The following is a 227,163-nucleotide window of genomic DNA, read 5'->3' on the forward strand; positions in this document are numbered from 1 at the left end:
CGTCGCCGGTGGCGTACACGGAGTCCCGCAACCGGCCGGCGAATCTCGGCGTGCCGTAGGACGCCATGGCCATCACCTTGTACTCGTCGCTGGAGCGCGCGAACCCGAGGTGTTCGGTGAGCTCCTCGTAGAACAGCCCCAGTGAGTGCGGAAGTGACTGTGTGGCAAGCACATCGATCTTCTGATCGCGGTAGGTGCCCGCTAGCATGGACGCTCGCTCACCGCGGCCGTCGACGACCAGCACCGCGCAGTCCGGGTGCGGCGAGGCCAGCGCGCCGGACGCCGCATGCGCGACATGGTGGCGGACATGACGCACGATGCTGGGGTCCAGTCCGGGCAGCGCGGACTGCAGGAATCGCGGCGCCCGCTCGGCGTAGAGCGTGCGCAGGTACTCCCAGTCCCGGTCGAGTCCGGCCATGCCGGTGGTCGTCTCGTCCATCAGGCTCGGGTCGTAGGAGTAGCCGACGGAATCGAGGTCCGCAGGGGTGAGGCCGGCCTGCTCCAGGCACCAGCGCGCCGCGGCCACCGGCATCTCCCAGGTGGAGAACGGCACCGCCTGCTTACCGTGCTTCCGACGGGAGAACCGTTCCTCTTCGGCGGCCGCCACGATCTGACCGTCCACGACAAGTGCCGCGGCCGGATCGTGGAACACCGCGTTGATGCCGAGAATTCGCATCCGTCGTTCCCCTAACTCGCTGTCTTCGTCTGTGCCACGGCGTATTCGGAGGTGGGATCCATCGACCGGAACCACTCGACCGTCCGCGCCAGCCCGTCCCGATAGGGCACTCGCGGTTCCCAGCCCAGGTGTTCGCGTGCCGTCGCGATGTCCGGACAGCGCCGCTGGGGGTCGTCCTCGACGGCGGGCAGGAACTCGATGGCCGAGTCGGCGCCCGCGAGGTCGCGGATGATCTCGGCGACCTGGTTGACGGTCAGTTCGTGTGGGTTGCCGATGTTGACCGGGCCCGGATACCCCGACCGGGCCAGTGCGAGCAGGCCTTCGACGGTGTCGTCGACGTAGCACAGGGACCGCGTCTGGCCGCCCGAGCCGGTGACGGTCATCGGTTCGCCGGCGAGCGCCTGGCGGATGAACGTCGGGACCATCCGGCCGTCATGGGACCGCATCCTGGGCCCGTAGGTGTTGAAGATGCGGGCGACTCCCACATCGGTGTCGCGCTCGCGGCGGTGTGCGAACGTCAGCGCCTCGGCGTAGCGCTTGGCCTCGTCGTACACGCTGCGCGGGCCGATGGGATTGACGTTGCCCCAATAGGTTTCGGGCTGGGGGTGCTCGAGCGGGTCACCGTACACCTCGCTGGTCGACGCCAGCACCAGCCGGGCGCCATGGCGTTCGGCGGCCGAGAGCGCGTTGGCGGTGCCCATGGCGCCGGTGTGCAGCGTGTGCAGCGGCAGCCGCAGGTAGTCGGCGGGTGAGGCCGGCGAGGCGAGGTGAAACACGACGTCCACCGGTTGCCCGAACGCCCGGCCGGTCAGCGGTTCGGTGATGTCGTGGCGCACGAACTGGTAGTGCGCGTGATCGCGGAGCAGGTTCTCGGCGGTGGGGGCGCTGGTCGACAGATCGTCGACGCAGATCACCTCGACGCCGGTGGCCAGTAACCGTTCACACAGGTGGCCGCCGACGAAGCCGCAACCACCGAGCACCAGAGCCCGGGTCATGTCATGCACCACGCCGCAATACCCCCGAAGTAGTAGGGAAAACGCTGTTTGCCGGGTGGCCCGCCGGGTACGGACAGCGACCATGGGGCAACGGAATTCGTCGCGAACGACGTTCGTGATCGCCAGCCGGGACCGGGCGGACGAACTCCGCTCCGTCGTGATCCGCCTGCTGGACACCACCCGGTGCCCGGTCATCGTGGTGGACAACGATTCTCGCGATGACTCGGTGGCCGCCGTCCAGCGTGTGGCGGCACGTGCGGCAGGCCGGGTGCGCGTGGTCGAACTCGACAGCAACCGCGGCGCCGTGGGCCGCAACGCCGGCGTTGCGGCCGCCGCGACCCCGTACGTGGCGTTCTGTGACGACGACTCCTGGTGGCAGCCCGACGCTCCGGCCATCGCCGAGCAGACCTTCGACGCCTATCCGCACGTCGGACTCCTCGCCGCGCGCACCATCGTGTTGCCCCGCGACGAGGAGGACCTGTTCTCCAGGATGCTCGCCGACAGCCCGCTGGGGCATCCCCCGCATCTGCCCGGTCCGGCCATCCTCGGTTTCATGTCCTGCGCGGCGATCGTGCGCAAGGTGGCGTTCCAGCAGGCCGGCGGGTTCTCCGAGATCCTGCACTTCCGCGGCGAAGAGATGCTGCTCGCCGTGGACATGACGTCGCTGGGCTGGAACCTGTGCTACTGCCCCGCGCTGGTGGCGATGCACCAGCCGTCCCAGGTGCGCGCGACCACCGCCGCGCAGGCCGCCCGCGTGCTGCGCAACGACGTGCTGACCACCTGGCTGCGCCGTCCCGCGCGACGATGTCTGCGCGCCACCGGCACGCTGCTCACCGCGTCGCTGCGCGATACCGAACACGCCAGGGCCGCAGCCGAAGCCGTGAGGCGTGTGCCTGCGGTGCTGCGCCGGCGCCGCCGGCTGCCCGATCGGGTGGAGCGAGCGCTGGAACTGCTGGAGTCCGCATGACGCAGTCATACCGACGAAGCGGTCGTCGTCGCGGATGTCCTGGCGGAGTCGCCGGCCTGATAGGCGGCGGGCACCAGCCGGTCGTAGATGCGCAGCGTATCGGCCGCGACACGGTCCCATGAGTAGCGGGCGCGAGCGCGGTCGCGTCCGGCGGCGCCCAGACTCTGCCGCAGGAACTCGTCGTGGAGCAGGGTGTTGATCGATTCGGCGACCTCAACGGGGCGTTTCGGGGTGACCAGCCGACCGGTGACGTCGTGGACGACGGTGTCGAGCATTCCGCCGACGGCGGCGGCCACCACGGGGACACCGCACGCCATGGCCTCCAGGGGGACGATGCCGAACGGCTCGTACCACGGTGTGCAGGCCACGACGTCGGCCGACCGCAACAACGCGGGCATATCCGCGCGGGCCACCGCGCCCTGGAACACCAGCCGGTCGCTGACGCCGAGTCGCTCGGCGAGGTCACGCAGCCGCCGGGCCTCCGGATCGGCCTCCACTTCGGACCGGTCGGGCCCGCCGACCAGCACGAGTTCCGCGTCGGGAATCGCGGGCAGGGCACGGACCACCACGTCGAATCCCTTGCGCGGCACGAACCTTCCGACACTGACGACGCGGTAACGCGCGCCGCGTTCGGCGCGCGGACCGTCCGGTGTGAACAGGTCGAGGTCGACCCCGCACGGCACCACGGAGATCCGGTTGCGCGCGCGACCGAGGCGCATGAGTTCGAACACCTCGTCGGTGCAGGTGGCCGCGACCCAGGTCGCGGTGCGGGCCACCATCGCCTCCAGCTTCAGCCGGTCCTCGGGGCTGGTGTCGAGTGCGCCCTGATGGCGGCGTTTCACCACGCCCAGGGCATGGAACGTCTGGACCGCGGGCAGGCCGAGATGCCGGGCGGCCAGCTGGGTGGCCAGGCCGGACATCCAGAAGTGCGCGTGGGCCACATCGGGCCGGTCCGTACTCCACTGATCGTCGAGATACTGGGCGAACGGACCCATGTGGACCAGCAGTTCGTCCTTGGGCAGCGAGCGCGCGGGGCCGGCGGGCACGTGCACCACGGTGTAACCCTGCGGTGTGGTGACGCGTTCGGGAAGGTCCGCATCGTCGCGGCGGGTGTAGACGGTGACGTCGTGACCACGGCGGGCCAGCGCGGCCGACAACTCGGCGACATGGACGTTCTGCCCACCGGCGTCCACCCCGCCGAGCGCGGCCAGCGGGCTGGCGTGTTCGGACACCATTGCGATCTTCATCGGCTTCCTCTCTCGCGAGGTCATCTGCAGCAGTCGTCGATCAACCGGTCCCAGTCGCGCAGGAACCGGTCGAGCGAGAAGTGCGCCACCGCGAAATCACGTGCCGCCTTGCCCGCGGCCCTCGCCGCGGACGGATCGGACACGAACCCTTCCAAGGCCGATGCCAGCGTCTCGACATCGGCACTCACCACCCCCGCCTCGGCGGGCACCACCAGCGGCGCCATCGTCGAAGCGACAGCCACCACGGGCATTCCCAGGAACATCGCCTCCAGCAGCGACAGGCCCAGCGACGTCCATCGCGCCGTGTGCAGGAAGACCCGGCGACGCGCCACGTCCTGCCACAGCTGCGGCCCCGGAACGTCACCCTGGGCATGCACACCCGGCCAGTCCCGCTCGGCGAGGGCGGGTGTCCCGATGCCCCACACGTCGATCGGCACGCGGGCGCCCAGCGGGGCCAGCAGATCGGTGCCGACCGTGCGCCACCGGCGCAGCGGTTCGTTGATCATCGTCGCCGCCGCCGCGATGTCACCGCGGTACCGCATGCCGGGGTCGGCGATGCCGTGGTCGATCACCATCGTGGGCGCCTTGCCGTTGTCCCACATCAACCGGTTGAAGTCGGTGACGTGGACGACGGGGATGTCACTGCGCTCGGCCAGCGGATGCACGCTGTCCACCGCGAGCGGCCGCGGCGCGTTGTGTTCGACGAAGACGGCGGGCACATCGACTCCGGGCCGGCGGCCGGTCCACCGCTCGGTCAGCTCGATCTCTTCCGGGCGCTGCAGGATCACCAGGTCGATGTCCTCGTCGCGCAGGCGGTCCGCATCGACCTCGCGCGCCTGCGGCCAATCCCGGCCGAGCAGCCCGCGGCCGTCGGCGTCCTTGGCCGCGTTCACCGGGATCAGGTACCGGTGCTCACCGGCGACCAGTGCCTGCATCCAGGAGCCGTGCACGTGCCAGGCCAGTAATGCGCGCTGCCCGACGGACGACATGAGGCCGACTTACCCGGGGCACTGGTCGGTAAACCTCGAACGTTAGAGATTTCGGGTTCGGTCACGAACACGTTCTCGAAGTGGACGTCACCTGCCGAAACGTGCTGTTTGACGACGCCGTTGCGGGATATCCGGCGGGCATGGCTGATTCCGCACCGACACCCGACGCCGTCATCCCGTATCCGGGCGAGACCTCCGACATGTCCGAACGCCCCCGCGACGAGATGCGCGACTACGTCGGTCGCGATCTGCTCGCCGGTAAACGCGCGCTGATCACCGGTGGCGACTCCGGGATCGGCCGCGCGGTCGCCGTCGCCTTCGCCAAGGAGGGCGCCGACGTGGCCATCGCCTACCTCAATGAGCAGCAGGACGCCGAGCACACCGCCGGGTTGGTGCAACAGGCCGGTCGCCGGTGTCTGATGTTGCCCGGCGACCTGGCCGAGGCGCAGCAGTGCCGCACCGTGGTCGACCGCACCGTCGCCGAGTTCGGCGGACTCGACATCGTGGTGAACAACGTCGCCTATCAGAACCCGGTCGAGTCGCTGACCGACATCACCGACGAACAGTGGCGCCACACGTTCGCGGTCAACATCGACAGCTTCTTCCGGGTCACCAAAGCCGCGCTCGAGCACCTGCCCGAAGGCGGTGCGATCATCAACACCGCCTCCATCAACGGGTTGCGTGGGAACAAGACGCTGATCGACTACTCGGCGACCAAGGGTGCGGTGCTGGCGCTGACGTATTCGCTGGCGCAATCGCTGACAGAGCGCAAGATCCGCGTCAACTGCGTGGCGCCGGGCCCGGTGTGGACCCCGCTCATCCCGGCGACCATGGACGTCGAGAAGACCGAATCCTTCGGCGAGCAGACCCCTTTCGGCCGCGCCGCCCAGCCGGACGAGATCGCGCCGTCGTACGTGTTCTTCGCCGCCGGGCAGATGTCGTCGTACTACAGCGGCGAGGTGCTCGCGCCCATCGGGGGTGAGACGCTGCCCGGGTGACGCCTCCCGCGCGGCCCGCGGTTTCAGTGGCGCGAAGATCGGGCACCCCGTGACCACGGGTTCGATCTAGCTGAAAGGTGAGCATGACCGAGAAGAACAGTGGTCCCGAAGAAGGCATCAAGGGCGCCGTCGAAGACATCAAGGGCAAGGCCAAGGAAACGGTCGGCACCGTGGCCGGCCGTGACGACATGGTCCGCGAGGGCAAGGCCCAGCAGGACAAGGCCGATGCTCAGCAGGACGCAGCCCGCAAGGAAGCCGAGGCCGAAGCCGCCCGCGGTGGCGCCAAGGCCGCCGAAGAGCGCCAGAAGAGCGAGCAGTAACCCGCACACGAAGAAGGCCCAGCCGAGCGGCTGGGCCTTTTTCGTTGCTGTGTCAGCGGGACGGCCGCTGAGGTTGGGCGTCGGGATGCTCGGCGTACCAACGCTCTTCGATGTTCTTCACGCGACGGTGCGCGATCAGGAACCAAGCGCCGGCCACCACGAACACCACGGCGGAGATGCAGCCGAGCACCACACCCACCGAGTGGTTGGAGGTGGCGTGCGCCGCCAGCGCGGCGACGAACGAGACGAGCGCCACCCCGAGCAGGATCAGCGCCGGCATGTTCTTGGTGTCCTTCATCGTCTCACCGGCGTGCGGACGGGTGGTCCGTGCGTGATCAACGGGGTCTTCTGGGGTCTTCATGGGTAATCCTCCTTCAGCACCACTACACCTACCCGATGCCCGGGTGCGCGAAACGAAACGTCACCGGCCGGCCAGCACCGGTGCTCCGGTCACCGCGACCAGCACCATCAGTGCGATCAGCAACCACGCCGATCCCTGCCACGCCCACCAGGTGTCGGTGCGTCTGCGGTGCCCGAACGCGCGGACGAACGCGCGCACCGCACCGCCCAGCAGGATCACCGGCGCTCCGAGCGCGAGGAAGGTGCGCTGCGGTGTGCCACACGCCAGCGCATCGGCGACCGATCCACCGCAGGTGCTGACCCACACCGCGGCCACGGCCAGGAAGGCGCCGGCCAGGAGCGCGACCGCCGTCGTGAACCGCACCGCGACGCGGACGCCGCCGTCGAATCGCACATCCTGCGGATTCTGATACACCGTGCACCTACCGGACGCTCGCCTCACCACCACCGACGCAGCGGGTGTTCCCGCACGAAATCGAGACAAAACCTGCGCGGGCTGCCCGGGGATGTGGGCTCGGCGACACCGGCGTGGCCTGTCGGTCGGTGGATCTGTCGGTCGGTGGCCTTAGCATCCGGCCGTGGCCCTGAGTATTCGCGTCAAGCTCTACGGCGCGCTGGGCGCGGCGGCCGGGTTGACCGTTCACCTGCTCGGCGGCCACACAGGGGTCGCTGTCGCCGCCGCAGTGGCGGTGCCACTGCTGGTCGCCCTGGCACCGCGGTTCCTGCTCGGCGCGATCGCGGGGGCGGCCACCGCGCGGGCGGCCGAGGACGACATGTCGGGCACCGACTTCGAGGACCACATCGCGCACATCGCCCGCTCCTGCGGAGTCCCGGTGATCATGACGCCGCTGACCGGCGACTGGGGCGTGGACATCATCCTCGGCCGGCGGCCGCACCGCGTCGCCGTCCAGTGCAAACGCCAGTCACGCCCGGTTGGGGCGAGCGCGGTCCAGGAGGTGGTCGCCGGTGCACCGATGCAGGACTGTGCGCGGACCATGGTGGTGACGAACAACGGATTCACCCCTGCCGCACGCAAACTCGCCGAACGGCACGGATGCGAACTGGTCGGTCGCGACGAACTGCCGCGGCTGCGCGCCACGATCCGCCGGATCGCGGCGCAGCCGGAGATCAGCGCAGAACCTGCCGGACCGCGTCCACCGCATCGTCGAGTTCCGCGCGAGACACCGTCAGCGCCGGACGGAACCGCACCGAATCCGCCCCGCTGGCCAGCATGATCACCCGCCGCTCCCACAACCGGCGGATCAGGTCGTCGCGCTGGGCCGGTGTCGGGAGACTGAACGCGCACATCAGACCGCGGCCCCGGACGTCGCGCACCCCAGCGGGGAACTCCGCGGCGAGTTGCCCGAGCCGGGCCCGGAGGTGACTGCCGGCGTGGGCGGCGCGTTCGATCAGGCCGTCGGACTCGATCACCTCCAGGATGCGCCGCGCCCGCACCATGTCGGTGAGGTTGCCGCCCCACGTCGAGTTGATGCGCGAGCTGACCGCGAACACGTTGTCGGCGACGTCGTCGACGCGACGGCCCGCCATCACCCCGCACACCTGCGTCTTCTTGCCGAACGCCACCACATCCGGGGTGATGCCCAATTGCTGGTACGCCCAGGGGGTCCCGGTGATCCCGCACCCGGTCTGCACCTCGTCGACGATCATCAGCGCGTCGTACTCGTCGCACAGTTCGCGCATCGCCGCGAAGAACGCAGGCCGGAAGTGCCGGTCGCCGCCCTCCCCCTGGATCGGCTCGGCGATGAAGCACGCGATGTCGTGCCGATGGGCCTCGAACGCGGCGCGCGCCTGACGCAGCGACTCGGCCTCGATGTCCGCCATCGCGGCGTCGTCCAGGCCGGGCCGCAGGTATGGCGCGTCGATACGCGGCCAGTCGAACTTGGGGAACCGCGCCACCTTGTTCGGATCGGTGTTGGTCAGCGACAGCGTGTACCCGCTGCGGCCGTGGAACGCGTCGCGCAGGTGCAGGACACGGGTGCCGAGATCCGGCGACAGGCCGCGGGATTCGTTGAGCCTGCTCTTCCAGTCGAACGCCACCTTGAGTGCGTTCTCCACCGCCAGCGCCCCGCCGTCGACGAAGAACAGGTGCGGCAGCGCGGGATCGCCCAGCACCCGCGCGAACGTGTCGACGAACCGTGCCATCGGCACTGAATAGACGTCGGAGTTGCTCGGCTTGTTCACCGCGGCCTGCGCGAGTTCGGCACGGAACCGGTCGTCGGCGAGCGCGGGATGGTTCATCCCCAATGCCGATGATGCGAAGAACGTGAACATGTCGAGATAGCGCTCACCGGTGCGGGCGTCGACGAGGTAGGAGCCCGAGGACCGCTCGAGGTCGAGCACCAGGTCGAGACCGTCGGCGAGGATGCTGCGGGCCAGCACCTCGTGCACGTCGGCCGGCATGACGGCGGGTACGGCAGCACGCGTCAACATATCGGTCATGGGTGGATCTTATCGGAATTTTTACGGCTATGCGCACCTGTTACGCGATACCTTCCTATTGACGTGCGCGTGTGGCGGCGGTTCTGCGCGGGTAAGGCGGAAGGGTGACCAGACCTCCCGGCATCGGATTGTTGACCGCTCCGCTCCGGGCCGCCGGGACAGTGACCCGCACCGCCGCCGCCGTCGCACTGGAGGCGCTCGGCGGCCCCACCGCGCGCCGCTGCCAGGCCGTCGGGAACCGCTGCTGGGTGGAGGTGCGCGGCCTCGGGGGCGAGCACGCCGGCGACATCGCCGCCGAGGTGGTGCGCGCGGTCAAGGAACTGCCGGGGGTGCGGTCGGTGGCGCTGAACACCACGGTCGCGCGGATCGTGGTCACCGTCGACGATGACGGCCCGTCACTTCCGGACGTGCTGCGCACCGTCGACGACGCCGAACGCGCGGTCGACGCCGGCGCGCGGCGCACCCAGCCGATGAACCTGCCGGGCGACGATGCGGTCCTCGCCGCGCGGACCGCGGGCGCGGCCTTCGCCATGGCGGGACTGGGCCTGTCGGTGAGCGCGACGGTGCTGCGTCTGCGCGGGTTGCCCGACGTCGTCTCGGCCGTGCCGACCCTCGTCGACCACATGCCCCGCCTGCGCAGACAGGTGGAGAGCCGGCTGGGCCCCGACGGCACGGATCTGCTGTTCGCCGCCGCGCACGCCACCATGGCGACACTGGCCGTCTCGCCGGTGTCGGCGGTGGCCGAAGCCGCGCAGCGCACCATGCTCGCCGCCGAGGCGTGGAACGACCGGGCGTCGTGGCGGCGTCACGAACCGTCGCTGTCCCAGCACGCGTCCGACGACCGCCCGCCCACCAAGCGGGTCTCCCCTCCCGAGGGCAAGCCCGAGCGCTACGCCGACCGGGCCGCCACGGTCGGTGCGGCCGCGGGCCTGGCGCTGGGGGCGCTGTCCGGCAACCTCGCGGCAGCGGGCGAGGCGGCTGTCGTGGCCGCCCCCAAGGCCCTGCGCACCTCGCGGGAGGCGTTCGCCTGTGCGCTGAGCCGCGGGTTCACCGCCCAGCACGGCGGCCTGGTCCTGCATCCGCGGGCGCTGCGCACTCTCGACCGCATCGACACCGTGGTGATCGATCCGCGGGCACTGCACACCGACGAGGTGATGGTCAGCCGGGTGCGCGGGCTGACCAACTCGCACCGCAGTCGGGCCTGGCAGGCCGCGCGCAAGGCGCTGGCCGACGGCCGGCTCACCACCGGCTGGCATCCCATGTCCGAGGTCCCGGACGCCGGCGAGGAGGGCGAGGTCCTCGTCAGCCACGTCCGCGATCCGCACGCCGCGGCCGTGGTGGCGGAGGCGCGCCGCACCAGACCGCGCGTCGTGTCCATCGCCGACGACGGATTACGTTCCCTGGCACAGGGTTTCGACCATCTGCATCCGGTCGGCGAATCTCCCGACGAGGCGCTGGCCGAGGCGGTGGCGGCCGCCAAGGACGACGGCGCGACAGTGCTGCTGATCACGACCGCCGACATGACCAGCCCGCATGCCGCCGACGTGACCGTCGGCGTCCTGCGCGAAGGCAGGCCGCCGCCGTGGAGTGCCGATCTGCTCGTCGACGACCTCACCGGCGCGTGGCGCGTCCTGCATTCGCTGCCCGCGGCCCGCGCGGCGAGTGAGAAGGGCGTGGAGCTGTCGCTGTCGAGTTCGTCGATCGGGGCGCTGATGCTCATTCCGGGCGTTCCGGGCCGAGGTCCCGTCTCGGTGCACGCGGGCGCCATGGCGGGCCTGCTGTCCGGCTTCTCGGCAGGCCGACGGGTGTTCCGCGACGCACTGCCCAGCGCCGAACCCGGCCACGACTGGCACGCGCTGCCGGTGGACGAGGTGGCCCACCTGCTGCCGCAACGGGAAGGTCCCGTCGAGGACGGCTCCGAACGCAGCTTCGTGCCCGAACCCGTTGTCGGAGTGTGGAATTACGCCCGCGACTTCGTCGGCGAGGTGCGCGCGAACCTGGCCGACCCGCTCACCCCGATCCTCGTCACCGGCGCGATGGCGAGCGCGCTGCTCGGCTCGCCCTTCGACGCCGCGCTCGTCGGCAGCGTTCTGCTGGGCAACGCCGCACTGTCGGCCGAACAGCAGCTGCACGCCGAACGCATCCTGCGGCGGCTGCTCGCCGTCCAGGATCCGCCGGCCCGGCGCCGGCTGGGTGCCGACGAGGCCGACGGCGACGAGGAGGTGGCCGCCACCCGGCTGCGTCCCGGCGACGTGATCGAGGTGCGCTCGGGAGAAGTGGTCCCGGCCGACGTCCGGCTGACCGAGGCCGTCAACCTCGAGGTGGACGAATCCTCGCTCACCGGAGAGTCGTTGCCCGTCGCGAAGGAGACCGATCCGTCGCCCGGCGCACCGCTGGCCGAGCGGTCCTGCATGCTCTACGCCGGTTCGACGGTGGTGGCGGGCAGCGGAATCGGCATCGTGACCGCGGTGGGCGCGAGTTCGGAGATGCAGCGCGCGATCGCGATGGCGCCGTCGAAGTCGAGGGAGATCGGCCTGCAGGCCCAGCTGCGCCGGATCACCGGCCGTGCCCTGCCGTGGAGCCTGGGCGGCGGCGCGCTCGTCGGACTGCTGTCGATGCTGCGGCGCACACCGCTGCGTGCATCCGCCGCCAGCGCCGTGGGCGTCATGGTGGCCGCGGTGCCGGAGGGGTTGCCGTTGGTCGCCACACTCGCCCAGCTGGCGGCCGCCCGCCGGCTGTCCGGTGAATCGGTGCTGATCCGCAACCCGCACTCGGTCGAGGCGCTCGCGCGCGTACAGGTGGTGTGCTTCGACAAGACCGGGACGCTGAGTGAGAACCGGTTGCAGGTCAAGAGGTTACGGCCGGTCGAGGGGCACACCGAGGCCGAGGTACTGGCCATGGCGGCCAGCACCATCGTGGTCCGCAACGGTCAGCGCACCGAGCACGCCACCGACGACGCGATCCTGCGTGCCGCGGGTCGCGACGACCCCGATGCCGGCACCCGGGAACCCGATGCGGTGCTGCCGTTCCAGTCGGGCCGCCCGTACGCCGCCGCGCTCACCGGCAACCGGCTCACCATCAAGGGCGCCCCCGAACGGATCTCCGCCTCGCTCGCCGACGACCTCACCGACGACAGGGCGCTGTCATCGCTGTTCGACGAGATGACAACCCAGGGGCTGCGGGTCCTCGCGGTCGCAGAGTGCGAGCTCAGCGACGAGGACGCCCGCGTCGCGGCCGGCGACCCCGAACGGCTCGAGCAGTTGTGCGCGTGCAACCTGCGCCCCGTCGGCGTCGTCGGGCTGGCGGACACACTGCGGCCCAGCGCCGGCGATCTGCTCCGCGCGCTCGGCGACAAGGGCATCGGCGTCCGGCTCATCACCGGTGACCACCCCGTCACCGCCGCCGTCGTCGCGAACGACCTCGGACTCGATGTCACCCCCGATCAGGTGGTGACGGGCGACGAGTGGGAGAACATGTCGGCCGACGAACGCGCCACGGCCGTGGCCGAGTACGCGGTGTTCGCCCGGATGACGCCGGAACACAAGATCGACGTGGTGCAGGCACTCGAAGACAGCGGTGTGGTCACCGCGATGGTCGGCGACGGCGCCAACGACGCCGCGGCGATCCGCGCGGCGAGCGTCGGGATCGGGGTGGCGGCCCCGGGCAGCGACCCCGCGCGCACCGCGGCGGACGTGATGCTGCTCGACGGCCGCATCGACGCCCTGCTGGAGGCCATCGACGAAGGCAACCAGCTGTGGCGCCGCGTCCAGTCGGCGGTCTCGGTGCTCCTCGGAGGCAACGCAGGCGAGGTCTGCTTCGCGCTGATCAGCAGCCTGTTGACGGGCCGGTCGGTGCTCAACGCCCGCCAGATGCTGCTGGTCAACATGCTCACCGACGCGCTGCCCGCGGCCGCGCTGGCGGTCAGCCCGCAGTCCGACACCGGGGAGGCCGACCGCGACGAGTCGGCGATGTGGCAGGCGATCGCGATACGCGGCGCGGCAACCACGACCGGCGCGACCGCGGCGTGGCTGATGGCCAGTGTCACGGGGACGCCGCGGCGGGCCGCCACCGCCGCGCTGATCGGGCTGGTGTCCACGCAGATGTTGCAGACGCTGCTCGATTCGCACGGCCCGCTGGTGGTGGCCACCAACATCGGCACCTTCGCCGCGATGATCGGCATCATCAGCACCCCGGCGGTGAGCCAGCTGTTCGGATGCACGCCGGTCGGGCCGTTCGCGTGGGGTCAGGCCTTCCTCGCCGCGGCGGCCGCCACGGCGATCTCGGCCGTCGCGCCCGCGCTGCTGCAGCGCCTCACCGGGGCCGGTTCAGTCGTCGACGATGACCACGACGCCGGCGCGGACGAGGACGGCGTAGATCTCGCGCAGCGGCGGGGTGAGGACGCGGACGGCCCCGCCGAGGAGCGCGTCCTGGCCACTGCTTCGCACCAGGCCGGCAAGTAGGTTCGCCATGCCCCAGGACGCTAGGCCGAACCGGCGAACGGAAGGTGACCCCGAAGTGACCGGTGCCCCATCACATCGTGACGTCGCGGCCCGCGTGGCCGGTGCGCAACGATTCGCGATCTCGCTGCCCCTGGTCGGCAAGGTGCCGTTCCCCCGGCCGGAGCAACTCGCGTTCTACGCCGCGCTGGCGGGGCTGGTCGCCGTGGAGATCGTGGAGTGGCCGGTGGCCGTCGCGATCGGCGCCGGACACGCGCTGGTCAGCCAGAGGCAGCAGAATCACCCGCAAGAAGGGCAATGACCGGAATAATTACGGTACGTTCTGCCGTCCCTCGTAAAAAGTCTGTAGAATGACCGTGCTTCGGGTTCGCACGTTCGCCGCGGTCCGGATCTGCTGCAGCAGATCCTCGAGCGCTCGTGCCGACCCCACCCGCACCAGCAGCATGTAGCTCTCGTCGCCGGCCACCGAGTGGCAGGACTCGATCTGCGCTATGTGTTCCAGCCGTGCGGGCGCATCATCGGGCTGGGAGGGATCGAGAGGGGTGATCGCGACGAACGCCGACAGCTGGTGTCCGACCGCTTCCGGGTTGAGCCTCGCCTGGTATCCGGTGACCACGCCGCGCGACTCCAGCCGGCGCACACGCGACTGCACCGCCGATACCGACAGACCCGCGCTGGCGGCCAGATGCGCGAGCGTCGCTCGACCGTCGGCCACGAGCTCACGGGCCAGGATGCGGTCGATCTCGTCGAGCGGCGCCGGCGGGTGCGGATGCTCGTCGGGTTCGCCCATGGCGGCACTGTAGCCGAGGCCACGGCTCCCGAACCGCACACGACACCGAGAACAGCACCCACGGAGAAGGACACAGCGATGACGACGACGACCCCCGCGCCGACCCCCGCGCCGACCGGAGCGGCGCTGCCGACCGCCGACGAGCTCAGAGACCGGGTTCGCGCCGCACTCGACGCGATCGGCGCGACCACGGAGCTGGGCGGCCCGGGCGACGGCGGCCTGCCTGCCGGCACTCCGATCACCGGTGAGGTGCTGTTCACGGTTCCCGAGACTTCGGCGGCGCAGACCGAGGCCGCGATCGAGGCGGCCGCCGACGCCTTCACCCACTGGCGCACCACCCCGGCGCCGGTGCGCGGTGCACTGGTCGCCCGGCTGGGCGAACTGCTCGTCGAGCACAAGGCGGCGCTGGCGACGCTGGTGACCGTGGAAGCGGGCAAGATCACCGCCGAGGCACTGGGCGAAGTGCAGGAGATGATCGACATCTGCCAGTTCGCGGTCGGTCTGTCGCGCCAGCTGTACGGCAAGACGATCGCGTCGGAGCGGCCGGGACACCGCCTCATGGAGACCTGGCATCCGCTCGGCGTCGTCGGGGTCATCACCGCGTTCAACTTCCCGGTGGCGGTGTGGTCCTGGAACACCGCGGTCGCGCTGGTGTGCGGCGACACCGTCGTGTGGAAGCCCTCGGAACTCACCCCGCTGACGGCCATCGCCTGCCAGGCGCTGCTCGAGCGGGCGGCCGACGACGTCGGTGCGCCGCGCGCGGTCGGCCGACTCGTGCTGGGCGGACGCGAGGTCGGCGAGACACTGGTCGACGATCCGCGGGTGGCGCTGCTGTCGGCGACCGGCTCGGTCCGGATGGGCCGGCAGGTCGCACCGCGGGTCGCGCAACGTTTCGGCAAGGTCCTGCTGGAACTCGGCGGCAACAACGCCGCGATCGTCACGCCGTCGGCGGACCTGGATCTCGCCGTGCGGGCCATCGTGTTCTCGGCCGCGGGCACCGCGGGCCAGCGTTGCACCACCCTGCGCAGGCTGATCGTCCACCGGTCGATCGCCGACGATCTCCTCGAGCGCATCACCGCCGCGTATCGCCAACTGCCGGTGGGTGATCCGACCGCCGACGGAACGCTGGTCGGCCCGCTGATCCACGAGACCGCCTACCGGGACATGATCGCCGCGCTGGACGCGGCCCGCGCCGACGGTGGTGAGGTGACCGGCGGCGAGCGGCGCATCTTCGAGGGCGAACGCGGTGACACGTCCTTCTACGTCACGCCTGCGGTGGTGCGGATGCCCGCGCAGACCGCGGTGGTGCACACCGAGACGTTCGCGCCGATCCTCTACGTCCTCACCTACGACGACCTCGACGAGGCCATCGCGCTGAACAACGAAGTGCCACAGGGCCTTTCGTCGGCGATCTTCACCCTCGACGTCCGCGAGGCCGAGCGCTTCCTGGCTGCCGACGGCTCGGACTGCGGCATCGCCAACGTCAACATCGGCACCTCCGGGGCGGAGATCGGCGGTGCGTTCGGCGGTGAGAAGCAGACCGGCGGCGGCCGCGAATCCGGCTCCGATGCGTGGAAGGCCTACATGCGCCGGGCCACCAACACCGTCAACTACTCGGCCGAACTGCCCCTGGCGCAAGGGGTGCACTTCGGCTGACCGACCGGCGGATGACCCGCTGTTCCACGAGATCCGCCCCGCGCGCCACGCCGCCGGTGGCGGCGAAGCCGTCGGCGACCCGTCGCGCGCCTGCCGTCATCGCCAGTGCGCGTTCGACTCCCGCCCGCAGACGGGGCGGGGTGAGGCGCCGGGCCGGGATCCTGGTGCCGCACCGCGCCGCCTCCACCCGCCGGGCCACCTCGAACTGGTCGCGGCCGTAGGGCACCGCGCACACCGGGACGCCCCGCGCCAGCGCCTTTTGGGTGACGCCCATACCGCCGTGGGTGATCGCGCAGATCGCGCGGTCGAGCACCGGTCCGTGCGGCAGGAATCCCGTCACCGTGGCGTTGGGGGGCACCACGATTCCGTCGGGGATGCCCGCCGGACAGGTCGCGACGACGTGGACGGGCGCATCGGCGAGCGCGGTCAGCGCGGTGGCGACGAGCGCGGAATCAGCCTGCTTCACCGATGACGTCGTGACCAGCACCACCGGCATGTCGACGGCGTCGAGCCACTCCGGCGTGTCAGCGGCGGCCGGGTCGAACTCGCAGGGGCCGATCATCTGTACGGCATCGCCCCAGCCCGGGTGGGGATACTCGAACGGCTCGCCGCCCGCCACCAGCATCAGCGGTGCGCGACGCAGGACGGCGTCCACATCGGACAGGGCGGGAAGTCCACGCTGGGCCCGAAACACGTTGACGTGACCCATCATCGGCACGTCGAACACCCGGCGCACCACCGTGCGCACCCCCAGGTCGCGCACCCACCCCACCGGACCCCGGCGCGGCGCCATCCCCGCACCCACCGGCGGCATACCCGGGGAGGTGAGAAACGGCGTGTACGGGGAGAACACCGCCCACGGAAGCCTCGAGGCCTCGGCGACGGCCATCGCACCCCAGCAGTTGATGTCGAGCACCAGCACGTCGGGTCCCACCCGCGCGACCGCGTCGTCGACATCGGCCAGTTCGTGTGCGCCGCGCGCACCGAAGGTGTCGATGGTCATCCGCAGCACCGCGCGGCCACTGCCGGCGCGCCAGTCCTCGCTGACGATGGCCTCGATGCGGGGATCCACAGTGTCCGCGGCCATTCCGGCCGCACGCGCGACGGGGACGCCGGCCGCGTAGGTGCGCACGTGGACGCGGTGCCCGCGCCCGGCCAGCTCACCGAGGAGCGCGAGCATCGGGAAGAGGTGGCCCGCCGACGGTGAGGTGTAGGCCAGGATGGTCGCCATCGCGACCAGCTATACCCGCTGTTACGCGCGGCGTTCAGGGCCGGCCGGTGACGGTTTTCTTACGCGCCGCCGAGCCCTTACGCGGACCGCCCGGCGAACCCGACGGCCTCTGCGCGGGCTCGGCCGTCGCGTCGCCGTTCCTGTCGAGCCCGCGGACCAGCAGTGCCGTCCCGCCGACCGCGGCCAGCACCGGCCATTCGACCAGCCCCGCGGCGCCCACCGCACCCATGGTCAGCAACGCCGCCGGTGTGGAATGACTGCCGCTGCTCAATCCGCGGCGCGCTCCGCTCGCCGCGCCCTGCACGCCTCCGACGATGCCGTTGACAGCCGCTCCGCCCACCGCGCCGGCCGCTGCCGTGGTGGCGTTGGCGGCCTCGGCGACCAACCGGACCGCCCCTTCGACGATGTTCATGGCTCCCGCCTTTCCTTCGACAACCTGTGGCTACCCGGCCTGCGAGCGCACCATTCGGATTCGGCAGGATCGACTCATGGACATCGACAACACGGTCGTGGCGATCACCGGGGCGGGGTCGGGAATCGGGCGCGCGCTCGCGGAATCCTTCGCCGCCGCCGGCGCGCGCCTGGTGCTCGGCGACATCGACGACGAGGGGCTGGCCGCCACCGCCGACCGTCTCGCGGCCGAGGGAGCCACCGTCACGGCTCTGCACGCCGACGCGAGTTCGGCCGACGACATCGCGGCGATGGTCGCCGAACCGGTCGACGTCTTCGTCGCCAACGCCGGGGTCGTGGGCGCACCCGGCCTCGGCGGCGAAGCGGACTGGGACCGCATCCTCGAGGTGAACCTGCGCGCCCACATCCGTGCGGCCCGGTTGGTGGTCCCGCAGTGGCAGGCGCGCGGCCGCGGCCATTTCGTCGCCGTGGCGTCGGCCGCCGGCCTGCTCACCCAGATCGGCGACGCGGGTTACGCGGTGACCAAACACGCGGCGGTGGGCTTCGCCGAATGGCTCGCGGTCACCTACGGCGACGACGGCATCGGCGTGACCTGCGTGTGTCCGATGGGCGTCGACACCGCGCTGCTGTCGGCGATCCGGGATTCGGACGATCCCGCCGTGCAGCTGGGGGCGAACTCGGTGGTGATGGCCGGCGCCGTGCTCAGCGCGCGCGAGGTCGCCGACCAGACCGTCGCCGCGGTCCGCGACGGGCGTTTCCTGGTGCTCCCCCATCCCGAGGTGCGCGACATGCTGGCCGGCAAGGTCGCCGATCACGACCGGTGGATCGCCGGGATGCAGCGCTACCAGCGGTCACTGCGCGGGTAGCTTCACCCTCGGCGTAACGGCGCCGCGCCGCCTTTGTCGGTGGGAGTTGTCACCATGGAGGGGATGACGAAGCACCCGCCCGCCGCCGACGGCCTATCCCGGTTCAGCCCACTGACCCGGGAGTGGTTCGCGGGCACGTTCGTCGAACCGACTCCGGCGCAGTCCCAAGCCTGGTCGGCGATCGCCGACGGCGACAACACCCTGGTGATCGCGCCCACCGGGTCGGGCAAGACACTGGCGGCGTTCCTGTGGGCCATCGATCGGCTGGCGTCCTCCGAACCCCGCCCGCCGGGCGCCGGCACCCGGGTGCTGTACGTGTCACCGCTCAAGGCGCTCGCCGTCGACGTGGAACGCAACCTGCGCACCCCGCTGACCGGCATCGCGCGGATCGCCGAACGCAACGGCGAGCAGGCGCCGAACATCAGCGTCGGCGTCCGCTCCGGGGACACCACCCCGGCGCAGCGCCGGGAACTGGTCACGCGGCCGCCCGACATCCTGATCACCACGCCCGAGTCGCTGTTCCTCATGCTGACCTCGGCGGCGCGCGACACCCTCGCCGAGGTGCAGACCGTGATCGTCGACGAGGTGCACGCGCTGGCCGCCACCAAACGCGGTGCCCATCTGGCGCTGTCTCTGGAACGGCTCGACCAGCTCCTCGAGCGGCCCGCCCAGCGCATCGGCCTGTCCGCGACGGTCCGCCCGCCCGAGGAGGTCGCGCGGTTCCTGTCGGGTCACGCACCTGCGACGATCGTCGCGCCGCCGGCGGCCAAGACGTTCGACCTGTCGGTACAGGTCCCGGTGCCCGACATGGCGGACTTGGAGAACAACACCATCTGGCCCGACGTCGAGGAGCAGATCGTCGACCTGATCGAGGCGCACCGCTCCTCCATCGTGTTCGCGAACTCCCGACGGCTCGCCGAGCGGTTGACCTCGCGCCTCAACGAGATCCATGCCGAGCGCACGGGCATCGAACTCGACGGCCGCAACGATCGCGTCGGCGGCGGCGCGCCCGCGCAGCTCATGGGCAGCGGCCAGTCCTTCGGCGCCGAACCGCTGCTCGCGAAGGCCCACCATGGGTCGGTCAGCAAGGAACAGCGCGCGCTGGTCGAGGACGACCTCAAGAGCGGGCGGCTCAAGGCCGTCGTCGCGACGTCCAGCCTGGAACTGGGCATCGACATGGGTGCGGTCGACCTGGTCATCCAGGTCGAGACGCCGCCGTCGGTGGCCAGCGGCCTGCAGCGAGTGGGCCGGGCCGGCCACCAGGTCGGCGAGATCTCCCAGGGGGTGCTGTTCCCGAAGCACCGTACGGACCTGATCGGCTGTGCGGTCACCGTGCAGCGCATGCTCGCCGGCCAGATCGAGACCATGAAGGTGCCGGCCAACCCGCTCGACGTGCTGGCTCAGCACACCGTCGCGGCCGCGGCACTCGAACCGCTCGACGCCGACCGCTGGTTCGACGCGGTGCGGCGCAGCGCACCGTTCGCGACCCTGCCGCGCAGCGCGTTCGAGGCGACGCTCGACCTGCTCTCGGGCAAGTATCCGTCCACCGAGTTCGCCGAACTGCGGCCGCGGCTGGTGTACGACCGCGACGGCGGCACGCTGACCGCGCGGCCGGGGGCGCAGCGGCTCGCCGTCACCTCCGGCGGTGCGATCCCCGATCGCGGGATGTTCACCGTCTACCTCGCCACCGACTCCGAGAAGCCGTCGCGTGTGGGCGAACTCGACGAGGAGATGGTGTACGAGTCGCGGCCGAGCGACGTGATCTCACTCGGTGCGACGAGCTGGCGGATCACCGAGATCACCCACGACCGGGTCCTGGTGATCCCGGCGCCGGGTCAGCCGGCGCGGTTGCCGTTCTGGCGGGGCGACGGGGTGGGCCGGCCCGCCGAACTCGGCGCGGCGGTCGGCGCCTTCACCGGAGAGCTGTCCGCGCTCGGCGCCGATGCGTTCGCCGAGCGCTGCCGCACCATGGGTTTCAACGACTACGCCACCGACAACCTCTACCGGCTGCTCGACGATCAGCGGCAGGCCACCGGCACGGTGCCCACCGACACCACGTTCGTCGTCGAGCGGTTCCGCGACGAACTCGGCGACTGGCGGATCATCCTGCACTCCCCCTACGGCCTTCGCGTGCACGGGCCGCTCGCACTGGCGATCGGGCGCCGCCTGCGGGAGCGCTACGGCATCGACGAGAAGCCGACCGCGTCCGACGACGGCATCATCGTGCGATTGCCCGACACCGACTTCGAATCGGGCGGCGCCGTGTCGTTCGCCGAGCTGTTCGTCTTCGACCCCGAGGAGATCGAACCGATCGTCACCGCCGAGGTCGGCGGGTCGGCGCTGTTCGCCTCGCGGTTCCGCGAATGCGCGGCGCGCGCGCTGCTGCTGCCGCGGCGCCACCCCGGTAAGCGGTCACCGCTGTGGCATCAGCGCCAGCGCGCCGCCCAACTGCTCGACGTCGCCCGCAAGTACCCGGACTTTCCGATCGTGCTCGAAGCGGTCCGGGAATGCCTGCAGGACGTGTACGACGTGCCGGCCCTGGTGGAGCTGATGCACCGGATCGCCCAGCGCAGGCTGCGGGTGGTCGAGGTGGAGACGACGACGCCGTCGCCGTTCGCGGCGTCGCTGCTGTTCGGCTACGTGGGTGCGTTCATGTACGAGGGCGACAGCCCGCTGGCCGAACGCCGCGCGGCCGCACTGTCGTTGGACAGCACGTTGCTCGCCGAACTGCTGGGCCGGGTCGAGCTGCGTGAGCTGCTCGACGCCGACGTCATCGCCGCCACCGCACGTCAGCTGCAGCACCTCGCGGAGGACCGGCGCGCGCGCGACGCCGAGGGCGTCGCCGACCTGCTGCGGCTGCTTGGGCCGCTGACCACCGAGGAGATCGCCGAACGGGCGACCACCGAGGACGTCGGCGGGTGGCTCGAGGGTCTGCTGGCGGCGAAGCGGGTGCTGACCGTGTCGTTCGCCGGGGCCACCTGGTGGGTCGCGATCGAGGACGTCGGTCTGCTGCGCGACGGCGTGGGCATCGCGGTCCCGGTCGGGGTCCCGATCTCGTTCCTCGATCCGGTGGTCGACCCGCTCGGCGAGCTGATCGGCCGTTACGCGCGCACCCACGGCCCGTTCACCACCGCTGAGGCGGCCGCGCGGTTCGGGCTCGGCCTGCGGGTCACCGCCGACGTACTGGGGCGGCTCGCGGTCGACGGACGGCTGGTGCGGGGTGAGTTCACCGACGCCCCGCCCGGCGACCCCGCGGGCAGTGAGCAGTGGTGTGACGGCGACGTCCTCAAGATCCTGCGGCGGCGCTCGCTCGCGGCGCTGCGCGCGCAGGTGGAGCCGGTCAGCACCACGGCCTACGCCCGGTTCCTGCCGGCCTGGCAGCACGTCGGATCGACGCACAGCGCGGGGGTGGACGGGCTGGCCGCGGCGCTCGACCAGATCGCGGGTCTGCCGATTCCGGCCTCTGCGGTCGAACCGCTGGTGTTGTCGCAGCGGGTGCGCGACTACCAGCCCGCGATGCTCGACGAACTGCTGGCCAGCGGCGAGATCATGTGGTCGGGTGCGGGTCAGATCGGCGGTGGCGACGGCTGGATCGCCTTCCACCACGCCGACTCGGCACCGTTGACGCTGACCGCACCGGTCGAACTCGAGTTCACCGACACCCACCGGACCATCATGGAGACCCTCGGGGCCGGTGGCGCTTACTTCTTCCGGCAGCTCGCCGCCACCGACTCGGAAGAGTTCAAAACCGCACTGTGGGAACTGATCTGGGGCGGTTGGGTCACCGGCGACACCTTTGCCCCGGTGCGTGCGATGCTTGCGGGCAGCCGGCGCTCCACCGGTAGACGCGGGGCGCCCGCGCACCGGCAGCGGGCCCGGCCGCCGCGGTTGAGCAGTTACAGCATCGCGCACGCGCAGACCCGCGCGAGCGACCCGACGGTGGCCGGCCGCTGGTCGGCGTTACCCGCCGCCGAACCGGATTCCACTGTGCGCGCACACTTCACGGCCGAACTGCTGCTCAACCGCTACGGTGTGCTCACCAAGGGCGCGGCGGCATCCGAGGGGGTGCCCGGCGGTTTCGCGATGCTCTACAAGGTGCTGACCGCGTTCGAGGAGGCCGGCCGCTGCCAGCGCGGTTACTTCGTCGAATCACTGGGCGGCGCCCAGTTCGCGGTGGCCTCGACCGTGGACCGGTTGCGGACGTACCTCGACGAGGTCGACCAGGAACGCCGGGAGTACCACGCCGTGGTGCTCGCCGCCGCCGATCCGGCCAACCCCTACGGCGCGGCGCTCGGCTGGCCCACGCGCACCGCCGACGGCGAGGCCGAGGGTTCACACCGCCCCGGCCGCAAGGCCGGCGCGCTGGTGGCGCTGGTCGACGGCGAGCTCGCCTGGTTCCTCGAGCGGGGCGGCCGGTCCCTGCTGAGCTTCACCGACGACGCCGACGCCCAGCTGGCGGCCGCGGCGGCGCTGGCCGATCTGGTGAGCCGCGGGCGGGTGCAGTCGTTGCTGGTCGAGAAGGTCAACGGCGTGGCGGTGCTGGAACCCGCCCAGGGCGGGGTGCGCGCCACTGTGCACGACGCGTTGACCGGTGCGGGGTTCACCCGCACTCCGCGCGGTCTGCGGTTGCGGTGAGCACGCGTGCGGAGGAGGTGACCGGTGCCTGAGGGAGACACCGTCTACCGCACCGCCACCGCGCTGCGCGAAGGGCTCGAGGGCAAGACGCTGACCCGCTGCGATGTCCGCGTTCCGCGCTACGCCACCGTCGATCTCACCGGTCACGTCGTCGACGAGGTGCTCAGCCGCGGTAAGCACCTGTTCATCCGGGTCGGGCCGGCCAGCATTCACTCCCATCTGAAGATGGAGGGCAGCTGGAAGGTCGTCCCCGCCTCGTGCCCCAGCCGGGCCGGGTACCGCATCCGGATCATCCTCGAGGCCGGCGCCGGTGAGCAGGCGGTGCAGGCCGTGGGCATCGATCTCGGCGTCCTGGAGATCCTCGACCGCGAGAACGACATGGACGCCGTCGCCCATCTGGGACCCGACCTGCTCGGGGACGATTGGGAGCCCCGCATCGCGGCGCAGAACCTCGCCGCCGATCCGGACCGCCGATTGTCCGAGGCACTGCTGGACCAGCGAATCATGGCCGGCGTCGGCAACGTCTACGCGAACGAGCTGTGCTTCGTCACCGGGCACCTGCCGACCGCACCGGTGGGGGCCGTCAAGGATCCGCTGCGGATGGTGCAACGCGCTCGGGACATGCTGTGGCTCAACCGATCTCGCTGGAACCGCACCACGACCGGTGACACCCGTCCTGGCCGCGACGTGTGGGTGTACGGGCGGGCCGGAAAACCGTGCCGCCGCTGCGGCACACCGATCATGCGTGACGGCAACGGCGACCGGGTCACGTACTGGTGCCCGCACTGTCAGCGCTGACCGCGCGGCCACCGTCTTTCGCCGCAGAAGTTTTCCGCAATTCCATGTGAGTGCCACCGACGGGTGGTTCCCTGGTATGGGTGAGCACGGCCACAACGCCGGACACAGGCGCACGTCGGGGTGTGAACCTGGCGCTGGCGACGTGGGTTTCGGCGATCAACTTCTGGGCCTGGAACATGATCGGCCCGCTGTCGACCACCTACGCCGGTGGCCTCTCGCTGAGCAGCACGCAGGCCTCGATGCTGGTGGCCACGCCGATCCTGGTCGGCTCTCTGGGCCGCATCGTCGTGGGCTCACTGACCGACCGCTTCGGCGGCCGGGCGATGTTCATCGCGATCTCGCTCGCGTCGATCGTCCCGGTGCTGGCGGTCGGGGCCGCCGGTTCGGCAGGCTCGTATCCGATGCTGCTGGTGTTCGGCTTCTTTCTCGGGATCGCGGGCACCATCTTCGCCGTCGGGATCCCGTTCGCCAACCACTGGTACGAGGCGTCCCGCCGCGGTTTCGCCACCGGCGTCTTCGGGATGGGCATGGTCGGCACCGCCCTGTCGGCGTTCTTCACCCCGCGCTTCGTCAACTGGTTCGGCTTGTTCACCACCCACGTGGTCGTCGCCGTCGCGCTCGCGCTCACCGCGGTGCTCTGCCTGGTCGCCATGCACGATTCCCCGCACTTCACCCCCAACACCGATGCGGTGCTGCCGAAACTCAAGGCGGCCGCCAAACTCCGTGTCACATGGGAGATGTCGTTCCTCTACGCGGTCGTGTTCGGCGGTTTCGTCGCGTTCAGCAACTACCTGCCCACCTACATCAAGACCGTCTACGGCTTCTCCGCGGTCGACGCCGGCGCCCGCACCGCCGGATTCGCGTTGGCCGCCGTCCTGGCCCGGCCGGTGGGCGGCGCGCTCGCGGACCGGGTCGCGCCCAAGTACGTCGTGCTGGCCTCCTTCGCCGGGACTGCGGCCCTCGCGCTCGTCGCGGTGCTCCAGCCGCCGCCGGACCTGTGGTCGGCCGCCACGTTCATCACCCTGGCGGTGTTCCTGGGCATCGGCACCGGCGGCGTGTTCGCCTGGGTGGCGCGCCGCTCCCCCGCGCAGTCGGTGGGCTCGATCACCGGGATCGTCGCCGCCGCAGGCGGGCTCGGCGGGTACTTCCCGCCGCTGGTGATGGGCGGGACCTATGACCCCGTCGACAACGACTACACCGTCGGGCTGCTCCTGCTGGTGGCCACCGCGCTGATCGCGCTGACGTACACCGCCCTGCGCTTGCACGCCCACGAGCCACAACCGAAGGAGACCCCGACGTGAGCAGCCCCCCTCGCACCGGCGGGATGGTCGAGGAGCTGCTGGAGCGCAGCGGCCGATTCTTCACCCCCGGCGAATTCTCCGACGACCTACGCACGGTCACCCGCCGCGGCGGTCGCGAAGGCGACGTGTTCTACCGCGACCGTTGGAGTCACGACAAGGTGGTGCGCTCCACCCACGGGGTGAACTGCACCGGGTCGTGTTCGTGGAAGGTCTACGTCAAAGACGGCATCATCACGTGGGAGACGCAGGAGACCGACTATCCGTCGGTCGGGCCGGACCGGCCCGAGTACGAGCCGCGCGGCTGCCCGCGTGGCGCGGCGTTCTCCTGGTACACCTATTCGCCCACGCGGGTGCGCTATCCCTACGCCCGCGGTGTCCTGGTCGAGATGTACCGGGAAGCCAAGGCGCGGTTGACCGATCCGGTGCTGGCCTGGGCCGACATCCAGGCCGATCCGGAGCGGCGCAGGCGCTACCAGCGGGCCCGCGGTAAGGGTGGGCTGGTCCGGGTCACCTGGGCCGAGGCCGCCGAGATGATCGCCGCCGCCCATGTCCACACCATCAAGACCTACGGTCCGGACCGGGTGGCCGGGTTCTCGCCCATCCCGGCCATGTCGATGGTCAGCCATGCGGCCGGTTCGCGCTTCGTCGAGCTGATCGGTGGTGCGATGACGTCGTTCTACGACTGGTACGCCGATCTCCCGGTGGCCTCCCCCCAGGTCTTCGGCGACCAGACCGACGTCCCCGAATCCGGGGACTGGTGGGATGCGTCGTACCTGATGATGTGGGGTTCGAACGTGCCGGTCACCCGCACACCGGACGCGCACTGGATGACCGAGGTGCGTTACCGCGGCACCAAGATCGTTTCGGTGAGCCCCGATTTCGCCGACAACACCAAGTTCGCCGACGAGTGGATGCCGTGCGCGGCGGGCACGGACGGCGCGCTGGCGATGGCGATGGGTCACGTCATCCTCTCCGAATGCTTTGTCGGCAAACGGGTCCCGGCATTCGTCGACTACGTGCGCCAGTACACCGACCTGCCGTTCCTGGTGAAACTCGAGAACCGCGACGGCACGTTGGTGCCGGGAAAGAACCTGACGGCAGCGGATCTGGGCGACGACGAGAGCGGCCAGGAGAACGCCGCGTTCAAACCGGCGCTGCTCGACGGGGCGACCGGAACCGTCACCGTGCCGGCCGGTTCGCTGGGATTCCGCTTCGGTGACAGCGGCGTCGGCAAGTGGAACCTCGACCTCGGCGACATCGCGCCTGCGCTGACGGTGGCCGCCGACGGCGGCGAGGTCGCGGCGATCACCCTGCCCCGCTTCGACACCGTCGACGGGCACGGGGAGGCCCTCCTGCGCGGCGTGCCGGTGCGCCGGGTCGGTGAGCACCTGGTGTGCACCGTCTTCGATCTGATGCTCGCCCAGTACGGGGTGGCGCGGCCGGGACTGCCCGGCGACTGGCCGACCGGCTACGACGATCCGGACCGCCCCTACACCCCGGCGTGGCAGGAGGCGATCACCGGGGTGTCGGCCGCCCAGGCCATCCGGGTGGCCCGTGAATTCGCCCGCAACGCCGAAGAATCCGGTGGTCGCTCGATGATCATCATGGGTGCAGGCATCTGCCAGTGGTTCCACGGAGACGCCACGTACCGCGCGGTGCTGGCGATGCTGATCCTCACCGGTTCGATGGGTCGCAACGGCGGCGGGTGGGCGCACTACGTGGGGCAGGAGAAGTGCCGTCCGGTCACCGGTTGGTCGACGATGGCGATGGCCGGCGATTGGGCGCGTCCCCCGCGGCAGATGCCCGGCACCTCGTACTGGTATGTGCACACCGACCAGTGGCGCTACGACGGGTACCGCGCCGACGCACTGGCCAGCCCCACCGGTCGCGGCCGGTTCACCGGCAAGCACACGATGGACGTGCTGGCCGCGTCGGCGGCGATGGGCTGGATGCCGTTCTACCCGCAGTTCGACCGGTCCAGCCTCGACGTCGCCGACGAGGCCCGCGCCGCCGGCCGCGACATCCCGGATTACGTTGCGGAGCAATTGGGTTCGGGCGAACTGAGGTTGGCGGTCACCGATCCCGATGATCCGGCGAACTGGCCCCGGGTGCTCGACGTGTGGCGCGCCAACCTGCTCGGCTCGTCGAGCAAGGGCAACGAGTACTTCCTGCGCCACCTGCTCGGCACCACCTCCAACCTGCAGGCCACCGCCACCCCGGAACACCTGCGTCCCACCGACATCACCTGGCGACTCGACGAATCCGGGGAGATCCCCGACGGCAAGCTCGACCTGCTGATGTCGATCGACTTCCGCATGACCTCGACCACGCTGCTCTCCGACGTCGTCCTCCCTGCGGCCACCTGGTACGAGAAAGCCGACCTGAACACCACCGACATGCACCCCTACGTGCATGCGTTCACCCCGGCGATCGACCCGCCGTGGGAGACCCGCTCCGATTTCGAGGCGTTCCGCGCGATCGCGCTGGCGTTCTCCGCCATGGCGAAGACGCACCTGGGCACTCGCACCGACGTCGTGCTCGGAGCGCTGCAGCACGACACCCCGGCGGCCATGTCGTATCCGTCCGGCACACAGCGGGATTGGCGCGCCACCGGCGACACCCCGGTGCCCGGCAAGACCATGGGGCCGATCGCGGTGGTGGAACGCGACTACACGGCGATCGCCGACAAGTGGGCGACGCTGGGTCCGCTGGTCGAGCGGCTGGGCCTGACGACGAAGGGCATCACCACCCATCCCGACAAGGAGGTCGGTGAGCTCGCCGCGAAGTTCGGCGTGCTGAGCTCGGGTCCGGCGGCGGGGCGTCCGGCGATCACCACGGCCGAACGGATGGCCGATGTGATCCTGGCCCTGTCGGGCACGTCCAACGGGCGGCTGGCGGTCGAGGGCTTCGAACAGCTGAGTCGGCGCACCGGCCGGCCGCTGGGTCACCTCGCCGGCGGCAGCGAGGAACGCCGGATCACCTACGCCGACGCCCAGGCGCGACCGGTGCCGGTGATCACCAGCCCGGAATGGTCGGGCAGTGAGACCGGCGGCCGCCGCTACGCCCCGTTCACGGTGAACATCGAGGAGCTCAAGCCTTTTCACACGCTGACCGGCCGGATGCACTTCTACCTCGATCACGACTGGCTCGAGGAACTCGGCGAGCAGTTGCCGATCTACCGGCCGCCACTGGACATCCACCGGCTGTTCGGGGAACCCGAACTGGGTAGTGAAGGGGTGGGACTGACCGTGCGTTACCTGACCCCGCACTCCAAGTGGTCGATCCACTCGGAGTACCAGGACAACCTGTTCATGCTGTCGCTGTCGCGCGGCGGGCCGACCATGTGGATGAGCCCGGGCGACGCCGCCAAGATCGGTGCGGCGGACAACGACTGGGTGGAGGCGGTGAACCGCAACGGCGTGCTGGTGTGCCGGGCGATCGTCAGCCACCGGATGCCCGACGGGGTGGTGTTCGTCTACCACGCCCAGGAGCGGGTCATCGACGTGCCACTGACCGAGACGACGGGCAACCGGGGCGGCATCCACAACTCGCTGACCAGGCTGCTGCTCAAACCGAGCCACCTCGCCGGTGGCTACGCACAGACGGCCTTCGCCTTCAACTACCTCGGCCCCACGGGCAATCAACGCGACGAGGTGACCGTGGTGCGGCGGCGGTCGCAGGAGGTGGTCTACCAGTGAAGGTCATGGCACAGATGGCGATGGTGATGAACCTCGACAAGTGCATCGGCTGCCACACCTGCTCGGTGACCTGCAAACAGGCCTGGACGAACCGGTCCGGCACCGAGTACGTGTGGTTCAACAACGTCGAAACCCGCCCCGGACAGGGCTATCCGCGCACCTACGAGGATCAGGAGCGGTGGCGCGGCGGCTGGGTCCGCGACCGGCGCGGCCGGCTGCGACTGCGTGACGGCGGCCGGTTCTCCAAGCTGCTGCGGATCTTCGCCAACCCGAAGCTGCCCAGCATCAACGACTACTACGAACCGTGGACCTACGACTACGAGACCCTGACCACCGCGCCGCTCGGTGAGCACATGCCGGTGGCCAAGCCGCGCAGCCTGATCAGCGGTGAGCCGATGAAGGTCGAATGGTCGGCGAACTGGGACGACAACCTCGGCGGCTCACCGCAGATCGTGCCGGGCGATCCGGTGCTCGCCAAGGTCAGCGAGAAGGTCCGGCTCGAGCTGGAACAGACCTTCATGTTCTATCTGCCGCGCATCTGCGAGCACTGCCTCAACCCGTCGTGTGTGGCGTCGTGTCCGTCGGGCGCGATGTACAAGCGCAGCGAGGACGGGGTGGTGCTCGTCGACCAGGACCGCTGCCGGGGCTGGCGGATGTGCGTATCGGGCTGTCCGTACAAGAAGGTGTACTTCAACCACAAGACCGGCAAGGCCGAGAAGTGCACGCTGTGTTACCCGCGCATCGAGGTGGGGCTGCCCACCGTGTGCTCGGAGACGTGTGTGGGCCGGCTGCGCTACCTGGGGCTGGTGCTCTACGACGTCGACCGGGTGACCGAGGTGGCGTCGGTGGAGCAGGAGACCGACCTCTACGAGGCGCACAGGTCGATCCTGTTGGACCCCAACGATCCCGAGGTGATCGCGAACGCCCGCGCCGAGGGCATCTCCGACGAATGGATCGAGGCCGCCCAGCGGTCACCGGTGTACGCGCTGATCCAGACCTACGGGGTGGCGCTGCCGCTGCATCCGGAGTTCCGCACCGTGCCGATGGTCTGGTACATCCCGCCGCTGTCACCGGTCGTCGACGCGGTCAGCAGGGACGGCCACGACGGCGAGGACGTGGGCAACCTGTTCGGTGCGCTGGAGGCGCTGCGCATCCCGATCCAATACCTCGCCGGGCTGTTCACCGCGGGCGACCCGGCCCCGGTCGAGGCGGTGCTGCGGCGGCTGGCGGCCATGCGGTCCTACATGCGCGACATCAACCTGGGCCGCGAGACGCAGCCGCACATCCCGCAGGCGGTCGGCATGACCGAGGAGCAGATCTACGGGATGTACCGGCTGTTGGCGCTGGCGAAATACGAGGAGCGCTACGTGATCCCGACGGCGTACGCGGTGGACCCGCACTCGGTCGAGGAACCGCCGGGCTGCTCGCTGTCGTTCGACGGCGGTCCGGGGATGTACGAGTCGGGGCCGTTCGGGGAGGCCAGCGGGCAACCGGTGCCGGTCGCGGTGGAGACCTTCCACGCCCTGCAGCACCGGCAGACCACCGAGGGCATGGCGGCCAACGAGGCGCGCCCGTCGCGGGTCAACCTGCTCAACTGGGACGGTCGCGGCACGCCGACGGGGATGTTCCCCGGCGAGGGGGGCCCACGGTGAGGCTGCGCGTCCGCCCGAGGTCCGATCTGACCGACCGGCTGCTGTGGCAGTGCGCATCGCTGCTGCTGAGCTATCCCGACGAGGACCGCCTCGCCAACGCCGGTGAACTGCTGGCCCATCTCGACGGCCCTGGCCGCGAACAGCTTTCCTCCACGCTGGCGGCGCTGCGGGCACTCGATCCGCTGCAGGCCGCGCAGCACTACGTGGAGACCTTCGACATGCGCAGGCGCGCCAGCATGTACCTGACCTACTGGACGGCCGGTGACACCAGGGACCGCGGCAACGCGATGCTCGCGTTCGCCGCGGCCTACCGAGACGCTGGGGTGGCGCCGCCCTGCGACGAGGCGCCCGACCATCTGCCGGTGGTGCTGGAGTTCGCCGCCACCGTCGACCCCGCGGCGGGCCGGCGGCTGCTCGCCGAGCACCGGGTCCCGATCGACGTGCTGCACGGCGCGCTGGCCGAGGTGCACTCGCCGTACGCATCGACCGTCGCGGCGGTGCTGGCCACTCTTCCGGCAGCCACCGACACGGAGATGCGCCGCGCGCAGCGGCTCGCCGCTGCGGGGCCGCCCGCCGAAGCCGTCGGCCTGCAACCGTTCACGCTGACGGTGCCACCGCGGCGGGGAGAGACGGAAGTCTGATGTCCGGGTGGGAGATCTTCTGGGACGTGGCCCCGTACGTCACGCTCGCGACGGTCGCGATCGGCATCTGGTGGCGCTACCGCTATGACAAGTTCGGCTGGACCACCCGCTCGTCGCAGCTGTACGAGTCGCGGCTGCTGCGGATCGGCAGCCCGATGTTCCACTTCGGCATCCTCGTCGTCATCGTCGGTCACCTCATCGGGTTGGTGATCCCGGAATCCTGGACCTCCGCAATCGGAGTGAGCGACCATGCCTACCACGTCCAATCGCTGGTGCTGGGCACCATCGCCGGTGTCACCACGCTGGCGGGGATCGCGCTGCTGGTGTACCGGCGGCGCACCACCGGCCCGGTCTTCATGGCCACCACCGTCAACGACAAGATCATGTACCTGGTGCTGGTGTTGGCGATCGTCGCGGGACTGGCGTGCACGTTGATCGGCGCCACCCCCGTCGGCGCCGAGCACGACTACCGCCAGACCGTGTCGCCGTGGTTCCGGTCGATCTGGATGCTGCAGCCGCGCGGCGACCTGATGGCGTTGGCGCCGTTGTGGTTCCACATTCACGTGATCATCGCGCTGGTGCTGTTCTGCCTGTGGCCGTTCACCCGCTTGGTGCACGTGTTCAGCGCACCGATCGGGTACCTGTTCCGGCCCTACATCGTCTACCGCAGCCGCGAGGCCACCGGCGGACGCGGCCTTGTCTCCACCCATCCGCCGCGCCGCGGGTGGTGACCGGTGCGCCGAGACTCCTAGCCCGGCAGCGCCAGCTTGACGATCTTGCGCACGACGGTGGCGAACTGGCGCGGCAGCGGACCGGTGTTGTAGGGCAGTCCGTAGCGGCGGCAGATGTCGCGCACCTGCGGTGCGATCTCGGCGTGCCGGAACGCCGGGATGTCCGGGAACAGGTGGTGTTCGATCTGGAAGGACAGGTTGCCGCTGAGCAGGTGGAAGAGCTTGCCGCCACTGAGGTTCGCCGATCCGAGCACCTGGCGGAAGTACCACTGGCCGCGGGTCTCGGCCTTGGTCTCCTCGATCGAGAACTCCTGCACGTCTTCGGGGAAGTGCCCGCAGAAGATGATCATGTACGACCACACGTTGCGCATCAGATTGGCGGTCATGTTCCCGGCGAACACCCACGGCGCGAACGGTCCGGCCAGCAAGGGGAACGCCACGTAATCCTTGAGGGTCTGGCTCTTGGTCTTACGCCAGATGCCCTGCAGGATCTCGCGTTTGTCGGCGATGCTGATCTCTCCGGCGCGGATGCGTTCGGTCTCCAGTTCGTGCAGTGCGACGCCGTACTGGAACAGGACCATGAGCAGGAACGCGTACACCGGGTTACCGAGGAAGTACGGCTGCCAGCGCTGGCTCTCGCTCATCCGCAGGATGCCGTAGCCGATGTCGCGGTCCATGCCGACGATGTTGGTGTAGGTGTGGTGCATGTAGTTGTGCGAGTGGCGCCACTGGTCGCCCGGGCAGGCGTTGTCCCACTCGAACTTCTTGCTGGACAACGCCGGATCGCCGGTCCAGTCGTACTGGCCGTGCATGACGTTGTGGCCGATCTCCATGTTGTCGATGATCTTCGACAGGCCGAGCATCGCCGTGCCGGCGAGCCAGAACGGGGGGAAGACGCCGCCGAACAGCAGTGCGCGGCCACCGACTTCGAGGGTGCGCTGCGCTTTGATGACGTTGCGGATGTAGGTGGTGTCGCGTTCGCCGAGGTCGGCGATCACCCGGTCGCGCAGCGCATCGAGTTCGCGGCCGAACGCCTCGACCTGTTCGGCGGTCAGCCGCACGGTCTTTCCCGCGACGGTCTTCTCGACGGCCTTGCCGGCCGGAGCAGTGGTGGTGGTAGTGACGGTCATGTCTTCCATCCCTTCCTAGAGCGCGATCTCGACGTCGCCGAGGGGGGCGGTCACGCAAATCTGCACGTCCTCCTCGTCGACACCCGACACCGCGCCGGTGATCAGGTTCTTGACCACACCGCTGGTCTTGCGGCGGGTGCAGCTGTGGCAGATGCCCATCCGGCATCCGCTCTCCGGCGCGAGCCCGGCGGACTCGGCCTGTTCGAGCAGTGGGCGGCCGTCGTCGGTCACCGCGACGCCACTGTCGGCGAAGCTGACCTGGCCGCCCGACGCCGCGCCGGAGAACGTGGGTGGCACGAACGATTCGGCGAGTGCGTCCGGGCGCACCTCGCGGACGGCGTCGACCAGCGCGGGCGGACCGCATACGAACACCGCGTCGGCGCCGGGCAGGGCGGCGTCGAGGTGTTCGGCGCAGAAGCGGCCGTACAGATCGGTGCCAGTGGTGTCGCGGGTGTAGCCGTGCAGCACCCGCACGCCGCGCATCGCGGCGAGTTCGTCGCGGTAGCAGGCCTCGGCGGCGCTGCGCGCGTAGTGGATGAAGGCGACCTCGGGGCCCGGTCCCTCGCCGCGCAGCGTGCGCAGCATGGACAGCACCGGGGTGATGCCGCTGCCGCCGGAGACGAACAGGATGCGCCGCGGACGCGCCGCGGGCAGCGTGAAGTCGCCGCCGACCGAGTCGAGGCCGACGATCATGCCGGGTCGGGCGTGATCGCACAGGTAGTTCGACACCAGGCCACCGTCGTGGCGCCCGACCGTGAGCTCGATGAGCGCCGAACCCTCGGCACTGGCGGGCGAATAGCAGCGGGTGCGGCGGCGGCCGTCGATCTCGACGGTGAGGTTGATGTGCTGGCCGGAGCGGAAGCCGGCGAACACGTGATTCGGTTCGAGGGTCAGCGTGACGCTGCGCGGGGTCTGCCGACGCGCAGCGACCACCTTGGCGCGGGCCTCTCCCAGCGTCCATGTCGGGGTCACGAGCTCGGTGTACCGGTCCACACCGTGCGGCCCGGTCAGCAGATCGACCAGCGACGAGCGCAGCACCCGATCCCGCAGGCTGCGTGTGCGCGTTTCAGTGAACATATGTACACCGTGCGCTGATACACCCGCGTCGGTCAAGGGGGTCGCAGCAGCTTGTGGTAGGTTTCACAACGTGAACAGTCGTACGCCCAGTTCACGCACAAGCCGATCTGGCTCGCGGTCACGGGACGCCTCGCCCTCACGGGAGGCGAAGAAGGAGGCCACCCGTCGGGCCATCGTCACCGCCGCGCTGACGCTCCTCGAGGAGCGCAGCTTCGCCGCATTGAGCCTGCGTGAAGTCACCCGGGAGGCCGGTATCGCGCCCGCGGCGTTCTACCGGCATTTCGAATCGATGGAGGCGCTGGGCCTCGTCCTGATCGACGAGTCGTTCCGCGCGCTGCGCGATCTGCTGCGCAGCGCCCGCGCCGGGAAACTGGATCCCACGCGGGTCATCGAATCGTCGGTCGACATGCTCGTCGAAGGGGTCGACCAACGGCGCGAGCAATGGCGCTTCATCGGCCGCGAACGCAACAGCGGGGTGACCGTGCTGCGTTACGCCATTCGCACCGAGATCCGGTTGATCACCTCGGAGCTCGCGATCGACCTGGCGCGCTTCCCCGGTCTGAACACCTGGAGCGCCGAGGATCTCAACATCCTGGCGAGCCTGATCGTCAATGCGATGATCTCGATCGCCGAGGCCATCGAGGACGCCAACGATGCGGCGGCGCTGGCCGAGATCAAGCGGATCGCGGTCAAGCAGTTGCGGATGATCGTCGTCGGGGTCGCCGGATGGCGTAGCGCCGGCTGATGCCGAGCCGCCGAGATGGGCTTCGGGCGTTAGCGTGGCCGTCATGACCGTCCTTGAGCTGGCCTACCCGCGGCCCGACATCGCCGTCGTCACCCTCAATCGCCCGGAGAAGCTCAACGCGCTGTCGTACGAGCTCGTCGAGTCCTTCCACGCCGCGCTCGGCGACATCGCGGCGAACAACGACTGCCGCGTCGTGGTGCTCACCGGGGCCGGGCGCGGGTTCTGTTCCGGGCTGGACCTCACCGAACCGAACCCCACACCCACGGGCGGCGGCACGGAGTTCCCGCGCTCGGGCATGCGCTGGCAGGAACGCATCGCCGAGCTGACCACACGGCTGCACCGGTTACGCCAACCCGTGATCGCCGCGGTCAACGGCCCCGCCTACGGCGGCGGATTCGCCATCGCCGCCGCCGCCGACATCCGCCTGGCCTCGGAGAGCGCGCGGTTCTGCACGCAGTTCATCAAACTGGGACTCGGCGGCTGCGACATCGGCGTGAGCTACACGCTGCCGCGCATCGTCGGCGCCGGACACGCGTTCGACCTCATCCTGACCGCCCGCCAGGTCGACGCCGCCGAGGCGCTGCGGCTGGGTCTGGTGTCGCGGGTGTCGGAGAACGTCGTCGACGACGCGCTGGCGATGGCCGAAACACTCTGCGGATACGGCAAATTCGGCCTCGAGTCGACCAAGCAGGTGCTGTGGGCCAACCTCGAGGCGGGCAGCCTGGAACAGGCGATACACCTGGAGAACCGAAGCCAGATCCTGGCGTCGACGAGCGGTGAGATGCGCGAGGCTAGCGAGGCGTTCCGCCGCCGTCCACGATGATCGCCTGGCCGGTCAAGTAGCTGCCGGCATCGGACACCAACAGCAGTGCCGCGCCGACCATCTCGTCCGGTGACGCCAGCCGCTTCATCAGCGTGGCGCCGGCCATCGCGTCGATCGCCTCCTGGGTGTTGTTGCGCATCATGTCGGTGTCGACCGGGCCGGGCGCCAGCGCGTTGACGCGGATGCCGTACGGCGCGTACGCGGCGGCCATCGACCGGGTGAACGACAGCAGGGCGGCCTTGCCCGCGGCGTACATCGACACGTTCGGCGCGAAGTTGAAAGCACCCACCGACACGGTGTTCAGCACCGCGGCATGCTCGCTGCGCTTCAGATGCGGCAGTGCGTGCTGCACCAGGAACACCGGGCCGCGCAGGTTGACGTCATAGGACTTCGCCCACGCCTCGGGAGTCATCTCCCCCAGCGGTTGCGCCAGCGCGTTGGCGGCGTTGTTGACCAGGACGTCGATACCGCCGAACTCCGCGACGGCGCGGTCGACCAGTGTCGCGAGCGCGTCGATGTCACCGAGATGGGTGGGAACGCCGACGGCCTGTCCGCCCAGCCCGCGCAGATGCTCGGCGGCCTGCTCGCAGGCGTCGGGTTTCCGGCTCGCGACCACCACGTTGGCGCCCGCCAGCACGAAGCCCTCGGCCAGCGCGAGGCCGATGCCGCGCGTGCCACCGGTGACGACGACGGTGCGGCCGGTGAGGTCGAAGAGGCGGTCAAAGAAGGTGCGGTCCACCGCGTCAGTGAATCACGCTGCTCACGAGAACAGGTCACGATGGGCCGCGACGTACTGTTCGACGGTCTGCGCGGGGATGCCGGTGACGCGTTCGACGTCGTCGGTGGACCGCTCGTAGCGGCCCTCCCGGTGCAGTCGTGCCATGGTCGTGATGTGCTGCTGCACATGGTCGTTGAGACCGGCGGTGGTCAGCACCCGCTGAACCCGCGAGAACGGCAGATCCTCTCCGGCCACCCGCCGTCCCAGTGCCCGCGCGAACTGCTCGGCCAGCCCGTGCACGTCGAGGACCTCGGGGCCGGTCAGTTCGTAGACGTCACCGATGCGGCCGTCGGCGTCGGCCAGCACCGCGGCGACCACGCGTGCGACGTCGTCGGCGGCGATCGGCGAGGTGCGGCCGGCCCCGAACGGCAGCGACAGCACGCCGCGTTCGCGCACCGAACGGGCGCCGAGCACCGTGAACAGCGGATTGTCGAGGAACACCGTCGGACGCACGTGGACGACCGGGAGACCCGACCAGTTCAGCACGTGCTCGGCGAGCCAGTGCAGCCGGTGCTGGCGCGATTCATCGGTGCCGGACAGCGTCATCTGCGACACCGTCATCTGCGACATGTTGACCAGCGCGTCGAGGTCGCCGTAGTGCAGCGCCGCCGCGGCGACCTCTGTGGTCGCCCGCAGATAGTCCGGGGAGACGCTCATGTTGAAGAACATCCGCCGGACCCCGCGCAGCGCGGCCAGGATGTCGGCCGCCTCGATCAGATCGCCGACGAAGACGTCGGCGCCCAGCGCCCGCAGCCGTTCGGCCCGCTCGTCGTCGCGGCGCACCAGCGCGCGCACCTCCTCCCCTCGGGTCAGGAGGAGTTCGATGACCCGACGGCTGACACCGCCTGCGCCGCCGGTGATCAGGTACATGCTGCGAATGACGCCGCCGGGCCGCTGAGCATTCCCGCTCGGCTCAGATGCAGCCGCTGACGCTGATCCGCCTGCCGACGTTCGCGCACACGTTGATGTTCGGCGGGGGCGGGGGCGGCGGCACGTACGCCGGCGGTGGCGGTGGTGGCGGGGGCGGCGGCGCACCGGGCGGGGGCGGGGGCGGCGGGGGTGGCGGTGGCGGCGGCAGCGCGTCGTTGAGGTACGCGAACGGATCGGAGCAGCCGCTCACGTCGACGAACCGGCCACCGACCGAACCGCAGACCGTGGCCTGCGCCGTCGGGACGACGGGGGTCAGGCCGGCGGCGAACACCAACGCCGCCGCGCAGGCCCCGGGGAACGACCAGATTCTTCGCACCCGCAGATTGTGGCGCTCGGCGCCGACCTGGTGAGCGGTTTCGGTGTAGTTGGTCGCGCCGGCCGCGACGGACGACACCGAAATCACGAGTCGCGGGCGGCGATGCGGTCGAGTGCCGCGGCGACCAGACCGCGCCGCGGGGCCGCCGGCTCGACGGTCACGGCGTCGCCGAGGGCCACCACGCCGGGCTGCACGACGTCGGCGTACACCCCGACGCTCGGCCGCTCGCCGAACACCGGAACGTCACGCGTGCGCACACTCGTCAGTGTCCGCATGATCCGCTGGTCGCGCGGGAGGACGTCGAGTTGTTCACGGGTGGTGACCGCACAGCGCGGCGTCGGCATCGCCACGTGCAGCACCGCGTCGCCGATCTGGACGTCACACCCCAGCCAGCGGTCCTCGGCGGCGCCGTCGTCCTCACCGTCGTCACCGTCGTCGATGACGATGTTGGGCCGGAACCGCCGCGGATCCCACCGCCCGGCCGGATACTGCGCGCCGAGCCAGCGCAACGTGCCCGCGGCGACGATGTGCACCGGCGCCAGATCGACCTGGCTGCCCGAGTGCCCCGTCGTCATGCGCACCTCGACACCGAGCAGATCCGACACCCGCTGGGCCACCTCGTCGGCACCGCGCACCACCGACCCATCGGGCATCGTCACCTCGATCGGCGGTACGGGTTCGGGCTCCGACGGTGCCGCGAGATAGCGGACCCGGCAGTTCAGCATGGCGCCGTACTTCTTGGCGCTGATCCGCTCGCCCGTCTGGACCACCTCGAACGCCCTCGCCCGGTCGGAGAGCACCCCGTCCTCGACGAGCGTGAGCGCGTCGACGTCCTCACCCCACATGGATTTCACCGGATACCGGTACAGCTCAACGACCTTCGCGGGCATCACAGCGTCCGTTCACTGACGAAGCGGTGCCGCGCACCGGTGAGCGGATCGTCGAACTCCACACTGTGCGCGAGCAACTGCAGCGGTCGGCTGAAGTCGTCGGGTGCGACGTCGACGATGTCGGGGTACAGCGGATCGTTGCGCAGCGCAAGGCCGAGCCCGGCCATGTGCAGCCGCAGTTGATGGGTGCGCCCGGTACGCGGCGTCAGCCGGTAGCGGTCGTCCCCGAGGTGCTCGACGAGCGTTTCGGCATTCGGCTCACCCGCTTCCTCGAACGCCTGTAACCGGCCGCGCTGCTTGACGATCCGGCTGCGCACCACCGTCGGCAGCCTGGCATCCGTGCGGCCCGCCGAGCGCGCCAGGTAGACCTTGGCGACCGCCCCCTCGGCGAACAGCCGCTGATAGCGGCCACGGACCTCGCGGCGGGTGGTGAACAGCAGCACCCCGGCGGTGAGGCGGTCCAGGCGGTGCGCGGGGCTCAGCTCGGGCAGGTCGAGTTCGCGGCGCAACCGGACCACCGCGGTCTCGGCGACATGGCGGCCGCGCGGCATCGTGGCCAGGAAGTGCGGTTTGTCGACCACCACGATGTCGTCGTCGCGGTACAGCAGCGGCATCTCGAACGGCACCGGAATCTCTTGCGGCAGATCGCGATACAGGTAGACGTGGGCACCCGGGGGCAGCACGGTGGCCGGGGTGACCACGTCACCCGCCGCCGTCACCACACCACCGTCGAAGACCTTGGCCGCCACCGTCTCGCCGAAGCGGTCGGCCAGTTCCACCAGCACGGCGCCACCACGCAACCGCACCCGGGCGGGGCCGAGCCCGTCGCGCACCGGCAGCGGCGCGGGCCGCACCCGGCTCATCGCAGCGGGACCGGTTCCAGGATCTTCGCCCTCGCCTCCGGTGCGGCCGCGCGCAGCGCATCGGCGGATTCGTCGTCCGGCTGTTGCTGGCTGCGCACCTCGGCGTCCACCCGAGCGCAGTAGGTGTCCACCTCGCGGTCGACGTCCTCGGCGCTCCAGCCCAGCACGGGCGCAACGACTTCGGCGACCTCGCGGGCACAGTCGACCCCGCGGTGCGGATACTCGATCGAGATGCGCATGCGGCGGGCCAGGATGTCCTCGAGGTGCAGCGCGCCCTCCGCGACCGCCGCGTACCAGGCCTCCACCTTCAGGTAGACCGGCGCCTCGGTGATCGGGGTGAGCAGTTCCGGCCTGCCCTCGGCCGACTGCAGCACGTCGCTGATCAGCGAGCCGTAGCGGTCCAGCAGATGGCGCACCCGGTAGGGATGCAAACCGTAACGGGCACCGACACTCTCGGTCTGGTTGATCAGCGCGAAGTACCCGTCGGCGCCCATCAGCGGCACCTTCTCGGTGATCGACGGCGCGACCCGGGCCGGCACGAACTCGGCGGCCGCGTCGATCGCGTCCTCCCCCATCACCCGGTAGGTGGTGTACTTGCCGCCGGCGATCGCCACCAGGCCCGGCGCGGGCACCGCCACCGCGTGCTCCCGCGACAGCTTGGACGTCTCCTCGCTCTCCCCGGCCAGCAGCGGCCGCAGGCCCGCGTACACCCCGTCGATGTCGTCGTGGGTCAGCGGCGTGGCCAGGACCGTGTTGACGTGGCCGAGGATGTAGTCGATGTCGGCCTTCGTCGCCGCCGGATGCGCCAGGTCGAGATTCCAGTCGGTGTCGGTGGTGCCGATGATCCAGTGCGTCCCCCAGGGGATGACGAACAGCACCGACTTCTCGGTGCGCAGGATGATCGCCACCTCGCTGACGATGCGGTCGCGCGGTACGACGACGTGCACACCCTTCGACGCGCGCACCCGGAACCGCCCGCGCTGTCGCGACAACGCCTGGATCTCGTCGGTCCACACCCCGGTGGCGTTGACGACGACATGGCCGCGCACCTCGGCCACCGCGCCGTCCTCGCTGTCGCGGACGGCGACCCCGATGACCCGGTCCCCTTCGCGCAGCAAGTTGACCACCTGCGTCGACGTGCGCACCACCGCGCCGTAGTGAGCGGCCGTCCGCGCGACGGTCATGGTGTGGCGCGCGTCGTCGACGACGGTGTCGTAGTACCGGATCCCGCCGATCAGCGAGCTGCGTTTGAGCCCGGGCGCCAGCCGTAGGGCCCCCGACTTGGTGAGGTGCTTCTGGGCGGGAACCGATTTCGCGCCGCCGAGTTGGTCGTAGAGGAAGATGCCCGCCGCTACATAGGGCCGCTCCCACCACCGGTTGGTCAGCGGGAACAGGAACGGCAGCGGTTTCACCAGATGGGGGGCCAGCGTGGTCAGCGACAACTCACGCTCGTGCAGTGCTTCGCGCACCAGCCCGAACTCGAGCTGTTCGAGGTAGCGCAGGCCGCCGTGGAACATCTTGCTGCTGCGACTCGAGGTGCCCGAGGCGAAATCCCGCGCCTCGACCAGCGCGACCTTGAGCCCGCGAGTGGCGGCGTCGAGCGCCGCACCGGCGCCGACCACACCCCCGCCGATCACGACGACGTCGAACTGTTCGCTGCCGAGCCGCCGCCAGGCCTCGGCCCGCTGCTCAGGGCCGAGCAAAGTCTGCCCGTTACCTGCGATCGGGTCACTCACCGTTCCCAGGCTACGTGTGTTCAGTCCAGATCGTCGTGAGCCATGAGGCGGCGCGCGGCCTCGACTATCGAACCCGACAGCGAGGGATACACCGACAACGTCTGCGCGAGGTCGGTCACCGAGATGCGGTTCTGCACCGCCAGCGCGATCGGCAGGATCAATTCCGAGGCGATCGGGGCCACCACCACCCCGCCGATCACCACGCCGGTCGCCGGACGGCAGAAGATCTTGACGAAGCCGTGCCGCAGCAGCGACATCTTCGCCCGCGCATTGGTGTTGAGCGGCAACATCAGCGTGCGGGCCGGGACACTGCCGTCGTCGATCGCGGTCTGCGGGATCCCCACGGCGCCGATCTCCGGGCGGGTGAACGTGGCGGAGGCGACGGTGCGCAGCCGGATCGGGGCGACCCCCTCGCCGAGGGCGTGGTACATCGCGATGCGGCCCTGCATCGCGGCCACCGACGCCAACGGCAGCAGCCCGGTGCAGTCACCGGCGGCGTAGATCCCCGACGCCGGTGTGCGCGAGACCCGGTCGACGGGGATGTAACCGCCGCGGCCCAACTCGACGCCCACCCGCTCCAGGCCGAGGCCCGAGGTGTTGGGCACCGACCCGACCGTCATCAGTGCGTGGCTGCCCTCCACGCAGCGGCCGTCGGCGATCTGCACCTTCACCCCGGTCTCGGTACGGGTCACCGATTCGGCGCGGGCGTTCTTGACCAGCGTCACACCGCGTTCGGCGAACACCTCTTCGAGCGCCGCGGCGGCGTCGCTGTCCTCGTGCGGCAGGATCTGGTCGCGGCTGGCGACGACCGTCACCGTGACACCGAGTTCGGTGTAGGCGTTGCAGAACTCCGCGCCGGTGACCCCGGAGCCCACGATCACCAGGTGCTCGGGAAGTTCGGTCAGGTCGTAGAGCTGCCGCCAGGTCAGGATCCGCTCGCCGTCGGGCACGGCGTTGGGCAGCACGCGCGGGCTGGCGCCGGTGGCGATGAGCACGACGTCGGCCTTCAGCACTCCGGTCTTGCCGTCGTGGGTGGTCACCCGTACCCGGTGGTGGGCCATCCCGGGCACGTCGTCGACCAGCTCACCGCGGCCGGCGATGACCGTGACGCCCTCGCGCAGCAGTTGGCTGCCGATGTCGGCGGACTGTGACCGGGCCAGTGTCTTGACGCGGTTGTGGATCTGCGGCAGCGAGATCTTGGCGTCCTCGACGCTGATGTCGATACCGAGACCGCCGGCGCGGCGCAGTTCGGTGCGCACCCCGGTCGAGGCGATGAACGTCTTGGACGGCACGCAGTCGTAGAGCACACACGCGCCACCCACCCCGTCGGAGTCGATCACGGTGACGTGGATGTCGGAGCCGTCGGCGCGTCTGCCCGCGGCAACGAGTGCCGCCTCATAGCCGGCGGGCCCGCCGCCGATGATCACGATGCGGGTTGCCACGCCCACAATCTAGCCGCTCCCCGCGGTGGCGCCGGGCCGGACGCTTCCGGTCGCGGCCGCCCGGTTGCCGGTTAAGCTCTCCTACCGTGCCGCTCTACGCCGCCTACGGGTCGAACATGCATCCCGAGCAGATGATGGAGCGTGCACCGCATTCGCCCATGGCCGGAACCGGCTGGCTGCACGGCTGGCGGCTGACCTTCGGCGGCGAGGACATCGGCTGGGAAGGCGCGCTCGCCACCGTCGTCGAGGATCCGCTGTCCAAGGTGTTCGTCGTGCTCTACGACATGACCAAAGAGGACGAGGAGACCCTCGACCGCTGGGAGGGTTCGGAGCTCGGCATCCACAAGAAGATCCGCTGCCGCGTCGACCGGGTCACCGGATTCTCCACGGACACCCCACTTGAACCCGTACTGGCATGGCTCTACGTGGTCGACGCGTGGGAGGGTGGCCTGCCGTCGGCGCGCTACCTCGGAGTGATGGCCGACGCCGCCGAGATCGCCGGTGCCCCAGCTGATTACGTCCACGACCTGCGAACACGCCCGTCGCGGAGCATCGGGCCGGGCACCAAGGGCTGATCAGTCGTCGTCGAAGCCGAGCACCGGCATCGGCTGCGTCGGCACCTCCGCGACCGCCATCTTGGCCGCCGAGTCGGGCGGGATGACGTCGCGCGCCAGCGCCACCAGCGCCCGCTCGGTCCCGACGTCGCGGCCCGCGCGTTCGCTGAGCAACCAGCGCACCTCGAGCAGATCGCAGAACGCCTGGATCGGCGTGCCGGCGTGGCCGATCGCCTCGTGCGCGCGGTGCATGGTGGGCGTGGCGACCTCCATCACCCACAGCTGCGCGGCCGTCGCGTCGTCGACGTCGTGCCCGGCCTCCTGGCTGAGCCGGGCCTGGAAGGTCTGCAGATCGCCGAGCAGCGTGCGCGCCTGTCCTTCGCCGACGTCGAGTCCGGTCAGCTCGCGCAGGCGTTCGGCGTGGAAGCGGCGGTCGCCGACGGCGACGTGCAGCTGCAGCCGGTCCGGCGCGGTGTCGCTGACCGGCTGCAGGGTGACTTCCTCGACGGCGAAGCCCAGTTCGTTGAGCCGGCGGATTGTGCCCTCGACGCGGTACCGGTCGCTGAAGTCGAAGACCGGTTCGGCGTGCAGCACGTCCCACAGCCGCTGGTAGCGGTTGGGGATGTCCTGTGCCTCGGCGATCAGCGTGTCCTCCAGCTCCTCCGACGAGCCGAGATATGCGGCGAGGTCCATCAGGTCGGCGGCGACGTTCTCGACGAGGATGTCGAGGTCGTGGCGGCGCTGACCGTCGGACAGGCGTGGGTGCACCTCGGACGTCTCGGCGTCGACCAGCCACGCCTGCAGCACCTGACCGTCGCGGGAGAACAACGTGTTGGCCAGCGAGCAGTCACCCCAGAACACGCCGTGGCGGTGCAGTTCGACGAGCAGTGTGGCCATCGCGTCGAACAGCCGGGCGCGGTGTTTGGGTTCCTCGGGCGGCAGCCGGCGGAACAGCCTGCGGTACTGCCACGACCCGTCGAGGAAGCGGGTCAGCAGGAGCGACGTGTCGAAGTCGGGCTGATAGACCAGTCCGGCCCGCTTCACAGCGGGCAGTCCCAGCTCTTCGAGGGCGCCGAGTACGCCGTACTCCTTGTTCGCGATGCGCGGTGGGAGTTCCTTGACCGCCCACAGGGCGCCGTCGCAGTGGACGAACTTGACCAGGTGCCGGCTCGGGCCGACGGCGATGTCGCGCAACGGCACGTCGGGCACCGCCCACTGCGCGAGCGGACGGTCCCAGGGCAGCGCGAGCAGCCCGGCGCTCGGGGTGCGCAGCCGCAGTTCGGGCACGGCCATGGGGCCAGCCTGTCACTCGCGGCGGCGCGAGCGTGCGGAAAGTGCTGCTACCGGCGCGGTGTGTCGGGCGCAGACACGCACGCTCGCCGCAGGAGCGTCAGGCGGGGGTGAGGGCGGCGGACTGTTCGACGATGTTGACCATCAGCCGCACGCCGACGCCGAGTGCGCGTTCGTCGAGGTCGAAGTTCGGCTGGTGCAGATCGAGCTGCGGTCCGCGACCGCTCCACACGCCGAGCCGCGCCATCGCGCCCGGCACCTCCTCGAGATACCAGGAGAAGTCCTCACCGCCGCCGGACTGCCGGGTGTCGGCGAGCACGTCGGGACCGATCTCCTCGATCGCGTGCATCAGGATGCGCGTGGCCAGCTCTTCGTTCACCACCGGCGGCACCCCCTGGCGGTACTGCAGGCTGTACTCGAGACCCAGCGGGGCGAGCAGAGACGAAACGGTCTCGCGCACAATCGATTCCAGCGTCAGCCAGGTCTCCCGCGATGCGGTGCGGATGGTGCCCGCCAGCGTGCCCGTCTGCGGGATCGCGTTGGCCGCGACGCCCGCGTTGACCGCGCCCCACACCATCACGGTGCTGTTGCGCGGATCGATGCGGCGCGACAGCACACCCGGCACCCCGGTGATCAACGTGCCCAGTCCGTAGACCAGGTCGCCGGTCAGATGCGGCCGGGAGGTGTGCCCGCCCGGCGACTGCAGCGTCACCTCGACCTGGTCGGCGGCCGACGTGATCGGCCCGGGCCGCACCGCGACCCGCCCGACCGCCAACCGCGGGTCGCAGTGCAGCGCGAAGATCCGGGACACCCCGCTCAGCGCTCCGGCCGCGATCGCGTCGATCGCGCCGCCCGGCATCAACTCCTCGGCGGCCTGGAAAATCAGCCGCACACCGACGGGCAGTTCGGGGACCGACGCCAGCGCCATCGCGGCGCCGAGCAGCACCGCGGTGTGCCCGTCGTGACCGCACGCGTGCGCCACGTTCGGCACCGTCGACGTGTAGGGCGCGCCGGTGCGCTCGTCCATCGGCAGCGCATCCATATCGGCGCGCAGCGCGATGCGCGGACCGTCCTCCGGCCCGAAGTCGCAGGTCAGTCCGGTTCCACCGGGCAGCACCTTGGGGTTGAGCCCGGCGTCGGCCAGCCGAGCCCCGACGAACTGGGTGGTCGCGAACTCCCGGCGGCCGAGTTCGGGATGGGCGTGGATGTGGCGCCGCCACGCGACCAGCTCGTCGTAGTGGGCGGACAGCCAGCGCGCGGCGGCGTGTTTGAGCACGCTCATGACGCCCGCCTCTCCTGCCGCTCCAGCACCCGGTCGCGCTCCGCGGGCGTCTCGGCCAGACGAACCACGGTGCGCGCCAACATGATCGCACCCTCGACGACGGCCTTGTCCGCGCTGGGTCCGGCGGCCGCCGCGGTGAACGCCGGCTGGTGGATGGACGCGCCGCCCGCGTCCACGCCCACCACCGGGTGGATGCCGGGGACGGCCTGGGTCACATTGCCCATGTCGGTGCTCCCGAGCGGCAGGGCCGCCTCGACCTCCGCGGGTACCGGCTGGCGGCCGACGCGCTCCATCTCGTCGCGGAAGACCCCGGCCAGCCAGCGGTCGGGAGTCAGCTCGGCGTAGGCGGGTGCGGTCTCGGCGACCTCGTAGTCACAGCCGGTGGCCACGGCGCCGGCCTGGAAGCATCCCGCCATCCGGTCCTCGAGTTCGCGCAGCGCGGCCGAATCGGCGGCCCGCATGGTGTAGCGCAACTGTGTGCGCGCCGGGATGACGTTGGTGGCCTGACCGCCGTCGGTGACGATGCCGTGCACCATCTGCCCGGGCGCCAACTGCTGGCGCAACAGCCCGATCGCGACCTGCGCGACGGTGACGGCGTCGCCGGCGTTGAGCCCGAGGTGCGGAGCGACCGCGGCATGCGATTCGCGGCCGGTGTAGGCGACGTCGACCTCGGACAGGGCCAGCGACCGTGCCGCGGCGATGTCGACGGGCCCCGGGTGCAGCATCACCGCGACGGCGATGTCGTCGAACGCCCCGGCCTCGAGCAGCAGCACCTTGCCGCCACCGGTCTCCTCGGCGGGCGTGCCCAGCAGCACCACCGTGAGGCCCAGGTCGTCGGCGACGTCGGCGAGCGCCAGCGCGGTGCCGACGGCCGACGCCGCGATGACGTTGTGACCGCACGCGTGGCCGATGTCGGGCAGTGCGTCGTACTCCGCGCAGACGCCGACGACCAGCGCGCCGCTGCCGTAGGAGGCGCGGAACGCGGTGTCGAGGCCGCCGACCGCGGTGGTCATCTCGAAGCCGTACTCGGCGACGAGGGCCTGGGTCTTCGCGCAACTGCGGTACTCGTCGAACGCCAGCTCGGGTTCGGCGTGGATGGCGTGCGACAACTCGACCAGATCGCCCCGGCGTCGCTGGACGGCGTCTTCGACGCTCGTCGACGCGGTGGCAGAGGGCATTCACGCAGTATCTCACTCACCGGTGCGGCGCCGGACGACAGCTAAGCTCGCACACCGTGACCAGCCCAGCGGACGTGGCCCAGCACGCGGCGGCCGCGATCGGCGAGCGCACCGGCGTCGACCGGCACGACGTCGCGGTGGTCCTGGGGTCGGGATGGGCCCCCGCGGCCGACGCCCTCGGGACCCCGGAGGCGACCGTGCCGATGGCGGAGCTGCCCGGCTTCACGCCGCCGACCGCCGAGGGGCACGGCGGTCAGGCCCTGTCCATCCCGGTCGGTGGCCGGCGGGTGCTGGTGCTCGTCGGGCGCATCCACGCCTACGAGGGCCACGACCTGCGCCACGTCGTGCACCCGGTGCGGGCGGCGTGCGCGGCCGGTGTGCACACGGTGGTACTGACCAACGCCGCGGGCGGGCTGCGCGAGGAGTACACCGTCGGCCAACCTGTGCTGATCAGCGACCACCTCAACCTCACCGCGCGCTCGCCGCTGGTCGGCGCGGAGTTCGTCGACCTGGTCGACGCGTACGCGCCGCGGCTACGGGCGCTCGCCCAGACCATCGACCCCACCCTGGCCGAAGGCGTCTACGCCGGCCTGCCGGGTCCGCACTACGAGACTCCGGCCGAGATCCGGATGCTGCGCACGCTCGGCGCGGACCTGGTCGGGATGTCGACGGTGCACGAGACGATCGCCGCGCGCGCGGCCGGCGCCGAGGTGCTGGCGATCTCGCTGGTGACCAACCTGGCGGCGGGGATGACCGGACAGCCGCTCTCCCACGCCGAGGTGCTCGAGGCGGGCCGTCAGTCCGCGACCCGGATGGGCGCGCTGCTGGCGGGGGTCATCTCGGCGCTCTGACCGCCGCCGCGGCGGGTCAGCCTGCGGCTCGCCCACACCACGAAGCGCGCCAGCAGCGGCGAGGCGAACAGCATCAGCAGCACCCGCAGCACCTGCGCGGCGATGATGAACGTGACGTTCGACCCGGTCTCGACCGCGGTCGCGAGCACCGCGTACACCCCGCCGGGGCTGGTCGCGAGGTACCCCTCGAGCGGTGTCAGCGCCGTGTAGTGCGCGAGCACCACCCCGAGGCCGGCGGTCCCCACCCCGAGCAACACGATCAAGCCGAGCGCCGCGGGCAGGATCCGGGCGATCGCGCGCAGCGAGGCGGTGGTGAAGGCCAACCCGGCCTGCCAGCCGATCACGAAGTAGCTGACCTGCACCAACACCGCGGGCACGGACAGTCCGAACGACAGGCCCGTCAGCTGCAACACCACCGTCAGCGCCATCGGCCCGAGCAGACCTGCGCCCGGCAACCGGAGCAGCCGTCCGCCCGCGGCGCCGACCACGACCAGCACGGCCAGCATGCCCAGGCTCAGATACCAAGGCGCCGCTACCCCCTGGTCCATCGCGCCGGAGGGGTGCGACTTGTCCGGGTGGTAGACGAACGACACGACCAGCGGCATCGACGCGGTCACCAGCGCCACCCGCAGGTACTGCACCACCGACACCACCCGGTCGTCGCCGCCGAGATCGCGGGCGATGGCGACCAGTCCGGAGGCCCCGCCTGCGGTCAGCGCCAGCGATCCGGTCAGCGGCGTGACGTCGCGGTGCAGTCCGAGCAGGGCACCGGCCACCACGCTCAGCAGCAGAGTGGCCACGGCGATCGCGACGACGAACGGCCAGTCCGAGCCGAGCGCGCTGAACGCGTCGCGCTGCACCATCGTGCCGATGTAGACGCCGAGCACCCCCTGGGCGACCACGCCCGCAGGCCGCGGCACCCCGGCCGGCGCCAGGGACGCCAGCGCGAGCGCGATGCCGACCGCCAGGGCCGCGAACAGCCCGGCCGACGGCACCCCGGCCCGGGTGAGCGGAACGGTGACCGCGGCCGACGCCGCCGCCAGCAACACCCACTTCACGACTTGCCGCATCTCACCTCCCCACCTTTCAAAGCTAAGTATGTCCTTGGTATTACTCCAGCGCAACAAGTCCGGAAGTGATGCGCCGAGACTGCTGCCAGGTCAAGAATACCGCGACATTCGTGATCTCCACGCGGTCTCGGCGTGCGATGCGAACGTTCGCGAAGTGCTCCCGATCGAAGAGATATGAAGGTATAACTTGGTCATGACCGATCGCGCCGCCCCCGCCACCGAGCTTCGCGAGGCGATCATGGCGGTGGCCCGCCAGATGCGCCGTCACCGCCCCGACCACGGCCTGACCCTGAGCCAACTCGAACTGCTCGGCGAGATCAGCCGCACCGGTGTCACGACCCCGGCCGAACTCGGCGCACGGCTGCAGGTGCGGGCCCAGTCGCTGACCGACAGCATCAACGAACTGCTCGCCCGCGGTCTCATCTCGCGGCGCCCCGACGACCGGGACCGGCGCAGGCAACTCATCGAGATGACATCCGACGGGGCGGCCCTGCTCGCCGCCGACCGCGCCGAGCGGGACGCGTGGCTGCACGGCGCGATGGCCGACACGCTGACCGACCTGGAGTTCGACCTGCTGATGTTGATCGCACCAGTGCTTCGCAAGCTGGCATCAAATGACGTCAAAGCGGGCACACTTGCTCCATGACTTCCTCGGGGACCAAGACGACCGTGCAGGAATGGATTGCCCACGACCCCGACCCGCAGACCGCGGCGGAGTTGTCCGAGTGCAGTCCGGAGGAACTCGACGAGCGGTTCGCCCGCTCACTGACGTTCGGCACGGCCGGCCTCCGTGGCCCCCTGCGCGGCGGACCCAACGGGATGAACCTGGCGGTCGTCCTGCGCACCACGTGGGCGGTGGCCAAGGTGCTCAAGGACCGCGGCATGGACGGTTCGCAGGTCGTCGTCGGGCGTGACGCCCGGCACCGGTCCGACGAGTTCGCCCGCGCCGCCGCCGAAGTCCTCGCTGCCGAGGGGTTCGAGGTGGTGCTGCTGCTGGCCGCCGTCCCCACCCCGGTGGTGGCGTTCACGGTGCGCCACATGCACGCCGCGGCCGGCATCCAGATCACCGCATCGCACAACCCGCCGACCGACAACGGGTACAAGGTCTACTTCGAGGGGGGCCTGCAGATCGTCGGGTCCACCGCCGCCGAGATCGAAGCCGCCATCGCCGAGGCGCCGTTCGCCGACGAGATCCCCAGGGCCGTCGTGGAAACCGGCGGCATGTCGGAGATCGCCCACTACGTCGAGCGCGCCGCGAACGTCCGGCGCGCCAAGGCCCCGGTGCGCGTGGCGTTCACCCCGCTGCACGGGGTGGGCGGCGAGTACGCGATGGACACGTTCGTCCGCGCCGGCATCACCGATGTGCACGTGGTGGAGAAGCAGTTCGCGCCCGACCCCGACTTCCCGACGGTGTCGCTGCCGAACCCGGAGGAACCGGGCGCCACCGATGCGCTGCTCGAACTGGCCGCCGAGGTGGAGGCCGACGTCGCGATCGCGCTCGACCCCGACGCCGACCGATGCGCGGTGGGGATACCCACCCCGGACGGCTGGCGCATGCTCTCGGGCGACGAAACCGGCTGGCTGCTGGGCGATTTCATCCTCGAACAGGTCGAGCCGGGTGAGGTGATGGACTCCACCGTGGTGGCCAGCACCGTGGTGTCGTCGCGGATGCTCGCCGCGATCGCCGCCGCGCACGGCGCCCACTACGTCGAAACGCTCACCGGTTTCAAGTGGCTCTCCCGTGCCGACGACGACCTGCCCGGCAAGACGATGGTGTACGCCTACGAGGAGGCCATCGGCCACTGTGTGGACCCGGCGGCGGTCCGCGACAAGGACGGCATCAGCGCGGCGGTGCTCGTCTGCGATCTCATCGGGGTGCTCAAGGAGCACGGCCGCACCGTGCTCGACTGTCTCGACGAGTTGGCCCGCCGCCACGGCGTGCACACCACCACCGCGGTGAGCCGCCCCGTCGCCGACGCCGACGAAGCGGCCGCGGTGCTGGCCCGCCTGCGCGACACCCCGCCCGACCGCCTCGCCGGCTACGAGGTGACCGTCACCGATCTGAGCACCTCGGACGGACCGCTGCAGTCCGATGCGCTGATCCTGGCCGGCGGCGACGCCGAGACCTCGGTGCGGATGGTGGTGCGCCCGTCGGGCACCGAACCAAAGGTGAAGTCCTACATCGAGGTTCGCCGCGACTGCGGAAACGGTGACCTGCAGACCGCGCGCGCCGAGGCGCAACGGGTGCGCGACGAACTGGTGGCACTGGCCGAGCAGTGGTAGCTCAGCGCGGACCGAACTGCCGGTCCCCCGCATCGCCGAGCCCGGGCACGATGTAGGCGGCCTCGTCGAGGCGCTCGTCGATCGTCGCGGTGAACAACCGCATGTCGGGCGCGGTCTTCTCCAGGGTGGCGATGCCCTCCGGCGCGACCACCACGCAGATGGCGGTGATGTCGACGGCGCCGCGCGCCTGCAGCAACCCGACGGTGTGGGCGAGCGAACCGCCGGTGGCCAGCATCGGATCCAGGACGAACACCGGCTGCGTGCTCAGATCCGCGGGCAACGACTCCAGATACGGTGTCGGCTCGTGGGTCTCCTCGTTGCGGGCGACGCCGACGAAGCCGACCCGCGCCTCGGGGATCAGCGCGTGCGCCTGGTCGACCATGCCGAGCCCCGCCCGCAGGACCGGCACCAGGAGCGGCGGCCGGGCCAACCGGGAACCGGTCGTCACGGCGATCGGGGTGCGCACCTGCAGGTCCTCGCGGGCGGCGTCGCGGGTGGCCTCGTAGACCAGCATCAGCGTGAGATCGCGCAACGCCGAACGGAATGCCGCGTTGTCGGTGTTCTCGTCGCGCAGCGTGGTCAGCCGGGCAGCGGCCAGCGGGTGGTCGACGACGCGCACATCCATGGCGCAGACCTTAGCGGGAACCACACGGCCGTTCTCGGCGTCGTAATCGCATGCTCGCCGACACTGTGCTCGCCGATACCGGCGCCATCCGCGCGCTCGCCCACACCGACGCCGCGCACTCCGCCGACCTCGCCGCCGCGGCCGCCGCCCTGGCCGCCGTCCCGGTCGCCGCCGCAACGCGATCGCTGGGGCCGGTCGGTGCGGCCTTCCTCGCCGCACTGGCCGATGCGGCGGCCGCCGGGTCCGCCGATGCCGCCGCGCTGGCCGAACGTCTGACCGGCGGTGCGGCGACCGCCGCCGGTTCGGCCGGCGCGTACGACGACGTGCAGATCCGCTCCGCCGCACTGTTCGGGGCGTGAGCCGTGCCGAGCGCCCTGGTGGCCGCACTGTCCGCACCGCTGCGCGAGGTGCGCGCGCTGGTCGGCCCGGGATGGCCGGACGGCTCCGGCGGCCCGCCTGCCGCAGCGCTGACCGGGGTGCGCGACACGCTGGCCGGGGTGTCGGCGGCCACGCGGACGGCGTGGCAGCGCGCCGGTGACGGCTGGGCCGGGACGGCCGCGGAGCAGGCGGGGGCGTTCGCGGCGGTCACCGCGTCGGCGGTCAGCGAGTTGGCCGAGCGCACCGGGCGGCTCACCACGGGCACCCGGGAAGCCGGCGCCGCCGTCGCCCGCGCGGGAGCGCGTCTGGAGGACATCGTCGCCCGCTTCGAGGCGCGGGCCGCCGCGCTCGAACCCCATCTGGACACCCCGGGCGTCGCCGAGGAACTCATCGACGAGGCGCGACGGGCCCTGCGCGAAGCGGTCGCCGTGGTCGAGGAGCTGCGCACCGAACTCGACACCCACGCCGGTGCGCTGACGGCCGCGGGGGCGGGCCCGCCCGCGCCGACGGTTCCGGCCGGCTTCGGCGGCGGCGGCGCGCCGCTGTCGGCACTCGGATCGGGAGGCCGGCCGGGCAGCGCGACACCGCAGGCCGCCCTGGCGTCGCTGGCCTCACCCGCCGATGCGGCGGGAACCGGCGATGCGGCCGGCACCGGGGTGGCCACCCCTCGGCCCGACCCCGGGCTGTTCGGCGACGGCGTGGCGGTGCGGCTGCCCGACGGCAGCACGGCGACGGCGCCCAACGCGGTCGCCGCCGATGCGGTGCGCCACGCGCTGACCCAGTTGGGCGTGCCCTATCAGTGGGGTGGCACCACCCCGGGAGTCGGCCTGGACTGCAGCGGTCTCACCCAGTGGGCCTACCGCGAGGCCGGCCTCGAGCTGCCCCGGCTGGCTCAGGAACAGGACGTCGGCGCCGCCGTCGACGCGGGCTCACTGCGCCCCGGAGATCTCGCGGTGTGGGACGGGCACGTCGCGATGATCGTCGGTGACGGCGTCATGGTCGAGGCGGGCGATCCCGTCAAACTCTCGGCGATTCGGACAACCAATGCGGGACAGGGCTTTCAGGGCTTCTGGCGACCGACCGCCTGATCCGGGCGTCGGCGACGCCCTTGACCGCGCGCGGCGCCGGGCGGCCGCGCTCGAGGAGGCGATCGACGCGCTGAGGGCGGTGCGGGGCCGGGCGCGATCGGCCGACGGTGTCGCGGAGATCGTGGTCGACGGCCGCGGCAGGCTGGTGTCGGTGACGTTGGCCGACGCGGTCACGCGGCTGCCGGCCGCGCGCATCGCGTCGCTCGTCCTGGAGACGGCGCAGGCGGCGGCCCGAAGTGCGACGGCACACCGGCACGCGGTGCTCGACGACTTGGTCGCAGACCTCGGTCGTTAGGCTGTGCCGCATGGCTGCTGACATCGTGCCGGTTCGGCTCGGGCTGACCAAGGGCGACCTCTACACACTGTGGGCTCCGCGCTGGCGGGATGCCGGTGACGAATGGGAGGCCTTCCTCGGCAAGGACGAGGACCTCTACGCGTTCGAGTCGGTGGCCGATCTGGTGGCCTTCGTACGGACCAACACCGACAACGACCTGACCGACCATCCGGCGTGGGAGAAGCTCACCGAGGCGTCGGCACACCGGCTCAAGCCGAGCGAGGACCGCGAGTACGACCTCGTCGGGGTTCCGGAGGCCGCGGCCGAGAAGGTCAGCGAGACCGCCGTCGAGACCCTGCACCGGGCGCTGGCGATCGCCTCGGCCATCGGGTCGGTGTGCGATCTGCCCGCGGTGGCCAAGTTCTTCAACGGCAATCCGATGCTCGGCACGCTGGGCGGCGGCAGCGAAGCGTTCAAGGGCCGCAGCGGCCGCAAGCGCTGGGCCGAGATCGAAGCGGTCATCGGCCGCGGCTGGGACGGCGTGCTGGACGCGATCGACGAGATCGTCACCACCCCCGACGTCGACGTGGCCGCATCCGAGAAGGCCGCCGCGGAGCTCGAGCAGCCGGCGCCCGAGCCCGAGGAGGACGAGGAGGTCGACGCGGCGGCCACCGTCGAGGAGACCGAGGACGCCGGGACGGACAGTGAGGAGTCCGAGGCGGTGGAGTCGCCCGCGGCGGCCGCGGTGCTCGGCGGCGACGAGGACTTCTGGCTCAAGGTCGGCATTGATCCGGTGCGGTTGATGACCCGGTCGGGCACCTTCTACACGCTGCGCTGCTACCTCGAGGACGAGCCGGTGTTCCTCGGCCGCAACGGACGCATCAGCGTGTTCGGCTCCGAGCGCGCGCTGGCCCGCTACCTGGCCGACGAACACGACCACGACCTGTCGGATCTGGCCACCTACGACGACATCCGCACCGCGGCCACCGACGGCTCGCTCGAGGTGGAGGTCACCGACGAGAACGTCTACGTGCTCAGCGGACTGGCCGACGACATCGCCGACGGCCCCGACACCATCGACCGCGACCAGCTGGAGCTGGCGCTGGAACTGCTGCGCGACGTCGGCCGGTACGCCGAGGACAACACGGTCGACAAGACGCTGGACCAGGGCACCGCGCTGGGCGCCTTCGTCACCTACGCACTCGACCAGGACGCCACCGAACGCCCTGAGCCGCCGTATGCCGAGGCGGTGCAGCAGTGGGAGGCGCTGGAGGCGTTCGTCGAATCGCGGTTGCGTCAGGAGTGACCCGGGGGGCGACGGGAATAGGTGACATGTCACCGATTGTTGGGACGGATATCCGCAACCCACGATCGGAGACACGTCATGAAGCAACTGGAGAACAAGACCGCCCTCGTCACCGGGGCCACGTCGGGCATCGGACTGGCCACCGCACAGCGACTGGCCGCCGAGGGCGCTCACGTGTTCCTCACCGGCCGCCGCCAGGAGGCGCTCGACGCCGCCGTCGCATCGATCGGTGACGCCGCCACCGGAATCCGCGGTGACGTGTCCCGTCCGCAAGACCTCGAGGCGGTCGTGGCGGCGATCGCGGCGCGAGGCCGCGGTCTGGATGTCCTCTTCGCCAATGCCGGCGGCGGCGAGTTCGCCGCCCTGCCCGACATCACCCCGGAACACCTGCAGTCGACGTTCGGCACCAACGTCTTCGGCACGGTCTACACGGTGCAGGCGGTGCTGCCGTTGCTTCGCGAGGGAGCCTCGATCGTGTTGACGGGTTCGACCTCCGCTCACAACGGAACGCCGGACTTCAGCGCCTACGCCGCATCGAAAGCGGCCATCCGCTCGTTCGGCAGGACGTGGGCGGCCGAGTTGGCCGGCCGCGGCATCCGGGTCAACACGGTCACACCGGGAGCGACCGAGACGCCAGGGCTCAAGGGGCTGGCTCCGAGCGGTCAGCAACAGGGAATGCTCGACGCGATGGCCGCCGAGATCCCGCTGGGCCGCCTCGGCAGGCCCGAGGAGATCGCCGCGGCCGTGGTGTTCCTGGCGTCGGATCAGAGCAGCTTCGCCACCGGCAGCGAACTGTTCGTCGACGGCGGCGCCGAGCAGATCTGAGTCACGACCGTCGCCGCGGCCGGTCCTCGTCGATGTCCGGCCGCGGCAACGTGCCGTTGCGCAGGATCGACTCGTACGCCGCCTCGAGGATGTCGGCCAGCGCGTGGTCCTGTGCCGGGGTGAGATCGGCGAAGAACAGCGCCTTCACCCGGGCCGCGTGCCCCGGCGCGGCGGCTTCGAACTCACGGCGGCCGTGGTCGGTCAGCACGACATCGGTCGCCCGCCGGTCCCCGTCGGACTCCAACCGCTCCACGAGTCCGCGGCGGCTCATCCGCTGCAGGTGATGCGAGAGGCGGCTGCGTTCCCAGCCGATCGTCGTCGCCAGCACATTGACCTGGGCGCGATCCCGCGGCGCGTTGGTCAGGGCGTTGAGCACCGTGTAATCGGCGAGGGACAGACCGCTGTCGCTCTGCAGCTGCCGGTTCATCTCGTACTCGAGCCGGTGGTAGACCCGCATGTAGGCCAACCATGCGCGGCGCTGGGACGGGTCGAGTCGACGGTCGTCGTCGCTCACCCGAGCAGGACCGCGTACCGCGGCTTGATGACGTCGTCGATGAGCGCGAGCCGCTCGTCGAACGCGATGAACGACGACTTCATCGCGTTGATCGTGAAGCGCGCCAGATCGCTCCAGCCGTAACCGAACGCCTCGACCAGGCGCAACATCTCCTGGCTCATCGTGGTGTCGCTCATCAGCCGGTTGTCGGTGTTGACCGTGACCCGGAAGCGGCTGCGGGCGAGCAGGTCGAAGGGGTGCTCGGCGATGCTGGCGACCGCGCCGGTCTGCACGTTCGAACTCGGGCACAACTCCAGCGGGATTCGCTTGTCGCGCAGGATGCTCGCCAGCCGGCCCAGCTTCACCTGCCCGTCGGGCGCCACCGTGATGTCGTCGACGATGCGCACGCCGTGCCCCAGCCGGTCGGCGCCGCAGAACGCGATGGCCTCGTGGATGGACGGCAGGCCGAACGCCTCGCCGGCGTGAATCGTGAAGCGCGCGTTGTTGCTCCGCATGTACTCGAAGGCGTCGAGGTGGCGGGTGGGCGGGTAGCCGGCCTCGGCGCCCGCGATGTCGAACCCGACGACGCCGCGGTCGCGGAACCGGATGGCCAGTTCGGCGATCTCGCGCGACCGGGCGGCGTGGCGCATCGCGGTGACCAGGCAGCGCACCGTGATCGTGCGGCCCGCGCTGGCGGCGGCCTTCTCCCCGTCGGCAAACCCGGCCAGCACGGCGTCGACCACCTGATCGAGGGTCATCCCGCCTTCGATGTGCAGTTCCGGGGCGAACCGCACCTCGGCGTAGACGACGTTGTCCTCGGCGAGGTCCTCCACGCATTCGAACGCCACCCGGTGCAGTGCGTCGGCGGTCTGCATCACCCCCACGGTGTGGGCGAACGGTTCGAGGTAGCGGACCAGCGATCCGCTGTGGGCGGCGGTGCGGAAGAACGACGCGAGCTCGTCGACGTCATCGGCGGGCAGGTCGTCGTATCCGGTCTGGGCGGCCAGGTCGAGCACCGTCGACGGGCGCAGCCCGCCGTCGAGGTGGTCGTGCAGCAGCGCCTTGGGCGCCTGGCGGATGTTCTCCAACGTCAGCGGTGTCGTCATCGGCACATGCTCCTCACATTCGCTGTTTCGACCCTCTTCAGACCGTCCTGGTGATCCGATCGATGATCAGCGGACGGTGCGGCGGCGCGCTGTCCCCGACGGTCCAGGCGCCGTCGAGTTCGGCGCGGGCAGGACCGATCCGGGCCGGGGTGTCGGTGTAGAGGGTGAACAGCGACTCGCCCGCGCGGACCGGCTCACCGGGACGGCGGTGGATGCGCAGGCCGGCGCCGAACTGCACCTGCTCACCGGGTGCCGAGCGGCCCGCCCCGAGCCGCCACACCGCCAGACCCACCGCCATCGCGTCGATGTCACCCATGGTGCCATCGCGCGGTGCCGTGACGGTGTCGCTGTGGGCACCGATCGGCAACGCGTCGGTGTCCAGCGCGCCGACGTCCCCGCCCTGCGCCGCGACGAGGGCGCGGAAGCAGTCCATCGCGGTGCCGTCGCGCAGCGTCTCGGCGGGGTCCTTCGCGTCGAGTCCCGCGGCGTCGAGCATCTCGGCGGCCAGCGCCACCGTCAGGTCGACGACGTCGGAGGGTCCGCCGCCGGCCAGGACCTCCAGCGATTCGGCGACCTCGACCGCGTTGCCGACGGCCCGGCCGAGCGGCACCGACATATCGGTCAGCAGAGCGCGGGTCACCAGTCCGTGGGCCTCGCCCAACTCGACCATGGTGCGGGCCAGTTCGCGGGCCTGGTCCTGGTCGGGCAGGAACGCCCCCGACCCGACCTTGGTGTCGAGCACCAGCGCCCGTGCGCCTTCCGCGATCTTCTTGCTCATCACCGAACTCGCGATCAACGGCAGCGACTCGGTGGTGGCGGTGACGTCGCGCAGCGCGTAGATCTTGCGGTCCGCCGGGGCCAGCTCTCCCGCGGCGAAGATCGCCGCCCCGATCTCGCTGAGTTGTTGGCGGATCCGCGATTTGGACAGTTCGGCGGAGAAACCGGGGATGGCTTCGAGCTTGTCGAGGGTGCCGCCGGTGTGCCCGAGGCCGCGGCCCGCGGCCTGGGGCACCGCACCGCCGCAGGCCATCACCACCGGCACCAGCGGGATCGTGATCTTGTCACCCACCCCGCCGGTGGAGTGCTTGTCGACCAGTGCGAGCGGGCGGCCATCAGAGCCGGGGCGCCGAAGATCGGTGAAGTCGAACCGCTCCCCCGAGGCCACCATCGCCGCGGTCCAGCGCGCGATCTCCGCGGCGGACATCCCCCGCAGGAAGATCGCCATCAGCAGCGCCGACATCTGCTCGTCGGCCACCTGCCCCCGGGTGTAGGCGTCGATCACCCAGTCGATCGCCGCGTCGGTGAGCACGCCCCCGTCGCGTTTGACCCGGATGACCGTCGGCGCATCGAAGGTGAAGTCCGTCACGGCTTTTCCTCCTCAGGAAGGCGGTTGCGGCGGGCGAGGTCGTCGGGGCCGAAGGCGTCCGGTAGCAGCTTGCGCAGCGGCCGAGGGCCGAGCGGATGGTCGATCAGTAGATCCGGTCCGCCGTGTTCGAGGAGCACCTGACGGCAGCGACCGCACGGCATCAGCACCTCGGCGTCGGGGCCCACACAGGACAGTGCGATCAGCCGTCCGCCGCCGCTGGAATGAAGGGCGCAGACCACAGCGCACTCCGCACAGAGACCCAGGCCATATGAGACATTCTCCACATTGCATCCGGCCACCGTCCGGTGATCGTCGACCAGAGCAGCCGCCCCGACCGGAAACCCCGAGTACGGGGCATAGGCTCGCGCGGAGGCATCAATTGCCTTGCGCCGCAACATCTCCCAGTCGATATCCCGAGACATTCCCGCTCCCTCGCCGCGCCTCTGAATGGATTCCGAAAATCCCGTCACGGGGCCCGACGTGACGGATAGGCAACCCTAACTTCTGCCCTCTGAGCGGGGCATACGGCAACACGCTAGTTCGTTCAGCAGTACAAAGGGGTTTAGAGTCGCCCCGAGGTTTGGGGCAGTGGTTCAGGCCAGCAGAGGTTCTCGTACCCGCCCCAAGCGTCCACCGATGGCGTTGGAGGACCAATGAGTACTGCGACAACAGCGGATACCGACGTTCCGTCGCCGCGATCCAAACCGTCCCGCCGGCGCACCCTCTACCGCGGTGACCCCGGTATGTGGTCGTGGGTGCTGCACCGAATCTCCGGGGCGGCGATCTTCTTCTTCCTGTTCGTGCACGTGGTCGACACCGCGCTGGTGCGGGTCAGCCCCGAGGCCTACAACGCCGTCATCGAGACCTACAAGAGCCCGATCATCGGCCTGATGGAGATCGGCCTGGTCGCCGCGGTGCTCTACCACGCGCTCAACGGCATCCGCGTCATCCTCATCGACTTCTGGTCCAAGGGCGCGCGCTACCAGCGGCAGATGCTGTGGGTGGTGGCGGGCGTGTTCATCACAGTCCTGATCGCGTCGGTAGGCGTGATCGGCATGCACATGGCGGAGCGATTCCTATGAGCTCGAACCCCTACGACCACGTCAGCGACCGGGGCGGGCCCGCGCCCGTGATGCAGCGCAGCCACGACCGGCCGCCGAGCCTGGACAACCCGAGGGCACCCAAGCGCGCGGGCGGCATGCCGAACTTCGAGAAGTACGCATGGCTGTTCATGCGGTTCTCCGGCCTGGTGCTGGTGTTCCTGGCGCTCGGCCACCTGTTCATCATGCTGATGTGGGACCAGGGCGTGTACCGCATCGACTTCAACTACGTCGCCCAGCGGTGGTCCTCGCCGTTCTGGCAGACCTGGGATCTGCTGCTGCTGTGGCTGGCCCAGCTGCACGGCGGCAACGGCCTGCGGGTGATCATTTCCGACTACGCCCGCAAGGACTCGACGCGGTTCTGGCTGAACTCGCTGCTCGCGCTGTCGATGATCTTCATCCTGGTACTCGGCACCTACGTGCTGCTGACGTTCGACGCGAACATCTCTTAAGGACTTGAGCCCACATGTTGATTGAACATCGCTACGACGTCGTCATCGTCGGTGCCGGCGGCGCGGGTATGCGCGCCGCGGTCGAGGCGGGTCCTCGCGCGCGCACCGCGGTGCTGACCAAGCTCTACCCCACCCGCAGCCACACCGGCGCGGCCCAGGGCGGCATGTGCGCCGCGCTGGCCAACGTCGAAGAGGACAACTGGGAGTGGCACACGTTCGACACCGTCAAGGGCGGCGACTACCTCGCCGACCAGGACGCGGTCGAGATCATGTGCAAGGAAGCCATCGACGCGGTGCTCGACCTCGAGAAGATGGGGATGCCGTTCAACCGCACCCCTGAGGGCCGCATCGACCAGCGCCGCTTCGGCGGGCACACCCGCGACCACGGCAAGGCGCCGGTGCGTCGCGCCTGTTACGCAGCCGACCGCACCGGCCACATGATCCTGCAGACGCTGTATCAGAACTGCGTCAAGCACGACGTCGAGTTCTTCAACGAGTTCTACGCGCTGGACATCTCACTGACCGAGACGCCCGGCGGCCCGGTCGCCACCGGCGTCATCGCCTACGAGCTGGCCACCGGCGACATCCACGTCTTCCACGCCAAGGCGATCGTGTTCGCCACCGGCGGTTCGGGCCGGATGTACAAGACCACCTCCAACGCGCACACGCTGACCGGTGACGGGCTGGGGATCATCTTCCGCAAGGGTCTGCCGCTGGAGGACATGGAGTTCCACCAGTTCCACCCGACGGGTCTGGCCGGGCTGGGCATCCTGATCTCCGAGGCCGTGCGCGGCGAGGGCGGGCGGTTGCTCAACGGCGAGGGCGAACGCTTCATGGAGCGGTACGCCCCGACCATCGTCGACCTCGCGCCGCGCGACATCGTCGCCCGGTCGATGGTGCTCGAGGTGCTCGAAGGTCGCGGCGCCGGACCGAACAAGGACTACGTCTACATCGACGTGCGCCACCTCGGCGAGGACGTCCTCGAGGCCAAGCTGCCCGACATCACCGAATTCGCCCGCACCTACCTGGGCGTCGACCCGGTCAAGGAACTGGTGCCCGTCTACCCGACGTGCCACTACGTCATGGGCGGCATCCCGACCACGGTCAACGGTCAGGTGCTGCGGGACAACACCACGATCGTGCCCGGCCTGTACGCCGCGGGCGAGTGCGCGTGCGTGTCGGTGCACGGCGCGAACCGGCTGGGCACCAACTCGCTGCTCGACATCAACGTGTTCGGCCGCCGCGCCGGTATCGCCGCCGCGAACTACGCCAACGGCCACGACTTCGTCGACATGCCCGAGCGGCCCGCCGAGATGGTGGTCGGCTGGGTCGGCGACATCCTCTCCGAGCACGGCAACGAGCGCGTCGCCGACATCCGCGGTGCGCTGCAGCAGTCGATGGACAACAACGCCGCGGTGTTCCGCACCGAGGAGACCCTCAAGCAGGCGTTGACCGACATCCACGCGCTCAAGGAGCGCTACTCGCGAATCACCGTGCAGGACAAGGGTAAGCGCTACAACAGCGACCTGCTCGAGGCCATCGAGCTGGGCTTCCTGCTCGAGCTGGCCGAGGTCACCGTCGTCGGCGCGCTCAACCGCAAGGAGTCCCGCGGCGGCCACGCCCGCGAGGACTACCCCAACCGCGACGACACCAACTACATGCGCCACACCATGGCCTACAAGGAGGGCACCGACCTGCTCTCCGATGTGCGCCTGGACTACAAGCCCGTGGTGCAGACCCGCTACGAGCCGATGGAACGGAAGTACTAGCGATGAGCCGCTTGCGCGAAGAGAAGAGTTTCCAGTGAGCGCACCAGCAATCACCAAGGACGAAGCCACCACTCCCCCCGTGCCCGAGGGGGCGGTGATGGTGACGCTGAAGATCGCCCGGTTCAATCCGGAGGATCCCGACGCCGCCGGCTTCCAGAGCTTCCGGGTGCCGTGTCTGCCCACCGACCGGCTGCTCAACCTGCTGCACTACGTCAAGTGGTACCTCGACGGCACGCTGACGTTCCGCCGGTCCTGCGCGCACGGCGTGTGCGGGTCCGACGCCATGCGGATCAACGGCGTGAACCGGCTGGCGTGCAAGGTGCTGATGCGCGACATGCTGCCCAAGAAGGCGAGCAAGCAGCTCACCATCACCATCGAGCCGATCCGCGGCCTGCCCGTGGAGAAGGACCTCGTGGTCGACATGGAGCCGTTCTTCGACGCCTACCGCGCGGTCAAGCCGTACCTGATGACCAGCGGTAACCAGCCGACCAAGGAACGCATCCAGAGCCAGGTCGACCGCGCCCGCTACGACGACACGACCAAGTGCATCCTGTGCGCGGCGTGCACCACGAGCTGCCCGATCTACTGGACCGAGGGGTCGTACGTGGGTCCGGCCGCGATCGTCAACGCCCACCGGTTCATCTTCGACAGCCGCGACGAGGGCGCCGCCGAACGCCTCGACATCCTCAACGATGCCGACGGGGTGTGGCGCTGCCGTACGACGTTCAACTGCACCGAGGCGTGCCCGCGTGGCATTCAGATCACCCAGGCGATCCAGGAGGTCAAGCGCGCGCTGATGTTCGCGCGCTAGCCCGTCAGGGTCCCGAGGGTGCGGAAGTCCGGCTGACCTCGTCGTCCTCGGCCTGCTCGGGCTGCTGGGGCTGCTCGGGCGGTGGATTCTCACCGGCCCGCGCACCCACCTGCTCGTCGTAGTAGCGGATGAGCACCGCCGCCGCCGCCGCGACCGGGACGGCCAGGAACGCGCCGATGACGCCGAAGGTCGATGCGCCCAGCGTCACCGCCAGCAGGACGATCACCGCGTGCAGCTTCATCGACTTCGCCTGCAGCCACGGCTGCAGCACATTCCCTTCGAGCTGCTGCACCGCGAGGATGATCGCCAGGACGATCAACGCTTCCACCGGACCGTTCGACACCAGCGCGATCAGCACGGCCAGGCCGCCGGCGACGAACGCACCGACGATCGGCACGAACCCGCCGATGAAGGTGATGATCGCGAGGGCGTACGCCAACGGCACGCCCAGGATCACCAAGCCCGCTCCGATGAGCACCGCATCGACGAGACTCACCAGCGCCTGCGTGCGGATGAAACCGCCCAGGGTCGACCAGACGCGCTCGAGGACCTCGGCGACATGCGGGGCGGCGGGGTTCCCGACGGCATGGCGCAACCACGGGATGAAGCGTGGCCCGTCCTTGAGCAGGAAGAAGGTGACGACCACGGCGGTGAAGACGGTGACCAGCGCCGACGTCGCGGCCCCCACGCCGGTGAAGACCCCGGACGCAATCTGGGCGCTACTCGAGTTCAACCGCTCGGTGATGGCGGCCACCGCCGAATTCAGCTGGGCCTCACTGATGTTCAGCGGTGGGCCACCGAGCCAGTCCCGCACCTTGACCACACCCGCGGTCGCCTGCTGTGCCAGCTCGGTGGACTGTTCGACGATCGCCGGCGCCACCGCGGCGACCAGACCGCTCAGGACCCCGACCGCGACCAGCAGCGTCAGCAGGACCGCCGCCGCCGGGGGTATCCCCTTGCCGCGCAGCCAGCGCACCGGTGGCCACAGCACCGTGCACACGATCAGGGCGAGCGCCACCGGTAAGAGGATCACCCACGTCTTGCCCACCACCCAGGCGAGCAACCACAGGGCGGCGGCGACCGCGATGAGTTGCACCGCCACCACCGCGGTCGATCGAAGATGGGCACCGTAGACCATGCCGCGGTTGGGGGCCGTAGTCGTCTGCTCTTGCACTCCCCTTCATTACCCGCCGAAGGACAGCCACGCACGCTTTGCGCGCGCAGTCACAGAATCTGCTCGTCAGATGACGATCACCGGGATGAAGACACCGAACAGCCAGAACCCCCAGCCGTGGAAGCCCGGATCCCAGATCGGGCGCACCGGGTAGCCCCAGTAGTCGATCACCGCGGGCGGATGCCCGCGCCAGTGCAGCGGCGGGGGCGGTCCCCAGCCCCACGGCGGGCGGTCGTCGTTGCGCCACTTGTTGGCACGCCACCACTTGTCCCAATCGCCGGGGCCGCGGTCATGCCCACCGCGGTCGATCCACTCCCGGTCCTTGTCGGGTTTCCAGCCCGGATCGGCGCTCGACGGTGCGATTCCGACGCCCGCTGCCGCGGCGGTGAGGACGCCGGCGGCGACGCCTCCCGCGACGATTCTCCTGATGGTCATGTGCGACTCCTCGTCTACGTGGAACTGACCCAGTCGCCCCGACTCGATATGACCCGCGTATAGATTACCGGCCCGCGGGCGGCGCCGTCACGCCCGCTGTCACACTTCGGCGGGCTGTCTCGTCTGATTGACATGACACACACATCGCGTATCGAACCCGTTGCCCCGCAGCGCGCGTCGCTGCTGACCAAACTGTTCTACCGGGTGGCCAAACGCCGTTTCGGTGAGGTGCCCGAACCGTTCGCGGTCGCCGCGCACCATCCGCGGCTGATGGTCGCCAACGTGGTCCACGAGGGCCTGTTGCAGTCCGGCTCCAAGGCCCTACCCGCCAGTGTCCGCGAGCTCGCCGTGTTCTGGACGGCCCGCACGGTCGGCTGCTCGTGGTGCGTCGACTTCGGGTCGATGCTGCAGCGCCTCGACGGCCTCGACGTGGACCGGCTGAATGACATCGACGACTACGCCACCTCACCGCGCTACAGCGACGACGAACGCGCGGCCATCGCCTACGCCGATGCGATGACCACCGACCCGCACGGCATCACCGACGAGCAGGTCGCCGACCTGCGCCGCCGTTTCGGCGATGCCGGGGTGATCGAGCTGACCTACCAGGTCGGGGTGGAGAACATGCGTGCGCGGATGTACTCGGCGCTCGGCATCACCGAGCAGGGCTTCAGCTCGGATGCGTGCCGGGTGCCGTGGGCCGACGGCGAAGCGGCGACCCGGTGAACTTGTCCGGGTTGGCGATGTCGTACACCGCGACGACCTTTCCGTCGTGCACGGTCAGCGCCGTCACCCGCGGCATCATCGCCGGATATCCGTCGCGGGCCGGGGATCCGGGCGTCCAGCTGCCGAGCTGACCGTTGACCAGCGCCGGCTGCGCTGACTCCAGCCAGCCGGGCCCGTACCGCCGCGCCAGGCCGAACAGAAAGCGCGCCACCTTGTCGGCGCCGCGGATGACCTGCGCGGCCGTCGGCGCCCGCCGGTTCGCGTCCCCGGTGAACGTGGCGTCCGGATGCAGGAGTCGCACAACGGATTCCATGTCACCGGCCGCCAGCGCCGCCATCAACGCACCCGCGATCTCGGTGTGGGTGTCGTCGCTGACCGGCGGCGGCGCCGAGGCGACGGCACGCCGGGCCCGCGACGCGAGCTGGCGAGCGGCAGCCGGACTGATCCCCAGCACGTCGGCGATCTCGGAGAACGGGACGGCGAACCCGTCGTGCAGCACGAAGGCGACCCGCTGATCAGGGGTGAGGCGCTCGAGCACCACCATCGCGGCGAACCGGGCGTCGTCGGCGGCGACCACCGCGGCCAGCGGATCGGTGTCGTCGAAGCCGGTGACCACCGGCTCCGGGAGCCACTGCCCGACGTAGCTCTCGCGCCGATGCGCCGCCGACCGCAACCGGTCGAGGCTGAGCCGGCTCACCACCGTGGTCAGCCAGGCCCGCAGATCGGCGACCTCGACGCGGTCCGCGGTGCCCTGCCACCGCAGCCACGCGTCCTGCACGGCGTCCTCGGCGTCGGCCAGCGTGCCCGTCAACCGGTAGGCCACGGACAGCAGATACGGTCGCAGGCTCTCGAACTCGTCCACCCGCGCGCTCGCGGTCATAGGCCCGAGTCTAGAACCGGTCAGGGGTCGCGGATGATCGGGCAGGTCATACAGTGGCCGCCGCCGCGCCCGCGGCCCAGCTCCGCGCCCACGATCGTGATGACCTCGATCCCCGCTTGCCTCAGCAGCGTGTTGGTTCGGGTGTTGCGGTCGTAGGCCACCACGACGCCGGGCTCGATCGCCACCAGGTTATTGCCGCTGTCCCACTGCTGACGCTCCGATTCGTATGCGCTCCCCCCGGTTTCGACGACGCGCAGCGCACCGATGTCGAGCGCGGCGGCCACCACCTCGATGAACGGCTTGTTCTCCTCGATGACGTCGACACCGATCGCAGTGTCCGACGGACGCAGCGAGAAGGTGTGGATCGCGTCGACGATGTGCGGATAGACGGTGACCACGTCGCGGTCGGCGAACGTGAACACCGTGTCGAGGTGCATCGCCGAGCGCAGTTTCGGCATACCCGCGACGATGATGTGCGCCGCCACGCCGTGCCTGAACAGTTCGGCGGCCACCTGGGTTATCGCCTGACGGGAGGTGCGTTCACTCATCCCGATCAGCACCACACCGCCACCCGGGATGAGCACATCACCGCCTTCGAGGGTGGCTGTCCCCCAATGCTGTTCGGGGTCGCCCCACCACACCCGCGCATTCACGAAGTCGGGATGGAACTGATAGATCGCCTTCATCAGCAGTGTCTCGTCGTGACGGGCCGGCCAGTACAGCGGGTTCAGCGTCAAGCCACCGTAGATCCAGCAGGTGGTGTCCCGGGTGTAGAGGGTGTTGGGCAGCGGCGGCATGAGATATTCGGCGACGCCGAGCGATTCGCGCGCCAAGGCGAGGTAGCCCGACCGCATGTCGGCAGGGAGGTCGGTGGTCGACATGCCCCCGATGAGGAGTTCGGCCAATCGTCGCGGCTCCAGTGAGTCGAGGTATGCCCGGGTGTCCTCGACCAGACCGGGACCCACCTCGTTGGCGACGATCTTGCGGTCCAGCAGCCACTCCCTGGCGTCGGGGAGCGCCATGGTTTCCGTCAGCAGGTTGTGCAGCTCGACCACTTCCACGCCGCGGTCGCGCATCTTGGCGACGAAGTCGAAGTGGTCGCGGCGCGCGTTCTGCACCCACAGCACGTCGTCGAACAGCAGGGCATCGCAATTGGACGGGGTCAGTCGCTCGTGAGCCAGTCCGGGGGCGCAGACCAGCACCTTGCGCAGCTTGCCCACTTCCGAGTGCACACCGTAGGTGGTGGCGAGATCAGTCATCGACGCGCTCCTTCGTCAGACAGTGATCGCTCCCGTCGCCAGCGACACGACACCGGCCACGGCGCCGATGACGATGGCCGCGAACAGCACCGCCTCGGCGACGGTGAACACCCGCACCTTCTTCTCGCGCCGGGCGACGATGTAGAGCGCCGCGCCGGGGGCGTAGAGGATGCAGGACAGCAGGAGGTGCCCGAGGCCTGCGGCGTAGACGAGGAACGCGGTATAGGCCGTGGCCACCGCGGCGAACGCCATGTCGGCGCGTAGGGATCGCCTGTCGTCGTATGTCTCCCGGGTGACGGTGAGCTTCAGCGCGTATCCGGCGGCCAGCAGGTACGGGACGAGCGCGAGCGACGCCGTCAGGTCGAGCATGAAATCCAGGGCGTCGGAGACGAACAACTTGAGGATGATCAGCACCTGGACCAGACCGGTCGCCATGAACAGGGCGGCGACGGGCGCGCCCTTGGCGTTGACCCTGGTCAGGAAGCGCGGCATGTCGCCGGCCCTGGCGGGGATGTAGAGGATCTCGGCGGACATCAGCGTCCACGCCAGGTAGGCGCCCAGTACCGAGAGGACCACGCCGGCCTTGATGAACACCGAACCCCAAGGCCCGACCAGTGATTCGAGGACCGAAGCCATCGACGGCTGCTCGGCCTCGGCCAGCTGCGAACGCGGCAGCGCACCGTAGGAGACCAGCGTCACCAGCGAGAACACGCCCAGCACCCCGAGGAATCCGATGACAGTGGCACGTCCGACGTCGGACCGCTTCTTGGCGTATCGGGAGTAGACGCTGGCGCCCTCGATCCCGAGGAACACAAACACGGTGATCAGCATCGTGCCCTTGGCCTGGTCGAACACCGACGCGAAGGTCCTGTCGCCGCCGCCCCAGAAGTTGCCGGCGAAATACCCGCCGTCGAACAGGACCAGGGCCAGGACGATGAAGACCAGGATCGGCACCACCTTGGCGATGGTGACGATCCGGTTGATGACGGCGGCCTCTTTGACGCCCTGCAGGATCAACAGGTGGAAGGTCCACACCCCGATCGTCGACACGACGACCGCCAGCACCGTGTCGCCGGCCCCGAGTTCGGGGAACAGCTCACTGGCGGTCGCGTTGATCAAGACCCAGTACGACGTATTGCCCGCGCACGCCGAGGCCCAGAAGCCGAACGCCGCGTTGAAGCCGACGTAGTCGCCGAATCCCGCTTTGGCGTAGGCGTAGATGCCGGCGTCGAGGTCGGGTTTGCGCACCGCCAACCGCTGGAACACGAAGGCCAGCATCAACATGCCGGTGCCCGCGATGGTCCACGCGATGACCGCCCCGAGCACCCCGGTCTCGGTCCCGAATCGGCGCGGCAACAGGAACACGCCTGCCCCGATCATCGAGCCGACCACCATCGCGGTCAGCGTCGGCAGGCTGACCTTCTTCTGGTCCTGCCCCAGTGCGGCGTCGGTGGTCGTCATCTCGAGGGACCGGCCACGTCGGTGTGCGGTGCGGGCTGGAAGCCGTCCAACTCCGACGGGCGGTCCGGATTCGCTCCGGATCCCACGTTCGTGATCATGACAGAAAGACCCGTCGACGCAACCGGATCGGGCCGAAGCTGAGCAAACACTTGCCAAGTGCTCAGCCTGCGCTCAGCACCTGGCCAGGAAAGTAGACAGGTCGTGCAGTAGCGTCACCGGGTGCTCACGCAGTCGGACCGGGTTGCGTCGCTCACCGGTCTGCGGGCGGTGGCGGCGCTACTGGTGGTGGGCACCCACGCGGCGTTCGCCACCGGCAGCCTCACCCACGGATTCCTCGGATACATCTACGCGCGCCTCGAGATCGGCGTCGCGTTCTTCTTCGTGCTGTCCGGCTACCTGCTGTTCCGGCCGTGGGTCCGCGCCGCCGCGGCCGGCCTGCCCGCACCGCGCGTCGGCCGCTACGCATGGCGCCGGACCCGGCGCATCATGCCCGCGTACCTGCTCACCGTGTGCACCGTCTACATCGTCTACCTCTTCCTGGCGGACTCGACGCCAGGGCAGACGTGGGCCGGCCTGGTGCGCCACCTCACGCTCACGCAGATCTACACCGATGACTTCCTGCTCACCTATCTGCACCACGGCCTGTCTCAGACGTGGAGCCTGGCGGTCGAGGTGTCGTTCTACGCCGCGCTGCCCTTCCTGGCGTATCTGCTGGTGACGGTGCGGTGCCGCGGCGAGTGGCGACCCGGGCGCGTGCTGGGTGGCTTGGCCGCGCTGGCCGCGGTCAGCCCGCTGTGGCTGATCGTCGTGCAGACGACCGACTGGCTGCCGAACTCCGCCACGATGTGGCTGCCCGCGCATCTGGTGTGGTTCGCCGGCGGGATGGCGCTGGCGGTGCTGCGGTCGATGGACGTCCGGTGCCGCGCCGCGACGGCTCTGCCGCTGGCGGCTTTGCTGTTCCTCGTCGTGTCCACGCCGCTCGCCGGGCAGATCACGATGGGACCGGTACCGGTGTGGGCGCCGCTGCTGAAGAGCCTGCTCTACGCGGCCGTCGCCTCACTCGTGGTCGCGCCGTTGGCGCTCGGCGGCGGCGGACGATACGAGCGGGTGCTGGGCAGCAGGCCGATGACGTGGCTGGGTGAGATCTCCTACGAGCTGTTCCTGGTGCACGTGCTCGTCATCGCCCTGCTGCTGCATGTGCTGGACTGGCCCGTGTTCGGGGGTTCGTTGGCGGGGCTGCTCGCGCTGACCCTGCTGTGCGCCGTTCCGGCGGCGTGGGCGCTCAACCGCATCACGCGGCCCACCAGTGAAACTGCGCCCGCGCGCCGCGTTCCGTCCGGCAGCGAATTTCTCGATTCCCCGAGGTTTCAGCACATCGGCGGGTGAGAATCCAGGGGACACCCAGCGGCTCCAACGCGGAGGTGGCCACCATGGTCCGAGCACTCGTCCCCACGATCGCCGCCTCGATCGTCGTCACGGCCGGTTCGCTGGGACTCGCGCCGCCCGCGGCCGCAGGCGAAGCCGAGTACCTCGACCTGCAGCAGTACTTCACGTTCCTGACCGCCGACCAGCTCCTCCGCGAGGGATATTGGTCGTGCCGGGCCGCCGCCAGCGGTATGGGTTCCTCGGAGATCGTTCCGATGGTGCAGCAGCACCTGAAGTACTCGGGCGCCTCGCTGGCGGTCGCCAACAAGATCGTGTCGACCGCGATCGTGCACCTCGACTGCTGACTACCGCTTCTTGAACACCGTCCGGTGCCACTCCTTCTCGGCCACCCCGGTGATGTCGCTCATCACGTGCTTGATGGTGAGGTACTCCTCGAAGGAGTAGTCGCTCATGTCCTTGCCGAAGCCCGACGCGCCGACCCCGCCGTGCGGCATCTCGCTGATGATCGGAATGTGGTCGTTGATCCACACGCATCCGGCGTTGATCTCGCGTGACGCCCGCTGGGCGCGGTAGACGTCGCGGGTCCACGCCGAGGCCGCCAGCCCGTAGTCGGTGTCATTGGCCTGGCGCAGCGCATCGTCGTCGTCGGTGAAGGAGCGGACGGTGAGCACCGGGCCGAAGATCTCCTGGCGGTACACCTCGGACTGCTCGGACACGTCGGCGATCAGCGTCGGCCGGTAGAACGAGCCGGGCAGGTCGGGGGCCGTTCCGCCGGTGACGATGCGTCCGCCCTCGTCGGGCGCCCGCGACACCATGGCCGCCACCTTGTCGCGGTGGGCCATCGAGATCAGCGGGCCGAGGTCGGTGTCGGGGTCCTGCGGATCGCCGACGACGATCTTGCCCATCACCTCGCCGACACCGGCGACGAAGTCGTCGTAGAGGCTGCGCGCGACGATGGCCCGGGTCGCGGCCGTGCAGTCCTGCCCCGAGTTGATCAACGCGCCGGCCACCGCACCCTGGATGGCGGCGTCGAGGTCGGCGTCGTCGAACACCACGAACGGCGCCTTGCCGCCGAGCTCGAGCTGCGTCCGGTGGCCGTGCACCGCGGCGGCGGACATGACCTTGCGGCCGACGGCCGTCGACCCGGTGAACGTCACCAGATCCACGCCGGGATGACCGGCCAGCGCGGTGCCCACGTCGGCACCGAACCCGGTGACCACGTTGAGCACCCCCGGCGGCAGCCCGGCCTCTCCGGCCAGGCGCGCCAGCGTCAGCGTGGTCAACGGCGTCAGCTCACACGGTTTGATCACCACGGTGCAGCCGGCGGCCAACGCAGGCAGCACCTTCCACACCGCCATCTGCAGCGGATAGTTCCACGGGGTGATGGTGGCGACGACGCCGATCGCCTCGCGGCGGATGCTCGAGGTGTGGTCGCCCGAGTACTCGGCGGTGGCCTTGCCCTCGAGATGGCGCGCGGCGCCGGCGAAGAAGTCGATGTTGTCGACGCTGCCCGGCACGTCGAACTCACGGGCCAGCCGCACCGGCTTGCCGGTCTGGCTTACCTCTTCGGCGATCAGCACCTCGGCGTGCTCGTCGGCCAGCTTCGCGAGTTTGGCCAGGACCGCCGACCGCTCGGCGGGGGTCGCGGTCGCCCACCCGGGCAGCGCCGCGCGCGCGGCGGCCACCGCCACGTCCACGTCGGCGTTCGCCGCGCGGGCGTATTCGGTGACGACCTCGCCGGTCGCCGGGTTGACGATCTGGAAGGCCCCGCCGCCGGTCGACACCGGTGCACCGTCGATCCAGCTGCTGGCCACTGAGTTGGACGCCAAGGCGTTCGACACAAGCGCTGTCATGGGCCCAACGCTAACCGACCCACCCTTGCCTTGCTACGCATCCCGCATAGTCGCACGGTTGAAACGATTGATTTCATAGATCTGGTTGCCCCATACGACGAATTCCGTGCACAATGCCTCGTATGGCCAACCCAGAGGGCGAGCACGACATCCAGCCGGTGTCGCTGCGCGTGAGCCAGTCGCGTCCGGGCACGTTCTTCCAACTCGACGAGTTGTCCAAGGCGATCATCGAGAAGTTGCAGCAGGACGGACGGCGCTCCTACGCCGGCATCGGCAAGGCCGTCGGCCTGTCGGAGGCCGCGGTGCGCCAGCGCGTTCAGCGCATGGTGGACGCCGGGGTCATGCAGATCGTCGCCGTGACGGATCCGATGCAACTCGGTTTCGCCCGGCAGGCCATGATCGGAATCCGCTGCACCGGGGACACGACGAAGATCGCCGAGAAACTGGCCGCGATCCCGTCTGTCGACTACGTGGTGCTCACCGCGGGCTCCTTCGACGCCATCGCCGAAGTGGTCTGCGAGGACGACGACGACCTTCTGGATCTTCTGAACACGAGGATCCGCGCACTACCGGGAGTGGTATCCACGGAGACGTTGGTTTACCTCAAACTGGTCAAGCAGCAATACAATTGGGGAACACGATGACGCAGTCCTATATCACCGAACCCGTGACGACCGAGCTCGGAGCCAAAGCCAACCGCCACCTGTGGGGCCACTTCGCCCGCCACGGCGAGGGCATCACTCCGCCGATCATCACCCGCGGCGAGGGTGTGCGGATCTGGGATGACAAGGGCCGCAGCTACATCGACGGGCTGTCGGGGCTGTTCGTGGTGCAGGTCGGCCACGGCCGCAGGGAACTCGCCGAGGCGGCCGCCAAACAGGCCGAGACGCTGTCGTTCTTCCCGCTGTGGTCCTACGCGACCCCGCCGGCGATCGAACTGGCCGAGCGCATCGCGAACTACGCCCCCGGCGACCTGAACCGGGTGTTCTTCACCACCGGCGGCGGCGAGGCCGTCGAGAGCGCGTGGAAGTTGGCCAAGCAGTACTTCAAGCTGACCGGCAAACCCGGTAAGCACAAGGTGGTTTCGCGTGCGATCGCCTATCACGGCACGCCGCAGGGTGCGCTGGCGATCACGGGCATCCCGGCGTTCAAGGCGCCGTTCGAACCGCTGACCCCGGGCGGCTTCCGTGCCCCGAACACCAACTTCTACCGCGCGCCCGAACTGTATGCCCACGACGCCAAGGCATTCGGGCAGTACTGCGCCGATCGCATCGCCGAGGCCATCGAATTCGAGGGTCCCGACACGGTCGCGGCGGTGTTCCTCGAGCCCGTCCAGAACGCCGGTGGCTGCTTCCCGCCTCCCCCAGGGTATTTCGAGCGCGTCCGTGAGATCTGCGACGAGTACGACGTGCTGCTGGTCTCCGACGAGGTGATCTGCGCCTACGGCCGCATCGGTTCGATGTTCGCCTGCGACGACTTCGGCTACGTGCCGGACATCATCACCAGCGCCAAGGGCCTGACGTCGGGCTACTCCCCGCTGGGCGCGATGATCGCCAGCGACCGACTGTTCGAACCGTTCAACGACGGCAAGACGACGTTCGGGCACGGCTACACCTTCGGCGGGCATCCGGTGTCCGCGGCGGTGGCACTGGCCAACCTCGACATCTTCGAGCGCGAGGGCCTCAACGACCACGTCAAGGAGAACGCCCCCGCGTTCCGGGCCACGCTGGAGAAGCTGTACGACCTGCCGATCGTCGGCGACGTCCGCGGTGAGGGCTTCTTCTACGGCATCGAACTGGTCAAGGACAAGGCGACCAAGGAGACGTTCGACGACGACGAGTCGGAGCGGCTGCTGCGCGGATTCCTGACGCCCGCGCTCTGGGAGGCGGGGCTGTACTGCCGCGCCGACGACCGGGGCGACCCAGTGGTCCAGCTGGCGCCGCCGCTGGTCAGCGGTCAGGCCGAGTTCGACGCGATCTACGAGATCCTGCACGGCGTTCTCAGCGAGGCGGGCCGCCGGCTCTGACACCGGCGTAGCGTCGGCGGCGTGGCCTCCACGCGCAAACCGTCGATAGATCCAGTCCGCTGGCAGCCGCCGCCCGTCGACGAGCTGCCGCCGCTGCCCGCGCCGCAGCTGACCGTCGTCCCCGTGCCGGGTCACGCACCCGAGGACGTGGTGGTCGACGCCGAGGGCCGGCTCTACACCGGCGTCGACGACGGCCGGATCCTGCGGCTGTCCCCCTCCGGCGGCGAGGCGACGGTCATCGCCAACACCGGCGGCCGTCCGCTCGGCCTCGAGGTCGCCCGCGACGGACGGCTGCTGATCTGCGACAGCCCGCGTGGCCTGCTGGTGCTCGACGCCGGCACCGGCACGCTCGAGCCGCTGGTCGAAACCGTCGACGGCCGGCACCTGCAGTTCTGCTCGAATGTGACCGAAACACCCGACGGCGCACTGTATTTCACCGAGTCGACGAGTGCGTTCACCTACGAACACTTCAAGGGTGCGGTGCTGGAATCGCGGGCGCGGGGCGGCCTGTTCCGCCGCGATCCCGACGGCTCGGTCACCACGCTGGCCGACGGCCTGTACTTCACCAACGGCGTGACCGTCACCGCCGACGGGTCCGCGCTGGTGTTCGCCGAGACGCTCGGGCGGCGGCTGTCGAAGTACCGGCTGACCGGGCCGCGGGCCGGGACCATCACCCCACTGGTGCAGCACCTGCCCGGCCACCCCGACAACATGTCGACGGGCGCGGACGGCCGGATCTGGGTGGCGATGGTGTCGCCGCCGAACGCCGCCGCCGAGTGGTTGGCCCCGCGGCCTCCGGTGCTGCGCAAGCTCATGTGGCTGCTGCCCGACCGGTTCGCCCCGCAGATCGCGCCCGAGGTGTGGGCGGTGGCCTTCGACCCGGACAGCGGCGAGGCGGTCGCCGGGCTGCGGACCACACACCCGGACTTCGGCATGGTGACCGGACTCGTCGAGTCGGACGGGCGGCTGTGGCTGGCGTGCATCGGGGCGTCGGCACTTGCGCACGTCGCGCTCGACGACGTGACCCTGCGCTGAGCGCCGAGACTGCGGTGAGATCGCCGATCCGCCCGAAACCGTGATCTCCCAGCAGTCTCGGCGGAGGCGAGGGCGGAGGCGAGTGCGCGGCGCGAGTCACACCGACCACATCCGTCACAGCGAGCCTCCGGCCAAACCGGTCGCCGATCCCCTAATCTCCGCGATGATGGCGACCTCACGGAACCTCTCGACCCGCGTTGCGGCGCTGGCCGCGGCGGTGGCGATGCTGGTCGCCCCCGCGCTGGCCGCCGCGCCGACCGCCGGTGCACAACCCGCCCCGGAGAACGCGACGTGCCCGTACCGCGTGACCACGCCGCCCGCGGTCGACGCGTCCGAGGTGCCCAAACCCGGCCAGGACCCGCCCGTCGCGCTGCCGGTGCCCAACTCCCCGCTCGGCGGGGACGCGCTGGCCGGCTGCGGCATCATCACCGCCCCCGGCGCCCCGCCCGCCCCCGGCGACGTCTCCGCCGAGGCGTGGCTGGTCGCCGACATGGACACCGGCGACGTGATCGCCGCCCGCGACCCGCACGGCAGGCACCGCCCGGCCAGCGTGATCAAAGTGCTCACCGCGGTGCAGTCGATCAAGGAACTCAACCTGGCCAAGGCGGTCCCCGGTACCCCCGAGGACGCGGCGGCCGAGGGCACGCGCGTCGGCGTCGACGTCGGCGGCCTCTACACCGTCAACGATCTGCTGCACGGGCTGCTGATGTACTCCGGCAACGACGCCGCCCACGCGTTGGCCCGCCAGCTCGGCGGTATGGACACCACGCTGCTCAAGCTCAATCAACTGGCCAGCAAGCTCGGCGGCCGCGACACCCGCGTGGCCACCCCGTCCGGACTGGACGGGCCCGGGATGAGCACGTCGGCCTACGACCTCGCGCTGTTCTACCGGTATGCCTGGCGCAACCCGACTTTCACCGAGATCGTCGCGACCCGCACCTACGACTTCCCTGGGCGCGACGGCAACCCGCCGTACCCGATCGAGAACGACGTCAAGCTGCTCTACAACTATCCGGGTGCGCTCGGCGGCAAGACCGGCTTCACCGACGACGCCGGGCAGACCTTCGTCGGCGGCGCCGAACGCGACGGGCGCCGGCTGGTGGCGGTCCTGCTGCGCGGCACCCGGCAGCCGATCGCCCCGTGGGAACAGGCCGCCCGGCTGCTCGACTACGGCTTCGGACTGCCGCAGGGCACGAAGGTCGGCACGCTGATCGAACCCGACCCCTCCCTGGACCCGCAGCCCAAGACCGCCGAGACCGAGGCCGCGGCGCAGGCGGCGGCCATCCTGCCCGCGGCCGACGCGATGCCCGTGCGGGTCGGCGTGGCGGTGATCGGCGGGATCATCGTGTTCGCGCTGATCATGGCGGCCCGCTCGCTCAACCGGCGCCCTCAGCACTGACCCACCGGCGCAGCAGCGCCTCGGCGTCACCACACATCCGGGCGATCAGGTCGGCGGCCGGGACGGCGCCGGCCACCATGCCCACACTCTGCCCCGCGTTGACCGGTGTCGGGCGGCCCGCGTCGTCGGTCAGCACCCGTTCGGGGAGGTGTTCCGGCCACGGGTAGCCGCCGGCGATGTCGAACTCGCGGGTCAGCGCCGTCGCCTCCGCCTCGGCGGACAGCAGCGCCGCCCGCGACGCCGGTGGGGTCAGCGCCTCCGGGCAGGCGGCGAAGACGGTGCCGAGCCAGGCCGCCGACGCACCCGCCGCCAGGACGGCCGCCAAACCTCTCCCCGACGCGATCCCGCCCGCGGCCAGGACCGGCACCTCGACCCGGTCGAGCACCTCGGTGAGCAACGGCAGCGTCCCGACCCGCGGTTCGCCGTGGCCGCCGCCCTCGGCGCCCCGGGCCACCAGCACGTCGACGCCGGCGTCGACCCCGCGGTGCGCGGCCTCGGTGGTGCCGACCTGGGTCGCGGTCGTCACGCCCGCGTCGTGGGCGCGCGCCACCCATTCGAAGTCGTCGCCGAAGCTCACGCTCAGCAGGGCCGGCCGGGCCGCCAACGCGGTCTCCAGCAGCCGCGGCTCGCGCCGTGTCACCCAGTGCACGAGGCCGATTCCGAAGGGACGCTCCAGATCCGAGAGCTCCCGCAGTTGGGTGGTCAACTGCTCCGCGGTGCCGGCGCTGCCCATCCCGACCATACCGAGGCCGCCTGCGCGCGAGACGGCCGCGGCGAGGCGACCCCCGGCGGCACCGCCCATGGGGGCGTTGACGATCGGCACGTCCATGCCCATCGACCGGCACCAGGGTGTCAACAGCGGCATTCGTGCGACGCTACCGCCTTGCTACCCTGGGGTTGTCACCAGTTGACACCGGACGAGCGGCACCGTACCCGGCCAGCGACAAGACGGCGCTTCGGAGGTGCATCGTGGCCTGGTTGATCTTGACGTTGTCCGGAGTTCTCGAGGCGGTGTGGGCGAGCGCGCTGAGCCGCTCGCAGGGCTTCACCCGCCTGGTGCCGTCGCTCATCTTCGTTGTGGCGATGGTGTTTTCGATGGCCGGCCTGGCGTTCGCGATGCGGGACCTGCCGCCAGGCACCAGCTACACCGTGTGGGTGGGGATCGGTGCGGTGCTGACGGTCGCGTACGCGATCGTGACCGGCGCCGAATCCGCGTCGCTGATCAAAATCCTGCTGATGCTCGGCATCGTGGCCTGCGTCATCGGCTTGAAGCTGATCACTCACTGACGCCGGCGCAGCCGCGAGAGGCCAACGGCGCCAAGCGCTCCCACCGCCGCGGCGGCCAGAGTGCCGGGTAGCCCTACGCCCTCGCGGACCTGCACCCGGGTGGTGATCTGGGCGGGGTTGGGCGGGTCCACCGGCGCGGCGAGCATGTTGTCGCGCGAGGTGGCCGCCCACGCCGTCGCGAACAGGATCAGCCGGGCGGTGATGTAGGCGAACACCATCAGGCCGAGGACGGGTCCGAACGTCGCGCCGGCGGGACCCGTCAGCACCGTCCGCAGATACAGCGACGCCACCTGTTTGAACACCTCGAAGGCGACCGCCGCCAGCAGCCCCGCCCGTACCGAACTGCGGAAGCTGATCGACTCGCGCGGTAGCCGGGCGATCATCCAGGTGAACAGCAGCCACGAGATGCCGACCGCCACGAGCATCGAGAGCGCCCGCAACCCCCAGGTGATGCCGGGCACGTTCTCGAGCCCGCCCCAAGCCAGCACGCGGGTGATCACCCCCTGGTCGCCCAGGGCGGTCAGCGCCACCGTCAGCACGATCGCGAGGAAGGCCGACAACAGAGCGACCAGATCCGACAGCTTGGTGCCGACGAACCCCCCGGTTCCGCTGCGCTGCTCCCACATCGCGCTGAGCGCCTCGCGCAGGTTCGCCATCCAGCCCAGCCCGGCCCACGCGGCGGTGGCCAGGCCGAAGATCCCGAGCGAGGTGCGCGAGTCGATCGCGGTGTTCATCAGGTCGACCACCTGCTGGCCGACGTCCCCGGAGATGGTCTGCCGGATCCGGTCCTCGATGCCCGCGAGCACATCGGGTTGTCCGGCGAGCACGAACCCGGTGACGGAGAAGCCCAGCATCAGCAGCGGGAACAGGGCGAACACCGTGAAGTAGGTGATGCCCGCGGCGTAGAAGTCGCCCTTGCTCTCCTGGTAGCGGTGCTGAGCGCGCATGACGTGGTCGAACCAGCCGTACCGGGCGCGCCACCGGTCCAGCACGCCGGGTTCGGCCGGTTCCTCCACACCAGCCTCCAGTCGCTACGCCCGCGGGGGCAGGAATCCCAGCCGGTCGTATACCCGCTGGAGCGTCTTGGCAGTCACGTCGCGGGCCCGCTCGGCGCCGGCCGCCAGCACCCCTTCGAGTTCGGCCGGATCGGCGAGCAGTTCGTCGACGCGGTTCTTCACCGGCGTGACGAACTCGACCACCGCCTCGGCGGTCTCCTTCTTCAGATCGCCGTAGCCGCGGCCCTGGTACGCCTCGACCAGTGCGTCGACGTCGGTGCCGGTGACCGCCGACTGGATGGTCAGCAGGTTCGACACCCCCGCCTTGGCCTCGCGATCGAAGCGGATCTCACGCTCGCTGTCGGTGACCGCCGAGCGGATCTTCTTCGCCGTCGCCTTCGGGTCGTCGAGCAGGCTGATCAGCCCGGCGTCGGTTCCCGCGGACTTGCTCATCTTGGCGGTCGGATCCTGCAGGTCGTAGATCTTGGCGGTGGCCTTGGGGATCATCGGCTCGGGCACCACGAACGTGTCCGGGAACCGCGCGTTGAACCGCTGCGCGACGTCGCGGGCGAGTTCGAGGTGCTGACGCTGGTCCTCGCCGACCGGCACCAGGTCGGTGTCGTAGAGCAGCACGTCGGCGGCCATCAGCACCGGATAGGTGAACAGGCCGACGGTGGTGGCGTCCGCGCCCTGCCTCTGCGACTTGTCCTTGAACTGCGTCATCCGCGAGGCCTGCCCGAATCCGGTGAAACAGCCCAGCACCCAGGCCAATTCGGCGTGCGCGGGGACATGGCTCTGCACGAAGACGGTGCTGCGCGCCGGGTCGATACCCAGCGCCAGGTACTGCGCGGCGGTGACCAGGGTGCGTCGGCGCAGCGTCTCGGGATCCTGTGGGACGGTGATCGCGTGCAGGTCGACCACGCAGAAGTAGGCGTCGTAGCCGTCCTGCAGCGCGGTCCAGTGCGTCACGGCCCCCAGCGCGTTACCCAGGTGCAGCGAATCGGAGGTGGGCTGCACACCTGAGAAGACGACACGTGGCACGGCGGGCGGGGTCTCGACCGGAGAGTTCATGATGCCCAGATCCTCCCACGTCGGCCGATCACGAGTACTCGACGGTGACGGGCGCGTGGTCCGACCAGCGCAGCGCATAGGCGTCGGCGCGTTCCACCCGGGCGACGTGGGCCCGCGGGGCCAGCGACGGGGCCGCCAACTGGTAGTCGATACGCCAGCCGGCGTCGTTGTCGAACGCCCGCCCACGCCACGACCACCAGCTGTAGGGCCCGGCGACGCCGGGGTGCAGGGCACGCACCACGTCCACCCATCCGGTGCCCAGCAGCTCGGTCAGCCACGCCCGTTCGCTGGGCAGGAAACCGGACTTCTTGAGGTTGCCCTTCCAGTTCTTGATGTCGTTCTCGGTGTGGGCGATGTTCCAGTCGCCGCAGACCACGGCGTCGGTGTCGCGGATCTCCGCCATCCGGGCCGCCAGCGCGGCCATGAACCGTTCCTTCTCGAGTTGCCGTTCGGTCTCGGCCTCCCCGGTCTGGACATACACGCTGGCCACGGTCAGCCCGCCGGTGTCGACCTCGAGGTAGCGGCCGTGTTCCCCGAATTCGTCGGACGCCATCCGGCGGTGCTCGTGGATCGCGTGCCGGGACAGCACCGCGACGCCGTTGCGGCCCTTGAGGTGCGGGCTGGCCGAGGCCAGGTGCCAGCCGTCGGCCAGTGCGGGGGCCAGCGCGTCGGCGAGCTGGTCGTCGTCAGCGCGGGTCTCCTGCAGGCACACCACGTCGGCGGTGGTCTCCTTCAGCCACGCCAGCAGCCCGAGGTTCTCCGGAGAGCGCTGTCTGACCGCGGCGCGGATGCCGTTGACGTTGACGGTGCTGACTATCACGGCGCCAGACCCTAGCCCCGCCCTCTACCGGCCTCCCTTGCGGTACCGCGGGTATCACCTTTAACCTCGGGCAGCATGACCGAACGCGCACCCATCCACGTCGGATCGGGCGAACCCGTCCTCTTGCTGCACCCGTTCATGATGTCGCAGAACGTGTGGAAGAAGGTCGCCCCGGCGATCGCCGACACCGGCCGCTACGAGGTGTACGCGCCGACGATGCCCGGCCACAACGGCGGTGTGAAGGGGCCGTTCTTCCTGGACAGCGGCTCACTGGCCGATGACGTCGAACGCCGGATGGACGCCCTGGGCTGGGAGACCGCCCACATCGTGGGCAACTCGCTGGGCGGCTGGGTGGCCTTCGAGCTGGAGCGGCGCGGCCGCGCCCGCACCCTGACCGGTATCGCACCCGCGGGCGGCTGGCGGCACTTCACGCCGGCGAAGTTCGAGATCGTCGGCAAGTTCCTCGCCGGGCTGCCGCTCTACGTCGTGGTCAAGTTGCTCGGCAACCGGGTGCTGAAGCTGCCCGTCACGCCGTATCTCACCTACCCCGCCGTGAGCGCCACGCGGGACGGCCTGTCCGACGAGGACGTCGCGGACATCATCGACGACGTCGCGCACTGCCCCGCGTACTACCAGCTGCTGGTCAAGTCATTGACGCTGCCCGGACTGCTGGACATCGCCGAGGGCAGTTGCCCGACGCACCTGGTGATCTGCGAGAAGGACCGGGTGCTGCCGCATCCGCGGTTCACCCGGCACTTCACCACCCACCTGCCGAAGGACACCCAGGTGACCCACCTCGACAACGTCGGGCACATCCCGATGTACGAGGCGCCGGAGCGGGTGGCGAACCTGATCGTCGAATTCGTCGACCGCCACGTGGCGCCGCCGCACGAGGCGCTCGGCGGCTAGCTAGTCCTCGGTCACCGGTGCGACGGTCGCGGCCTCCAACGCCTCGTTGAGGGTCTTGCTCGGCCGCATCACCGCGGTGGTCTTCTCGCGGTCCGGGTAGTAGTAGCCACCGATGTCGACCGAGTTGCCCTGCGCCTCGTTGAGTTCGGCGACGATGGTCTCCTCGTTGTCGGCCAGCGCCTTGGCCAGCGGACCGAAGTGGTCGGCGAGCTCCTGGTCGTCGGACTGCGCCGCCAACTCCTGCGCCCAGTACATCGCGAGGTAGTACTGGCTGCCGCGGTTGTCGAGCTCACCGGTCTTGCGCGAAGGACCCTTGTCGTTCTCCAGCAGTTTGCCGATGGCCGAATCCAGCGTCTTGCCCAGCAGGATCGCGCGCTTGTTGCCGGACTTGGCGCCCATGTCCTCGAAACACGCACCGAGGGCGAGGAATTCGCCGAGCGAATCCCACCGCAGGTGGTTCTCCTCGACGAGCTGGTGGACGTGCTTGGGCGCTGAACCGCCGGCCCCGGTCTCGTACAGGCCGCCGCCGGCCATCAGCGGGACGATCGAGAGCATCTTCGCGCTGGTGCCCAGCTCCAGGATCGGGAACAGGTCGGTCAGGTAGTCGCGCAGGATGTTGCCGGTGACGGCGATGGTGTCCTGCCCGCGGATCACCCGCTCGAGCGTGTACCGCATCGCCCACACCTGCGGCATGATCTGGATGTGAAGGCCCTCGGTGTCGTGGTCGGCGAGGTATTCCTTGACCTTCTTGCGCAGCTCGGCCTCGTGCGGACGCTCGGTGTCCAGCCAGAACAGCGCGGTCATCCCCGACGCGCGCGCCCGCGTGACGGCCAGCTTCACCCAGTCGCGGATCGCCGCGTCCTTCACGATCGGCATGCGCCAGATGTCGCCGGTCTCGACGTTCTGCGTCAGCAGCACCTCGCCGGTGTCGATGTCGACGATGTTCGCGACACCGTCCTCGGGGATCTCGAAGGTCTTGTCGTGGCTGCCGTACTCCTCGGCCTTCTGCGCCATCAGACCGACGTTCGGCACGGTGCCCATGGTTCTCGGGTCGAACTGGCCGTGGGTCTTACAGAAGTTGACCATCTCCTGGTAGATCCGGGAGAACGTCGACTCGGGGTTGACCGCCTTGGTGTCCTTGGTGCGGCCGTCGGCGCCGTACATCTTCCCGCCGAGCCGGATCATCGCCGGCATCGACGCGTCGACGATCACGTCGCTGGGTGAGTGGAAGTTCGTGATCCCGCGGGCCGAGTCGACCATCGCCAGCTCGGGCCGGTGCTCGTGGACGGCGTGGATGTCCTGGATGATCTCCTCGCGCTGCGAGGCGGGCAGCGATTCGATCTTGTCGTACAGGTCCGACATGCCGTTGTTGACGTTGACGCCCAGCTCGTCGAGCACCTTCTGGTGCTTGGCGAAGGCCTCCTTGTAGAACACCTTCACCGCATGGCCGAACACGATCGGGTGGCTGACCTTCATCATGGTCGCCTTGACGTGCAGCGAGAACATCACGCCGGTCTTGTAGGCGTCCTCGATCTGCTCCTCGAAGAACTCGACCAACGCTTTCTTGCTCATGTACATGCTGTCGATGACGTCGCCGGCATCGAGTTTGACCTCGGGCTTGAGCACGAGCGTCTCACCGCTCTTGGTCTCCAGCACCATCTTGACCCTGCGGTCCTTGTCGACGGTCATCGACTTCTCGCCGTGATAGAAGTCGCCGTGCTTCATGGTCGCGACGTGGGTGCGCGACGCCTGGCTCCACTCCCCCATGCTGTGCGGGTGCTTGCGGGCGTACTCCTTGACCGCCTTGGGCGCGCGCCGGTCCGAGTTGCCTTCGCGGAGAACGGGATTGACCGCACTGCCGAGGCAGTTGGCGTAGCGCCTGCGGATCTCCTTCTCCTCGTCGGTCTTGGGATCGCCGGGGTAGTCGGGCAGGTCGTAACCCTTGGCCTTGAGCTCCTTGATGGCGGCGAGCAGCTGCGGCACCGAGGCGCTGATGTTCGGCAGCTTGATGATGTTGGTGTCCGGATCCTGGGTCAGCTTGCCCAGCTCGCCGAGGTTGTCCGGTACTCGCTGCTCATCGGTCAGCCGCTCCGGGAACTCCGCCAGGATGCGCGCCGCCACGGAGATGTCGCTGGTCTTCACCGCGATGCCGGCCGGCTCCGCGAAGGTCCGGACGATCGGCAGGAAACCGTAGGTCGCCAGCAGCGGTGCCTCGTCGGTCAGCGTGTAGATGATGGTCGGCTGCTCGGCGCTCATGTGGTGTTCTCCCGGCGTCAGATCGAAGCTCCGCGTTTGTCGGATACGACGCTACCCGGCAGACACCGGCGCAGAAACCGGTCCCTGTCATCGGACCACGCGCCGGATCACGCGGTGGCAACCCCGGCGGGCGGTGAGATAAGCTTCCTGGCGGTCATGAGTGCCAGCGTCAAGCCCCGGCTCGCTGGCCGGCAACCCTCCAACCGCGGTGGGGTGCCCCGGGTGATGACCAGGTTGAGTAGCCGTGACGGCTACGCGGCAAGCGCGGGTCCGCGAGCACGGGCCCCCAGACGACAGATGGAGGTTCGTTGCACATGAGCACGCCAGAAGACCCGACGGCGAAGTGGGCGTTCGAGACCAAGCAGGTCCACGCCGGCCAGACGCCCGATACGGCCACCAGCGCCCGGGCGCTGCCGATCTACCAGACCACTTCGTACACGTTCCGCGACACCGACCACGCCGCGGCGCTGTTCGGGCTGGCCGAGACCGGCAACATCTACACCCGGATCATGAATCCGACGACCGACGTCGTCGAACAACGCATCGCCGCGCTCGAAGGTGGTGTCGCAGCGCTGTTCCTGTCCTCCGGGCAGGCCGCCGAGACGTTCGCGATCTTGAATATCGCCGGCGTCGGAGATCATGTCGTGTCCAGCCCGCGGCTCTACGGCGGCACGTACAACCTGTTCCACTACTCGCTGCCGAAGATGGGCATCGAGGTGAGCTTCGTGGAGAACCCCGACGACCTCGACTCGTGGCGGGCCGCGGTGCGCCCCAACACCAAGGCGTTCTTCGGGGAGACGATCTCCAATCCACAGATCGACATCCTCGACATCCCGTCGGTCGCGGCGGTGGCCCATGAGAACGGCGTGCCGCTGATCGTGGACAACACCATCGCCACGCCGTATCTGATCCAGCCGTTGAGCCACGGCGCCGACATCGTCGTGCACTCGGCCACCAAGTACCTCGGCGGGCACGGCAACGCGATCGCCGGGGTGATCGTCGACGGCGGCACGTTCGACTGGACCAACGGCAACTTCCCGGGCTTCACGACGCCGGATCCGAGCTACCACGGCGTGGTGTTCGCCGAACTCGGCCCGCCCGCATACGCGCTCAAAGCCCGTGTGCAGCTGCTGCGTGACCTCGGCTCGGCCGCCGCGCCGTTCAACGCGTTCCTCATCGCCCAGGGCCTCGAGACGTTGAGCCTGCGGCTGGAACGCCACGTGGCGAACGCGCAGCGGGTCGCGGAGTACCTGGCCGCACACGACGACGTCATCTCGGTGAACTACGCCGGGCTGCCCGATTCGCCGTGGTACGAGCTCGGAAAGAAGCTGGCGCCCAAGGGAACCGGTGCGGTGCTGGCCTTCGAGCTGGCCGGTGGTGTCGAGGCGGGCAAGGCGTTCGTCAACGCGCTCACCCTGCACAGCCACGTCGCGAACATCGGCGACGTGCGCTCGCTGGTGATCCATCCGGCGTCCACCACGCACGCTCAGCTCAGCCCACAGGAGCAGCTGGCCAGCGGCGTCACCCCCGGCCTGGTGCGCCTGGCCGTCGGCATCGAGGGCATCGACGACATCCTCGCCGACCTCGAGCAGGGCTTCGCCGCCGCCCGATCGATCCGCGCCGCATCCGCCGATGCGCAGACGGTCTGAACGCGGAGAGACCGCAGTGACGATTTCCGACGTGCCCATCACCACGCTGCCGGCCGAAGGCGAGGTCGGCGTCGTCGACATCGGCCCGCTCACGCTGGAGAGCGGTGTGGTGCTCGACGACGTGTCGATCGCCGTCCAGCGCTGGGGCGAGCTGTCCCCCACCCGCGACAACGTGGTGATGGTCCTGCATGCGCTGACCGGTGACTCGCACATCACCGGCCCCGCCGGCCCAGATCACCCCACCCCCGGCTGGTGGGACGGCGTCGCGGGACCGGGCGCCCCGATCGACACCGACCGCTGGTGCGCCGTGTCGACCAACGTGCTCGGCGGCTGCCGCGGATCGACCGGACCGGCGTCGATCGCCCCCGACGGCAGGCCGTGGGGATCCCGCTTCCCCACCGTGACGATCCGCGACCAGGTGGCCGCCGACCTCGCCGCGCTCGAGGCGCTCGGCATCACACAGGTCGCGGCCGTGGTGGGCGGTTCCATGGGCGGCGCGCGGGCGCTGGAGTGGATCGTCGGGCATCCCGACACCGTCCGCTCCGCGCTGATCCTCGCGGTCGGCGCCCGGGCCACCGCCGACCAGATCGGCACGCAGAGCACCCAGGTCGCGGCGATCAAAGCCGATCCGGACTGGTGCGGCGGCGACTACCACGACACCGGGCGCGCCCCGGTCACCGGACTCGGCATCGCCCGCCGTTTCGCGCACCTGACCTACCGCGGCGAGCTCGAACTCGACGACCGGTTCGGCAACGACGCCCAGGGCGACGAGAACCCGACGACGGGCGGCCGGTACGCCGTGCAGAGTTACCTCGAGTACCAGGGCGCGAAGCTGGTCGAGCGGTTCGACGCGGGCACCTACGTGGCGCTCACCGATGCACTGTCGAGCCATGACGTCGGCCGCGGCCGTGGCGGCGTGCGCACGGCGCTGCGGAATTGCCGGGTGCCGGCGATCGTCGGCGGCATCACCTCCGACCGGCTCTACCCCCTGCGGTTGCAGGCGGAGCTGGCCGAGCTGCTGCCCGGCTGCACCGGCCTGGAGGTGGTCGATTCGGTGTACGGCCACGACGGCTTCCTGGTCGAGACCGAGGCCGTCGGCAAGCTGATCCGGCGCACCCTGGAGCTGGCGGCGCGGTGACCGACCCGTCACTGTCGTTCGGCGCCCAGGCCGCGGCATATGAACGGGGTAGGCCGTCGTATCCGCCGGAGGCGATCGACTGGCTGCTGCCCCGCGGTGCGCACACCGTCCTCGATCTGGGCGCGGGGACCGGCAAGCTGACCACGCGGCTGGTCGAACGCGGTCTAGACGTCATCGCCGTGGACCCGATCCCGGAGATGCTCGAGGTGCTGACCGGCGCGCTGCCCGAGACCCCGGCGCTGCTGGGTACGGCCGAAGAGATCCCGCTGGCCGACGACAGCGTCGACGGGGTGCTCGTCGCCCAGGCCTGGCACTGGTTCGACCCCGAACGCGCCGTCAAGGAGGTCACCAGGGTGCTACGCCCGGGTGGGCGGCTCGGATTGGTGTGGAACACCCGCGACGAGCGGATGGGCTGGGTCAAGGATCTCGGCCACATCATCGGCCACGAGAACGATCCGTTCACCAACGAGGTGTCGCTGCCCGGCCCGTTCACCGACATCCAGCGCCATCACGTCGAGTGGACGAGTTATCTGACGCCGCAGGCACTGATCGATCTGGTGGCGTCGCGCAGCTACTGCATCACCTCCCCGGCCGAGGTGCGTACCCGCACGCTCGACCGGGTGCGCGAACTGCTCGCCACCCATCCGGCGCTGGTGAACACGACCGGTCTCGCGCTGCCGTACGTGACGGTGTGCATCCGCGCGACAATGGCCTGACCGGCCGCCTACCCCTGCGTGGTGGTGAGCCGGCGCAACTGCGCCGACGCGACCGAGACGACGGCCAGGTCGGGCTCGTCGGTGTCGAGAAACTCCGCCATGGTGCGCTTGATGCGTTCGAGGCGCGGCCGGTTGTAGGCCTCGAATTCGTCGACCACGCTGACGTCGTCGGTGACCGGGTAGACGCGCCTGCTGACGTCGAGTGTCAGACCGCGCAGTGAGCGGTACAGGTCCTCCCGCATCGCCAGCCGGGCGAGCGAATGCCAACGGCCGCCCCGCGGCAGCGACGACACGGCCAGCAGGAGCGTGTCCACGCCGAGGTGGTCGGACAGTTCGAAGTAGATGTGGGCCAGTTTGGTGGCGTCCTCGTCGTGCAGGTGCGCCATGTCGATGATGTCGAGAAGGCTGAATGCGTACAGGGATTCGCTGATCGCACCGGCGACCGCGGACGGCACGCCCTGATCGACCAGCTCACGGTGCGCGTGGGTCACCGCGGCCAGCTCGTTACCACGCAGCATCGCCGCGAGCTTGCCGCGCAACGTCGCGACGTGGTGGGCGAACCGGGTGATCTCCTCGTCGATCTGCAGCGGCGCCGGGCGGTTGAGCAGGAACCACCGCGACGCCCGATCGAGGAGCCTGCGGCCCTCGATGATCAGCGCGTTGGTCAGCGCGGGCGGCAACCCGGCGCCGTAGATGTCCGCCCACAGCGTGTCGAGGTCGAACACCTCCGACACGATCGCGTGCGCCCGCACGATATCGCTCGTCGTCGCGCCGGTCTCCTCGGCGAGCCGGAACGCGAACGTGAGCCCCGACGTGGCCAGCACGTGGTTCACGATCGTGGTCGCCAGGATCTCGCGCCGCAGTGGGTGTTCGGGCAGCGATTCGCCGAGCCGGCGCCGCATGGTGGCCGGGAAGTACCGCCGCAGCATCTCGCCGAAATGCGGGTCGTCGAATTCGTCGTCGGCGAGCAGATCCGCCTTCAGGTCGAGTTTGACGTGCGCCATCAGCGTCGCCAGCTGCGGGCGGGTGAGGCCGGCGCCGGACTTCAGGAGGTCGGCGAATTCGGCTGCGCTGGGCAGGATTTCACGCTTTCGGTGCAAGCCGCGCCGTCGTTCGAGCGCGGTCGTCATCCGCGCGTGCACGCCCGCCATCTGGCCGGCGTTGAACTGCGCGTCGCCGAGCAGGCGGTTGTGGGCCCGGTTGTTGGCGAGGACGAGCGCCGCCACCTCGTCGGTCATCTCCGCCAGCAGGCCGTTGCGGGCGCTGCGGGGCAGCATGTCGGCGCGGACGGCCGCATCGAGCATGACCTTGATGTTGACCTCGTGGTCGGAGCAGTCGACGCCGGCCGCATTGTCGATGGCGTCGGTGTTGACGTAGCCGCCCCGGCGGGCGAATTCGACTCGGCCGCGCGGCGATACGCCCAGATTGCCGCCCTCGACGATGACCCGCGCGCGCACCTGATCGGCATCCACGCGCAGACCGTCGTTGACCTTGTCGGCGACGTCGGCGTGCTGTTCGTCGCCGGCCTTGACGTAGGTGCCGACCCCACCGTTGAAGATCAGATCGACCGGGGCACGCAGGATGTGGCTGATGAGTTCGTTCGGGGTCAGGGTGGCGGACTGATCGGTGATGTCCAGGGCGGCGCGCATCTGCGCCGAGACCACGATGGTCTTGGCGGTGCGCGGCCACACTCCGCCGCCATCGCTGATCAGCGCCCGGTCGTAGTCGTCCCAGGAGGACCGGGGCAGGTCGAACAGCCGCCGGCGCTCACGGTGTGCGGGGTCGCCCGACGGGTCGGGATCGACGAAGATGTGCCGGTGGTCGAATGCCGCCACCAACCTGATGCCGCGGCGCAGCAGCATCCCGTTGCCGAACACGTCCCCGCTCATGTCACCGATGCCGACGACGCGGAATTCGCCACGCTCCGCGTCGATGCCCAGCGCGTCGAGATGGCTGTCAGCGCTGACCCATGCGCCGCGCGCGGTGATCCCCATCGCCTTGTGGTCGTAGCCCGACGACCCGCCGGAGGCGAACGCGTCGCCCAGCCAGTAGCCACGGTCGAGCGCGACGGCGTTGGCGGTGTCGGAGAACGTCGCGGTCCCCTTGTCGGCCGCGACCACGAGGTAGGCGTCGGTGTCGTCGTGGCAGACCACGCCGCTGCGTGGCGGCGCGGCGCCGGGGGCGGTGCTGTCGACGACGTCGAGCAGAGCCGACACGAACTGCTGGTAGCAGCGCAGGCCGCGGGTGCGCGCGGCGCTGGGGTCGGTACCCGCGGACGGCCTGACGACGAAGACACCCTTGGCGCCGACGGGGACGATGACGGCGTTCTTCACCGCCTGCGCCTTGACCAGGCCGAGCACCTCGGTGCGGTAGTCGTCGTGACGGTCCGACCAGCGCAGGCCGCCCCGGGCCACCAAGCCGAAGCGCAGGTGCACACCCTCGAAGTCCGGTGAGTAGACGAAGATCTCCGACAGCGGACGCGGCTGGGGCAGCTCGTCGACGTCCTGCGCGCGCAGCTTGTGGACCAGGTACGGCGCCGCCGCGCTCAGCGCTTCGGGCGCGAAGGCGTTCGTGCGCACGGTCGCGGCGATGAGGCTGCGGTAGGCGCGCAGGATCCGGTCGGCGTCGATGTGCACCACGCGGTCGATCTGTGCCGCGAGCTCGTCGTCGGCGGCCGCGATGTCGGCCTGGCGCCGCGGATCGTGCGCGGCGCGGTCGCCGCGGCCGAAACGCGCTTCGAACAGCTCCACGACCGCGCGGGTGGCCGCCGGATTCTCCAGCAGCACGCTCTGGATGCGGTTCTGCCCGTACGGCATCGGCGACTGGAGGAGGTAGCGGCTGTAGCTGCGCAGCACACAGACCTGTCGCCAGGTCAGCCCCGCCGACGGTACGAGGGCGTTGACGTTGTCGGCCTCCGCGCGTCCGGCCCAGATCGCGTGGAATGTGTCCCGGATCCGCCGGTCGGTCTGGTCCCAGTCTCTGGCCAGGCCCGCGGCGGCGTCGGCACCGGTCTGCAACATGAGGTCGTAGAGATGGCAGGAGGCACCGTCCGCACGCGTCCACGACGTGGTGTGCTCGTGCAGGACCTCCAGGTCCATGCTCTGCAGCGCGGGGAGCATGCGCCGCAGCGGCACGGGCGCCACGGCGGCGAGGACGAACCGCAACCGGCCGTCGTCGCCGGTGCGAGCGAGCGCCACCGCGATGTCGTCGCCGCTGAGCTCCCGCACCGCGGCGGGGTCCAACAGCGACTCCGCGGGGACGCGGGTGCTCGAGTTCTCGGCGTGCCGGTCTGCGTTCGCACTCACGGATTCGGTCCTCTCGGTCATGGGGCCGCCGCGAATCCGGTTGTCCCCATGAGGAGTTGGTCCGTGTACCGGTCGCGACGCTGCCCCCCGCCCATGAGTCTGTCGCGACGCGGACCCGTTCGTCGGTGTCACTCAGTCACCGATCACCACCGTCTGCTTACAGTGTGTAAAGGCGGGCAGGAGCCGCCGACGCGCGGCCGGTCAGCCGCCGGTGCCGAACCACCGGCGCAGCGCGGCGGACAACCCGTCGCCGTCACCGTCGAAACCGTCTGTCGCCCAGACGATGTAGCCGTCGGGGCGGATGAGCGTCGCGACGGGCCCAGCCGCCACGGTGGCCTCGACGCAGTCGATGCGCTGCGCCCACGCGCCCGCGACACGGGCCGCCGCACCGCCGGAGCCGTCGAGCAGCACCGGGCGCCCGGCGTGCAGGAGTTCGGCGACCCGGCGGCCATCGGCCAGCGTCCACTCGGGCACGAGCCGCCCCGACAGCGGATGGTCGTCGCCGGTGTCGTAGCGGACGTCGGAGCCGGCGAGCAGGTGCGCCACGTGAGCGGCGGCGCTCGGTAGCTGCAGCAGTTCGGCGAACAATCCGCGCAGCGCGCCGACCTCGGGGCCGGGGCCGAACAATGCGGTCTGCGACATCGAGTGCATCATCACCCGCAGGCCGGCCGGGTGGCGCTCGTCGTGGTAGGTGTCGAGCAGGTTGGCCGGTGCCCAGCCGCTGACGGCCGCGGCCAGTTTCCAGCCGAGGTTCATCGCATCCTGCAGGCCCAGATTGAGGCCGGGGCCACCCATCGCCGAATGCACGTGCGCCGAATCCCCTACCAGGAAGACGTTTCCGGCACGGTAGCGGTCGGCCTGCCGGGTGTTCTGCCCGGCGATGCGGCGCAGCGCGTGCGGTCCGTCGCCGGCCGGCGGGCCGAAGGGCAGTTCGGCCCCGAGCACCCGCCGCGTGCTGTGGCGCAGTTCGTCCAGCGTCATGGGGTGCGCGTCGTCGATCTCCCCACCGAACTCGATGGTGCCGACCATCGGACGGCCGGGCTCCAGTTCGGCGAAGATGAACCCGCCGTCGTCGAGGCGGTGGTGTCCCCACGGCAGACGCCCGATACCGGGCACGTCGAGACCCCCGTCGTCCGAGCGGATTTCATCGGATATCTCCACGTGGGCGAGCCGGGCGACGGTGTTCGAGGTGTGGCCCGGGAACCCGATGCCGGCGAGTTTGCGCACGCCGCTGCGCCCGCCGTCGGCACCGACCAGGTAGGCCGCGTCGAGCGCGACGTCACCCTCGGCCGTTGATGCGGTCACCGCGACACCGTCGGGCGTCGTCCGCACACCGGTCAGCTCGTGGCCCCAGCGGACGTCGACGCCCAGCTCGCGGGCGTGGTCGGCGAGCAGCCGGACGAGCCGCGGTTGCTGGATCATCAGCGCGTACATCGGGTTGTCCCGCATACCGGTCAGCGGTACGCGCAATCCGCTGAACATCCACTGGTCCATCGGTTTCGGCGGTTCCGCGGCACCACTGAACGCCTCGTACAGTCCGCGCATGTCGAGCATGCGGACCACCTGACCGATCAGGCCGTTGGCTTTCGGTTCGTCGCTGGGCGCAGGCAGGCGCTCGAGCACCACGGGCCGGACGCCGGCCAGCGCGAGTTCGCACGCCACCATGAGCCCGGTCGGACCCGCACCGGAGATCACGACGGGAGTCTCGGACATCGGCATCACCTTTCGGGCAGTCCCGCGGCGACCTCGGCAAGGCCCCGGCGGAGCAGGTCGGCGTAGGCGACGGGCGGATCGGCGTTGGCGTAGACCTCGATCGCGACCTCCCCCACCGCCCGGATCACCCCGGCGACCAGCCGCGGATACATGTCGCGCCCCGGATCGGTGCCGGTGCGTTCGGCGATCGCGTCGACCCAGTCGGCGAAGAGGTCCTTGGTCAGCGCGGCCCGCAGATCGCGGGCGGACAGCAGCTCCCGGATGACAGCCACCTCCCCGGCGGTCGGGGCGACGTTCATCGCACCCTCGGCCTGCAGCGGCGCGAGCATCGCCTCGGTCACCGCAGACCACAGCGGTTCCTCGGCGGGCCGCTGCCGGAATGCTGCGAGGCTCTGGCGCATCCGGTCGACCTGCCGGAACGCGATCGCCTCGTATTTGCCGGTGAAGTAGTTGTTGAAGGTCCGCAGCGACACGCCGGCCCGGTTCGCGATCTCCTCCCGGGTGATGTTGTCCAGCCCCCGCTCCAGTGCGAGTGCGAGCGCGGCGTCGCTCAGCGCCCAGCGGGTGCCCAGCTTCTTGCGCTCACGCAGACCGAGGGGAGCGTTCATGCGGCGAGGTTAGCTCGAACTTGCACGCTAGGCAAGATTGCCCACCGTGCAACTTGTGACGGGCGCCGAGCGCACGGTTGTTGACCGCCCTTCTCGGGCGATGCGTACACCAACCGTGCGGTCGGCGGGTGGGCTAGCTCGTCCCGAGCGGATCGATGGTCCAGGCCACGTAGAGCATCGTCGCGCTGACCGTCGCGGTGGTGACGAAGTCGACGCCCTTGCTGCGCACCGCGAGCAGTCCGGCGCGCTCGTCACTCAGTGAAATTCGCAGTGCCGCAGCGACTCCGACACCGACGGCGAGGACGAGTGCGCCGCGGCGCCAGTAGCCGGCGACCACGAGGCCGAACGCCGCCACGACGATCAGGCCGACCACCAGGATCGGCCACTGTCCCGCGAAGACCTTGCGGGCGAAGTCTTTGACGGTCATCGGCTCTTCGCGCAAGCGCTCATCGCGGCGTCATCCGCGGGCGAGAGCCTCGGCGCGCTCGACGACGTTGGTCAGCAGGAACGCCCGGGTCAGCGGTCCGACACCACCCGGATTCGGCGACACGTGCCCGGCCACGTCCCACACGTCGGGTGCGACGTCACCGACCAGCTTTCCCTCGTCGTCCCGGCTGACCCCGACGTCGACGACCGCGGAACCGGGCCGGACCATCTCGGCGGTCACCATGTGCGGGACGCCCGCCGCGGCGATGATGATGTCGGCTTCGCGGGTGAACTCCGGCAGATGCCGGGTTGCGGTGTGGCACAACGTGACCGTGGCGTTCTCCGAACGGCGGGTCAGCAGCAGCCCCAGCGGCCGACCGACCGTGACACCGCGGCCGATCACCACCACGTGCGCGCCGGCGATCTCGACCTCGAAGCGGCGCAGCAGGTGCACGATCCCGCGGGGCGTACACGGAAGCGGGGCGGGCTCGTTGAGCACGAGCCGGCCCAGGTTGGTCGGGTGCAGACCGTCGGCGTCCTTACCGGGGTCGATGCGCTCGAGCGCCGCGTTCTCGTCGAGGTGCTTGGGCAGCGGCAGCTGCACGATGTATCCGGTGCAGTCCGGATTCGCGTTGAGCTCGTCGATGGTGGCGTCGAGTTCGTCCTGGCTGATGTCGGCGGGCAGATCGCGGCGGATCGACGTGATGCCGACCTTCGCGCAGTCGGCGTGCTTACCGCGCACATACGCCTGCGAGCCCGGGTCGTCACCGACCAGCACGGTGCCCAGGCCCGGGGTGCGCCCCTGTGCGGTGAGCGCGGCCACCCGGTCCTTGAGATCGACGAAGATCTCGTCGCGCGTGGCTTTTCCGTCGAGAGTTATCGCACCCACATCGGACATTGTGACAGCTCACTGTGGCAGGCTTCCGGTATGAACACCCCGCCAGATGTGTTCACCCCGGCCAAGCTCGGCCCGGTGACATTGCGCAACCGCATCATCAAGGCCGCCACGTTCGAGGCGTCGACGCCGAACGCGCTGGTCACCGACGACTTGATCCACTACCACCGGCTGCCCGCGGCCGGCGGTGTCGGCATGACCACGGTCGCGTACTGCGCGGTGTCGCCCGGCGGACGCACCGACGGATGGCAGATCTGGATGCGCCCGGAGGCGGTGCCCGGGCTGCGCAGGCTGACCGAGGCCGTACACGCCGAGGGCGCTGCGATCAGCGCGCAGATCGGCCACGCGGGTCCGGTCGCCAACTCCCGCACCAACAAGGCCAAAGCGCTGGCGCCGGTGCGGTTCTTCAATCCGCTGTCGATGCGGTTCGCCAAGAAGGCAACCCGCGGTGACATCGCTGACGTCACCGCGGCGCACGCCAATGCGGCGCGCCTGGCGATCGACGCCGGCTTCGACGCCGTCGAGGTCCACCTCGGCCACAACTATCTGGCCAGTTCGTTCCTCAGCCCGCTGATCAACCACCGCAAGGACGAGTACGGCGGATCGCTGGAGAACCGGGCCAAGGTCGCGCGCGGGGTGGTGCGCGCCGTGCGCGACGCCGTGGACAAGTACGGGGCCAACCAGATCGCGGTGACCGCGAAGCTCAACATGACCGACGGGGTGCGCGCGGGCATCCCGCTCGAGGAGTCGCTGCAGACCGCCAAGTGGCTCGAGGAGGACGGCGGCCTGGACGCGCTGGAGCTCACCGCGGGCAGCTCGCTGGTCAACCCGCTGTACCTGTTCCACGGCGACGCGCCGGTCAAGGAGTTCGCGAGTGCGTTCAAGCCGCCGCTGAGCTGGGGCATCCGCATGACCGGCAAGAAGTTCTTCCGCGAGTACCCCTACCGCGAGGCGTTCCTGCTGGACAAGGCCAGGAAGTTCCGCGCGGAACTGACGATGCCGCTGATCCTGCTGGGCGGCATCACCAACCGCGAGACCATGGACCTCGCGATGGCCGAGGGCTTCGAATTCGTCGCGATGGGCCGCGCCCTGCTGGCCGAACCCGATCTGCTCAACCGGATCCAGGCCGAGGAGCGCGCCGGTTCGGTGCGCTCGGCGTGCACGCACTGCAACAAGTGCATGGCGACGATCTACAGCCACACCCACTGTGTCGTCACCGGCGCGCCGGACTCGCTGCCCGTGCTGGGCTGACGACGGATCTTGAACCTATAGAGTTGTCCCCGATGAGCCGACCAGCCCCACCTGCGCTGACCGTTCGGTACGAAGGATCCACCCGTACGTTCGCGCCGGGCAACGACGTTGTCATCGGCCGAGACCTCCGGGCCGACGTACGCATCGCCCACCCCCTGATCTCGCGCGCGCACCTGGTGCTGCGGTTCGACCAGGGCCGGTGGGTGGCGATCGACAACGGCAGCCTCAACGGAATGTTCGTCAACGGCAGGCGCGTGCCCGCCGTCGACATCCGCGACGGACAGAGCCTCAACATCGGCAACCCCGACGGTCCGCAGCTGACCTTCGAGGTCGGCAGGCACCAGGGTTCGGCGGGGCGGCCACCGCAGACCACCGCCGTCCCGGTCGCCAGGGCGGCCACCGGCGGCTGGACCCCGTCCGCGCCGCCGGCGCATGCCGCGCCCCCGATGTCGCGCCCGCAGCCGCGCTACCCCACCGGGCCGCAGTCGCCGCCGTTCCCCTCCGGCACGCAGCCGCACTACCCGCCGCCGTCGCACCCGCAGACGCGGCCGCCCGTCACCGGCGCCGCGATGTCGCCGCCGCTGTCCGAGCAGCCCGCCCTCGAGCCGGTCACGCGGATGGGCCCGACCGCGGCCCCGCGCTCCGGAGACGCCGGCAACCTCGCGACCAGCATGCTCAAGATCCTGCGGCCGGGACGGGCTCCGGAGGCCCCCGCCGGGGCGATCAAGATCGGCCGCGCGAGCGACAACGACATCGTCATCCCCGATGTCCTGGCGTCGCGTCACCACGCGTCACTCGTCCCCGCGGCCGGCGGCACCGAGATCATCGACGCGCGCAGCATCAACGGCACGTTCGTCAACGGCGCCCGCGTCGACTCGACGCTGCTGCGCGACGGTGACGTGGTCACCATCGGCAACATCGACCTGGTCTTCAGCGGTGGCACGCTGGTGCGGCGCACGGAGACCGCGGCCGCCACGGCGACCGGCGGGCTGGACGTCCGCGGTGTCACGTGGACCATCGAGAACAACAAGACCCTGCTCGACCACATCTCGCTGACCGCGCGGCCGGGCACCCTGACCGCGGTCATCGGACCGTCGGGCGCCGGTAAGTCGACGTTCGCGCGGCTGGTCGCCGGCTACACCCATCCCACGGCCGGGTCGGTGACGTTCGAGGGCCACAACATCCACGCCGAGTACGCCTCGCTGCGGTCCCGGATCGGGATGGTGCCGCAGGACGACGTCGTGCACGGTCAGCTGACCGTCAAGCAGGCGCTGATGTACGCCGCGGAACTGCGGCTGCCGCCGGACACCACCAAGGCCGACCGCGAACAGGTCGTCATGCAGGTCCTCGAGGAACTCGAGATGACCAAGCACCTCGAGACCCGCGTCGACAAGCTCTCGGGCGGTCAGCGCAAACGCGCGTCGGTGGCGCTCGAGCTGCTGACCGGCCCGTCGCTGCTGATCCTCGACGAGCCGACCTCGGGCCTGGACCCGGCGCTGGACCGGCAGGTCATGACCATGCTGCGCCAGCTGGCCGACGCCGGGCGCGTCGTGCTGGTGGTCACCCACTCGCTGACCTATCTCGACGTCTGCGATCAGGTGCTGCTGCTGGCGCCGGGCGGCAAGACCGCGTTCTGCGGTCCGCCGAGCGAGATCGGCCGGTCCATGGGCACGACGAACTGGGCCGACATCTTCAGCTCGGTGGCCAGTGATCCGGACGGGGCCAATCAGAGGTTCCTCGCGCTCAACGGTCCGCCGCCCGACCAGCCGCCGACCGAGGACGAACCGAGCAATCTCGGCGAACCGTCGAAGACGAGCCTGCGGCGGCAGTTCTCGACGATCGCGCGCCGTCAGATGCGGTTGATCGTCTCCGACCGCGGCTACTTCGTGTTCCTGGCACTGCTGCCGTTCATCATGGGTGTGCTGTCGCTGTCGGTGCCCGGCACCGTCGGGTTCGGCATCCCCGACCCGATGGGCGATGCCCCCAACGAACCCGGCCAGATCCTGGTCCTGCTCAACGTCGGTGCGATCTTCATGGGCACGGCGCTGACGGTCCGCGACCTGATCGGCGAGCGCGCGATCTTCCGGCGCGAACAGGCCGTCGGCCTGTCGACCACGGCCTATCTGCTGGCCAAGGTCTGCATCTACGCGGTGTTCGCGATCCTGCAGTCGTCGATCGTCACCGCGATCACCATCGCGGGCAAGGGTTCGCCCACCCAGGGTTCACTGACGTTCCTGAGCCCCACCGCCGAGTTGTTCGTGGTGATGGCGGCGACGACGGTGACCGCGGCGATGGTCGGTCTGGCGCTGTCGGCGCTGGCGAAGTCCAACGAGCAGATCATGCCGCTGCTCGTCGTCGCCGTCATGAGCCAGCTCGTGTTCTCTGGAGGCATGATCCCGGTGACCGACCGGCTGGTACTCGATCAGCTGTCCTGGTTCACCCCGGCGCGCTGGGGCTTCGCGGCGTCGGCGTCGACCGTGGACCTGATCAAGCTGGTCCCGGGTCCGCTGACCCCGAAGGATGCGCACTGGGAGCACACCGCGTCGGCCTGGTGGTTCGACATGGGCATGCTCGCCGTGCTGTGCATCGGCTACCTCGGATTCGTGCGCTGGAAGATCCGGCTCAAGAGCGGTTAGTTTCAACTTCAACAAGATTCGGCAAATTTACGCACACGCTCAATAGGCGCGGTTATGGTGGTCCCTGTACGCGGCTGACATGCTGATCGGTCAGCCGCTGTTGGAGGGAGTTCCGGTTTGAACGCGCAGGGGGCAACGCTGGTTCGCCGGGATTCGTGGGCGACGCCGGACCTCGCCGAGGCCTACGGACATTTGCAGAGCGAGTACGGCGCGAGCCTGCGGATCCGCGATTCGCGGACCCAGGCGCGCCCGCTGCGCGTCGATCGCCGCCACACCCCCGCCTTCCAGTGCCATGACGTGCGGTTGCCCGCGCAGCTGCAGTTCGACGTCGAGGATCACGGTGCCGTGGTCATCGCCTCGTTGCAGGCCGGCACGGTCACGGCCACCGGCGACGCCCACGGCGTCTCCTATCGCCGTGGCGACGTGTTCTTGTCGACATTCCCCGGTGCCCGCTACCGGTGCCACACCGACCACGCCTGGTCGCATGCCGTGACCATTCCGGTGCGGGTGCTGGCGGAATCGGCCGGCGTCGCCCCGTCGGCGCTGCGGTTCCAGTCGGGCAATCCCGTCAGCGCATCTGCTGCCGAACAGTGGGTGACGATGCTCGACGCCGTCGAACGATTGCTCGCCGATCCGGTGACCGCCAACCCGATCGTGCTCGGCAAGGCCGGCCGCATGCTGGCGGCCAAGGTATTGGAGATCTTCCCCGCCACCAGAACCCCCGGCACCGATCACCCGGGCCGGCTGGTGCCCAACTTCCTGCGCCGCGCGATCGCCTACATGGAGGACAACGCGGCCGCTGACATCGGCATCGCGGATATCGCCGCCGCGGTGGAGCTCACCCCCGACGGCGTGGCGTATCTGTTCCGGCGCCATCTCGGGGTAGGCCCGCTGGAGCACCTGCGCCGCATTCGGCTCGACCACGCCCACCGCGAACTGCTCGACCACACCCCCGATGTGACGACGGTGTACCGGATCGCGGCGCGCTGGGGCTTCCCCCACCTCACCTCGTTCGAGGAGTTCTACTGCCGGTCGTACGGCCAGAACCCGCAGGTGACGTTGCACGCCGGGTGACCGGTAGATTCACAAGGTGACACGTGCGCTGCGAGTGGTCGGGCGGACCGTGGCCGGCGCGCCGGCGACCTTCATGTGGCTGGCGGTCCTCGCCGTCACGACCCGTATCCAGCGCTCCGCGGGCCGCGCCAGATCACAGCTGCTGCGCAACCAGTCGACCAACCTCAACCACCTCTCCCACGAACCCACCCGGGTCCTGGCGGCGAGTCTGTTCTGGCTCGACGGCAGGCAGTGGTGGCCGTACGTGCCGCCGTTCGCGGCCGTCCTGGCCCCGGCCGAACGCCGGCTGGGCACGTGGCGGTGGCTCGTGGTCGGCACCGCCGCCCATGTCGCGGGCACCTACCTCGGCCAGGGCTATCTGCGTCGGTCGATCCGTGCCGAACAGGCGCCGCCGCGGCTGGCCGACGCCCATGACGTCGGCGTGAGCTACTTCCTGCTCGGCGTCGCCGGAACGCTGACGGCCTACCTGCCCCGGCGGCAGCGGGCGCGGGTGCGCGCCGCGGCGGTCGCGGTCCTGACGGCCAACGCGGTGGCGCGCCCGACGTTCACCGAGGTCGGTCACCTGAGCGCCTTTGTGACCGGTCTCACGCTCAGTCCTCTGGCGGTCGACCGCGACAGTCACCCGTATCCGGGTAGACAGGACTATGCGCGCCACTGAGATCAAGGGCCTCGGCGAGGTTGCCGCCGAGGGTGTCACGGTTCTCCGCGACGTCGTCCAAGGGCTGCACACCGGGATCGCCAGCCGGGTGTTCACGTCCGTCGGGCCGGCCGCAAGACCCGTCGAGATCATTCACGATGCGATCGCGCAGACGGTGTACGCGGCGGTCGGCATGGCCGGACAGCGCCTGCCCGAAGCGGTCGGCGCCGTTGCCGCGACACGCCTTCAGGACGACACCCCGATCGACCAGACGCCCGCGGTGGCCGAGGCGATCGCCGCGCTCAACGGCATCTACGGCGACGAACTCGCGGCCAGGGGAAACGCGCTGGCCACGACCATGGCGGTGCGCGTCGGCGGGCGCAGCGTCGACCTCGCGCCCGCGCCGATCGCCGACGCCTTCCCCGACGCGACCAACCGCATCGCGGTGTTCGTCCACGGGCTGTGCCAGACCGAGACGTCGTGGCGCCGCCCGCCGCGTCCGGGCGTCGACGCCCCCGATCCGCGGCCCTACGGCGCCCGCCTGCGTGACGACCTCGGCTTCACCCCGATCGACGTGCGGTACAACACCGGCCTGCACATCTCGAGCAACGGACATGCCCTCGATGAGTTGCTGACGTCGCTGACCGGGGCGTGGCCGGTGCCGGTGACCGACATCGCGCTCGTCGGGCATTCGATGGGCGGCCTGGTGGTGCGCAGCGCCTGCCACTACGGCAGCGAGAACGGCCGGCCCTGGACCGGCAAGGTGCGGCAGGTCGTGTGCCTGGGTTCGCCGCATCTGGGCGCCGACCTGGAAAAGAGCGTCAACGCCGCATCGTGGGCGCTGGCGCGGCTCCGGGAGACCCGCGCGATCGCGGACTTCCTCAACCTGCGCAGCGACGGCATCAAGGATCTTCGGTTCGGCGCGTGCCTCGACGACGACTGGGGTGAGGCGGACCCCGACGAGTTCCTACGCGACCGCTGCGCCGAGGTGCCGTTCCTGGACGGTGCGTCCTACCACTTCGTGGCGACGTCGGCTGCGCCACGGCCGGTGGGACTGGTGTTCGGCGACCACCTGGTGCGGCCGTCGAGCGCGGCCGGCCGGGGCCGGAAGCGGCGCCTCCCGTTCGAGGAGGACAACGGGCTGGTGCTGACCGGTCTGCATCACTTCGACCTGCTCAACCATCCCGACGTCTACGACCGGCTGGTGCACTGGTTGGGTGTCACCGCAACGTGACGAGGTCCGACACGGTGTCCCTGGGCAGGTCGCCGTCGACGACCGCGGTGATCATCATGTTCTGCAGCGTGATGGAGCCGTCGTGGTTGTCGAGGAACGCCGTGTCGGCGGCGTCGCGCCCGGTGGCGATGCGCACCATCGATTGCCGAGGCGCCAGGAGCGTCGCGTCGGCGACGCGCCACTGACCGTCGACGTACGCCTCGGCGACGGCGTGGAAATCCATCGGGTTGCAACCGGGCGCGTAGACCGACACCAGCCTGGCCGGGACGTTGACCGCACGCAGCAGCGCGATGACCAGGTGCGCGTAGTCGCGGCACACGCCCGCACCGGCCAGCAGGGTGTCGGCGGCGCCGTCGATGGGATCGCTCGAACCGGGGACATAGCGCAGGCGGCTGCCGACCCAGGCCGGTACCTTCTCGAGCAGTTCCACCGGGGCGTACCGGCCGAATTCCGTTGCGGCGAAGCCGAAGAACTTGTCGGCCTCGGCATAGCGGCTCGGTCGCAGATACGTCGAGATGTCGATGTCGCGGACCGGCGGCGGGTCGGCCAGGCCGACGACCGTGGCCTGGTACGACGCGACGACCGTGCCCTCCTTCGCGTCGAACTTGTGGATCCTGGTGCCGTGCTCGCCGATGATCTCCTGCGGCTCCACACTTGCGCCGTCGTGGGAGAAGACGAGGCTCTCGGTCACCTCCGCACCGGGCTGGGGGGCGAGCGCGATCTGGAACTCCAGGGTTGTCGGCGCGGTGACCTCGATGGCGAGTTCGGCGCCGACGGTGCGGCTCATGGTGTCGCGGGGCATCCGCACAGTCTCGTCCCCCCGCGGTGTCCCCGCAGCGCGACCCCACCCATCGAATGACACGCGTGTCGACGTGGCGGGATTTGATCGAATCGGTGTTCGAGTACCTAGGGGGCCACTCCTGCGTTCAACGGTCCGCACCGCAGGTCGAACCTCTCCCTGACGGTGTCCAGTGCGCGGCGCTGACGCTCACGCTGCCGACGGTGGGTCAGCATGAACCGGGCCGTCGCCGCCATCCGGCGGGGCAGCGGATACCAGCGGTCGAAGTCGAGCCCGCACTCCGCGAACACCTTCGCGGGCAGCTGATCGGCCATCAGGCTCAGGTTGTACTGCGCCAGCGTCAGCAGCGTGTACGGGAAGGCCGTTCGGGACTTCGCCGTCAGGTCCTGCACGTCCAGTTCGTAGAGCGGGGTGTCGCGCAGCCGGTCGTGCAGCAGCATGTGCGTCATGAAGTAGCCCATGTAGGAGCTCAGATGCATTGTCGCCGAACGAATTTGAATGGACAGCACCGATCCGCCCGGGGACAGGTAGGGCTCATACGGATCGTCGCGGTGGGTGACGTATCCGGTGCAGTTCACGATCCAGCTACCAGGTTCGACGGTGGTGGTCGCACCGCTGCGGAATCGCAGCTCGACGGCGTCACCGCTGTCGACGGCGTCGACGAAGTAGTCCATCAGCACCGACTGCAGCCCGCCGGCGATGGTGCGGCACTCCTGCTCCGACAGCACGCCCAGCAGGAAATTGGCGGTTCCGGGCGTCAGCCACGTGCCGTAACGGGCCCGGTGCCAGCGCCACACGTCGTCTTCGTTGGTGCCGTCGAACCGTCGGGAGGCCTCGACCCCCAGGCTGCTGACCAGGGTGCCGCCGAACCACCGCCGGGCGCCGTCGGGGAAGAACTTGTCGCGACACTGGAAGAACGTGCCGCCCCCGGCGACGAGGTTGACCTCGCGCCCCGGGCAGTGCGTGATCAGCGCGTGGGCGGTGTCCATCGCGGTCTTACCGCCGCCGATGATCCACACGGGGGCTCTGCTGGCACGGATCTCACCGTCGCGGACATCGCAGTAGTCCGGGGAGACCGAGTGCACGCGGTCACTCGACAGCGGAAGCGGATCGTTGGGCGTGATCCGGAAACCGTATGCCTTGACCAGTTTCGCGGCGTCGATCTCCACCACCTGCCCGTCGGCCGACCGGCAGGAGACGCGCACCCGGCCGTCGACCTCATCGTCGTCGACCATGTCCCACCCGAAGAACTCGTCGACGCGCACCCGCGTGCGGATCTCCTCGAGGCAGTGCTGCAGATGGTCGAGCACCTCGTCCTTGGTCGCCAGGTAGGACCGCTCGCGGCCCAGGGTCCAGGTGATGTCGCCCGCGGTGAACATGCCGTGGGGCTGGTGCAGCCGCACGTACGGATAGGTGTCCACCCACATGCCGCCGACGCGCCGTCTGCGGTCGACGAGGATGATGCGCTGATCGGGCGCGAGGTGCCGGCTCGCGGCGAACAGGGCGTTGAGGCCGGCGAGACCGGCCCCGACGATGCAGACATCACAGCGTTCGGTCATGGGCACCTCCCTGAGCGCCAGTATTCGCCCCCGCGGCACGAAAAGACCAGAGGCCGTTGCGAGCTCAAACGCTCCCCGGGGGCACCGGGGCCCACGTGCCGACGGGGGTGACCCGGCCGAACACCTGATCGCCGAAGTGACAGCCGAACCCGTAGGTCTCGGGTGCGCTCAGCTCGTCGAGCAGGCGGCGCCGCGCGGCAAGGACACCGGCGTGATCGGCGTCGGCCGACGAGAACCACTCGGGGTGAGCCAACTGAGCCGGGATGTGGAAGGCATCTCCGAACGCGATGAGCCGTCGGCCGGTCCGGGAGGTGATGACGTACGCCGTGTGCCCCGGCGTGTGCCCTCCGGTCACGATGGCGTGCACCCGCGGGACGATCTCCTCGCCGTCGCTGATCAACTCCAGCGGCGTGTGGGCCAGCTCGCGGAGGACATGAGCCGGGGTGTACCGGTCGCCGCGGAGATCGCCGCCGGCGTACGGCGCCCACTCGGCCGCCGACAGGACGTAGCGGGCGTTCGGAAACGTCTTGTGGCGGGCGGCGAACGCCCGCCCCGCGTGGTCGAAATGCAGGTGCGTGAACGCGACGACGTCGATGTCGTCGGGCCCGCGCCCGGCCGTGGCCAGCACGTCGAGCAGCGCTCCCCGGTCGGCACCGACACCGGCGTCGATGAGTACCGTCGCGGCGCTGCTCTCGACCAGCAGACCACCGGCCGCGACATGCACTCGTCCTGTGGCGCTGAGCATTTCGGGCCGCGCCGACCAGTAGTCGCCCGGAACGCCGGGAAAGAAATCCAGCGGCACGGACAGCACCCCGTCGATCGCATAGGTCGCGATCACGTCGTCGAACCGCAACGACGGCGCGGCCGACGGATCCTCCGGCCGGCCCACCGAAAGGGGCCCCGGTGCGGTCATGCCGCGATGCTCCCGCCACCGTCGGCCCGGATGATCTGGCCGGTGATGTATCCGGCGTCCTCGCCGAGCAGCGCGACGATGGCGTGCGCGATCTCGCGCGGTTGACCGACCCGATGCATCGGGATGGTCTCCAGGAACCGGGTTTCCCGTTCGGAACCGATCGGGCTGCGTTCGCGGTACATCTCGGTTTCGGTCGGCCCCGGCGCGACGGCGTTGACCGTGATGCCGGTCAACGCGAGCTCGTTCGCCCAGATCCGGGTGCAGGCCTCCAGTGCGGCCTTCGCCGCGGCATACGGGGTGCGCTCGGGCGTGCCCAGGGTGGTCAGGGTAGTGACGTTGACGATGCGGCCCCACCCCGCGGCGAGCATGCCGGGCAGGGCGGCCTGCACCACCTGCACGGCGGTGCGTACGTTCAGGTCGTAGGTGTAGGACAGATCGTCCAGGTCGATCGATCCGAGGCGGGCGAACCGCGCGAAGCCGAAATTGTTGACCACCGCGTCGATCGTCACGCCGTCGACGATGCGGTTCAGCACGTCGCCGGTGGCGGCGCGGTCGGTGAAATCGACCTGGTGGAATTCGCCCGGGAAGTCCGCCGGCCAGGATCGTGCGATGCCGATCGGCAGGTCTCCCGCCTCGGCCACGCGGTCGGCGAGTGCTCGGCCGATCCCCTTCGATGCCCCGGTGATCAGTACGCGTTTCGGTGCCATGGTTTCTCCTTCGACGTTCCTGACCGGATCAACGCCGTGGGAAGGTCATTCGGTCATAACACCGTTGTCATGAGTGATGCCGTTTCCGTATCGAAGGAGGCTCCATGCCGACGGTCCTGCAACTCGAATCGTTCGTCACGGTCGTCGACGAACGCGGTTTCACCGCGGCGAGCCGCCGGCTGGGGTTGTCGCAACCGGCGGTCAGCCGCGCCGTCGCCATGCTGGAGAAGGAGCTGGGCCTGCCGCTGCTGGTTCGTGGCCGCAGCGGGGTGACGCTCACCGAGGCCGGGTCGCGGGCGCTGACCCATGCCCGCCACGTGGTGGGGCATCTGGCCTCGATGCGCACCGACATCGCCGTGCTCGCGGGCGATCTCACGGGCACGCTGACCCTGGCGAGCCTGCCCAGCGTCACCGCGAATCTCGTCACGCCTCACCTCCGGGCGTTTGTCCAGCGGCATCCGGCGGTGCGGGTCCGGCTGCTCGAAGGAAGCGAGGAAGAGGTCCGCGACTGGCTGGATCAGGGCGCCGCCGAGGCCGGCGTGGTGAGCCTGCCGATCCGGGGGCTCGACAGCGAGGTGCTCGGCGAGCAGGACATGGTCGCGGTGTTGCCGGAAGCGAACATGCTGGCCGCCGCGGACAGCGTGACCTATGCGCAGTTGGCCACCTACCCGTTCGTTCGCTCGACCGGGGGTTGCGCCGAGGTGTTCACACCGGTCGCCCGCCAGGCCGGTGTCGAATTCGACGTGGCGTTCGAGGCGCGGGACATGTCGGCCGTCCTCGGCATCGTGCAGGCCGGCCTGGGGGTCAGCATCCTGCCGGGGGCGGGCCTGCCTCCGCTCCCCGACGGTGTGGTTGTGCGGCCGCTGGTGCCGAGAACGGTGCGGCAGCTCGGCGTCGCCGTCTCGGCGAGCGCTTCGGCTCCCGCCCGCGCGTTTCTCGCGCAGGTCGCCCGGGGACCCGAGGCGGACTGAGGGAGCCGTCAGCCGCCGTGCACGTCGAGCCCGTGCGCCGCGGCGTACGCCAGCGCCTGGTCGATGTCGATGCGCGCACCGCGCACCGCGGCGGTGGTCCAGAACGTCGGGTCCACCCGGGCGGCACGCAGATCAGCGCCGTCGAACTTGGCGTTCTGCACGCGGACGCCTTGCAGGTCGGCACGCCGCAGCACCGCCTCGCGCAGATCCGCACCGACCAGACTGGCTTCGCGCAGCCGGCAGTCCGACAGGTCGACGCGGCGCAGGTCGCATCCGCCGAGCACCGCCAGCGTCAGGTCCACCTCGACCAGCGTCAGCGGCCGCAGCCGGCATTCGGTGAACACCGATCCCAGCATGCTGCAGTTACGAAAGGTGCTGTGCCACAACGATGTTCGACGGAAGACGCAGTTGCGGAACGCGGACCCGACGTGTTCGGACTCCGACATGTCGACACCGCTGAAGTCGCATCCGTCGAACACCACCCGCTCGGTGCGCAGACGGCTCAGATCCTCGTCGCGGAAGTCCCGTTCGAGGAATTCCTCATCGATCCACTCCGCCACGTCAGCCCGGGAGCGCCGACAGGCTGGTGAGCGAGTACTCGGTGATCGCGATGAGCGCGGCCTTCGCCGAATCGCGGCTGCGGGCGTCGACGGCGATGACGGGGATGTGGTCGGGCAGCGCCAGCGCCTTGCGCACCGCCTCGGTGGAATGCCGCGGCGCGCCGTCGAATTCGTTGATCGCCACCAGGAACGGCAGCTTGCGCGCCTCGAAGAAGTCGACCGCGGCGAAGCTGTCCTGCAGTCGGCGCACGTCGACGAGGATGATCGCGCCGATAGCGCCGCGCACCAGGTCGTCCCACATGAACCAGAACCGCCGCTGGCCGGGCGTACCGAACAGGTACAGCACCAGATCGTCGGCCAGCGTGATGCGGCCGAAGTCCATCGCGACGGTGGTGGTGCGTTTGTCGGGGGTGCCCTCGAGTCCGTCGACACCGGCCGACGCATTGGTGACCAGCGCCTCGGTGCGCAACGGCATGATCTCGGACACCGCACCCACGAACGTCGTCTTCCCGGCGCCGAAGCCGCCGGAGACGACGATCTTCGTCGCGCTCGAGCGCCGCCTCTCAGAGTGCTCGTAGGCCACGCAGTGTCCTTCCTATGAGTTCGCGGCGCTCGTCGAAGGTCGCCGATTCGTCGAGGGTGGTGTGCACCCGGAGATAACCCTGCGCCACGAGGTCCCCCACAAGCACGCGCGCCACGCCGAGGGGCACCGACAAACGTGCAGCGATCTCCGCCACAGACGGCCGCTGCGCGCACAGCCCCAGGATGTCTGCGCGGACGTCGCCGACCGGCCAGCGCGGCAGGCGCGACGATGCGAGCGTTTCGATGGGCGCCTCGAGAGGCAGGTGGACACGGGAATCCGTGCGGCCCGCGGTCAGCGTGTACGGCCGTACCAGGCTGGGTTCAGCGGCAGGTTCCCATTCGTCCACGGCGCGCTCACGAGTGCTGCGGGGTTCGTCGCTGCGACTGCACGACGGTGCCGACCCGCTCGACCAGGATCGCCATCTCGTAGCCGATCTGCCCGATGTCGCAGGCCCGGGTGGCCAGGGTGGCGAGGTTGGAGCCGTCACCGACCCGCATCAGCAGCAGGTACCCGTTCTCCATCTCCACGACGGACTGCAGCACGTACCCGCCGTCGAACAGCTGGGCGGCACCGGTCGACAGGCTCGCGAGTCCGGAGGCGACCGCGGCGAGCTGATCGGCGCGTTCCACCGGCATGTGTTCGCTCGCCGCCATCAGCAGACCGTCGGCGGAGACCAGCACCGCGTGGGACACCCCCGACACGTCGCGGGCGAATCGGGAGACCAGCCAGTCGAGCGATTCGCGCTGCGTCGAACGTGCGGTCATTCGAATTCTGTTCCTCTGGCTTCTCGCGAGTGGGCGCGGCCTGCGTGCACACCACCGAAGTGGCTGCTCATGCTTGCCCGGATGGCCTCCGGATCGCGTTGCGGAGGGCCGCTGACCTCAGCCGCCGATGCTACCTGCTCGTCGGTGTCGTCGCTGCGGTGCGCTCCGCCGTTGCGTCCGCTGCCGGGGACCAGCCGCGCACCCGGTTCGCGCACCGGCAGCCCTTCGTCGGTCCGCTGCAGGACCGGCGCCTCGTCCGCGGCAGCGGCCGCCGACCAGCCGTGATCCCACACCGACTTCCAGTCGAGGTCGGCGCTCTTGCCAAGCTCCGTCGGATCGACCAGCCATTCGGAGAGCATCGACTGGTAGATCGCGTCGTCGGCGCCCGAGGTCGGACTGGGTGCCGGTTCCGGCGCCGGTTCGGGGGCGGGCTCCGGGGCGTGCCGCTCGTGCACCCCGTTGCTGTGCGCCTGTGCGCGCGAGGCGAAGAACGCCGACGTGTCGGTGGGCGCGGGGATCCGCCGCTGCGGCTCAGTGTGCTCCCCCGCCGACCCCGCGATCCCGCTGGCGCCGGGGTCACGCTGCGGCAGCGCACCGAGCTCGCTGTGCCCGTTGAGCTCATGGACGCCGGGTCCGGACCGGTGATGGCGGGCGTGTTCGGCGACCGCCGGTGGCGGCGGTGCGGCGGCATACGGCTCCGCCTGCGGTACGTGGATCTGCTGCGGGGCCTGCGGCGGGATGTCGGTGTGGGCGAGCAGTTCGGCCGGGACGTACACCCCGGCGGTGGTGCCCGAGTTGGGTTCGTCGATGACGGTGGCGCGCAGCCGCACGACGAAGCCGTGCTGTGCGGCCAGCCGTCCCACCACGAACAGGCCCATGTGCCGCGCGGTGTACGGGGTGACCTCGCCGCCGGACTGCAGCCGGGCGTTGGCGACCCGCAGATCGGGCTCGGCCATCCCCAGCCCCGTGTCGCTGACCTCGATGACCAGCCCGCCGTTCCCAGTGTGCACGGCCGACACCCGCACGTCAGAGGTCGGCGGCGAGTAGCGCAGCGCGTTGTCGAGCAGTTCGGCGAGCAGGTGCACCAGGTCACCGGCGGCGGCGCCGACGATGCGGCTGTCCGGGACGGCGGCCGTCACGACACGGGCGTAGTCCTCCACCTCGGAGGCGGCGGCGTTGATGATCGTCGCGACCGGCACCGGGTCGGTCCGGTCGCGCGGGATCGAGGCGCCGGAGAGCACCAGCAGGTTGGCGCCGTTGCGGCGCATCCGGGCGGCGAGGTGGTCCAGGCGGAAGAGGCTCTCCAGCCGTTCGGGATCGTCCTCGTCCCGCTCCAACCGGTCGATGAGCGACAGCTGTTGGTCCACCAGCGACCGGCTGCGCCGCGACAGCGTCTCGAACATGTCGCTGACCTGCAGCTGCAGCCGGGACTGCTCACCGGCCAGCAGGACCGCCTGCTCGTGCAGTTCGTCGACGGCGTGCGCGACCTGGCCGACCTCCTCGGTGGTGTAGACCGGGATGGGCGTGACCGGACCCGGGTCTTCCCCGGCTCGCACGCGGTCGAGTTCGGCGGCCAGGTCCTCGTGGGCGACCTTGAGCGCACTGTCGCGCAGCCGGCGCAGCGGCCGCACGAGCGAACGGGCCACCAGCAGCACGAGGATCAGCGCGGCGACGAACGCCAGGACCACCAGCACGGCGTCGCGGATCGCGGCCGACCGCTCGGCGTCGGCGGCACTGGTCACCGCGGCCGGGATCGCCTCGATGGTGTCGGCGATCATCGAGTCCGCGATGCCGGCGGTCACGGTCTGCGACTGCAGCAGTTCGGGGTTGCCGGGCAGCACCACCGTGGGGTTGGACATCAGCGACATGCGCCTGAACATCTCGCTGCGCAGGGTGTTGGCCTCCGGGGAGGCGCCGCCCAGCAGTTCGGCCATGCCCGACACGGTCGACGGCTCGGTGCCGGCGACCGTGATCATCGAGACGCGCAGTTCGGGTTCGGGGACGTCACCGCCGCGGGTGACGAGCATGTTCTGCATCGCCATCTGGCCGCGCGCGCCGATGGCCCGCGACAGCGCCTCGGCCTGCAGCTGCACGTCCTGTTCGTCGCCGCGGGCCGAACCGGTGATGGCGGTCTCGGCGGTCAGCAGCAGCGGCGCGTAGGCGATGACCCGCTGCCGCAGGTCGATCGAGTTCGCCGTCGTCTTGTTGACCAGGTCCTGGCCTTGGTCGAGCAGCGTGTTCACCGCCAGGCGCACGTCGGGGATGACGTCGGTGGTGTCCAGCTGCTGGCGCAGTGCCGCCTTCGCGGTGTCGAATTCGCTCAACGCCGACTGCGTGTCACCGCCCTCGGTGGCGGCGACGACCGCGGCCTCCAGGGCGGCCATGTAGCCGTTGATGTCGGGGATGAGCTCGCTGCGCTGCGCGGCCGTCTGCAGCTCGCCGGCCTGCTGCAGATTCGCCGCGATGCGGGATCCGCCGAATGCGCCGGCCAGGACCAGCGGCACCAGCACGATCGCGAGCACCTTCCAGCGCACGGGCCAGTTCGCCGGGGACCAGCGCGACGGCCGTTTCGGCGGCGCGGGCGGTGTCTCGCTGTGCTGGGTGAAGGCAGTCATCGGCGCCCGGCCGCGCGGCCGGCTCCGCATGTCAGTACTGAAGCGTCATTCATGGAGGTTTCCTGCTGTTCGCACCGGTTTGCGGGGCGCGGGATCGCGCCTGGTACGCCTGGCAATTCGACGAGTATGACAGCCGCCAGCTGGGGTTTCCACAATTCTTACTGAACAGACAGAGTTCGTGACCAGACCGATGCGCACTCGTGTGGTAAACGGGCAAAGTCCCTGGCGGGCCTGACATCATCGTCGGATGTTCCGGCTGATGTTCTACTCGCCGCGGATCGCGCCCAACACCGGTAACGCGATCCGCATGGTGGCGGGCACCGGATGCGAACTGCATCTGGTGCGTCCGTTGGGTTTCGACCTGTCCGAACCGAAACTGCGCAGGGCCGGATTGGACTATCACGACCTCGCCTCGGTCACCGTGCACGACGATCTCGCGGCCGCGTGGGACGCGCTGCGGCCCACCACGGTGTACGCGTTCACCGCCCACGCAAACCTCTCGTTCGCCGACATCGCCTACCAACCGGGCGACGTGCTGCTGTTCGGGCCGGAGCCCACCGGCCTGGATGCCGAGACACTGGCCGACCCGCACATCACCGCGCAGGTGCGCATCCCGATGCTGGCCGGCCGGCGCTCACTGAACCTGTCGAACGCCGCGGCGGTCGCGGTCTACGAGGCGTGGCGTCAGCACGGGTTCTCCGGCGCCGTGTGAGATCCCCGTCTACCGACCTAAGGTGTCGGCAACCGTCGAACGCCGCGTGAGCAGGAAGTACAGCCCACCTGCGACCAGACTGCCTGAGAGCCAGGAGAAGTCGGTATTGCCCAGCGCCTTGGCCAACGGCCCCTGCATCGCGGGCACCAGCCCGTACTGCCACGCCCAGCCGGCGACGAGCCCCGCCGCCAGGCTGACCAGTCCGCTGACGTTGAACGCGCGGCCCGTCGGCGACGATCCCTCAGCCCGATACAGCGACTCGACGTCGAGCGCACCACGCTGCACGACGAAGTAGTCGACGAGCACGATCGCCGCCCACGGGCTGATCCACACCAGGATCGAGACCATCCACTGGTCGAAGGCGTGCGCAAAACTGTCGGCGTTGACGAAAACCGCCAACACGCCCGAGGCCACCAGCCCGGCTGTCAGCGTGACCTTCCATCGTGCGGCCCGCACGCCGATCGACAGCGCAGCCAGCGAGCACGAGTAGAGGTTGAGGATGTTCGTCGCGATCGGCCCGTGCACCAGCAGCAGAAGCACCGGGATGGCCATCACCCCGAACGTGCTCACCACCAGGGTGGACGGATCGCTGCCGCGGCCCGCACTGGCGAGACACGCTCCCAGCGCGGCGAGCCACACCGTCGGCACGTACATGCCCAGCGATGAGGACCAGAACACCGCCCCGGCGGACGCCGTGACCCGAACGAACCGGCTGTAGTCCGACGCGTAGGGAATCCAGGTCAGACCCCAGCCGATGCCGATCGCCGTCAGCAGCTGGGTGACGGCGGTGACCTTGTCGCCGGCGTCCATCGAGGCGCCGGTCAGGGTCCAGTTCACGTCGGTGGTCGCCATGGCCAGCACGGTCATCACCGCCATCACCAGGACGGTCGCGGGCACGGTGTACTTCTCGAAACTGCGGATCGCGTAGAACCCGTACAGCGCCAGCCCCAACTGGGTCGCCATGATGCCGGCGGCGACGACGACTTCCAGCCACATACCGCCGGTCACGCCGAGTTCGGCCAGCATGGCCAGCGCCAAGTCGAGCACCACCCAGGTGTTGACCCCCACCCAGCCCATCGTCAAGGCGAACTGCACGAGCCCCGGCACGATCGCGCCCTTCATTCCGAAGGGCGCCCGGCCCAGCACCATCTGGTTGACGGCCGTGCGGTGTCCGATGACGTTGAAAACGCCGAATACCGCACATCCGATGACGTTGCCGAGGACGACGACCAAGAGGGTCTCAAGGAGGCTGAGTCCCAACGTGATTCCCAACGCGCCCAGAACCCAGTTGATCGGCGCGATGTTGGCGCCCGACCAGATCCAGAACAACTCCCACGGTGAGCAGTCGCGACTGCGCTCCGGGATCGGGTCGATCCCGTGGGCGTCGAAGGGCACCGCGGCGTCGGCCGCGGAGGATTGCGTGGCTGGTGTGTCAAGCGGGCTGGTCGACATCGCGTGGCTCCTCGGTTGCTGGCATCGATGACATCGAAACAGCGCCGAAGACGGTCGGTGAGTGGATAAACGTCCACTATCGCGCCGCTTGAATGGATGATGTGACACGTGCTCACGTTTCGCGCGCTGCTCGACGACCCCGCTCTGGAGCTCGAACTCCTTGAGCCGGGCCCACCCGACGCCCTTGACCGAGAAGTGCTGTGGCTGCACAACACCGAACTTCCCGACCCGTCGCCCTACATCCGCGCCACCGAGCTGGTGTTGACCAACGGATTGTGGCGTGACACAGCCGATGCCGCGTCCTTCGTGGCGGCTCTGCAGCGCGCCCGGGCCTGCGGGCTGGTGTTCGGGCTCACCGAGCGGTCGCCGACCGTCCCCCGGGACCTCGTCGACGCCGCCACGGTGGCTGGACTGCCGCTGGCATCGGTGTCGATCGCCGTGCCGTTCACGGCCATCACCGAAGCTGCCGCACGCATCCAGGGTGCCGCCCGCCAGGAGGCGCTTGCCGGTCTGGTGCGCCGCGGAAACGCTCTCGCGACGGCGATCTCGCGCGGCGGGGGTGCCGAGGGTGTGCTCGACGTCCTGCGTCGCGACCACGACCTGCCCCTGGTCGTCGTCGACAGGATGGGCCGCAGACTGGCCGGCGCCCAGGTGGGCCCGGACTTCGACCATTCGGCCGCCGAGGCGCTCGCGCGTAGGCCACCGCCGCTGGAGGTCGACGTCCCGGATGGCGGTCGTGCCTCGCTGTTCCTGGTCGAGGGGGCCATGGGCGAGGTGGACGCCGGCGTGTTCTGCATGCGACCACTGGCCGAACTCACGCCCGACGAGCAGGGCGCCGTCGACCAGGCGGCCCGGTTCCTGAGCCTGGAGGTCACCAAACAGCAGGCACTGCAAGCGATCGAGTCCCGTTTCTCCAGCGAGCTGCTCGAAATGATCCTGTCGGGCGCGGCACGCGCGGGAGATCTCCGAGACAGGTTGCGGGCGTTCGGCATCGACCCCGCCGGGCAGCTGGCCGTCACCACCATCGTCGTCGGCGACAGCCAAGAACGACCCGCGGGATCGACCGACGAGATCGAGGACTTCTTCGCCCGGCGAGGTGTTCCGGCGGTCGTCGTCGCGGGCAGTCAAGACACCGTCGTCGTCTTCGGTTGGCATGGCGCCGCTGCAGGCGTCGTCGCACTGGCCGAGGACCTCGTCACGCTGATGGGCAAACGGTTCCCCGGGGACCGCACGGTGGTCGGAATCGGTGCACTGGCAGCCGATTCGGCGGCGCTACGGGAGCCCCTCATCTCTTCCCGGGAGGTGTGCCACGTGCTGCGCCGGCGCAGCACCGGCTCTCGGGTCGGCACCTACGCCGATGTCGGCACGCACCGGATGCTGCTGGGCCTGCACGATCGAACTGTCCTGCGTCGCTTCGCCGATGACATCCTCGGCCCTCTTCGCACCCACGACGACCGGCACGGCACCGAACTGGAACGCACGCTTCGGACGTTCCTGAGCAACGATGGGCACTGGTCGGCCACCGCGGACGCGCTGTACGTCCACGTCAACACATTGCGCAACCGCATCGCCAAGATCGGCGAACTGACCGGGCGGGACGTCGGCCGGCTGGAGGACCGCGTCGACCTCTTCCTCGCGGTGGAGGCCGATGCCCTGAGCTGAGCGCTACGGCGAGTACACGTCGGCCGGGGGCGGTGTCAGCGTCCTCGGCGAGATCGCAGGGTCAGCGCACACGGCGTCGGCGACGTCGCGGCACCGCGCGAAGGCGACGTCACCCAGCTCCAGCGCGTACTCGATCAATCCCCGCAGGGCGGCAATCCTTCCCGGCCGCCCCGACAGGAACGGATGGACGCAGAGGTTGAACAGGCAGCGGTACCGGCGCATGCCGTCGAGTTCGGCCCGCCACATCTCGGCGACCTTCACCGGCGACTCGATCACCGAACCGACGTGCGGCTCAGGCACATACGCGTACTGCTCCCAGTCGTCGAGTGACCAGTGCACCGGCAGTTCGACGATCGGCCCCGTGTCGGTGGCAATGCGGTAGGGCCGGTCGTCGCCCATCAGCGACGAGTCGTACGCCAGTCCGTGCTCGGCGATCAGGCCCGGGGTCTGCCAGCTGGCACCCCACAGGGCGGCACGATGGCCGCGGATCTCGATGCCCTGGGCCTCGAACACGTCGAGGGCGCGTGCGAAGTCCGCGCGCTCCTGCACCGGGGTCATGGTCACCGGCGATCTGTGGCTGTAGGAGTGGTGCGCCACCTCGTGTCCCCGGTCGACGATCGAGGCGGCCAGTCCGACCCGGTGCTCGGCCACCCAGCCGGGGACGAAGAACGTGGCGGGGACGCGTAGTTCGTCGAGCATGTCCAGTATTCGCGGCACGCCCACGTCGGGGCCGTACGACTGGTGCGACATCGTCGTCATGTGATCGGCGTAGCGGCCGCCCGCGGCGAGGATCGGGGTCTCGGCGTCCACGTCGAATGTCAGCGTCGCGACGGCGGCGGCACGGCCATGCCATGGGGCGGTCATCGGTGAGCTGCCTGTCGCGTCAGTGAACGCCGTGCCGACCAGTCCCGCGTGTTGGCGATGGTCGCCATCGGCTGAATCATCGCGTGTTCGAACGGGATCAACTCGGCGCCCGCGGCGAGCCGCTGGGGCAGGTCCGGGTTGGCCAGCGCGCCTCGTCCGACCGACAGCAGGTCGGCGTGCCCTCCGTCGAGCACGTCGGCGGCCTGCCCAGGGTCGTGCATTCCGCCGTTGGCCATCACCGGCAACCCGCTGACCTCACGGGCCAGCGCCGTGATCGTGCGGCCGTCCGAGAGCTGTGCGGTGTCGAGGAAATTCCTCCCCTCACTGGCGATGTGCAGATAGTCGGCGCCGGCCCGGGTCAGCGCGCTGAAGATGGCCTCGGCGTCGTCGGCACCACCCGGCCAGCGGTAGGCGAAGTCGTTGACCTTGGTCTGCGACAACCGCACTCCGATCGGCAAGTCGGCGCCTACCCGGTCGCGGATGGCCTCGACGACCTCAGCCGTCAGTCGGATGCGGTTGGCGAGGCCGCCGCCGTAGTCGTCGTCGCGCTGGTTGGTGTAGACGGTGAGGAACTGATCCAGCAGGTACCCGTTGGCGGCGTGCACCTCGATCCCGTCGAAGCCCGACGCCTTGGCGCGCACGGCGGCATCGGCGAAACCGCTCACGACGCTGCGGATGTCGCCATCGGTCATGGCCCGTGGCATGGGCCATTGGTCCGGCCCGCCGTACTCGCCCAGGGGTCGTCCGCGCGGCGCGACCGCCGACGGTGCGATCGTCTCGGCACCGTAGGAATTGCCCTGGGAGAGAGCGCCCACGTGCATCAACTGGGCGATGAGCGGCACGCCCTCGGCGTGAACCGCGTCGGCGACGTGTCGCCACGCCTCGACATGCGCATCGGTGGCCAGGCCGGGCTGATTGAGGTACCCCTGACTGTGCGCGGTGTCGGTGTAGATGCCTTCGGTGACGATCAAGCCGAAGCCGCCGCACGCGAATGCGGCGTAGTAGTCAGCCATTTCACCTGTCGCTGCGCCGTCGGGCGTTGCCGACACGCGGGTCATCGGGGCGACGGCCAACCGGTTCCGCAGCGTCAGTGCGCCGAGGCGACCGGGGCTCAGGGCAGGGTGCGCATACGGCATGATGGTCTCCTCCTAGGTGGTGGGTTCGACGAGTTCGACGGCCAGCGAGGTCGGACGCTCGCCGTTGATGGGGTTGAGATCCATCGGGCAGGCCGACACGACGATCACGCAATCCGTGACTGCCTCGAAGGTCACCGCGTCCCCCGGCCGGCTCGGCGCGGGCAGCCAGCTCAGGTTGCCGTCGGTATCGACCGGAATGTCCATGAAGACGTTGACCGGTTGCGGGACGACGCATGTGGTCACCGCGAGGTCTGACAGGGCGAGCCGGAGGTTGCCCGCGCACGAGGCGTGCCCAGGGGCCCCGAGGGCGTCGTAGCGCGCCGGGTCACAGGCGGCGATCAGCATGTCGTGCGCACCCGGCGACGTGTCGGCCGTCAGCGTCAGGATCGGCCGCCGCCGGTTGGTCACGAACTGCTCGCCGATGCGCGGGAACAGCCTGCCGGTCGAGGTGCGCGTGTGCGAGGCGGACAGGTACTCGTCCGGGTCGGCGGCCGCGAACGCGAACAGGTCGCCGACCTGCCCGCCCTCGACGTCGATCAGGCGGAACCGGTCGCCGCGTCGCACCCGGAACGCCGATCCCTGGCCGGCGGGGATCACGATGGCCGCGGTGTCATGTGACAACTCCATGTGCATAGTCAACGTCGACAGACCGTCATCCCCCCATGTTCATTCGTTCAGCGCGGAGCTGATTCGCTGTGGTTTCCTCCATGGCCGGGCGTGGCCGGTCCACCTAGCCTCGGCGTGATGGAAACCCTCGACGTGTCGGGTGCGCGCCGGGCGTGCGAGCAGGCTCTGGAGCGCACGAAGGGCGCAGCGGCCCGGTCGACGATGATCACCGTCACTGCCGAACGTGCCCGCCGCGAAGCCGACGACAGCGACGGTCGACGACGCGACGGCGCACTGCTCAGCCCGCTCGACGGTGTGCCCATCGTCTGGAAGGACCTGTTCGACGTCGAGGGCACGGTCACCACCTGCGGGTCCGCCTCGTTGCTCGAGCGCCCGCCCGCGCCCGCCGACGGCGCCCTGGTGCGCCGGATCGCCTCACTCGGCATGGTGACGGTCGGCAAGACGAATCTCAGCGAGTTCGCGTTCTCGGGGCTCGGCATCAACCAGCGATTCGGCACACCGGTCAACCCGGTGGATGCGGCACTGGTGCCCGGCGGGTCCTCGGCGGGGTCCGCCGTCGCCGTCACCGCGGGAATCGCACCGCTCGCGGTCGGCACCGACACCTCCGGCTCGGTCCGCGTACCCGCCGCGTTCTGCGGCTGCGTCGGCTACCGAGCAAGCCACAACCGCTACGGAGAAAACGACTTTCGGGCGCTGTCACCGACGCTCGACAGCGTCGGTCTGATGGCCCGCACGGTCGACGACATCCGACTGCTGGACCGGCTGCTGGCCGGGACGTCGCACCGGCAGCCGGCCCGACCTCGGGTGGTGATCCCTGCGGGTGAGTGGGTCGACGACTGCACACCCGCGATACGGGCGGCCTTCGAGTCAGCCGTCGACAGCCTGCGAGGCGGCGATGTGCGCGTCACCACGGTGCGCCTCGCGTCGATGGAGCGGGCGCAGCACCTCATCGACACCTACGGAACCATCGTCGGCGCGGACGCCTACGCCGCCTACGGCAGGCTGCTGGGGTCGGCCGGCATCGAGCCCGCCACTGCGCGGCGGCTCGCACGTAACGCGGGTGCACAGGAAGCCGTCGAACCACTGCGTCGGGAGATGCGCACGCTGCGCCGGCAGTTCGCCGCCGAATTGACGGGCTCGGTGCTGCTGTGCCCCACTGTCCGACACGAACCCCCGCGCATCGCCGACCTGCTCGGCTCCGAGGCGACGTATGACGCGGTCAACGCCAGTACGCTGCGCACGACGATGGTGTTGAGTTACCTGGGCGCGTGCGGCGTGACGCTGCCGATGACGGGGCGGGCACCGGCAGGCATGCTGGTGTCCGCACCTGCCGGAGACGACGACGTCGTGCTGGCCGCAGCCTCGGAATTCGAACGGCTCACCAGCTGTCCCAGTGCGTCAGCTGCTCGGCGGGAAGCCGCTTGGCCTTCTTGAAGTCGGTGCCCTTGGTGTAGGCGATCGGGAACAGCCCGGCCTGGCTGTACCTGTCGAACGGGATGCCGAGCAGTTCGGCGGCCTGCTTCTCGCCGTCGTTCAGCAAGTGCAGCGTTGTCCAGGCCGAGCCGAGTCCGCGGGAGCGCAACGCCAGCATGAAGCTCCAGGCGGCGGGCAGCAGCGAACCCCAGAACGAGGCTGACATGCCGGCGGGCGCGCCGTCGGGCCGGCCCTCGAGGCACGGGATCATCAGCACCGGCACCTCGTGGAAGTGGTCGTTGAGGTAGCGCGCGGAGTCGCTGACCAGTTCCATGCGCTCGCCGCGCACGTCGTCGTAGTCGGGTTTGGGCAGGTCCAGGTACGCGTTGGCGTTGACCCGGTAGATGTCGGCGAGCGCCTTCTTCTTCTCGGGGTCGGTGACGAAGACCCACTGCCAGCCCTGCGCGTTGGAGCCGGTCGGGGCCTGCAACGCGAGTTCCAGGCACTCCATGATCACCTCTCGCGGCACCGGCTTCTCCAAATCGAGTCGCTTGCGCACCGAGCGGGTGGTCGTCAGGAGTTCGTCGACAGACAGGTTGAGGGTCATGCCGTCGAGGTTACCGACGCGGCCGGCGGTCCCCTTCGCGTCAGCGGAAGTCGCGCGACTTCGACCCCACCCGCATGTCGAGTGTGCCGAGCCGGTCGGCGACGACGGTGACCGCACCGGTGGCGTTCTGCACGATGCCGCGGATCACCATCGCCGGCGCCGTCTGGGCCAGGCGGCGCTGACGCGCCCAGAGTTGTGGTGAGCACACCACATTCACCATCCCCGTCTCGTCCTCGAGGTTGAGAAACGTCACACCCTGCGCGGTGGCCGGACGCTGCCGGTGGGTCACCGCCCCCGCCACCAGCACCCGGGTGCCGTCGGGCACCTGAAGCAGCCGGCCGGCGGGCACCACGCCCATCGCGTCGAGGTTCTCGCGCAGGAACTGGGTGGGATAGCTGTCCGGAGACACCCCGGTGGCCCACACGTCGGCCGCGGCGAGTTCCAGCTTGCTCATACCGGGCAGCGACGGGATCTGCCCCGCCGACCCGACGCCGGGCAGCCGGTCGGGCCGTTCGGCGGCGGCCGCGCCGGCGGCCCAGAGCCCCTCGCGACGGGCGACGCCGAAACAACCCAGCGCACCCGCGGTGGCCAGCGCCTCGGTCTGCGGCACCGACAGCTGCACCCGACCGGTCAGGTCCAGCAGATTCGCGAACGGGCCGTGAGCTTTTCGCTCGTCGACGATGCGCTCTGCGAGCTCGTCGCCGATGTGGCGGACCGCGCCGAGCCCCAGCCGCACCTCCATCCCGTGGTTCTCCAGCGTGGCGTACGCCAGGCTGGCGTTGACGTCGGGGCCGTGCACGGTGACACCGTGGCGGCGCGCGTCGGCCACCAGCGACTGCGGTGAGTAGAACCCCATCGGCTGTGCCCGCAGCAGTGCGGCGCAGAACGCGGCGGGGTGATGCAGCTTGAACCACGACGAGTAGAACACCAGCGACGCGAAGCTCAACGAATGACTCTCGGGGAAGCCAAAATTCGCGAACGCTTCGAGCTTCTCGTAGATCCGGTCGGCCACCTCGCCGGTGATGCCGTGACGCTGGCGCATCCCGTCGTAGAACCGGCCGCGCAACCGGCGCATCTTGTCCGTCGAACGTTTGGATCCCATGGCGCGGCGCAGCTGGTCGGCCTCGGCGGCGGTGAACCCCGCGCAGTCGACGGCGAGTTGCATCAGCTGCTCCTGGAACAGCGGCACCCCCAGCGTCTTGCGCAGCGCTGCCTCCATGGATGGGTGGTCGTAGGTGACCGGCTCTTCGCCGTTGCGCCGCTTGATGTACGGGTGCACCGACCCGCCCTGGATGGGCCCGGGCCGGATCAGCGCGACCTCGACCACCAGGTCGTAGAACACCCGGGGCTTGAGCCGCGGCAGCGTGGCCATCTGGGCGCGGGACTCCACCTGGAACACCCCGACCGAATCGGCGCGCTGCAGCATCTCGTAGACGGCGGGCTCGGACAGGTCCAGCTTCGCCAGGTCGACCTCGAGGCCCTTGTGCTCGGCCACCAGGTCGATGCAGTAGTGCAGCGCCGAGAGCATGCCGAGCCCGAGCATGTCGAACTTCACCAATCCGATTGCCGCGCAGTCGTCCTTGTCCCACTGCAGCACACTGCGGTTGGCCATGCGGGCCCACTCGACCGGACACACGTCGGCGATCGGCCGGTCACAGATGACCATACCGCCCGAGTGAATGCCCATGTGCCGCGGCAGATTCGAGATCTGCAGCGCGAGGTCCACCACCGGCTCGGGAATGCCCTCGATGTCCGGTGAGTCGGCCAGCCCGTTCCACTTGCTGAGCTGTTTACTCCAGGCGTCCTGCTGCCCCTGGGAGAAGCCGAGCGCGCGGGCCATGTCGCGGATGGCGCTGCGACCGCGATAGGTGATCACGTTGGCGACCTGCGCGGCGTAGTCGCGGCCGTAGCGTTCGTAGACGTACTGGATCGCCTCTTCCCGCAGATCCGATTCGATGTCGATGTCGATGTCGGGTGGCCCGTCGCGGGCCGGGGACAGGAACCGCTCGAACAGCAACTCGTTGGCGACCGGGTCGACGTTGGTGACCCCCAGTGCGTAGCAGACCGCGGAGTTCGCCGCCGACCCCCGCCCCTGGGCCAGGATGTCGTTCTCCTTGCAGAACCGGGTGATGTCGTGGACGACCAGGAAGTATCCCGGGAACGTCAGCTTCTCGATGATCCGCAGTTCGTGTTCGATCTGGGCGTAGGCCTGCGGCGCCCGTTCCGGTGGGCCGTAGCGGTCGCGGGCGCCGAGCATCACCAGGTGCCGCAGCCAGCTGTCCTCGGTGTGACCGGGCGGCACGTCGAACGGCGGCAGTCGCGGGGCGATCAGCGCCAGCCCGAACGCGCACTGCTCCCCCAGATCTGCCGCGGCGGTGACCGCCTCGGGGTGGCGGGCGAACAGCCGGGCCATCTCCTCCCCCGAGCGCAGATGCGATCCGCCGAGCGGGGCCAGGTAACCGGCGGCCTCGTCGATCGAATTGCGGGCGCGGATCGCGCCCATCGCCATCGCCAACCGCCCGCGCGACGGTTCGGCGAAGTGCGCCGCCGTGGTGGCGACGACGCCGAGGCCGAAACGCGGTGCCAGCTCGGCCAGCGCGGCGTTGCGTTCGTCGTCGAGAGGGTGGCCGTGGTGGGTGAGCTCGACGCTGACGCGGTCGCGGCCGAACCGGTCCACCAGATCAGCCAGTGCCGCTTCGGCCGCCTTCGGGCCTCCTTGCGAAAGCGCTTGACGCACGTGACCTTTGCGGCATCCGGTGAGAATGTGCCAGTGCCCACCGGCGGCCTCGGTGAGCGCGTCGTAGTCGTAGCGGGGTTTGCCCTTCTCCCCGCCGGCCAGGTGGGCTTTGGCGATCTCGCGGGACAGCCGCCGGTAGCCCTCCGGACCGCGGGCGAGCACCAGCAGGTGCGGCCCCGGCGGGTCGGGCACCTCGGTGCGCGCGACGTTGCTCAACGACAGCTCGGCGCCGAACACCGTCTGCATGTCGAGTTCCTTTGCGGCCTCGGCGAATCGGACGACCCCATAGAGCCCGTCGTGGTCGGTCAGCGCGATGGCCCGCAGATCCAGGCGAGCGGCCTCCTCAACGAGTTCCTCGGGAGTGCCTGCGCCGTCGAGGAAGCTGTACGCCGAATGCGCGTGCAGTTCGGCGTAGGGCACCGCGCCGCCCGACCGGGGCACGTCCGGCGCCCGGTAGGCGCCGCGTTTACGCGACCACGCCGGGCTGTCGCCTCCATCGCCGACGGGCTCCGCAAGCGATTCGCCGGCACGGCGGGGCTTGCTGTCCCCGGTGGGCCGGGGCAGTCGGCCGTTGAGCACCCGCTCCATCTCCGACCAGCTCGGCGGCCCGTTGAACCAGCTCACCCTTCGAGTGTATCGAACGCATGTTCGACGCGCCACGTGTCGCCGGCGGCCCGAGGTGAGGCGATCGGGCTGCGCTGCCGATCGGCGAGGTGACCTCTACGATGTGTTTGCCTAGGAAAGGGAAATCGGGGATGGCGTCACACAAGTACATCGGCTACGTCGGCGGACTGGCGGTCGCAGTCGGTGTGGGCGCCGCGGTCGCGGTCGCCGGGCAGGGCGTTGCCCACGCGGACACGGAGTCGGCGTCGAGCGCGTCGGAGTCGGCGGGCGCTGTGAATGCCGGGCCGAAGAAGGACGACACGGCCGACAAGACGGAGACCGACGACCAGGCCGACGAGGCCGACCCTGACGACTCGGACGACGAGGCCGAAGACTCCGAAGCCGAGACCGAATCCAAGGGCGTCAAGCGGTCACTGTCCACGAAGCTCCGGCAGTCCGCGCAGCAGTTCGAAGCCGAGCAGGTCGAGAAGTTGCGCAGCGTGTTCACCCCGCGGGTGATCGACAACGAGGAGCCGGTCACCAAGCGAGCCAACGCATCTACGGATGCCTCAGCGGACGAGGTGGCCGACGTCCGCGTCGCGGCGGAACCGGAATCGCAACAGGAACCGGTCGACGAGCCGGTCCCGTCGGCCGCGGCCGCCGAACCGGTGCCGTGGAGCCCCGATCCGTTCCGGCCCGACGATCCCGAGCCCGACGACATGCCCGCCGCGGTGCTGGCCCTGCGCAACCTGCTCGTCGGCGCGGCCGGCCCCGAGTTCCGGCCGTACATCCGCGAAGGCGTCGAAGCGGTGTACCGCGGCAGCCAGATCGTGCCGTGGGTCAACACCGTGGTGCCCGCGTACAAGATCGTGCCTGCGTTCCTCGAAGCCGCACAGGGCAACAAGGCCGGCGCGCAGATCATCATCAACGAACTGCTCAAGACCACCGGACCGGTGTCGCTGCTGTATTACGGCTACGACCAGATCGCCGACCTGGCGAACAGGGAGTACGAGGCCCGCCAGCTCAAGGAGCAGTTCTACAGCACCGTGTGGGACACCCTGGACCCGCTGGCGCTCCTGCACGAGTACGGCGACCACGGCCTGCGCGACTAGGAAACGTCTTCCGCCGCTGACTGATCCCGCGGTGTGACCACCATCGGAACGTGGAGCACGCGCAGCATCTTCGCCGCGGTCGAACCGAGGAACAGTCGTCGCGGTGCGCTCAGGCGGCTGGAGCCGACCATGATGAGATCTCCGTCGTGCCACTCCAGCTTGCGGACCGCATCCTCGACGCCACGCCCGTCGACGATCGTCGAGGTGACCGAGATGCTCTCGGGCAGGCTGCTTTTCGCGACATCCAGGGCGTGGGCGGCGTGTTCGAGCGCGCGGTGGCGCACCGCATCGACATCGCCGCGCAGCGTCCCGAACGTCGGGTCGAGTGCGACCAGTGACACCAGCCGCAAAGGTGTGCCCGCCGCCGAGCTGAACCGGACGGCATGCTCGAGGAGCACGTCCGCGCCTTCGCGCCGGCCGATGGCGCACGTCACCTCCCGCACCCGGGTGACCGGAGACTCGCGCAGCCCGCGCGGCGCGACCGCGACCGGCATCGGTGCCGAGTGCAGCAGTTGGTTGACCACGGAGCCCAGTGAGTAACTCCCCGCCAGGCCGCCGCCGGACCCACCCACCACGATCGCCTCGGCGCCCAGCCGGCCGGCCTCCCGGATGAGCCCGTCGGCGGTGGACTCGGCGAACGCGATGTGGCCGCGCGCATTCACGTCGACGGGCACCGTCGGCATGACCTCGGCCAGCCATTTCTCCGCCTGGTCGGTGAGCAGATCGTCGTGGTCGCCGGTCGGGATCACCGCCGGCAGGGGCCGGTCGGTGGGCAGCACCATGCACACGTCGAGATCAGCGCCGAGCGTGCGGGCCAGACGCACGCCGAGCGCGAGCGCATCCGCGCCACCCGGGGTGGCGAGATAACCGACGACCAACCTCATGACCGAACCACCGCCCATCTCGCACGTCCGCCGAACGCCGCGGGTTCCAATCCTGTCAACCAGACGCCGATCTCACCGGCGCTTCACCGAAATCAAGGTCGATACTGCGCGGTGCCGTCCTCGAGTACCAGCCGCGCACCCGAGCCGTCGGGCGCGGCGGCTTCGGTGCGGAACACCGCCTCACCGTCGCCGGTCCGCCACACCGACGTCGTCAGGGTCTCCCCCGGGAACACCGGCGAGGTGAAGCGAGCGCCGATCGCGGTGATCCGGGTGGCGTCGCCGTCACCGAGCGCGGCGACCAGCGCACGGCCGGCGACACCGTAGGTGCACAGACCGTGCAGGATCGGGCGCGGGAAACCGGCCAGCTCGCGGGCGAACCACGGATCGCTGTGCAGCGGGTTGCGGTCACCGGAGAGCCGGTAGAGCAGCGCCTGATCTTCGCGGGTGGGCAGCGCGATGCGCGCATCCGGGTCCTGGTCGGGGATCTCCGGCGCCGGTGGCCGTGTCCCCGGCTGCCCGCCGAATCCACCACCGCCGCGGATCACCGCCGTCGACACCGTCTCGGCGACCACCTCGCCGGTGTCCGGATCGGTACCCGTGCCTTTGAACACCAGGATGGCGTTCTTGCCCTCACCCTTGTCCTGGATGTCGGCCACCTCGGAGACCACGCTGAGCTTGCCCGCCGGTTTGAGCGGCGCGAACAGCCGGATCTGCTGCGACCCGTGCAGCAGCATGCTGAAGTTGAACGAGCCGACGGCGCCTACCGCGCCCCAGGCCGGGCAGCCGATGACGGCGTAGGTCGGCAGTACCTGCTGGTCGATGTCGTGGCTGTTCTCAGTGGTGAAGGCCAGATCAGCGGTGCCCGCTCCGACGCCGAGGGCGTAGAGCAGGGTCTCCCGGTCGGTCCACTCGTAGAGCACCGGCTCGGACTTGGTTCCCACGGCATGAGGATCGATCGGCATGAGCACTCCCTTCTCGGCGTGGATCGGACACTATCTCCCCGGTTAACCCGCGGAAATCTGGATATCGATAGGGCCATGGCCGAACCCGCGGGCTGGCAGGCGATGCGCTCGGTTCTGTTGCTCTGCCGATCGATGACGGCCGTCGTCGACCAGGACCTCAAAGACGGCTTCGGGCTGCGGTTGATCGACTTTCACATCCTCAAACAGTTGCAGTCCACCGAGACCGGCACCTGCCTGCTCGGTGAGGTGGCCCGCGAGTTGTTCGTGCACGCGACCACGGTGAGTATCGCCACCGAGCGGCTGTCCCACCGCAACCTGGTCTCCCGGCGCGCGCACCCCACCGACCGCAGGGCGACGCTGGTCGGCATCACCGACGAGGGGCGCGAGCTCGCGGAGGCGGCAACGGTCGCGCTGGCGGCCGCGGAGTTCGGGCTGGCCGGCCTGACGCCCGACCAGTTGGCGGCGCTGAGCGGCGTCCACACCGCCCGCACCGTCAAGGACTGACCGGACCGGGCGTATCGTCTGCCCATGCCCAACGGGAACGGCGAGTCTGCCGCGCGGATACCGGTTTTCGCCGATGTGGACACCGGGGTCGACGATGCGATGGCGCTGGTGTACCTGCTCGCCAGCGCGGACGCCGATCTGGTCGGTATCGCCTCCACCGCGGGCAACGTCGGCGTCGACCAGGTCTGCCGCAACAACCTGGGCCTGCTCGAATTGTGCGGTGTGACCGGCATGCCCGTGTCACGCGGTGCCGACGGCCCGGTCGCCTCGGCGCTGCGGACCGCGGAGGACACGCACGGTCCGCAGGGACTCGGTTACGCGCAGCTGCCGTCGGGTGATTCGACACTGACCACCTACGACGCCGCCGAGGCGTGGGTGCGCGCCGCACGCGCGCATCCCGGCGAATTGGTGGGCATGGCGGTGGGCCCGCTGACCAACCTGGCGCTGGCGCTGCGTACCGAACCTGCGCTGCCGACGCTGCTGCGCCGGTTGGTGATCATGGGCGGTGCGTTCGACTACCGGGGCAACACGACCGCGGTGGCGGAGTGGAACGTCAGCGTGGACCCGGAGGCCGCCGCGGAGGTGTTCGCCGCCTGGAGCGCCCCGGATCTCGAGCCGCCGATCGTGTTGGGGCTCAACCTGACCGAGAACGTCGCGCTGACACCGGCGCTGTTCACCCGGTTGGCGGCCGCCGCCCAGTCGCCGACCGCGCCGATGAGCGTGCTCGACGACCGGGGCACCCGATCGGTGGCGGCCAACCCGTTGATCCGGGTCCTCGAGGACGCGATGCGGTTCTACTTCGAATTCCACTTCGACCAGGGCGAGGGCTACCTCGCGCATCTGCACGATCCGCTGGCGGCCGCCGTCGCCCTCGATCCCGACATCGTGGAGTGCCGGCCCGCCACGGTGGATGTGGAGTTGGCCGGGACGCTTACCCGCGGGATGACGATCGCCGACTGGAATGGGCGGTGGGGCCGGCCGCCGAACGCCCTGGTCGGCATCGGCGTCGACGCAGGCGCCTTCTTCGAGCGGTTCATCGCGCGGGTAGGACCGTTCGCGCACCGGTTGGGCTGAGGTCAGTCGTCGGTGACGGTCAGCTTCACGTCGATGTTGCCGCGTGTGGCGTTGGAGTACGGGCACACCTGGTGGGCCTTCTCGGCGAGTTCCTGAGCGGTCTGCTGGTCGACGTTGGGCAGCGCGACCTCGAGTTCCACCGCGAGGCCGAAGCCGCCGTTGTCGAGCTGGCCGATCGAAACCCGGGCGCCGACAGTGGAATCCGAGACGTCGGCCTTCTCCTGGCGGGCCACCAACCGAAGCGCCGAGTGGAAGCACGCCGCGTAACCGACCGCGAACAGCTGCTCGGGGTTGGTGCCGTTGCCGCTGCCGCCCATCTCCTTGGGGATCGCGAGGTCGAAGTCGAGGCGGCCGTCTGAGCTGCGTCCGTGGCCGTCGCGGCCTTCTCCGGTGGCCAGCGCCTCTGCGGTGTAGAGCGTCTTCATGTCGTCGGTTCCTTTCGTCAGTGCGATGAGTTCGCTGTGGTGTTCATGAGCACGTCGCTCAACTGGCGGACGGCGTCGCGTAATTCCTCGGCGTCGTCGACGGACATGCCGGTGGCGGTGAACAGTCGCTCGGGGATGCACTGGGCGCGTTCCTCGAGTGCCCGGCCGTCGTCGGTGAGGTCGATCTCGACCTGACGCTCGTCGGTGCGGGATCGGCGCCGAACGACGAATCCGTTGGCCTCGAGGCGTTTCAGCAGTGGCGAGAGGGTGCCGGAATCCAGGTGCAACCGCTCACCGAGCCGGCCGACGGTCACCGGACCCTCCTCCCACAGCACCAACAACACCAGGTACTGCGGGTAGGTGAGGTTCAGCTCCGTCAACACCGGCCGGTAGGCCGCCGTCATGGCACGCGTCGCCGAGTACAGCGCGAAGCACAGGTGCTGGTCGAGGCGAAGCGTGGCCATACCGCAACAGTAGACCACAATTAGATTGTGCACAATCGAATTAGCGTCTATTCATAGGCGCCCTCCACGTACCAGCGCCGCTGCCGGTAACACAGCAGCAGCGCCGCCTGCCCCGTGCTGCCGTCGAGTAGCACCTGCGCCCGGGCGGTGCGGCCTTTGGCGCGGTCAGGGTCCCACCACCGTTCGTCGACCGGCCACGGTCCGGCCCACCACGCGAGGTCACCGCGATATCCCCCGCCGTCCAGACGCGCGGGCGAACCGGAGAACAGCCCGCGGTGGGTCACCCGCACCGGATTTCCCTCGGCGTCGAGCACCTCCACCGGATCGTCGAGCAGCACCGCGGGTGACGGTTCGGGCAGCTGCCCGGGCCACGGCTGTTGCGGATCGGCCTGCGGCACCGGCTCATCCCCGAACGCGGTGAAGGTGATCCGCTCGGCCGGACCGCGCCCACCGCTGAGCACCGGGACCTGCACCGCCTCCGGCCCGAGCAGACCCTGCACGCGTACCAGCGCCCGGCGGGCGCGCAACCGGTCCTCCTCTCCGATGCCACCCCACAGCGGCAGCTGCAGCGCTTCGGCCGAGATCACCTCGACCGGCCGCAACCGCAGCACGGTGATCGGTGCGGCGGGCCGGTCGTTGGGATTGCGCCGGTTCAGCCAGCCGTCGAGTTGCCAGCGCACCCGGTCCGCGGTGGCGTCCTCGGTCAGCGGCTCGGCGCACCGCCACACCCGCTCCAACTCCTTGCCGTCGGCGGTGACGGCGTGGATCGCCAACCGGGTGCAGCCGACCCCCGCCGACTCCAGGCTTCGGTGCAGTTCACCGGCCAGCGACCGGCCGGCGAACGCCGCGGCGTCCACCCGATCGATCGGCGGGTCGCAGTTGCGCACCGCGTCCAGTTCGGCCGGCGGTTCCCGGCCCGACGGCCCGCGGTCCGGCTCACCCCTGGCGAACCGGTGCGCAGCGACGGCGTCCGCCCCGAAGCGGGAGGCCACATCCGTCCGCGACAGCGCGGCGAACTGGCCGATGTGGCGAATCCCCATGCGCCACAGCAGGTCTGCAAGATCCTCGCGACCGGGTGCGGCCAGGCTGGGTTCGGTGGCCAGTTGCCGGATCGACAGCGCGGACAGGAAATCGGCGTCTTCGCCGGGCGCCACGATGCGGCCGGCGCGCGCGGCGAACACCGCCGTGGGCAGCTGATCGGCGATGCCGACCTGGCATTCCACCCCGGCCGCGGCGACCGCGTCGACCAACCGTTCGGCGGCTGCCTGTTCGGAGCCGAAGTACCGGGCCGCCCCGCGTACCGCCAGCACCAGCAGACCCGGCCGCAGCACCTCGGCGCGCGGCACCAGATCGTCCACCGCCGCCGTGACGTTCTCGAAGTGGCGGGCGTCGCGGGCCGGATCCGCCGGCGCGACGTGCAGCTGCGGACACCGAGCCTGCGACTCACGGCGCCGCAGCCCGCGCCGCACCCCCGCGGCGCGCGCCGAGGCCGAACACGCAATGACCCGGTTGGCCAGCGTCACCGCCACCGGCGCCGTCGGCGGCAGATTCGCCGCCGCGGCCGCCGCGACCGCGGGCCAGTCCATGCACCAGACGGCCAGCACCCGTGCGGCCTTCTGAGATGAGCGGGCCACGCTACTCACCGACCGCTCGGCCGGGACCGTAACCCCGGCCCCGTGCCCGCATCGTCAGCCGCACCCGGCTGATCCGTCCGCATCCCGGGGTGGGCGCCTGCGTCGGATCCGACGAGCCGGCGCCGACCACCTCGTAACCGCACACCCGGGCCTCCAACCGGGCCGTCGCCCCGTGCCAGTCGCCGTCGGTGACCAGCAGAGTGCATCCCTTCTGCCGAGCCCGCGCCGTCACCGCCCTGGCCCGGCCCGCGGGCACCGAGCGCCCGCGCAGGCCGAGCACCACCAGATCCATCCCGTCCATGAGGACCGCCGCCACCTCCACCGGATCCCCGCCCGGGTCCGGGATGACGGCCAGCCTGCTGAGGTCGGCGCCCATCTCCACGGCGGCCAGCAGACCGACGTCGGGCTGGCCGACGATGGCGGCATGACCACCGGCCGCCGTCGTCGCCGCGACCATGCCCAACGGCAGGGACCGCGCCCCCGAGAGCACCGCGACCGTGCCGCGCGGCAACGACGTAGGCAGCTGCTCAGCCAGCGATTCGGGCAAGGGCAGCAAACTTTCCACCACCGGTGACGGGTCAGCAGAGGGCGCGGGCCCCCGTCGACCGGACCCGACCTTGCCTGCCACCGCCGCCATCTGCTTTCGCAGGTGTTCGACCTGCTCAGCGCGGGTAAGCTGAGCGTGCTCGAGGTGGGCCTCCGCTGTCACAGGAGCACCTCCAGCATCACTCGAAACACCCGTCTTTCGAACTCATGTTCGATACGACGAGTAAACACCGGGGCACCGACAAGCGTCAAGCGACCGAGAGGCCGTCGAGCGTCGACGGTGGATGACAGTGACAAATGTTGTCATTGACAAATGTCACCATTCGTTGCTGTACTCCAGACGTGGCAACGATGCCCGCGCAGGGCTCTCTGCGCTCCCGCACCGCGGCGACAGTCAGCGGACTGACCCTGCGACAAATCAGCGCGGTGCTCCCGCCCGAACAGGCGTGGGGCCTGTGGCTCTCCCGCCAGATCGTCGCCCGCATCATGGCCGCTTTCGGCCCGTCCCTGTCCGGCGTCCGCGTCGACCCCGTGGACACCCACCTGACCGACGGCCGCCGCCTCATCGGCGAGTGGGTCCGCGGGCGCGGCGTCCCCACCGGGGCGCCGGACCGGGCGCTCTACTACGTCCACGGCAGTGGGTATGCGCTGTGCTCGCCGCGCACCCACCGCAGGTTGACCGGATGGCTGTCGGCGGCGACCGGACTGCCGGTGTTCACCGTCGACTACCGCCTCGCACCGCGGCACCGCTTCCCCACCGCCGCAGACGATGTCCGCGCGGGCTGGGATTGGCTGATCGACGACCTCGGCGTGCCGCCGGGCCGCATGGTGATCGCCGGGGACTCCGCCGGCGGCCACCTGACGGTCGACCTCCTGCTGCAGACCGCCACCGCGCATCCGGCCGCCCTGGTGCTGCTCTCACCGCTGATCGACCTGACCTTCACCCGCGCCCGCGAGCGGGAACTGCTGCGCCGCGACCCGGCCATCCGCTCGCGTGACGCGATCCGGCTCGTCGAGTTGTACTGCGCGGCAGAACAACCGACGCACCCACGGTTGACGCTCGACGTGGTGACGGGCCGGCGGCTGCCCCCGACGCTGATCCAGGCCGGCGGAGCCGAGATGCTGGCCGGCGATGCGATCGCCCTCGCCGACGACATCCGGGCCGCGGGCGGAAGTTGTGAGCTGCAGGTGTGGCCGGATCAGGTGCACGTCTTTCAGGCACTACCCCGGTTGGCGCCCGAGGCCGTCCCCGCGATGCGCGAGATCACCGCATTCGTCGCCGACGCGCTGAGTGCCGGCGACGCCGACCGGGCGGTGAGCTGACCATGTGGGGCTCCGGCACCAAACGCAGCCGCAACGCCACCGCCGTCATCACCGGCGCGGGCAGCGGAATCGGCGCCGCGTTCGCCACCGAACTCGCCCGGCGCGGCGGCCGCGTGGTGTGCAGCGACATCGACACCGAATCGGCCGAGACCACCGCAGTGGCGATCCGGGATGGCGGCGGACACGCGATCGCCGCCCACTGCGACGTGTCCCGAATCGACGATGTCAGGGAATTGGCTGACACCGCACAGGACTGGTTCGGTGGGCCGCCCTCCTTGGTCGTCAACAACGCCGGCGTCGGCGCCGGTGGCACCCTCATCGGCGAGGTCAGCCTGGCCGACTGGAACTGGGTGCTCGGGATCAACCTGTGGGGACCCATCCACGGTTGCCACGTCTTCGCACCGCTCCTGCGCGATGCGCGGTCGGGTGGCATCATCAACGTCGCCTCGGCGGCCGCGTTCGGCGCCGCTCCCGGCATGGCGGCCTACAACGTCAGCAAGGCTGGAGTCCTGTCCCTTTCGGAGACGCTGGCTGCCGAACTCAGCGGCACGGACGTCGCGGTCACCGCCCTGTGCCCGACATTCGTCAAGACCAACATCGTCGAGTCGGGCCGGATCACCAACGGTGCAACGCAAGTCGCCGACCGGCTGATGCGCTGGACCGGATTCTCCCCACAACGTGTGGCACGCATGTGCCTCGACACCCATGACCGCGGCGGTCTGTACTGCATGCCGCAACTCGACGCCCGCTTCGGCTGGCACATCAAACGATTCGCGCCCGAGCTCTACACCCGCGCGGTCGGACTGACCAAAGGAGGGATCGCCTGATGGCCACCAAGACGAAGATCGACATGGACGCCATGCTCGCCAAGATCAAGGACCGGCAGTGGGCGCTGGCCGACATCGACTGGGACGCACCGGGCGCGGAGACCATCTCCGACGAGTTCCGGCCCAAACTCAAGGCCTTCATGGCCGACCTGTGCTGGATCGAGAACATCGGCGCCCGCGGTTTCGCGGCGCTGGCCAAGAAGGCTCCCACGCCGACCATCGCCGAGATCTACCGCTACTTTCACGCCGAGGAGCAGCGGCACGCGAACGCCGAACTGGCGCTGATGAAGCGGTGGGGCATGCTCGACGGCAACGAGATGCCCGAGCCGAACGTCAACATCCGCCTGGCGATGGACTGGCTCGACCGGTACGCCGACGACATGCCGCTCTCGGTGCTGGGCACCGTCATCCCGATGCTCGAGGTGGCGCTGGACGGCGCCCTGCTCAAGTTCCTGCTCGAAGAGGTCGACGACCCGGTCTGCCATCAGGTGTTCGAGAAGATCAACAACGACGAGTCACGCCACATCGTCGTCGATTTCGAGGTCCTCGACATGATCGGACATGCCACCGCGCGGCGGTTGGCGATCGAGTTCGTCGGCACCGTCGCCACCCCGGGACTGATCATCGGCGCGCTGATGTACATGCCGCTGCTCAACCGGATCCGCAACGAGATCGTCGGAATGGGCCTGGAACCGGAGCGGCTCTACAACGCGGTCAAGCGGTTCCAGCAACTCGGAGAACGCGGTGAGTCCAGTACCCGTGTTCCCGCCTACCGGGTGCTTCGACGGCATGCCGCGATGGTGGTCAACCCGCGCCACCCCTATCACCTGCTCGCGAACTCCATGGTGTGGGTGTCGGAACGCTATCCACGCAAGCTGCTGCGGCCCATCCCCAGCTGGTTCAAGGAACTGACCTACGAGCCGGCGGCCTGACATGACCACGACACACGACACGCTCATCGTCGGCGCCGGATTCACCGGCATCGGTGCGGCCATCAAACTCCTGCGCGCCGGAGTCGACGACCTCGTGATCGTCGAACGTTCCGACCGGGTGGGCGGCACCTGGCGCGACAACACCTACCCCGGTGCCGCGTGCGACATCCCGTCACTGCTGTATTCGTTCTCGTTCGTGCGCAACCCGTCGTGGTCGCGGGCGTACTCGCCCGCCGCCGAGATCTGCGAGCACATCGAGACGATGGTCGACGACTTCGACGTCCGGCGCCGGATCCGGTTCGGCGTGGAAGTCAACGGGCTGGCTTTCGACGAGGCGGCCGGCGTATGGACGGCGGACACGACGGCGGGAGAACAGTTCCGGGCACGTACGGTCGTCCTGGCCTCGGGTCCGCTGCCGGACCACAAGTGGCCCGACATCCGCGGCCTCGACAGCTACGAGGGCCACAAGATCCACAGCGCCCGCTGGGACCACGACTACGATTTCTCCGGCAAGCGGGTCGCGGTGATCGGCACCGGCGCCAGCGCCGTGCAGATCGTCCCCGAACTGGTCAAGCAGGCCGGTTTCGTCAAGGTCTTCCAACGCACCCCCGGCTGGGTGCTGCCCCGCCTCGACATGGCCACTCCCGCCGGGGCGCAGAACCTGTTCGCGAAAATCCCCGCAGTACAACAACTCGCGCGTCAAGCGCTGTTCTGGGGCCACGAGGTCAGCGCGACCGCGCTGGTATGGGACACCCCGCTGACCGGGCTCGTCGCGCGGCTCGGCAAGGCGCACCTGCACCGGCAGGTCAAGGATCCATGGCTGCGCAGGCAACTGACGCCCGACTTCACGCCCGGCTGCAAACGGATGCTCGTCTCCAGCGACTACTACCCGGCGCTGCAACAGGACAACTGCAAGCTGATCGACTGGCCGATCGCGACCATGAGCCCGGCCGGAATCCGGACCAGCGACGGGGTCGAGCACCACCTCGACTGCATCGTCTTCGCCACCGGCTTCGACGTCCACCTGACCGGACCGCCCTATCCGGTCACCGGCATCGGTGGTCGCTCCCTGGCCGATGAATGGTCCGGCGGCGCGCAGGCCTACAAGAGCATCAACGTCCACGGCTACCCCAACCTGTTCCTCATGACCGGCCCGAACTCCGGGCCGGGCCACAACTCGCTGCTGGTCTACGTCGAGGGGCAGCTCGACTACGCGGTGCGCGGCATCACCACGCTGCTGGGCGAGAACCTGCGCTACCTCGACGTGCACGCTGACGTGCAACGCCGCTTCAACCAGCGGATCCAGCGTCGCCTCGGGAAGACGACATGGATGTCGGGGTGCAGCAGCTGGTACCTGACCGCCGACGGGTTCAACGCGTCGATGTACCCCGGGTTCGCCACCCAGTATCTTCGACAGATGCGGGACTTCCGGTTCGGCGACTACGACGCGGTCGCTCTCGATACACACACCGGTGTCGACACTCGCATCCGGGCGTGACCGAGCAGCCCGCCGAGCGCCACCAGGCGGGTGCCATCTCGGCGATCCTCGGCGGGCTGCGCCGCGCGCCGCGCCGCGTCCGCCGTGGCTCGCGCGACGTCGTCGAGAACGCCGTCTCCCAACTGTTCGACGCCGCGGTGCGCCAGTCGCAGGCGGAGACGTCGTCGGGTGAGTACCGCCTCGACGACCTGGCTCGGCTGGCCGGCACCACGACCAGGAACATCCGTGTCTACCGCGACCGCGGCCTGCTGCACCCTCCGCTGCGGGTCGGCCGGATCGCGCTGTTCAACGACACCCACCTGACCCGGCTGCGGCTGATCACGTCGATGCTCGACCGTGGCTACAACATCTCCCACGTGCACGAGATGCTGTCGGCCTGGGAGCAGGGCAAGGATCTCGGAGACGTCCTGGGCCTGGAGAACGCGATCGCCGGCACGTGGGCCGCGGAAAAGCCGCAGTCGATGCCGTTGGCCGAGGCCGCGAAGCTGATCGACGACGAGAAGGCGTTCGACCGCATGGTCGGCCTCAACCTGATCCGCGTGGACGGCGACACGGCGACCGTGATGCGGCCGAAGCTGCTCGAGGCGTTCCGCGAGATCCGCGAATACGGCGTCACCGCCGACAAACTCATCGACATCCACGTGGCGGTGCTGCCGCTGGTCGATCAGATCAGCACGATCCTCGTTCAGGCCGGGGCCGAACAGGTGCAGGACATCATCAAGCCCGGAGCGTCGCTGCCCGACGACACCGAGGTCGCCGAGTTGATCACCATGCTGGTGCGGTTCCGCACGCAGGCGGTCGCGACGGTCGCGGCGACGCTGGCCACGTCGATCGAGTCGACGATCGAGGGACTGGTCAGCCACATGCTGGCGGACTTCATCGAACAGGCCGCCGAACCCGAGGAGGGGTGACTACTCCCACTCGATGGTGCCGGGCGGCTTGCTCGTCACGTCCAGCACGACGCGGTTCACCTCGGGCACCTCGTTGGTGATGCGGGTGGAGATCCGCTCGAGCACCTCGTAGGGCACCCGCGTCCAGTCCGCGGTCATGGCGTCCTCGCTGGACACCGGCCGCAGCACGATCGGATGGCCGTAGGTGCGGCCGTCGCCCTGCACACCGACCGACCGGACGTCGGCCAGCAGCACCACCGGGCACTGCCAGATCTGGTTGTCCAGCCCCGCGGCGGTGAGTTCCTCGCGGGCGATCGCATCGGCATGCCGCAGCGTCTCCAGGCGCTCACGCGTCACCTCACCGACGATGCGGATACCCAGCCCCGGACCCGGGAAGGGCTGGCGCGCCACGATGTCCTCGGGCAGTCCCAACTCACGGCCGACGGCGCGGACCTCGTCTTTGAACAGCAGCCGCAGCGGCTCGACGAGCTTGAACTTCAGGTCGGCGGGCAGGCCGCCGACGTTGTGGTGGCTCTTGATGTTCGCCGTGCCCGAACCGCCGCCGGATTCGACGACGTCGGGATACAGCGTGCCCTGGACCAGGAACTCCACCGGCGCGCCGCTGTCCCCGACGATGTCGAGCACGGCGCCGTCGAACGCGGCGATGAACTCGCGGCCGATGATCTTGCGTTTGCCCTCGGGGTTGGTCACCCCCGACATCGCCTCGAGGAACCTGTCGGCGGCGTCGACGGTGACGAGGTTGGCGCCGGTGGCGGCGACGAAGTCGCGCTGCACCTGGGCCCGCTCCCCCGACCGCAGCAGGCCGTGGTCGACGAACACACACGTCAGGCGGTCGCCGATGGCGCGCTGCACCAACGCCGCGGCCACCGCGGAATCCACTCCGCCAGACAGCCCGCAGATGGCGCGGCCGTCACCGATCTGCTCGCGCACCTGCTCGACGAGCGCGTCGGCGATGTTGGCCGGGGTCCATTTCGCGCCGATGCCGGCGAAATCGTGCAGGAACCGGCTGAGCACCTGCTGGCCGTGCGGGGAGTGCAGCACCTCGGGGTGGTACTGCACGCCGGCCAGCCGTCGGGCCCGGTTCTCGAACGCCGCGACCGGCGCACCGGCGCTGGTGGCCACCACCTCGAATCCCGACGGCGCCTCGGTGACCGCGTCGCCGTGGCTCATCCACACCGGCTGGGTGGCGGGCAGATCCGAATGCAGCTCTCCCCCAGCCACTTTCAGTTCGGTGCGGCCGTACTCACTGGTGCCGGTGTGCGCGACGGTGCCGCCGAGCGCCTGCGCCATGGCCTGGAAGCCGTAGCAGATGCCGAACACCGGGACGTCGAGGTCGAACAGCGCCGGATCGAGTTGGGGGGCACCGTCGGCGTAGACACTCGCCGGCCCGCCGGACAACACGATCGCCTGCGGATCCTTGGCCTTGATCTCCTCGACGGATGCGGTGTGCGGTACGACCTCGGAGAAGACCCGGGCTTCGCGGACCCGGCGCGCGATCAGCTGCGCGTACTGCGCGCCGAAATCGATCACCAGGACGGGCCGCGGGGATGGGGAATTCACTGCCCCAGTCTAGTGGGGGCCGCCGCTTGCCGAACGCCGACAGGGCGGTCGCCCGGCGCGCGACGACCGGCCGGATTTGCGCCGTCACGTTACTGTCGCGGTGGCAATGGTTACCCCAGCGGTGATACCGACCACGGAAGCGAGGTTGCTGTGCTGGGTCTGCCCGAGCAGATAACGGCCTGCCTGTTCGATCTCGACGGCGTGCTCACCGATACCGCGAGCGTCCACACCCGGGCGTGGAAGGCCATGTTCGATGCGTATCTGCAGGCCAGGGCGCAGCGCACCGGTGAGCCGTTCGTGCCGTTCGACGCGGGCGCGGACTACCAGCGCTACGTCGACGGCAAACGCCGCGAGGACGGTGTGCGCTCGTTCCTGGCCAGCCGCGGGATCGAACTGCCCGAAGGCGGCCCCGGCGATGCGCCCGACGCCGAGACCGTGCACGGGCTGGGCAACCGCAAGAACGAGATGTTCCACGAGACCGTGCAGCGTGACGGCGTCGCGGTGTTCGAGGGCTCACGCCGGTATCTCGAGGACGTCAGCGCCGCCGGCCTTGGCGTCGCCGTCGTCTCGTCGAGCGCGAACACCGAAGAGGTGCTCGACGTCACCGGGCTGGCGCGTTTCGTGCAGCATCGCGTCGACGGGGTCACCATGCGAGAGGAGAACATCCCGGGCAAGCCGGCACCCGATTCCTTCCTGCGGGCGGCCGAACTCCTCGGCATCACACCGGATCAGGGTGCCGTGTTCGAGGACGCGCTCGCCGGCGTGGCCGCCGGACGTGCGGGGAGGTTCGGCTGTGTGGTGGGGGTCGACCGCGTAGGGCAGGCGCAGGAACTGCGGCGCAACGGCGCCGACATCGTCGTCACCGACCTCGCGGAACTGCGGTAAGCCCCATGATGATCACCCACGAGGCCTTCCCCGTCGAACCGTGGCAGGTGCGGGAGACCCGCCTCGACCTCGATCTGCTCGCGCAGTCCGAGTCGCTGTTCGCGTTGTCGAACGGTCACATCGGGCTGCGCGGCAACCTCGACGAGGGCGAACCGCACGGCCTGCCCGGCACCTACCTGAACTCGTTCTACGAGATCCGGCCGCTGCCATACGCGGAAGCGGGATACGGCTATCCCGAAGCCGGCCAGACTGTCGTCGACGTCACCAACGGCAAGATCCTGCGGCTGTTGGTCGACGACGAACCGTTCGACGTGCGCTACGGCAACGTCATCGACCACGAGCGGGTGCTCGATCTGCGCGCAGGAACGCTGAGCCGTCGCACCCAATGGCGTTCTCCGGCAGGCAAACAGGTCAAGGTGCACTCGACGCGGCTGGTCTCGCTGACGCAGCGCAGCATCGCCGCGATCGAGTACGTGGTGGAGGCGCTCGACGAATTCGTCCGCGTGACAGTGCAATCCGAACTGGTCGCCAACGAGGATCAGCCAGAGACATCGGGCGACCCGCGGGTGGCGGCCGTGCTGCGTAAACCGCTCGAACCGGTCCACCACGAGCAGACCGATCACAGTGCACTGCTGGTACACCGGACCCGGGGCAGCGGCCTGATGATGGTCGCCGCGATGGACCACGAGGTCGACGTGCCGGGCCGGGTCGAGATCACCACCGACACCGCCGAAGACCTCGCCCGCACCACCGTCATCTGCGGGCTGCGTCCCGGTCAGCGCCTGCGGATCGTCAAATACCTCGCCTACGGGTGGTCGAGCCTGAGATCGCGTCCCGCGCTGAGCGATCAGGTCGGCGCGGCGATCACCGGCGCCCGCTACAGCGGCTGGCAGGGACTGCTCGACGCGCAGCGCGACTACCTCGACGAGTTCTGGGACTGCGCCGACGTCGAGGTCGAAGGAGATCCCGACTGCCAGCAAGCCGTCCGGTTCGGCCTCTTCCACGTGCTGCAGGCCAGTGCCCGCGCCGAACGGCGCGCCATCCCGGGCAAGGGACTCACCGGCACCGGGTACGACGGGCACGCCTTCTGGGACACCGAGGGTTTCGTGCTGCCGGTGCTGACCTACACCAAACCGTCGGCGGCCGCCGATGCGCTGCGCTGGCGGGCCTCGACCCTCGACCTCGCCAAAGAGCGTGCGGCACAACTGGATCTGAAGGGCGCGGCCTTCCCGTGGCGGACCATCCGCGGCGAGGAGTGCTCGGCCTACTGGCCCGCGGGAACCGCCGCCTGGCACGTCAACGCCGACATCGCGATGGCGTTCGAACGCTACCGGCAGGTCACCGGCGACCACTCACTGGAACGCGAATGCGGCCTGAGGGTGCTGATCGAGACGGCGCGGCTGTGGATGTCACTGGGACACCACGACCGGTACGGGGTCTGGCATCTCGACGGGGTGACGGGCCCCGACGAGTACACCGCGGTGGTGCGCGACAACGTGTTCACCAACCTGATGGCCGCGGGGAATCTGCGCGCAGCGGCCGAGGCGTGCACCCGCCACCCCGAGACCTCCCGCGAACTCGGGGTGTCGACGGAGGAGACGGCGGCGTGGCGCGACGCCGCCGACGCCGCGCACATCCCGTTCGACGAGGAACTCGGCGTGCATCCGCAGAACGATGGGTTCACCACGCTGCGCGAATGGGATTTCACGGCCAACACGGTGTATCCGCTGCTACTTCACGAACCCTACGTCCGCCTCTACCCGGCGCAGGTCATCAAACAGGCCGACCTGGTGCTCGCGATGCAGTGGCAGAGCCACGCGTTCACCGCCGAGCAGAAGGCCCGCAACGTCGACTACTACGAGCGGCGCACCACCCGGGACTCGTCGCTGTCGGCGTGCACGCAGGCGGTGATGTGCGCCGAGGTGGGCCACCTGGAACTCGCCCACGACTACGCCTACGAAGCGGCCATGATCGACCTGCGCGACCTGCACCACAACACGCGCGACGGCCTGCACATGGCATCGCTGGCGGGGGCGTGGACGGCGCTGGTCGCCGGGTTCGGCGGTCTGCGCGACGACGAAGGTGTGCTGTCACTGAATCCGCATCTGCCCGGCGGCATCCGGTGTCTGCGGTTTCGGCTGCGCTGGCGCGACTTCCGCGTCACCGTGCAGGTCAACCACGACGACGTGACCTACACGCTGCGCGACGGACCACACGGCACTCTGACCATCCGGCACGCCGACCGCGAGCTGACACTCACCACGCAGGCGCCGACCACCGTCTCGATCGAACCGTGTAAGCCGCTGCTGCCGTTGCCGCCCCAGCCGCCCGGCCGGGAACCGTTGCGGCGCAGGGTCGACGGCAAGGACTGAGCGCTCAGGCGCCGCGGGCCTCGGTGGTGGTGGGGTCGCGCCGGTTGACCGTGTCGCGGCTGGCATTCCAGTCCAGGGCCGCGGGCGCGCCGGCGGGCACGACCGGATGCGCGGGTGCGATCGGGTCGAGCCGGCGGTAGCCCTCACCCTGCGGGGGGCGCAGATCCTGCTCACCCTTGTTCGGCCACAACGAGGCCGCCCGCTCCGCCTGCGCGCTGATGGTCAGCGACGGGTTGACGCCGAGGTTCGCCGAGATCGCCGCCCCGTCGGTGACGTAGAGCGTCGGGTAGTTGTAGACGCGGTGATACGGGTCGATGACGCCGTGCTCGGGGCTGTCGCCGATGGCGGCGCCGCCGAGGAAGTGCGCGGTCAGCGGGATGTTGAACAGCTCGCCCCACGTGCCGCCCGCGACGCCGTCGATCTTCTCGGCGATCCGCCGCGTCACCTCGTTGCCGACCGGGATCCACGTCGGATTCGGTTCGCCGTGGCCCTGTTTGCTCGTCAGCCGGCGGGTGCCGAGCTTCGTGCGCTTGGTGAACGTGGTGATCGAGTTGTCGAGGTTCTGCATGACCAGGGCGATCAGCGTGCGTTCGCTCCACCGCCGGACGTTGAGCAACCGCACCGTGCCGCGGGGATCCTTGCGGGCGTTGGTGAACAGCTGCTTCCAGCGCGGCACGTCGGTGCCCTCCGGACCTGAGCCGTCGGTCATCAGCGTCTGCAGCAGCCCCATCGCGTTGGAGCCCTTGCCGTAGCGCACCGGCTCGATGTGCGTATCGGAGGTCGGGTGGATCGACGAGGTGATGGCCACGCCGTGGGTGAGGTCGAGATCGTCGGTCACGTGGAAGCGCCCGGCGCCGACGATCGACTCCGAGTTCGTGCGGGTGAGCATGCCCAGCTTCTCCGACAGCTCGGGCAGCTTGCCGGCGTCGCGCATCTTGAACAGCAACTTCTGGGTGCCGAACGTGCCGGCCGCGAGGACGAGGTTGGTGGCGGTGAACGTGCGCTTCTGGCGACGCACCTTGGTGCCGGTGCGCACGGTGGTCACTTCCCACACGCCGTCGGGGCGCTGTTCGAAGCCCGTCACCGTGGTCATCGGGTGCACCTTGGCGCCCGCGTTCTCGGCCAGATACAGGTAATTCTTCACCAGCGTGTTCTTGGCGTTGTGGCGGCAGCCGGTCATGCACTCGCCGACCTCGATGCAGCCGCGGCGGGCCGGGCCTGCGCCGCCGAAGTACGGGTCGGGCACGGTCTTGCCCGGGGCCTTCTGCCCGTCAGGCCCGAAGAACACCCCGACCGGTGTCGGCACGAAGGTGTCGCCGACGCCCATGTCCTCGGCGACCTCCTTCACGATGCGGTCGGCGTCGGTGAACGTGGGGTTGGTGACCACGCCGAGCATCCGCTGCGCCTGCTCGTAGTGGGGCAGCAACTCGTCGTTCCAGTCGGTGATGTGCTTCCACTGCGGATCGTTGAAGAACGGCTCACGCGGCACGTAGAGGGTGTTGGCGTAGTTGAGCGATCCGCCGCCGACACCGGCGCCTGCCAGGATCAGGACGTCGCGCAGCAGGTGGATGCGCTGGATGCCGAAGCAACCCAGCTGCGGCGCCCACAGGAACTTGCGCAGGTCCCATGAGGTCTTCGCGAAATCCTCGTCGGCGAAGCGTTGGCCCGCTTCGAGCACGCCGACGCGGTACCCCTTCTCCGTGAGCCGCAGCGCGGTGACGCTGCCGCCGAAACCCGAACCGATGATGAGGACGTCGTAGTCAGGCTGCATGACACCAGTATGGGTTACCAACGGGTAACTATCTAGACAGGAGTTCCTAACATGTAAACAGGCGCCTTCTCCCGCGAACAGTTGGACTGGCTGGTGCGCCGGGGCGAACCGGTCCGTGTGTACTACGGCGTCTACGCCGATCACCAACCCGACGTGCGGGGACGGTTGACGGCACTGGACCTCTTCCTCGGCCAGGAGGCCGTCGCATGCCTGGCCACCGCGGCGTCGCTGTACGGGTTCGACGTCGAGACACCGGAGTCATCCACGTACTCGACCCGGGCAGGCGGGTTCGCCCGACGGTCGGACTCGGCGTTCACCAGCGTGTCGGCGCGCCGCTGCAGCGGCCCCGCGCGCTCGCCACGCTCGACGCCGCCGTCCACTCCACCTGGTGCGACACCGGCGATCTCGAGAGAGCTGTCGATGAGCAACGCGGCCGGCGGGGGATCGTCGCGGTGCGCGACCTGTTACCGCATGTCGACGGCCGCGCCGAATCGGCCATGGAGAGCGAAGCGCGTCTGGTGATGATCGACTATGGGCTCCCAAAACCGTTGTTGCAGCACGAAATTCGCGGACCCGGCGGCGTGGTGTGGCGGGTCGACTTCGCCTGGCCCGACCAGTGCGTGGTCGCGGAGTACGAAAGCGTGGACTGGCATGTGGGCCGGCTCGAGATGATCAGGGATCGAACGCGTCTGGCCGGTATTCAGGAGTTGGGCTGGACCGTGATCCCGATGGTCGTCGACGACATCCGGCGGCATCCCGCGCGGCTGGGTCAGCGGATCGCGCATCACCTGTCGGTGGCACGCCTGACGGGCTGAGCAGAGAAGCGCGAGCTGACTCAGGCGCCGACCGTCAGCCCGACCTTCTGGAACTCCTTGGGATCGCAGTAGCCGGCCTTCGCCATCGACCGGCGCAGCCCGCCGACCAGGTTGAGCGAGCCGAACGGATCGTCCGACGGCCCGGTGAGCACCTGTTCGAGCGACGGCCGCTCCCCGAGCGCCACCTGCAGCAGCGCACCGCGCGGCAGCGACGGATGCGCCGCGGCCGCCGGCCAGAACCAGCCGCCGCCCATCGCCTCGGCGGCGCTCGCCAGCGGGGTCCCCAGCACGACCGCGTCGGCGCCACAGGCGATGGCCTTCGCGAGGTCACCCGAGGTGTGGATGTCGCCGTCGGCCAGAACGTGGACGTAGCGTCCGCCGGTCTCGTCGAGGTACTCGCGGCGCGCGGCGGCCGCGTCGGCGATCGCGGTCGCCATCGGCACGCTGATGCCCAGCACCTCGTCGCTCGTGGTGACGCCCGAGGTCGACCCGTAACCGACGATCACGCCGGCCGCGCCGGTACGCATCAGGTGCAGTGCGGTGCGGTGGTCGAGCACGCCGCCCGCCACCACCGGGATGTCGAGCTCGGAGATGAAGGTCTTGAGGTTGAGCGGCTCGCCGTCGTTGGCGACGCGTTCGGCCGAGACGATCGTGCCCTGGATGACGAGCAGGTCGATGCCCGCCTGAAGCAACGCCGGGGTGAGCGCCTGCGCGTTCTGCGGGCTCACCCGCACCGCCGTCGTCACTCCCGCGTCGCGGATCCGGGCGACCGCCGCCCCCAGCAGTTCGGGGTCCAGCGGCGCGGCGTGCAGTTGCTGCAGCAGCCGGATCGCCGCCGACGGGTCGGGCTCCTTGTCGGCGGCCTCGACGACCTGCTGGATCTTCTCCTCGACGTCGGCGTGCCTGCCGATCAGGCCCTCGCCGTTGAGGACGCCCAGCCCACCGAGCCGGCCGAGTTCGATCGCGAACTCCGGCGACACCAGCGCATCGGTCGGATGCGACACCACCGGGATCTCGAACCGGTAGGCGTCGAGCTGCCACGCGGTCGACACGTCCTGCGAGGAGCGGGTCCGGCGCGACGGCACGATATTGATGTCGTGGAGCTCGTAGGTGCGGCGGGCAGTCCGGCCCATACCGATTTCGACCATGTCTCGCACAGTGCTGTTCCCCAGGTCCGTCAGCGGGCGTAGTAGTTGGGCGCTTCGACGGTCATCGTGATGTCGTGCGGGTGGCTTTCCTTTAGCCCCGCCGCGGTGATCTGCACGAATTGCGCCTGCTGCAACGCCTCGATGGTGGGCGAACCGGTGTAACCCATGGCCGCGCGCAGGCCGCCGGTGAGCTGGTGGATCACCTGCGCCAGGGGTCCGCGGAACGGCACCCGGCCCTCGATGCCCTCGGGCACCAGCTTGTCCTCGGAGAGCACGTCGTCCTGGAAGTAGCGGTCCTTGGAGAACGATCCCCGCGTGGCGCCTGCGGCGTTGCGGCCCTGCATCGCCCCGAGCGACCCCATGCCGCGGTAGCTCTTGAACTGCTTGCCGTTGACGAAGATCAGATCACCCGGCGCCTCGGCGGTGCCGGCGAGCAGCGAACCCAGCATCGCGGTCGACGCGCCCGCGGCCAGCGCCTTGGCGATGTCGCCGGAGTACTGCAGGCCGCCGTCGGCGATCACCGGCACACCCGACGGCGCGCACGCCGCGACGGCCTCGAGGATCGCGGTGATCTGCGGCGCCCCGACGCCCGCGACCACCCGGGTGGTGCAGATCGAACCCGGGCCGACACCGACCTTTACGGCATCCGCGCCGGCCTCGACCAGTGCGGCCGCCCCGGCCCGCGTCGCCACGTTGCCGCCGATGACCTCGACCCGGTCGCCGAGCACGGTCTTGATGCGGTGCACCATCTCGAGGACACCGCGGTTGTGCGCGTGCGCGGTGTCGACGATCAGCACGTCCACCCCCGCGTCGGCGAGCATCATGGCGCGCGTGAACGCGTCCTCGCCCACACCGACCGCGGCGCCGACGAGCAGCCTGCCGTCGGAGTCCTTGGTGGCCAGCGGGAACTGCTCGGTCTTGACGAAGTCCTTGACGGTGATCAGGCCGGTCAGCTTGCCGTGCCCGTCCACGATCGGCAGTTTCTCGATCTTGTGGCGCCGCAGCAGGCCGAGCGCCGCCTCGGCCGAGACGCCCTCCTGAGCGGTGATCAACGGCGCCTTGGTCATCACCTCGGAGACGGGTTTGGACTGGTCCACCTCGAACCGCATGTCGCGGTTGGTGATGATGCCGACCAGGGAACCGTTGTCGTCGACGACCGGCAGACCGGAGATGCGGAACCGGGCGCACATCGCGTCGACTTCGGCCAGCGTGTTGTTCGGTGAGCACGTCACCGGGTCGGTCACCATCCCGGCTTCGGACCGCTTGACCGTCTCGACCTGGCCGGCCTGTTCGGCGGCGGGCAGGTTGCGGTGCAGCACACCCATCCCGCCGGCGCGGGCCATCGCGATGGCCATCCGGGATTCGGTGACGGTGTCCATCGCCGAGCTGACCAGCGGCACCCGCAGCCGGATCCGCTTGGTCAGCTGGCTCGAGGTGTCGGCGGTCGCGGGTACGACGTCGGAGGCCGCGGGCAACAGCAGGACGTCATCGAAGGTCAGCCCGAGCATGGCCACCTTCGTCGGGTCGTCGCCGCCGGTGGGAACCGGTACGGCGATGGGAACGCTGCGTTCAGCGATCGACATGGGCGTGGCCTCCATAGGCACTGAGACGGATACCTAATCCTATCGGTTACGGCGGTGGCGGTTCGGCCCCGCACACCCGGGTCGCCACGCCGGTGACGGCTGGCGCGATGACAGTGGGGCTGCGTAATGTGGGACTCGTGCGAGACCACCTGCCACCTGGTTTGCCGCCTGATCCGTTCGCCGACGATCCCTGCGATCCCTCGGCGGCGCTCGACGCGCTCGAACCAGGTCAGCCGCTGGACCCGCAGGAGCGCACGGCCGTCGAGGCCGACCTCGCTGACCTGGCGGTCTACGAGGCGCTGCTCGCCCACAAGGGCATTCGCGGTCTGGTCGTCTGCTGTGACGAATGCCAGCAGGATCACTACCACGACTGGGACATGCTGCGCGCGAACCTGCTGCAGCTGCTCGTCGACGGTACGGTGCGGCCGCACGAGCCCGCCTACGATCCCGAACCCGACGCGTACGTCACATGGGATTACTGCCGTGGGTATGCCGATGCCTCGCTGAACGAAGCGACGTCGGACTCAGACGGCTACCGCTGAGCGATTCGTCACTCTTCCTCTGATCCGGTGTCCGGCACCGGTAGCGCGACCGTGGTCGTCACCGCGATCGTGACCTCCGGCTGCGTGAAACGCGGCGCCGGCTGAGTCTCCACCTCCGCCTCCGCGGCCGCCGTCGTGGTCGTCGTCGCGACCGTGGTCGTCGGCGCCACGGTGGTGGTGGTGAGCGGCTGTGTCGGCGTCACCGGCGCCGAGGACGGCGGGGGCAGCTCGACGGGCGCCCGGGTGGTCGTCGGTCCCGGCTCCGCAGCAGCGGACGACGACGGCGCCGGGGTGGGCGCCGTCGACGAGGTGGCCGACGACGGCGGCGGGCTCGCCGGCGCGGACGTCGTCGGTGTCCCCGGCGGTGCGGTGGTCGGCGATTCGGACGGCGTGCCCGACGGCACGCTGGTCGTCGGGACGCTGGTCGTCGGCGTCGTGGCGGGCGCCGTGGTCGACGGTGCGGTGCCGTCCGGCGAGAGCAGCGCAGGCAGCGGAATGTCCGACGGCACCTCGGGCAGCACCACCGGCGGCGCGTCCGGCGGCACGGTGGCGTTCGGGTCCCGGGTCTCCACCTTCACCGACAGCTGCTGCCACTGGTCGACGAGCTCCTGCTGGCGGCCGGTGTCCCCCACCGCGGCGACGGTCGTGGTGAGCGTCTGCAGCTTGTCCTGCGCGGCAGTCCAGTCGCCCTGCTCGATCAGCTCCTGCACCTGGGCCATCTGGGTCTGCGCCGCGAGCGCGACCTGATCGTCGCGGGTGGCCTGCTGTTCGCCGAACAGCATCGTGCGCACGCCGTAGAGCGGATCGCCCGGCCCGGCGCCGTAGACGACCGAGCCGAATCCGCCGAGGCACAGCACCGCGGCGGCCACCGACCCGACGACGGCCAGCGAGAACCGGCGGCGCTGCGTGGTCGAGGTGGCACGGTCCAGTGCGATCGCCGCGTCGCGCGGCGTCACCACCGTGGACATCGGCGCGTGACGCACCTCGTCGCGCCAGCCGGCCAGCAGATAGGCCAGCTCGGCCTCACCGGGCTCGTTCGAGTAGACCGGCTGTTCGCTGGCGAGTGCGTCGATGAGGCGGTCGGTCTGGTTGATCTCCGGCAGCGACGGGTCGCCCCCGTTGAATGATCGACGTGTGAAGTCAGGCATGGTCGTGCCCCGTCGCGATGATCTCGGCCTTCAGCCGCGCCAGTGCGCGGTGCTGCGCGACGCGGACTGCGCCGGCGGTGCTGCCCACGGCTTCGGCGGTCTCCTCGGCGCTCATGCCGACGACGACACGCAGGATGAGGATCTCGCGCTGCTTGTCGGGTAAGACGCCGAGCAGCTGGTCCATTCGCGCGGACGATTCGGCGTTGATGGCCAGTTGTTCGGGGCCTGCCTCCGAGGAGAACCGCTCGGGCACCACATCGGTGGGATCGGACTTGTTGCGGCTCGCCGCTCGGTGAGCGTCCGCGATCTTGTGCGCTGCGATGCCATACACGAAGGCGAGGAACGGACGTCCCTGGTCCTTGTAGCGCGGCAGCGCCGTGATGGCGGCCAAGCAAACCTCCTGCGCAACGTCGTCGGCGGAGAGACCGCTTCGTTCCGTCGCGCCGATCCTGGCTCGGCAGTACCGCACGACGATCGGTCGAATGGTCTCCAACACTTCGCGGAGTGCGTCACGATTGCCCGCCACTGCCTCAGCGACGACAGCATCGAGACGTTCTCCCGAAAGTGTCATCGTGGGTGTGTTCTCCAACGTTACGAACGGCGGTTCCGGCGCTCTGGCTCAGCTAAACAATAACGATGCCGGCGGGCGCCACCCGGACTAGCGATCAGACCACACGCCGCCCCTGCGACGCACAGTATCGGCGCTGGCGTCGCGAAAGTCGGTGACCTGCCCCGGCGTGTACTCGGAGCTCCCGATATCGGCCAGCAGACTGGCCAGCGCCCAACGCAGCGGCACGAGGCCGAGATCGCCCGCGCGGTCGAGTGCGGCGTCCGCGATCGCGCGGGAACGGTCCACCTCCCCGCGACTGCACAGCGCCGCGGCGAGCACCACATCGGACTTCAGCCGGTGCCGCGCCGAGGGGATGGAAGCGGCCGCGGCGACGGCACGTTCGGCGTGTGCGACGGCCGTTGCGCCGTCCCCGCGCATCATCGCCAGTTCGGCGCTGACCCAGTCCAGGCGGATCGGCAACCGGGCGTCGTCGGCGGCGTCGACGGGTCCGACGGCGCGGTCAAGGAGCCGCTGCGATGCGCCGAACCGCCCCACCCCGAGCGCGTCGGCCGCCAACCCGATCAGCGCGTCGGCCGTCGCCGCGGCGTCGGCGCCGGCCGCCGCCAGGGCCCTCCCGTCCCATCCGGCCGCGTCGTGGTGTCCACCCAGCTGACGCAGGAACGACGCCCTGGTGCTCATCGCCGAGGACTGCAGGCCGGTGCCGGCCGAGCGGTGCAGCGCGGCGAGTTCGGCGAGTGCGACGGCGTAGCGGCCCTGCCCGCCGGCGGCCACCGCGCGCAGCCATCGGTCCTGCGGATCGGTCGCGGCGGGTAACGGCCACATATCCGGACGCTCACCGAACGCGGCGTCGATGAGTGAGGCATGGGTGCTGGTCATCGCAGTGCGACGCTATCAACGCTGACCGGACGGCCGGGCCGGCAAACGCGCTTCGGCGGTGCGCCCCGGCGGTTAACACTTCGTGGGCGCCGAGTTACGTCCACGTTAAGCGTCCGACGGAAACTGCCATCGGCCAATGGTCGCGAACTGCCGAAATACCGTCGTCGGACGCCGCGCCGACTCGGCCGTTAGCACGTTTCGCTCCACCCGCAAGTCCGAAGGATGAACGTGACGTAAATTCTCGAGCTGCGGTTATGCGATTGAGCACATGATCGCGCTATTGACGGAAATTCTTTCGCCCTTCTACGTTGTGTGCACGAGTGGTCATCGGCGACAAGGGCTCGGATCTGTTCCACGACGCACGCTCTATCGCGTACCCGAAATGGGTATTTAGAGAGGGGTTTTCCCAATGCCTCAGCCGCAGCAGCTGCCCGGACCGAACGCCGACATCTGGGATTGGCAGATGCACGGGCTTTGCCGGGGTGTCGATTCTTCGATGTTTTTCCACCCCGACGGTGAGCGTGGCCGGGCCCGGGCGCAGCGGGAAATGCGCGCGAAGGAAATGTGCCGGCGTTGCCCGGTGATCGCCCAGTGCCGTTCACATGCGCTCGCCGTCGGTGAGCCCTACGGAATCTGGGGCGGATTGAGCGAATCCGAGCGCGAGATGTTGCTCAAACGCGGTATCCGCCGGACCGCCTGACCCGCGTCGACACTCCCCGCCGAAGCCCTGTTTCAGCAAACTTCGCGGCGCTCACTCGCGCCGGCAGCCAACCATTCGTCGAACGTCGTCGGGGCGATGCGGGCGTTCTCCCCCGGCATCAGTTTGTTGCCGGCCAGTTCCTCCCCGAGTGGCCCTGACCACGTGGGCACCAGTTTCACCGTCTTCCCCAGAGCGGCATGGGTGCGACGCGCCATGTCGACGAGGTCCTGTGGTTCGGGGCCGGCGACGTCGACATACCGGCCCTGCGGCTCGCCCGCGGCGACCTCCGCCAGCACTTGCGCGATGTCGTCGGGGGCGATCGGCTGGATGAGCAGCGGGGCGATGGCGGCGACACCGTCGCGTTCGGTCCAGCTGGCGGCCATCGCCGCGAAGTCGTGGAACTGCGTCGCGGGCACGATCGTCCACGGGACGGGCCCTTCGCTCACCAGCCGTTCCTGCTCGCGCTTGCCCGTGTAGTGGTCGGTACCGCCGGACGTCCGGCTGATCCCGACGATCGACAACAGCACGTGGTGCCGCACACCGGCACGCTGCTCGGCGTTGAGCAGATTCCTGGTCGTCGTGCCGAAGTACTCGCGCGTCTCCTCGGCACTGATCGGCGGGGAGCTGATCGCATCGACCACGGCGTCGACACCCTGGAGTGCGGACTCCAGCCCCTCGCCGCTGAGCAGGTCCACGCCGAGGGAACGGCTGATGCGTACGACCTCATGGCCGTCCCGCTCGAGGAACGAGACAGTGCGGGCACCGATGTTGCCCGTCGCCCCGGCAACCGCGATTCGCATGGTGACCTACGTTAACGCCGCGGACGGTCGCGGGAGTCGCAGTACGGTGAATTCGTGGCTTCCCGGCGGATCGACAGCAGGTGCGGGCCGCTGATGGCGAGCGAGGACGACGACGGCCTGGTGCATGCCCGGGGCATCCGCTATGCCACAGCGGAACGATTCACCGCCCCTGCCCTGCTGCCCGCCGCCGACGGCGTGATCGACGCGACCCGCCGCGGCCCCGCCTGCCCTCAGCTGCCGTCGCGACTGGAGTTCGTCACCGGGCCGGTCACGAACGGGCTGCCGATGAGTGAGCACTGCCAGGTCCTCAGCGTCACCGCACCCGCACACGCCCACCGGCTGCCGGTCATGGTGTGGTTTCACGGCGGTGCCTACGTCTCGGGCAGCGGCGAATCCGCCAAATACGATCCGGATGCGCTGGTTACCGAGGGACAGGTGGTCGTTGTCTCCGTCAGCTACCGGCTGGGCATCTTCGGATATCTCAACCTGCACGATCGCGACACCGAGAACCTCGGGCTGCGCGACCAGATCTGCGCGCTGCAGTGGGTTCGGGACAACATCGCGGCCTTCGGCGGTGACCCGGGGCGGGTCACGGTGTTCGGGCAGTCCGCCGGTGCTGATTCCGTGTTGTCACTGGCGATGTGCCCCGAAGCCGACGGGCTGTTCATCCGCGCCATCCTGCAGAGCAGCCCTCTGGGCCTGCGGGGCGACCGCACGCCGATGACCGCCGCGATGCGGGAGGCGGCGACGGCGTCGCTGGCCGGGGTCCCGCCCACCGAGGCCACCGCGGAACGGTTGCTCGAGGCGCAGGTCGCCGCGATCACGGTCGCGCGGCGGTCGGGACAGGTCGGGCTCATGGCCTTCGCGCCGATCATGGGCCGTGCACCGCTGCCGTCGGACCGCGAATCGCGCATAGGCGACGTGGCGCCGCGCATCGAGATTCTCGCCGGCTACACCCGCGACGATGCGCGGCCGTTCATCACCATGGCCCCGCGGGCGAAGCTGCTCGGGCGGCTGGGACCGGTCGGCAGGGCTACCGCTGCGTCATTCGGCCGGAACATGACCCGAAGCGTGTTCGGCCGCCCGACAACCGAACTCGCGGAGGCGTGGACGGCGGCGGGTGGGCGGGCGGCCACATTTCGCGTCGACTGGTCGCCGGACGATGCTCCGCTGGGGGCCTGCCACTGCATCGAGCTACCGTTGCTGTTCGGATACCCGCAGACCTGGTCCGATGCCCCGATGCTGGGACATCGGCCCCGCGCCATCCCCGACGAGTTGGCCCGAAGGACGCGGGCGCAGTGGGCCGCGTTCGCGCGCGACGGCGTCGCGGGGCTGGAACAGGCCGCCCTGCGCATCGCGTGAACTAGCGGTGCCGGGCCAGTTCTCGAAGGACCGAATCCGTTGTGGCCCAGTCCATGCACTTGTCGGTCACCGACTGCCCGTAGGTCAGCGGCCGCGCGTCGGGTGCCTGCGCGCCGGCGACGAGGAAGCTCTCCAGCATCACCCCGCTGACCGGCAGGCCGTCGCGCACGAGCTGGGCCACCTCCGCGGCGACGCCCGCCTGGCGGACGTGGTCCTTGCCGGAATTGGCGTGGCTGCAGTCGATCACGACGCGGCCGGGCAGACCGGCGGCCGCGAGCTTGGCAGCGGTGGCGCTCACCGCCTGCGCGTCGTAGTTGGGGCCGTCGGTGCCGCCGCGCAGGATCACGTGGCAGTCCTCGTTGCCCGCGGTGTTCACCAGCGCGCCGCGGCCCAGATCGTCCATACCGAAGAAGACGTGTTGCGCGGCGGCGGCTTTCACGCCGTCGACGGCCACCTGGATGTTGCCGTCGGTGCCGTTCTTGAAGCCGACGGGCATGGACAGCCCCGACGCGAGCTGGCGGTGCACCTGCGATTCGGTGGTGCGCGCGCCGATAGCGCCCCAGGCGACGGCGTCGGCGATGTACTGCGGGCTGGTGGGCTCGAGGAACTCACATCCGACCGGCAAGCCGATGTCGATGACGTCGAGCAGCAGTTGGCGCGCGATCCGCAGACCGCGGGCCACGTCGAAGGTGCCGTCCATGTCCGGGTCGTTGATCAGGCCCTTCCACCCGACGGTGGTGCGCGGCTTCTCGAAGTAGACCCGCATCACGATCTTGAGCCGGTCGCGGAGTTCGTCGGCCACCCGGGCCAGTCGGGCGGCGTACTCGAGTGCGGCGGCCGGGTCGTGGACGGAGCATGGGCCCACCACGACCAGCAGTCGGTCGTCACGCCCGGCGAGGATGTCGGCGATCTCGTCGCGATCGCGGGCGACGCGCTCGGCGCGGCGGGCACCGAGCGGGAACTCGTTGGCCACCTCGTGCGGGCTGGGGATCGCGCTGAACCGGCGGATGCGCCGGTCCGACGTCGCGGGGGCGGCCATCTGAGCGGATGTCACGTTCGGGTGCCTTTCTGATGTGGGCACCTTCGCGGTCGTCCGGCGCCCTTGAATGACGAAAGGCAGCGACCGTTGGTGGTCACTGCCTGGGCTCCGGGTGGATGCGTGCTTAGGTCTGCACTTTATCGGCTCCGCCCGGAGCCTTGATAAAGCGCCAATAGCTGGCACGCACACCGATGTTCACGGGGCCAGGGTACACGACGGCGACGTAGGCGATCACGTCGGTGGGTGCGCGCGCGCCTTGACGCTGAGAACCTTCTCGACATACTCGGCGATCGCGTCTCTGTTGCGGGTCAGGAACTCGATGCGCTCAGACAGCCGATCCTGCTCGCGACGCAACGTGGCCAGCATTTCGGGTGTCACGTCGGGGACGTAGACGGACTGCGGCTCGTTCAGGCACGGCAGGAGCTGGCGGATGATGCGCGTCGGCAGCCCGGCGTCGAGCAGCCCGGTGATCTGCTGCACCACCTCCACGTGCGCGTCCCCGTACTCGCGGTAGCCGTTCACGGAGCGGCCGGGCGTGATCAGCCCCTGCTCCTCGTAGTAGCGAAGGAGCCGGCGGGAGACGCCGGTGCGCTCCGCGAGCTGCCCGATTCGCATGTGCGCGATTTTACGCTTGACCTTCACACCAATGTGAAGGTTCACACTCGATGGTGAGCGAACCCATTGGAGGTCAGATGAAGCTCGGACTTCGGCTACCCCAGCGGCTGGGGACCGACTTGAAACAGGACCTGGTCGAGGCGGCCAGAACGGCGGAAGCGGCAGGGTACGACAGCCTCTGGACCTACGAGAGGTTGCTGTTCCCGAACACGCCCGCCGAACCGTATGCCGGGACGAACGTGGCGTGGCCGGAGCACTCCCGGCAGGCCGCCGACCCGCTCGCCGTGCTCACGGCAGCGGCCGTGGCGACCGAACACGTCCGACTGGGAACCAGCGTTCTGGTTGCTGCACTCCACACACCCGTTCAACTGGCGAAGGCACTGGCCACGATCGATCAGATCAGCGGCGGCCGCATGGTCGCCGGTATGAGCACCGGCTGGTCCACCGACGAACTGCAGGCCACGGGTGCCACCCGGGCAGATCGGGGCCGCTTCCTCGACGAGACGCTGGACGTCTTCGACGCCGTGTGGGGCCCGGACCCGGTGACCTTCCGCGGACCACGCGTCGTCATCGACGACGCCTGGGTCCTACCGAAGCCCGTATCGAGGATCCCTGTCCTGCTTGGCGGCGGCGGAAGCAACCTGGGCCGCAGCACCACTTCGGCAGCCGTCCAGCGCATCGCGAAACGCGCCGACGGCTGGCTACCGCTGCTCACCACGCCCGGTCCGGCCGGTGCCGCGGAGTTGCGCGGGAACTGGGACCGCATAAGGGAATTGGCCGCCGGGTACGGCCGAGACGCGAGCCGGATGGAGATGGTCGTGGTCGGCAACGTCACGTTCACCGACCGTCCCGCAGGACCGGACCGATCGGCGTTCGTCGGCACGCTCGACCAGATCATGGACGATGTCGCCACAGCGGCCGAGGCCGACGCGGACGAGCTCATCGTGGATCTGAACCTGCAGGACTGGTTCACGAGCACTCAGCAGATGCTCGAAACGGCGGTGCAGATCCGGGAACGGTTCCAGCCGGACGGCGGCGGCTTCGTCGGCTGAGGACTTCCGGACGGATGTCTTCCGATTGATATCGATTCAGCCGCTGCGCTAGCCGACCGAGATCGAGCCGACGATGGTTGGGCCCCTGATCCTCTCCCTCGGCCGGCATGTCGACGACAGCGGTTTGGCTGGTAGGACACGGCCTTGGCGGGCATAAGGTTGGGGAGGAAGTCCACACAAAGGAGTGGTGATGACCCGCTATGAGCTGCCCGGTGTTGCTGACCTGATCCGCCTTGGCGAGCCCCACGAAAACGCCATCACGGTCTACGCGGAAACCGCACCGGGACCGGACGAGCGGGAGAAGGGCGTGTTGACGGCGAAGAGTGCGGTGGACCGGGCGCTGCGCTCGGTCCGCGACGCCGGGGCACGGCACGCCGTGGAGGAGCAGCTGCGGTCGCGCTGGAAGGAGATCGCCGAGTCGGACCTGTGGCTGAGCCTGTCCCGTTCGGTGGCCATCTTCATCGCAGACGACTTTCACGAGGTGTACGTCCTGCCCAACAGGCTGGAGAATCAGTTGCAGACGGGCAGCTACTTCGACGTCGGCCAGCTGGTGCGGGCGGTCACCACACCGCAGGATGCCTACGCGTTGACGTTGTCGGCCGATGGCTGGAACCTGTGGCAGGCTACCGCGAGCACGCGTGCCGAGGCGTTGGAACCCACCGGCGAGTATGCGTTCGACGTTGCCGATGCCACCAATCGCGCCACCGTCCGTGACCGGGGCCATGTCCGCCGCCTGGTCGGCGACGAGGGCAAGAAGGTGTTGTTGGAGCGGTACGCCAAGCGGGTCGCGGAGGCGGTCGATACCGAACTGACGCAGCTGGATCCCTCCGCGGACCGGCCGCTGTTCCTGTTCGCCACCGACCCGCTGCTCGACATGTACCGCGGCCTCAATCACAAACGCCGGATCGTCGCGGTGCCCGGTGCCGCCGACGAGCTGCGACCCGATCAGATCGACGCAGTCATTCGCGAGTCGCTGCCCGCCTTGAACTCCGCGCGAGCCAACGCCTGGATCGAGGAGTGGGGCAACGACCTGAGCAAGGGGTTGGTGGCCACCGATCTGGGCGACATCACCCGGGCCGCGACGTCCGGCGCGGTGGACCGGCTGGTGTACAACTTCACCGTCGACATTCTCGGCCGGATCGAGGCCGCCACCGGAGCCCTGCACTACGACGATTCCGGCTATGACGTGCTGTCCCGTGCCGCGGTGACGGTACTCGACCAGGGCGGTGAAGCGTTCGCGGTGCGGCCCGACGAGATCACTGCCGACATCTGGAACCAGACCGCCGTCGCGAAGCTGCGGTTTCCCCTGAGCTGACACACCCCACGCCATCACCCGACAACGAAAACACCCCCGGCCCATGAAGACCGGGGGTGCTCTCGGCTATCGATTGATCTAGTGCGCGTGCCCGTGGTGACCGTGGCCGTGCCCGTGATCCTCTTCCTCGGCCGGCTTTTCGACGACAGCCGTCTCGGTGGTGAGCACCATGCGGGCGACCGACGCGGCGTTGAGCACCGCGGATCGGGTCACCTTCACCGGGTCGACGACGCCGGCGGCGAGCAGGTCACCGAACTCCAGCGTGGCGGCGTTGAAGCCTTGCCCCGCAGGCAATTCGCTGACCTTGTTCACCACCACCGAACCGTCCAGACCGGCGTTGGTGGCGATCCAGTACAGCGGAGCCGACAGCGCCGAGGCGAACACCCCGACACCGAGCGCCTCGTCACCCGAGAGCGACTCGCGCAGCTTCTCCACCGCCGAGCGGGCCTGCACCAGCGCAGCGCCGCCGCCGGTCACGATGCCCTCTTCGACGGCCGCCTTGGCCGCGGCGACCGCGTCCTCGACGGCTTCCTTGCGCTTCTTCAGGTCGGTCTCGGTGGCCGCGCCGACCTTGATCACCGCGACGCCGCCGGCCAGTTTCGCCAGCCGCTCCTCGAGCTTCTCGCGGTCCCACTCGGAATCGCTCGCCTCGATCTCGGCGCGCAGCTGCTTGGCGCGGTCCGCGATGGCCTCGGCGGTGCCGCCGCCGTCGACGATCACGGTGCTGTCCTTGCTGACCACCACCCGCCGGGCGGTGCCCAGCACGTCCAGGCCGACCTCACGCAGCAGGAGGCCGACGTCGGGGTTGACGACCTGACCGCCGGTGACGATGGCGAGGTCGTCGAGGAACGCCTTGCGGCGGTCACCGAAGAACGGCGCCTTGACCGCAACAGCCTTGAGCGTCTTGCGGATCGCGTTGACGACCAGCGTCGACAGCGCCTCCCCCTCGACGTCCTCGGCGACGATCAGCAGCGGCTTACCGGCCTCGGCGACCTTCTCCAGCAGCGGCAGCAGGTCGGGCAGCGAGCTGATCTTCTCGCGGTGCAGCAGCACCAGCGCGTCCTCGAGCACCGCTTCCTGGGCGTCGAAGTCGGTGACGAAGTACGCCGAGATGAAGCCCTTGTCGAAGCCGACGCCCTCGGTGACCTCGAGTTCGGTGTTCAGCGTCGAGGACTCCTCGACCGTCACGACACCGTCGTGGCCGACCTTGGTCATGGCCTCACCGACCAGCTCGCCGATCTGCTCGTCGCGCGAGCTGACCGTGGCGACCTGGGCGATCCCGTTCTTGTCGTCGACCGGGGTGGCCGCGGAAAGCAGCGCCTCGGAGACGGCGTCGGCGGCTTTGCTGATGCCGACGCCCAGGGCGATCGGGTTGGCACCGGCCGCGACGTTGCGCAGACCGGCCCGAACGAGCGCCTGCGCCAGCACGGTGGCGGTGGTGGTGCCGTCGCCGGCGACGTCGTTGGTCTTGGTCGCCACCGACTTGACCAGCTGGGCGCCCAGGTTCTCGAACGGATCCTCGAGGTCGATCTCGCGGGCGATGGTGACACCGTCGTTGGTGACGGTCGGGCCGCCCCACGATTTGGCCAGCACCACGTTGCGGCCGCGCGGCCCGAGGGTCACCTTCACCGCGTCGGCGAGCTTGTCTACGCCGATTTCCATTGCGCGGCGCGCAGTTTCGTTGAACTCAATCTGCTTGCTCATATGTGTCTTCCTGTTTTCGGCGTGCAACGCATGCCGCCCCGGACATCACCCGTGATTGACGGGGATCTCCGGGGCGGACACGGGTGCTTACTTGTTGACGACAGCCAGCACGTCGCGGGCAGAGAGGATCAGGTACTCCTCGCCGTTGTACTTGATCTCGGTGCCGCCGTACTTGCTGTAGATGACGGTGTCACCCTCGGAGACGTCCAGCGGAATCCGCTTCTCACCCTCGTCGTCCCAGCGGCCGGGGCCGACCGCGACAACGGTGCCTTCCTGCGGCTTCTCCTTGGCGGTGTCCGGGATGACCAGACCGGAAGCGGTCGTGGTCTCGGCCTCGTTGGCCTGGACGAGGATCTTGTCCTCGAGTGGCTTGATGTTCACGCTCGCCACGATGGAGCCCTCCACTAGTTCGGTGTAGATCCAGGTGTGGTCCCGGACCTGAATGTTTCCAGCGTTTACAGATGTCCGGCATGCGTCCGGGCCCGAGCGTCGTCGTCGCGGGTGCCGACACAGGGTTGGCCGCCTGCCACCTAGCACTCTATACATGCGAGTGCTAGCACTCAAGGGTGGGAGGTGCCTAATGGTCGAAGTCGCGAGGGTTGACGGCCAGGTGAGCCGAGACGTCGCCGACGTGCTCGACGTCCACCCGCCGGGCAGTGAAGTACCAGCCGGTTTCGTCCCGGCCGAACGTGTCGTGATAACGCCCGACCACGATCGGCTGCAGCGGCACCGTCTCGGTCGCCTGCACCACGCAGAACGTCGACCGCGCGGCCGCGGTGTCGCCGTCGACCTCCACGATCGGGTTGAGCACCAGGTGACGCGTGCGCGGGGTGTTGCCGTGCTCGGGATAGCGCTTCGTCGTGGTCACGAACAGCTTCGCGATCGGCCCTGCCCCCACCACGCCGGCGAACGACCCCCGCGCCAGCAGTGCGCCCACCCCGTCGAAATCCCCGGCGTCGACCAGCTCCGCGTAGCGGTAGAGCAGTTCGTGGATCGCGAGCGTGTCGGCCACTTTCCCGCGTGGGTTCACGCCACTTGGCTCCGCACCACGGGCAGACCCGGATCGCTGGCCGCCTCCAGCGGTGACGGCGGCGCGCCGGCTGCGATCAGATGCGCGGCGAACGACGCGATCATCGCGCCGTTGTCGGTACACAGCCGGGGACGGGGAACCCGCAGCGTGAGCCCGGCCTGGGCGCACCGCTGCTCGGCCAGTTCCCGCAGCCGCGAGTTGGCCGCGACCCCACCGGCGATCAGCAGCGCCGACACCCCCAGATCGGTGGCCGCCCGCACCGCCTTGCGCGTGAGCACGTCGGCCACCGCCTCCTGGAAGCCCGCGGCGACGTCGGCCTGTGACGCCTCCGGATGGCTTTCCACATAGCGGGCCACCGCGGTCTTGAGTCCGGAGAAGCTGAACACGTACGGATCGTCGCGCGGGCCGGTCATACCGCGCGGGAAGACGATGGCGTCGCGGTCGCCTTCGCGGGCCAGGTCGTCGAGCACCCTGCCGCCCGGATAGCCGAGGCCGAGCAGCCGGGCGACCTTGTCGTAGGCCTCCCCCGCGGCGTCGTCGACCGTGCTGCCCAGCTCGACGATCGGCTCCCCCAGCGAACGCACGTGCAGTAGATGGGTATGGCCGCCCGACACCAGCAACCCCACACTCTCGGGCAACGGACCGTGGTCGTACACGTCGGCGGCCAGATGGCCGCCGAGATGGTTGACCCCGTAGAACGGCACCTGCCACGCCGCTGAATACGCCTTGGCGGCAGCGACTCCCACCAGTAGCGCACCGGCGAGCCCCGGTCCGATGGTGGCGGCGACGACGTCGGGCTTGCGCACCCCGGCGGTGCCGAGGGCGCGGCGCATGGTGGGGCCGAGCGCCTCGAGGTGGGCACGCGAGGCGATCTCGGGCACCACCCCGCCGAAGCGCGCGTGTTCGTCGACACTGGAGGCCACTTCGTCGGCCAAGAGGGTGACGGTGCCGTCGTCGCCGAGTTCGGCGATGCCGACACCGGTCTCGTCACAAGAGCTCTCGATGGCCAGGATGATCACGGCGCTTCTCGCTTCGCAACGCTCGGTGGGTCTCGCCTCATCGTATAGGCGTCGGCGCCGCTGACCCGGTAGTAGCGCTTGCGCAACCCGACGCGGACGAATCCGACGCTCTCGTACAGCGCGATCGCCGGTTCGTTGTCGGTACGCACCTCGAGGAAGATCACGCCGTCGTCGGCGACCTCGAGCAACTGTTCGAGCATCCGGCGGCCGATCCCGCGGCCTTGGTACTCGGGGTCCACCCCGATGGTGTGGATCTCGTACTCGTAGGGCGGGGTTCGGCCCAGTTGAGCGATGCCGGCGTAGCCGACGACGGTCCCGTCGGCGCGGGCCGCGACGTAATGGGTGTGCCCGCCGGCGAGTTCGGCGTGGAAGGCGCGCTCCGGCCACGGGTCGTCGCCGGGGAACAGCAGCGACTCGAGTTCGGCGCAGCGGACCGCGTCGGCCTTCGTCAACGGACCGTAGGTGATGCTCATCGCTTCTGCTCGGCACGCGGGGTCGCGTCCGGGCGGCGCAGGTAGAGCGGCACCAACGCATCAGGCTCCGCGGTCCAGTCGCCGACCGCGCGCACCAGGCCCGCGACGGTCGGGTACCGCGGGCCGGTGACGTCGATACCGAAAAGCGCTGCGTGCTCGGGACTTCCGGCCGCCACGACCGCGCCGGAGGGAACGTCGGCGGGCGCGTTGACCGCGGGGCCGTCCACGCGGACACCGTCGCGGTAGCGCGCCCAGTACACCTCGCGGCGACGGGCGTCGGTCACGACGAGCGCCTCACCGGACGTCTCGATCCCGATGCCGTCGAGGCTGCACACGCCGTACACCGGGATGCCGAGTGCGTGTCCGTACGCGGCGGCGGTCGCCATCCCGACGCGCAGACCCGTGAACGGCCCGGGCCCGCATCCGACGACCACCGCGGCGAAGTCGTCGACGGAGATCCCGGCATCGTCCACCGCGGCAAGCACGTTGGGTGTCAGGCGTTCGGCATGAGCCCGTGGATCCACCGTCACTCGCTCGGCGAGGACCGTCACGTCGTCACCGCGCCGCACCACCCCGGCGGTGACGGCCGGGGTGGCGGTGTCGATGGCCAGCACGAGATCGCTCACTGTCGACTCCATTGCCAGATGGCGGTGCGCGCCTCGGTGTCGACCGCGCGTTCCAGCCGGATGTCGAGGTGGCTGTCGGACAGCCGCTCGGCGACCCCCTCACCCCATTCGACGACGACGACCGCATCGTCGAGATCGGTGTCGAGGTCGAGGGAATCGAGTTCGGCGAGCAGATCGGTACCGGCGTGGTCGAGCAGCCGGTACATGTCGACGTGCACCATCGCCGGCCGGCCGGGCTGACGCGCGCGATGCACCCGCGCCAGCACGAAGGTCGGCGAGGTGACGGGGCCCTCGACGTCCATCGCCTCGGCGATTCCCTTGGCCAGCACGGTTTTCCCCGCACCGAGCGGCCCGGAGAGCACGACGACGTCGCCCGCCCTCAGATGGGCGCCCAGCCGCGCGCCCAGTGCCATGGTGTCCTGTGCGGTGGCCAGTTCGGCCGTACCGCTCTGCCGGTCAGCCACGCGGACGCACCCGCTCGCGCAGTCGCCGGGTCAACGCGACGAGCTTCGACGGGGTGGCCCGTTCGACCAGGCGCACCAGCGCATCGTCGATCACCTCCGGCTGTTCGAGCTGCACGAGGTGACCGGCACCGGGGACGACGACGAGTTCGCTCTTGGGCAGGGCGGCGGCCATCTCCCGCGAGGACTCCACCGGGGTGAGCAGATCCCGGTCACCGCAGGCGATCAACGTCGGGATCTTGGCCAGCGTGGGCAGTGCCGCGGCCTCGTCGTGCACCTCGAGGGCGTGCAGGAATTCGACCAGCGTGACGATCGGCGTGCCGTGCATCATCTTCTCGGAGAACGCGACGACGCTCGGGCTGATCTTCTCGTCGCCGTACGACGCGGCACGCAGGATCGGGGCGATCACCGCGCGAGCGAGTCCACGGGTGCGGTGCACGGCGCCGGGTGCGTAGCGGGCGGTGAACCGAACCGCCTCCAGCGCAGGATTTTTCAGGATCTCACCGAGCGGGGAACGGGCCACGCCCTCTGCGGCGGAGGAGATGATCGCCGCACCGACGACCCGGGTCGGATAGCTCTGCGGGTACTGCCGCGCGTGCGACAACACCGTCATACCGCCCATCGAATGCCCCACGAGCACCACCGGTCCGCGCGGCGCCACGACCGCCAGCACCGCTTCCAGGTCTTGGCCGAGTTGGGTGACGGTGTACGTGTCGGGCGGCGCCGCACCGGACTGGCCGTGGCCGCGCTGGTCGTAGAAGACCATCCGCACCTGATCGCCCCACTGTTCGGACAGGCGGGCGCGCTGGAAGTGGAAGGCGCCCATGCGAAGACAGAACCCGTGGGCGAACACCACGGTCACCGGCGCGTCGGTGGGTCCGACCTCGCGGACGGCCAGCGGCACCCCGTCGGTGGTGGTGACCACGGAGCTGCGGTCGGCGTCGAGGAGCTCGAAATCTTCGCCCGCGTACGGATCGTCGTCGGTGACCCGGCGTGTCAGCGAGCGGGCGACCGTCACCCCGGCCAGCGAGCCGACCGCCGCCAGGCCGGCCACGCCCGCCAACCAGCCGGCATGGCCGCGGCGCCCGATCTCGTTGTCGGTCAACGGCTTCCCCGCCGGTACGTGCGGACGACGCGGCCGCGCGGGCTGGTGACGATCTCGTAGTTGATCGTGCCCACCAGCTCGGCCCAGTCCTGCGCGGTGGGTTCGCCCTGGGTGCCAGGGCCGAACAGGATGGCCTCGTCACCCTCGGTGACGTCGACGGCTCCTGGCCCGAGGTCGACGACGAACTGGTCCATGCAGATCCGCCCGACGCCGGGGCGCAGCCTGCCGTTGATCGACACCTGCAGGCGGCCGCTCAGGGTGCGGAAGACCCCGTCGGCGTAGCCGATCGGCAGCAGCGCCACCGTCGTATCCCGTTCGGCGACCCAGGTGTGGCCGTAGGACACCCCGTCGCCCGCATGCAGCGAGCGGAGCTGCGCCACCGGGCATTTCAGCGTCATCGCGGGCCGCAGGCCCATATCGCCCAGCGCCGGGATCGGTGTCTGACCGTAGACGGCGATGCCGGGCCGGACCATGTCGAAAGCCATATCGGGTCGCGTCATCGCCGCCGGGGAGTTGCACAGGTGGGCCACGTCGTACTTCACGCCGGCGCCCGCCGCCTGACGGCGCATGTCGGTCAACCGCTGCGCCTGGCGGTCGTTGGTGGGGTTGTCGGGCTCGTCGCCGCACGCGAGGTGGCTCATGATGCCCTTGACTCGCACCGCGCCGTCGGCGATCGCGCGGCCCAGCTGGTCGAGTAGTGCCGGGTATTCGGCGGGGCTCACGCCGTTGCGGCTCAGCCCGGTGTCGACCTTCACCGTCACGGTTGCGGTGCGCCCGGTCCGGTGGACGGCGTCGAGGACCTCGCCCAGCTGCCGCACCGACGACACGGCCAGGTGCACGTCGGCGGTCAGCGCAGGGGCGAAGTCGGTGCCGGGGGCGTGCAACCAGGCGAGCACCGGTGCGGTGATGCCGTCGGCGCGCAGGGCGAGCGCCTCGCTGACGGTGGCCACGCCCAACTCGGTCACGCCCGCGGCCAGCGCCGTCCTGGCCACCTCGGTGGCGCCGTGCCCGTAGCCGTCGGCCTTGAGCACCGGCATCACCTGCGCGGCGCCCGCATGTTCGCGCAGGACGGCGACGTTGTGGGCGATGGCGTCGAGGTCGATGACCGCCTGAGCGGTCGGAGTCGTGGTCGTCTCGGTTGTCTGCATGGTCATGTCACCGCCCCCGATTGTCCCAGAGCCCCGCCGGGGCCCCGCCACGACACCTGATCACGGCGGTACGCCTCTAGTGGGCGAACGGCTGTACCTCGTCGAAGTGGCCGCCGGGCTTGAGCTCGTCGAGGTGTTTGAGCACGGTGATCGTGTCGTCACGCAGCGCGCGGGCCAGGTCCGCGGAGAATCCTTCGCGCACCACCACCCTCAGCACGGTGACGTCTTCGGCGCCCTCCGGCATCGTGTACGCGGGCACCTGCCACCCGTAGGAGCGCAGCGTCTGCGAGACATCGAACTCCGTGTAACCGGGATCGCCCTTCAGCCGGAAGCTGACCACCGGGATCGCCGAGCCGTCACTGATCAGCTCGAAGTGCTCACTGTCGCGCAGCTCGTCGCCCAGCCACCGGGCGGTCTGCGACAGGCACTGCATGACCTGGGCGTAACCGCCCCGGCCCAGCCGCAGGAAGTTGTAGTACTGCCCCACCACCTGATTGCCCGGCCGCGAGAAGTTCAGCGTGAAGGTCGGCATGTCACCGCCGAGATAGTTCACCCGGAACACGAGCTCCTCGGGCAGCTGTTCGGCGTTGCGCCACACCACGAAACCGATACCGGGGTAGGTCAGCCCGTACTTGTGGCCGCTCACGTTGATCGACACCACACGCGGCAACCGGAAGTCCCACACCAGATCCGGGTGGATGAACGGCACCACGAACCCACCGCTGGCCGCGTCGACGTGCACCGGCACGTCGACTCCGCCGTCGGCGGCCAGCTTGTCGAGCGCCGCGCAGATCTCGCCGATCGGCTCCAGCTCACCGGTGTAGGTGGTGCCCAGAATCGCCACCACCCCGATCGTGTCCTCGTCGACCTGCTCGAGCACCTGCTCCGGCGTGATGACGTACCGGCCCTCCTCCATGGGCAGATACCGCGGTTCGACATCGAAGTACCGGCAGAACTTCTCCCACACCACCTGCACGTTCGACCCCATCACCAGGTTGGGGGTGCGGCCCTTCCACGCATCGCCGCCCAGCCGTTGGCGCCACCGCCACTTCAGCGCCAGCCCGGCCAGCATGACGGCCTCGCTCGACCCGATCGTCGACACCCCGATCGCGCTGGACGGGTCGTCGTCGCGCAGATCCTCGGCGTGGAAGAGGTCGGCCACCATGCACACGCAGCGCTGCTCGATGGCCGCGGTCGCCGGATACTCGTCCTTGTCGATCATGTTCTTGTCGAACGTCTCGGCCATCAGCTTCTCGGCCTCGGGATCCATCCACGTCGTCACGAACGTGGCCAGGTTCAGCCGCGAGCTGCCGTCGAGCATCAGCTCGTCGTGGATGAACCGGTAGGCCACCTGGGGATCCATCGCCTCGTCGGGCAGCCGAAGCGACGGCACCGGCGCCATCGCCAGCCGGCCGGTGTAGGCGGGCGAGACATGCTGAGCGCGACTGTGCGAACGCGACATAGTGGTTCCTTCCGGGGATCAGATGCTGCCGAGTGCGGGACGGATGTGGGCGAGAATGCGCGACGCCGACGTGGGCGCCGGCCGGGGGCCGGGGTCGGCGGCGGACGTGTTCGCCGCACGGGCGTGGACGAACGCCGCCATCGCCGCGGCCTCCCCCGCGGGCAGCCCGGCGGCCAGCAGCGCGCCGATCATCCCCGACAGCACGTCGCCGGAACCTGCGGTCGCGGCCCATGCACCACCCGCGGGGTTCAGGTAGGCCAGGCCGGAGGGCTCGGCGATGACGGTGACGTAGCCCTTGAGCAGGACGGTGGCGCCGAACTGCTCGGCCAGCCTGCGGGCGGAGGCGACGCGGTCCGCACTCGGCGGTGAACCGGCCAACCGGGCGAACTCACCCGCATGGGGGGTGAGCACCGTGGGCGCACTGCGCTCGGCGACCAGGTCCGGGTGAGCGGCCAGCAACGTGAGCCCGTCGGCGTCGACGATCACCGGCAGATCGGTGTCCAGCGCGAAACACAACGCCGCGGCACCGGCCTCGTCCGTGCCGAGCCCCGGCCCCACCACCCACGACTGCACCCGGCCCGCTGCCGCGGCGCGGGGGGCGGCCACCACCTCCGGCCACTGCGAAACCACCTCCGCCGCAGCACTTCCCGCGTAACGGACCATCCCGCTGGACGCCGCGACAGCGGCTCCGGTGCACAGGATCGCCGCGCCCGGGTAGGTCGCCGAACCGGCGAGCACACCGGTCACGCCCTGGGTGTACTTGTCGTCCTTCGGACCGGGCCGCGGCCACCGTGACCGCACGTCGGCCGCCTCGATGCCGAGCAGATCCGACGGCGGAAGGTCAAGCCCGATGTCGACGAGTTCGACCCGGCCGCACTCCCCCAGCGCGTGCACGGGCTTCAGTCCCCCGAACGTCACGGTGAGCGCGGCCTGCACGTGCGGGCCGTCGGCGGCGCCGGTCTGCACGTCGAGCCCGCTGGGCAGGTCGACGGCAACGACCGGAATCCCGGCGTCGTGGACGGCGCCGAACACCTCCGCCGCGGCAGGCCGCAGGGCACCCGAGCCGGAGATCCCGACCACACCGTCGATCACGAGATCGCTTGATGCCGGGACTCTTTCGACCACCCGGCCGCCGGCAGCACGAAATGCCGCCAGCGCCTTCGGGTGTGCCCGGTCCGGGTTGAGCAGCACCGCGACCGCCGATGCTCCGCGCCTGCGCAGGAACGTCGCGGCCCACAGCGCGTCCCCGCCGTTGTCGCCCGATCCGACCACCGCGCAGACCTGCCGGCCCGCCACGCCACCCGTGCGAACGGTGAGTTCCCGGGCGGTCGCGGTGGCCAGACCGAACGCCGCGCGGCGCATCAGGGCGCCATCGGGCAGGCGCTGCAGCAGCGGCGCTTCCGCTTTGCGGATCGCCTCCGCGCTGTAGTAGTGCCGCATCAGCCACAGCCTACGTCGGCATGCGGCGATATCGGGGGTGGTTACTCGACGATGTCGGTGGCGGCCGGACCGAACAGGTAGAGCGCGTCGAGGACCGGCTCGGGGTCGGCCGACCAGTCCATTGCCGCGAGCTGCGCGCGGCTGCGCCGCCCCGTCCGCCACCGCAGGCTCTCGAAACGCGATGTCCGCAACCGGAGTTCGTCACCGCCGTCGGGACCGCAGCGGTACTCGGCGTCCTCGACCGTCACCCGCAGCGGGACCGGTGTCTGCAGGATGTCGAGCACCTGCTCAGACGAGTACCGGACCGCCGCCGAGTCGCGGGCGCCGGGGCGGCCCAACGCGGTGCGGATGTCGTGTTCGTGGCTGACGACGTCGGCGACCGGGGCGACCAGTCCGCGGGCGTGCGCGGCGTCCTCCAGGAGGCTCGCGGCATCCGCCCAGGCGGCGAGCAGGTCGGCGGTACCGGCGTCGGAGAATCGGGCGACCTGGGCGGCCGTCTGCGCGTCGGTCGGCACTCCGGCCAGCCGTCCGTCGACCCACTCCTCGGCGACCGCCGCGACGTGGGCCACCACATCGCGTACGGTCCACCCGGGACAGGTCGGCACCGCGGCGGCCCACGCGGCGTCGTCGAGGGTGGTGAGCAACCCGGCGGTGCGTTCCCGGGACTCCTGGTAGAGCTGGGCGCTGAGCTGCGCTTCAGTGGTCGGCACAGCAACCACTCCCCTCGGCTTGCCGCGCCGGCCTCGGATCGTGGGGATCGTCGGGGTCCGGGTCGCCGAACCACCGCGACGGCTCCCGTTGGCCGTATTCGTCGTGCCAGCACCACCATTCGTACGGTGGATCCTGCGGATACCCGGCGGGCGAGTCCTCCCATGTCTCCTGGCGGCCGAGTGCCGTCATGTCGAGAAACGCCCAGGTGTTGACGAACGTCTCGTCGCCGCGGTTGTTGATGAAGTACGTACGGAACACGCGGTCCCCGTCGCGGATGAACGCGTTGGTCCCGTGCCACTGGTCGCAGCCGAAGTCGGCGTCGAAGTCGTCGGTGATGGTGTACCACGGGATGTCCCAGCCCATGCGGGTCTTGATGCGCTGCAGGTCGGCCTGCGAACCGCGTGAGGCGTACACCAGCGTGGTGTCGCGCGCGTTGAGGTGGGCCAGGTTGCCGATGTGGTCGGCCATCAACGAACACCCCACACAGCCGTGGTCGGGCCAGCCGTGCACGCCCGGGTCGAGGAAGGCGCGGTAGACGATCAGCTGTCTGCGGCCGTCGAACAGGTCCAGCAGCGTCGCCGGACCGTTCGGACCCTCGAACGCGTACGGCTTGTCCACCGCCGTCCACGGCATCCGCCTGCGCATGGCTGCCAGAGCGTCACGCGCGCGGGTCATCTCCTTCTCCTTGACGAGCATCTGCCGGTGCGCCTCCTCCCACTCACGCGCCGACACGATCGGTGGTGTCTGCATCCCGGACCCTCCAAAACGTTAAACAACTCAGTTGAATGTCTCTTCGGCCAGCAGACCACAGATGGCCGGTTATAGTCAACAACATGGTTGAAGATCAGGTGCTGGATCGGGCGTACGCCGCGCTCGCCGATCCGACGCGTCGCCGGCTGCTGGAGACACTGCGCGACGGCGATGCGCGCATCACCGACCTGGCCGCCCCGCTGCCCATGACCTTCGCCGGCGTCTCCCGCCACATCGGCGTGCTGGAATCGGCCGGCCTGGTCACCCGTGAGGTGCGCGGCCGTGAGCACTGGCTTTCCCTGCGCCCCGACGGTCTCACCATGGCCGCGCGATGGATGGACGAGCAGACGGAGTTCTGGTCGACGCGTGCCGACGCACTGGCGGCCCGCCTGCGCCGGAAGCGGGGCGAGCGGTGACCGAGTCGGCGACCGTCCGGGTGCAGCGCGTGATGCCGGCGCCGCCCGAGGAGGTCTTCGACGAATGGCTCGACCCGGAGGCGCTGACCGAGTGGATGTGTCCGCATCCCACCCGCGTCGTCGGCGTCGAGCTCGAGGCCCGGGTCGGGGGCCGGGTCCGCTTCGACGTCGACAATGTCGGCGTCCGGGTGCTGATCACCGGGCAGTTCCTCGAGATCGACCGGCCGCGCCTGCTGCGCTTCACGTGGAGCAACTCCGATTGGCCGGATCCCACGACGGTCAGCGTCGTCGAGGTCACCTTCACCCCCGTCGACGACGATCAGACGCTGATGTCGATCGAGCACACCCTGCTTCCCCCAACCGAATTCGACAACTTCCACAGCGGGTGGACACTCACCGTCGAGCAGCTGGTCGCGGCGCTGACACGCTAGGCGTCGACGCTGTCCCAGAAGCGGTGCGCACGTTCGGCGATCTCGTCCGGGTACTCGCCGTTGATCGCGTGGGACGCCTGCGACCACACCTCGATCTGACCGTGCGGCAGCGTGTTACGCGCTCTCTCGGCCGCGCGGTCGGCCCGCAGCATCACGCTGCGCCCGCCGAGCAGCGCCAGCACCGGAACCTCCAGGGACCGCAGCTGATCGTCGGTGATCGGCTTCGGCGCGGGCAGCTTCAGCACGAAGTCACGACTGGCTGCGTCGATCAGCCGGGCCTCCATCACCACGTCGTCGACGTCGGCGCCACCGGAGATCCAACTCACCACGCGACGGCGGATCGATTCCGGAACCCCGGGGGCGAACATCGCGACTGACGCGAACAGCGTGGGCACCGGAATGCGGTCGAAGGTCATTACCGGATCGAGCAGCACAAGCGAAGCCGCGCGACCGGGCCGGCGGGCGGCGTAGTTGACGGTCGTCCAACCGCCCATCGAGACGCCCATCAGGTGAACCTGATCCAGCCCGAGTCCGGCGAGAGCCTCATCCAGCCACTGCGCGTCGTCGTCGGCGCCACGCATCGATGCCGTCTGCACGCTGAGCCCGGCCTCACCGAGCCGGTCGATGCTGTAGACGGTGCGACGCGCCAGCAGCGACGGCAGGTTGGTCGCGTACATCGGAGTTGACGCGTTCCGTCCGGGCAGCAGTAACACCGGCGTACCCGGTCCGTGCCCCGGGAAGCGGTAGGCCCGCACCGTGCCGAACGCCGTCGGCACGTCGAACTGCGCATCGAACGGCGGCAGTGTCGCCATCCCGTCCCGGTACACCGCGAGGAAGTGCTCGTATGCCTCGGCGCTGCGGTAGTGGCCGACCCCCTTGGCCACTACTCGACGGTGACCGACTTGGCCAGGTTGCGCGGCTTGTCCACGTCGTAGCCGCGCGCCCGCGCGACCTCCGCGGCGAACACCTGCAGCGGGATCGTCGAGAGCAACGGCTGGAACAGCGTCGTGGTGGCCGGGATCTCGAAGATGTGGTCGGCGAACGGCCGGACGGTGTCGTCACCCTCCTCGGCGATCACGATCGTGGTCGCGCCGCGGGCCTGGATCTCCCGAATGTTCGACAACAGCTTGGCGTGGAGCATCGACGCACCCTTGGGCGACGGCATGACGACGATCACCGGCAGGTCCTCGTCGATCAGCGCGATCGGACCGTGTTTGAGCTCGCCGGCGGCGAAACCCTCGGCGTGCATGTACGCCAGCTCCTTGAGCTTGAGCGCACCCTCGAGGGCCACCGGATAGCCGACGTGGCGGCCGAGGAACAGGATCGTCGGCTTGTCGGCGAAGCGCCGTGCCAGCTCGACCATCGGGTTGAGCTGTTTGAGCACCTGCGCGACGAGGTTGGGCATCGCCTCGAGCTCGTGGTACTCCCGCGCCACCTCGTCGGGGTACTTGGTGCCACGGGCCTGGGCCAGCGCCAGCCCGACGAGATAGTTCGCGGCGATCTGGGCGAGGAACGTCTTGGTCGCCGCGACGCCGATCTCCGGTCCGGCCCGGGTGTAGAGCACGGCGTCGGCCTCGCGCGGGATCTGGCTGCCGTTGGTGTTGCAGATCGCCAGCACCTTGGCCTTCTGCTTCTTGGCGTGCCGTACGGCTTCGAGGGTGTCGGCCGTCTCGCCCGACTGGGAGATCGCCACCACCAGGGTGCTGCGGTCCAGGACGGGGTCGCGGTAGCGGAACTCGCTGGCCAGTTCGGCCTCGACGGGCAGCCGCGTCCAGTGCTCGATCGCGTACTTGGCCAGCAGCCCGGAGTGGTACGCCGTCCCGCAGGCCACCACGAACACCTTGTCGATGTCGCGGAGTTCCTGATCGCTCAGGCGCTGCTCGTCGAGCACGATGCGACCGTCCACGAAGTGCCCGAGCAGGGTGTCGGACACCGCGGCGGGCTGCTCGGCGATCTCCTTGAGCATGAAGTACTCGTAGCCGCCCTTCTCGGCGGCCGACAGGTCCCAGTCGATATGGAATTCCCGGAAGTCCACGTCGGTGTTGCCGTCGAAATCGCTGACGGTGTACCCGTCGGCGGTGACCACGACGGCCTGGTCCTGCCCCAGTTCCACGGCGTGGCGGGTGTGCTCGATGAACGCCGCGACGTCTGAGCTGACGAACATCTCCCCGTCACCGATGCCCAACACCAGCGGCGTCGACCGGCGCGCGGCGACGATGGTGCCCGGTTCGTCGGCGTTGGCGAACACCAGGGTGAAGTGACCCTCCAGGCGCCGCAGCACGGCCAGCACCGAGGCGGCGAAGTCGCCCGCGGTGTCGCCGTAGCGGTACTGGCGGCCGACCAGGTGCACGGCGACCTCGGTGTCGGTGTCGCTGGCGAACTCGACGCCCTCCGCCTCGAGCTCACCGCGCAGCGGGGCGTAGTTCTCGATGATGCCGTTGTGGACGACGACGATCTTGCCGTCGGAGTCGCGATGCGGGTGCGCATTGCGGTCCGTGGGCCTTCCGTGCGTCGCCCATCTGGTGTGGCCGAGGCCGCTGCATCCGGACAGTGTCTCGGGCGCGGAGCACTCGAGGACCTCGCCGAGGTTGGCCAGCCGGCCCGCGCGCCGGTGCACGGTCATACCGCCGTGTCCGTCCAGTAGCGCGATGCCCGCCGAGTCGTAACCGCGGTATTCCATCCGGTGCAGAGCGTCGACCACGATGGCGCAGGCGGGCCGGGGCCCGACATAGCCGACGATTCCACACATAGAGAACCAGGGTAGTGCAAGAGCCCCGGAGGGACGGGTGAGCTACGGTCGTCACGTGGCCAGCACAAAGAAGCTGTTCAAGGCTTTGACCCGCCGCGGCCCTTATCGCGTTCTGCGCGGTGACCTGGCCTTCGCCGGTTTACCCGGCGTGGTGTACACCCCGGAATCGGGGATGAACCTGCCCGGTGTGGCGTTCGGGCACGATTGGCTGGCCAGTGGGCTGCGCTACAGCGGCACGCTCGAACATCTGGCGTCCTGGGGAATCGTGGCGGCGGCGCCCGACACCGAGACCGGCATCGCGCCGTCGGTGCTCAACCTCGCCTTCGACCTGGGCACCACGCTCGACATCATCACCGGGGTGCGGCTCGGGCCGGGTCAGATCAGCGTGCACCCGGCCAAGCTCGCCGTGGTCGGGCACGGTTTCGGCGGGTCGGCCGCAGTGTTCACCGCCGCCGGTATGCCGGATCGGTTGCAGGCGGCGGCCGCGCTGTTCCCGACCGTCTCCCGGCCGCCGGCCGAACAGCCGGCGGCTTCGCTGCAGGTCCCCGGGTTGATCCTGGCCGATCCGGGCGATCCGATGTCGCTGCGGTCGAATGCGGTCGAGTTGGCGCGCGCGTGGAAGCCGGCGACGATGCGCGCGGTGCACAAGGTGACCGCCGGCGGCCTCGTCGAGGGTCGCCGGTTGGCGCGGGCCGTGAAGCTCCCGGGCGAGGACAGAGGCACCCAGAGGATCGTGCGTGCGCTGCTGACCGGATACCTGCTCAACGAGCTGACCGGCGATCGGAAGTACCGCGATTTCAGCAGCTCCGAGGCGGTGCTTCCGAAGACCGACGTGATGGATCCGCACTCCGACGATCCCGTCGATCTGGAGAACAAGGTCGTCGCGCTGCTGAAGCCGTAGCCACCTCTTAGTTGGCCCAACCAACCGGTTGGCTGTATAACCCTTTCATGCGCACTGGCATCTTCATGAGTTATGCGGGCGGCTTCCGTGAGGCCGTCGAGGACGTCGTCGAACTCGAGAAGGTCGGTGTCGACATCGCCCTGGTGGCCGAGGCCTACTCGTTCGACGCGATCAGCCAGTTGGGTTATCTGGCGGCCAAGACCACCCGCATCGAACTCGGCTCCGGCGTGGTGCCGATCTATGTGCGCACCCCGTCACTGCTGGCGATGACGGCGGCGGGGCTGGATTACGTCTCCGACGGCCGCTTCCGGCTCGGTATCGGGACGTCCGGCCCGCAGGTGATGGAGGGGTTCCACGGCGTCCCGTTCGACGCGCCGCTGGGCCGCACCCGCGAGGTGGTCGAGATCTGCCGGCAGGTGTGGCGCCGCGAGAACGTCCAATTCGACGGCAGGCACTACCAGATCCCGCTGCCCAGCGAAGGGCCCAATGCCCGGGGCACCGGGCTAGGCAAGCCGCTGCATCTCATCAATCATCCGGTGCGCGAACGTATTCCGATCACGATCGCGGCGCTGGGGCCGAAAAACGTCGAGCTCACCGCGGAGATCGCCGAGGGCTGGCAGCCGGTGTTCTTCTATCCCGAGCGCGCCGACGCGGCATGGGGTGACGCGCTGCGGGCGGGGCTGGCCAAGCGCGATCCGGAACTCGGCCCGCTGGACGTGATGGTGAGCGCGGCGCTGGCCGTCGGCGACGACGTCGACGACCGGTTGGCGTGGGTGAAACCCCAACTGGCGCTGTACATCGGCGGTATGGGCGCGCGCGGCAAGAACTTCTACCACAACCTCGCGACCCGCTACGGGTTCGGCGAGGTGGCCGACCACATCCAGGATCTGTACCTGGCGGGCAAGAAGGCCGAGGCCATCGATGCCGTGCCCGACGAGCTCGTGCGGTCGGTGTCGCTGATCGGGCCGAAGGGCTTCGTCAAGGAGCGGCTGGCCGCCTATGCCGAGGCCGGCGCCACCACGCTGCTGCTGCAGCCGGTCACCGCCGACCGTCGTGAGTCGGTGCGCTTCGTCGAGGAACTGCACGCGCTGCTGCCGTGAGACTGAAACCACGCAGTGAAAGTGCGAGTGGCGACCTGCGTGAGTTCAGTCTCGCGAGTCGCTACTCGCCCACCTGCGGTACCTCGTCGGCTGCGATTTCGCACGGTGTCGCCGATGCCGGGTCCGGCGGGGGCGCAACGGGTGCCGCCAGCGGCGCCGCCGGTGCGGGAGTCGGCGCCGGGGGTTCCGGGGCGGGTTCATCGATGGGCGGCTCGGTTGCTGTGACGACCGGCTCGGTGACGCCCTCCTCGAGGACCTCGCCTTCCTCGCCAACCTCGTCACCCTCGCCTTCTGGCTCCGCCGCCTCCTCGTCCTCAACCTCGGCGTCCTCGTCCTCGGCCTCGTCCGTGTCGTCGGCTTCCTCGTCGGTATCGTCGTCCAACTCGGGTTCCTCGGGTTCCTCGGGCTCGGGCAGCTCGCCGAGCGCATCGCCGACAGTGGGCACCAGACCGCTGATCATCTCGCCGAGTTGTTGCCCCAGACCCGACAGGCCGGACAAGCCACCGAGCCCCGAACCCATGTCCGGCATCGCTCCGGCCGAGGGCATCGCCGCGGTGGGCGGCATCGCAGGGGGCGCAGTCGCTGCGGCAGGTTCCGTCACAGCCGGCAGCGGCGGCGCAGCGACCGGGGCCACCGCGCCCGGATCCGGAAAGCCCATGGGCGCTTCACTTCTCACCGCGGTGGTCGCATTGTCGAAGCACCGGCATATCGCCTCGGTGGCCGCTTCCATCGCGGCGACCCATTCCGCACGGACGTCTTGTTCGACGAACGGCGCCACCTGCGCATCGACCAGTTCACTGGCCGTCGACCGGTCCCCCACTCCCGTGTTGACGGTCTCCGCCGCCGCCCGCCACTCCCCCCGCACGCCATCGGTTCTGGCGTCCACCTCCTCCGCGGCGGCCACCTTCGCATCGACGATCCGCCACAGCTCGTCGCGCAGCGCACCCACTTGCTCGGCCGCGGCCGACAGCGCGGTGACCGCCTGCGTCGACGCCGCACTGTGCCGGTGCAGGACATCGGCGGCCGCATCGGCACCCGCCCCGCTCCACGCGGCGCTCAGCGCATTCAGCTGCGCATCCTGCACCTGCTGAGCCTCCCGCACCGCCACCACCGCCGCGCGCAACGCGGCGTGGTCGGCATCGAGCGCATGCAGGTCGAGCCCCGCCTCCGTCGTGTAGGCCTGCTCCAGCCGGCCGGTCAGACCATGGCCACAGGTCCCGAGCGCCTGACACGCCTCGGCGTATCGCGCGAAATCGTCCACGGCGGGCTGCCCTTCGGCCAACCGACCCGCGACGTCAAAGGTGCCGGCCACGGCTCAGACCCGCGACGCCGCGTCGGCGTCGGCCTGCGCATAGCGGGTGGCCGAGGCCCGCAACATCGCCGCGATGCCGGCCGCCGAGCGCGCCCACGTGTGCAGCGCGACCACCACGTCGTCCACCGCCGCGCGCAACGCGTCACCGTGAGCGACATAGCCGCGCCCGGCGGCGGACCCGTCGAACGACAACGCCGAAAGGTGCGACCGCACAGCCGAATCGACGATGCTCGCGGCCGCGTCGTACCGACCCGCGATGCCCACGAGTGCCGCACCGTCGACGCGGGCGGCCTGAACTGCTCCCATGCCAGATTAGGACGCTGCGCATCGCGCAGCGGTTCCACGTTTCAGCGCTGTTCGCTCACTGATTCGGCCACCCGCACCGCCAGCTGACGGGCGGTGTCCTCGTCGGCCGCCTCGACCATGACCCGCACGACCTGTTCTGTGCCGGAGGGGCGCAACAGGATTCGCCCGGTGTCACCGAGCGCCGCCTCGGCCTCGGCCACCGCGGTCTGCACCGACGGCGCCTGCGCGACGGTCGCCTTGTCCGCGACCGCGACGTTGATCAGCACCTGCGGCAACGTCTGCATGGGTTCGGCGAGGGCGGCCAGCGACCTGCGGGTCTGCGCCATCCGCGACATCAGGCGCAGGCCGGTCAGGATGCCATCGCCGGTGGTGCCGAGCGACGGCAGCACGATGTGACCGGACTGTTCTCCGCCCAGCGCGTACGACCCCGCCCGCAACTCTTCGAGCACGTACCGGTCCCCCACGCTGGTGGTGCGGACCTCGATGCCCGCATCGCGCATCGCCAGATGCAGACCGAGATTGCTCATCACGGTCGCGACCAGGGTGTCCGAGGTCAACTCGCCGGCCTCCTTCATGGCCAGCGCCAGCACCACCATGATCGCGTCGCCGTCGATGACCCGGCCGTTGGCGTCGACGGCGAGGCAGCGGTCGGCGTCACCGTCGTGCGCCAGTCCCAGATCCGCACCGTAGGAGACCACGGCGGCCTGGAGGGTCTCCATGTGCGTCGAGCCGCAGCCCTCGTTGATGTTGAGGCCGTCGGGATCGGCGTTGATGGTCAGGACGTTGGCGCCCGCCGCGCGGTAGGCCAGCGGTGCGGCCACCGACGCGGCGCCGTGGGCGCAGTCGACCACGACCGTCAGCGCGTCGAGGCGGGTCGTGACGGCCTTGCCGACGTGCCGCAAGTAGCGGTCCAGGGCGTCGGCGGCGTCGACGACGCGGCCGATGCCCGCACCGACCGGACGGTCACCGGGTCCCTGCTGTACGAGTTCGGCGATGCGGTCCTCGGTCGCGTCGTCGAGCTTGTGCCCGCCGGGACCGAAGATCTTGATGCCGTTGTCGGGCATCGGATTGTGCGACGCGGAGATCATCACGCCGAAGTCGGCGTCGTAGGCGTTGGTGAGGTAGGCCACCGCGGGGGTGGGCAGGACACCGACGCGCAACGCGTCGACGCCCTCGCTGGTCAGGCCGGCGATCACCGCGGCCTCGAGCATCTCGCCGCTGGCGCGGGGATCGCGGCCCACGACGGCCACCCTGCGCCGGGCGTCGCCACCGGTGCTCAGCCGTCGCGCGGCCGCTGATCCGAGCGCCAACGCGAGCTCAGCGGTCAGATCGCGGTTGGCGACCCCGCGCACGCCGTCGGTGCCGAACAGTCGAGCCATGGGGACAAACTTCTCACACAAGGCGGTCGTGGAGCCAACTCCGCCCCGAACGACGCACCGCCCGCATCCGGGTGGATGCGGGCGGTGTGCCAGGTGGATCGACTATCCGATCGGGGCGGTGTCGGCCGGAGCGGTCTGGCTCGACTCACCCTCGGCCGGCAGCTGCACATCGTCGGTGCCGCCCGGGGTCACCACGGGAGCCTCGGCGGCAGGCGCCTCGGCCGCGGCAGGCACACCGTTCTTGATGGCCAGCGCGCCACCCGGCAGGCCCTCGCACACGGTCTGCTCGGTGCCCTCGGTGTCGACCTGCTCAACCAGAGCGGTCACATCGGAGGCCGGGGTGCCGCAGATCGCGCCGGCGGCGGTGGCAGCCGTCTCGGCGTCCACGGCTTCGAGGATGGCGGTGTTGCCGACCGCGACGGTGACGAGACCGTCGGGGGTCTCGGCGGGCTGGGCGTTGGCCAGGCCGAGCCCGGCGGTGAACAGCAGGCCCCCACCGAGGACGGTGCCGGCGACGGTGTTCTTCAGGATGGTGTTCATGGGTGCTCCTTTTCAGTCACGAAGCCACGGCCCGGTTCGGTACGAGTGACTGACTCGTCCCCGGAGGCGGAAGGTCCGCCGACGCCGCATGGCAGCGCCCGTGCTCCGATTCGAGGGTTTCCCAATCTCGCCGCCGGATTCAAGCCGCCGGGGCGCATCCGCACCGATGAGCGAGCAGTCCTAATTAACTCCTCGCCGCAGGGCCGCAGCGAACGTCCTGCGCATGCAGGAGCCGTCGGCGCGGCGCGCTTTACTCGATCCGCAGTGTGTGACGGCTCACAAAATGCGAATCGCCGGGCACATCGAGGATGTGCCCGGCGATCCGGCATGTCGATCAGCGCTTGCTGTACTGAGGCGCCTTACGGGCCTTCTTGAGGCCGTACTTCTTACGCTCGATGGCGCGCGGGTCACGAGTCAGGAACCCGGCCTTCTTGAGCGCCGGACGATCCTCCGGCTGCACCAGGATGAGCGCACGGGCCAGCGCCAGGCGCAGGGCGCCTGCCTGCCCGGACGGGCCACCGCCGTCGAGGTGGGCGTAGACGTCGAAGCTGTCCACCCGGTCGACGGTCACCAGCGGGGCCTTGATGAGCTGCTGGTGCACCTTGTTGGGGAAGTAGTCCTCCAGGGTGCGGCCGTCCAGGTTGAACTTGCCGGTGCCGGGCACCAGGCGCACCCGCACCACGGCCTCCTTGCGGCGGCCGACGGTCTGGATCGGGCGGTCGATGTAGACGGGCTCGCGGGGTTCGACGTCCGCGGTCACTTCCTCGGTCGTCGATTCGACGGCTTCGGTTCCAGTCACCTCTGTCATTGGGCCACCTGCTTGATCTCGAACGGAATCGGCTGCTGCGCAGCGTGCGGGTGGTTCGGGCCCGCGTACACCTTGAGCTTCTTCTGCACCTGTCGGCTCAGCTTGTTGTGCGGCAGCATGCCGACGATCGCACTCTCCACGACGCGGGTCGGATGCTTGAGCAGCACCTCACCGATGCTGCGCCGGCGCAGGCCGCCGGGGTAACCCGAGTGGCGGTAGGCGTACTTCTTGTTGATCTTGTCGCCGCTGAGAGCGATCTTCTCGGCGTTGATGACGATGACGAAATCGCCACCGTCGACATTCGGCGTGAACGTCGGCTTGTGCTTGCCGCGCAGCAGCTTGGCTGCTTCGACGGCGAGCCGGCCGAGCACCACGTCGGTGGCGTCGATGACGTACCACGAGCGCGTGGTGTCACCCGCCTTCGGCGTGTATGTAGGCACAGTGCTTACCCTTCTCATCTCGGGTTTTACCCCGCATCGGACCCCGGTGACCCGGGTGACGGTCTAGCGTGGCGGAGGTTTGTCCCGGCGACCGACGTTGACCCGGGGACCGCGTTACCGTGACGGCACCGCACACCAACGAGCGAGCTTACCTGCGCGCGTCGTCGCAGGTCAAAACGCAGAACTGTGCGGTCCCTCCGGGCTCCCCTCCCGTCGGGACCGCACAGGGTCTGTGGTGGGTGGCTCACCACCCCCAGGCGTTGGCCGCGCTGCGATCGGTCGCCGCGACGTCGTCGGCGCCGTCGCGCACCGCGCTGCCCAAGCCGAACAGAATCTCGTTCAGCGCCGCGGCCGCCTGATCCCATCGCATCTGCTCGGCGCGGTACGCCTCGGCGGCGTGCCGGGTCCACACCTGCTGCAGCGGGGCGATCTGTGCGCGCAGTTCGTCGAGCGCGGCGTTGAGCCGTCCGTGCGTGGTGTGGATCTCCTGGCGCACGGTGTACTCGATCTGGTCGAAGTCGTAGGACAGAACGTGGTCCATGGTGTCTCCCATTGTCTCCGCTAGAGGGTCTGGCCGATGACACCGATTTGGTGCGAATGCCCGTCTGCTGCGGCGAGCAGCGCCTGCTGATTGCTCCGCATGGTCTCGGCGATCCGCTGCAGGGCGGTGTGCAGCTTCACCGACTCGCCGTTCCAGCGGTCGACCACCTCGCGGAATCGCACGGCTGCCACGCCGCCCCACACCGACGGCGGCACGCTGGTCATGCGGCCGATGAACGACTGCAGCATGGCCCGGATCTCTTCGTTGCGGGCGTCGATCACGCCGGCGACAGAGCCCATGAGCTCGAAGTCGGTGTTGAGCGCCCCACCGGTGGGTGTCGTCATCGAGTGAATTCCCTTCTGCTGTGTGCGATATCAGGTTCGACGCCGAGAAGTCGTGTTCGGTTCCGTTGCGTCGCGGGTTTTTTTCAGAACACCGCGTGCGTCGACCGCACCGCGGTCTCGCACACCGGCCGGATGGGGTCGGCTCCGCCGATCGGGTGCTGGCAGCCGATCGCGATCCGCAGGGCGTTGTCGACGAGCACCGCCCACTCGGTCTGATGCTTCGCGCGCCGCTCCTGATAGGTGGCGACCGCCCGGCCGCCTCGTTCGTCGACGGCACGGAAGTCGGTGAACACGTCGGCGTCTTCAGCCTGGAGTGCGTCGCGCAGCGTGTCGGCCACCTCTTCCAGCGGCTGGGGGCGCGGCAGCACCGACTGGGTGAGGTGCAGCGCGACGGCGTGATCGGTGGGTGACGTGATCTGGACGCGGGCCGAACCGCTGCCCTCGGTCACGCGTTGAACGGTCCACAACGCGGGGACGATCACCCCGACGCGGCCCTCGACCAGAAGTGCCGTCGGTTCGGCAGGCGCAGGAGTGCCGTCGTAGGTGATGGCCGCGGCGCCCACGCACACGGTGGTCACCAGCGCTCCGGCGAGAAGTGGGCCGGTCCGGCGCCGCCGACGTTCGGGTGCCGGCCGATCGGTGACCCGCGCCACCGGCGGCCCCGCCCGCGTGGCGGTGACGCCCCGCTCGCCGAGGGCGGCGATGATCGCCGCAGCCAACGCATCGCCACCGACACCCGGAGGTGCGTCGACGACCGCGCTTGGCGCATGACCGATTTCGCGGACGACCGCCGTGCACACCGCGTCGTCGGTGGTGCGGGTGATCGTGCAGACACCGGTCGAGACGACGGCCACGTGTTCGGCGGCGATCTCCACGACAGGGGTGAGACCGTCACCGAACAACTCAGCACGCGTGATCACCTCGGCGTCGATTCCGGTCGACGCCTCGAGCACCACCTCCACCCTGCGCCTGCTCCACCAACTCGGGTGGACCACGGTGAGTCCGCCGTCACCGGGGCCGGCGGCCGACCGCAGCAACTCCGTCATCACGGTGCGGACCGCGGCCGGGCGATCGTTGACGAGCATCAGGTCATCGTCGATGGATTCGATTGCCGCACTGGCTTTGTCGTCGTCGATCGGCCGGGGCCCCCGGATCGTGACCGGCCCCACTTCGAGGAGCGTCACGGCGGCTCCGTCCACGCCACCTGAATGAGCTGATCGGGCGCACCGCGGGTGACCAGCGTCGCGCGGCCTGGCGGCAGCGGGGTCGGGCGGACCGAGCCGAGGAGTACGCCCTCGTCGGGTCCGGCGCTCATCATCAGGCCCATCGCACCGAGATCGCGCAGCCGTCCCAACAGCGGGTCGAACATCGCGCGGGCGGCGCCGCCGGAGCGGCGGGCCACGATCACGTGCATACCGACGTCGCGGGCATGCGGCAGATAACCGAGCAGCGGCGTCAATCCGGCCCCACCGGCGACCAGGTCGTAATCGTCGATCACGACGTACAGTTCGGGCCCCGACCACCACGAGCGAGTGCGCAGCTGCTGCTGCGTGACGCCTGCGCCGGGCATGCGGGCCGCGAGGCGCTCGATCAGGGCGGGCACCGCTGTGGCGAGCCCGGACTCGGCCATCACATAGCCGGCCAGATGGTCGGATTCGACGACGCCGAGCAGGGTGCGGCGAAAGTCGACGAGGAGCAGCTGCACCGCATCCGGCGGATTGCTCGCGATCAACCCGGCGCACAGTGTGCGTAGCACGGCGGTCTTCCCGCACTCGACGTCGCCGAGCACGATGAGATGTTGCTGTGCCGCGAAATCGACTGCGACCGCGGTTCTTTCCGCTTCACCGAGTCCGATGAGCACCCGGGTTGCGGACTGGGCGCCGGCGATGTCGTGGCGACGGACGAGTGCGGGTAGCGCAGCGATCGGCGGCGCACTGCGATGCCCGTAGCGGATCCGCAAGGTGCCCGCGGCGGCGGTGAGCGCCGCGCCGAGCCCATCGGCACTCCGGTGTCCGTCGAGGCGCGGCAACGCGATCACCGTCTCGCGCCCGTCGCGGGTGAGGCCCCGGCCCGGTGGACCGTCGGTGAGCTGCCGGGCCCGCTTGCGGTCCATCTCCGATTCCGCCGGATCTCCCAGGCGCAGCTCGATGCGGGTGCCGAGTTGGTCCTTGAGCGCCGGGCGCAGATCGGCCCAGCGCGATGCGGTGAGGACGACGTGCACGCCATAGGACAGCCCCTGAACGGCGAGCGCGGTGATCGAGGGCTCGAGTTGCTCGAAGTCCCGCCGCAGGACCGCCCAGCCGTCGACGACGAGGAACACCTCGCCGTAGGGGTCTCCCCCGGCGACGGGATCTCCCGCGGCGCGGCGGCGACGGTAGTCGGCGATCGACTCGATGCCGTCGCGGCGGAACCGCTGTTCCCGTGCGCGGACGAGGGATTCGCATTCGGCGACGATCCGGCGGAGCAGATCGGCGTCCTGCCGTCCGGCCACCACGCCGGTGTGCGGCAGGTCCGCCATCGCGGCCAGTGCACCGCCGCCGAGGTCGAGGCAGTAGAACTGCACGTCCCGGGGATCGTTCGTGGCCGCGAGCGCCAGCATCAGTGTGCGCAGTGCAGTCGACTTGCCCGCGCGCGGACCTCCGACCACCGCGACGTTGCCCGCCGCGCCACCGAGGCCGACGGCGTAGAGCTCGCGCCGCTGTTCGAACGGGCAGTCCACCAGGCCGATCGGCACGCTGAGCGGCGCGGCCTGGTCGGTAGGCGCGCGGGACAGCACGGCGTCGAGAGTGGGTGGATCAGACAGGGGCGGCAGCCACACCCGGTGGGCCGGAGTGCCGTGGCCGGCCAGCCGGTCCACCACGGCGTCGAGCAGCGATGACATCGAACCGGTTGCAGACGAGGTCTTTTCGTGCGGTTCACCTGCGGCGGTGGTGAAGAGCCGCGGCCTGGGCGCGTTATCGGGTGCGCCGCGCGCCGCGGTGACCGGACCGGAGACGAATGCCGTGCGGAATCGGGTCAGCTCGCCGGAGGCCGTTTTCAGATAGCCGACGCCGGGGGTGTTGGGCAGATCGTGGGCGTCAGCCACACCGAGGACCGCCCGCGATTCGCCGGCCGAGAAGGTCTTGAGGCAGATCCGGTACGACAGGTGGGTGTCGAGTCCGCGCAGCCGGCCCTCGTCGAGGCGTTGGCTCGCGAGCAGCAGGTGCATGCCCAGCGAGCGGCCAACCCGCCCGATCGCGAGGAACAGTTCGGCGAAATCGGGATGCTGGGTGAGAAGTTCGGAGAATTCGTCGACGACGATGAGCAGCACCGGCAGCGCAGGCAAATCGGGTCGCGACGACCTCGCCTTCCGGTAGCCGGCGATGTTCGCGATGTTTCCGGCGCTGCGCAGCAGTTGCTGGCGGCGGTGCATCTCGCCGGCCAGGGCGTCCCGCATGCGCGAGACCAGATGCGCTTCCTCCTCGAGGTTGGTGATCACCGCCGAGACGTGTGCGGTCCGGTCCAGGCCGAGAAAGGTGGCGCCGCCCTTGAAGTCGACGAGGATGAGGTTCAGGGTGTCCGGCGGGTGCGAGGCGATCAGGCCGAGGGTCAACGTGCGCAGCAGCTCGGATTTTCCCGAGCCGGTGGCGCCGACGCACAATCCGTGCGGCCCCATCCCGTGTTCGGCGGCTTCCTTGAGGTCGAGTTCCACCGGGATCCCGTTGTCCGACAGCCCGATCGGCACGCGGAGGAACTGCGCCGGGGCCCGCGGTCGCCACACGGCCGCGGGGTCGACCGACGCCGGATCCCCTATGCCGAGCAGATCCTGCCAGTTCCGGGGCGCCGTTCGGGCCGGCGCCTCGTCGACGCCTGCGCGGGCGGCCAACCGCCTGGCGCAGACGACGGTCTGTTCGCGGGTGAGCCCGTCCGGCTTGCCCACCCGCTCGTCGCCGGCGCGGTCGCGAATCACCACCTCACCCCGTTCGACGTGCACGGTGGTGTCACCGTCTTCCGCCGCGCCGAGGCACAGCACCGTCACGGCGGGTGAGGGGGCCGGCAGGGGTGCTCCGTCCGCGATCAGCACGAGGTGCGCACCGGACGATCGTTGGTGCGGTATCCACTTCAGCCAGTCCCACGCGCCCCCGACGGCACGCACGGTGACGTCGTCGGGGCCGTGCAGTGTGGCGAGTTGGCACAGCGCCGCCCGGACGAGGTTCCGCACCGCGGCGGGATCACCGCTGAAGCAGATCAGGCCGGGGACGAGGAGGTTCACAGTGAGCGGCAGACCGTCGACCGTGGACCGGTCCCTCACCAGCGCCCGCGCGGCCTCCGCGGTCACCGGATCCACGTCGTCGTTGCCCGCCGCCTGCGGCGCGACCAGCTGGACGCTCGTCGGCGCTTGACCGAGACCGATTCGTACACAACCGAACTCAGCGTGCTGCGGACTGCGCTCCCACATTCGGCCGCCGCCGGCGATGACCCACAGGGTGTGCGGATCCGGGTGGGTGTGGTGCTCGTCGTCGTACTGCCCGCGAGCGGTGCCGGCGACGGCACGGTCGACACCGTCGAGATAGCGAAGGTAATCGCGCCGGTTACGGTCGACCTCGGCGCCGCGCTGTGTCCCGCGGGCGCCGAATACCAGGGTGCCGACCAGTGACATCACCATCATGACGGGAAAGAAGCCGAACATCGGGCTGCGCGCCTGGCCCGCCCCGGAGGTGAAGTACAGCAGCATCATCCCGCCTGCGGCGATGAGCATCGCGAAAGGCATCAGCCGGGCCAGCGGGTGACCGCCGGCCTGCCGGGGTACCGCAGGCGGCGTCTGCAGGACGAATTCCCCCGTACGGGCCAGGCGTTCGGTGATGTCCATCGTTGTTTGGACGGCCGGGACCACGGATCGGTTCCCTGTCCACAGCGTGGAAATTCCGTGCGTCGGGGTGTCGGCTCGCGCGGTTACGGTGACGAAGTCACGAGCGATCCCGGGGGGAGTCATGTCACTCAACGTGTGTCACGTGTCGGTGTACGCCGACGACGATATGGACGCGGTCGATCTGGTTCTGCCGGCGCGGGTTCCGGTGGTGTCGCTGCTCCCCGAGATCGTCGACCTCGTGACGGCGGGGCCCACCGGACCACGAGAGCCGTGGCAGCTCACCACGGTGAGCGGAGCCGTGCTCGATGAGTCGATTGCGTTGCAGGATCAAGGTATCGGTGACGGTGATCTGCTGCTGTTGAGCCCGGCGCGACCGCGGCTACCCGTCTTCGGCCGCACCGACCTCGTCACGGCGGTGATCGCGGCGGCCCCCGCACGGGGCGATACGCGCGCACTGCGGGTCACCACCGGATTGGTCGCCGCGTCGGCGGGCGCACTGGCCTGCCTCGCCGGGCGGAGTGCGGGTCCGGCATCGGTGCTCACCGCGGGTGCGCTGTGGTGCGTGGTGGCCGGCGCCGCGGTCGCCGCTACCCGGTCGGGCCGCGGTCTGTGGGTGTGCGGCCCGCTCACGTGCCTCACAGTCCTCATGGCGGCGCTGTGTGGCGCCCTCGCCGTTCCCGGTCCGTTCGGCGCACCGCACGCACTGCTCGCCGCGGCGACGGCCGGCGCCGCCTCACTCGTCCTCCTCCGGCTCGGCGTCGGCTCGTCCGTCGCGTCGACGGCCTCGGCGTGCGGCGGTCTGCTGGCCACTGTCGCGATGTCCGGCGCGGTGGTGTGGGAGCTGCCGAGCCATTCGGCCGGCGTGCTGCTGGCACTGCTCGCGCTCGGCGGGTTGAGCGTGGCGCCCCGGCTGTCGGTGGCGATCGGCGGGCTCGCGCCCGCACCGTCGCTGAGCGACGAACCGCACCCCGACGCAGATCGAGGGGCGAGCGCCGGGCACCGGGTGCTCATCGGACTCGTCCTCGGCGCCTGTGCGGCAGCGGGTGTGGGATCCGCCGTCGTGGCGATCGCCTGTCTGCGCGGCTCGGGACACTGGGTGCCTGGCGCCGCGTTCTGCGCCGTCGTCGGGGCGGCGCTGCTGCTGCGCTCCCGTTGCTACGCCGCCGGGCGGTGCCGGTGGGCGCTCACTCTGTCCGGGACCTCTGCCCTCACAGCGGGTTTCGCGATAGTTGCCGCACAGTACGGCCAGTGGGCGGCGGCGGTCGCCGTGTGCGCCGGCGTCGCCGCGATCGCACACGAGGGTTCCGGCGAAACGTCACCGGTCGCGTCGCGGTCGCTGGAGGTGTTCGAGTATGCCGTGCTGGCCGCGGTCGTCCCCGTCGCCTGCGCGGTGCTGGACGTGTTCAGCCTGGTGCGCACCGCGAGCCTGATATGACCACCCGCATGGCGGCGACGGCGCTCACCGGGCTGCTCGTGGCGGGCGTGCCGTTGGTCACCGCCCCACCTGTGTCGGCGGTGACTCCTCCCCCCGTCGACGAATCGTTCCTGCCGGCGCCCGCACCACCGGCACCGCCGCAGCGCACCGCGCAGCGCTCGGAGTGTTCCGGCGCCGTCCGCACAGCCGGCGCGGACGCAGCGACGGGCTCATCACAGCTGGACATGCTCGACCTGCCGAAGGTCTGGCCCCTCACCCGGGGCGCCGGGCAGACCGTCGCCGTGATCGATACCGGCGTGGCCCGGCACCGGCTGCTCCCCCGGCTGATCCCCGGTGGTGACTACGTGTCCACCGGTGACGGCACCGACGACTGCGACGGGCACGGCACTCTGGTGGCCGGGATCATCGGAGCCAGCGGTGAATTCGACGGCGTGGCGCCTGACGCGGCGGTGCTGGGCATCCGGCAGTCGAGCAACAAGTTCGGCCCGGCCGACGAACCCGGCGCCGGCGGCTACGGTGACGTGCACACGTTGGCACTCGCGGTGCGCGCCGCGGCCGATCTCGGCGCCACGGTCATCAATGTGTCGTCGGTGGCGTGCCTGGCGTCGGCCGAGGCCCTTGACGACCGGGCACTGGGCGCTGCGCTGTCCTACGCCGTCGACGTGCGCAACGCGGTGGTCGTGACCGCGGCGGGCAACGTCGGCGGACCGGGCCAGTGCCCCACCCAGAATCCGACGAACCCAGGGCGCCCTGATTGGCGCACAGTCGAATCCATCGCCAGCCCCGCCTGGTACGACGATCTGGTGCTGACCGTCGGGTCGGTGACGGCCGACGGTGCCCCGTCGGCGTTCACCCTCGCCGGGCCGTGGGTCGACGTCGCCGCACCGGGCGAGCGGGTGGTCTCACTCGACCCGGACGGTGACGGACTGGTCGACGCCCTGCCCGCGGCCAGAGATGCCACGCCGATCGCCGGCACCAGCTACGCCGCTCCGGTGGTCTCCGGGGTGGCCGCGCTCGTGCGCTCACGATGGCCGCATCTGACCGCCCGTCAGGTGATGCAACGCATCGAGGACACCGCGCACCGGCCGCCTGGCGGCTGGGATCCCGTCGTCGGTCACGGTGTGGTCGACGTATCGGCCGCGGTCAGCGGTGGGGCCCCCGCCGCCCTGCCGGACGATACGGCGCGACCGGTCGCCGTACCACCGGACGTCCGGGCAGATCCGCGACCACGGCGCATCGCGACGGCCGGAGCGGGACTGTGCGTCGGGGTCGCCATCCTCGTCGGGTGGAGTGCCTCATCGCGCCGGCACGCCCGGGCCGACCGCATCGCGCGCGACTGACGCTGCAGCACGGCTCAATTCGGGCCCCCGCGGGAGCCGGGAGAGCACCGGCCACGGCGCGGGGACCGGCGGAGGGGCCAGACCGAGATGCCGGGCGGTGTCGTCGTCGGGAATTCCGAACACCACGCCGAGATCGGTGATCAGATAGCGCGGTTGCGCCTCGCCGCCGCCGCCGGTGACGCTGACCGGACGGCCGAGCACGCTGCGTCCCGGGGGCACCGATACGGCGTCGACGGCGGGGCCCGCCCCGTCGGCCTGCGCCAGCTCGACCCCGGGGGTGTCACGCAGCAGTTCGGCGCCGTCGAACAACGCCGTCGTCACCTGCTCGCCGGCCACCGCCCAGTGCGCGCACAACACCGCCGGATCGGCGGGCGTGACCCGCTCGGGATGCGACGCGATGGGCAGGGTGTCGACGACGCCGGCCGCAAGCACCGCATCCGGGGTGACGGTCGGGATGTCGCCGCCCCGCTGCGCGACGGTGAAGCGGATGAGGTCGGCGGTGACCTCGCCGATGCGCTGCACGCCGTCGGCCAGCACGACGTAGTACTCCGTGGCGTCGGCGCGCGGCAGGCGAACGACCGCGCCGACGGGATGTCCGGCCAGGGCACCCCGACCACCGGAGTCCGGCACCGTCGGGGCGGTGATCGGCGGATCCTCCGGAAGGGCGTCGAGCAGCGTGCGGGACACCGGCCGCGGCGTCAACCCGTCGAGCCGCAGAGCCCGAACGACGGCGGTGTCGCGTAGGTCGACCGCGGCCCGCCGGCCGGCGTGGAGCAGGTAGGTCACCGCCGGGCCCTCCGACCGCGCAGTGACCAGCAGGGCGCCGTCGCCGAGCGCCGCGCCGGATGGGGACGGCGCCACCACGACCGTCGTCGACGTGTCGGTGTCGCAGACGGTCCAGCCGGCATCACCCATCGCCGGTCCGATGCTCGCCGGCGCCCCGGGAATGCCGACCTGCGGTCCGCGCCGCGCGTCGGTCAGCGCCCGGGTGCTGACCGTCCTCGGTTCCGCGGCGTCTCCGACGATCAGCCGCGCCGACGCGAGGTTGGGTACCGGATGCAGGGTGTCGTCGATGCGGACGTAGAGGGCTCCCGACTCCCCGTCCATCACGATCGCCGCGTCGGCGATGCCCGCCTGCGGCCGCAGCACCGCCAACACCGCGCATCCGGCCAGCACGATCGCCGCGAGCACCGCACCGGCGACGAGCGCGATCGACTGGCCGCGCAGCGGATCGTCGAGCATCCGGACGTCCGCGCGGACCAGTGCGTGCTCCATCCGGCGCATCAGGAATCGGTACCCGCTGACCTGCAGCCGGGTGGTCGGTCGTCCCATGTCCACCCCCGAAGGGGAGCCTAACGGCGCTGGAGCCGTTCACCTGACGCTGATTTCGCAGCTCCACGTCCGTGCCCGGGCATACAGTGAACGAAGCGGTGGGAGGTATCCAGATGTTCCAGGCGGTGCGGCAGTACTGGCGCCAGCCCGAGCATTTCTATTGGCTCACCTCGTTCCTCGCCGCCAAGGAAGCGCAGTCGGCGACGTGCCGGTTGATCGCGATGTTCATCGCCACGCTCGGGCTGGTGCCGCTGGCGATGCAGTGGAGCGACGCCGGTCCGCAGGGCACCGTCGAGCGCGGGATCGGGATGGTCGTCACGGTCAGTTGCCTGGTGATCGCCGGGTTCTGGCTGCGGCGCCGGTGGCCGTCGCGACGGCAGTCCGGGATGTTCGTGGTGGTGACCGCCGTGATCATCGCCGCGGGCTGTCTCATCATGTCCGACCCCGAGGCCGGTCTCCTGCTCGCGACGGGGTTCGCGGTGCTGGGCGCCTACATCGCGCTCTTCCACACCGCCCACTACATCGTGTTCGTGTTCACGCTCGCCGAGTTCACGGGAATCGTGCTGGCGTTCCGGCTGGCCGAGACCGCCGATCCGATCTGGGCGGTGACGTCACTGACCATCGTCATGACCGTCACCGTCGCCGTGCCGTTCGCATGCCACCTCCTGCTGTACGCCGTGGACATCGACGTGGACAACGCCGACATCGACCCGCTGACCGGCCTGCTCAACCGCGAGGCGTTCTACCGCGCCGCCGGCCACGTCGTCGCCCGTAGCCGCGACGACGACCAGCGGCTCGTGCTGGTGGTCATCAACCTCGACAACATGCGCTTGCTGGGTGAGACCGACGGCGCGCTGGCGTGTGAGCGCGCCCGGGTGGCGATCGGCCAGACCCTGCGCGAGACGACGCGCCACAACGCGTTCGTCGCCCACACCGGCGACGACGAATACCTGATCGCCGACACGTTCCCCACGCCCGACTCCTTCCCACTGGTGGAGCGGGTCCGCAAGGCGATCGCCGCGACCCCGCCGCGGGTCACGGCCAGCATGGGCGTGGTGAGCACACCGATGCGCGGGCTGGCCGCCTGCCCGCCGTCGGACCTGCTCGACGAGCTGATCACGATCGCGACGATGGCGATGTACGACGCCCGCCGGGCCGGCGGCAACCAGGCGCGGTACGTGTCCTGCGATCGCCCGGCCGTCCTCGACCACGCCCGCCGACTCGACGCGGACGACTTCTAGGAGTCCTTGGCGCGCCGCTCGCGGTAGGCCGCCACATGCTGGCGGTTGCCGCAGTTGCCGGTGTCGCAGAACATCCGGGACCGGTTGCGCGACAGGTCGACCAACACCGCTTCGCAGTCCGGTGCGGCGCAGATCTTCAGCCGCCGCAGCTCCCCGCCGCGAATCAGGTCGGCGAGTGCCATCGCCATCTCCGCGCCCATCCGCTGCCACAGCGGGTCGTGAATGGACGCCAGGTGCAGATGCCATTCGGGCATCTCGGGGTGACGGGTCAACCACGGTGAAGCGCGGGTGTCGGAGAGCAGTGCATTGACCTGCCCGACCGTGCGCACCTCGTCGCCCGCGGCCGCCCAGATCTTGCCCAACCGGGTCCGCAGCCGGTGCACCTCGGCGAGTTCGGCATCGTCGCGGTCGCGCCGCCCGGTCCAGCCGAAGCTGTCGAGGTACTCGTCGAGCGACGCCAGATCGCCGAGTTGTTCACCGTCGACGCGGTCGGTGTTGATCAGCACACACGCCGCTCGCAACGTGAGTTCAGTGTCATGAGTGAAATTCATTTGACTCATGACTCCTTCGATCATTACGGTCAGGACCAAAGCTCATTTTACTCATTACACACTTCTTGGAGGTGGACATGACCGCGGCCGGCGCCCTCACGACACCGCACCGCTCGGCGAACCAGTTCCGGGTCGGCCTCCTGTTCGCCGTCAGTTCGGCGCTCGCGTTCGGCATGTCCGGGCCGCTGGGCAAGTCGCTGATGGTCGCCGGGTGGAGCCCCACCGCGGCCGTCACGGCGCGTCTGGCCGGTGGCGCCCTGCTGATGGCGGTGTTCGCGACCGTCATGCGCCCCGGCTGGATCCGCGAGGCCGCCACGCACTGGCGAACCGTCCTCGCGTACGGGGCGGTCCCGATCGCCGGCGCCCAGCTCTTCTACTACAACGCGGTCTCGCACCTGTCGGTCGCCGTGGCGCTGCTGCTCGAGTACACCGCGCCGATCCTCGTCGTCGCCTGGGTGTGGCTGAGTACCCGGCGCAGGCCGTCGCATCTGACGCTGGCCGGCGTCGCGGTCGCCGTCACGGGGATCATGCTCGTCCTCGGGATCGTCGGCACCGGCGGATTCGCCGGTCTGGACATCAACCTCGTCGGCGTCGGGTGGGGTATGGCCGCCGCCGTCTGTGCCGCCTGCTACTTCCTGATGTCGGAGCGGGCCGGCACCGGCGGAGACGACTCCGGCGTGCATCCGATCACGCTCGCCGCGGGCGGCCTGGCCGTCGGCGGCGCGGTCACCGCGCTGCTCGGCATGCTCGGCGTCATGCCGCTGACCTTCACCGCGAACGACACCGTCATCGCCGGCTGGACGACGTCGTGGGTGGTGCCCGTGATCGCGCTGGGCCTCATCCCGACCGCCGTCGCCTACACGCTCGGCATCATCGGCATCGCCCGGCTGCGGCCGCGTTTCGCCTCGCTGGTCGGGCTGTCCGAAGTGCTGTTCGCGGTGCTCGCCGCCTGGGTGATGCTCGGCGAGTCGATCACCCCGATCCAGGCCGTGGGCGCGGTCGTCGTGCTGACCGGTCTGGTGCTGGCCCGGCAGGGCGAGCGCGAAGTCGTCGCCGAGGTGATGTGGCCGGAAACACCTCCTCAGAAGCGGACGGATACGGATTCTGTTGGATGTAGCTAGCACATCTATGTGAGTATGTGCCGGTGAACCTGCTCCGTGCCGGTGCGCGCCTGGCCGCCACCGCTCTCTCCGTCGCCTCCGCCGGTGTCCTCGTCGGCGCGGGCGCCGCCGCCGCACAGGGTTGCTCGGACGTCGAGCTGATCTTCGCGCGCGGAACCAGTGAACCCGCAGGCATCGGCCGGGTCGGCCAGGCCCTCGCCGACGCCATGCGGCCCATGCTCGGCGGACGCACGCTGAGCACCTACGGCGTCAACTATCCGGCCACCTACGACTTCCTCAACACCGCCGCGGGCGCCGCGGACGCGACCGCGCGCATCGCGTCGGTCTCCTCCCAGTGCCCCGGCACCCGGTTCGTGCTGGGCGGCTACTCGCAGGGCGCCGCGGTGATCGACATGCTCGCCGGCGTACCGCCGCTGGGCAACCGCATCGGCGACATCGGCTCGGCGCCGCCGCTGCCCGCGAGCTACGTCAGCGACGTCGCGGCGGTCGCGGTGTTCGGCAACCCCGCCACGAAATTCGGCAACCCGGTCTCCGCGCAGGGCCTGTTCGCCGGCCGCAGCGTCGACCTGTGCAGCGACGGCGACCCGATCTGTTCCGACGGCCGCAACCCGTTCGCGCACACCCACTACGAGTCCTCACCGTTCATCGGCCAGGCTGCAGGATTCGCAGCCGGGCTCGTCTGACGACCGTGTCGGTTAACATCGACGGGGTGCATGATCACTCTGCGTCGTCCCCCTGGCTCCGCCGGTGTCTGGCCCTCACCGCGGGTGTACTCGTCGCCGCGGGACTGCTTGTCGCACCCACGGTGCTGCCGCCCCTCGCTCCCGTCGCCTCCGCGCAGGCCTGCCCCCAGGCAGAGCTGATCTTCGCCCGCGGCCGTACCGAGGCGCCCGGCGCGGGCGTCATCGGCAACGCGCTGATCAGCGCCCTGCGCAGCAAGACCGGCAAGGACATCGACCTCTACACCGTGCAGTACCCGGCGGACACCGAGATCGATGTGGGCGCCAACGACATGAGCTCGCGCATCCAGGACATGGCGGGGCGGTGCCCCGACACCCGGCTGGTCCTGGGCGGCTACTCCCTCGGCGCCGCGGTGACCGACGTCGTGCTGGCCGCGCCCATCGCGGCGTTCGGGTTCGACAAGCCGCTACCGCCGGGAATGGACCGGCACATCGCGGCGGTCGCGCTGTTCGGTAACGGAATCGCCTGGGTCGGGCCCATCACGAACTTCAGCCCGCTCTACCGCGAACGCACCATCGAGCTGTGCCACGGCGCCGACCCGATCTGCAGCCCGGCCGACCCCAACACCTGGGAAGGCAACTGGCCCGACCACGCGGCCAGGGCCTACATCAACGCCGGAATGGTCAATCAGGCCGCCGACTTCATCGCCGGCCGCATCTGACCTAGTCGATGACGCGCAGGTCCCGGGTGACCAGCGTGCGTGCGGCCAACTCGTCGTCCGGCGGATAGTCCACGCCGACGAGGGTCAGCCCCTGCGGCGGTGCCGCGGCGAAATCGCTGGATCGGCGGGTCGCGGTCAGCAGCCCCGCACACCAGCCGGGTTCGCGGCGATGCTCACCCACCGCGATCAGCGCACCGACCAGCGAGCGCACCATCGACCAGCAGAACGCGTCGGCGGTGACGTGCGCGGTGAGCAGATCGCCGTCGCGGGTCCAGTCCAGCCGCTGCAGGTCGCGGATCGTCGTCGCCCCCTCACGGTGCCGGCAGAAGGCCGCGAAGTCGCGCAGCCCGACCAGTTCGCGGCTGCCCGCATTCATCGCCTCGACGTCGAGGGGCCGCGGCCAGGCCGTCACGTAGCGCGCCAGGTGCGGTTCCACACCGTAGGGCGCGATGCCGAGCCGGTAGACGTAGTGGCGGCGCAACGCCGAGAAGCGGGCGTCGAAACCCGCGGGGGCGCGGGTGATGTCGCGGACCCGCACATCGGGGGGTAGGAATCGGCTCAGCCGGCGCACCAGCGGGCCGAACTCTGGGTCGGCGGGCCGCGGGGTGCGCGGATGGGCGTGTGCCAGCGCGTCGCCCGGCACGTCGGCGTGGGCGACCTGTCCGGTGGCGTGGACGCCCGCGTCGGTACGCCCAGCCGCCCGCACCACCACCGGCGTGCGGAACACCGTCGACAGCGCGCCGTCGATCAGCCCGGCGACCGTGCGCTGACCGGCCTGGGTCGCCCAGCCGGCGAAGTCGGTGCCGTCGTAACTGACATCGAGCCGAAGACGAATCACCGGGCGAGCGTAGCGACGGGAGAGACGAACGAGCCCGCCATCGGATTCGATGGCGGGCTCGTTCATGGCGTCACTAGGACTTGTCAGCGTCCGAGGCCTCGTCGGCGGTCGGATCGTCGGTCTCGGTCGACCGCGACGCCTCGGTGGCCGTGGTGTCCTCCGCCTCGGGCAGAGCGTCACCGGACTCGACAGCCGACGAATCGTCGGTGTCGGGGCCCTCGGCGGCCTCCGGCTCGACCGACGCCTGCGGTGCCCCGGCAGCGGCGACCGGAGCGGTCTGCGTGCTACCGGCGGCCCGGCGGGCCCGGTTCGCTTCAGCGGTCACCGTCTTCTCGCGCACCAGCTCGATGACCGCCATCGGGGCGTTGTCGCCCTTGCGCGGCTCGACCTTGATGATGCGGGTGTAGCCACCCTCGCGGTCAGCGAAGAACGGCCCGATCTCGGCGAACAGGGTGTGCACGACATCCTTGTCCCGGATCTTCTTCATCACCTCACGCCGGTTGTGCAGCGCACCCTTCTTGGCGTGGGTGATCAGCTTCTCCGCGTACGGACGCAGCGCCCGTGCCTTCGGCTCGGTCGTCTTGATCCGGCCGTGCTCGAACAGCGACGTGGCCAGGTTGGCCAGGATCGCCTTCTGATGCGACGACGATCCGCCGAGGCGAGGACCCTTGGTGGGTTTGGGCATTGCGACTATCTCCTCATTGGGGCCGGCCCCCGTATCAGGTAGGGCCGGGACGGATACTTCTTAGAGCTGTTCGGTTTCGGCGAAGTCCTGGTCGGTGTCCAGGTCGTAGCCGGCGTCGCTGTTCCAGGTGCCCGTGGCGGCGTCGTAGCCGGCCACCTCTGACGGATCGAACGTGGCCGGGCTGTCCTTCAGCGAGAGACCGAGCTGGTGCAGCTTGATCTTCACCTCGTCGATGGACTTCTGGCCGAAGTTGCGGATGTCGAGCAGGTCGGACTCCGTGCGGGCGACGAGCTCGCCGACGGTGTGCACGCCCTCGCGCTTGAGGCAGTTGTACGACCGCACCGTGAGGTCGAGGTCGTCGATCGGCAGCGCGAAGCTGGCGATGTGGTCGGCCTCGGCCGGCGACGGCCCGATCTCGATGCCCTCGGCTTCCACGTTCAATTCACGTGCGAGCCCGAACAATTCGACCAGCGTCTTACCCGCCGAGGCGAGCGCGTCACGCGGGCTGATCGAGTTCTTGGTCTCGACGTCGAGGATCAGCTTGTCGAAGTCGGTGCGCTGCTCGACACGGGTGGCCTCCACCTTGTAGGTCACCTTGAGCACCGGCGAGTAGATCGAGTCGACCGGGATGCGGCCGATCTCGGCGCCGGACGCCTTGTTCTGCACGGCCGGCACGTAGCCGCGGCCGCGCTCGACGACCAGCTCGACCTCGAGCTTGCCCTTGTCGTTCAGCGTCGCGATGTGCATCTCGGGGTTGTGCACGGTGACACCGGCCGGCGGCACGATGTCGCCCGCGGTGACCTCACCCGGACCCTGCTTGCGCAGGTACATGGTGACCGGCTCGTCCTCCTCGGAGGACACGACCAGGCTCTTGAGGTTCAGGATGATGTCGGTGACGTCTTCCTTCACCCCGGGCACGGTGGTGAACTCGTGCAGCACACCGTCGATCCGGATGCTGGTGACCGCTGCGCCGGGGATCGACGACAGCAGCGTGCGCCGGAGCGAGTTGCCCAGCGTGTACCCGAAACCGGGCTCCAGCGGCTCGATGACGAACCGGGAGCGGTTCTCGGCGACCGTCTCTTCGGACAGTGTGGGGCGCTGAGAGATCAGCATGGTGTTTTCTCCTTCTTCACGACACCCGCTATTTGATGCCGCGTGACCCTGCCGTCATCGGGACGGCCGGGGGTGTTACTTCGAGTAGAGCTCGACGATCAGCTGCTCGGTCAGCGGCACGTCGATCTGCGCGCGCTCCGGCAACTGGTGGACGAGGATGCGCTGACGTTCGCCGACGACCTGCAGCCACGACGGGATCGGCCGGTCACCCGCGGTCTCCCGCGCGATCACGAACGGATCGGTGTTCAGCGACTTCTCCTTGACGTCGATGATGTCGTACTGCGACACCCGGTAGCTGGGGATGTCGACCTTGACGCCGTTGACGGTGAAGTGTCCGTGGCTGACGAGCTGGCGGGCCATCCGGCGGGTGCGCGCCAGGCCGGCGCGGTACACGACGTTGTCCAGCCGGCTCTCGAGGATGCGCAGCAGGTTGTCACCGGTCTTGCCGGGCTGCCGGTTGGCCTCGTCGTAGTAGCGACGGAACTGCTTCTCGAGCACGCCGTAGGTGAAGCGGGCCTTCTGCTTCTCCTGCAGCTGCGTGCGGTATTCGCTCTCCTTGATCCGCGCGCGGCCGTGCTGGCCGGGCGGGTAGGGGCGCTTCTCGAACGACTGATCGCCACCGACGAGGTCGACGCCGAGACGACGCGACTTGCGGGTGGCCGGTCCGGTGTAACGAGCCATGAGTTTCTAGTCCCTCTTCCCTAGACCCGGCGCCGCTTGGGCGGACGGCAACCGTTGTGCGGCTGCGGCGTGACGTCGGCGATGGCGCCGACCTCGAGGCCGGCGGCCTGCAGCGAGCGGATGGCGGTCTCGCGGCCCGAACCGGGCCCCTTCACGAACACGTCGACCTTCTTGACCCCGTGCTCCTGGGCCTTGCGGGCAGCGTTCTCGGCGGCCAGCTGCGCGGCGAACGGGGTCGACTTACGCGACCCCTTGAAGCCGACGTGACCCGACGACGCCCAGGCGATGACGTTGCCCTGCGGATCGGTGATCGAGACGATCGTGTTGTTGAACGTGCTCTTGATGTGCGCGGCGCCGTGCGGGACGTTCTTCTTCTCCCTGCGGCGGGTCTTCTGCCCCTTCTTCGCGGAGGAAGCGGCGGCTTTCTTCGGTGGCATCTACTTACCTGGCCTTCTTCTTGCCGGCGATGGTGCGCTTGGGGCCCTTGCGGGTACGCGCGTTGGTCTTGGTCCGCTGGCCGCGCACCGGCAGGCCACGACGGTGCCGCAGGCCCTGGTAGCAGCCGATCTCGATCTTGCGGCGGATGTCCGCCTGCACCTCGCGGCGCAGGTCGCCCTCCACCTTCAGGGTCGCTTCGATGTAATCGCGCAGCTGGGTGACCTGATCGTCGGTCAGGTCCTTGGTGCGCAGGTCCCGGTCGATACCCGTCGCCTCCAGGATTTCCTGGGAGCGGGTACGGCCGATGCCGTAGATGTAGGTAAGTGCGATCTCCATGCGCTTGTCGCGCGGGAGGTCAACGCCCACTAGTCGGGCCATGGGTGTGCCATTCCTTCTTCTTCGCGGAGGTCTGTTCCCAGTCCGTTCCCGCCTCTGTGGCGGGGCCCGGCCTCCGTCCGGGCGTGTCCGAGCGGCCTATCCGCTCGGTGGTACTGGGAGGTCAGCATTGAGTTGTCATTCAGGGTCGGCCGGCATCGGGTCGCCGGCCGCGATCAGCCCTGCCGCTGCTTGTGGCGCGGGTCGGAGCAGATCACCATGACCCGCCCATGCCGACGGATCACCCTGCACTTGTCGCAGATGGGCTTGACGCTCGGGTTCACCTTCACGGCGTGCAGATCCTTCTTGGTCGTTCTGTCTGGGTTTACTTGTACCGATACACGATGCGGCCCCGGGACAGGTCGTAGGGAGACAGCTCCACCACGACGCGATCCTCGGGCAGGATGCGGATGTAGTGCTGCCGCATCTTGCCGCTGATGTGGGCGAGAACCTTGTGACCGTTCTCCAGCTCAATGCGGAACATCGCATTGGGCAGGGGTTCGACCACTCGACCCTCGACCTCTATGGCACCGTCTTTCTTTGCCATAACTTTTCGGAGATCCTCCGTTGTCTTCTGGTTGTCGGCGCCCGCCGCCGGGAAAGGCGACGTGCTGCACTGGCACAGCTAGGCCCCGACCACGAAACGTGAGCCGGTAGTCGGATATTCCGGAAACCAGAGGCACGCACAAGCCGGCGCGGGTACCGCACCGTTGGTCAATACTACCCGCTGCGCGGGCTGCCCCAAAATCGCGCCGATCACCCCACCAGCGGGACACCACGACCGCCGGATCGATCACGACGATACCCGCGCACGCGAGCTGCCTCGGGTCCACCGGGCCCTGATCCCGCCGAGCGTCCGAGCATGCCGGGGATCACTCTCGATGGGGCCGTCGCGGCCACAGGTCGCGTGGTCACCGTGCACGGCGCGGAGGGAACGCGGCAGTCTGCGCGCAAGGATGTTGCTCACATCGGTCAGCTCCGCCATCGGGCAGGGTCCCTGCTGAAGGAACTCAGTCTGTCCTCGTGAACCGACCCGACGTCGCTACGGTGTAGACCGACGTTCGGAAGGCCGGGGCATGAACACCACGACCATTGTCATAGTGATCGTCGCGTGGTTGAGCATCGGACTGCTCTCGGGGCTGTGGATGGCCCGGCGCGGTTACGATCCGCTCTGGGTACTCGTCGCCCTTCCCTTGGGCCTTCTGTTCCTGCCGATCGCCGTCGAACGCGTGTCCCGGCGTCCCGCAGTGGCGCGTTCCGGGGCCGCGGGGATACGACACCCGAAGTCGACTACGGACGGGACGACGGTGCTGGTGGGACTCGATGGCTCGGCGGAATCCGAGCAGGCGCTCGCCACGGTTCTTCGTCTACTGGGGTCGAGCCGGGCGCTCTTGGTGCTGGTAGAAGTGGTGCACTTCGAGGCGATCGAAAAGGCGGACCGTGCTGACCTCGACGCCGCTTCCGGGCGACTCGCCGCCGCCACTGCCCGAATCGGCGACAACCATGCGGTGCACACCGAGGTGCTTGCCGGCGCACCAGGTCCGGCGCTGCGTCAGTTCGCCCGGGAACAAGACGGCGATCTGCTTGTCATCGGACGCCGCGGGCGTGGTCTGTCTCGGCACCTGTTGGGCAGCGTGTCGGCTGATCTGGTCGAGAATTCGTCCGTCCCGGTCCTCGTCGTGGGACGCACACGTGAACACTTCTCGGTGCCCTAACCGGCTTCTGCGGTGCGTTTGATCGCGGCCAGTGTCTGCGGGATCCCGGTGTGGGCGGCCACGCTGCGCTCGGCGATCTGGGCGTCGGCGTCGGCGCCGTAGCGGTCGTGGAAGCCCGTGACGCCGGGAGGCAGCAGCTGCCAGTGCTCGGTCAGCCGCGCGCCGTCGCCCTCGGGCGCCACCGCGAACCCCCAGCGCACCCAGCCGCCGTTGACCTCCCAGACGAATTCACGGCCGTCGGCCACCACGACCTGACTGCGCGTCTCCCACGCCCGCTCGGGGGTCTCGTTGCGGCCGGTGAACCACGCGCCCGCGACGGGGCCCGCCTCGGGGTCGTCCCACCAGCAGGCCCGGCACACCGGACTCCAGTCCCCCATCCGGGTCACATCCGACACCAGTGCGTACACCGAATCGGGGTCGAGCGCCACGAACACGGAATGGGAGAACTGGAGATCGGCCACGGCGCCCGAGTTTAAGACCACCGGCGCATACTTGTTGTCGATGACAGGCTCTGCCGCAAACCCCCGCAAACCCGTGATCCTCTCCGTCGACGACGATCCGGCGGTCTCGCGCGCGGTCGCACGCGATCTGCGCCGCCACTACGGCGAGAACTTCCGCATCGTGCGGGCCGAATCCGGCCCCGACGCCCTCGAGACGCTCAACGAACTGAAGCTGCGCGGCGAGACCGTCGCGGTGTTCGTCGCCGACTACCGGATGCCGCAGATGAGCGGTATCGAGTTCCTCGAAGAGGCGATGGACATCTTCCCGATGGCGCGCCGCGTGCTGCTCACCGCGTACGCCGACACCCACGCCGCCATCGACGCGATCAACGTCGTGGACCTCGACCACTATCTGCTCAAGCCGTGGGATCCGCCGGAGGAGAAGCTCTACCCGGTGATCGACGCGCTGATCGACGCGTGGCGCGCCACCGGCGACCGGGCCATCCCGCACACCAAGATCATCGGGCACCCGTGGAACGCCCGGTCGTCGGAGGTGCGCGAGTTCCTGGCCCGGAACCGCCTGTACTACACGTGGTTCCGCGCTGACGAGTCGAAGGGCAGGCAGCTGCTCGAGGCGGCGGGCCAGGACGGGATGACGCTGCCGGTGGTGATCACCGAACAGGGCGAGACGCTCGTCGACCCGACCGACGCCGAGCTGGGCGCCACACTCGGGCTCACCACCACCCCGGCGGAGGACTTCTACGACCTGGTCGTGATCGGCGGCGGGCCGGCCGGGCTGGCCGCCGCGGTGTACGGCGCGTCCGAGGGCCTCAAGACCGTGCTCATCGAGCGCACCGCCACCGGTGGGCAGGCCGGGCAGAGCTCGCGCATCGAGAACTACCTCGGCTTCCCCGACGGGCTGTCGGGTTCCCAGCTCGCCGAGCGGGCGCGCAGGCAGGCCGAGAAGTTCCACGCGGAGCTGATCACCGCCGCGGAGGTGACCGCGCTGGAGATCGACGGCTCGGCCCGCACGGTGCGCCTGTCCGACGGCCGCTCGATCGGGGCCCGCGCGGTGATCCTGGCCATGGGTGTCGAGTACCGCCAGTTGCCCGCCGAGGGTTGCGACGACCTGACCGGGGCGGGCGTCTACTACGGCGCCACCGCGTCGGTGGCGGCCGACTGCGAGGACGACGAGGTCTACGTGATCGGCGGCGCCAACTCCGCCGGCCAGGCCGCGATGCACCTGTCGCGCACCGCGAAGAAGGTCACGATCGTCAGCCGCCGCAGGCTCGAGGATTCGATGTCGTACTACCTGATCCAGCAGATCCGGGCCAACGACAAGATCCGGGAGCTGCCCAACACCGTGGTGCACGCCGTCAAGGGCGACGGTCACCTCGAGGGCATCTGCCTGGAGAACACGCTGACCGGAGCGCGCGAAGAGCACCACTGCGGGCGGATGTTCATCTTCATCGGGGCCGAACCGCGCACCGAATGGCTCGACGGCATCGTCGTCCGCGACGACCACGGGTTCATCCTCGCCGGCCCGGATCTGCGCGACGTCTCGGGCTGGACGCAGGATCGTCCGCCGCATCATCTGGAAACAAGTGTGCCGGGTGTGTTTGTTGCAGGTGATGTGCGCGCGGAGTCCGCCAAACGGGTGGCCGCCGCCGTCGGCGAAGGGTCGATGGCGGTGATGCTGGTGCACCGGTATCTGGCGGAAGCCTAGAAGGGTCGAGGTGACGGACATGGGCGACAAGTGCCTGGCCGATGAACTGCGCACGCTGTTCCTGTTCGAGGCGCTGACCGACGCGCAGCTGGAGATGCTGTGCGCGGCGGGCCACATCCAGACGTTTCCCGCCGGTCCGCTGTGTGCGGAGGGCGATCCGGCCACCTGCTTCTATGTGCTGATCGACGGTGAGCTGGTGATGTCGAAGCGCTCGGGGGGCGCGGACATCGAAACCGGCCGGACCTCACAGCGCGGCGTGTACTGCGGCGCGTGGTCGGCCTATGTGCCCGGTGAGGAGCACGTCTACGAGGCGTCGGTGCGGGTGACGAAACCGTCGCGCTTCTTCGTCCTCGATGCCGGCGCCTTCGCCGAGTTCATGCATTCGCAGTTCCCGATGGCCGTCCACCTGCTCGAGGGCCAGACGGTCGGCAGGCGCAGGTCCCAGCAGATCATCGGCCAGCGGGAGAAGCTGCTCGCGCTGGGCACCATCACCGCCGGCCTGACCCACCAGCTCAACAACCCTGCCGCCGCCACCGCCCGTGCCGTCGCGGATCTGCAGGAGGGCGTCGGCAAGATGCGCCACAAGCTGGCGATGCTCGCCGACGGCAAGTTCAGCCCGGAGGCGCTGCGGGTGCTGGTGAAGATCCAGGACGAGGTCGCCGAACAGGTGGCGAAGTCCAGGAGCCAGGACCTGACGGCGTTGGAGGCCTCCGACCGGGAGGACCAGATCGGCGACTGGCTCGACGACCACGGGATCGCCGGCGGCTGGGACTACGCCCCCACCTTCGTCGAGGCCGGTCTCGACATCGACTGGCTGGAGCGGATCTCGGCGTCGGTCGACGACGTCATGGGCGACGACTGTTCGGCGTCCCTGCAGAGTGCGCTGGGCTGGCTGAAGTACACCATCGACACCGAACTGCGGATGAGCGAGATCGCCGAGGCGAGCAAGCGCATCTCCGCACTGCTCGCCGGCGCCAAGCAGTACTCACAGATGGACCGCGGCGCCTATCAGAGCGCGAATGTCCACGAACTGATCCACAGCACGATCAAGACGATCTTCGGCGACAAGATCGGCAAGGACAAGCCGGTCCAGCTGGTGTGGGAGAAGGACACCTCGCTACCCGAATTGCTCTGCTACCCGGGCGATCTCAACGAGGTGTGGACCAACTTGATCCAGAACGCGATCCAGGCGATGGGCGGGCACGGCACACTGACCGTGCGGACCATGCGCGACGACGACGAGCGGGTGCGGGTCGAGATCTGCGACGACGGGCCGGGCATCCCCAAGGACATCGTCGACCGCATCTTCACGCCGTTCTTCACCACCAAACCCGTCGGTGAGGGCACCGGGCTGGGTCTCGATCTGGCGCGCCGCATCATCGTCGAGAAGCACCACGGGGACCTGCGGGTGGAATCGGTACCGGGTGACACCCGTTTCATCGTGTGCCTGCCGTTGCAGGCGCCCGCGCCCGCTGAGGTCACGGCGGAATAGCCGCGGCGACGACGTCGGTTGCAGCCGTCATGACCAAACCCGACCTCGGCGCGTACGGCGTATTCGGCCGCGGCGTCACCCCCGCACAGGCCAGAGACATCGAGGCGCTCGGTTACGGCGCCGTCTGGGTGGGCGGATCCCCGCCGGCCGAACTCGACTGGGTCGAGCCGATCCTCGACCAGACCACGACGCTGCAGGTGGCCACGGGCATCGTCAACATCTGGACGGCCGAGGCCGGTGCGGTCGCCGAATCGTTCCACCGCATCGAGGCCGCCCGCCCCGGCCGCTTCCTGCTCGGCATCGGCGTCGGTCACCCCGAGGCGCACCAGCAGTACCGCAAACCGCTCGAAGCGCTCACCGAATACCTCGACAAGCTCGACGAATACGGTGTACCGCGCGACCGGCGGGTGGTGGCAGCACTCGGCCCCAAGGTGCTCAGACTCTCGGCGGAGCGCGCCGCGGGCGCACATCCGTACCTCACCACACCGGAACACACGGCCATGGCGCGCACCGCGATCGGGCCGGAGGCGTTCCTCGCGCCCGAGCACAAGGTGGTGCTGACGACCGACCCCGAACGGGCCCGCGCGGTCGGCCGCAAGGCGCTGGAGGTCTACCTGAACCTCGCCAACTACGTGAACAACTGGAAGCGTCTCGGATTCGGTGATGAAGACGTGGCGAAACCGGGTAGTGATCGGTTGGTGGACGCCGTCGTCGCCTACGGCACCGTCGACGTCATCGCGGCCCGGCTCGAGCAGCACCTCGCCGCCGGCGCCGACCATGTACCCGTTCAGGTGCTGACCGGACCTGACAAGCTGGTGGCCGCGCTGGCCGACCTGGCCGGCGCGCTCGGCCTGCAGTAACCGGCTCGACGAGGATCGAAGGGATCAGATATGACCGATGGGGTTTCCCTCAAGCCCGGCCTGGGCCGCTACGGCGTCTGGACCCCCGGCGCGCCGAAACCGGAGCAGGCGGCGCAGATCGAAGAGCTCGGCTACGGCGCGGTGTGGGTGGGCGCATCGCCTGCGGCCGACCTGGAGTTCGTCGAGCCCATCCTGGACGCGACCGAGAACCTGCAGGTCGCCACCGGCATCGTGAACGTATGGGCGTCGCCGGCCGAGGAGGTCGCCGCGTCGTACCACCGCATCGAGGACAAATACCCGAGCCGGTTCCTGCTCGGCATCGGGATCGGCCATCCGGAGGCCACCGCGGAGTACCGCAAGCCCTACGACGTGCTGGTCGAATATCTCGACAAGCTCGACGTCGCGAAGGTTCCGACCAGCCGCCTGGTGATCGCCGCGCTCGGCCCGAAGGTGCTGGAGCTGTCGGCCCGGCGCAGCGCCGGCGCCCATCCGTACCTGACCACCCCCGAACACACCGGCCAGGCCCGTAATCTCGTCGGCCCGACGGTGTTCATCGCGCCCGAACACAAGGTGGTGCTGAGCACGGACGCCGACGAGGCCCGGGCGATCGGCCGCGAGACCGTCGACTTCTACCTGGGTTTGAGCAACTACGTGAACAACTGGAAGCGGCTCGGGTTCACCGACGAGGACGTGGCCAAGCCCGGAAGCGACAAGTTGATCGACGCGGTGGTCGCCCACGGCACCCCCGAAGCCGTCGCCGCCCGCCTCGAGGAGCACCACGAGCGCGGCGCCGACCACGTGGCGATCCAGGTGCTGGGCGGCTGGGACAAGCTGATCCCGACACTGAAGGAGCTCGCGGGCCCGCTCGGCCTGAAGAGTTGAGCGCACGCGGCCGCTAGGGTTTCCCCATGCGGTTGCTGGTCACCGGCGGGGCGGGGTTCATCGGCGCGAACTTCGTGCATGCCACCGTGCGAGAGCACCCCGACTGCTCGGTGACGGTGCTCGACGCGTTCACCTACGCGGGCAGCCGCGAGTCGCTGGCGCCGGTCGCCGACTGGATCCGGCTCATCGAGGGTGACGTGGCCGACGCCGCACTCGTCGACTCCCTGGTCGCCGAGGCCGACGCCGTCGTGCACTTCGCCGCCGAGACCCACGTCGACAACGCGCTGGCCGAACCGGGCCCGTTCGTGCAGACCAACGTCATCGGCACGTACACGGTGCTCGAGGCGGTGCGCCGGTCCGGCGCGCGGTTGCATCATGTCTCCACCGACGAGGTGTACGGCGACCTCGCCCTCGACGAGGACCGCCGGTTCACCGAGGCGACGCCGTACAACCCGTCGAGCCCGTACTCGTCGACCAAGGCCGCCGCGGACATGCTGGTGCGGGCGTGGGTGCGCTCTTACGGTGTGCGCGCGACGATCTCGAACTGCTCGAACAACTACGGGCCGTACCAGCATGTCGAGAAGTTCATCCCGCGCCAGATCACCAACGTGCTCACCGGGCGGCGGCCCAAGCTCTACGGCACCGGCGCCAACGTGCGCGACTGGATCCACGTCGACGATCACAACAGCGCGGTGTGGCGGATCCTGCGCGACGGGACCGTCGGCCGGACCTATCTGATCGGCGCCGAGGGCGAGCGCGACAACCTGTCGGTGCTGCGGACGCTGTTGCGCATCATGGACCGCGATCCCGACGACTTCGACCATGTCACCGACCGCGCCGGGCACGATTTGCGCTACGCCATCGACCCGTCCCTGCTGTACGACGAATTGGGTTGGCGGCCGGCGCATCTCGATTTCGAGGAGGGTCTGCGGGCGACGGTGCAGTGGTATCGCGACAACGAGGCGTGGTGGCGGCCGCTCAAGGACGCCGCGGAAGCCGCCTACGAGGAGCGCGGCCAGTGACCGCCAGGGAGCTGTCCGTGCCCGGCGCCTGGGAGATCACCCCGACCGTGCACGCCGACGCCCGCGGCTCGTTCTTCGAGTGGTTCACCGACCGCGAGTTCACCGGATTCGCGGGCCACCGGCTGGACCTGCGCCAGGCGAACTGTTCGGTGTCGAGGGCCGGTGTGCTGCGCGGTCTGCACTTCGCCGCGGTGCCGCCGGGTCAGGCCAAGTACGTCACCTGCGTTCGCGGTGCGGTGTACGACGTGGCGGTCGACATCCGGGTGGGCTCGCCGACCTTCGGGCGGTGGGATGCGGTGCTGCTCGACGACCGCGACCGGCGCTCGATTTACCTGTCCGAGGGTCTGGGCCACGCTTTCCTTGCGCTGCAAGATGATTCGACGGTGATGTACCTGTGCTCGACGGGATACGACCCGTCGCGTGAGCACACGGTGGCCCCGACCGACCCGGCGCTGGGTATCGACTGGCCCTACGACGGCGAGCTCGTACTGTCCGACCGCGACGCCGCGGCGCCGACGCTGGAGCAGGCACGCTCCCAGGGACTGCTGCCGACATGGGAGGCGTGCACCTCGCTGAGATGAGGGCGTCCGCACCTCTTGTCAAGCACCCCGACCAGTTACTAGGATGTCCTAGTATCTCGAGCGAGGGGCTTTCTCATGACCAACCACATCCAGCACTTCATCAACGGCAAGCGCACGAGCGGTGAGTCCACCCGCACGGCCGACGTGTTGAACCCGAGCACGGGGGCGGTGCAGGCCCAGGTCCTGCTCGGCTCGCGCGCCGACGTCGACGCCGCGGTTGCCGGCGCGGCAGAAGCACAGAAGGAATGGGCGGCGTGGAATCCGCAGCGTCGCGCCCGCGTGATGATGCGCTTCATCGAGCTGGTCAACCAGAACGTCGACGAGCTCGCCGAACTCCTGTCGAAGGAACACGGCAAGACCGTCCCCGACTCCAAGGGCGACATCCAGCGCGGTATCGAGGTGATCGAGTTCGCGATCGGCATCCCCCACCTGCTCAAGGGTGAGTACACCGAGGGTGCGGGCACCGGCATCGACGTCTACTCGATGCGTCAGCCGCTCGGCGTCGTCGCCGGCATCACCCCGTTCAACTTCCCGGCGATGATTCCGCTGTGGAAGGCCGGCCCCGCGCTGGCCTGCGGCAACGCGTTCATCCTCAAGCCCTCCGAGCGCGATCCGTCGGTTCCGGTGCGCCTGGCCGAGCTGTTCCTCGAGGCCGGTCTGCCCGCGGGCGTGTTCCAGGTCGTGCACGGCGACAAGGAGGCCGTCGACGCGATCCTCGAGCACCCGGAGATCCAGGCCGTCGGCTTCGTCGGCAGCTCCGACATCGCGCAGTACATCTACGCCGGTGCGACCGCGAACGGCAAGCGCGCCCAGTGCTTCGGCGGCGCCAAGAACCACATGATCGTGATGCCCGACGCCGACCTCGACCAGGCCGTCGACGCGCTGATCGGCGCGGGTTACGGCAGTGCCGGTGAGCGCTGCATGGCGATCAGCGTCGCGGTGCCCGTGGGCAAGGAGACCGCCGACCGCCTCCGCAACCGGCTGGTCGAGCGGGTCAATCAGCTGCGCGTCGGTCACAGCCTCGACCCCAAGGCCGACTACGGCCCGCTGGTCACCGAGGCCGCGCTGAACCGGGTCCGCGACTACATCGCCCAGGGTGTCGAGGCCGGCGCCGAAGCGGTGGTCGACGGTCGCGAACGCGGCAGCGACGAGATGCAGTTCGGCGACGAGAGCCTCGAGGGTGGCTACTTCATCGGCCCCACCCTGTTCGACCACGTCACCCCGGAGATGTCGATCTACACCGACGAGATCTTCGGTCCGGTGCTGTGCATCGTGCGCGCCGACACCTACGAAGAGGCGCTGCGCCTGCCCACCGAACACGAGTACGGCAACGGCGTCGCGATCTTCACCCGCGACGGTGATACCGCACGCGATTTCGTGTCGAAGGTCCAGGTCGGCATGGTCGGCGTGAACGTCCCGATCCCGGTTCCGGTGTCCTACCACACCTTCGGCGGCTGGAAGCGGTCCGGTTTCGGCGACCTCAACCAGCACGGGCCGCACTCGATCCTGTTCTACACCAAGACCAAGACCGTCACGCAGCGCTGGCCGTCGGGCATCAAGGATGGCGCCGAGTTCGTCATCCCGACAATGAAATAAAGCCGAACGGACTGCTCAAGCTGATGGACTACTTTGGTCTCGACGACGACGAACGCGTGATCGCCGAGACGGCGGCCGCGTTCGCCGACAAACGCCTCGCCCCGTACGCGGCGGAGTGGGATGAGAACCACCACTTCCCCACCGACGTGTTGCGGGAGGCGGCCGAACTCGGCATGGCGGCCATCTACTGCCGCGAGGACGTCGGGGGCAGCGGGCTGCGGCGCATCGACGCGGTGCGCATCTTCGAGCAGCTCTCCACCGCCGACCCCGCGATCGCGGCGTTCCTGTCGATCCACAACATGTGCGCCTGGATGGTCGACACCTACGGCTCCGAGGAGCAGCGCAAGACGTGGGTGCCGCGGCTGGCGTCGATGGAAACCATCGCCAGCTACTGCCTCACCGAACCGGGTGCGGGGTCGGACGCGAGTGCGTTGCGCACTAAGGCCGTTCGCGAGGGCGACCACTTCGTCCTCGACGGGGTGAAGCAGTTCATCTCGGGTGCGGGCAGTTCCGACGTGTACGTGGTGATGGCACGCACCGGTAGCGACGGGCCGCGCGGCATCTCGGCGTTCGTGGTCGAAAAGGACACGCCGGGTGTGAGTTTCGGCGCCCAGGAACAGAAGATGGGCTGGAACGCCCAGCCGACGGCCCAGGTGGTGTTCGAGGGCGCCCGGGTGCCCGCGGAGAACCTGCTCGGCGGCACCGACGCCGAGGGCAGCGGGTTCGGCATCGCGATGAACGGCCTCAACGGCGGCCGCCTGAACATCGCCGCCTGCTCGCTCGGCGGTGCGCAGACGGCCTACGAGAAGGCCACGGCCTACCTGGCCGACCGGCATGCGTTCGGTGGCACCCTGCTCGACGAGCCGACCATCCGGTTCACCCTGGCCGACATGTCCACCGCCCTGCAGACGTCGCGAATGTTGTTGTGGCGGGCGGCAACCGCACTCGACGAGAACCACCCGGACAAGGTCGAGCTGTGCGCGATGGCCAAGCGCTACGTCACCGACGCGTGCTTCGAGGTGGCCGATCAGGCGCTGCAGCTGCACGGCGGCTACGGCTACCTGCGCGAATACGGCGTGGAGAAGATCGTCCGCGACCTGCGGGTGCATCGGATCCTGGAGGGCAGCAACGAGATCATGCGCGTGGTCATCGGGCGGGCAGCCGCCGCGAGAGCGCGCGCATCGGCATAGGAGGCTAGGACAGAAGTGAGCACCATCGCGTTCTTCGGGCTGGGCCACATGGGCGGGCCGATGGCGGCCAACCTGGCCAAGGCCGGCCACACCGTGCGGGGTTTCGATCCGGTGCCCGCACTGCGGTCGGCCGCTGAGGACAACGGCATCGCCACGTTCGACAGCGGTGCCGAGGCGGCGAGTGGCGCCGAGGTGGTCATAACCTCGCTGCCCAACGGCGCGATCGTCAAAAGCGTGTACGACGAGGTGCTGCCCACCGCAACGGCGGGAGCCCTGTTCATCGACACCTCGACCATCTCGGTGGACGACGCGCGCGACATCAACGCCGCCGCCACCGCGAAGGGTTTCGCCCAGATCGACGCGCCGGTGTCCGGCGGGGTCAAGGGCGCCACCGCGGGCACGCTGGCCTTCATGGTGGGTGGCTCCAAAGACGCGGTCGAGGCCGCCCGTCCGGTGCTCGATCCGATGGCGGGCAAGGTCGTCCACTGTGGCGGGTCGGGCACCGGTCAGGCCGCGAAGCTGTGCAACAACATGGTGTTGGCGGTCCAGCAGATCGCGATCGGTGAGGCGTTCGTCCTCGCCGAGAAGCTCGGCCTCGAGGCGCAGTCGCTGTTCGACGTCATCACCGGCGCGACCGGCAACTGCTGGGCGGTGCACACGAATTGCCCAGTGCCCGGGCCGGTTCCGACGTCGCCGGCCAACAACGATTTCAAGCCCGGCTTCGCGACGGCACTGATGAACAAGGACCTCGGGCTGGCGATGGCCGCAGTGCAGTCGACCGGCGCCATGGCTCCGCTGGGCACCCATGCCGCCGAGCTGTACGCGAGCTTCGCCGCGGATCACGCCGACAAGGACTTCAGCGCGATCATCGAGACGCTGCGCGGCTGAGCGCAGCCGTTCTACGCGGCCGTACTCGTCCTGCGGGCCGGCGACCGCGCGTAGAGGCGTTCACACGTGGCGAGCCGCAGCGGGTCCGCTCCCGCGTAGTCGGCGCGCACCGCCAGCGCCCCCACTGCGTCGCGCGGGGCACACTCCGCCCCCACGAGGACGGTCGCCAGGCCGGTCGCGGTCGCCGTGCGCAGCCCGGCCGTCGTGCCGGTCAGCGCGAGGACGTGGTCGGTGGTGACGCCGAGTTCCCGCAGCGCCAGCTGGTAGCACTCGACGCCGGGCTCGGATACGTCGTCACGGGTGACGATCGTCTCGACCTGGCCCTCACCCACGAGTTGGCGAACCAGAGGCTCGGCCCACGAACGCCGCCCGGCGGTCACCACCCCGATCGGGACGCCCGCGGCGAACGCGTCGCCGACCAGGTCGTCGAGACCCGGCCGCGGGCTCGCTCCCGCGTCGAGCACCATCTCGTCGAACATCATCGCCTTCGTCGAGCAGATCTCGTCGGCGAGGAGTTCGGTCAGCACGTCGCATTCCGGGCCGACGCAGTGGTTGCGCAGTTCGGCCAGCACCCGCTGGCGTTCGTCGCGCAGCACCATCAGCCGCCGGTACCGGGCCGGCGACCACTCGATCGGCACGCCGTGTGCGGCGAAGGCGGCGTTGAACACCACCCTGTGCACGTCGTAGTCGAGGTCGGTCAACGCCTCGAGGTCGAAGACCAGCGCCCGAAGTGGGGTGACGTCCGCATCCGTCGGCCGAGCACAGTCCCACCAGAACCGGCCCGCACACCATGTTCTCTCACGCGTTGTCTGCACATGATCACAGTGGCCTACGTCACACGGGGCCGTCCTCCCCCCAACGGGGGATTCGACGTGGCGAAGTTGCCCAGCGGGTGCCCACCTCGCCTCTAAGGTGATGCCCATGACCGCCCAGCGAGAAGCGAAGCGGCATCGCGCATGACTGGCCCAGTGCGGATCGTCCTGGTCGACGACCACGAGATGGTCATCGAGGGACTCAAGGCCATGCTGGCGACGTTCGCCGACCGCGTCACGGTGGTGGGCCAGGCCGTGGGCGCCGAACGGGCCGTCGGCGTCGTCGCCGATCTGCGCCCCGACATCGTGCTGTGCGACGTGCGGATGCAGGGCTCCAGCGGGCTCGACCTGTGCCTGGAACTGCGCGGTCGCGATCCGGCGCAGAAGGTGGTCATGCTGTCGGTGTACGACGACGAGCAGTACCTGTTCCAGGCGCTGCGCGTGGGCGCATCGGGGTATCTGCTCAAGAGCATCAGCAGCGACGAGCTGGTCCGCCAGCTGGAGTTGGCCCACCAGGGCCACACCGCGATCGATCCGGGGATGGCGGCCAGGGCGGTCGACACCGCCGCGCGGCTGCAGCGCGACGAGTTCTGGCCGGGCGCCCGCCAGGGCCTCACCCAGCGGGAGAGCGAGATCCTGTCGTTCGTCGTGACCGGGTTGTCGAACCGCGGCATCGCCAACAAGCTCGTCATCGGCGAGGAGACCGTCAAGACGCATCTGCGGTCGATCTACCGCAAGCTCGGCGTCGGCGACCGCGCGGGTGCGGTGGCCACGGCACTGCGTGAGGGCATTTACCAGTGAGCACTCCTCCGCTGCTGACCGCCGACCGCGAGCTGGCCCTGCTGCGCGAGCTCATCCAGGCGGCCTCCAGCGGTCCGGGGGTGGAACCGCTGGCCGCCGCGGCCGCGCGCATGATCACCGCGGCCACCGGCACCGACGTCTGCTTCGTACACGTGCTCGACGACTCCGACCGGTCGCTGACGCTGGCCGGCGCCACCCCGCCGTTCGACCGCGAGATCGGCAAGATCCGGCTGCCGCTGGGTCAGGGCATCTCCGGCTGGGTGGCCAGCCACCGCGAGCCGGTGGTGATCAGCCACGACAAGGAGTCCGACCCCCGCTACATGCCGTTCCAGTCGTTGCGCGGCAGGGACTTCACGTCGATGGTGTCGGTGCCGATGCAGACCGACCCCGGAGGCCTGGTCGGCGTGCTCAACGTGCACACCGTCGAGCGCCGCCAGTTCTCGGCCCGCGACGTCGAACTGCTCCTCGTGATCGGCCGGCTCATCGCGGGCGCACTGCACCAGGCCCGGCTGCACCGGCAACTGGTCGCCCGCGAGCGCGCGCACGAGAACTTCGTCGAGCAGGTGATCGAGGCGCAGGAGATCGAGCGCAGGCGGCTGGCCGGCGACATCCACGACGGCATCTCCCAGCGGCTGGTGACGCTGTCCTATCGCCTCGACGCCGCGGTCCGCACGATCGACGATCCGGAGATGGTGGCCGAACAGCTCGCCAAGGCCCGCGAACTCGTCGCGCTCACCCTCGGCGAGGCGCGCGCCGCGATCAGTGGGCTGCGGCCGCCGGTGCTCGACGATCTGGGCCTGGCGGGCGGGCTGGCCAGCCTGGCGCGGTCGATCCCGCAGGTGGACATCGAGGTCGACCTGGCCGAGCGCCGGCTGCCCGACCACATCGAGTTGGCGCTGTACCGCATCGCCCAGGAGTGTCTGCAGAACGTCGTCAAACACGCGCGCGCCGCGACCGCCCGGCTGACATTCAGCGTGTCCGACGATGTCGCGCGGCTCGAGATCATCGACGACGGCGTGGGTTTCGACACGTTCGAACACCCGCTCGGCGGGGACGAGATGGGCGGCTACGGGCTGCTGTCGATGGCCGAACGCGCCGAGATCGTGGGCGGCCGCCTCAACATCCGGTCGCGGCCTGGCGCGGGTACCGCGGTGACGGCGACGATCCCGCTGCCGTCGCCGGCCTAGAAATCCCCGGCGTGCCGCCGCAGCGTCTCGATCGAGTCGGCCAGTGCGCGCGACTCGTCGGCGGACATTCCGATGTCGGCGAACACCTCGTTGTTGAGGGTGACGGTGGCGTCCTCGACGGTCGAGCGGCCGAGTTCGGTGATCCGCACCAGCGTGGTGCGGCCGTCGGTGGGGTGCGGTATGCGTTCCACAAGACCGCCGGCCTCGAGCCGCCGGATCGCGTGCGTGACGCTGGTGACGTGCACCTGTAGCCGGTCGGAGGCTTTCGTGATCGGCAGCGCGCCCGAGCGGCTGAAGGCCAGCAGCCGCAGCAGCTCGAATCGGGAGAAGCTCAGATCGTATGGGCGCAACGCGTTCTCGACGCGCGCCAGCAGGATCTGGTGGGCTCGCATGACGGAGGTGACGGCGACCATGCCGTCGGCCACCTCACCCCAGCCGGCGGATTCCCAGTTGGCGCGGGCCAGCGCGATCGGATCATGCGGATCGGTCCCGTCGCTCACCGGACTTTCATACCATTGCCGGCACTCAGAGCCGCTTCTCGAGCAGGACCTCCCGGGTGTCGGCGGAGACGAGTTGCACCGCAGCGATCTCGTCGCGCCGCATCTCGGTGTTGCCGCTCGGCAGCGCGGTCGCCCCCGCCAGCCCCAGCCACGTCGCGATCTCGGACTGGCTGCCGTCGCGGCCGACCACCACCATGCCGAGTCGGCTGGGCGGCGTGCCCGGCCCGCCGCCGGACCATTGGCCGTACGTGCAGGCCATGTCGATGCGGGTGCCCCACCCGAAATCGGACAGGCTGACGGTGGCGCTGAACGGTGTCGGCGCGAGCTTGGTCATCTCGTAGGTGGCGGCGGTGACCTCCGGGGTCCCGGTCTGCAGGCCGATCGCGCCGGGGCGGATCGCGATGACCAGGCCGACGGCCAGCAGCGCGGCGGCCAGACCCACCGCCGCAGAGGTCAGCCACCGCGACCGGCGCCTGCGCCATTTGACCTTGTCGAGCACCGACTGCAGCACCTCGGGCCGCAGCGGCGGCTCGTCGGACTGATCCTCGTCGAGTTCGCGGACCTCGTCGGCGTCGAGCATCGCCAGCAGCGCGGGCACCCCGCTGAGCTCGGCGACCGCCGCCCGGCACCGGGCGCAGGTCTGCATGTGCGCCTCGAATTCGCGCCTGTCGGCGCTGGACAGCGATCCCAGCACGTAGGCGGCATCCCATTGGAGGTAGGGATCGCCAAGGGCCTCGATCATCGCGTCACCCCCATCTCCTGCAGATTCAGTCGCAGCGCGCGCACGGCGTAGTGCAGCCGCGACTTCACGGTCCCCTCCGGCACTCCGAGTTCGTCGGCGATCTGTCCCGTCGTCCAGCCCTGGTAGTAGGCGCGCCGCACGACCGCCCGGTGGTCCTCGGACAGCTGGGCCAGGGCCGACCCGATCAGCATGCGGTCCAGCGCGGAGTCCACTTTGTCGGCTTCGACGGGTTGCGCCACCGACTCGACGTCCGGGGTGCCGGCTTCCCTGCGGTAGCGGGCGCTGCGCCGTTCGTCGATGACCAGGTTGCGCGCGACGGTGAAGAGCCAGGCCCGTGCCGACCCGTCCGGGCGGTGGCGCCAGGCGCGCAGCAACGTCTCCTGGACGACGTCTTCCGCGCTGGCGGAATCACCGGTCAGTCTCAGCGCGTACCGCCACAGCGCAACGGCGTGCTCGTCGTAGAGCACGCGCATCATCGTGGCTTCTGGATCGTCCATCCGCACCCTCCGTCAGGTACACGACGACGGCGGCGTTTTGGTTCGATTGCCTCGCGCGTCAGTCCGCAGGGAGCGTCAGGATGCGCGGACCGTCCTCGGTGACCGCCACGGTGTGCTCCCAGTGTGCCGCCCGCGAACCGTCCGCGGTGACCACGGTCCATTCGTCCTCGAGCACCACGGTCTTGGTGGTGCCGAGGGTGAGCATCGGCTCGATCGCCAGCACCGAGCCGGAGGCGAGGTGCGGTCCGCGGCCGGGGGCGCCTTCGTTCGGCAGGAACGGGTCCATGTGCATCTGTCTGCCGATGCCGTGCCCGCCGTAGCCGTCGACGATGCCGAACGCCCGCTGGTAGCGCGCCTCGGCGGCCCGGGTGCCCTTCTCGATGGCGTGGGAGACGTCGGTCAGGCGGTTACCGGGGACCATGGCGGCGATGCCGGACTCCATGGATTCTCGGGTGGCCGCCGAGAGCGCCTCGTCGACCGGGATGAGCGCGCCGACACCGAAGGTGATCGCCGAGTCGCCGTGCCAACCGTCGAGGATGGCGCCGCAGTCGATGGACACCAGGTCGCCGGCGGCCAGCGTCTCGGTGGCCGACGGGATGCCGTGGACGACGCGGTCGTTGACCGAGGAGCAGATGCTGGCAGGGAACCCGTGGTAGCCGAGGAACGACGGAGTGCCGCCGCCGTCGCGGATGACCGATTCGGCGATGGCGTCGAGGTCCTTGGTGCTGACTCCCGGCGCGGCGGCTTCGCGGACGGCACCGAGCGCCGCGGCCACCAGCGCGCCGGCCGCGGCCATCGCGTCCAGTTCACCGGGGGTGCGCTGGGCGACGACCTTCTCCTTACGAAGCCTCAGGCCGGCCACGTCACTTACCGAGTGCCTGCAACGCCCGGGCGAACACCTCGTCCATGGAGCCGACGGCGTCGACCGTCTTGAGTTCGTCGCGGTAGTGGTCGAGCAGCGGGGCGGTCTCGTCCCGGTAGACCTTCATCCGGTTGAGGATGACCTCTTCGGTGTCGTCGGCGCGGCCGCGGCCCTTGAGGCGGGAGAGCAGCTCGTCCTCGGAGACGCGGAACTCCAGCACCGCGTCGAGGGACAGGTTGCGGGCTTCGAGCATGCCGCCGAGCGCCTCGGCCTGCTCGACCGAGCGGGGGTAGCCGTCGAGGATGAAGCCGTCCTTGGCGTCGTCCTGGCCGATGCGGTCCTCGACGAGCGCGTTGGTCAGGCTGCTCGGGACCAGGTCACCGGCGTCGAGGTAGCGCTTGGCCTCGACGCCGAGTTCGGTCTCGTTCGTGATGTTGTCGCGGAAGAGGTCGCCCGTGGAGATGTGGGGGATGCCGAGCTTCTCGGCCAGCTTTGCAGCCTGCGTGCCCTTGCCGGCTCCCGGCGGTCCGAGTAGAACGATCCTCACTTCAGGAACCCTTCGTAGTTGCGCTGCATCAGCTGGCTTTCGATCTGCTTCACGGTATCCAGACCCACGCCGATCATGATCAGCACCCCGACGCCGCCGAAGGGGAGGTTCTGTACGGGGCCGTTGCTGCCGACACTGAGGAACAGGTTCGGAATCACGGCGATGACACCCAGGTAAATCGAGCCGGGCAGCGTGATCCGGCTCAGCACGTAGCGGAGGTAGTCGGCGGTCGGCTTACCCGGGCGGATGCCCGGGATGAACCCGCCGAACTTCTTCATCTCGTCGGCACGCTCGTCCGGGTTGAACGTGATCGACACGTAGAAGTACGTGAAGAAGATGATCAGCGCGAAGTAGATCCCGATGTACCAGGGGCTGCTCGGGTCGGTCAGGTACTCCGCGACGAAGCGGTCCCACCAGCCGGTGCCCGGGTTCGAGCTGCCGCTCTGGATCAGCTGCGTGATCAGGTGCGGAATGTAGATCAGCGACGAGGCGAAGATGACCGGGATGACGCCGGCCTGGTTGACCTTGAGCGGCAGATAGGTCGAGGTGCCGCCGTACATGCGGCGGCCGACCATGCGCTTGGCGTACTGCACCGGGATGCGGCGCTGACCCTGCTCGACGAAGACGACGCCGATGATGATGATCAGCGCGCCCGCGCACACGGCGGTGAACACCAGGCCGCCGCGGCTGTCCAGGATCGACTTGCCCTCACCGGGCATGGCCGCGGCGATGCTCGCGAAGATGATCAGCGACATGCCGTTGCCGATGCCGCGTTCGGTGACCAGCTCACCCATCCACATGACCAGCGTGGCGCCTGCGGTCATCACCAGCACGATGACCAGTAGCGAGAAGATCGCCTGGTCGTCGATGATGTCGAGGGCGCATCCCTGCAGCAGACCGCCGTTGGCGGCCAGCGCCACGATGCTGGTGGACTGCAGGATGGCCAGCGCGACCGCCAGGTACCGCGTGTACTGCGTCATCTTGGACTGGCCGGCCTGGCCCTCCTTGCGGAGCTGTTCGAACCGCGGGATCACCACGGTCAGCAGCTGCACGATGATGCTCGCGGTGATGTAGGGCATGACGCCCACCGCGAACACCGACAGCTGGAGCAGCGCACCGCCGGAGAACAGGTTGATCAGCGAATAGATCTGACCCGATTCGCCACCGCTGACCTGGGCGATGCACTCCTGCACGTTGGGGTAGTTCACCCCGGGGGACGGCAGCGACGCGCCGACCCGGTAGAGCAGGACCACGCCCAGCGTGAACAGGATCTTGCGCCTCAGGTCGGCCGTCCGCAGCGACGAGATGAAAGCCGAAAGCACTCTTTCCTCCTGCGCAGCCGACCTCTTGAGCGCGGCGTGCCAAATGGGGCTGGACAAACCAGCGTCATGGTCAAGTCACACGCACCGTCTCGCACAGACAATTCGCCTGCTCGTGGCGCGCGTCAAACAGTCTACGAGAGTAACAGTTGCCACCCGTGACCCCCGCATCGCTGCGCGGTCGCAGATTGCCTCCAGGAACGAAGCGTACAGTCGGCGCAAGCTGGTTATCCCAGCTAATTAAATGACTGTGGGCTATTGGGACAAGGGGTCAATCGATGGCACGTACCGACAACGACACGTGGGATCTGGCGTCGAGCGTCGGCGCCACCGCCACCATGGTGGCCGCCGCCCGCGCCGTGGCCTCCCGCCAGCCGGATGCAGTGATCGACGATCCGTTCGCCGAACCGCTGGTGCGCGCGGTCGGTGTCGACTTCTTCACCCGGCTGGCCACCGGCGACATCAAGGCCACCGACCTCGACCCCGACGCCTCCGGCGGCGCGGGCAACATGGATCGCTTCGCCGACGGCATGGCGGCCCGCACCCGGTTCTTCGACGACTTCTTCTCCGACGCCGCCGACGCCGGGGTCCGCCAGGCGGTCATCCTGGCCTCCGGGCTGGACTCCCGCGCCTACCGGCTGCCGTGGCCCGCGGGCACCGTGGTGTTCGAGATCGACCAGCCCGACGTCATCACGTTCAAGACCGACACCCTGGCCCGGCTCGGCGCACAGCCGACGGCCGACCGGCGGACGGTTCCGGTGGATCTGCGCGACGACTGGATCAGTGCGCTGGAGGCCGCCGGGTTCGACCGAGCGAAGCCGACCGCGTGGATCGCCGAGGGCCTCTTCGGCTACCTGCCGCCCGAGGCGCAGGACCGGCTGCTCGACCAGATCACCGAGATCAGCCCGGCCGGTAGCCGGGTGGCCGCCGAGGGCGTGGTGAGTTCACCGGATATGGACGAAGACGAGATCCGCGCACGCATGCAGGCGGTACGCGAGCAATGGCGTCAGTTCGGGTTCGACCTCGACTTCTCCGAGCTGGTCTACACCGGTGAACGTGCCGAGGTGGCCGAGTACCTGGGCGCCAGGGGTTGGCAGACCGACAGCATCACCGCCACCGATCTGCTCGCGAAGTGTGGGCTGCCGTCCACCGAGCACGGCAGCGCCAACTTCGCCGACGTCCGCTACGTGACCGCGGTCAAGTAGGAGCGCGCGATGGCACGCAGCGACGCCGACAGCTGGGACCTGGCGTCGAGCGTGGGCGCCACCGCGACGATGGTCGCGGCGGCCCGCGCCGTGGCGAGCCGGGAGCCCGACGCGCTGATCGACGATCCGTACGCCGAGCCGCTGGTGCGGGCGGTCGGGGTGGACTACTTCGTCAAACTGCTCGACGGCGAGATCACGCTGGAGCCGGACAACGAGGCGATGCTGGCGGTGATGACCGACGTCATGGCGGTCCGGACCCGGTTCTTCGACGACTTCTTCCTGTCCTCGGGGACGCGGCAGGCCGTCATCCTGGCGTCGGGCCTCGACGCGCGCGCCTACCGGCTGGCGTGGCCGTCGGGCACGGTGGTCTACGAGATCGACCAACCCGAGGTGATCGAGTTCAAGACCCGCACGCTGGCGAGCCTGGGCGCCTCCCCCGCCGCGGAGCTGCGCACCGTCGCCGTCGACCTGCGCGACGACTGGCCACGCGTCCTGCAGGACCACGGATTCGACCCGTCGGTTCCCACCGCGTGGATCGCCGAGGGGCTGCTGATCTATCTGCCGCCCGACGCGCAGGACCGGTTGTTCGACAACATCACCGCACTCTCGGCGCCGGGCAGCAGGCTGGCCACCGAATTCCACCCGGATGCCGGGGCGCGGATCGGCGCGAGTTCAGCGCGTATGAGTGAAGAGTGGCGGCGCCACGGACTCGACCTCGACATGGCCGACCTCTTCTACGACGGTGACCGCAACCCCGTCGTCGACTACCTGCGCGCGCAGGGCTGGGATGTCGACGCGCGCAGCCGACCCGACATGTTCGCCCACTACGGGCGCCCCTTCCCCACCGGTGAGGAGGTCGAGGCCTTGCGCCAGTCCCTCGCCGTGACCGCGATCAAGAATCAGGAGTGAGGCACATGCCGCGCACAGAAGGTGACACCTGGGATCTGGCGTCCAGCGTGGGCTCGACGGCGACGGGGGTCGCCGCGTCCCGCGCGCTGGCGTCGAAACAGCCCGACCCGTTGATCAACGATCCGTACGCCGACCCGCTGGTGAAGGCTGTCGGCCTGGAGCACTGCAACCGGCGCGCCGACGGCGAGATGCACGTCGAGGGCCACCCGATGCTCGACAACCGGCGGGCCTGTGAACAGATCGCGGTCCGGACGCGGTTCTTCGACGACTTCTTCGCCGCCGCCACCGGAGGTGGCAATTCCACCGATGCCTGCGCGGCCGGTATCCGTCAGGCGGTGATCCTGGCATCCGGGCTGGACACCCGCGCCTACCGCCTGGACTGGCCGGCGGGCACCGTGGTGTTCGAAGTGGATCAGCCCGAGGTGATCGAGTTCAAGACCCGGACGTTGGCCGATCTGGGCGCCTCCCCCGCCGCCGAGCTGCGCACCGTGGGGATCGATCTGCGCGACGACTGGCCGACGGCGTTGCGCGACAGCGGTTTCGATCCGGGCGTGCCGACGGCGTGGATCGCGGAGGGGCTGTTGATCTACCTGCCGCCCGAGGCGCAGGACCGCCTGTTCGACAACATCATCGAGCTCTCGGCGCCGGGCAGCCGGATCGCCACCGAGAACATGGACTTCGGCGGTTCGGCCGAGGCCTGGCTGGACCGGGTCAGCGAGTGGTCGAAGCGCGTGGGCTCTGACATCGATCTGCGGGATCTGTTCTACACCGGCGAGCGCACTCCCGCCGGGGCCTACCTGGCCGCGCGCGGATGGGAGACCGCTGTGCGGACCTCCGCGCAGGCGTACGCTGCCAACGGGTTCGAGTATCCCGAGGAGCTCGCCGCCGTGGCCGCCGATTCGGGGTATCTCACCGCGATCTTGAAGTGAGGTAGCCGATGGCCCGCTCCGAGGGCGACAGCTGGGATCTGGCGTCGAGCGTCGGCGCGACGGCCACCATGGTGGCGGCGGGCCGTGCGGTCGCCAGCCGCGATCCACGCGGGCTGATCGACGATCCGTTCGCCGCGCCGCTGGTGCGCGCTGTCGGCATCGAATTCTTCACCAAGGTCGCCGACGGGGACTTCGACTTGACCGCGCTCGATCCCGATACGGCCGTGAGCATGCAGGCCCGCATCGATGAGATGGCGCTGCGCACAAAGTTTTTCGACGACTACTTCCTGGACTCGACCGCGGCGGGGGTACGTCAGGCGGTGATCCTCGCCTCGGGTCTGGACTCGCGGGCCTACCGGTTGCCGTGGCCCGCGGGCACCGTGGTCTACGAGATCGACCAGCCGGCGGTGATCGAGTTCAAGACCACGACGCTGGCCGGTATCGGCGCCGAACCGACGGCGCAGCGGCGGGCGGTCGCGATCGATCTGCGTGAGGACTGGCCGGCCGCGCTGCGGGCGGCCGGCTTCGACGTCGAGGCGCCGACGGCGTGGTGCGCGGAGGGGCTGCTGATCTATCTGCCGCCCGAGGCCCAGGATCTGTTGTTCGACAACATCACCGCGCTCAGCGCGCCGGACAGCACGGTGGCCACCGAGTACGTGCCGGGCATCATGGACTTCGACCCGGAGAGGGCCAGGGCGGCGGCGTCGCAGATGCGCGAGTTCGGGCTGGATCTCGACATGCCGTCGCTGGTCTACCACGGCGAGCGCAGCCACGTGATGGACTACCTGACGTCGCTGGGCTGGGAGATGACCGGGCTACCGCGGGCGGACCTGTTCGCCAAGCACGGAGTGCCCCTCGTGGAGCACGACATGGATCCGCTCGGCGAGATCGTCTACGTCAGCGGCCGGTTCGCATGATCCCCCGGTCGCTTCGCTCCTGCCCGCCGGTCAGAACCGGTAGTTGCCGAACCACATTGCGCTGACACCGCTCACCGATCGTTCGGCGTGGTCGATCAGGTTCAGCACCGACCGGCCGACCAGCACGCCGAGCGCGTCCGGCAGTGATGCCGCCGCGGGCTGCGAGGACTGCTTCGGGCGCAGCATGTCCAGCAGCGAAGAGCCGGGGTAACCGACGATGCGGACGTCGGCGTCGGCGTCGAGTTCGGCCAGCACCTTGGCGCGGTTGACCGCGGTGCGCAGCCCACCCAGTTCGTCGACCAGACCGCGCTCCTTGGCGTCGGCGCCCGTCCACACCCGGCCGCGCGCGACCTCGGCGACGGCGTCGACCGACATCCCACGGCCTTGAGCGACGCGTTCGACGAAGTCGGTGTAGAACAGGTCGGCCTCGGCTTCGACGTGCGCCTGCTGTTCGTCGGTGAAGGGCGAATTGGCAGACCAGGCATCGGCATTGGCGTTGGTGCGCACGGAATCCGAACCCACCCCGAGCCGGTCCTTGAGTTCGCGGGCGACCAGTTTGCCCGTGACCACACCGATGGATCCGGTGATCGTGCCCGCGTTGGCGACGATCGCGTCGGCGCCCATCGAGACGTAGTAGCCGCCGGACGCGGCGACCGCACCCATGGAGGCGACGACGGGCGTGCCGCCCTCCCGGGTGCGCAGCACCTCGCGCCAGATGGTCTCCGAACCGGTGACCGATCCGCCGGGGCTCTCGACGCGCAGCACGATCGCCGAGACGTCCTTGTCGGCAGCGGCTTCGCGCAGTGCGGCGGCGATGGTGTCGCCACCGGCGCTCGAATTCCCGCCGACCGGCAGCAGGCCGGGGCCGCCGCGGCCGCTGACGATCGGGCCGTGCAGGGTGACCACCGCGATGGTGGGCTTGGCCTTGCGGCCGGGAATGGACGGGCCCGCGCCGGGAGCGGTGGCGCGGGCGTAGCGGGACAGGAACAGCCGGGGCGGCGCATCGGGGCCGTCGGCGTTCTGCGGCGTGATCCCCTCGGCGCCGGTGAGTTCGGCGATGCGGGCGTAGGCCTCGTCACGGAAGCCGATGCGGTCGACCAGCCCTCCGGACACCGCGTCGTCGCGCAGCAGCGGGGCTTTGTCGGCGAGCGCGTCGACGGCTGCCGCGTCGAGGTTGCGGGAGCCCGCGACGGCGGCGAGCACCTGCTGGTTCAGGCTTTCGATCAGCCGGCTGTCGGCTTCGCGGTGGGGTTCGGTGTAGCTGTCCTGGGTGAAAAGGTTTGCAGCCGACTTGTATTCGCCGCGGGCGGTGAACTGGGCCTGGATGCCGGCCTTGTCGAGGGCGTCGCGCAGGAACAGCGCGCTGGTGGCGAAGCCGACGAGTCCGACGGTGCCCGACGGCTGCATCCACACCTCGCGGAACGCCGAGGCCAGGTAGTAGGACAGCGTGCCGGGATAGGTCTCGGCCCAGGCGACCGACGGTTTGGCGGCGCTGAAGGCGGCGATGGCGTCCCGCAATTCCTGAACGGGCGCGGCGGGTGCCGCGGGGATCTGCACGCGGGCGATCAGGCCGGCGACGCGGTCGTCTTCTGCCGCGCGGTGGATGGCGTCGACGGCCTGGCGGAGCACCATGGGCCGTCCGCCGGACGAGATCATCGCCAGCGGATCGAATCCGCTGGTCTCCGGCGGCACCGACATCAGGTCGAGTTCGAGCACGCATCCGTTGGGGATGCCTTTGTGGCGGGCGGTGTCGACCCGCCGGACGATGGCACGCATGTCGTCGGCGCCGGGGATGCCGGGCAGGAAGGCGAACATGTGACCGAGGGTACCGGCGCGCGGCGGTGCGCCGGTCGGACCGTCGTACCGTGGTCACGTGCGGTTCTCGATCTCGATTCCCCAACGCGACCCCGACGGCTTCGACGCCGACGGGGTGAAGAGTTATCTGGCCCGGGCCGAGGAGCTGGGGTTCGAGGGCGGCTGGGTGTTGGAGCAGCCGATCGGGCCGACGCCGCTGATCGCGCCACTGGAGCTGCTGGCCTATGCGGCGGCGTGTACGACGCGTCTGCGGCTCGGGGTGGGGGTGCTGGTGTCGTCGCTGCACGATCCGTTGCAATTGGCGTCGTCGGTGACGGCGGTCGACCGGCTCAGTCACGGGCGGCTGGATGTCGGGGTGTCCCCCGGCGGCGGGCGGCGGAAGTTCGCGGCGTTCGGGGTGGCGCCGGAGACGTTCATCGGCTCGTTCACCGAGGGGCTGACGCTGATGAAGGCGGCGTGGTCGGACGAACCGCGGGTGACGTTCCACGGCCGGTTCCGCGATGTCGACGATCTGCCGATCCAGCCGAAGCCGGTGCAGCGTCCGCACCCGCCGATCTGGTTCGGCGCCAACGCTCCGGCGGCGCTGGCCCGTGCGGTGCGGCATGGTGATGCGTTCCTGGGTGCGGGCTCGTCGACCACCGAACAGTTCGCCACGGCTGTGCATACGGTGCGCCGTGAGATCGATGAACAGGGCAGGGACGCAACGCGATTCCAGATCGGCAAGCGGGTGTACCTGATGGTCGACGATGATGCGGAGCGGGCGCGGGAGCGGGTGATCGCCGGGTTGCGCCGCATCTACGGCGACATGGCCGGGATCGAGGCGGTCCCGGTGTCGGGCACGCCCGACGAGGTGGCGCGCGGTTTGCGTGAGGTCATCGATGCGGGCGCGCAGATGGTGCTGTGCAACCCCGTTGGCGAGACAGTCGCCGAGGACCGCGAACAGATGGAACGCCTGGCCGCCGAGGTGCTTCCGCAACTCGGCTGACGAACCCGCGTCAGAACGGTGGGGGTTTGTTGCGTTCGGCGACGAAGTCGTCGTTGAGTCGGCGTTCGGCGTCGATGCGGTAGCGGCGGTCCTGCGCTCGGGTGCGGCGGCGTTTGGGCATCATGAGGCCGCGGTTCTTCGTGGCGTCTGCGGTCTTCCCTTTCCGGGCCGTTGCCGTAGGGGTGCACAGGGTCGGGAACAGCAGCGCACTACCCGGGTGGGTGATGTGGGTCTGCCCGCTCGGTGAGGTCCAGATGACGGTGCCGTCGGCGAGTTGTTCGTCGCGCCAACCGGTTTGGCCGGTCCAGAAGGTTTTGAGCAAGTGATGCTTTCGACACAGGCATTTCAGGTTGGACGCACTCGTCGGCCCGGCCGGATACGGCACGGTGTGGTCGATGTCGCAGAGGGTTGCGGGTTTGTCGCAGCCGGGGAAGCGGCAGGTCAGGTCGCGGCAGCGCACGAAGTCCTGCAGCGCGATCGAGGGCCGGTAGTGCGGTTCGGGTGCGGCGTCGCCGGGGCGGCGGAGTTGGCGGATCTTCGCCCGGTCGAGGAATGCGGGCAGTACCACCGGGCTGAGCACCCCGCCGCCGATGACGAAGGCCGACGCGGGGGTGGGTGAAGGTGCCGGCGGTTGGGGCTCCGGGTCGGCCGAGACGCCGTCGTGTGCCACAGCTTCCGGCCCATCTGCGGGTGCATCGTCGTCGGCGTCGACAGGATTGCACTCCGCCGAGAAACCAGCCTCCGGCTCGGTGTCCGGCTCCGCAATAGCGTTGCCCTCGACAGGCGCCGTGGCGGCCGCAGCCTCACCCCTCTGGGCCTGGTCCAGTGCGTCTTGGGTGGTGATGACGTGGATGATCAGGTTGGGTGCGGGGCGGTCGAGGGTGCTGGCCGGGCAGTCGGGGTTGTCGCATTCGCACCGCAGGGGCTTTCCAGTGGACAGGGCGGCGAAGGCGTCGTTGCGGCGTTCTTTGACGGTGCGCGGATCATCGGGGCACACCGCGTGCGCCATGGCGTTGATGTGCTGTTCCAGCGCCACTCCGTCGGGGCTGTACATACGGGCGTAGACGGTGGTGAAGCCGGGCGCGTCGGTGGGGTTACCGAATTCCAGGTCGCGGGTTTGGGTGGTGGGTTCGCGGCGGCGCAGGGCCGCCGGATCATGGATCTCCACCAGCGCGTCGATAGCGGCTTCCGTCTTGGCTTGCGATTTGGGTCCCCAGCAGGTGACCTGTTCAGCCAGGGCGGCGTCCACGGCGGCCAGCGCGTCGGGGTCGGTGATCAGATAGGTGCGGTAGACGATGGCGCGGATCAGCAGATCGCTGATCGACCCTTGTTCGAACAGGGCCGCCACTTTCGGCAGCCGGTCCCCCAGCAGGACGCCACGCTGGGTCTGGGTTTGCGCGAGGCGGTCGGAGATGTTGTGCGCGGCGGCCAGTTCACTGAACACAGAGGTTTCGGCGTCGATGAACCAGTTCTCCCGCTCGGCGGCGTCGTCGAGACCGGTGCGGCGCCGAAACACCTCGGCCATCGCGGCCAACTTGCGCGCCGCTGCTGCGGATTCGACGCGTCCCCACCCGGCTGACGCGGCGACCAGTTCCGCGTCGCTGAGCGCGCGGAAGTCGCCGATCCCGGGCAACGAACCATCGAACATGCGTTTGATTTTGCCACGCGCCCATGACACGCGTCCGAACCGAAAGCCCTTGCCTGTGAATGCAATCGCCGCTGGGGATAGATCTCAACCCGAGCGCGCGAACTCACGCGGTGACGACCCCGTCATCCGCGTGAACGCGGTGGTGAACGCGCTCGCCGACAGGTAGCCCGTCCGGCGCGCCACCTCCGTCATCGACACGTCCTCATTGCGGAGCATGTCCTTCGCCAGCGCCATCCGCCATTGCGCCAGGTATTGCATCGGAGGCATTCCCAGTGTGCGACTGAATCTCTCGGCGAAGACAGCCCGCGAGACGCCCGCCGCCCGGGCGAGCCGCTCCACGGTCCACCCCTGCGCCACGTCGGCGTGCAACTGCCGCAGCGCGAGCGCCAGGACCGGATCGGACAGTCCCGCGATCAGTCCCCGCTGCTCACCCCCGACTGGCGCGGTCCGCATCCGCATCGCCTCGACCAGCAGCACTTCCACGAGGCGCTCCAAGATCAGCCCGCACGGTGACGGAGAGTCCGTCTCACCGGCGATGAGCTCGACGATTCGGTGCAGTCGCACCGCCGCCGGCTCATCGCGGCGCACCAGCACGATCCGCGGCAGCAGCGGAGCCAGCAGAGACGCGTTGTCCCGTTCGAATCTGAAGTAGCCGCCCAACATCCGCATGGTCGCCGGACCGTCGGAGTCACCGTGTCGCACGTCCCGCGACGCCGGGGCCGCCACCACCGTCGTCGGTATGACATCGTGCCCGCTGGCCATGACGAAGCCGGGCATGTCCGTGAGAAACAGGAAGTCGCCCCCGCGCAACTCGATCGGCTCGTGGCCGTCGAGGCGGAGCACGCAGAATCCCTCGAGCATCACGCAGAACGCGGGGTCGGCGTAAGGCGTCTCGCGCACGCTCCACCCACCGGCACCGCTGATGATCTTCGACTCGACCGTCTTGGGCCGCAGCAGCGACACCAGCATCTCGACCGGCCCCAACCCGTCGTCAGGGTTCACACCCACAAACTATTAGGCCGAGGCAGCCAACGCCACCGCGTCCGCACCGGCCGGGAACCGAAGCTGCCCCGACGTGTCCGTCGCGGCACGCAGGACGGCGTCGGCGACGTCCTCCGCGGTGGTGACCGGCCCCGGGTTGGCGAATGATGCGAACACCGGCTCCGCGAACGCCGCATAGGCTTCGGGGATCAGCCCGTCCATGCGCTCGCTCCCATTGACCGCGAACCGCGTCGAGGGGCCGTAGCCAGGTTCGACGAGTTTCGCGTGAACGCCGAAGAATTCGAGTTCCAACGCGAGCGCCGCAGTGAAGCCTTCGACGGCCATCTTGCTGGCGGTGTAGACGGCGGTGAGCGGCATCGCGGCCAGCGTCACCGACGACGTCACGTTGACCACGACACCGGATCGGCGTTGGCGCATCTGCGGTACGACGGCCTGGGTCATCGCCATCACGCCGAAAGTGTTGGTGTCGAACAGCTCTCGGGTCAGTGACATCGGCGTCGCCTCGAAGGCGCCGACCGCACCGATGCCCGCGTTGTTGACCAGCACGTCGATGGGACCGCCGGCTGCCACCGCGGCGGAGATGCTCGCCGGGTCGGTCACGTCGAGCGGCAGCACGGTGAGCCGCTCCCCCGGCGCCAGCACCTCGTCGCGTGGGGTGCGCATGGTGGCGACGACGTTCCAACCCTCGGCGTGGAACCGCTGTGCGGTGGCCAGACCGTAGCCGGAGGAACAACCGGTGATGAGCACTGTCTTCATACCGGAAACGCTATGGCCGCGGAGACCCGGTGGAAATAACGCGGCGTCCGGGATTCTTCACCGATCGTCTGACAAGTCCTGGATACCAGAAGACCCCGGCACACCGAGGTGTGCCGGGGTCTTCCTGCGGACGTGTCAGGACAGCTCGGTGGCCGAACCGCCTGCCGCCGTGATCTTCTCGCGGGCGCTACCGCTGAACTTGTGCGCGGAGACGTTGACCGCCGCGCTCAGCTTGCCGTCGCCGAGCACCTTGACCAGCGTGTTCTTCCGAACGGCACCGGCGGCCACGAGCTCGTCGACTCCGACCTCACCGCCGTTCGGGAACAGCCGGCCGAGGTCGCCGACGTTGATGACGGCGTACTCGGTGCGGAAGCGGTTACGGAAGCCCTTGAGCTTCGGCAGCCGCATGTGGATCGGCATCTGGCCGCCCTCGAAGCCCGCGGGGACGTTCTTACGGGCCCCGGTGCCCTTGGTGCCACGGCCGGAGGTCTTACCCTTCGAACCCTCACCGCGGCCGAGACGCGTCTTGGCGGTCTTCGAACCGGGCGCGGGGCGCAGGTCGTGGAGCTTGATCGGTTGTGTCATCGTCTCAGACCTCCTCTACGACGACGAGGTGATGCACGGTCTTGATGAGGCCGCGGGTCTGCGCGTTGTCCTCACGGACCACCGACTGGCGGATCTTCCGCAAGCCGAGCGTGCGCAGGCTCTCCCGCTGGTTCCAACGCGCACCGATGGTGCCGCGGACCTGAGTGATCTTCAGTTCAGCCATGATTACGCCGACCCTTCACGTGCCGAGGACGCGGCGAGCGCGTCTGCTTCACGACGAGCCTTGAGCATGCGCGCAGGCGCAACGTCCTCGAGGGCCAGGCCACGACGGGCCGCGACCTCTTCGGGACGCTGGATCTGCTTCAACGCGGCAACGGTGGCGTGCACCACGTTGATCGCGTTGTCGCTGCCAAGCGATTTGGCCAGGATGTCGTGTACGCCGGCGCATTCCAGCACCGCACGCGCCGCGCCACCGGCGATCACACCGGTACCGGGGCTCGCCGGACGCAGCATGACGACGCCCGCGGCGGCCTCACCCTGCACCGGGTGCACGATGGTCCCGCCGATCAGCGGCACGCGGAAGAAGCCCTTGCGAGCCTCCTCGACACCCTTGGCGATGGCGGCCGGGACTTCCTTCGCCTTGCCGTAGCCGACACCGACCATGCCGTTGCCGTCACCGACGATCACCAGGGCGGTG

216 protein-coding genes, 3 pseudogenes and 2 riboswitches (2 of these 221 cut by a window edge) are annotated in these 227,163 nt (G+C 69.7%); of the genes and pseudogenes, 94 read left to right on the forward strand and 125 right to left on the reverse strand.

The annotated features are described in order from the left end of the window. Both G6N30_RS14355 and G6N30_RS14360 read right to left on the reverse strand, forming a co-directional pair. Positions 1-676 carry the start of a carbamoyltransferase family protein gene (locus G6N30_RS14355; RefSeq protein WP_134053852.1) on the reverse strand. 980 nt of this gene lie to the left of the window's left edge, so the window shows 676 of its 1,656 coding nt (coding positions 1-676); the start codon lies at positions 674-676; its stop codon lies off the left edge, out of view. An 11-nt stretch (positions 677-687) separates the two neighbouring features. Further along, complete coding sequence (locus G6N30_RS14360) at positions 688-1,671, reverse strand: UDP-glucuronic acid decarboxylase family protein (RefSeq protein ID WP_234880134.1); 984 nt, start codon at positions 1,669-1,671, stop codon at positions 688-690. Positions 1,672-1,753: 82 nt separating this feature from the next. Between G6N30_RS14360 and G6N30_RS14365 the strand changes: the two genes are divergently transcribed. Next, positions 1,754-2,638 (forward strand): glycosyltransferase family 2 protein, encoded by an 885-nt coding sequence (locus G6N30_RS14365; protein ID WP_134053856.1) that lies wholly within the window; start codon positions 1,754-1,756, stop codon positions 2,636-2,638. Positions 2,639-2,643: 5 nt separating this feature from the next. Here G6N30_RS14365 and G6N30_RS14370 read toward each other — a convergent pair whose 3' ends face one another. Both G6N30_RS14370 and G6N30_RS14375 read right to left on the reverse strand, forming a co-directional pair. Further along, complete coding sequence (locus G6N30_RS14370) at positions 2,644-3,885, reverse strand: glycosyltransferase (RefSeq protein ID WP_134053858.1); 1,242 nt, start codon at positions 3,883-3,885, stop codon at positions 2,644-2,646. A gap of 20 nt (positions 3,886-3,905) precedes the next feature. After that, positions 3,906-4,874, reverse strand: a complete 969-nt coding sequence (locus G6N30_RS14375) for a glycosyltransferase (protein ID WP_134053860.1) — start codon at positions 4,872-4,874, stop codon at positions 3,906-3,908. Positions 4,875-5,014: 140 nt separating this feature from the next. On the opposite strand from G6N30_RS14375, the gene G6N30_RS14380 reads away from it, so the two are divergent. Then, the gene (locus G6N30_RS14380; RefSeq protein ID WP_134053862.1) at positions 5,015-5,872 is read left to right on the forward strand and encodes an SDR family oxidoreductase; all 858 of its coding nucleotides are present in this window, start codon (positions 5,015-5,017) and stop codon (positions 5,870-5,872) included. 83 nt (positions 5,873-5,955) lie between these two features. After that, positions 5,956-6,192 carry a microaggregate-binding protein 1 gene (mbp1, locus tag G6N30_RS14385; RefSeq protein WP_134053864.1) on the forward strand — a complete coding sequence of 79 codons (237 nt, stop codon included), beginning with the start codon at positions 5,956-5,958 and terminating at the stop codon, positions 6,190-6,192. Positions 6,193-6,244: 52 nt separating this feature from the next. Here the strand turns inward: mbp1 and usfY are convergent, their stop codons facing one another. Continuing rightward, positions 6,245-6,553: a protein UsfY gene (gene usfY, locus G6N30_RS14390; protein ID WP_134053866.1), complete on the reverse strand. Its 309-nt coding sequence runs from the start codon at positions 6,551-6,553 to the stop codon at positions 6,245-6,247. Positions 6,554-6,613: 60 nt separating this feature from the next. Beyond that, entirely contained in the window at positions 6,614-6,967 is a 354-nt protein-coding gene (locus tag G6N30_RS14395) for a hypothetical protein (RefSeq protein ID WP_134053868.1), read from the reverse strand. A 163-nt stretch (positions 6,968-7,130) separates the two neighbouring features. Between G6N30_RS14395 and G6N30_RS14400 the strand changes: the two genes are divergently transcribed. Further along, the gene (locus tag G6N30_RS14400) at positions 7,131-7,787 is read left to right on the forward strand and encodes a restriction endonuclease (RefSeq protein ID WP_163687588.1); all 657 of its coding nucleotides are present in this window, start codon (positions 7,131-7,133) and stop codon (positions 7,785-7,787) included. Here G6N30_RS14400 and lat read toward each other — a convergent pair. Next, complete coding sequence (lat, locus tag G6N30_RS14405; RefSeq protein WP_134053870.1) at positions 7,681-9,012, reverse strand: L-lysine 6-transaminase; 1,332 nt, start codon at positions 9,010-9,012, stop codon at positions 7,681-7,683. The genes G6N30_RS14400 and lat overlap by 107 nt on opposite strands. A 104-nt stretch (positions 9,013-9,116) precedes the next feature. On the opposite strand from lat, the gene G6N30_RS14410 reads away from it, so the two are divergent. After that, on the forward strand, positions 9,117-13,472 hold the full coding sequence (locus G6N30_RS14410; protein WP_134053872.1) for a cation-translocating P-type ATPase: 4,356 nt from the start codon (positions 9,117-9,119) through the stop codon (positions 13,470-13,472). Between the two features lie 55 nt (positions 13,473-13,527). Beyond that, positions 13,528-13,770, forward strand: coding sequence for a hypothetical protein (locus tag G6N30_RS14415; protein WP_234880135.1), 243 nt, complete (start codon positions 13,528-13,530; stop codon positions 13,768-13,770). Positions 13,771-13,779: 9 nt separating this feature from the next. On the opposite strand, the gene G6N30_RS14420 is transcribed toward G6N30_RS14415, so the two are convergent. Continuing rightward, the gene (locus G6N30_RS14420; protein ID WP_134053876.1) at positions 13,780-14,259 is read right to left on the reverse strand and encodes an Lrp/AsnC family transcriptional regulator; all 480 of its coding nucleotides are present in this window, start codon (positions 14,257-14,259) and stop codon (positions 13,780-13,782) included. A 78-nt stretch (positions 14,260-14,337) separates the two neighbouring features. Between G6N30_RS14420 and amaB the strand changes: the two genes are divergently transcribed. Continuing rightward, positions 14,338-15,915: an L-piperidine-6-carboxylate dehydrogenase gene (gene amaB / locus G6N30_RS14425; protein WP_134053878.1), complete on the forward strand. Its 1,578-nt coding sequence runs from the start codon at positions 14,338-14,340 to the stop codon at positions 15,913-15,915. Here the strand turns inward: amaB and G6N30_RS14430 are convergent. Next, positions 15,866-17,146, reverse strand: coding sequence for a glycosyltransferase (locus G6N30_RS14430; RefSeq protein ID WP_134053880.1), 1,281 nt, complete (start codon positions 17,144-17,146; stop codon positions 15,866-15,868). The two genes, amaB and G6N30_RS14430, sit on opposite strands and share 50 nt — an antisense overlap. 34 nt (positions 17,147-17,180) lie before the next feature. Further along, on the reverse strand, positions 17,181-17,558 hold the full coding sequence (locus G6N30_RS14435; protein WP_134053882.1) for a hypothetical protein: 378 nt from the start codon (positions 17,556-17,558) through the stop codon (positions 17,181-17,183). A 76-nt stretch (positions 17,559-17,634) separates the two neighbouring features. Between G6N30_RS14435 and G6N30_RS14440 the strand changes: the two genes are divergently transcribed. The 8 genes and pseudogenes from G6N30_RS14440 to narI all read left to right on the forward strand — a co-directional run. Beyond that, positions 17,635-18,423 (forward strand): SDR family oxidoreductase, encoded by a 789-nt coding sequence (locus G6N30_RS14440; protein ID WP_134053884.1) that lies wholly within the window; start codon positions 17,635-17,637, stop codon positions 18,421-18,423. A gap of 63 nt (positions 18,424-18,486) precedes the next feature. Further along, the gene (locus G6N30_RS14445; protein WP_134053886.1) at positions 18,487-23,058 is read left to right on the forward strand and encodes an ATP-dependent helicase; all 4,572 of its coding nucleotides are present in this window, start codon (positions 18,487-18,489) and stop codon (positions 23,056-23,058) included. Positions 23,059-23,082: 24 nt separating this feature from the next. Continuing rightward, entirely contained in the window at positions 23,083-23,856 is a 774-nt protein-coding gene (gene nei2, locus G6N30_RS14450; RefSeq protein WP_134053888.1) for an endonuclease VIII Nei2, read from the forward strand. Positions 23,857-23,936: 80 nt separating this feature from the next. Further along, on the forward strand, positions 23,937-25,157 hold the full coding sequence (locus G6N30_RS14455) for a nitrate/nitrite transporter (protein ID WP_134053890.1): 1,221 nt from the start codon (positions 23,937-23,939) through the stop codon (positions 25,155-25,157). After that, positions 25,154-28,855 (forward strand): nitrate reductase subunit alpha, encoded by a 3,702-nt coding sequence (locus tag G6N30_RS14460; RefSeq protein ID WP_163687591.1) that lies wholly within the window; start codon positions 25,154-25,156, stop codon positions 28,853-28,855. The genes G6N30_RS14455 and G6N30_RS14460 overlap by 4 nt, the downstream gene beginning before the upstream one ends. Then, positions 28,852-30,507, forward strand: a complete 1,656-nt coding sequence (gene narH / locus G6N30_RS14465) for a nitrate reductase subunit beta (RefSeq protein WP_134053892.1) — start codon at positions 28,852-28,854, stop codon at positions 30,505-30,507. Before G6N30_RS14460 ends, narH begins: the two co-directional genes overlap by 4 nt. 2 nt (positions 30,508-30,509) lie before the next feature. Then, positions 30,510-31,148, forward strand: coding sequence for a nitrate reductase molybdenum cofactor assembly chaperone (gene narJ, locus G6N30_RS14470; RefSeq protein WP_276027078.1), 639 nt, complete (start codon positions 30,510-30,512; stop codon positions 31,146-31,148). Further along, a pseudogene (gene narI, locus G6N30_RS14475) lies at positions 31,133-31,879 on the forward strand (respiratory nitrate reductase subunit gamma); the annotation flags it as partial. The gene narJ and the pseudogene narI, both read left to right, overlap by 16 nt. Positions 31,880-31,896: 17 nt before the next feature. Here the strand turns inward: narI and G6N30_RS14480 are convergent. Then, a complete protein-coding gene (locus tag G6N30_RS14480) occupies positions 31,897-33,009 on the reverse strand; it encodes a fatty acid desaturase family protein (RefSeq protein WP_134053896.1) in 1,113 nt (370 codons plus the stop codon). A gap of 15 nt (positions 33,010-33,024) precedes the next feature. Next, complete coding sequence (locus G6N30_RS14485; protein ID WP_134053898.1) at positions 33,025-34,086, reverse strand: ferredoxin reductase; 1,062 nt, start codon at positions 34,084-34,086, stop codon at positions 33,025-33,027. A gap of 70 nt (positions 34,087-34,156) precedes the next feature. Here G6N30_RS14485 and G6N30_RS14490 point away from each other — a divergent pair, with 70 nt between their 5' ends. Together G6N30_RS14490 and G6N30_RS14495 are read left to right on the forward strand one after the other, a co-directional pair. Then, a complete protein-coding gene (locus G6N30_RS14490; RefSeq protein WP_134053900.1) occupies positions 34,157-34,831 on the forward strand; it encodes a TetR family transcriptional regulator in 675 nt (224 codons plus the stop codon). Positions 34,832-34,874: 43 nt separating this feature from the next. Further along, positions 34,875-35,654: an enoyl-CoA hydratase-related protein gene (locus tag G6N30_RS14495; RefSeq protein ID WP_134053902.1), complete on the forward strand. Its 780-nt coding sequence runs from the start codon at positions 34,875-34,877 to the stop codon at positions 35,652-35,654. Here G6N30_RS14495 and G6N30_RS14500 read toward each other — a convergent pair. The 7 genes from G6N30_RS14500 to G6N30_RS14530 all read right to left on the reverse strand — a co-directional run bounded on the left by G6N30_RS14500 (position 35,623) and on the right by G6N30_RS14530 (position 42,609). Beyond that, on the reverse strand, positions 35,623-36,393 hold the full coding sequence (locus G6N30_RS14500) for an SDR family NAD(P)-dependent oxidoreductase (protein ID WP_134053904.1): 771 nt from the start codon (positions 36,391-36,393) through the stop codon (positions 35,623-35,625). The genes G6N30_RS14495 and G6N30_RS14500 overlap by 32 nt on opposite strands. Positions 36,394-36,414: 21 nt before the next feature. After that, positions 36,415-37,302, reverse strand: a complete 888-nt coding sequence (locus G6N30_RS14505; protein WP_134053906.1) for an NmrA family NAD(P)-binding protein — start codon at positions 37,300-37,302, stop codon at positions 36,415-36,417. A gap of 43 nt (positions 37,303-37,345) precedes the next feature. Continuing rightward, a complete protein-coding gene (locus G6N30_RS14510) occupies positions 37,346-37,678 on the reverse strand; it encodes an RNA-binding protein (protein WP_134055289.1) in 333 nt (110 codons plus the stop codon). A gap of 83 nt (positions 37,679-37,761) precedes the next feature. Beyond that, positions 37,762-38,568, reverse strand: coding sequence for an MOSC domain-containing protein (locus G6N30_RS14515; protein ID WP_134053908.1), 807 nt, complete (start codon positions 38,566-38,568; stop codon positions 37,762-37,764). Continuing rightward, complete coding sequence (locus tag G6N30_RS14520; RefSeq protein ID WP_134053910.1) at positions 38,568-39,431, reverse strand: pseudouridine synthase; 864 nt, start codon at positions 39,429-39,431, stop codon at positions 38,568-38,570. The genes G6N30_RS14515 and G6N30_RS14520 overlap by 1 nt, the downstream gene beginning before the upstream one ends. Next, positions 39,428-41,167, reverse strand: coding sequence for a glycerol-3-phosphate dehydrogenase/oxidase (locus tag G6N30_RS14525; RefSeq protein ID WP_134053912.1), 1,740 nt, complete (start codon positions 41,165-41,167; stop codon positions 39,428-39,430). The genes G6N30_RS14520 and G6N30_RS14525 overlap by 4 nt, the downstream gene beginning before the upstream one ends. Before the next feature lie 20 nt (positions 41,168-41,187). Next, entirely contained in the window at positions 41,188-42,609 is a 1,422-nt protein-coding gene (locus G6N30_RS14530; protein WP_134053914.1) for an NAD(P)H-quinone dehydrogenase, read from the reverse strand. 86 nt (positions 42,610-42,695) lie between these two features. Here G6N30_RS14530 and G6N30_RS14535 point away from each other — a divergent pair, with 86 nt between their 5' ends. After that, positions 42,696-43,184 (forward strand): gamma-glutamylcyclotransferase family protein, encoded by a 489-nt coding sequence (locus tag G6N30_RS14535; RefSeq protein ID WP_134053916.1) that lies wholly within the window; start codon positions 42,696-42,698, stop codon positions 43,182-43,184. On the opposite strand, the gene G6N30_RS14540 is transcribed toward G6N30_RS14535, so the two are convergent. From G6N30_RS14540 to G6N30_RS14550, 3 genes are all read right to left on the reverse strand, one after another. After that, complete coding sequence (locus tag G6N30_RS14540) at positions 43,185-44,456, reverse strand: DUF4032 domain-containing protein (protein WP_134053918.1); 1,272 nt, start codon at positions 44,454-44,456, stop codon at positions 43,185-43,187. Between the two features lie 97 nt (positions 44,457-44,553). Continuing rightward, positions 44,554-45,735, reverse strand: a complete 1,182-nt coding sequence (locus G6N30_RS14545; RefSeq protein WP_134053920.1) for an amidohydrolase — start codon at positions 45,733-45,735, stop codon at positions 44,554-44,556. Beyond that, positions 45,732-46,913 carry a M20 family metallopeptidase gene (locus G6N30_RS14550; protein ID WP_134053922.1) on the reverse strand — a complete coding sequence of 394 codons (1,182 nt, stop codon included), beginning with the start codon at positions 46,911-46,913 and terminating at the stop codon, positions 45,732-45,734. The genes G6N30_RS14545 and G6N30_RS14550 overlap by 4 nt, the downstream gene beginning before the upstream one ends. 56 nt (positions 46,914-46,969) lie before the next feature. Between G6N30_RS14550 and G6N30_RS14555 the strand changes: the two genes are divergently transcribed. Next, positions 46,970-47,764: a purine-nucleoside phosphorylase gene (locus tag G6N30_RS14555; RefSeq protein ID WP_134053924.1), complete on the forward strand. Its 795-nt coding sequence runs from the start codon at positions 46,970-46,972 to the stop codon at positions 47,762-47,764. Here the strand turns inward: G6N30_RS14555 and G6N30_RS14560 are convergent. Further along, a complete protein-coding gene (locus G6N30_RS14560; protein ID WP_134053926.1) occupies positions 47,710-48,834 on the reverse strand; it encodes an AbrB family protein in 1,125 nt (374 codons plus the stop codon). The two genes, G6N30_RS14555 and G6N30_RS14560, sit on opposite strands and share 55 nt — an antisense overlap. A 193-nt stretch (positions 48,835-49,027) precedes the next feature. Here G6N30_RS14560 and G6N30_RS14565 point away from each other — a divergent pair, with 193 nt between their 5' ends. After that, positions 49,028-49,480, forward strand: coding sequence for a MarR family winged helix-turn-helix transcriptional regulator (locus G6N30_RS14565; protein WP_134053928.1), 453 nt, complete (start codon positions 49,028-49,030; stop codon positions 49,478-49,480). Then, positions 49,477-51,117, forward strand: a complete 1,641-nt coding sequence (locus G6N30_RS14570) for a phospho-sugar mutase (RefSeq protein ID WP_134053930.1) — start codon at positions 49,477-49,479, stop codon at positions 51,115-51,117. Before G6N30_RS14565 ends, G6N30_RS14570 begins: the two co-directional genes overlap by 4 nt. 1 nt (position 51,118) lies before the next feature. Here the strand turns inward: G6N30_RS14570 and upp are convergent, their stop codons facing one another. Next, entirely contained in the window at positions 51,119-51,742 is a 624-nt protein-coding gene (gene upp / locus G6N30_RS14575; protein WP_134053932.1) for a uracil phosphoribosyltransferase, read from the reverse strand. Positions 51,743-51,792: 50 nt separating this feature from the next. Between upp and G6N30_RS14580 the strand changes: the two genes are divergently transcribed. The 5 genes from G6N30_RS14580 (at position 51,793) to G6N30_RS14600 (ending at position 55,613) form a co-directional block, all read left to right on the forward strand. Beyond that, positions 51,793-52,101, forward strand: a complete 309-nt coding sequence (locus G6N30_RS14580; protein WP_234880136.1) for a hypothetical protein — start codon at positions 51,793-51,795, stop codon at positions 52,099-52,101. A gap of 3 nt (positions 52,102-52,104) precedes the next feature. Then, the gene (locus G6N30_RS14585) at positions 52,105-53,208 is read left to right on the forward strand and encodes a C40 family peptidase (RefSeq protein WP_134053934.1); all 1,104 of its coding nucleotides are present in this window, start codon (positions 52,105-52,107) and stop codon (positions 53,206-53,208) included. Beyond that, entirely contained in the window at positions 53,165-53,503 is a 339-nt protein-coding gene (locus tag G6N30_RS14590; RefSeq protein ID WP_134053936.1) for a YbaB/EbfC family nucleoid-associated protein, read from the forward strand. The genes G6N30_RS14585 and G6N30_RS14590 overlap by 44 nt, the downstream gene beginning before the upstream one ends. 10 nt (positions 53,504-53,513) lie before the next feature. Further along, entirely contained in the window at positions 53,514-54,788 is a 1,275-nt protein-coding gene (gene satS / locus G6N30_RS14595; protein ID WP_134053938.1) for a protein export chaperone SatS, read from the forward strand. 78 nt (positions 54,789-54,866) lie between these two features. Next, positions 54,867-55,613 (forward strand): SDR family NAD(P)-dependent oxidoreductase, encoded by a 747-nt coding sequence (locus G6N30_RS14600; protein ID WP_134053940.1) that lies wholly within the window; start codon positions 54,867-54,869, stop codon positions 55,611-55,613. A gap of 1 nt (position 55,614) precedes the next feature. Here the strand turns inward: G6N30_RS14600 and G6N30_RS14605 are convergent, their stop codons facing one another. Genes G6N30_RS14605 through G6N30_RS14620 form a run of 4 tightly spaced genes read right to left on the reverse strand, consistent with a single transcriptional unit; the run spans position 55,615 to position 59,000 of the window. Beyond that, complete coding sequence (locus G6N30_RS14605) at positions 55,615-56,127, reverse strand: MarR family winged helix-turn-helix transcriptional regulator (RefSeq protein ID WP_234880137.1); 513 nt, start codon at positions 56,125-56,127, stop codon at positions 55,615-55,617. After that, the gene (locus G6N30_RS14610) at positions 56,124-57,212 is read right to left on the reverse strand and encodes an adenosine deaminase (protein ID WP_134053942.1); all 1,089 of its coding nucleotides are present in this window, start codon (positions 57,210-57,212) and stop codon (positions 56,124-56,126) included. The genes G6N30_RS14605 and G6N30_RS14610 overlap by 4 nt, the downstream gene beginning before the upstream one ends. A 37-nt stretch (positions 57,213-57,249) precedes the next feature. Beyond that, complete coding sequence (locus G6N30_RS14615) at positions 57,250-58,578, reverse strand: thymidine phosphorylase (RefSeq protein ID WP_134053944.1); 1,329 nt, start codon at positions 58,576-58,578, stop codon at positions 57,250-57,252. Further along, positions 58,575-59,000, reverse strand: a complete 426-nt coding sequence (locus tag G6N30_RS14620; RefSeq protein ID WP_134053946.1) for a cytidine deaminase — start codon at positions 58,998-59,000, stop codon at positions 58,575-58,577. Before G6N30_RS14620 ends, G6N30_RS14615 begins: the two co-directional genes overlap by 4 nt. 231 nt (positions 59,001-59,231) lie before the next feature. Here G6N30_RS14620 and sdhC point away from each other — a divergent pair, with 231 nt between their 5' ends. From sdhC to G6N30_RS14640, 4 genes are read left to right on the forward strand one after another with little or no spacing between them, the layout of a single operon-like run. Then, complete coding sequence (sdhC, locus tag G6N30_RS14625; RefSeq protein WP_134053948.1) at positions 59,232-59,660, forward strand: succinate dehydrogenase, cytochrome b556 subunit; 429 nt, start codon at positions 59,232-59,234, stop codon at positions 59,658-59,660. Further along, complete coding sequence (locus G6N30_RS14630; RefSeq protein ID WP_134053950.1) at positions 59,657-60,130, forward strand: succinate dehydrogenase hydrophobic membrane anchor subunit; 474 nt, start codon at positions 59,657-59,659, stop codon at positions 60,128-60,130. Before sdhC ends, G6N30_RS14630 begins: the two co-directional genes overlap by 4 nt. A gap of 14 nt (positions 60,131-60,144) precedes the next feature. Next, positions 60,145-61,899 carry a succinate dehydrogenase flavoprotein subunit gene (gene sdhA, locus G6N30_RS14635; protein ID WP_134053952.1) on the forward strand — a complete coding sequence of 585 codons (1,755 nt, stop codon included), beginning with the start codon at positions 60,145-60,147 and terminating at the stop codon, positions 61,897-61,899. Positions 61,900-61,933: 34 nt separating this feature from the next. Then, positions 61,934-62,710 carry a succinate dehydrogenase iron-sulfur subunit gene (locus tag G6N30_RS14640; protein WP_059094500.1) on the forward strand — a complete coding sequence of 259 codons (777 nt, stop codon included), beginning with the start codon at positions 61,934-61,936 and terminating at the stop codon, positions 62,708-62,710. Positions 62,711-62,714: 4 nt separating this feature from the next. Here the strand turns inward: G6N30_RS14640 and G6N30_RS14645 are convergent, their stop codons facing one another. Both G6N30_RS14645 and G6N30_RS14650 read right to left on the reverse strand, forming a co-directional pair. Continuing rightward, positions 62,715-63,884, reverse strand: coding sequence for an AI-2E family transporter (locus G6N30_RS14645; RefSeq protein ID WP_134053954.1), 1,170 nt, complete (start codon positions 63,882-63,884; stop codon positions 62,715-62,717). Between the two features lie 66 nt (positions 63,885-63,950). After that, on the reverse strand, positions 63,951-64,319 hold the full coding sequence (locus G6N30_RS14650) for a hypothetical protein (RefSeq protein ID WP_134053956.1): 369 nt from the start codon (positions 64,317-64,319) through the stop codon (positions 63,951-63,953). 66 nt (positions 64,320-64,385) lie between these two features. On the opposite strand from G6N30_RS14650, the pseudogene G6N30_RS14655 reads away from it, so the two are divergent. Further along, positions 64,386-65,045, forward strand: a pseudogene (locus G6N30_RS14655) (carboxymuconolactone decarboxylase family protein); the annotation flags it as partial. Here G6N30_RS14655 and G6N30_RS14660 read toward each other — a convergent pair. From G6N30_RS14660 to G6N30_RS14670, 3 genes are read right to left on the reverse strand one after another with little or no spacing between them, the layout of a single operon-like run. Next, positions 64,990-65,925 carry a sigma-70 family RNA polymerase sigma factor gene (locus G6N30_RS14660; protein WP_134053960.1) on the reverse strand — a complete coding sequence of 312 codons (936 nt, stop codon included), beginning with the start codon at positions 65,923-65,925 and terminating at the stop codon, positions 64,990-64,992. The pseudogene G6N30_RS14655 and the gene G6N30_RS14660 sit on opposite strands and share 56 nt — an antisense overlap. A gap of 20 nt (positions 65,926-65,945) precedes the next feature. Next, a complete protein-coding gene (gene arcA, locus G6N30_RS14665) occupies positions 65,946-67,184 on the reverse strand; it encodes an arginine deiminase (RefSeq protein ID WP_134053962.1) in 1,239 nt (412 codons plus the stop codon). Positions 67,185-67,199: 15 nt separating this feature from the next. Next, positions 67,200-68,645: a basic amino acid/polyamine antiporter gene (locus G6N30_RS14670; RefSeq protein WP_134053964.1), complete on the reverse strand. Its 1,446-nt coding sequence runs from the start codon at positions 68,643-68,645 to the stop codon at positions 67,200-67,202. A gap of 219 nt (positions 68,646-68,864) precedes the next feature. Between G6N30_RS14670 and G6N30_RS14675 the strand changes: the two genes are divergently transcribed. Together G6N30_RS14675 and G6N30_RS14680 are read left to right on the forward strand one after the other, a co-directional pair. Further along, positions 68,865-70,031 (forward strand): acyltransferase family protein, encoded by a 1,167-nt coding sequence (locus tag G6N30_RS14675; RefSeq protein WP_134053966.1) that lies wholly within the window; start codon positions 68,865-68,867, stop codon positions 70,029-70,031. 44 nt (positions 70,032-70,075) lie between these two features. Next, a complete protein-coding gene (locus G6N30_RS14680) occupies positions 70,076-70,375 on the forward strand; it encodes a DUF732 domain-containing protein (RefSeq protein ID WP_134053968.1) in 300 nt (99 codons plus the stop codon). Here G6N30_RS14680 and G6N30_RS14685 read toward each other — a convergent pair whose 3' ends face one another. Continuing rightward, positions 70,376-71,884 carry a gamma-aminobutyraldehyde dehydrogenase gene (locus G6N30_RS14685; protein ID WP_134053970.1) on the reverse strand — a complete coding sequence of 503 codons (1,509 nt, stop codon included), beginning with the start codon at positions 71,882-71,884 and terminating at the stop codon, positions 70,376-70,378. 122 nt (positions 71,885-72,006) lie between these two features. Between G6N30_RS14685 and G6N30_RS14690 the strand changes: the two genes are divergently transcribed. The 4 genes from G6N30_RS14690 (at position 72,007) to G6N30_RS14705 (ending at position 76,344) form a co-directional block, all read left to right on the forward strand. Then, a complete protein-coding gene (locus G6N30_RS14690) occupies positions 72,007-72,528 on the forward strand; it encodes an Lrp/AsnC family transcriptional regulator (protein WP_134053973.1) in 522 nt (173 codons plus the stop codon). Beyond that, positions 72,525-73,910, forward strand: coding sequence for an aspartate aminotransferase family protein (locus G6N30_RS14695; RefSeq protein ID WP_134053975.1), 1,386 nt, complete (start codon positions 72,525-72,527; stop codon positions 73,908-73,910). Before G6N30_RS14690 ends, G6N30_RS14695 begins: the two co-directional genes overlap by 4 nt. 21 nt (positions 73,911-73,931) lie before the next feature. Next, positions 73,932-74,945: an SMP-30/gluconolactonase/LRE family protein gene (locus tag G6N30_RS14700; protein WP_134053977.1), complete on the forward strand. Its 1,014-nt coding sequence runs from the start codon at positions 73,932-73,934 to the stop codon at positions 74,943-74,945. Positions 74,946-75,111: 166 nt separating this feature from the next. Continuing rightward, entirely contained in the window at positions 75,112-76,344 is a 1,233-nt protein-coding gene (locus G6N30_RS14705) for a D-alanyl-D-alanine carboxypeptidase family protein (RefSeq protein WP_134053979.1), read from the forward strand. On the opposite strand, the gene G6N30_RS14710 is transcribed toward G6N30_RS14705, so the two are convergent. Then, positions 76,322-77,209: an NAD(P)H-dependent flavin oxidoreductase gene (locus G6N30_RS14710; protein ID WP_134053981.1), complete on the reverse strand. Its 888-nt coding sequence runs from the start codon at positions 77,207-77,209 to the stop codon at positions 76,322-76,324. The two genes, G6N30_RS14705 and G6N30_RS14710, sit on opposite strands and share 23 nt — an antisense overlap. A gap of 29 nt (positions 77,210-77,238) precedes the next feature. Beyond that, positions 77,239-77,302: riboswitch (guanidine-III (ykkC-III) riboswitch) on the forward strand. An 11-nt stretch (positions 77,303-77,313) separates the two neighbouring features. Between G6N30_RS14710 and G6N30_RS14715 the strand changes: the two genes are divergently transcribed. Further along, positions 77,314-77,631: a DMT family transporter gene (locus G6N30_RS14715; protein WP_134053983.1), complete on the forward strand. Its 318-nt coding sequence runs from the start codon at positions 77,314-77,316 to the stop codon at positions 77,629-77,631. Here the strand turns inward: G6N30_RS14715 and yhjD are convergent. From yhjD to G6N30_RS14730, 3 genes are read right to left on the reverse strand one after another with little or no spacing between them, the layout of a single operon-like run. Next, complete coding sequence (gene yhjD, locus G6N30_RS14720; RefSeq protein WP_134053985.1) at positions 77,625-78,647, reverse strand: inner membrane protein YhjD; 1,023 nt, start codon at positions 78,645-78,647, stop codon at positions 77,625-77,627. The genes G6N30_RS14715 and yhjD overlap by 7 nt on opposite strands. A gap of 15 nt (positions 78,648-78,662) precedes the next feature. Further along, positions 78,663-79,697, reverse strand: coding sequence for a tryptophan--tRNA ligase (gene trpS, locus G6N30_RS14725; protein WP_134053987.1), 1,035 nt, complete (start codon positions 79,695-79,697; stop codon positions 78,663-78,665). A 28-nt stretch (positions 79,698-79,725) separates the two neighbouring features. Beyond that, entirely contained in the window at positions 79,726-80,517 is a 792-nt protein-coding gene (locus tag G6N30_RS14730) for an exodeoxyribonuclease III (RefSeq protein WP_134053989.1), read from the reverse strand. A gap of 75 nt (positions 80,518-80,592) precedes the next feature. Here G6N30_RS14730 and G6N30_RS14735 point away from each other — a divergent pair, with 75 nt between their 5' ends. After that, positions 80,593-81,426 (forward strand): epoxide hydrolase EphH, encoded by an 834-nt coding sequence (locus G6N30_RS14735; protein ID WP_134053991.1) that lies wholly within the window; start codon positions 80,593-80,595, stop codon positions 81,424-81,426. Here the strand turns inward: G6N30_RS14735 and G6N30_RS14740 are convergent, their stop codons facing one another. Continuing rightward, positions 81,427-83,682 carry an NADP-dependent isocitrate dehydrogenase gene (locus tag G6N30_RS14740; RefSeq protein WP_134053993.1) on the reverse strand — a complete coding sequence of 752 codons (2,256 nt, stop codon included), beginning with the start codon at positions 83,680-83,682 and terminating at the stop codon, positions 81,427-81,429. Positions 83,683-83,834: 152 nt separating this feature from the next. Beyond that, positions 83,835-83,953: riboswitch (SAM riboswitch) on the forward strand. Positions 83,954-83,996: 43 nt separating this feature from the next. On the opposite strand from G6N30_RS14740, the gene G6N30_RS14745 reads away from it, so the two are divergent. The 3 genes from G6N30_RS14745 to G6N30_RS14755 are packed head-to-tail and all read left to right on the forward strand — an operon-like array spanning position 83,997 to position 87,185. Further along, positions 83,997-85,331 carry a bifunctional o-acetylhomoserine/o-acetylserine sulfhydrylase gene (locus G6N30_RS14745; protein WP_134053995.1) on the forward strand — a complete coding sequence of 445 codons (1,335 nt, stop codon included), beginning with the start codon at positions 83,997-83,999 and terminating at the stop codon, positions 85,329-85,331. Beyond that, positions 85,315-86,469: a homoserine O-acetyltransferase MetX gene (gene metX, locus G6N30_RS14750; RefSeq protein ID WP_276026773.1), complete on the forward strand. Its 1,155-nt coding sequence runs from the start codon at positions 85,315-85,317 to the stop codon at positions 86,467-86,469. Before G6N30_RS14745 ends, metX begins: the two co-directional genes overlap by 17 nt. Next, a complete protein-coding gene (locus G6N30_RS14755) occupies positions 86,466-87,185 on the forward strand; it encodes a class I SAM-dependent methyltransferase (RefSeq protein WP_134053999.1) in 720 nt (239 codons plus the stop codon). The genes metX and G6N30_RS14755 overlap by 4 nt, the downstream gene beginning before the upstream one ends. Before the next feature lie 8 nt (positions 87,186-87,193). Here G6N30_RS14755 and G6N30_RS14760 read toward each other — a convergent pair whose 3' ends face one another. From G6N30_RS14760 to G6N30_RS14780, 5 genes are all read right to left on the reverse strand, one after another. Next, on the reverse strand, positions 87,194-90,511 hold the full coding sequence (locus tag G6N30_RS14760; RefSeq protein WP_134054001.1) for an NAD-glutamate dehydrogenase domain-containing protein: 3,318 nt from the start codon (positions 90,509-90,511) through the stop codon (positions 87,194-87,196). A gap of 180 nt (positions 90,512-90,691) precedes the next feature. Then, a complete protein-coding gene (locus tag G6N30_RS14765) occupies positions 90,692-92,209 on the reverse strand; it encodes an FAD-dependent monooxygenase (protein ID WP_407664655.1) in 1,518 nt (505 codons plus the stop codon). Continuing rightward, positions 92,209-92,811 (reverse strand): TetR family transcriptional regulator, encoded by a 603-nt coding sequence (locus tag G6N30_RS14770; protein ID WP_134054005.1) that lies wholly within the window; start codon positions 92,809-92,811, stop codon positions 92,209-92,211. Before G6N30_RS14770 ends, G6N30_RS14765 begins: the two co-directional genes overlap by 1 nt. Before the next feature lie 133 nt (positions 92,812-92,944). Then, complete coding sequence (locus G6N30_RS14775) at positions 92,945-93,238, reverse strand: DUF3017 domain-containing protein (protein WP_134054007.1); 294 nt, start codon at positions 93,236-93,238, stop codon at positions 92,945-92,947. A 30-nt stretch (positions 93,239-93,268) separates the two neighbouring features. After that, a complete protein-coding gene (locus G6N30_RS14780) occupies positions 93,269-94,126 on the reverse strand; it encodes a bifunctional methylenetetrahydrofolate dehydrogenase/methenyltetrahydrofolate cyclohydrolase (protein ID WP_179965636.1) in 858 nt (285 codons plus the stop codon). A 39-nt stretch (positions 94,127-94,165) separates the two neighbouring features. Between G6N30_RS14780 and G6N30_RS14785 the strand changes: the two genes are divergently transcribed. The 5 genes from G6N30_RS14785 (at position 94,166) to G6N30_RS14805 (ending at position 100,964) form a co-directional block, all read left to right on the forward strand. Continuing rightward, positions 94,166-95,383 carry an NADH:flavin oxidoreductase gene (locus G6N30_RS14785; RefSeq protein WP_134054011.1) on the forward strand — a complete coding sequence of 406 codons (1,218 nt, stop codon included), beginning with the start codon at positions 94,166-94,168 and terminating at the stop codon, positions 95,381-95,383. Between the two features lie 32 nt (positions 95,384-95,415). Continuing rightward, positions 95,416-98,019: an FHA domain-containing protein gene (locus tag G6N30_RS14790; protein ID WP_134054013.1), complete on the forward strand. Its 2,604-nt coding sequence runs from the start codon at positions 95,416-95,418 to the stop codon at positions 98,017-98,019. Between the two features lie 117 nt (positions 98,020-98,136). Beyond that, positions 98,137-99,093 carry a helix-turn-helix domain-containing protein gene (locus tag G6N30_RS14795; protein ID WP_134054015.1) on the forward strand — a complete coding sequence of 319 codons (957 nt, stop codon included), beginning with the start codon at positions 98,137-98,139 and terminating at the stop codon, positions 99,091-99,093. Between the two features lie 16 nt (positions 99,094-99,109). Beyond that, on the forward strand, positions 99,110-99,751 hold the full coding sequence (locus tag G6N30_RS14800; protein ID WP_134054017.1) for a rhomboid-like protein: 642 nt from the start codon (positions 99,110-99,112) through the stop codon (positions 99,749-99,751). Next, positions 99,738-100,964 carry a lipase family alpha/beta hydrolase gene (locus tag G6N30_RS14805; protein ID WP_134054019.1) on the forward strand — a complete coding sequence of 409 codons (1,227 nt, stop codon included), beginning with the start codon at positions 99,738-99,740 and terminating at the stop codon, positions 100,962-100,964. Before G6N30_RS14800 ends, G6N30_RS14805 begins: the two co-directional genes overlap by 14 nt. Here G6N30_RS14805 and G6N30_RS14810 read toward each other — a convergent pair. The 4 genes from G6N30_RS14810 to G6N30_RS14825 form a co-directional block, all read right to left on the reverse strand. Continuing rightward, positions 100,951-101,766 (reverse strand): transglutaminase-like domain-containing protein, encoded by an 816-nt coding sequence (locus G6N30_RS14810; protein ID WP_134054021.1) that lies wholly within the window; start codon positions 101,764-101,766, stop codon positions 100,951-100,953. The two genes, G6N30_RS14805 and G6N30_RS14810, sit on opposite strands and share 14 nt — an antisense overlap. 104 nt (positions 101,767-101,870) lie before the next feature. Then, positions 101,871-103,322 (reverse strand): FAD-dependent oxidoreductase, encoded by a 1,452-nt coding sequence (locus G6N30_RS14815; RefSeq protein WP_134054023.1) that lies wholly within the window; start codon positions 103,320-103,322, stop codon positions 101,871-101,873. 64 nt (positions 103,323-103,386) lie between these two features. After that, positions 103,387-104,235, reverse strand: coding sequence for an MBL fold metallo-hydrolase (locus G6N30_RS14820; protein WP_134054025.1), 849 nt, complete (start codon positions 104,233-104,235; stop codon positions 103,387-103,389). Next, complete coding sequence (locus G6N30_RS14825; protein ID WP_134054027.1) at positions 104,232-104,942, reverse strand: SDR family oxidoreductase; 711 nt, start codon at positions 104,940-104,942, stop codon at positions 104,232-104,234. Before G6N30_RS14825 ends, G6N30_RS14820 begins: the two co-directional genes overlap by 4 nt. Positions 104,943-105,046: 104 nt before the next feature. On the opposite strand from G6N30_RS14825, the gene G6N30_RS14830 reads away from it, so the two are divergent. Continuing rightward, the gene (locus tag G6N30_RS14830; RefSeq protein WP_134054029.1) at positions 105,047-105,913 is read left to right on the forward strand and encodes a LysR family transcriptional regulator; all 867 of its coding nucleotides are present in this window, start codon (positions 105,047-105,049) and stop codon (positions 105,911-105,913) included. 8 nt (positions 105,914-105,921) lie between these two features. Here the strand turns inward: G6N30_RS14830 and G6N30_RS14835 are convergent, their stop codons facing one another. The 5 genes from G6N30_RS14835 to G6N30_RS14855 are packed head-to-tail and all read right to left on the reverse strand — an operon-like array spanning position 105,922 to position 110,435. Next, positions 105,922-106,473: a pentapeptide repeat-containing protein gene (locus G6N30_RS14835; RefSeq protein ID WP_134054031.1), complete on the reverse strand. Its 552-nt coding sequence runs from the start codon at positions 106,471-106,473 to the stop codon at positions 105,922-105,924. Position 106,474: 1 nt separating this feature from the next. Continuing rightward, the gene (locus tag G6N30_RS14840; RefSeq protein WP_134054033.1) at positions 106,475-107,056 is read right to left on the reverse strand and encodes a GTP-binding protein; all 582 of its coding nucleotides are present in this window, start codon (positions 107,054-107,056) and stop codon (positions 106,475-106,477) included. Then, positions 107,037-107,402, reverse strand: a complete 366-nt coding sequence (locus G6N30_RS14845) for a DUF742 domain-containing protein (protein WP_134054035.1) — start codon at positions 107,400-107,402, stop codon at positions 107,037-107,039. Before G6N30_RS14845 ends, G6N30_RS14840 begins: the two co-directional genes overlap by 20 nt. Positions 107,403-107,409: 7 nt before the next feature. Then, positions 107,410-107,820, reverse strand: coding sequence for a roadblock/LC7 domain-containing protein (locus tag G6N30_RS14850; protein WP_134054037.1), 411 nt, complete (start codon positions 107,818-107,820; stop codon positions 107,410-107,412). Then, on the reverse strand, positions 107,817-110,435 hold the full coding sequence (locus tag G6N30_RS14855; RefSeq protein ID WP_407664753.1) for a HAMP domain-containing sensor histidine kinase: 2,619 nt from the start codon (positions 110,433-110,435) through the stop codon (positions 107,817-107,819). Before G6N30_RS14855 ends, G6N30_RS14850 begins: the two co-directional genes overlap by 4 nt. A gap of 247 nt (positions 110,436-110,682) precedes the next feature. Between G6N30_RS14855 and G6N30_RS14860 the strand changes: the two genes are divergently transcribed. Further along, on the forward strand, positions 110,683-111,147 hold the full coding sequence (locus G6N30_RS14860) for a tRNA (cytidine(34)-2'-O)-methyltransferase (protein ID WP_134054041.1): 465 nt from the start codon (positions 110,683-110,685) through the stop codon (positions 111,145-111,147). Positions 111,148-111,156: 9 nt separating this feature from the next. On the opposite strand, the gene G6N30_RS14865 is transcribed toward G6N30_RS14860, so the two are convergent. Next, the gene (locus G6N30_RS14865; protein WP_134054043.1) at positions 111,157-112,599 is read right to left on the reverse strand and encodes a cytosine permease; all 1,443 of its coding nucleotides are present in this window, start codon (positions 112,597-112,599) and stop codon (positions 111,157-111,159) included. A 108-nt stretch (positions 112,600-112,707) separates the two neighbouring features. On the opposite strand from G6N30_RS14865, the gene G6N30_RS14870 reads away from it, so the two are divergent. Beyond that, a complete protein-coding gene (locus tag G6N30_RS14870; RefSeq protein WP_134054045.1) occupies positions 112,708-114,261 on the forward strand; it encodes a PucR family transcriptional regulator in 1,554 nt (517 codons plus the stop codon). 3 nt (positions 114,262-114,264) lie between these two features. Here G6N30_RS14870 and G6N30_RS14875 read toward each other — a convergent pair whose 3' ends face one another. Genes G6N30_RS14875 through G6N30_RS14885 form a run of 3 tightly spaced genes read right to left on the reverse strand, consistent with a single transcriptional unit; the run spans position 114,265 to position 116,888 of the window. Then, positions 114,265-115,125: a polysaccharide deacetylase family protein gene (locus G6N30_RS14875; RefSeq protein ID WP_134054047.1), complete on the reverse strand. Its 861-nt coding sequence runs from the start codon at positions 115,123-115,125 to the stop codon at positions 114,265-114,267. After that, positions 115,122-116,261 (reverse strand): oxidoreductase, encoded by a 1,140-nt coding sequence (locus G6N30_RS14880; protein WP_134054049.1) that lies wholly within the window; start codon positions 116,259-116,261, stop codon positions 115,122-115,124. Before G6N30_RS14880 ends, G6N30_RS14875 begins: the two co-directional genes overlap by 4 nt. A gap of 12 nt (positions 116,262-116,273) precedes the next feature. Beyond that, on the reverse strand, positions 116,274-116,888 hold the full coding sequence (locus G6N30_RS14885; RefSeq protein ID WP_179965460.1) for a DUF1989 domain-containing protein: 615 nt from the start codon (positions 116,886-116,888) through the stop codon (positions 116,274-116,276). A gap of 117 nt (positions 116,889-117,005) precedes the next feature. On the opposite strand from G6N30_RS14885, the gene G6N30_RS14890 reads away from it, so the two are divergent. Further along, positions 117,006-118,322: an amidase family protein gene (locus G6N30_RS14890; RefSeq protein WP_134054051.1), complete on the forward strand. Its 1,317-nt coding sequence runs from the start codon at positions 117,006-117,008 to the stop codon at positions 118,320-118,322. On the opposite strand, the gene G6N30_RS14895 is transcribed toward G6N30_RS14890, so the two are convergent. Both G6N30_RS14895 and G6N30_RS14900 read right to left on the reverse strand, forming a co-directional pair. After that, positions 118,267-118,908: a nitroreductase family protein gene (locus tag G6N30_RS14895; protein WP_134054053.1), complete on the reverse strand. Its 642-nt coding sequence runs from the start codon at positions 118,906-118,908 to the stop codon at positions 118,267-118,269. The genes G6N30_RS14890 and G6N30_RS14895 overlap by 56 nt on opposite strands. A gap of 40 nt (positions 118,909-118,948) precedes the next feature. Continuing rightward, complete coding sequence (locus tag G6N30_RS14900) at positions 118,949-122,269, reverse strand: error-prone DNA polymerase (RefSeq protein ID WP_134054055.1); 3,321 nt, start codon at positions 122,267-122,269, stop codon at positions 118,949-118,951. A gap of 131 nt (positions 122,270-122,400) precedes the next feature. Between G6N30_RS14900 and G6N30_RS14905 the strand changes: the two genes are divergently transcribed. Continuing rightward, positions 122,401-123,360 carry a hypothetical protein gene (locus G6N30_RS14905; protein WP_234880139.1) on the forward strand — a complete coding sequence of 320 codons (960 nt, stop codon included), beginning with the start codon at positions 122,401-122,403 and terminating at the stop codon, positions 123,358-123,360. On the opposite strand, the gene G6N30_RS14910 is transcribed toward G6N30_RS14905, so the two are convergent. Both G6N30_RS14910 and G6N30_RS14915 read right to left on the reverse strand, forming a co-directional pair. Next, positions 123,357-124,244: a universal stress protein gene (locus G6N30_RS14910; protein WP_134054059.1), complete on the reverse strand. Its 888-nt coding sequence runs from the start codon at positions 124,242-124,244 to the stop codon at positions 123,357-123,359. The genes G6N30_RS14905 and G6N30_RS14910 overlap by 4 nt on opposite strands. A 92-nt stretch (positions 124,245-124,336) precedes the next feature. Then, positions 124,337-125,206, reverse strand: coding sequence for a MaoC/PaaZ C-terminal domain-containing protein (locus G6N30_RS14915; RefSeq protein WP_134054061.1), 870 nt, complete (start codon positions 125,204-125,206; stop codon positions 124,337-124,339). Positions 125,207-125,281: 75 nt separating this feature from the next. On the opposite strand from G6N30_RS14915, the gene G6N30_RS14920 reads away from it, so the two are divergent. Next, the gene (locus G6N30_RS14920; protein WP_134054063.1) at positions 125,282-125,710 is read left to right on the forward strand and encodes a MarR family winged helix-turn-helix transcriptional regulator; all 429 of its coding nucleotides are present in this window, start codon (positions 125,282-125,284) and stop codon (positions 125,708-125,710) included. A 24-nt stretch (positions 125,711-125,734) separates the two neighbouring features. Beyond that, positions 125,735-126,784 (forward strand): nucleoside hydrolase, encoded by a 1,050-nt coding sequence (locus tag G6N30_RS14925; protein ID WP_163687597.1) that lies wholly within the window; start codon positions 125,735-125,737, stop codon positions 126,782-126,784. Between the two features lie 2 nt (positions 126,785-126,786). Here G6N30_RS14925 and G6N30_RS14930 read toward each other — a convergent pair whose 3' ends face one another. The 4 genes from G6N30_RS14930 to G6N30_RS14945 are packed head-to-tail and all read right to left on the reverse strand — an operon-like array spanning position 126,787 to position 130,016. Then, a complete protein-coding gene (locus G6N30_RS14930) occupies positions 126,787-127,209 on the reverse strand; it encodes an organic hydroperoxide resistance protein (protein WP_134054065.1) in 423 nt (140 codons plus the stop codon). Between the two features lie 17 nt (positions 127,210-127,226). Beyond that, positions 127,227-127,673: a MarR family winged helix-turn-helix transcriptional regulator gene (locus G6N30_RS14935; protein WP_134054067.1), complete on the reverse strand. Its 447-nt coding sequence runs from the start codon at positions 127,671-127,673 to the stop codon at positions 127,227-127,229. Positions 127,674-127,720: 47 nt separating this feature from the next. Beyond that, entirely contained in the window at positions 127,721-129,259 is a 1,539-nt protein-coding gene (locus G6N30_RS14940) for a DNA polymerase Y family protein (RefSeq protein WP_134055299.1), read from the reverse strand. A gap of 49 nt (positions 129,260-129,308) precedes the next feature. After that, positions 129,309-130,016 carry a DnaE2-dependent mutagenesis accessory factor ImuA' gene (locus G6N30_RS14945; protein WP_134054069.1) on the reverse strand — a complete coding sequence of 236 codons (708 nt, stop codon included), beginning with the start codon at positions 130,014-130,016 and terminating at the stop codon, positions 129,309-129,311. Positions 130,017-130,204: 188 nt separating this feature from the next. On the opposite strand from G6N30_RS14945, the gene G6N30_RS14950 reads away from it, so the two are divergent. The 5 genes from G6N30_RS14950 to G6N30_RS14970 are packed head-to-tail and all read left to right on the forward strand — an operon-like array spanning position 130,205 to position 135,344. Beyond that, the gene (locus G6N30_RS14950) at positions 130,205-131,176 is read left to right on the forward strand and encodes an alpha/beta hydrolase (protein WP_134055301.1); all 972 of its coding nucleotides are present in this window, start codon (positions 130,205-130,207) and stop codon (positions 131,174-131,176) included. Positions 131,177-131,178: 2 nt separating this feature from the next. Beyond that, positions 131,179-132,003, forward strand: a complete 825-nt coding sequence (locus G6N30_RS14955; protein WP_134054071.1) for an SDR family NAD(P)-dependent oxidoreductase — start codon at positions 131,179-131,181, stop codon at positions 132,001-132,003. Continuing rightward, on the forward strand, positions 132,003-132,935 hold the full coding sequence (locus G6N30_RS14960; RefSeq protein WP_134054073.1) for a ferritin-like domain-containing protein: 933 nt from the start codon (positions 132,003-132,005) through the stop codon (positions 132,933-132,935). Before G6N30_RS14955 ends, G6N30_RS14960 begins: the two co-directional genes overlap by 1 nt. Before the next feature lies 1 nt (position 132,936). Then, positions 132,937-134,433: a flavin-containing monooxygenase gene (locus G6N30_RS14965; protein WP_134054075.1), complete on the forward strand. Its 1,497-nt coding sequence runs from the start codon at positions 132,937-132,939 to the stop codon at positions 134,431-134,433. Next, positions 134,430-135,344 carry a MerR family transcriptional regulator gene (locus G6N30_RS14970; RefSeq protein WP_134054077.1) on the forward strand — a complete coding sequence of 305 codons (915 nt, stop codon included), beginning with the start codon at positions 134,430-134,432 and terminating at the stop codon, positions 135,342-135,344. Before G6N30_RS14965 ends, G6N30_RS14970 begins: the two co-directional genes overlap by 4 nt. On the opposite strand, the gene guaA is transcribed toward G6N30_RS14970, so the two are convergent. Continuing rightward, the gene (gene guaA / locus G6N30_RS14975) at positions 135,345-136,904 is read right to left on the reverse strand and encodes a glutamine-hydrolyzing GMP synthase (protein ID WP_134054079.1); all 1,560 of its coding nucleotides are present in this window, start codon (positions 136,902-136,904) and stop codon (positions 135,345-135,347) included. Positions 136,905-137,054: 150 nt separating this feature from the next. On the opposite strand from guaA, the gene G6N30_RS14980 reads away from it, so the two are divergent. After that, on the forward strand, positions 137,055-137,789 hold the full coding sequence (locus tag G6N30_RS14980) for a beta-phosphoglucomutase family hydrolase (RefSeq protein WP_134054081.1): 735 nt from the start codon (positions 137,055-137,057) through the stop codon (positions 137,787-137,789). A gap of 8 nt (positions 137,790-137,797) precedes the next feature. Next, positions 137,798-140,161, forward strand: a complete 2,364-nt coding sequence (locus G6N30_RS14985; RefSeq protein WP_134055303.1) for a glycoside hydrolase family 65 protein — start codon at positions 137,798-137,800, stop codon at positions 140,159-140,161. A 4-nt stretch (positions 140,162-140,165) separates the two neighbouring features. On the opposite strand, the gene G6N30_RS14990 is transcribed toward G6N30_RS14985, so the two are convergent. Next, complete coding sequence (locus G6N30_RS14990; protein WP_134054083.1) at positions 140,166-141,932, reverse strand: GMC oxidoreductase; 1,767 nt, start codon at positions 141,930-141,932, stop codon at positions 140,166-140,168. A gap of 69 nt (positions 141,933-142,001) precedes the next feature. Between G6N30_RS14990 and G6N30_RS14995 the strand changes: the two are divergent. Beyond that, positions 142,002-142,747: pseudogene (locus G6N30_RS14995) on the forward strand (hypothetical protein); the annotation flags it as partial. Positions 142,748-142,767: 20 nt separating this feature from the next. Here the strand turns inward: G6N30_RS14995 and G6N30_RS15000 are convergent. Together G6N30_RS15000 and guaB are read right to left on the reverse strand one after the other, a co-directional pair. Then, entirely contained in the window at positions 142,768-143,895 is a 1,128-nt protein-coding gene (locus G6N30_RS15000) for a GuaB3 family IMP dehydrogenase-related protein (RefSeq protein WP_134054085.1), read from the reverse strand. 29 nt (positions 143,896-143,924) lie between these two features. Further along, positions 143,925-145,478, reverse strand: a complete 1,554-nt coding sequence (guaB, locus tag G6N30_RS15005; RefSeq protein WP_134054087.1) for an IMP dehydrogenase — start codon at positions 145,476-145,478, stop codon at positions 143,925-143,927. A 137-nt stretch (positions 145,479-145,615) separates the two neighbouring features. Between guaB and G6N30_RS15010 the strand changes: the two genes are divergently transcribed. After that, entirely contained in the window at positions 145,616-146,020 is a 405-nt protein-coding gene (locus tag G6N30_RS15010; protein ID WP_011768106.1) for a DUF5319 domain-containing protein, read from the forward strand. An 8-nt stretch (positions 146,021-146,028) separates the two neighbouring features. Here the strand turns inward: G6N30_RS15010 and G6N30_RS15015 are convergent, their stop codons facing one another. From G6N30_RS15015 to G6N30_RS15025, 3 genes are all read right to left on the reverse strand, one after another. Continuing rightward, entirely contained in the window at positions 146,029-147,168 is a 1,140-nt protein-coding gene (locus tag G6N30_RS15015; RefSeq protein WP_134054089.1) for an anti-sigma-D factor RsdA, read from the reverse strand. Beyond that, complete coding sequence (locus G6N30_RS15020) at positions 147,161-147,739, reverse strand: sigma-70 family RNA polymerase sigma factor (RefSeq protein WP_134054091.1); 579 nt, start codon at positions 147,737-147,739, stop codon at positions 147,161-147,163. Before G6N30_RS15020 ends, G6N30_RS15015 begins: the two co-directional genes overlap by 8 nt. 87 nt (positions 147,740-147,826) lie before the next feature. Beyond that, the gene (locus tag G6N30_RS15025) at positions 147,827-148,615 is read right to left on the reverse strand and encodes a hypothetical protein (protein ID WP_134054093.1); all 789 of its coding nucleotides are present in this window, start codon (positions 148,613-148,615) and stop codon (positions 147,827-147,829) included. Between the two features lie 409 nt (positions 148,616-149,024). Here G6N30_RS15025 and G6N30_RS15030 point away from each other — a divergent pair, with 409 nt between their 5' ends. Continuing rightward, positions 149,025-149,315, forward strand: a complete 291-nt coding sequence (locus G6N30_RS15030) for a WhiB family transcriptional regulator (protein WP_011558573.1) — start codon at positions 149,025-149,027, stop codon at positions 149,313-149,315. 32 nt (positions 149,316-149,347) lie between these two features. Here G6N30_RS15030 and G6N30_RS15035 read toward each other — a convergent pair whose 3' ends face one another. After that, on the reverse strand, positions 149,348-150,115 hold the full coding sequence (locus tag G6N30_RS15035; protein ID WP_134054095.1) for an SDR family oxidoreductase: 768 nt from the start codon (positions 150,113-150,115) through the stop codon (positions 149,348-149,350). Positions 150,116-150,169: 54 nt separating this feature from the next. Here G6N30_RS15035 and G6N30_RS15040 point away from each other — a divergent pair, with 54 nt between their 5' ends. Continuing rightward, positions 150,170-151,477, forward strand: coding sequence for a carboxylesterase family protein (locus G6N30_RS15040; protein WP_134054097.1), 1,308 nt, complete (start codon positions 150,170-150,172; stop codon positions 151,475-151,477). A gap of 1 nt (position 151,478) precedes the next feature. Here G6N30_RS15040 and G6N30_RS15045 read toward each other — a convergent pair whose 3' ends face one another. Then, entirely contained in the window at positions 151,479-152,531 is a 1,053-nt protein-coding gene (locus G6N30_RS15045; RefSeq protein ID WP_134054098.1) for a 3-deoxy-7-phosphoheptulonate synthase, read from the reverse strand. 216 nt (positions 152,532-152,747) lie between these two features. Next, positions 152,748-153,131: a MerR family transcriptional regulator gene (locus G6N30_RS15050; RefSeq protein ID WP_134054100.1), complete on the reverse strand. Its 384-nt coding sequence runs from the start codon at positions 153,129-153,131 to the stop codon at positions 152,748-152,750. Positions 153,132-153,208: 77 nt separating this feature from the next. Between G6N30_RS15050 and G6N30_RS15055 the strand changes: the two genes are divergently transcribed. Together G6N30_RS15055 and G6N30_RS15060 are read left to right on the forward strand one after the other, a co-directional pair. Then, positions 153,209-154,183 carry a TIGR03619 family F420-dependent LLM class oxidoreductase gene (locus G6N30_RS15055; RefSeq protein WP_134054102.1) on the forward strand — a complete coding sequence of 325 codons (975 nt, stop codon included), beginning with the start codon at positions 153,209-153,211 and terminating at the stop codon, positions 154,181-154,183. Positions 154,184-154,373: 190 nt separating this feature from the next. After that, positions 154,374-155,498, forward strand: coding sequence for a baeRF11 domain-containing protein (locus G6N30_RS15060; protein ID WP_134054104.1), 1,125 nt, complete (start codon positions 154,374-154,376; stop codon positions 155,496-155,498). Between the two features lie 78 nt (positions 155,499-155,576). Here the strand turns inward: G6N30_RS15060 and groL are convergent, their stop codons facing one another. The 13 genes from groL to G6N30_RS15125 all read right to left on the reverse strand — a co-directional run bounded on the left by groL (position 155,577) and on the right by G6N30_RS15125 (position 167,427). Next, entirely contained in the window at positions 155,577-157,202 is a 1,626-nt protein-coding gene (groL, locus tag G6N30_RS15065; protein WP_134054106.1) for a chaperonin GroEL, read from the reverse strand. 87 nt (positions 157,203-157,289) lie between these two features. Continuing rightward, positions 157,290-157,592: a co-chaperone GroES gene (gene groES, locus G6N30_RS15070; RefSeq protein WP_041310041.1), complete on the reverse strand. Its 303-nt coding sequence runs from the start codon at positions 157,590-157,592 to the stop codon at positions 157,290-157,292. A 187-nt stretch (positions 157,593-157,779) separates the two neighbouring features. Next, positions 157,780-158,232: a nuclear transport factor 2 family protein gene (locus G6N30_RS15075; protein WP_234880140.1), complete on the reverse strand. Its 453-nt coding sequence runs from the start codon at positions 158,230-158,232 to the stop codon at positions 157,780-157,782. Continuing rightward, positions 158,229-159,251: a tRNA (adenosine(37)-N6)-threonylcarbamoyltransferase complex transferase subunit TsaD gene (tsaD, locus tag G6N30_RS15080; protein ID WP_134054108.1), complete on the reverse strand. Its 1,023-nt coding sequence runs from the start codon at positions 159,249-159,251 to the stop codon at positions 158,229-158,231. The genes G6N30_RS15075 and tsaD overlap by 4 nt, the downstream gene beginning before the upstream one ends. After that, positions 159,248-159,724, reverse strand: a complete 477-nt coding sequence (rimI, locus tag G6N30_RS15085; protein WP_134054110.1) for a ribosomal protein S18-alanine N-acetyltransferase — start codon at positions 159,722-159,724, stop codon at positions 159,248-159,250. Before rimI ends, tsaD begins: the two co-directional genes overlap by 4 nt. Beyond that, positions 159,721-160,350: a tRNA (adenosine(37)-N6)-threonylcarbamoyltransferase complex dimerization subunit type 1 TsaB gene (gene tsaB / locus G6N30_RS15090; RefSeq protein WP_134054113.1), complete on the reverse strand. Its 630-nt coding sequence runs from the start codon at positions 160,348-160,350 to the stop codon at positions 159,721-159,723. Before tsaB ends, rimI begins: the two co-directional genes overlap by 4 nt. Beyond that, complete coding sequence (gene tsaE / locus G6N30_RS15095; RefSeq protein WP_134054115.1) at positions 160,347-160,814, reverse strand: tRNA (adenosine(37)-N6)-threonylcarbamoyltransferase complex ATPase subunit type 1 TsaE; 468 nt, start codon at positions 160,812-160,814, stop codon at positions 160,347-160,349. The genes tsaB and tsaE overlap by 4 nt, the downstream gene beginning before the upstream one ends. Continuing rightward, positions 160,807-161,916 carry an alpha/beta fold hydrolase gene (locus tag G6N30_RS15100; RefSeq protein ID WP_134054116.1) on the reverse strand — a complete coding sequence of 370 codons (1,110 nt, stop codon included), beginning with the start codon at positions 161,914-161,916 and terminating at the stop codon, positions 160,807-160,809. The genes tsaE and G6N30_RS15100 overlap by 8 nt, the downstream gene beginning before the upstream one ends. Next, positions 161,913-163,064, reverse strand: a complete 1,152-nt coding sequence (alr, locus tag G6N30_RS15105; RefSeq protein WP_134055308.1) for an alanine racemase — start codon at positions 163,062-163,064, stop codon at positions 161,913-161,915. Before alr ends, G6N30_RS15100 begins: the two co-directional genes overlap by 4 nt. A gap of 76 nt (positions 163,065-163,140) precedes the next feature. Then, positions 163,141-164,526, reverse strand: coding sequence for a glutamate decarboxylase (locus tag G6N30_RS15110; RefSeq protein WP_134054118.1), 1,386 nt, complete (start codon positions 164,524-164,526; stop codon positions 163,141-163,143). An 18-nt stretch (positions 164,527-164,544) separates the two neighbouring features. Further along, entirely contained in the window at positions 164,545-165,966 is a 1,422-nt protein-coding gene (locus G6N30_RS15115) for an NAD(P)H-hydrate dehydratase (RefSeq protein ID WP_134054120.1), read from the reverse strand. A gap of 41 nt (positions 165,967-166,007) precedes the next feature. Next, a complete protein-coding gene (locus G6N30_RS15120; protein WP_234880141.1) occupies positions 166,008-166,676 on the reverse strand; it encodes a DinB family protein in 669 nt (222 codons plus the stop codon). After that, positions 166,663-167,427: a DUF899 domain-containing protein gene (locus tag G6N30_RS15125; protein ID WP_134054124.1), complete on the reverse strand. Its 765-nt coding sequence runs from the start codon at positions 167,425-167,427 to the stop codon at positions 166,663-166,665. Before G6N30_RS15125 ends, G6N30_RS15120 begins: the two co-directional genes overlap by 14 nt. 83 nt (positions 167,428-167,510) lie before the next feature. Here G6N30_RS15125 and G6N30_RS15130 point away from each other — a divergent pair, with 83 nt between their 5' ends. Further along, the gene (locus G6N30_RS15130; protein ID WP_134054126.1) at positions 167,511-167,843 is read left to right on the forward strand and encodes an ArsR/SmtB family transcription factor; all 333 of its coding nucleotides are present in this window, start codon (positions 167,511-167,513) and stop codon (positions 167,841-167,843) included. Beyond that, complete coding sequence (locus tag G6N30_RS15135; protein WP_134054128.1) at positions 167,840-168,274, forward strand: SRPBCC family protein; 435 nt, start codon at positions 167,840-167,842, stop codon at positions 168,272-168,274. Before G6N30_RS15130 ends, G6N30_RS15135 begins: the two co-directional genes overlap by 4 nt. On the opposite strand, the gene G6N30_RS15140 is transcribed toward G6N30_RS15135, so the two are convergent. Both G6N30_RS15140 and glmS read right to left on the reverse strand, forming a co-directional pair. Beyond that, a complete protein-coding gene (locus tag G6N30_RS15140) occupies positions 168,271-169,158 on the reverse strand; it encodes an alpha/beta fold hydrolase (RefSeq protein WP_234880142.1) in 888 nt (295 codons plus the stop codon). The genes G6N30_RS15135 and G6N30_RS15140 overlap by 4 nt on opposite strands. Further along, the gene (gene glmS / locus G6N30_RS15145; RefSeq protein ID WP_134054130.1) at positions 169,158-171,023 is read right to left on the reverse strand and encodes a glutamine--fructose-6-phosphate transaminase (isomerizing); all 1,866 of its coding nucleotides are present in this window, start codon (positions 171,021-171,023) and stop codon (positions 169,158-169,160) included. The genes G6N30_RS15140 and glmS overlap by 1 nt, the downstream gene beginning before the upstream one ends. 55 nt (positions 171,024-171,078) lie before the next feature. Here glmS and G6N30_RS15150 point away from each other — a divergent pair, with 55 nt between their 5' ends. Next, positions 171,079-171,924: a dienelactone hydrolase family protein gene (locus G6N30_RS15150; RefSeq protein WP_134054132.1), complete on the forward strand. Its 846-nt coding sequence runs from the start codon at positions 171,079-171,081 to the stop codon at positions 171,922-171,924. A gap of 47 nt (positions 171,925-171,971) precedes the next feature. Further along, positions 171,972-173,024: an LLM class F420-dependent oxidoreductase gene (locus G6N30_RS15155; RefSeq protein WP_134054134.1), complete on the forward strand. Its 1,053-nt coding sequence runs from the start codon at positions 171,972-171,974 to the stop codon at positions 173,022-173,024. Positions 173,025-173,085: 61 nt separating this feature from the next. On the opposite strand, the gene G6N30_RS15160 is transcribed toward G6N30_RS15155, so the two are convergent. The 10 genes from G6N30_RS15160 to eccCa all read right to left on the reverse strand — a co-directional run bounded on the left by G6N30_RS15160 (position 173,086) and on the right by eccCa (position 183,543). Next, on the reverse strand, positions 173,086-174,336 hold the full coding sequence (locus G6N30_RS15160) for a hypothetical protein (protein WP_134054136.1): 1,251 nt from the start codon (positions 174,334-174,336) through the stop codon (positions 173,086-173,088). Positions 174,337-174,339: 3 nt separating this feature from the next. Then, positions 174,340-174,642 carry a DUF7162 family protein gene (locus tag G6N30_RS15165; RefSeq protein ID WP_134054138.1) on the reverse strand — a complete coding sequence of 101 codons (303 nt, stop codon included), beginning with the start codon at positions 174,640-174,642 and terminating at the stop codon, positions 174,340-174,342. A 41-nt stretch (positions 174,643-174,683) separates the two neighbouring features. Further along, positions 174,684-176,021 (reverse strand): phosphoglucosamine mutase, encoded by a 1,338-nt coding sequence (gene glmM / locus G6N30_RS15170; protein WP_134054140.1) that lies wholly within the window; start codon positions 176,019-176,021, stop codon positions 174,684-174,686. Between the two features lie 102 nt (positions 176,022-176,123). Next, a complete protein-coding gene (locus tag G6N30_RS15175) occupies positions 176,124-176,561 on the reverse strand; it encodes a hypothetical protein (RefSeq protein WP_134054142.1) in 438 nt (145 codons plus the stop codon). Positions 176,562-176,895: 334 nt separating this feature from the next. Beyond that, on the reverse strand, positions 176,896-177,369 hold the full coding sequence (gene rpsI / locus G6N30_RS15180; RefSeq protein ID WP_134054144.1) for a 30S ribosomal protein S9: 474 nt from the start codon (positions 177,367-177,369) through the stop codon (positions 176,896-176,898). After that, positions 177,366-177,809 carry a 50S ribosomal protein L13 gene (gene rplM / locus G6N30_RS15185; protein ID WP_134054146.1) on the reverse strand — a complete coding sequence of 148 codons (444 nt, stop codon included), beginning with the start codon at positions 177,807-177,809 and terminating at the stop codon, positions 177,366-177,368. Before rplM ends, rpsI begins: the two co-directional genes overlap by 4 nt. A gap of 244 nt (positions 177,810-178,053) precedes the next feature. Beyond that, positions 178,054-178,350 carry a WXG100 family type VII secretion target gene (locus G6N30_RS15190; protein WP_134054148.1) on the reverse strand — a complete coding sequence of 99 codons (297 nt, stop codon included), beginning with the start codon at positions 178,348-178,350 and terminating at the stop codon, positions 178,054-178,056. A 20-nt stretch (positions 178,351-178,370) separates the two neighbouring features. Then, positions 178,371-178,694, reverse strand: a complete 324-nt coding sequence (locus tag G6N30_RS15195) for a WXG100 family type VII secretion target (RefSeq protein ID WP_134054150.1) — start codon at positions 178,692-178,694, stop codon at positions 178,371-178,373. An 83-nt stretch (positions 178,695-178,777) separates the two neighbouring features. Beyond that, positions 178,778-179,878, reverse strand: coding sequence for a type VII secretion-associated protein (locus G6N30_RS15200; RefSeq protein WP_234880143.1), 1,101 nt, complete (start codon positions 179,876-179,878; stop codon positions 178,778-178,780). Then, positions 179,875-183,543: a type VII secretion protein EccCa gene (gene eccCa, locus G6N30_RS15205; protein WP_134055314.1), complete on the reverse strand. Its 3,669-nt coding sequence runs from the start codon at positions 183,541-183,543 to the stop codon at positions 179,875-179,877. The genes G6N30_RS15200 and eccCa overlap by 4 nt, the downstream gene beginning before the upstream one ends. Positions 183,544-183,664: 121 nt before the next feature. On the opposite strand from eccCa, the gene eccD reads away from it, so the two are divergent. Together eccD and mycP are read left to right on the forward strand one after the other, a co-directional pair. Continuing rightward, positions 183,665-184,978, forward strand: coding sequence for a type VII secretion integral membrane protein EccD (gene eccD, locus G6N30_RS15210; protein ID WP_134054152.1), 1,314 nt, complete (start codon positions 183,665-183,667; stop codon positions 184,976-184,978). Then, a complete protein-coding gene (mycP, locus tag G6N30_RS15215) occupies positions 184,975-186,318 on the forward strand; it encodes a type VII secretion-associated serine protease mycosin (protein ID WP_134054154.1) in 1,344 nt (447 codons plus the stop codon). The genes eccD and mycP overlap by 4 nt, the downstream gene beginning before the upstream one ends. Here mycP and eccB read toward each other — a convergent pair. Continuing rightward, the gene (gene eccB / locus G6N30_RS15220) at positions 186,274-187,650 is read right to left on the reverse strand and encodes a type VII secretion protein EccB (protein WP_134054156.1); all 1,377 of its coding nucleotides are present in this window, start codon (positions 187,648-187,650) and stop codon (positions 186,274-186,276) included. The two genes, mycP and eccB, sit on opposite strands and share 45 nt — an antisense overlap. Before the next feature lie 98 nt (positions 187,651-187,748). Between eccB and G6N30_RS15225 the strand changes: the two genes are divergently transcribed. Beyond that, the gene (locus tag G6N30_RS15225) at positions 187,749-188,891 is read left to right on the forward strand and encodes a GGDEF domain-containing protein (RefSeq protein ID WP_234880144.1); all 1,143 of its coding nucleotides are present in this window, start codon (positions 187,749-187,751) and stop codon (positions 188,889-188,891) included. Here the strand turns inward: G6N30_RS15225 and G6N30_RS15230 are convergent. Further along, a complete protein-coding gene (locus G6N30_RS15230) occupies positions 188,888-189,442 on the reverse strand; it encodes a CGNR zinc finger domain-containing protein (RefSeq protein WP_134054158.1) in 555 nt (184 codons plus the stop codon). The genes G6N30_RS15225 and G6N30_RS15230 overlap by 4 nt on opposite strands. Before the next feature lie 77 nt (positions 189,443-189,519). Here G6N30_RS15230 and G6N30_RS15235 point away from each other — a divergent pair, with 77 nt between their 5' ends. From G6N30_RS15235 to G6N30_RS15245, 3 genes are read left to right on the forward strand one after another with little or no spacing between them, the layout of a single operon-like run. Continuing rightward, positions 189,520-190,563 (forward strand): EamA family transporter, encoded by a 1,044-nt coding sequence (locus G6N30_RS15235; protein WP_134055318.1) that lies wholly within the window; start codon positions 189,520-189,522, stop codon positions 190,561-190,563. Positions 190,564-190,580: 17 nt separating this feature from the next. After that, complete coding sequence (locus G6N30_RS15240; RefSeq protein ID WP_134054160.1) at positions 190,581-191,246, forward strand: cutinase family protein; 666 nt, start codon at positions 190,581-190,583, stop codon at positions 191,244-191,246. A 5-nt stretch (positions 191,247-191,251) separates the two neighbouring features. Continuing rightward, positions 191,252-191,965: a cutinase family protein gene (locus G6N30_RS15245; protein ID WP_134054162.1), complete on the forward strand. Its 714-nt coding sequence runs from the start codon at positions 191,252-191,254 to the stop codon at positions 191,963-191,965. A gap of 1 nt (position 191,966) precedes the next feature. Here the strand turns inward: G6N30_RS15245 and truA are convergent, their stop codons facing one another. The 8 genes from truA to infA form a co-directional block, all read right to left on the reverse strand. Further along, the gene (gene truA, locus G6N30_RS15250; protein WP_134054164.1) at positions 191,967-192,869 is read right to left on the reverse strand and encodes a tRNA pseudouridine(38-40) synthase TruA; all 903 of its coding nucleotides are present in this window, start codon (positions 192,867-192,869) and stop codon (positions 191,967-191,969) included. Between the two features lie 7 nt (positions 192,870-192,876). Further along, positions 192,877-193,488 carry a 50S ribosomal protein L17 gene (gene rplQ, locus G6N30_RS15255; protein WP_134054166.1) on the reverse strand — a complete coding sequence of 204 codons (612 nt, stop codon included), beginning with the start codon at positions 193,486-193,488 and terminating at the stop codon, positions 192,877-192,879. A 60-nt stretch (positions 193,489-193,548) separates the two neighbouring features. Further along, complete coding sequence (locus G6N30_RS15260) at positions 193,549-194,601, reverse strand: DNA-directed RNA polymerase subunit alpha (protein WP_059096608.1); 1,053 nt, start codon at positions 194,599-194,601, stop codon at positions 193,549-193,551. 75 nt (positions 194,602-194,676) lie between these two features. After that, entirely contained in the window at positions 194,677-195,282 is a 606-nt protein-coding gene (gene rpsD / locus G6N30_RS15265) for a 30S ribosomal protein S4 (protein ID WP_059090097.1), read from the reverse strand. Positions 195,283-195,302: 20 nt separating this feature from the next. Further along, positions 195,303-195,719 (reverse strand): 30S ribosomal protein S11, encoded by a 417-nt coding sequence (gene rpsK / locus G6N30_RS15270; protein WP_011558523.1) that lies wholly within the window; start codon positions 195,717-195,719, stop codon positions 195,303-195,305. Positions 195,720-195,723: 4 nt separating this feature from the next. Next, positions 195,724-196,098: a 30S ribosomal protein S13 gene (rpsM, locus tag G6N30_RS15275; protein ID WP_134054168.1), complete on the reverse strand. Its 375-nt coding sequence runs from the start codon at positions 196,096-196,098 to the stop codon at positions 195,724-195,726. Between the two features lie 173 nt (positions 196,099-196,271). After that, complete coding sequence (gene rpmJ / locus G6N30_RS15280) at positions 196,272-196,385, reverse strand: 50S ribosomal protein L36 (RefSeq protein ID WP_003879483.1); 114 nt, start codon at positions 196,383-196,385, stop codon at positions 196,272-196,274. Positions 196,386-196,420: 35 nt separating this feature from the next. Next, the gene (infA, locus tag G6N30_RS15285; protein ID WP_003418601.1) at positions 196,421-196,642 is read right to left on the reverse strand and encodes a translation initiation factor IF-1; all 222 of its coding nucleotides are present in this window, start codon (positions 196,640-196,642) and stop codon (positions 196,421-196,423) included. A 529-nt stretch (positions 196,643-197,171) separates the two neighbouring features. Between infA and G6N30_RS15290 the strand changes: the two genes are divergently transcribed. Continuing rightward, entirely contained in the window at positions 197,172-197,810 is a 639-nt protein-coding gene (locus G6N30_RS15290) for a universal stress protein (protein WP_134054170.1), read from the forward strand. On the opposite strand, the gene G6N30_RS15295 is transcribed toward G6N30_RS15290, so the two are convergent. Next, the gene (locus G6N30_RS15295; RefSeq protein ID WP_134054172.1) at positions 197,807-198,271 is read right to left on the reverse strand and encodes an SRPBCC family protein; all 465 of its coding nucleotides are present in this window, start codon (positions 198,269-198,271) and stop codon (positions 197,807-197,809) included. The two genes, G6N30_RS15290 and G6N30_RS15295, sit on opposite strands and share 4 nt — an antisense overlap. 40 nt (positions 198,272-198,311) lie before the next feature. On the opposite strand from G6N30_RS15295, the gene G6N30_RS15300 reads away from it, so the two are divergent. From G6N30_RS15300 to mmsB, 9 genes are all read left to right on the forward strand, one after another. Then, positions 198,312-199,976 (forward strand): NAD(P)/FAD-dependent oxidoreductase, encoded by a 1,665-nt coding sequence (locus G6N30_RS15300; RefSeq protein ID WP_134054174.1) that lies wholly within the window; start codon positions 198,312-198,314, stop codon positions 199,974-199,976. Positions 199,977-199,995: 19 nt separating this feature from the next. Further along, positions 199,996-201,468: an ATP-binding protein gene (locus G6N30_RS15305; RefSeq protein WP_134054176.1), complete on the forward strand. Its 1,473-nt coding sequence runs from the start codon at positions 199,996-199,998 to the stop codon at positions 201,466-201,468. A gap of 29 nt (positions 201,469-201,497) precedes the next feature. Beyond that, positions 201,498-202,328, forward strand: a complete 831-nt coding sequence (locus G6N30_RS15310) for an LLM class F420-dependent oxidoreductase (protein WP_134054178.1) — start codon at positions 201,498-201,500, stop codon at positions 202,326-202,328. A gap of 30 nt (positions 202,329-202,358) precedes the next feature. After that, a complete protein-coding gene (locus G6N30_RS15315; protein WP_134054180.1) occupies positions 202,359-203,210 on the forward strand; it encodes an LLM class F420-dependent oxidoreductase in 852 nt (283 codons plus the stop codon). 26 nt (positions 203,211-203,236) lie between these two features. Next, a complete protein-coding gene (gene rfbB / locus G6N30_RS15320; protein ID WP_134054182.1) occupies positions 203,237-204,232 on the forward strand; it encodes a dTDP-glucose 4,6-dehydratase in 996 nt (331 codons plus the stop codon). After that, complete coding sequence (rfbC, locus tag G6N30_RS15325) at positions 204,229-204,813, forward strand: dTDP-4-dehydrorhamnose 3,5-epimerase (RefSeq protein WP_134054184.1); 585 nt, start codon at positions 204,229-204,231, stop codon at positions 204,811-204,813. The genes rfbB and rfbC overlap by 4 nt, the downstream gene beginning before the upstream one ends. A 75-nt stretch (positions 204,814-204,888) precedes the next feature. Beyond that, the gene (locus tag G6N30_RS15330) at positions 204,889-206,409 is read left to right on the forward strand and encodes a CoA-acylating methylmalonate-semialdehyde dehydrogenase (RefSeq protein ID WP_134054186.1); all 1,521 of its coding nucleotides are present in this window, start codon (positions 204,889-204,891) and stop codon (positions 206,407-206,409) included. Positions 206,410-206,432: 23 nt separating this feature from the next. Continuing rightward, the gene (locus G6N30_RS15335) at positions 206,433-207,599 is read left to right on the forward strand and encodes an isobutyryl-CoA dehydrogenase (protein WP_134054188.1); all 1,167 of its coding nucleotides are present in this window, start codon (positions 206,433-206,435) and stop codon (positions 207,597-207,599) included. A 15-nt stretch (positions 207,600-207,614) separates the two neighbouring features. Further along, positions 207,615-208,487 carry a 3-hydroxyisobutyrate dehydrogenase gene (gene mmsB, locus G6N30_RS15340; RefSeq protein WP_134054189.1) on the forward strand — a complete coding sequence of 291 codons (873 nt, stop codon included), beginning with the start codon at positions 207,615-207,617 and terminating at the stop codon, positions 208,485-208,487. Positions 208,488-208,498: 11 nt separating this feature from the next. On the opposite strand, the gene G6N30_RS15345 is transcribed toward mmsB, so the two are convergent. After that, a complete protein-coding gene (locus G6N30_RS15345) occupies positions 208,499-209,302 on the reverse strand; it encodes an HAD family hydrolase (RefSeq protein WP_134054191.1) in 804 nt (267 codons plus the stop codon). Positions 209,303-209,443: 141 nt separating this feature from the next. Between G6N30_RS15345 and G6N30_RS15350 the strand changes: the two genes are divergently transcribed. Next, on the forward strand, positions 209,444-210,100 hold the full coding sequence (locus tag G6N30_RS15350) for a response regulator (RefSeq protein ID WP_134054193.1): 657 nt from the start codon (positions 209,444-209,446) through the stop codon (positions 210,098-210,100). Beyond that, positions 210,097-211,287 carry a GAF domain-containing sensor histidine kinase gene (locus G6N30_RS15355; RefSeq protein ID WP_134054195.1) on the forward strand — a complete coding sequence of 397 codons (1,191 nt, stop codon included), beginning with the start codon at positions 210,097-210,099 and terminating at the stop codon, positions 211,285-211,287. The genes G6N30_RS15350 and G6N30_RS15355 overlap by 4 nt, the downstream gene beginning before the upstream one ends. Here G6N30_RS15355 and G6N30_RS15360 read toward each other — a convergent pair. From G6N30_RS15360 to secY, 6 genes are read right to left on the reverse strand one after another with little or no spacing between them, the layout of a single operon-like run. Beyond that, positions 211,284-211,787 carry a MarR family winged helix-turn-helix transcriptional regulator gene (locus G6N30_RS15360; protein WP_134054197.1) on the reverse strand — a complete coding sequence of 168 codons (504 nt, stop codon included), beginning with the start codon at positions 211,785-211,787 and terminating at the stop codon, positions 211,284-211,286. The two genes, G6N30_RS15355 and G6N30_RS15360, sit on opposite strands and share 4 nt — an antisense overlap. Positions 211,788-211,812: 25 nt before the next feature. Then, a complete protein-coding gene (locus G6N30_RS15365; protein ID WP_134054199.1) occupies positions 211,813-212,529 on the reverse strand; it encodes an anti-sigma factor family protein in 717 nt (238 codons plus the stop codon). Beyond that, positions 212,526-213,026: a sigma-70 family RNA polymerase sigma factor gene (locus G6N30_RS15370; RefSeq protein ID WP_134054201.1), complete on the reverse strand. Its 501-nt coding sequence runs from the start codon at positions 213,024-213,026 to the stop codon at positions 212,526-212,528. The genes G6N30_RS15365 and G6N30_RS15370 overlap by 4 nt, the downstream gene beginning before the upstream one ends. Before the next feature lie 58 nt (positions 213,027-213,084). Then, the gene (gene map / locus G6N30_RS15375) at positions 213,085-213,888 is read right to left on the reverse strand and encodes a type I methionyl aminopeptidase (RefSeq protein ID WP_134054203.1); all 804 of its coding nucleotides are present in this window, start codon (positions 213,886-213,888) and stop codon (positions 213,085-213,087) included. A gap of 1 nt (position 213,889) precedes the next feature. Further along, complete coding sequence (locus G6N30_RS15380) at positions 213,890-214,435, reverse strand: adenylate kinase (RefSeq protein ID WP_134054205.1); 546 nt, start codon at positions 214,433-214,435, stop codon at positions 213,890-213,892. Next, positions 214,432-215,757, reverse strand: coding sequence for a preprotein translocase subunit SecY (gene secY, locus G6N30_RS15385; RefSeq protein WP_134054207.1), 1,326 nt, complete (start codon positions 215,755-215,757; stop codon positions 214,432-214,434). Before secY ends, G6N30_RS15380 begins: the two co-directional genes overlap by 4 nt. 275 nt (positions 215,758-216,032) lie before the next feature. Between secY and G6N30_RS15390 the strand changes: the two genes are divergently transcribed. Genes G6N30_RS15390 through G6N30_RS15405 form a run of 4 tightly spaced genes read left to right on the forward strand, consistent with a single transcriptional unit; the run spans position 216,033 to position 219,714 of the window. Continuing rightward, complete coding sequence (locus tag G6N30_RS15390; RefSeq protein WP_134054209.1) at positions 216,033-216,959, forward strand: class I SAM-dependent methyltransferase; 927 nt, start codon at positions 216,033-216,035, stop codon at positions 216,957-216,959. Positions 216,960-216,968: 9 nt separating this feature from the next. Further along, positions 216,969-217,868: a class I SAM-dependent methyltransferase gene (locus G6N30_RS15395; protein ID WP_134054211.1), complete on the forward strand. Its 900-nt coding sequence runs from the start codon at positions 216,969-216,971 to the stop codon at positions 217,866-217,868. 5 nt (positions 217,869-217,873) lie between these two features. Next, entirely contained in the window at positions 217,874-218,797 is a 924-nt protein-coding gene (locus G6N30_RS15400) for a class I SAM-dependent methyltransferase (protein ID WP_134054213.1), read from the forward strand. Positions 218,798-218,805: 8 nt separating this feature from the next. Further along, positions 218,806-219,714 carry a class I SAM-dependent methyltransferase gene (locus G6N30_RS15405; RefSeq protein WP_134054215.1) on the forward strand — a complete coding sequence of 303 codons (909 nt, stop codon included), beginning with the start codon at positions 218,806-218,808 and terminating at the stop codon, positions 219,712-219,714. A 30-nt stretch (positions 219,715-219,744) separates the two neighbouring features. Here the strand turns inward: G6N30_RS15405 and sppA are convergent, their stop codons facing one another. After that, a complete protein-coding gene (gene sppA, locus G6N30_RS15410; RefSeq protein WP_134054217.1) occupies positions 219,745-221,529 on the reverse strand; it encodes a signal peptide peptidase SppA in 1,785 nt (594 codons plus the stop codon). Between the two features lie 58 nt (positions 221,530-221,587). On the opposite strand from sppA, the gene G6N30_RS15415 reads away from it, so the two are divergent. Continuing rightward, entirely contained in the window at positions 221,588-222,514 is a 927-nt protein-coding gene (locus G6N30_RS15415) for an LLM class flavin-dependent oxidoreductase (RefSeq protein ID WP_134054219.1), read from the forward strand. A gap of 10 nt (positions 222,515-222,524) precedes the next feature. Here the strand turns inward: G6N30_RS15415 and G6N30_RS15420 are convergent, their stop codons facing one another. The 6 genes from G6N30_RS15420 to rpsE all read right to left on the reverse strand — a co-directional run. Next, entirely contained in the window at positions 222,525-224,162 is a 1,638-nt protein-coding gene (locus G6N30_RS15420; protein WP_163687604.1) for an HNH endonuclease signature motif containing protein, read from the reverse strand. An 84-nt stretch (positions 224,163-224,246) separates the two neighbouring features. Then, positions 224,247-225,131, reverse strand: a complete 885-nt coding sequence (locus G6N30_RS15425; protein WP_134055320.1) for an AraC family transcriptional regulator — start codon at positions 225,129-225,131, stop codon at positions 224,247-224,249. Positions 225,132-225,176: 45 nt separating this feature from the next. Beyond that, positions 225,177-225,920, reverse strand: a complete 744-nt coding sequence (locus tag G6N30_RS15430; protein ID WP_134054223.1) for an SDR family oxidoreductase — start codon at positions 225,918-225,920, stop codon at positions 225,177-225,179. Between the two features lie 135 nt (positions 225,921-226,055). Continuing rightward, complete coding sequence (gene rplO, locus G6N30_RS15435) at positions 226,056-226,505, reverse strand: 50S ribosomal protein L15 (protein WP_134054225.1); 450 nt, start codon at positions 226,503-226,505, stop codon at positions 226,056-226,058. A gap of 4 nt (positions 226,506-226,509) precedes the next feature. Next, positions 226,510-226,689 carry a 50S ribosomal protein L30 gene (gene rpmD, locus G6N30_RS15440; protein WP_011854818.1) on the reverse strand — a complete coding sequence of 60 codons (180 nt, stop codon included), beginning with the start codon at positions 226,687-226,689 and terminating at the stop codon, positions 226,510-226,512. 2 nt (positions 226,690-226,691) lie between these two features. Continuing rightward, positions 226,692-227,163: the 3' portion of a 30S ribosomal protein S5 gene (gene rpsE, locus G6N30_RS15445; RefSeq protein WP_134054227.1), read on the reverse strand. Its footprint extends 200 nt past the window's final position; the window shows 472 of its 672 coding nt (coding positions 201-672); its start codon lies beyond the right edge, outside the window — the gene reads right to left on this strand; the stop codon is at positions 226,692-226,694.

The organism is Mycolicibacterium litorale (assembly GCF_010731695.1).
Taxonomy (GTDB): Bacteria; Actinomycetota; Actinomycetes; order Mycobacteriales; family Mycobacteriaceae; genus Mycobacterium; species Mycobacterium litorale.

What these genes read in the sequence shown, in the direction of transcription:
- G6N30_RS14955 (WP_134054071.1), top strand. Translation starts at nt 131,179, where the DNA reads ATGTGGGGCTCCGGCACCAAACGCAGCCGCAACGCCACCGCCGTCATC.
- G6N30_RS14630 (WP_134053950.1), top strand. Translation starts at nt 59,657, where the DNA reads ATGAGCTCGAACCCCTACGACCACGTCAGCGACCGGGGCGGGCCCGCG.
- G6N30_RS15350 (WP_134054193.1), top strand. Translation starts at nt 209,444, where the DNA reads ATGACTGGCCCAGTGCGGATCGTCCTGGTCGACGACCACGAGATGGTC.
- G6N30_RS15305 (WP_134054176.1), top strand. Translation starts at nt 199,996, where the DNA reads ATGGGCGACAAGTGCCTGGCCGATGAACTGCGCACGCTGTTCCTGTTC.
- G6N30_RS14540 (WP_134053918.1), bottom strand. Translation starts at nt 44,456, where the DNA reads ATGGCCGTGCCCGAACTGCGGCTGCGCACCCCGAGCGCCGGGCTGCTC.
- G6N30_RS14785 (WP_134054011.1), top strand. Translation starts at nt 94,166, where the DNA reads ATGAACACCCCGCCAGATGTGTTCACCCCGGCCAAGCTCGGCCCGGTG.
- glmM (WP_134054140.1), bottom strand. Translation starts at nt 176,021, where the DNA reads ATGGCTCGACTGTTCGGCACCGACGGCGTGCGCGGGGTCGCCAACCGC.
- G6N30_RS14695 (WP_134053975.1), top strand. Translation starts at nt 72,525, where the DNA reads ATGACGCAGTCCTATATCACCGAACCCGTGACGACCGAGCTCGGAGCC.
- G6N30_RS15430 (WP_134054223.1), bottom strand. Translation starts at nt 225,920, where the DNA reads ATGAAGACAGTGCTCATCACCGGTTGTTCCTCCGGCTACGGTCTGGCC.
- G6N30_RS15330 (WP_134054186.1), top strand. Translation starts at nt 204,889, where the DNA reads ATGACCAACCACATCCAGCACTTCATCAACGGCAAGCGCACGAGCGGT.
- G6N30_RS14855 (WP_407664753.1), bottom strand. Translation starts at nt 110,435, where the DNA reads ATGACTGCCTTCACCCAGCACAGCGAGACACCGCCCGCGCCGCCGAAA.
- G6N30_RS15000 (WP_134054085.1), bottom strand. Translation starts at nt 143,895, where the DNA reads ATGGTCGAAATCGGTATGGGCCGGACTGCCCGCCGCACCTACGAGCTC.
- metX (WP_276026773.1), top strand. Translation starts at nt 85,315, where the DNA reads ATGCGCAGACGGTCTGAACGCGGAGAGACCGCAGTGACGATTTCCGAC.
- G6N30_RS15405 (WP_134054215.1), top strand. Translation starts at nt 218,806, where the DNA reads ATGGCCCGCTCCGAGGGCGACAGCTGGGATCTGGCGTCGAGCGTCGGC.
- G6N30_RS14885 (WP_179965460.1), bottom strand. Translation starts at nt 116,888, where the DNA reads ATGGAGTTGTCACATGACACCGCGGCCATCGTGATCCCCGCCGGCCAG.
- G6N30_RS15050 (WP_134054100.1), bottom strand. Translation starts at nt 153,131, where the DNA reads ATGCGAATCGGGCAGCTCGCGGAGCGCACCGGCGTCTCCCGCCGGCTC.
- eccD (WP_134054152.1), top strand. Translation starts at nt 183,665, where the DNA reads ATGTCACTCAACGTGTGTCACGTGTCGGTGTACGCCGACGACGATATG.
- rfbB (WP_134054182.1), top strand. Translation starts at nt 203,237, where the DNA reads ATGCGGTTGCTGGTCACCGGCGGGGCGGGGTTCATCGGCGCGAACTTC.
- G6N30_RS14890 (WP_134054051.1), top strand. Translation starts at nt 117,006, where the DNA reads ATGGAAACCCTCGACGTGTCGGGTGCGCGCCGGGCGTGCGAGCAGGCT.
- G6N30_RS14495 (WP_134053902.1), top strand. Translation starts at nt 34,875, where the DNA reads ATGACCGTCCTTGAGCTGGCCTACCCGCGGCCCGACATCGCCGTCGTC.
- G6N30_RS14850 (WP_134054037.1), bottom strand. Translation starts at nt 107,820, where the DNA reads ATGACCGCACGTTCGACGCAGCGCGAATCGCTCGACTGGCTGGTCTCC.
- G6N30_RS15130 (WP_134054126.1), top strand. Translation starts at nt 167,511, where the DNA reads ATGGTTGAAGATCAGGTGCTGGATCGGGCGTACGCCGCGCTCGCCGAT.
- G6N30_RS15055 (WP_134054102.1), top strand. Translation starts at nt 153,209, where the DNA reads ATGAAGCTCGGACTTCGGCTACCCCAGCGGCTGGGGACCGACTTGAAA.
- G6N30_RS14950 (WP_134055301.1), top strand. Translation starts at nt 130,205, where the DNA reads ATGCCCGCGCAGGGCTCTCTGCGCTCCCGCACCGCGGCGACAGTCAGC.
- rpsM (WP_134054168.1), bottom strand. Translation starts at nt 196,098, where the DNA reads ATGGCCCGACTAGTGGGCGTTGACCTCCCGCGCGACAAGCGCATGGAG.
- G6N30_RS14765 (WP_407664655.1), bottom strand. Translation starts at nt 92,209, where the DNA reads ATGCCGATGTCCGAGACTCCCGTCGTGATCTCCGGTGCGGGTCCGACC.
- G6N30_RS14865 (WP_134054043.1), bottom strand. Translation starts at nt 112,599, where the DNA reads ATGTCGACCAGCCCGCTTGACACACCAGCCACGCAATCCTCCGCGGCC.
- G6N30_RS14880 (WP_134054049.1), bottom strand. Translation starts at nt 116,261, where the DNA reads ATGCCGTATGCGCACCCTGCCCTGAGCCCCGGTCGCCTCGGCGCACTG.
- G6N30_RS14485 (WP_134053898.1), bottom strand. Translation starts at nt 34,086, where the DNA reads ATGTTCACTGAAACGCGCACACGCAGCCTGCGGGATCGGGTGCTGCGC.
- G6N30_RS14930 (WP_134054065.1), bottom strand. Translation starts at nt 127,209, where the DNA reads ATGAAGACGCTCTACACCGCAGAGGCGCTGGCCACCGGAGAAGGCCGC.
- rpsI (WP_134054144.1), bottom strand. Translation starts at nt 177,369, where the DNA reads ATGACAGAGGTGACTGGAACCGAAGCCGTCGAATCGACGACCGAGGAA.
- G6N30_RS15155 (WP_134054134.1), top strand. Translation starts at nt 171,972, where the DNA reads ATGCGCACTGGCATCTTCATGAGTTATGCGGGCGGCTTCCGTGAGGCC.
- G6N30_RS14680 (WP_134053968.1), top strand. Translation starts at nt 70,076, where the DNA reads ATGGTCCGAGCACTCGTCCCCACGATCGCCGCCTCGATCGTCGTCACG.
- G6N30_RS15235 (WP_134055318.1), top strand. Translation starts at nt 189,520, where the DNA reads ATGACCGCGGCCGGCGCCCTCACGACACCGCACCGCTCGGCGAACCAG.
- G6N30_RS14760 (WP_134054001.1), bottom strand. Translation starts at nt 90,511, where the DNA reads ATGACCGAGAGGACCGAATCCGTGAGTGCGAACGCAGACCGGCACGCC.
- G6N30_RS14830 (WP_134054029.1), top strand. Translation starts at nt 105,047, where the DNA reads ATGCCGACGGTCCTGCAACTCGAATCGTTCGTCACGGTCGTCGACGAA.
- satS (WP_134053938.1), top strand. Translation starts at nt 53,514, where the DNA reads ATGGCTGCTGACATCGTGCCGGTTCGGCTCGGGCTGACCAAGGGCGAC.
- G6N30_RS14365 (WP_134053856.1), top strand. Translation starts at nt 1,754, where the DNA reads ATGGGGCAACGGAATTCGTCGCGAACGACGTTCGTGATCGCCAGCCGG.
- G6N30_RS14860 (WP_134054041.1), top strand. Translation starts at nt 110,683, where the DNA reads ATGTTCCGGCTGATGTTCTACTCGCCGCGGATCGCGCCCAACACCGGT.
- G6N30_RS14545 (WP_134053920.1), bottom strand. Translation starts at nt 45,735, where the DNA reads ATGAGCGTGCTCAAACACGCCGCCGCGCGCTGGCTGTCCGCCCACTAC.
- G6N30_RS15020 (WP_134054091.1), bottom strand. Translation starts at nt 147,739, where the DNA reads ATGACACTTTCGGGAGAACGTCTCGATGCTGTCGTCGCTGAGGCAGTG.
- G6N30_RS14420 (WP_134053876.1), bottom strand. Translation starts at nt 14,259, where the DNA reads ATGGGCGAACCCGACGAGCATCCGCACCCGCCGGCGCCGCTCGACGAG.
- G6N30_RS15030 (WP_011558573.1), top strand. Translation starts at nt 149,025, where the DNA reads ATGCCTCAGCCGCAGCAGCTGCCCGGACCGAACGCCGACATCTGGGAT.
- G6N30_RS14610 (WP_134053942.1), bottom strand. Translation starts at nt 57,212, where the DNA reads ATGACGACACCGCTGACGTTGGAGAACATCCGCCAGGCGCCCAAGGCG.
- G6N30_RS15230 (WP_134054158.1), bottom strand. Translation starts at nt 189,442, where the DNA reads ATGAATTTCACTCATGACACTGAACTCACGTTGCGAGCGGCGTGTGTG.
- G6N30_RS14815 (WP_134054023.1), bottom strand. Translation starts at nt 103,322, where the DNA reads ATGACCGAACGCTGTGATGTCTGCATCGTCGGGGCCGGTCTCGCCGGC.
- G6N30_RS14985 (WP_134055303.1), top strand. Translation starts at nt 137,798, where the DNA reads ATGATCACCCACGAGGCCTTCCCCGTCGAACCGTGGCAGGTGCGGGAG.
- rpmD (WP_011854818.1), bottom strand. Translation starts at nt 226,689, where the DNA reads ATGGCTGAACTGAAGATCACTCAGGTCCGCGGCACCATCGGTGCGCGT.
- G6N30_RS15365 (WP_134054199.1), bottom strand. Translation starts at nt 212,529, where the DNA reads ATGATCGAGGCCCTTGGCGATCCCTACCTCCAATGGGATGCCGCCTAC.
- G6N30_RS14895 (WP_134054053.1), bottom strand. Translation starts at nt 118,908, where the DNA reads ATGACCCTCAACCTGTCTGTCGACGAACTCCTGACGACCACCCGCTCG.
- G6N30_RS15290 (WP_134054170.1), top strand. Translation starts at nt 197,172, where the DNA reads ATGAACACCACGACCATTGTCATAGTGATCGTCGCGTGGTTGAGCATC.
- G6N30_RS14445 (WP_134053886.1), top strand. Translation starts at nt 18,487, where the DNA reads ATGACGAAGCACCCGCCCGCCGCCGACGGCCTATCCCGGTTCAGCCCA.
- G6N30_RS15425 (WP_134055320.1), bottom strand. Translation starts at nt 225,131, where the DNA reads ATGCTGGTGTCGCTGCTGCGGCCCAAGACGGTCGAGTCGAAGATCATC.
- lat (WP_134053870.1), bottom strand. Translation starts at nt 9,012, where the DNA reads ATGACCGATATGTTGACGCGTGCTGCCGTACCCGCCGTCATGCCGGCC.
- arcA (WP_134053962.1), bottom strand. Translation starts at nt 67,184, where the DNA reads ATGACTGATCTCGCCACCACCTACGGTGTGCACTCGGAAGTGGGCAAG.
- rimI (WP_134054110.1), bottom strand. Translation starts at nt 159,724, where the DNA reads ATGAGCATCACCTACGGTCCGTTGACGAAGGCCGACGCGGTCCGCTGC.
- usfY (WP_134053866.1), bottom strand. Translation starts at nt 6,553, where the DNA reads ATGAAGACCCCAGAAGACCCCGTTGATCACGCACGGACCACCCGTCCG.
- G6N30_RS14685 (WP_134053970.1), bottom strand. Translation starts at nt 71,884, where the DNA reads ATGACAGCGCTTGTGTCGAACGCCTTGGCGTCCAACTCAGTGGCCAGC.
- sdhC (WP_134053948.1), top strand. Translation starts at nt 59,232, where the DNA reads ATGAGTACTGCGACAACAGCGGATACCGACGTTCCGTCGCCGCGATCC.
- G6N30_RS15315 (WP_134054180.1), top strand. Translation starts at nt 202,359, where the DNA reads ATGACCGATGGGGTTTCCCTCAAGCCCGGCCTGGGCCGCTACGGCGTC.
- G6N30_RS14905 (WP_234880139.1), top strand. Translation starts at nt 122,401, where the DNA reads ATGGCGTCACACAAGTACATCGGCTACGTCGGCGGACTGGCGGTCGCA.
- G6N30_RS14600 (WP_134053940.1), top strand. Translation starts at nt 54,867, where the DNA reads ATGAAGCAACTGGAGAACAAGACCGCCCTCGTCACCGGGGCCACGTCG.
- G6N30_RS15060 (WP_134054104.1), top strand. Translation starts at nt 154,374, where the DNA reads ATGACCCGCTATGAGCTGCCCGGTGTTGCTGACCTGATCCGCCTTGGC.
- G6N30_RS14660 (WP_134053960.1), bottom strand. Translation starts at nt 65,925, where the DNA reads ATGACCGCGAGCGCGCGGGTGGACGAGTTCGAGAGCCTGCGACCGTAT.
- eccB (WP_134054156.1), bottom strand. Translation starts at nt 187,650, where the DNA reads ATGGGACGACCGACCACCCGGCTGCAGGTCAGCGGGTACCGATTCCTG.
- alr (WP_134055308.1), bottom strand. Translation starts at nt 163,064, where the DNA reads ATGCAGACAACCGAGACGACCACGACTCCGACCGCTCAGGCGGTCATC.
- G6N30_RS15025 (WP_134054093.1), bottom strand. Translation starts at nt 148,615, where the DNA reads ATGACCAGCACCCATGCCTCACTCATCGACGCCGCGTTCGGTGAGCGT.
- eccCa (WP_134055314.1), bottom strand. Translation starts at nt 183,543, where the DNA reads ATGGACATCACCGAACGCCTGGCCCGTACGGGGGAATTCGTCCTGCAG.
- G6N30_RS15110 (WP_134054118.1), bottom strand. Translation starts at nt 164,526, where the DNA reads ATGTCGCGTTCGCACAGTCGCGCTCAGCATGTCTCGCCCGCCTACACC.
- rpsK (WP_011558523.1), bottom strand. Translation starts at nt 195,719, where the DNA reads ATGCCACCGAAGAAAGCCGCCGCTTCCTCCGCGAAGAAGGGGCAGAAG.
- mbp1 (WP_134053864.1), top strand. Translation starts at nt 5,956, where the DNA reads ATGACCGAGAAGAACAGTGGTCCCGAAGAAGGCATCAAGGGCGCCGTC.
- G6N30_RS15175 (WP_134054142.1), bottom strand. Translation starts at nt 176,561, where the DNA reads ATGAACACCATCCTGAAGAACACCGTCGCCGGCACCGTCCTCGGTGGG.
- G6N30_RS14380 (WP_134053862.1), top strand. Translation starts at nt 5,015, where the DNA reads ATGGCTGATTCCGCACCGACACCCGACGCCGTCATCCCGTATCCGGGC.
- G6N30_RS14690 (WP_134053973.1), top strand. Translation starts at nt 72,007, where the DNA reads ATGGCCAACCCAGAGGGCGAGCACGACATCCAGCCGGTGTCGCTGCGC.
- G6N30_RS14875 (WP_134054047.1), bottom strand. Translation starts at nt 115,125, where the DNA reads ATGACCGCCCCATGGCATGGCCGTGCCGCCGCCGTCGCGACGCTGACA.
- G6N30_RS14925 (WP_163687597.1), top strand. Translation starts at nt 125,735, where the DNA reads ATGCCCAACGGGAACGGCGAGTCTGCCGCGCGGATACCGGTTTTCGCC.
- G6N30_RS15370 (WP_134054201.1), bottom strand. Translation starts at nt 213,026, where the DNA reads ATGGACGATCCAGAAGCCACGATGATGCGCGTGCTCTACGACGAGCAC.
- G6N30_RS14710 (WP_134053981.1), bottom strand. Translation starts at nt 77,209, where the DNA reads ATGCCGCTGTTGACACCCTGGTGCCGGTCGATGGGCATGGACGTGCCG.
- rplO (WP_134054225.1), bottom strand. Translation starts at nt 226,505, where the DNA reads ATGACACAACCGATCAAGCTCCACGACCTGCGCCCCGCGCCCGGTTCG.
- G6N30_RS15395 (WP_134054211.1), top strand. Translation starts at nt 216,969, where the DNA reads ATGGCACGCAGCGACGCCGACAGCTGGGACCTGGCGTCGAGCGTGGGC.
- G6N30_RS14435 (WP_134053882.1), bottom strand. Translation starts at nt 17,558, where the DNA reads ATGAACATCGTCGAAGGGGCGGTCCGGTTGGTCGCCGAGGCCGCCAAC.
- G6N30_RS14360 (WP_234880134.1), bottom strand. Translation starts at nt 1,671, where the DNA reads ATGACCCGGGCTCTGGTGCTCGGTGGTTGCGGCTTCGTCGGCGGCCAC.
- G6N30_RS14565 (WP_134053928.1), top strand. Translation starts at nt 49,028, where the DNA reads ATGACCGATCGCGCCGCCCCCGCCACCGAGCTTCGCGAGGCGATCATG.
- amaB (WP_134053878.1), top strand. Translation starts at nt 14,338, where the DNA reads ATGACGACGACGACCCCCGCGCCGACCCCCGCGCCGACCGGAGCGGCG.
- guaB (WP_134054087.1), bottom strand. Translation starts at nt 145,478, where the DNA reads ATGTCGATCGCTGAACGCAGCGTTCCCATCGCCGTACCGGTTCCCACC.
- G6N30_RS14910 (WP_134054059.1), bottom strand. Translation starts at nt 124,244, where the DNA reads ATGAGGTTGGTCGTCGGTTATCTCGCCACCCCGGGTGGCGCGGATGCG.
- G6N30_RS14990 (WP_134054083.1), bottom strand. Translation starts at nt 141,932, where the DNA reads ATGCAGCCTGACTACGACGTCCTCATCATCGGTTCGGGTTTCGGCGGC.
- sppA (WP_134054217.1), bottom strand. Translation starts at nt 221,529, where the DNA reads ATGTTCGCCTTCCTGCCCGGCATCCCCGGCGCCGACGACATGCGTGCC.
- rplQ (WP_134054166.1), bottom strand. Translation starts at nt 193,488, where the DNA reads ATGCCCAAACCCACCAAGGGTCCTCGCCTCGGCGGATCGTCGTCGCAT.
- G6N30_RS14590 (WP_134053936.1), top strand. Translation starts at nt 53,165, where the DNA reads ATGCGGGACAGGGCTTTCAGGGCTTCTGGCGACCGACCGCCTGATCCG.
- G6N30_RS15310 (WP_134054178.1), top strand. Translation starts at nt 201,498, where the DNA reads ATGACCAAACCCGACCTCGGCGCGTACGGCGTATTCGGCCGCGGCGTC.
- trpS (WP_134053987.1), bottom strand. Translation starts at nt 79,697, where the DNA reads ATGAACTCTCCGGTCGAGACCCCGCCCGCCGTGCCACGTGTCGTCTTC.
- groL (WP_134054106.1), bottom strand. Translation starts at nt 157,202, where the DNA reads ATGAGCAAGCAGATTGAGTTCAACGAAACTGCGCGCCGCGCAATGGAA.
- infA (WP_003418601.1), bottom strand. Translation starts at nt 196,642, where the DNA reads ATGGCAAAGAAAGACGGTGCCATAGAGGTCGAGGGTCGAGTGGTCGAA.
- G6N30_RS14550 (WP_134053922.1), bottom strand. Translation starts at nt 46,913, where the DNA reads ATGCCCTCTGCCACCGCGTCGACGAGCGTCGAAGACGCCGTCCAGCGA.
- rpsD (WP_059090097.1), bottom strand. Translation starts at nt 195,282, where the DNA reads ATGGCTCGTTACACCGGACCGGCCACCCGCAAGTCGCGTCGTCTCGGC.
- G6N30_RS14650 (WP_134053956.1), bottom strand. Translation starts at nt 64,319, where the DNA reads ATGACCATCAGGAGAATCGTCGCGGGAGGCGTCGCCGCCGGCGTCCTC.
- G6N30_RS14960 (WP_134054073.1), top strand. Translation starts at nt 132,003, where the DNA reads ATGGCCACCAAGACGAAGATCGACATGGACGCCATGCTCGCCAAGATC.
- G6N30_RS14935 (WP_134054067.1), bottom strand. Translation starts at nt 127,673, where the DNA reads ATGGCCACGCTTCGCCTCGACCAGCACCTGTGCTTCGCGCTGTACTCG.
- mycP (WP_134054154.1), top strand. Translation starts at nt 184,975, where the DNA reads ATGACCACCCGCATGGCGGCGACGGCGCTCACCGGGCTGCTCGTGGCG.
- G6N30_RS15300 (WP_134054174.1), top strand. Translation starts at nt 198,312, where the DNA reads ATGACAGGCTCTGCCGCAAACCCCCGCAAACCCGTGATCCTCTCCGTC.
- G6N30_RS14375 (WP_134053860.1), bottom strand. Translation starts at nt 4,874, where the DNA reads ATGTCGTCCGTCGGGCAGCGCGCATTACTGGCCTGGCACGTGCACGGC.
- G6N30_RS15420 (WP_163687604.1), bottom strand. Translation starts at nt 224,162, where the DNA reads ATGTTCGATGGTTCGTTGCCCGGGATCGGCGACTTCCGCGCGCTCAGC.
- G6N30_RS14505 (WP_134053906.1), bottom strand. Translation starts at nt 37,302, where the DNA reads ATGTACCTGATCACCGGCGGCGCAGGCGGTGTCAGCCGTCGGGTCATC.
- G6N30_RS14940 (WP_134055299.1), bottom strand. Translation starts at nt 129,259, where the DNA reads ATGGACTGGCCCGCGGTCGCGGCGGCCGCGGCGGCGAATCTGCCGCCG.
- glmS (WP_134054130.1), bottom strand. Translation starts at nt 171,023, where the DNA reads ATGTGTGGAATCGTCGGCTATGTCGGGCCCCGGCCCGCCTGCGCCATC.
- G6N30_RS15400 (WP_134054213.1), top strand. Translation starts at nt 217,874, where the DNA reads ATGCCGCGCACAGAAGGTGACACCTGGGATCTGGCGTCCAGCGTGGGC.
- G6N30_RS14965 (WP_134054075.1), top strand. Translation starts at nt 132,937, where the DNA reads ATGACCACGACACACGACACGCTCATCGTCGGCGCCGGATTCACCGGC.
- G6N30_RS14745 (WP_134053995.1), top strand. Translation starts at nt 83,997, where the DNA reads ATGAGCACGCCAGAAGACCCGACGGCGAAGTGGGCGTTCGAGACCAAG.
- upp (WP_134053932.1), bottom strand. Translation starts at nt 51,742, where the DNA reads ATGGATGTGCGCGTCGTCGACCACCCGCTGGCCGCTGCCCGGCTGACC.
- G6N30_RS15015 (WP_134054089.1), bottom strand. Translation starts at nt 147,168, where the DNA reads ATGCCTGACTTCACACGTCGATCATTCAACGGGGGCGACCCGTCGCTG.
- G6N30_RS14820 (WP_134054025.1), bottom strand. Translation starts at nt 104,235, where the DNA reads ATGACCGCACCGGGGCCCCTTTCGGTGGGCCGGCCGGAGGATCCGTCG.
- G6N30_RS14740 (WP_134053993.1), bottom strand. Translation starts at nt 83,682, where the DNA reads ATGAGCGCCGAGCAGCCGACCATCATCTACACGCTGACCGACGAGGCA.
- G6N30_RS14915 (WP_134054061.1), bottom strand. Translation starts at nt 125,206, where the DNA reads ATGCCGATCGATCCTCATGCCGTGGGAACCAAGTCCGAGCCGGTGCTC.
- G6N30_RS14620 (WP_134053946.1), bottom strand. Translation starts at nt 59,000, where the DNA reads ATGTCTCGGGATATCGACTGGGAGATGTTGCGGCGCAAGGCAATTGAT.
- G6N30_RS14825 (WP_134054027.1), bottom strand. Translation starts at nt 104,942, where the DNA reads ATGGCACCGAAACGCGTACTGATCACCGGGGCATCGAAGGGGATCGGC.
- G6N30_RS15390 (WP_134054209.1), top strand. Translation starts at nt 216,033, where the DNA reads ATGGCACGTACCGACAACGACACGTGGGATCTGGCGTCGAGCGTCGGC.
- G6N30_RS14520 (WP_134053910.1), bottom strand. Translation starts at nt 39,431, where the DNA reads ATGAGCCGGGTGCGGCCCGCGCCGCTGCCGGTGCGCGACGGGCTCGGC.
- G6N30_RS14735 (WP_134053991.1), top strand. Translation starts at nt 80,593, where the DNA reads ATGACCGAACGCGCACCCATCCACGTCGGATCGGGCGAACCCGTCCTC.
- G6N30_RS14430 (WP_134053880.1), bottom strand. Translation starts at nt 17,146, where the DNA reads ATGGCGACCATCCTGGCCTACACCTCACCGTCGGCGGGCCACCTCTTC.
- truA (WP_134054164.1), bottom strand. Translation starts at nt 192,869, where the DNA reads ATGAACGAGCCCGCCATCGAATCCGATGGCGGGCTCGTTCGTCTCTCC.
- G6N30_RS15035 (WP_134054095.1), bottom strand. Translation starts at nt 150,115, where the DNA reads ATGCGAATCGCGGTTGCCGGGGCGACGGGCAACATCGGTGCCCGCACT.
- G6N30_RS15115 (WP_134054120.1), bottom strand. Translation starts at nt 165,966, where the DNA reads ATGCGGCACTACTACAGCGCGGAGGCGATCCGCAAAGCGGAAGCGCCG.
- G6N30_RS14790 (WP_134054013.1), top strand. Translation starts at nt 95,416, where the DNA reads ATGAGCCGACCAGCCCCACCTGCGCTGACCGTTCGGTACGAAGGATCC.
- G6N30_RS15190 (WP_134054148.1), bottom strand. Translation starts at nt 178,350, where the DNA reads ATGGACCACGTTCTGTCCTACGACTTCGACCAGATCGAGTACACCGTG.
- G6N30_RS14370 (WP_134053858.1), bottom strand. Translation starts at nt 3,885, where the DNA reads ATGAAGATCGCAATGGTGTCCGAACACGCCAGCCCGCTGGCCGCGCTC.
- G6N30_RS14920 (WP_134054063.1), top strand. Translation starts at nt 125,282, where the DNA reads ATGGCCGAACCCGCGGGCTGGCAGGCGATGCGCTCGGTTCTGTTGCTC.
- G6N30_RS14775 (WP_134054007.1), bottom strand. Translation starts at nt 93,238, where the DNA reads ATGACCGTCAAAGACTTCGCCCGCAAGGTCTTCGCGGGACAGTGGCCG.
- G6N30_RS14770 (WP_134054005.1), bottom strand. Translation starts at nt 92,811, where the DNA reads ATGAACGCTCCCCTCGGTCTGCGTGAGCGCAAGAAGCTGGGCACCCGC.
- sdhA (WP_134053952.1), top strand. Translation starts at nt 60,145, where the DNA reads ATGTTGATTGAACATCGCTACGACGTCGTCATCGTCGGTGCCGGCGGC.
- G6N30_RS15165 (WP_134054138.1), bottom strand. Translation starts at nt 174,642, where the DNA reads ATGGGAGCAGTTCAGGCCGCCCGCGTCGACGGTGCGGCACTCGTGGGC.
- G6N30_RS14705 (WP_134053979.1), top strand. Translation starts at nt 75,112, where the DNA reads ATGGCGACCTCACGGAACCTCTCGACCCGCGTTGCGGCGCTGGCCGCG.
- G6N30_RS15195 (WP_134054150.1), bottom strand. Translation starts at nt 178,694, where the DNA reads ATGACGACACCCACCGGTGGGGCGCTCAACACCGACTTCGAGCTCATG.
- G6N30_RS14440 (WP_134053884.1), top strand. Translation starts at nt 17,635, where the DNA reads ATGGACATCGACAACACGGTCGTGGCGATCACCGGGGCGGGGTCGGGA.
- G6N30_RS15260 (WP_059096608.1), bottom strand. Translation starts at nt 194,601, where the DNA reads ATGCTGATCTCTCAGCGCCCCACACTGTCCGAAGAGACGGTCGCCGAG.
- G6N30_RS14670 (WP_134053964.1), bottom strand. Translation starts at nt 68,645, where the DNA reads ATGACGACCACCGACGCCGCACTGGGGCAGGACCAGAAGAAGGTCAGC.
- G6N30_RS14580 (WP_234880136.1), top strand. Translation starts at nt 51,793, where the DNA reads ATGCTCGCCGACACTGTGCTCGCCGATACCGGCGCCATCCGCGCGCTC.
- G6N30_RS14560 (WP_134053926.1), bottom strand. Translation starts at nt 48,834, where the DNA reads ATGCGGCAAGTCGTGAAGTGGGTGTTGCTGGCGGCGGCGTCGGCCGCG.
- G6N30_RS15125 (WP_134054124.1), bottom strand. Translation starts at nt 167,427, where the DNA reads ATGCAGACACCACCGATCGTGTCGGCGCGTGAGTGGGAGGAGGCGCAC.
- G6N30_RS14810 (WP_134054021.1), bottom strand. Translation starts at nt 101,766, where the DNA reads ATGCCCCGCGACACCATGAGCCGCACCGTCGGCGCCGAACTCGCCATC.
- G6N30_RS14515 (WP_134053908.1), bottom strand. Translation starts at nt 38,568, where the DNA reads ATGCCCGCGAAGGTCGTTGAGCTGTACCGGTATCCGGTGAAATCCATG.
- G6N30_RS14480 (WP_134053896.1), bottom strand. Translation starts at nt 33,009, where the DNA reads ATGACCGTCACTACCACCACCACTGCTCCGGCCGGCAAGGCCGTCGAG.
- G6N30_RS15335 (WP_134054188.1), top strand. Translation starts at nt 206,433, where the DNA reads ATGGACTACTTTGGTCTCGACGACGACGAACGCGTGATCGCCGAGACG.
- G6N30_RS14570 (WP_134053930.1), top strand. Translation starts at nt 49,477, where the DNA reads ATGACTTCCTCGGGGACCAAGACGACCGTGCAGGAATGGATTGCCCAC.
- G6N30_RS14805 (WP_134054019.1), top strand. Translation starts at nt 99,738, where the DNA reads ATGCGCGCCACTGAGATCAAGGGCCTCGGCGAGGTTGCCGCCGAGGGT.